We start from the raw sequence: 224,806 nt of genomic DNA, 5'->3' as shown, positions 1-224,806 counted from the left end.
CCGAAAACTCAAGGTCTACGGGATATCATATTATGGTATTCCAAGTTTTTGGCAAGAGGTGTGAGGCTACCGGCCATCATTTGTGCCGTGCCAGCGGCAGGCTCATCGCTGAGCCTGTCGGGTCGCGATTGGGCTGCAGAATCTTTCCTGTGCGGTGTAGGAAAGGTCTCTTTTGTCAGCGCCAAGGCAACAGGCCCGCTTGCACCTGTTAGGTTTCGGAGCTTTTCCAGGCAAAGGAACCTGCATATGTACCGCGTCAGTCTCGAGGGCAGAGGCCAGGCAGTAGACGGTGACATCACCACGACGGGGGCGATCTGCATCGCCAGTGGCGAGGGCTATCTCTGCGAGGGGCGCAAGGTCCTGCGGGTTGGGGATGCAACCACTGAATGCCCACTGTGTGGCGAACCTGGGATCGTCGTGGAGGGCTATCTCGGGTGGATTTCCAATGGCCAGCCACTGGCGATGGATGGCTCGCTGGTCGCGTGTGGATGCCCCAGTGGCCGCAACAGGGTGGTGGCGCCCTTGCATGGCGAGGTACCGTCCAGCCGTTCGCTGGACGGCGTCACGCCCACTGCCCGTTCGGCGCACGCTGCCGCCGGCACGCAGGCAGTGTCCGCCGTGCAGGCACCGGCGGGCATCACCTCATCGCCGGTCGCGCTCGAGCCCGGCTTCTACATCGTCCCCCGCAGCATGTCTGGCCCACAACTGCTGAGCCGGTTGCTGGAGCAGGACCAGACGCTGCCCATCGCCCGTATCCAACGGCTTAACCCCACCTTCGAGCAGGGCTTCAAGGCCGGCGAGATCTTCGTCATCGGCGACCCCGACAACCACCATGCCTGTACCCGTGAAGAAGCCGACCTGATGCGCGCGGCCGAGCATGCACGGGAGTCGTTGGCGATCCTCAGCGAGGAGGAGGCCAATTTCATGATGGCGCATATCGGGGAGATTGCCGGGGTGCTGAGTGGGGCGAGCACCTCGATGGGCGTGGGCAAGGACATGCTGGAAAAGGGGCTTGGGCAGGTCAAGGACACGCTCAAGGGCATCGAGGCGCTGCACCAACGGCAGTTTGCCTTGCATGGGCACCTCAGAAGCCCGGAATTCTTCGCATCGCGCCAGGCGCTGTATCAGCAGCTCAGCGCGCAATTGAGTACTGCGTTCCTGCACAAGCGGTTGAACCTGGGCACCTACGACAGGCTGCGCCGGGATCTTGGGATTTCGTCCAAGCGTGTGGTGCATCACTGGAAAAAGGCCGGTGGGCCGGGGCAGATACCGGGGTATGCGACGCATTTGGAAGAAGTGGCGAAGACGGCGCGGTATTTGAAATATGGTGGATATGTGGCGATTGGGTTGGGGGCTTCTTCGTCCTACTTGAAAGTGCAGGAGGCGTGCCGGGCAGGGGAGACGGAGGAATGCAGGAGAATTCGGTTCACTGAGACTGGGAGCTTTTCTGGTGGGTTGGTGGGCGGCACCGCTGGTAGCATTGCAGCAAGTAACACAGCTAAGTTGGTATGCAATTTCGGATTCTGGGGAAAGGCGGTTTGTGGCATTGCCTTGGTAGGTAGTGGTTCATTGGGCACGGCGAAACTGGGTGAGCATTTTGGTGAGTACTTTGGGAAAATATTCTATGAGGTCTCATATGATTGATGTCAGTGACTGGCCTGCGGTCTTGAGACTGATTCTACTTGGTACTCCCTTTCTGATTATGATGACGGGAATTGCCATGACACTCCATATTGCTGCATCTCGTCATTTCGGGGTGATGTGTCGTGCTTTTGGACGAAGCTCTGGGATGGACGAGGAAATCAGAGCATGGGGGACGAACACCCTTAAATCACGAGTATTCATCGTAGCGGCAATGAGTACTGCTGCCGTATGGCCCAGCCTAGGAATTCGGCGAGGATGGCTGGATCCGACGGATGCTCGAGAGTTTCCTGCGTATTTGGGGCGTCGCATGCGGGTGGCGATCAGTTGTGTCTATATCGGATTGTGTTGGTTACTTACGATGTATCTTTTTCGATTTGTAGCGTAGTCGTGCCACTCGTGCTCGTTCCCTCCATTGCGGCCATCCAATTCATCTCATTCCGGTGTTTCAACAGGAGTCGCCAGCACCTTGTCGATGCGTTTGCCGTCCATGTCGACCACCTCTAATATCCAGCCGTCCCACTCTACCCGGTCGCCAGTGACCGGCACCCGGCCAAGCAGCAGCATGACCATGCCGGACAGGGTGTGGTAGCGGCCCCTGTTTTCCTCGGGCATTGTCTTGAATGCCAGGCGATCCTTCATCTCCAGGATCGGGATGGCGCCATCGAGCAGCCAGGAGCCATCGTGCCGCTGGACGGCCCAAGCATCGTTTTCATCGTCAGGGGTGAACTCGCCGGTTACGGCTTCCAGTACATCCTGCAGCGTGACGATGCCTTGCAACTCACCATATTCGTCGATCACGAACGCCATGTGCATGCCATTGGCACGAAATTGCTCCAGCAGCTCCATGCCGGTGAGGGTTTCAGGCACGAACACGCAGGGAGGGAGTTGGTCGGTGAAGTTAGGCTGCTCGCCCTTGGCCAGGCAAGCAAAGGCCTGCTTGGCATGAATCAGGCCGAGCAGGTTGTCCAGGCCACCGTCGCAGACCGGAAAACGAGAGGGCTCGGACTCGATCATCACCTGGACGTTCTCTTCCGGGGGCCTGCGAATGTCGACATAAACCAGGTCTGAACGCGGGATCATCAACGAGCCGAGTCGGCGGTCGTCCAGGCGGAACACATTGCGTACCATTCGGTGCTGATGGTGTTCGATCACTCCAGCCTCGGAGCCTTCTTCGAGCATTGCCTGGATTTCTTCCTCGGTGACGCTCGGATTGTCGAGCGGACGCACGCCCATGATGCGCAGAATGGCCTGGGTCGACCAGGACAGCACGGCCACGAAAGGACGCGTCAGGAAAGCGAGGGTCACCATCGGCCGCGCGACCAAGCGGGCAATGCCCTCTGGATTGATTTGCCCGATGCGCTTGGGCACCAGTTCACCGATCACGATGGAGACGTAGGTGATCACGATCACCACACCTGCCGTGGCTCCGAGGCTTGCTGTCGCGCTCGGCACACCCAGGGTTTGCAGCCATTCGGCCAAAGGGGCGGCCAATACAGCTTCACCGACGATACCGTTGAGGATGCCAATGGAGGTGATGCCAATCTGCACGGTCGAGAGAAACCGGGTCGGGTCCTCGCCAAGCTTGAGGGCCACCGCGGCTGATGAGTCCCCTTCGGCCACCAGCCTCATCAACCGTGCTTTCCTCGCTGCCACCAGGGCGATCTCCGACATGGCAAACAGGCCATTGAGGACGATCAGCAAAGCCAGTATGAAAAATTCCATTGCTGTTCTCCTACGTACACCACCGAGGCAAGTTCCATGCACTCGTTTTCTGTCGGTACGGGCAGCCAAAGCGCACGTGCGGTAGGCGCAGCACGCCACCGAGGCGGGATCGAAACAGGAAAGCTGGCGTGATGGGGCGGCTGGTCAGAGGCCGTGCGGAGCGCTCTGCTGGGGGGGATAGTTCGCAGTATGGGCCTTTCTCGTCAGGGAAGGCGCAACTGGGTGGCTCCGATGAAGTTGCCATGCAGGAAATAGGGAGTCCAAGGGAACTTAATGTTAACCACTGCTATTTCGGGTGTGGAGGGCATTGTTTTACAAGCTGTGTGATTCGGTCGCTACCTCGCATGCTCAATCTGGGGCCTCACCCGCGATGAGGCCCACACAGATACCGCGAAAATCAGCAGCCCTCGAACGGAATGCTTTGCACCACCTCCAACTCATACCCTGCCAACCCCGCATACTTGAGCGGCGGACCAAGGTGGCGCAGCTTGCCCACGCCCAGGTCCTGGAGGATCTGCGCGCCGGTGCCGACTTCCGAATACACCTTCGATTGGCCCCTCTGGTACGGACGCACCGGCTGGGTCAATTGCGGCACGCGCTCGAGCAGGGCCTGGGAGGATTCGTGGTTGGCGAGGATCACGACCACGCCGGCACCTTCCTCGGCAACCTTCTCCAGCGCCGCCCACAGTGTCCAGTTGGCCGGGCCGGCATACTCGGCGCCGACCAGGTCGCGCAGCGGATCGATCACATGCACCCGCACCAGGGTCGGCAGGTCGCGGCGGATGTCGCCCATCACCATGGCCATGTGCACGCCGCCTTCGATACGGTCCTCGTAGGTCACCAGGCGGAAGGTGCCGTGCACGGTCGGCAGCTCGCGCTCGCCGATGCGCTTGATGGTCTGCTCGGTGCTCAGGCGGTAGTGGATCAGGTCGGCGATGGTACCGATCTTGATGCCGTGGCGCTCGGCGAACAGTTCCAGGTCCGGACGGCGGGCCATGGTGCCGTCGTCGTTGAGCACCTCGACGATCACCGAGGCCGGGCTGAAACCGGCCAGGCGCGCCAGGTCGCAGCCGGCCTCGGTGTGGCCGGCGCGGGTCAGCACGCCGCCTTCGCGGGCGCGCAAGGGGAAGATGTGGCCGGGCTGGACCAGGTCTTCGGGGCGGGCGTGGGGGGCCATGGCGGCGGCCACGGTGCGCGCCCGGTCGGCGGCGGAGATCCCGGTGGTGACGCCCGTGGCAGCCTCGATGGAGACGGTGAAGGCAGTGCTGAAGGCGCTGCCGTTGCTCGGCACCATCTGCTCCAGGCCCAGGCGTTGGCAGTGCTCGTCGGTCAGGGTCAGGCAGATCAGCCCACGCGCCTCGCGGGCCATGAAGTTGATGGCCTGGGCGTCACAGCGCTCGGCGGCGATCAGCAGGTCGCCCTCGTTCTCACGGTCCTCGTCGTCCACCAGCAGGACCATCTTGCCTTGCCGATAATCCTCGAGGAGTTCTTCGATGCTGTTGAAAGCCATGCTGCACACTCGCTGTGGTAGGGTGGTGTTTATGGTATACCATCATACACAAATATCCCTGTAGAGGAGAGCGACGGATGAAGGCCTACTGGATCGCCCATGTGGACGTCACCGACCCAGAGCAGTACCAGCAATACACCCAGCGCGCCCCGGCGGCCTTCGCCGCGTTCGGTGGCCGCTTCCTGGCCCGTGGCGGACGCAGCGTGGCGATGGAAGGGCGGCCTACTCCCCAGCGTAGCGTGGTGATCGAGTTCGAGTCGTACGAGCAGGCGCTGGCGTGCTATCGCTCGCCGGCGTACCAGGAGGCGTGCCAGTATCGACAGGGAGCGGCCAGGGCCGAGGTGATCATTGTCGAGGGCGCTGCGCCCTGAACGCAGGCTCAGGCTGCAGGATGCAATCGAACAGGAACCTGGGTGGGGCTCAGGGCGCCTTGAGGTCCAGTGCCAGGTCCCTGGCCGCTTTGGTGGCCAGCACGCTCATGAGTTTGTTCATTTCATCCTGACGCCCGATACCACCCTCTGCGCTACCCATCATTACGCCTGGCACCGGGGCCCGAGCTGCGGCATCGGCCCAGGCACGGTTGATCTGCACCAGTGCGTCGAGCTTGGTTTGCAGGGCGCCGTCGGCCTTGAGCGATGCCTCACGGGCGTAGGCCTCGGCGTCGGCCGTGATCTTGGTCGCTTCGGCATTGACCCTGGCCTTGTCGCGCAGCAGTTCGGCGGTTTGCTTGTCGATCTCGGCACGCCGGTGCTCCCGCTCGGCATTGATCAGCGTGAGCTGCTTCTCCGTTTCGGCTTCGGTGGTGCGTTCGATCTGCTGACGCAGGCTTTCCTGGCGCTTGGCTTCGACGTCCTTGGCGCCGCGGGCGGAGACCAGCTCCTTCTCTTCTTCCTCCTTGAGGCGGTTCTGCCGGGCCACCGCCAGCTCCGCCAGTGCCTGCTGCACCCGTACCATCCGTTGCTGGTACTGCGGGTTGGGGTCGATATGCGTCACCCGCGCATCGACGACCTCGACACCGAACAGGCGAAACTGCTGTTGCTTGCGCAGCTCCTGACCATCCTTGTCGAGCTTCTTCTCGATGATGAAGCGGGTCGAGGAGTTGTCACCGAAACTGCCCTGGTCGGTGCCGGCCTGGAGAATGGCGGTCTGTGCCGGGAAGTTGTCACGTTTGACGCGCACTTCCTTGCGGCTGGTCAGGTACAGGCCATTGCGCAGCTGGTTCTCGAATTCGGCACCGAAGTGGCTGCGGTTGCCTGCGTAGTAGTCGTCGGCGCTCATCAGCGAGGCCGTGGCCTGGAGGGTTTCCTTGACCGCTGGCAGCAATGCCCGCTGGAGGAAATTGTCCGGCGTCCGGTATTCCTGGGCGATCTTCAGGAACGCTTCCCCCGAGGGCAGGCGAAACTGGGTGCTGAATTCGGCCTTTGCGTCGACATTCCCCAGGAAGACGATGGGCAGGTTCTGCAGGACCACCGCAGGTTGCCCACGAGGGGTGTCCTCCTGCTGGTCCACCTGCAAGGCCGACTGGACGCCGATGGTACGGCGCCAGACGGTGCTGCGGCCAAACCATTTGGTCGCATAGCCGACGTCCTCGACCACTTTCTCTTCGCCGAAAATGGTGCGCACGTGGGTCATCTGACCTGCCTCGTTGTAGAAGAACACCTTGTCGAAAAGTATTGCGAGGGCGCCAAGGGCGAGTGCCGGGAGAGCGATGCTGGTGACGAGTTTGCGGTGCTTGCGCAGGAAGGCGGCGGATTCAACCAATGGATTCGTATGCATGGGAACTCCTTATCCGGGGGAGCGGGCATGCTGGCGATGGACACGGCTCATTTCCATCAGGTGAATCGGTTGTCTCTGTGGGAGGCGTCCCAAGGCTCTGTCAGTCGATACGTTCAGCGGCCATTGGGGCTGCAAAGCAGCCCCAATACGCCTAACTGATTGAATTGCGTAGCGGCGGCGTCAAGCCCCCGCGGCGAGCTTGGCACTCATCTGCCGACGACGATAGGCACTGTCGCGGGTCGCCAGCCACCAGTACAGCGGCGAAGTCACTGCCAGCCCCACCAGCCACGACAGGTCGGCACCGTTGATGTGCGCGGACACCGGGCCTACGTACAGCGGCGTGTTCATGAACGGGATCTGCACCGCGATACCCACGGCATAGGCGATCAGGGCCTGCGGGTTGTAGCGCCCGTAGATACCGCCATCGACCTTGAAGATCGACTGGATGTCGTAGTCGCCCTTGTGGATCGCATAGAAGTCGATCAGGTTGATCGCCGTCCACGGTACCAGCACCACCAGCAGCACCAGGACCATGTCGACGAAGTGGCCGATGAAGTCCGCCGAGGCGAACACCGCCACCACGCAGCAGGCCGCCAGGACGATCAGCGACAGCACCGTACGGCTCTTGGCGGTGGGGATCCAGCGGTAGGCGAAGGTCTGCACCAGGGTGATGATCGACAGCACCGCGCCATACAGGTTGAGGGCGTTGTGGCTGATCACGCTGAGCAGGAACAGCACCAGCATCAGCGGGCCGATGGCACCGGTGGCGAGTTTGACCGCGTCCATGGTGTCCATGCCCGCGGGGATCGCCAGCACCGCCACCGCACCGAACACGAACGACAGGCTCGAGCCCAGGGCCGAACCCAGGTAGGTGGTCCAGAAGGTCGACGACACCTTCACGTCGGCCGGCAGGTAGCGCGAATAGTCCGACACGTACGGGGCGAAGGCGATCTGCCAGAGGGCCGCCAGGGACACCGTGGCCAGCCAGCCGGAGATGTTGAAGCCACCGCGGGTGAGGAAGTCGTCGCTCTGGATGTGGCTGAAGATGTAGCCGAAGCCGACCACGATGCCGATGCCCAGCACCCAAGTGCCGATGCGGTTGAGCACGTGGATGAAGCGGTAGCCGATGATGCCGATGATCCCCGAGCCCAGGGCACCGATGACGATGCCCACCGGCACCGGCACGGCCTCGACCACCCCATGCAGGGACTTGCCGGCCAGGACGATGTTGGAGGCGAAGAAGCCGATGTACATCACCCCGGCGATCACCACCACCAGCAGCGCGCCGAGGGAGCCGAACTGGGCGCGGCTCTGGATCATCTGCGGGATGCCCATCTGCGGGCCCTGGGCCGAGTGCAGCGCCATCAGCACGCCGCCGACCAGGTGGCCGACCAGGATGGCGACGATGCCCCAGACGAGGTTCAGGTTGAACAACTGCACGCCCAGCGCGCCGGTGACGATGGGTAGAGGCGCGATGTTGCCGCCGAACCAGAGGGTGAACAGATCCCTTACCTTTCCATGGCGGTCCTGCGGGGGCACGTAGCCGATCGTGTGTTTTTCTATGAGGGGTGCCGATGTGGCTGCACTGGTCATGACGGACTCCAAGGCAAGGAGGGGCGCGCGGGCGTGCCCGGGTGCGTGCCGGCAAGGGGCGACGCGTTCTTGTTGGCGCGATCATGCGGGGTGCGGGAGGATCGATAAATTAGTAAATATGTACCCATAAGCGTTAAAAAAACTAAGGCCGGCAAACGGTTGGAAACGGGCGGGTGCAAGGCCCTGTCGGACGGTGTATCCTTCATTTGATGTATATATCCCGTCAAATGAGGTTATCCATGGCCGAGACGACAGAAAAACCACGTGTCCGCCGCTCCGCGCCCGCCAGGCGAGGCGCTGACGGGCGTTATGTCGCGATCGAGGGCGGGCGCAAGGCAACCGTCGAAGCCCGCGAGGCCAGCGGTGTGTTCTGGGGCTACTCCAAGGCCCATGACCAGCTCACCGAGGCAGAGCGCCTGGTGCAGATCCGCGACGGCTTGCCCGCCAGGCTCTACCAGGAGGTCAAGCGCCTGTTCAGCTTGCCGGAGAAGCAACTGGCCGAGCTGTTCAATGCGTCGATTTCCACGCTCGAGCGCCGCGTGCGCGATAACCAGCCACTCGATGCGGTGGCCTCTGAGCGCCTGGACCGGATCGCCGAGATCACCCACCAGGCGGTGGCGGTGTTCGAGAGCGAGGCCGATGCCATCGCCTGGATGTCCCGGCCCAACGATGCCCTGGGCGGCACTGCGCCGGTCATGCTGTGCGAGACCGGGATCGGCGCCAAGCAGGTGCGCCGGGTGCTCAATGCCCTGGAGTGGGGCGGCGTCGCCTGATGCTGGCCTGGCGCGTGGCCAAGGCGTCGCGGGCGGACGACCTCAGCGGTCGGGGCGCGGCCATCGTGGGAGGGCGCTGGAACCACGTCGACGTCCCCGCGCTGTACATGGGCCTGACCCCGGCCATCTGCAGCCTGGAGACCTTCGTCCATGCGTCCGGGCGCCCGCAGTTTCCACTCAAGATCACCTGCTTCGAGTTGCCCGACGATCCCGCCCTCTATCTCGAGCCCGGGCCTGCCGAGCTGCCCGCGGGCTGGGATGCGCTGCCGGCCGATAGCCCGAGCATGGCCTATGGCACCCGCTGGCTCCAGGCGCGCAGTCACCTGGGCCTGATCGTGCCCTCGGTGGTGCTGCAACTGGAGCGCAACCTGGTGGTCAACCCGCTGCACCCGGCGATCGGCGAGGTCCGGGTGCGGGAGGTGTTCGACTTCGTCTATGACGAGCGGATGTTCAAGGTGCGCAGCAGATGAGCCGCGTAATGCCTACGGGAGCAGCTTTACCGGGGCGCCGTATCGTTCAGGAGGCGCCGAGCACCTTGCCGAGCAGTTGGCACACCTGCTCGGCGGAGTAGGGCTTGGCGAGGAAGTCGAACCCCTGGTGGCCGTCTTCGGCGATGGCGTCGCTGTAGCCGGAGGTGAGGATCACCGGCAAATGCGGGTGGCGCTGTCGCAGCTCCCGGGCCAGTGCCAGGCCGCCCATGCCCGGCATCACCACATCGGAAAACACCGCATCGAAGCTGCCCTGCGTACCGTTCAACTGCTCCAGGGCGTCCTCGGCCGAGGTCGCCCAACTGATCTGGTAGCCATGGTCCTTGAGGATCTGCGCGGTGAAACTGCCGACATCCGGGTTGTCCTCCACCACCAGGATGCGCCGCCGGCCGTCGTTGCCATGGAGCGTGACGCAGGTTTCGGGGGTGGTGTGTTCGTCCTGGAGTTGCGTCACCTGCGGCAGGTAGAGGGTGAAGGTGGTGCCCTGGCCCGGCACGCTGGCGACCTGTATGTCGCCGCCGGATTGCTTGACGAAGCCGAAGACTTGCGACAACCCAAGGCCTGTGCCCTGGCCTGCGGCCTTGGTGGTGAAGAATGGATCGAAGATGCGCTCGAGCAGCTCCGGAGCGATGCCGACACCGCTGTCGATCACCGAGATGGCCGCGAACGGCCCGGGTTGTGCAGGTTGCCCATGCAGGCTGGGCATGGCTTGGTCCGGCGACAGGCGCAGGCGCAAAGTGCCTTCGCCGGCCATGGCGTCGCGGCCGTTGATCATCAGGTTGATGATCGCGGTTTCCAGTTGGGCGAGGTCGGCGCGGATATGGCAGGGCGCGTCGGGCAGTTCGAGGATCACCTTGATCCGCGCGCCGGTGGCGGTGGCGAGCATCTCGCTCATGGCTTCCAGCCGGGGGCCGGCCTCGAACACCTGGGGGCTGAGGGTCTGGCGGCGGGCGAAGGCCAGCAGTTGGCCGGTCAGCTTGGCGCCACGATCGACCGTTTCGGCCATGGTCCTGAGGTAGCGCTGGCGGCGTGTTTCGTCGAGGTCTGGGCGCTGCAGGAAGTGCAGGGACGAGCGGATGATGGTCAGCAGGTTGTTGAAGTCGTGGGCCACGCCACCGGTCAGCTGGCCGATGGCTTCGAGTTTCTGGGCCTGGCGCAGCACCGCCTCGGTGTGCAGCAACTGCAGGGTGCGCTCCTGTACCCGTTGCTCCAGGGTGGCGTTGAGCGCTTCCAGTGCCGCTGCCGCCTCGCGCATCTTGGCATGGGCCTGGGCCCGCTGGATATGGGCCCAGCAGCGTTCGGTAACCTGCCCGATCAAGGATCGCTCGTAGTGGGTCCAGGTGCGCGCGAGCTTGTCGTGAATGGACATCAAGGCGGTCAGGCGGCCGTCCTTGATCAAGGGCATGCAGATGCTGGCGGTGATATCCAGGGCCTTGAACGCCGCCGCATCCGCGGCGGGCAACTGCCGAAAGGTGTCGTCGATCACCAGGGCCTGGCCGGCGCGCAGGCGGTTGACCACCTGTTCGCCGAAGTCGGAGATGCGATACCGGCCGACCAGGCGCGGCTGGCCTGGCGCCACCCAGTCGCCGCAGACGGTGACACCGTCCTCGTCGGGGTCCACCACAGCATAGGCGCAGCTGGACAGCTGCAGGTGCTCGCCGAGCATGCATGTGGTGACGGCCATGATCCGCTCAGGGTCGGTGACGTGGGCCACAGCCCGGCCCAGGCTGTCGAGAAAGTGCAGGCGCTGGTTGCTCACCACGCTGGTGGTGGTTTCGGTCACCGTGTCGAGCATGCCCACGACCTTGCCGTCCAGGTCGCGGATAGGGCTGTAGCAGAAGGTGAAATAGGCTTGCTCGGGGCCGCCGCGGCGATCGATGACCAGGGGAAAGTCCTGGATGTACACGGCTTGGCCGGCCAGGGCCAGTTGCGCCATGTGGCTGATCTCGCTCCAGGCTTCCTGCCACACGTCGCTGAACGGGCGACCGAGGGCGGACGGTTTTTCACCGAGGATCTCGGAGAAGGCGTCGTTGTGCAGGGTGATCAGTTCCTGGCCCCAGAGCACGGCCTGGGGGAAGCGCGAGGTCAGGCACAGGGCCACCGAGGTCTGCAGCACATGTGGCCAGGTGTCCAGCGCCCCCAGGGGCGTGGCTGCCCAGTCGTGGTGGCGGATGCGTTCGGCCATGAGCCCACCGCCTTCTAGCCATTTCGCCATGTGCGCTGCCGCTCCTTTGCATGGGGATCAATAGGGTGCACCCGCAAGCGGCGGTTGGCGAGAGATTTTATGCAGGCTGTGGCGCAGTGCCAGTCAGTTGAGCGGCGCTTTGTCATTTTTGGGGCTGCCTTGCAGACCATCGCTGGCAAGCCCCACAAGGTGTGAGTCGACCCCAAAATGATACGGTTTGCAGGAACCATGGGGAGCAGGCTTGCCGGCGATGGGGCCACCACGACTGGCGAGTCAGCGAATGAAGTGCACCTTGCCGGTATCGTCGTTGCCCATGTAGATGCCATATACCCCGGCCTGGCGCTCGAGGATGTAGCGCTCGAGGATCTGCCGGATGGCGGGGTAGTAGATCTCGTCCCAGGGGATCTCGTCGGGCCCGAAGAAGCGGTAGGCGAGGGTTTCGGGGCCGTGCTGGCCGGTCTCCTGCGTGGCGATGGCGCGGAAGATGATGTACACCTCGCTGATCCTCGGCACGCTGAAGATGGAGTAGGGCGAGACGATCTCGGCCTGCACGCCGCTTTCCTCCCAGACCTCGCGCAGGGCTGCCTGCTCGGTGGTCTCGCCGGCCTCCATGAAGCCTGCGGGGAGGGTCCAGGTGCCGGGGCGCGGGGGGATGGCTCGCTGGCACAACAGGTACTTGCCGTCGCGCTCGATGATGCAGCCGGCGATGATCTTCGGGTTGATGTAGTGGACGTAGCCACACCCCGTGCAATGCAGGCGTTCGTGGGTGTCGCCGTTGGGAACGCCCCGGGCCAGTTCCGTGGTGCAGTGCGGGCAATAGCGCGGGGCGTTGGGCATGGTCAGCGGCCTATGCGAGGGTCTTTGAGGACCAGCGGCTCGACGATCGCACGCACCGTGCTGTTGTCGTCCTGCTTCTGGCGCAGGTAGTCCAGGGCCACCTTGGCCGCGGCACGCACATGGTCGACCGAGGCCTGGTGGGCGGCCTGTGGGTCGCCGCTCTTGATCGCCTCGACGATCTTCTCCATCTCGCGGTTGCTGGCGCCACGGCGGTTCTCCTGGGACACCGAGGTGGCGCGCAGGTAGCTGATGCGCGCTTGCAACTGGCGCAGCTGGGTGGCGGCGACCTTGTTGCCCGAGCCTTCCAGGAGCACGTCGTAGAAGCCTTGCACCGAGTCGAGCACCTGCTGCAACTCGCCTTCCTCGAGGGCCTCGCGGTTCACTTCCAGGGCGCGTTCCAGGGCGCGGATGTCCTTGGCCTTGGCGTTGAGGGTGAACAGCTGGACGATCAGGCCTTCGAGCACGCAGCGCAGCTCGTAGATGTCGCGGGCGTCTTCCAGGGTGATGATCGCCACCCGTGGGCCCTTGGCGTCGGCGAACTCCACCAGGCCTTCGGACTCCAGGTGGCGCAGGGCCTCGCGCACCGAGGTGCGGCTCACGCCGAGGCGGTCGCAGAGGTCGCGTTCGACCAGGCGATCGCCGGGCAGCAGGTGGAAGTTCATGATCGCCCCGCGCAGTTTGTCGAGCACGATTTCGCGCAGGGTAACGGGGTTGCGGTTGACCTTGAAGCTGTCGTCGAGGGGCTGGCGTTTCATCGAGTGCGCTCTGAATGAGGCTGCCCGGCCGCAACCGCTGGAGCACCACGAACCTGGGGCGCTCCATGCAGGGGTTCGAACAGCCCGCTGTTAACGGGTTGGCTCCGCATCGGCTTCTGCGAACGCTTCGCGGGCCAGGCGGAAGCTGTCCACCGCCGCGGGCACGCCGCAATAAATGCCGACCTGGAGCAGGATCTCGCGAATCTGTTCACGGCTCAGGCCATTACGCAAGGCGCCGCGGATGTGCAGCTTGAGCTCGTGGGGCCGGTTGAGCGCGGAAATCATGGCCAAGTTTATCATGCTGCGCTCTTTGAGCGACAAGCCGTCGCGGCCCCAGACATGGCCCCAGCAGTATTCGGTGACCAGTTCCTGCAAGGGCTGGGTGAAGTCGTCGGCGTTCTGGATCGAGCGGTTGACGTAGTCCTCGCCCAGCACCTGGGTGCGGATCGCCAGGCCTTTTTCGTACTTCTCGTTGCTCATGTGCCGTGTTCCTGCATGGTTGAAAAAAGGGGGGCCGCAACCGAAGGTGAGGGGGACAGTGCGGCCCTCCCGGAAACAATGGGGCTGCTGTGCAGCCCCGGCTCAGCCCAGCGAGGGCAGGGCGCCGAGCTTGCCCTTGTGGTAGACCATCGGTGTCACCGGCTCCTGCGGCAGGATCAGGTTCTTCACCTGGCCGACGATGATCGCGTGGTCGCCGCCGTCGTACTCGCGCCACAGCTCGCACTCGATGATCGCCGTGGCCTTGGCCAGCAGTGGGTTGCCCAGCTCGCTCAAGTGCCAGTCGATGCCCTTGGCCTTGTCCTTGCCTTTACCGGCGAAGGCGTAGGCCTCAGCGGTCTGGTCGGCGGACAGCAAATGGATGGCGAACTGCTTGCTGTCGCGCAGGATCGGGTAGGTGTCGGAGGCGTAGTTGGGGCAGAACAGCACCAGTGCCGGGTCGATCGACAGCGCGCTGAAGGCGCTGGCGGTGATACCGACGATGGCGCCGTCGGCGTCCAGGGTGGTGACCACCGTGACGCCGGACGGGAAGGAGCCCATCACGTCTTTGTAGATGCCGGGTTCGATCATCTTGTGCTACCTCGATCAACGCATCACGAACGGGTCGGGCATGGGCGCCGTGGACAGGTTGATCCACACCGTCTTCAGCTCGGTATAGGCCAGCACCGAATCGATGCCGCTCTCGCGGCCGTAGCCGCTGTTCTTGAAACCGCCGATCGGCGCCATGGCCGAGACCGCGCGGTAGGTGTTGACCCAGATGATCCCCGAGCGCACGTCGCGGGCCAGGCGGTGGGCGCGGCCCAGGTCGCGGGTCCAGATGCCGGCAGCCAGGCCGAACTGCGAGTCGTTGGCGATGGCCAGCGCCTCATCCTCGGTCTTGAAGCGGATCACTGCCGCCACCGGGCCGAACACTTCTTCCTGCATGATCTTCATCGAGTTGCTGTCGCACTCGAACAGGGTCGGCTCGTAGAACCAGCCGTCGCCCTCGACCTCGGCACGCTTGCCGCCCAGGCGCAGCTTGGCGCCTTCGGCCTGGGCCGCGGCGACCAGGCCCTCGACCACGGCCAGTTGCTGGGCGGTGGCCATCGGGCCCATTTCGCTGGCGTCGTCCTGCGGGTTGCCGATGCGGATACGCTTGGCGCGCTCGACCAGGCGCTCGACGAAGGTGTCGAAGATCTCGTCCTGCACCAACAGGCGCGAGCCGGCCACGCAGCTCTGCCCGGAGGCGGCATAGATGCCGGCCACCGCGCCGTTGACGGCGCTGTCCAGGTCGGCGTCGGCGAAGATGATGTTCGGCGACTTGCCGCCCAGCTCCAGCGACAGCTTGGCGAAGTTCTCGGCGCTGCTGCGCACCACGTTGCGGGCGGTGGCGGCGCCACCGGTGAAGGCGATCTTGCGCACCAGCGGATGGCGGGTCAGCGCCGCGCCGGTGCTTGGGCCGAAGCCGGTGACCACATTGACCACGCCGGCCGGGAAGCCGGCCTCGAGGGCCAGGCGGGCCAGCTCGAGGATGGTCGCCGAGGCGTGTTCGGACGGCTTGAGCACGATGGTGTTGCCGGCGGCGAGCGCCGGGGCCAGCTTGATCGCGGTCAGGTACAGCGGGCTGTTCCAGGGGATGATCCCGGCCACCACGCCGATCGGCTCGTGCACGGTGTAGGCGAACAGGTCCGGCTTGTCCAGGGGCAGGGTGCCGCCCTCGAGCTTGTCGGCCAGGCCCGCGGTGTAGTGGAAGAACTCCGGCAGGTAGCCGACCTGGCCGCGGGTCTCGCGGATCAGTTTGCCATTGTCGCGGCTTTCCAGCTGGGCCAGGTGTTCCTTGTTCTCGGCGATCAGGTCGCCCAGGCGGCGCAACAGCTTGCCCCGCGCGGTGGCGGTCAGGCCACGCCAGGCCTTGCTCTCGAAGGCGCGCTGGGCGGCTTGCACGGCCAGCTCCACATCGGCTTCATCGGCGTCGGGCAGTTGCGCCCAGGCCTTGGCGGTGGCCGGGTCGAGGCTGTCGAAGGTCTTGCCGCTCTGGGCATCGCGCCATTGGCCGTCGATGCACATCTGGAAACGAACGAGGGTCATGCAACAATCCCCTTGGCGGATTCGGTGAGGGTGTGGGCGTGCTTGAGGAAGTCCAGCAGCATCTTGTTGACTTCACGCGGCGCTTCCACCGGCATCATATGCCGTTGTTCGGCCAGGACCACGCTGCGGGCGCCCGGGATGCGCGCGGCCAGCTGGCGGGTCATGTCCGGGGTCGACCCCAGGTCGTGCTCGCCGGTGGCGATCAGGGTCGGCACCTGGATGCTGCCGAGGTCATCGGCGCGGTACATGTCCTGGGTGGCGAACAGCTTGTAGGTGGTCAGGTAGCCCTGCGGGTCGTTGCTGGCCAGGGTCTGGCGGATGGCCGCGACCTGCGCCGGGTTGGCCGCCTGGTACTCGCGGCTGAACCAGCGTGCCAGGGCCGCTTCGGCATTGGCGTCGGGGCCGTGTTCGGCGGCTTGGGCGGCGCGCGCGATGACCCCGGCGCTCTGCTCGGGGCTGCGGTTGAACACGCTGTTGAGCACCACCAGCGCCGCCAGGCGCTGTGGATGGTGCAGGGCGAAGGCGCGCGCGACCAGGCCACCCATGGAGAAGCCGATCACCGTGGCCTGCGGGATCTGCAGGTGGTCGAGCAGCTCGGCCAGTTGCGCGGCATAGCCTTGCAGGTCGGTGTCGGCAGCGGGTCGTGGGCTCTGGCCGTGGCCGAGCATGTCGTAGGCGATGACGCGGTAGTCGCCGGCCAGGCCGACGAACTGCCCGCCCCACATTTCCTTGTTCAGGCCCACGCCGTGGATCAGTACCACAGGCTGGCCCTGGCCGAGGCTCAGGTAACTGGTCCCGGCCGGTGTACGTTCAGCAACAGGCTGAATCATGGAGGGCGCTCCTCAAGGTCGGGCGTGGCGGCAGTGCTTGCACGCAACGCCCCGGCCCGTCTGGTTGTTGTTATTGAGCGTTGGCTTTCTCGGCCGCCAGTTCTTCCAGGTCGATGTAGCGGTTACCGATGCGCGGGTGCAGGCGGCCGCCATCGGAGGCGCCCAGGACCACGACGATCTCGTCGGCGCGGGGGGCGTCTTCGATCTGCATCTCCAGGGTGATGTAGTGCGAGCGCAGGCCTTCGTCGTCCTTCTGCATCATCGGGATCTGGATCGAGGTGCCCGGGCCGCCGCGCTTGTTGGTGAAGCTCAGGTAGCTCTTGGCCTGGACCGCTTCGCGGTAGTGGTTGCCGAAGCGCAGGGTATGGATCACCGCGGAAGCGTGCTCGATCTCGCCGTCAGCGCCGACCACGGCGGCCTTGCCATAGGCTTCGATCTTGTCGGCACCGCCGATCGCCGCGCACAGGCGCTCGACCATCAGCGCGCCCAGCTCGGAGCAGTTGGCACGGATTTCGGGCTTGAGGTCTTCGACGAAACCGCGACCGGCCCACGGGTTCTTGATCACCACGGCCAGGCCGACCATGGTCACCGGCTTGTCGGTAGCCTTGCCGCCTTCGATGCGGGTCTCTTCGGAGTAGGTGACGATCTTGCGGATTTCGAAACTCATGAGCGGCTCCTGTGGAGGGTTATCAGGTCTTGTTGTCTGATGGTATACCATAATATCGATAGCGCAAGAGGCGGGACGAAAATTTCTCTAGGGCGGCTGCACGCTACAAGTCGCAAGCTGCAAGCGAAGCGCGTCGGCTGAACCTTCGCGCTCGCTACTTGCGATTTCGGGGGGACGGCGCGTACCGCTTTTACTTGCAGCTTGCCGCTAAAAAAACGCCCGCTCCCGAGAGCCACGGGGCCCCAGGAGCGGGCTGGTCCCGCGCTATTGCTGGTGAGGGGTGTCAGGCGAACGCCGGCACCACTTCCTTGATGAACAGCTCCAGCGACTTCTTCTTCTCGGCGTGCGGCAGGCTGTTGTCGCACCAGAAGCTGAACTCGTCGACGCCGAGTTCCTGGTAGTACTTGATGCGCGCGATGATCTCTTCCGGGGTGCCGATCATGGTGTTCTTGCGGATGTTCTCCAGCTCGAACGCCGGCACCTCGGCGAACTTCGACTCCGGGCTGGGCTCCAGGAAGCCGTTGACCGGCGTGGTCTTGTTGCCGAACCAGGCATCGAAGGTGCGGTAGAAGCGCGAGATGGCTTCGGCACCGACCCTCCAGCCTTCCGGCTCGGACGGGCTGTGCACGTGGGTGTGGCGCAGTACCATCAGTTGCGGGCGCGGCACGTCGGGGTTGTTGTCCAGGGCAGCCTGGAACTTGTTCTTCAGGTCCAGGACTTCCTCGTCACCCTTCATCAGCGGGGTGACCATGACGTTGCAGCCGTTCTTCACCGCAAAGTTGTGCGAATCCGGGTCGCGCGCGGCGATCCACATCGGTGGCAGGCTTTTCTGCACCGGCTTGGGCACGCTGGTGGAGGTCGGGAACTTGTAGACCTCGCCTTCATGGGCGTAGTCGCCTTGCCACAGCTTGCGTACCACCGGGACCATCTCACGCAGGGCCTTGCCGCCGTCGGTGGCCGGCATGCCGCCCGCCATGCGGTCGAACTCGAACTGGTAGGCGCCACGGGCCAGGCCCACTTCCATGCGGCCGTTGCTGATCACGTCGAGCAGGGCGCATTCGCCCGCCACGCGGATCGGGTTCCAGAACGGCGCGATGATGGTGCCGGCACCCAGGCGGATCGTCTCGGTGCGCGCGGCCAGGTACGCCAGCAGCGGCATCGGGCTGGGCGAGATGGTGTATTCCATGGCGTGGTGTTCGCCGATCCATACGGTGCTGAAACCGCCGCGCTCGGCCATCAGGGTCAGTTCGGTCAGGTCTTCGAACAACTGGCGGTGGCTGACCTGCTCATCCCAACGTTCCATGTGCACGAACAACGAAAATTTCATGGGGCTTTCCTCGGAGCTTGAAAGTGTCGCCTGTCGGGACAGGCGTCAGGAGTCTCGACGGATGCCTGGGCACCCGTCATAAGGTGACTTCAGGCGAAGGCCGGCAGGCTGGCCATCTTGCCGCGGCAATAGACCATCGGCCGCGGCGCCTCTTCAGGGACGATCAGGTTGTGCACCTTGCCGACCATGATGGCGTGATCGCCCCCTTCGTATTCGCGCCACAGCTCGCACTCGATGATCGCCGTGGCGTTGGCCAGCAGCGGGTTGCCGAGTTCGCTCAGGGTCCACTGGATGCCGGCGGCCTTGTCCTTGCCCTTCTTGGCGAAGGCATAGGCCTCGGCCTGCTGCTCGCCGGAGAGCAGGTGGATGGCGAAGCGCTTCTGCTTGATCAGCACAGGGTAGGAGTCGGAGCTGTAGTTGGGGCAGAACAGCACCAGCGGCGGGTCCATGGACAGGGAGGAGAAGGCGCTGGCGGTGAGGCCGACGATCGAGCCGTCGTCGTCCAGGGTGGTGATGACCGTGACGCCGGACGGGAAGGAGCCCAGGACGTTCTTGTAGACGGTTGCGTCGATCATGGCGTGTTCCTCGGAAGGGGCTGCGGTGGTCCGTGGTTGTTATCGTTGATGTGTCTGATGGTATACCGTAATACCTGTTTTGCAAGCGGAATTTTTTCTCCCCTGGTGCATGCGATGAACGGTACAGGCCCCGTATTCCTTGGCGTGGCTCCATCTACGGGCGCTGCCGGGCCGGGCGCGAGGCAGATCAGATGCACTGAAAAAGCGCAGCTCAGTGTTGTCAAAGTTTTGGAATACCATAATATGGTGCGCAGCTGAGAGGCCGCCTCGAGCGGTTTCCTTACAAAGATAAAAACGACCTTTCGAGCTGAAACCTATGTCCCAACCGTCGTCGCAACACCAGTTTGTCGAAAACCACACGGTCGATTACGTTCCACCCGCCGAGCGCCATGGGAAGGCGCGCGACCTGTTCACCCTCTGGTTCAGTACCAACATCGCGCCACTGCCCATCGTCACGGGGGCCATGGTGGTCCAGGTGTTCCACCTGAACCTGCTGTGGGGCCTGGTCGCCATCGTGCTGGGTCATCTGCTGGGTGGCGTGGTCATCGCCCTGGCCTCTGCGCAGGGACCGCAGCTGGGCATTCCGCAGATGGTCCAGAGCCGTGGCCAGTTCGGCCGCTACGGCGCCTTGCTGATCGTGTTCTTCACCGCGCTGATCTACGTCGGCTTCTTCATTTCCAACATCGTCCTGGCGGGCAAGTCGATCCACGGCATCGCCCCCAGCGTGCCGATGCCCACGGCCATCGTCATCGGTGCCCTGAGCGCCACCGCCATCGGGGTGATCGGCTACCGCTTCATCCATGCCCTCAACCGCATCGGCACCTGGGTCATGGGCTCGGCGCTGCTGGCCGGCTTCATCATGATGTTCGCCCAGCAACTGCCGGCCGACTTCTTCAGCCGCGGCGCGTTCAACCTGTCCGGCTTCATCGCCACCGTGTCTTTGGGCACCATCTGGCAGATCAGCTTCTCGCCGTACACCTCCGACTATTCACGCTACCTGCCGCGCGAGATCGGCATCGGCAAGCCATTCTGGGCCACCTACTTCGGTGCGACCCTGGGCACCATCCTGTGCTTCAGCTTCGGTGCGGTGGCGGTGCTGTGCGTACCTGAGGGCACTGATGCCATGGCTGCCGTGAAGCAGGCCACCGGTTGGCTGGGGCCGATCCTGATGGTGCTGTTCCTGCTCAACATCATCAGCCACAACGCCCTCAACCTGTATGGCGCGGTGCTGTCGATCGTCACGGCGATCCAGACCTTCGTCGCCCACTGGACACCGAGCGTCAGGGTGCGGGTCGCCCTGGCCTCGGTGATCCTGGTCGGCTGCGGGGTAGTCGCGTTGAACGCCTCGGCGGACTTCATCGGCCAGTTCATCGGCCTGATCCTGGCGTTGCTGCTGGTGCTGGTGCCCTGGGCGTCGATCAACCTGATCGACTTCTACCTGATCAAGAAAGGCCAGTACGACATCGCCTCGATCTTCCGCGCCGATGGTGGGATCTATGGGCGTTTCAACCACCACGCGATCGTCGCCTATGCCTGCGGCATTCTGGTGCAACTGCCGTTCGCCAACACGTCGTTGTATGTGGGGCCTTATTCGAATCTGGTCGAAGGAGCGGACCTGTCGTGGCTGTTCGGGTTGCTGGTGACCTGCCCGCTGTACTACTGCCTGGCGACCCGGAGCCAGCAGCAGAAGGTGGCAGGGGTGGTCGGGGCGAGCGAGTGAGCCTGTCCTGATCGCGCTCCCGATGGCTTGCAATGCGCTACCCACCGTGAGGGCTAGACTGAAACCTTTCCAACCCGTCCACGGAGCACGACCATGACCAGCAAGAACACCCTCTGTCTCTGGTACGAAAAGGACGCGCTGGAGGCGGCGACCTTCTATGCCAAGACCTTCCCCGACAGCGCAGTGGGGGCGGTGCACCATGCACCAGGCGACTTTCCGTCGGGCAAGGCGGGCGATGTGATCACCGTCGAGTTCCGCGTCATGGGCATCCCCTGCGTAGGGCTCAACGGTGGGACGGCGTTCAAGCATACCGAAGCGTTCTCGTTCCAGGTCTGCACCGAAGACCAGGCCGAGACCGACCGCCTGTGGGACGCCATCGTCGGCAACGGCGGCCAGGAGAGCGTCTGTGGCTGGTGCAAGGACAAATGGGGCGTGTCATGGCAGATCACCCCCAGGGTCCTGCTCGAGGCCACCGACAACCCCGACCGGGCCGCGGCCAAACGGGCATTCGACGCCATGATGGGCATGACCCGGATCGATGTCGCGGCGATCGAGGCGGCGCTGAAGGGCTGAAAGGGCGAGCGAAGGTGGGCGTGCAGCGACACCTTTGATGCAGGTCAAGCGGTCCCCCGCGTACAGAGGCACGATCAGGGCATCCTTCCCTTGCCTGCGAGGTGTGCCATGTCCGATCAACAACGCCTGATGCTCGTCGTCTCCCCGCTGATGCGGCGTACCTCGGCCTACGACCGGGCCGTGGCCCTGGCCAAGGCCAAGGGCATGGCGCTGCACATCGTCGCCTTCGACTACCTGGAGGGCCTGGCCACCGCCGGGCTGGTCAACCCCCAGGCCCTGGCGGCGTTGCGCCAGGGCTATGTCGAGCAGCACCGGCAATGGCTGGAAAGCCAGGCTGCGCCGATGCGCCGCAATGGCCTGACGGTCACCACCGAGGTGGTCTGGGTCGAGGATGCGCTGGAGGAGATTCTCGTGCACCTGCGCGAACACCCCTTCGCCATGCTGATCAAGGACATCGAGCACGAGTCCCGCCTGATGCGGGCCTTGTTCACGCCCCTCGACATCCAGTTGCTGCGAGAGTGCAAGGTGCCCATGCACTTCGTCGGCCAGAGCCGCCATGCCTTGCCGCAGCGGGTGCTGGCAGCGGTCGACCTGTCGCGCCCGGCGCAGCAGTACGAAGGCTTCAACGAACGCATCGTCGGCGAGGCGGCGAAGCTGGCCATGCAATGCGGCGCCCAGCTCGACCTGCTCTACGCCTATGACCTGGGGGCGCTGTACGATGAGGCCGACGACAGTGGTCGGCGTTCCTTCCTGTTCAGCTCCAACCTCTCCGAGACGCTGTACACGGCCCAGCGCGAAGCGTTCGACGAACTGGCCGAGCGCAACGGCATCGCCCTGGAGAACCGCCACATGATCACCGGCGACCCGGCCAAGGTCCTGGGGCAGTTCGTGGAGAACCATGGCATCGACATCGTGCTGATGGGCCGCACCCACCATCGCGGGCTGGCCAAGTACATCGGCAGCACGGTCGAGCGGGTGTTGTACAAGCTGCCAGGCAGCGTGCTGGTCATCACGCCGGACGCCGCCGACGGTTGAGAACCCAAGGCACCCTCGGCGCAGGATCCGACTGAACCCTCGCGGCCCGTGGCTACCCAACGCATTACATGCTCACGGGAGAACGCTCATGGAGATCGGAACGATCTGGATCATCATCGCCGCCATCGTCATCCTGCTGGAGATGCTGGCCATCTGGCACATCATCGGCAGCGAGCGACGCGCCGAACGCAAGATGCTGTGGATCGTCTTCGTGGTCTACGCGCCGATTCCCGGCCTGATCGTGTGGGCCTGGATGGGGCCACGGGCGGTGAAGGGCAGGGCCGTACTGCAGGAAAAATGACGACTCAATGCACCGTCTTGCGCTGCCTGACGCAGTCCTGGGCCTGCTCCCCCAGCGCGTCCAGGCGTGCATCCCGCTGTTGCTCCGCCTCGATCATCGCCGCCTGGCCATGCTGCTTGAGCAGGTAGGCATGGATCTGCCGCACCTCGAGGGTGCGATAGATCGGTGCGATGTCCAGGCGGCCGACCAGCGCTTCGCTGGCCTGGCCGGTGCTGCTCATCAGCACCTGCGGTCCATTGGCGGCTACCACCTGCATGCCCATCGTCTCGAACCAGGGCACCAGGCTGGCGAAGACGTTCAGCTCCACGCAGGCATAACGTGATTGCAGGTCGGCCAGCAGCGCCCGCGCGATCCCCTGGCGGCGATGGCTCGCGGCCACGGCAAGGAAGGCCAGGGTGCAGGCCTGGTCGTTGTCCTGGGCGGGCAGCGACAGGGCGAAGCCGAGCAGCCGCTGCGGAGCCTCGGCATCCAGGGCCAGGGTCAGTTCCACCACCAGGCCGCGGGTGCCGTCCATGGCCTGCAGGTATTGGTGGACCTCCAGGCCGACCCCGTACTGGTACAGCGGATAGAGCGGATTGTCCGGGCTGATGGCAACGCTGCTCAGCTCGCCGACATGGTCGATCACCAGTTGGCGGATCTGGTTCTGGAAGGACTCGGGGGGCACGCCGCCAGGGCGGCTCAGGATGAACATCGGGGCTGGCTCCGGCATCTGTTGGGTCTTCCCACGCCGGGTGGGGCGGGGTGCACAGTCTAACCATCGGGCGGCGCGGGGCAAGCCCGCCACGGCGATCGCAACGCACGAAGCGTTCCGATCGCCCCCGGCTCTCAGGTAAGCTCGTCTTTCCAGCGAGATACCGCGAGAACCCGCATGACCCCGACCTGCCTCACCCTCGACAGCCTGCTCACCGGTCGCGCCCGGCCTTTCACCCGCCCCGGTTCGTACAGCGGCATCGACAAGCATCCCCGGCAAGGGCCGCTCAAGGTGACGTTCCTGGGCCTGGAGGGGGACGAGCAGGGCGACCTGCGGGTTCACGGCGGGGTGGAAAAGGCCCTCCACCATTATCCGCGCGAACACTACGCCCAGTGGGCCGAGGCGCTGGGCGGGCATCCGCTGCTGGCCCAGCCCGGCGCCTTCGGCGAGAACTTCAGCAGCACCGGCTGGCGTGAGTCGGACGTCTGCCTGGGCGACCGTATCCGCGTGGGCTCGGCCCTGCTGGAGATCTCCCAGGGGCGTATGCCTTGCTGGAAGCTCAATGATCGCTTCGGCGTGGCGCAGATGGCCTTGCAGGTCCAGCAGAGCGGACGCACGGGCTGGTATTACCGGGTGCTGGAGGAGGGCACGGTCGAGGCCGGCGACGCCTTGCAATTGGTCGAGCGCCCCCATGGCGACTGGTCCGTCGCACGGCTGTCGGCGGTGCTGTTCGACAAGCGCCTGGAACCCGAGTTGTTGCGCGAGTGCCTCACGCTGCCCTTGGTGCCATCCTGGCGCAAGACCTTGCAGCGGCGCCTGGAGCAGCACCAGGTCGAAGACTGGGCGCCACGCCTGCAAGGCAGGCCCGCATCATGATCGCCTTGTCATTCTCGTGTGTCGAAGGAGCAAGCCATGGCCTATGACGTGGACGATCGCCTGGTGATCGGCGTGGCGTCGAGCGCGGTGTTCGACCTCAGCGACTCCGACGCGGTATTCCGTCGCGAGGGCGAGGCCCAGTACCGCAAGTACCAGGAGCAACACCTGCACGTGCCGCTGGGCAAGGGCATCGCTTTTCCCTTCATCAAGCGCCTGCTGGCGCTCAACGACCTGCGCGACGACCCTGACGATCCCTTGGTAGAGGTCGTGCTGTTGTCGCAGAACGACCCGGACACCGGGCTGCGGGTGATGAAGACCATCGAGCACTACGGCCTGAACATGACCCGGGCGATCTTCATGCAGGGCCGTTCGCCCTACGAGTACATCCCGGCACTGAACATCGCCCTGTTCCTTTCCGCCGACAAGGCCCATGTGGACGCGGCGATCCAGGCCGGCTACCCGGCCGGGCAGGTGCTCGACTCCCGGTTCGACGACGATGAGCATGACACCGGCCTGCGCATCGCCTTCGACTTCGATGGCGTGCTGGCCGGCGACGAGTCGGAGGCGGTGATGCAGCGCGATGGCTTGCAGGGCTTCCATGCCCATGAGGTGACCAATGTCGCCCAGCCCCACAACCCTGGGCCGCTCAAGGAGCTCTTCGTGCGCATCGCGCGGATCCAGGCGGTCGAGGAACGCTACAAGCTCGACCACCCCGGCTACGAGAACCGCCTGCGGGTGTCCATCGTCACCGCGCGCAACGCGCCGTCCCATGAGCGTGCGCTGACCACCTTGAAGAGCTGGGGCGTGATGGCCAACGATGCGTTCTTCCTCGGCGGCATCGAGAAGCGCCGGGTGCTGCAGGTACTCAAGCCGCACATCTTCTTCGACGACCAGTCGGGCCACCTGCAGGGCACCAGTACCGTGGTGCCCTCGGTGCATGTGCCGTTCGGCGTGGTCAACCAGCCGGCCTGAGCCTCAGAACCAGCGGTCGTTGCGCTTGCGCCCGCGGGTCAGGGCCGGCAGGATCAGGCCCGCGAGCAGGCCGGCGCCGGCGATGCTGCCGCCGTAGACCATGTAGCGCATCATCACCTGCTTGTTCTCGTCGCCCAGGCGTGCCTGGGTGTCACGCAACGACGACTGGGCCTGGTCGAGCTGCTCGTTGAGCGCCTTGTTGCGCGCCTCCAGCTCGTCGATCAGCGCCTTGCGCGAGTCCAGGGTTTCCTGCATGCCCTGCACGCGGTTCTTCCAGCTGTCGTCGATGGTCTTGAGCTGCTCGGAGAGCTGGGCGACCTGAGCGTCCAGCTGGGGCAGGCGCTCGGCCTGGCCGGGCACGGCCTGCAGGTCGCTGGTGAGGATCCACACCAGGTCGCCGTTCTGCCCGCGTACCTGGCTGTAGCTGCCCTGGGTGCCGATCAGCGTGACCTTCTGCCCGGCCTTGAGCGTGCCGACGATGCGGTGGCCGTTGGTCGGGCCGCTGCGTACGTAGGTACTCAGGGTGTCGCTGACCCAGCGTGCGTCGCTGGCCGGTTCTTCGGCATGCACGGGGGCGGCGAGGGCGATCAGGGCGGCGATCAGGCTGCCGCGCAGGGCGGGAAGGGCGGAGGAGGCTGGGCGCAAATCAGGCATGGTGGTCTTCGCTGAAACAGGACGGAAAAAGGCCCGGGTCACGGGGCCGTCGAACCGGTCGGTGGATTGACCGTCAGCGAAAGACCGTTTTTATCGAGGCAGGTTCACTGCTTGGGGTAGGAAATGTCTACAGGATGTTGCGTCGTCCCGGACTTCAGATAGGGGGGCGCAAGCGCCCCCGTAGCCTCAGGTCACGACCTGGTAGCAGGGCACATAGTCGGCCCCGCCCGGCAGCTTCATCCGGTGCTGGTCGACGAACGCCTGCAGCAGCCGGCCCAGCGGGTCGAGCACTGCGCTGTCGCCACGGATCTGGTACGGCCCGTGCTCCTCGATCAGGCGGATGCCCTTGTCCTTGACGTTGCCGGCGACCACCCCGGAAAACGCCCGGCGCAGGTTGGCGGCCAGCTCATGGGGTGGCAGCTCATGGTGCAGCTCGAGGTTGGCCATGTTCTCGTGGGTCGGGTCGAACGGGCGCTGGAAGCTTTCCTCGATCTTCAGCAGCCAGTTGAAGTGGAAGGCATCGTTGCGCTCGCGGCGGAACTGCTTGACCGCCTTGAGGCCCTCGACCATCTGCCGGGCCACCTCGGCCGGGTCGTCGATGATGATCTGGTAGTGGCTCTGCGCCGCCTCGCCCAGGGTGGCGCCGACGAAGGCATGCAACTGCTGCAGGTAGGCCTCGGCGCTGCGCGGGCCGGTGAGGATGACCGGGAACGGCAGGTCCTGGTTGTCCGGGTGCATGAGGATGCCCAGCAGGTACAGGAACTCCTCGGCGGTGCCGGCGCCGCCGGGGAAGATGATGATGCCATGCCCGACCCGCACGAACGCCTCCAGGCGTTTCTCGATGTCCGGCAGGATCACCAGCTCGTTGACGATGGGGTTGGGCGCCTCGGCGGCGATGATGCCAGGCTCGGTCAGGCCCAGGTAGCGGCTGCCGTGCATGCGCTGCTTGGCATGGGCGATGGTGGCGCCCTTCATCGGCCCCTTCATCACGCCCGGACCGCAGCCGGTGCAGACGTCCAGCTTGCGCAGGCCCAGCTCGTGGCCAACCTTCTTGGTGTACTGGTATTCCTCGCTGCTGATCGAGTGGCCGCCCCAGCACACCACCATCTTCGGCTCCACGCCGGGGCGCAGGGTGCGGGCGTTGCGCAGCAGGTGGAAGACGTAATCGGTGATGCCCTGGGAGCTCTCCAGGTCGATGCGCTGGCTGGCCAGCTCGCTCTCGGTATAGACGATGTCGCGCAGGGCGCTGAACAGCATCTCTCGGGTGCTGGCGATCATCTCGCCGTCGACGAAGGCATCGGCCGGCGCGTTGAGCAGTTCGAGGCGCACACCGCGGTCCTGCTGGTGGATACGGACTTCGAAATCCTGGTAGGCCTCGAGGATGGTCTTGGCATTGTCGACATGGGCGCCAGTGTTGAGGATGGCCAGGGCGCACTGGCGGAACAGGGTGTACAGGCTGCCGGTACCGACTTCGCTCAGTTGCTGGACTTCACGTTGCGACAGCGTCTCCAGGCTGCCTTTGGGGCTGACGGATGCGTTGATGACATGGCGTTGGGGCATCTAAGTCTTTCCTGTGCGTATGGAACTTCCTACTGGGATACCACCATACCGACAAATGCGCGCCGCAACGAGAGGGGGGCCCAAAAAGCTTGGCTCCCCTGCCATTCATCCGAACAGGCGCTGTACGCCATGGACGATCGCCAGGCCACCGCCGACCAGCCAGAGGTTGAGAATCGCCCCCGTGAGCAGGGCGCGAGGGCCAGCCTGGCGGATTTGACTGAAACGGGTCTCCATGCCCAGGGCGGTCATGGCCATGGTCAGGGCGAAGGTGTCGAGACCGTTGATCGTGGTGACCAGTGTGGTGGGCAGTATGTGCAACGAGTTGACCAACACCAGCAGGAGGAAGCCAAAGGCGAACCATGGTACCGCGATCCGGCCGCCCCCCTGGGCTTGGTCGTTCCGGCGCGAGCGGCTGATCCACACGCCGACCACCAGCAGTACCGGCACCAGCAGCAATACACGGGTCATCTTGACGATGGTGGCGATGTGGGTGGCCTCGGGGCTGACGTTGCTGGCCGCGCCGACGACCTGGGCCACCTCGTGGAGGGTGCCACCGAAGAACAGGCCCACGCCGACGGTATCGAGGTGTATCCAACCGGCAGCGACCGCCAACGGGTAGAGGAACATCGACAGGGTGCCGAACAGCACCACGCTGCCCACCGCCATGGCAGCCTTGTGCGGTTGGGAGCGCAGCGCCGACTCGAAGGCCAGCACTGCCGCAGCGCCGCAGATCGCGCTGCCGGCTGCGGTGAGCAATGCGGTGTCGCGGTCCAGTTTCATCAGTTTCATGCCGACCCACAGGCCCACCAGCAGGGTGCTGGCGACCACCAGTAGCGAGACCGTCAGGCCCGACCAGCCGACCTGGGCGATTTCCTGCAGGCTCACCCGCAGGCCGAAGAACGCCACGGCCAGGCGCAGCAAGTTGCGCGCGGAGAAATTCACCCCCGCTGCCCAGCTTTCCGGCAGCCCATGGCGCAGGCCATTGCCGTACAGGGCACCAGCGACGATGCCGACGATCAGCGGGCTGATGCCTAGGCTAGAGATGGCCGGCAGGGCAGCCACTTGAGTGACCGCGAGCGCGAACAGAGCAACGAACAGGATGCCGTTGAGCCGCCCACGGGTAGCGTGGGTAGGCGCAAGGGCGGGGGCCGAAGGGGTCGTGGCCATGGTAGGACCTCCGATCTGGGGTGATGAGGCCTACGTTAATTCAGTTATAAGCTTATAAAAAATCGTCATTTGGAATGCCAGATATCCATTTTGCTGATACTTTGTCTTCATGACCCCTGAACAACTGATAACCTTCGCCACCGTCGCCGAGCATGGCAACATCAGCCATGCCGCGGCAGCCCTGCACCTGTCGCAGCCGGCCGTGTCGGGCCAGCTCAAGCTGCTGCAGGAAGCCTTCGGCGAACCGCTCTACCAGCGCGCCGGGCGCGGCGTGCGCCTGACCGCGGCCGGCGAGCAATTGCTCGAGCATGCCCAGCGGTTGCGCGAGACCTTCCACCAGGCCCAGGCCTTGCGCGATGCCCTGCGCGGGCTGGAGCGCGGCACCTTGCGCATCGGCGCGAGTACCACCCCGGCCAGCTACCTGTTGCCGTACCTGATCGCGGATTTTCATGCGCGCTATCCGGACGTGGCGGTGACGACCACCAACGGCAACACGGCGGAGATCGTCGCTGCCCTGGGGACGCTGGACATCGCCTTGATCGAGGGGCCGCCAGGGCAGGAGCTGCCGCTGGGCACGGGCGTCACGGCGTGGCGCGAGGACGAGATCGTGGCCATCGTCCCGAGCGATCACCCGTTGGCCAATGGCGCCCCTGCGCAGACACTCGAGGCGCTGGGCACCTATCCGTTGGTACTGCGCGAAAGCGGCTCGGGGGTGCGCCGGCTGGTCGAGCGTGCCTTTGCCCGCGACGGCGTGGCGATGCGCGTGGCCCTGGAGATCGCCGGAGTGGAAGGGGTGAAGGAAGCGGTGCGTGCAGGGATGGGCATCGGCTTCGTTTCGGCGATGTCGATCCGTCATGAAGACAATGCGTTGTACCGGTTGGGTATCGCGCCGCAGCCGTTGACACGGCATTTCTCGATCCTCATGCCCCATGCCGCGACGCCGTCCCGGGCGGCGGCGCGGTTCATGGAACTGTGCCTGGACGCGACAGTGGGCGGTTGACCCTGGTCGATGTCGAGCCGCCCATGGATGTTCAATCGCCGCGTGACAGGGGGCCAGGCCACATGCTGCGCAGCACGCTGTCCCGGCGTACCAGGGCATGCACCAACGCGGCGCCCAGGTGCAACAGGATGGTGGCGTACAGCAGGTAGCCTGCCCAGCCGTGTGCCTGGCGCAACACCGTATAGAGTTGCAGGTCGTGGGGCGCGATCGCGGGCAGTTGCAGCGGGCGAGGGTAGCCGCCAGCCGAAAGCATGGCCCAGCCCAGCAGCGGCATGGCCAGCATCAGTGCGTAGAGCAGCAGGTGCGAAGCCCCCGCCGCGAGCCGTTGGAGCGCCGGCAGGTCACGTGGCAATGGTGGGTGGGGCAGGGCCAGGCGCAGGCCGATGCGCAGCACCACCAGGGCGAGCAGGGCCAGGCCCGTTGCCTTGTGCAACTCGACCAGCACTGGATGACGCGGCGACAGGTCGCCGACCATGCTCACGCCGATGAACAGCATGGCCAGGATCAGTACGGCCATCAACCAGTGCAGCAGGCGGGCCAGCGGGTGGAAGGAGGTGGGGGCGAGCTTGTTCATGGGCGGCCTCCGGTGCCGAGGGACTCGCGGCTGCGACGGTTGAAGGATTCCGAATAGGCCGCCGAACGGGCGGCGAGGATAGGGTCGGCGGACGGTTCGATGCCGGGGGGCAGGATCAGCGGGTCGAAGTTGATGTCACGGCAGGCGCCTTGCTCTGGGGCATCGACCTGCTCGATGACCAGGGTGCCCGCGTCGATGCTGCGGCGTTCGGTGGGCCAGAGGCGGGACGGGTCGTCCACCGGGTCGTCGGGCTCGGCCAGTGTCAGGCGCAAGGTCCAGCGCAGTGGGCCGTGGGCCAGGCGCCGTTGCAGGTCGTGCTGCAGGTAGCGTTTGTCCTCGACCTCGCTCGGCAGCGGGGCGAAAGGCGTGCCGGGCTCCAGTTGCCAGCGCACCGGGCGGGCCTTGCCGCCATCGTCGACCAGGTAGAAGGCATTGATGCTGTGGTACGCGGTGCTGGCGAAGCTGTCGCTGGGCGTGTAGCCGGCTGCCCACTGGCGGAACGCGGCACTCTCGGGGTGGGCGGCGAAGAACGCCTGCATCTTCGCAGGGTCCGGCTTGCCTGTGGCGGGGTCCGGTGCCGCAGCCAGGAGCTGTTGGTAGAAGGCCTCGGGCGTGGCGATCGCCAATACCGGCGTATTGTTCATGCCGGTTCGCCAGACGTGCCCATCATCGCTGCTGAACTGCAGGGCCAGGCTGCGCACCGGCACACGGGTGTCGGGGCTGAACGGGTTCGCCCCACCGATGGCGAAGCGGCCGATCACCGGCACCCGAGGCTGGCTGAAGACCCGTGCGCTGGACAGTGGCTCGGCCAGCCCACTGCTCTGGAAGTAGCCACTGACGCACAGGCCCTTGGCGTGGTTCTTGCGGTAGCCGGGATGATGGCCGGCTTGGGCTTCGAAGGTGTCGACGATACGCTGCGGGGTCAGCGACGGGCCGCCGATCCAGCCGGCGGCGTAGGCAAAGCCTGCGCCCAAGGCCAGCAGGCCGGCACCGATGGCGGCCAGGCGCAGGGCCTTGGCGGGGCCGTGCAGGGGTGTGTTCATGGTCAGGATCCGGTCAATGAGTGAGCCGGTACGACGTGGGGTGGAAAAATTTATTCCCGGCCAGGGAATGGATTTCGTCCCTGGCCGTCTGCCTCTTACACTGCAAACCCAGAAGGCCGGGACCTGACCATGCATGATCTGGATGACCAACAATGGCACGAACTGCTCCAGCGTTTGCGTCGCTTCGCCTTGTGGCTGACCCGCGACCCAGGCAGCGCCGATGACTTGGTCCAGGCCACGGTCGAGCGTGCCCTGAGCCGCCGTGGGCAGCAGCGCGAGGCCGACAGCGTGCGCCCGTGGCTGTTCACCATCCTGTATCGGCTGTTTCTCGACGGTAAGCGCCGCGAGCGCCTGCACGCCCGTTGGCTGGCATGGTTCGGGCGTGCCCAGGAAGAGGCGGTGGGGGGCGAGACGGAGCGGATCGTCATGGTGCACGCCGACCTGCAGGCGTTCGCCCAGCTACCGACCGAGCAGCGGGCGCTGCTGTTGTTGGTCAGTGTCGAGGGCTTGAGCTACAAGGAGGTTGCCCAGGCCCTGGGTATCCCTATCGGTACGGTGATGTCGCGCCTGTCGCGTGCCCGTGCCGCCCTGCGTGAACTGGCCGAGGGCCATCCGACACCCCCGGCTTTGCGGAGACTGAAATGACGCAACTGATTCCCTCTGAGCATGAGTTGCATGCCTATGTCGACGACCGGTTGGACCCAGCACGCCGGGCTGAGGTGAAGGCGTGGCTGGCGGCCAACCCACGGGAGGCGGAGAGGGTCGAGGCCTGGTGCAGCGATGCCCGGCGGCTGCGGGCGGCCCTGGCCGGCTTCGCCGAGCGGCCTGGCCATGCGCAACTGGACTTGGGGCGCCTGCGACAGCGCCTGCGCCAGCGGCGTCGCCGGCAGTTGGCATCGGCTGCGGTGTTGTTCCTGGCCTTGGGCGTGGGAGGCGTGGGCGGGTGGCAGGCCCGCGAGGCGACGCTGGTGGCGCGTAGCCTGCCGATGGCGGATGCCGTCCAGGCACATCGCCTGTTCGCTGGCAGCTCGGCGTTGGATGTCCAGGCGAGTGATCCGGCGCAGCTACAGGCTTGGCTGGCGCGGCATTTCGATCAACTCGGGCAATTGCCAGATCTGGGGAGCTATGGGTTCCGTCCCGTGGGTGCGCGGTTGCTCAGCAATGAGCAAGGGGCGGCGGCACTGCTGGTGTTCCAGGATGGCAGCGGGGAGCGGATCAGCCTGTTCCTGCGCTCGCCTGGAAGTCGGCATGAGCGGATGCCCAGCGGGCAGCGCACGGAGGGGACGCTCGAGGCGCGCTACTGGTCCCATGGGGCCTACAACTTTGCGTTGGTCAGCGCAGTGGATGATACGCGGGGGGAGCAGGTACGGCAGGCGTTGGGGGTGGGTTTGTAAGGTCAATGTTCTTGAGCCTGAACCTGCTGTGGGCTGAGCAGCGGGGTTCAACCCACATCATTGTCATTTCCTCTTACCGCGTCGAACGGAAGCATCCTCCAAGGCCTCTGGAGGCGGTGGGGCTGCGCGGACGTTGAAGAGGCGGCAGATGACGTACCAGCAGAGGGCAACGGACAGGTTGTAAGGGAACAACACGGCCCAGAACGGCAGTTGCCAGTTTTTCTTGCCCTGCATTTCACCAGGCTCGCCGGTTCGCCAGGGAGCGTAGTGCTGCCAGGCTTCAGCGGGTGTCAGGCAGATCTGATGCAGGGGCTTGTACCACCAGTTGGGTTCTCCGGGGGGCGGTAGTTTGTCGGGGCCGTGGTCCATGAAGTGGCGGAGGTATTCCCAGACTTCGGCGACGTGTTTGATGCCGGGTTCGGTCGGTTCGTTGCTGTCGACCCAGAGGCAGTCTTTCTGATGGAGGGTGCCATCTGCTCTGCGGGGAGCGAAGGCGAGTGCATAGCTGGTAGTGGAGGATGCACCGCCAAATTCGGTGCGTTTGAAAAGACCTCCTTCGGTTTTGGTCCAGTCAAAGGTGATGAGTTTTTTTCCTCGTTGGTAATGAATTTTTTTTTGTAATACGGTTGAAGTAGAATCCTGAGAGTCGTTTTATGCAATATATTCGATAAAGTAGGGGGATGAAAAAAGGCATCGGCATCAGCGCTTGGCCGGCTATGAATATTAGGTCTAGAGTATGAGGCGCCCATGTGTCTTTGGTAAATAAATTTGGATAGAAAGCCAGGGCTACAGTGAAGACAAAGGCTGTGTATAGTTTTCCCATGAATACCGAGTCTGTTACCCAAGGATTGCGCAAGCAGAGAATATTTTCGGTTAGGTTTGTTTTTTGGTCGGCTATGGCAGGCTTGTAGTTGGTGCTTGAGCCGGTTTTGAAAGTCCATGTGATTGCCATGTGTTATCGCTCTATTTTGAATTGGATTTGAATTTCGAGGCTTTTATCCAGTACGTGGTTAGGTCGATAGTTGAGGGTTAGGGTTGTGTAGCTGTGATTGTTTGTTTTATTTTTGAGATAAAGAATAATTCCGGACTTTGCTATGTGGCACTCTGGGTTGAGTGGGAGTACAGTCGCTCCTCGAGTAGAGTGCTGGCTCAAAGTTCCTGACCACTCGCTTTGCCCGATAATGAATCCAGGCAACAGAACAGTAAACTCAACTGTGGGCAGAGAGACAGAAATATCGTTATGGGTGATGGCTGTCCAGTTGGGAGGTGTCCAAGCATCGTTTTCTTTCCAACCACTGTTTAAATTATTTATGCCGTGCAGTTGTGAGTCTTTCGCTGTCAGTAGTCTTGGGGTGTATGATTCGAGGTGCCAGGCTCTTAATTCTTCTCTTAGGGTTTCAAAAAGAGGGAGTTTCTTTTCGTGATCAAGAATTATGTTGGGACGGAATTCGCCATCATTTAAGCGGTTGCCGAAGATGCTTCGGGCTGTCCAAAGCTCAATAGAGGTATGCAGACGTTCATGTGCCTTGGAATGAAGATATAATCCCCCAGCAACCACTGCTGCACCGAGCAATACAATCGCGGCAGCAGCCCATCCAGCAAAAGGTATTACAGATGTGGCTCCAGCGATCGCAAGCCCTCCCTCCAGGGTTAGGATGGAGCCAGCGGTTAAAGAAATACCTCCATACAATGTATATTTTGCAGAGGTTGAGTCTCCATTTTCTTTTTGACGCGCTGCTTTGAAGCCGTCAGAAAAGAATCCGAGAAATATTGCTGGGTATCCTGCTAAACGTGCGAATAAATTACTTCCCAGAAATCTGATAAATCCATTGCCAAACGCCATCCCAGGCGCAGTGGAACTCAACCTCAACATCAGCGCCTTTTGCATCGCCCGAACGCTCACCAGTGTCCCCGCCGCTGCGCCTATTACCCCGAAGATCGACGCGGCGAACCCCGCCGTGTATTCCGGTGCATCGCTTTTCTGCAAGTTCTGGTAGGCCGCTTTGAGCGAGATCACGTTGAACCACAGCATCCCGCTATTCAAACCGGTTCCAACCCCACCGGTGAGCAGCCCGACAAAGGTCGGCTTCACACGCAATGTGGTCGTGAGCTCGACCGCCACCGTCCGGCTCCCCGTGACCCGCAGCTGTTTCATCTCCTCGACTTGGGCCATTCCGCTTTTCAGGTACCGTTCCACCTCCTGGCTGAACGGATTCTCGCGTACGGCCTGGTCGGTGATCCGGTAGCGCGCCGCCAGCAGCCCCAGGGCTTTCTCGGCATTGGCTTCCTTGGCGGCCATCAGCACTTGTTGGCGCAGGGTGTGGCTGGCGTCCCAACGGGTGCGGCCGCGCATGCGCTTGAGCACCACGGCGCTGACGGACTGGGCGGTGAGGTCGGTGATGTCGGCAATGGCCGGGAAGCGCCCGGCCAGGCCCTCGATGACATTGTCGCTGCCACCCAGCAAGGTGCCGACCGTATCGGCTTTTTCCCTGAAGGGGTTGAACGGCGCCAAGGCCGTGTAGAGGGGGCTGTCGTGCTGGTCCAGCCATTGCTCGAGGCGCTTGAAGCGTCGGTCGTGGTCTTCGGTGCCGGGGACTGGCTGGGCCATGGGGTGGATCAGCAGGGCCAGGGCGATCTCCAACCCACGGGCGCAGGTCGGCTCGTCACGGTCATAGGATGACAGCGCGGCCGCCAGGCTGTGCGGGTCATCGATGTGGTGGGGCTCAGCGGTGGCCAGCCAGGTGTCGTGGTCGTCGCTGGCCTGCAAGGCAAGGTCCTGCAGGGCCTTGATGCGCTGCTCCAGTTCATCGCGCTCGGCCAGGAACTGCCGGTACTTGGCCGTGTCGATGCGTTGCCCCAGGCGTGCGCCCATGGAGGAGTAACGTTCATCGGTGAGGGCGCGGTAGCGGGCCTCGGCCCGGGACAGCGTGCGCCCGGTCGCCTCTGACTGAAGCCGCTGCGCGGCCAGCTCCGGGGATGGGGATTCTGGCGGGTACAGGCTTTCCAGGGTCTTGTTCAGCAGCATGGCCACCAGGTTTCGATGATGGAAATCCCGGCTCTGCCGGCTCAGCCGTTCTGCATCGAGTTGGTAGCAAGGCGGCACGCCTGCCTGCTCGGAACCTTGTGCCGGCCTGGTGTGTTCAAGCTGCTCGGCCGGCATCAGGTCGCGCAGTTGATGTTGGTAGGCCGAAACGGACAAGCTCAGGTCCAGGGTCATGCCTTCGGCATCGCTCAGCGCCACCACCGCCGGGATTTTCGGCTGGGTGCTGGGGTAGTGCCGGGCCATGGCGCAGAGGCTGCCGATGGGCAAGGTGTCGGTGAGCGGGTGGCTGCTCCAGGCCAGCGACATGCGCCGGTCCGTGGGCTTGAAGTCCTCGACCCAGGTTTGCAGGGCACTGACCGGCAATACATGGGGCTGGGTGGAAGGCGAGTGGTTGCCGGCGATCAGCTCGGCCATGTCCAGCGGGCGCATGTGCCGTTTGCGCAGCGCCACTGAAGCGCTGATGCGGGCGGTCATGGCGTTGCTCCACAGGTGTGGGCTGTAGCCGATCCACACCTCCTTGGCGGTGTCCTCGCAGGTGTCGGCCCATACCCAGGGCATGGTCCGGCTGGACAGGTAGCGGTCGCGGCGGTGGTAGTGCTCCAGCCCTCGGTACCTGAGTTCCTTGTAGTAGCCCTCGCCATCGTATTCATGGATGACCAGCTTTTCGCCCAGGGGACCTTTCATGAACACGTAGATGTAGCCCGGTCGCAGGGCACGTAGGGTGTAGGCGCAGTGGTGCAGCGGGGCAAACCCTTGCTCCAGGTTGAAGCCCGAATCGGCGTAGCGGCAGGGCGGAGCATCGCCCATGCGTGGGACGATGGCGTAGCGCACGGGCAGGATGGGTACCCGTGCACTGCAGGCGGGGCCAGAGGTGGCGCTGCTGACGGAGGTGTCAGTCATGGGTGTTTTCTTCCTTGCAGTGGATCAGTGCTTGCAGCTCACGCAGGCGGGCCTGTGGCGGCTCGTCGAGGTGACCGAAAGCTCCGGACACTAGCGAGGAATCATTTTTAGAAGGAGCTTTGCGCTTCCTAAAATGCTGTGGGAAATTTCGTTTTTGATTTGAGCAGGGCGATATGCTCGTGGCATTTGCCCCTTTTAGCCGGAGTCGAGGGTGTCAGAAATTTTGTGTTCGGGCATAACATGAGTAAGAGGTGCATGTATGCCAACCAAAAAGAAACCCTTGCGTGACCTGCCCAAAATCCCCAAAGAGCTGCTGGAGCAGTTCGGTGAGGGCCTGATGACCGCAGAAGCTATCGAGGATGCCTCTGCGGCGTTTAAGAAGGCCCTGATCGAACGCGCGCTGCATGCCGAGCTTGACCACCACTTGGGCTATCGACCGGGCGCGCAGCGCCCAGAGGATGAAAGCAACCAGCGTAACGGCAAGAGTGGCAAGACGGTTTTAACGGGGGATGGCCCGCTGCGGCTGGAAATTCCTCGCGATCGAGACGGCAGTTTTGCGCCCATTCTGATCCCCAAGCACGAGCGGCGGTACACCGGTTTCGATGACAAGATCATCGCCATGTACGCCCGTGGAATGACGGTCAGAGAGATCCGAGCCTTTTTGTCCGAGCAGTATGGAACAGAGGTTTCACCCGACTTCATCAGCTCTGTGACAGACGAGGTCATGGAAGAGATTGGCGCGTGGCAACAGCGGCCACTGGAGCCGATGTACCCGGTCATTTTCTTCGATGCGCTGCGGGTGAAGATCCGCGAAGAGGGCCTGGTGCGCAACAAGGCCATTTACCTGGCCCTGGGCGTTCTCCCCGATGGGACGCGGGATATCCTGGGCATCTGGATCGAGAACACCGAGGGTGCGAAGTTTTGGATGAAGGTCTTTAACGATCTCAAGACGCGCGGTGTCGAAGATGTGCTGATTGCCGTGACCGATGGCCTCAAAGGTATGCCCGAGGCTCTTAGTGCCGTGTTTCCAGAGACGACGTTGCAAACGTGCATCGTGCACCTGATCCGCAACAGCCTCGACTTCGCGGCCTGGGACAAGCGGCGGGCTCTGGCCAAGGAGCTGAAGCCGATTTACCAAGCCATCAATGCTGAAGCGGCTGAGCAAGCACTCGATGAGTTTGAGAACGGGCCGTGGGGCGAGAAATATCCAACGGTGGTGGCTGCCTGGAGACGCGCCTGGGATCGAGTGATTCCATTTTTCGTCTTCCCACCGGCCATCAGAAAGGTGATTTACACCACCAACGCCATCGAGAGCATCAACGCCCAGCTACGCAAGGTCATCAAGACTCGCGGGCATTTCCCAAATGATGACGCAGCGACCAAACTGATTTGGCTGGGATTGCGCAACATAACAGCCAATTGGGGAAAACCGGCCCATGATTGGAAAAGCGCGATGAATCAATTTGCGATTCTGTACGGAGACCGGTTCATCAGGCCGACCTGGTGAGAATCAGGGCCTGCCTGACGGCAGGCCGTTACCGGCCCGCACACAAAAAATCTGACAGTCCCCCGGAGTCTCGAACCTTACCTCAGCGTCCGCTCGATCCCTCCGAGCAGCAGGCTCTCCATCAGGCCAAGCCCTTCGCCCTCATCCAGGCTCCGTTCGCGCAACAACCCTGGCAGTTGATTGAGCAGTGTCGCCAGCACATGCCCTGTGGCCGCCAGCGCCTCTCCCTGCAACCGCGCCTGCGGTGCGATCAGGTGCAGCAGCCCCTTCTCGTACCGCTTGCGCAGCGCCGCCAGGCGCGCCTGCTGGTCCTCGTTGAGGCAGCAGAAATCCCGCTCGGCCAGGCGAAACTGCAAGGGCCGCTCGGCGTGCAATTGCCAGTGCGCGGCAATCAGGCAGGGCAAGGCCGCCTGCCCGCGGGCCAATGCCCGGCGGCCTTGGTCGAGGGTGGCCTGCAGTTCCTCGTAGAGCTCCTCGATCAGGTCGTAGAGCAGGTCTTGCTTGCTGGGGAAGTGGTGATACAGCGAACCTGCGGTCAGGCCGACATGCGCGGCCAGTTCACGCATGCTGACCTGGCCGAAGCCCTTCTCGGCGAAGAGCGCCATGGCCTTGTCGCGGCGCTCTTCGAAGCTCGCACAGCGCAGGGCGGCGTTGATCGGCATGGCGCTCGCTCCTCAGTAGGTGAAGAAACCGCGACCGCTCTTGCGCCCCAGGTAACCGGCGGCAACCATCTCCTTGAGCAGCGGGGCGGGGCGGTACTTGCTGTCGTTGAAGCCTTCGTGGAAGGCCTCCATGATCGCCAGCAGGGTGTCCAGTCCGATCAGGTCGGCCAGGGCCAGCGGCCCGATCGGCTGGTTGCAGCCCAGGCGCATGCCGGTGTCGATGTCCTCGGCGCTGGCCAGCCCTTCCTGGCGGACGAAGATGGCCTCGTTGATCATCGGCACGAGGATACGGTTGACCACGAAGCCTGGGCGGTTGCCGGCGGTGATCGGCGTCTTGCCCAGCTTTTCGGTGACCACCAGGGCCTGGGCATAAGTGCTGTCGCTGGTCTGCAGGCCTCGGATGATTTCCACCAGCGCCATCATCGGCACCGGGTTGAAGAAATGCACGCCAATGAAACGCTGCGGCTGTTCGATGCTGGCGGCCAGCTCGGTGACCGACAGCGACGAGGTGTTGGTGGCGATCAGGCAGTCGCTGGCAACGTTGGCCGCCACCTGCTGGAGGATGCGCTGTTTAAGCGCCAGGTTCTCGGTGGCGGCCTCGATCACCAGTTGCACGCCGCCGAGTTGGGCGTAGTCGGTGCTGGTGCGGATGCGCGCCTTGGCTGCCGTCGCCTGGTCGGCGTCGAGGGTGCCCTTGTTGACCTGGCGTTCCAGGTTCTTGCCCAGGGTCGCCAGGCCACGCTCCAGCGCGGCATCCGAGACATCGATCAGCAGAACCTGGTAACCCGCTACCGCGCAGACCTGGGCGATACCGTTGCCCATGGTGCCGGCGCCGATCACGGCGATATGTTGAATGCTCATGCGACGACTCCTCAAACGCGCTCGAAGACCACGGCGATGCCTTGGCCGCCGCCGATGCACATGGTGGCCAGGGCGTAGCGGCCCTGGATGCGGTGCAGTTCATGGATGGCCTTGGTGGCGATGATCGCCCCGGTGGCCCCGACCGGGTGGCCGAGGGAGATGCCCGAGCCGTTGGGGTTGACCTTCTCCGGGTCGAAGTCCAGGGCGCGGGCCACGGCGCAGGCCTGGGCGGCGAAGGCTTCGTTGGATTCGATCACGTCCAGGTCGTTCACCCCCAGGCCGGCTTTCTCCAGCGCCTTGCGGGTGGCCGGGATCGGGCCCAGGCCCATCAGCTCCGGCTCGACCCCGGCATGGGCATAGGCCACCAGGCGGGCCAGCGGCTTGAGGCCCAGGCGGCGTACCGCCTCGCCCGTGGCCAGGACCAGGCCGGCGGCGCCGTCGTTGATGCCGCTGGCGTTGCCGGCGGTGACACTGCCGTCTTTCTTGAACACCGGCTTCATGCTGGCCAGTTGTTCGGCGCTGGACTCGCCACGCACATGCTCGTCCACGGCGAACTGCACGCTGCCCTTGCGGGTCTTCAGCTCCAGCGGGACGATCTGGCTGTCGAAGCGGCCCTGGGCGATGGCGCGGGCAGCGCGGCGCTGGCTGGTCAGGGCCAGTTCATCCTGCATTTCCCGGGTAATGCCGTGCTTGGCCGCGACATTCTCGGCGGTGATGCCCATGTGGAAGTGTTCGAACGGGTCCTGGAGGATGCCGACCATGTAGTCGATGCCCTGTATGTCACCCATGCGCGCGCCCCAGCGTGCCTGGGGCAGCAGGTAGGGGCCACGGCTCATGGACTCGGCGCCGGCGGCCAGGGCCACGTCGGTATCGCCCAACAGCAGGCCCTGGGCCGCCGAGACGATCGCCTGCAGGCCCGAGCCGCACAGGCGGTTGACGTTGAAGGCCGGGGTTTCCTTGGGAACCCCGGCGTTCATCGCGGCGACCCGGCCCAGGTAGGCGTCGCGGGGCTCGGTGGGGATCACGTTGCCCATCACCACGTGGCCGATCTGCTCGGCGGCCACGCCCGAACGTTCGATGGCGGCACGGCTGATCGCGGTCGCGAGGTCGGCCAGGGCCAGGTCCTTGAGGGAACCACCGAAACCGCCGATGGCGGAACGGACTGCACTGACGACGTAGATTTCTGCGTTGCTCATTGGAGGCTCCGATTGCGAAGGCATGGCGGGAGCGGGCCAGGCTCTGCGAGAATGACCGGCGTTCCCGGGATGGGTCGAGTCTAGGCAAAGGCCAGGGCATGGCCTATGCCGGATCTGTTCAGTCAACCTGGCATTTTTTGCCACTCAGCATAGACAGCGAAAACCAGCCATGCGCGATAGCGATTCGGTCGCGGTGTACTTCCTCAATGCCATGGTCCACACCCTGCGCGAGCGCCCTGGCGAGCGTGACGAGCGCCTGCGTGCGGTGGGTATCGACCCGGCCCTGCTCGACCAGCCCCAGGCCCGCGTGCCGGCCAAGGCCTTCGCCCGCCTGTGGCTCGACCTGATCCATGCCCTGGACGACGAATTCTTCCGCCTCGACAGCCACGGCATGCCCCTGGGCAGCTTCGCCCTGATCTGCCGCGGGCTGATCCAGGAACCGAACCTGGAAAAGGCCTTGCGCCAGTGCCTGGGCAACTTCGCCCTGTTCCTGCGTGACTTGCACGGGACGTTCTCGGTGCGTGGCGGGCGCGCGGTGATCAGCGTGCAGTCGGACATCGCCGATCCGTTGACCCGTGTGTATGCCGAGGAGACCTACCTGGTGCTGGTGGTCGGCCTGCTGTGCTGGCTGGCCGGCCGGCGCATCGCCATCGATCGCACCGAACTGGCCGTGGCGCGTCCGGCGCAGGACGACGACCTGCTGCTGTGGGGCCCCGACCTGCGCCTGGGCAGTGGGCGCACCGAGGTGGAGTTCGACAGTGCCTACCTGCGCTTGCCGGTGGTGCAGGACCTGGCGGCGCTGAAGACCTTCCTGCGCAGCGCCCCCCAGGGGCTGGTGATCCGCTTTCGCAACCAGAACGGCCTGGTGGCCGAGGTCTACCGGCATTTGCGCGCCCGCCGCTACGGGCAGTGGCCGACCCTGGCTGCCATGGCCGGTCAGCAGGGCATCAGCGCCAGTACCTTCCGCCGCCAGCTGGAGCGCGAAGGGCGCTCGTACCAGCAGATCAAGGACGAAGTGCGCCGGGCCATGGCCTTCGAACGCCTGCGCGAGGGGGTGTTGAGCATCGCCGAAATCGCCGAGCAGACCGGCTTCCAGGAGCCCAGCGCCTTTCATCGCGCGTTCAAGAAATGGACCGGTCATAGCCCGGGCAATTACCGCGCGCGGCTGCTCGGGCGTTGAGCTGGGGCTGTGCTGGCGCATTGGGAGCGGGCGGTGGGCACGGCCTATGGGCAAGCGGCCCTGGATGGAACTGAAGGCCCCAATTGAGCGGGTTCGACCGCGAAGGGGCCTGCCCTGGCCGCGATCCGATCAGGCCGGCACCATGGCGAAACCCACGCCGAAGCGGTTCCAGGCATTGATGGTGGCTATGGCCAGGGTCAGGTTGGCCACCTCGGCCGGTTCGAAGTGTTCCAGCAGCGCTTCGTACTCAGGCTGCGGAGCACCCCGCTCGGGCAACCGGGTCAGGCTCTCCAGCCAGGCCAGGGCCGCGCGCTCACGGGGCGTGAAGTAACGGGTTTCCCGCCACACGCTCAAGGTCTGCAGGCGCGCCTCGGTCTCCCCGGCCTTGCGTGCATCGTTGGCGTGCATGTTGACGCAGTAGGCGCAGCCGTTGATCTGCGAGGCACGCAGGCGGACCAGCTCGAGCAGCGAGTGTTCCAGGCCGCTGTTGGCCAGGGCCTGTTCCAGGCCGATCATGGCCTGGTAGGCCTGCGGGGCGTGCTTGGCCCATTCGATGCGGTTGTGCATGGGGTACCTCCAATGGCTTGAGGGGTTGTACAAGGTGTGGGGAGTACCTTAGCGCCGCGCCGCGACCGGCCCGATAGCCAATCCCGCACTTTGCCAGGAGACCAATCTGCTCATTCGGCCGAGCACTGACTTGCATCCAATCTCTTCATTTCAGCCTGGGGCCCCGAGCCGGGATAATGACCGGGTCTTGCACCAGGAGAACGACCCCATGTCCGAAGAACGTTTCATGCGCGAAGCCCTCGACCTCGCTCGCGCCAATATCCAGGCCGGCGGCCGGCCCTTCGGTGCCGTGCTGGTGTACCAGGGGCAGGTGGTGGCCCGTGCGGTCAACGAGATCCACAGCACCCAGGACCCGACCACCCACGCCGAGATGCAGGCCATCCGCAAGGCCGCCCAGGCCCTGGGGCGGGCACGCTTGGATGGCGCGCAGATCTATGCCAGCGGCCACCCATGCCCGATGTGCCTGGCCGCCATGCACCTGTGCGGTATCGAGCGGGCCTGGTTCGCCTACGACAACGACGAGGGCGAGCCCTATGGCCTGTCCACGGCCGAGGTCTACGCGCAGATGGCCCGGCCACCCCAGCAGCAGAGCCTACCCCTGCGGCCGCTGAAGCCGGCCGGCGAGGCTGACCTGTACCGGCAATGGCAGCAGGCCCACCAGGCATGAGAAGCGCGCTGAACCTGCTGCTGGTGGTGCTGCTGGCACTGAACCTGCGGCCGATCCTCACCAGTATCGGCCCGCTGCTCGAGCCCATGCGCGCCAGCACCGGCCTGGGCTACCAGCAGGCGGCGCTGCTGACTGCGCTGCCGGTGCTGTGCATGGGCCTGGTGCCGCTGCTGCAGCCCTGGCTACGACGCTGGTTGAGCGAGCACGGCGGCATGCTCATGGGCCTTGCGGCCATCGCCTTGGCCTGCCTCTGGCGCCTAGAACTGGGCAGCGCCTGGGCGCTGATCGCCAGCGCGGTGCTCGCCGGGCTTGGTGTGGCCGTGGTCCAGGGCATGATGCCGGACCTGGTCAATCGCTGGTTCCCTGGGCGCCTGGCGGCGGCCATGGGCGTGTACTCGGCGGCGCTGATGAGCGGTGGTGGTTTGGCCGCCGTGCTCGGGCCGCACATCAGCGGGTATTTCGGCCATTGGCAGGCCGGCCTCGGCGTCTGGGCGCTGCCGGCCGTGCTGGCGGTGCTGGCCTGGAGCGTCCTGCGTCCACGCCAGGGCCTGCCGAAACTGGCTGGCAGCGGGGGCGGGCACTGGTTCGGCAACCGTCGTGCCTGGTTGCTGGCGCTGTACTTCGGCCTGATCAACGGCGGCTACACCAGCATGGTGGCCTGGCTGCCGGCCTATCACCTGGAGCATGGCGGCACGGCCCAGGGCGGTGGTGAGCTGGTCGGCCTGATGACGATCTTCCAGGTTGCCGGTGCCCTGGGCCTGCCGCTGTTGCTGCGGCGCCTGGCGGACCGTCGGCCCGGCCTGTGGCTGGCGCTGTCGATCCAGCTGGGCGGCTTTCTCGGCCTGTTGCTGGCGCCGACGCTGGCCATGGGCGTATGGGTGGCGATGATCGGCCTGGGCGCCTGTTTCAGCCTGAGCCTGACCTTGACCCTGGAGCACCTCAGGACGCCCGCCGAAGCCGGTAGCCTGGCGGCTTTCGTCCAGGGCATCGGTTTCATCATCACTGGCATCGTGCCGTACATCACCGGTTGGCTGCGCGATACCAGCGGCGACTTCCAAGCGTCCTGGACATTGCTCACCGTCACGGTGCTGGCCATGTTGCTGGTGACCGCGCGCTTCGCCCCGCGTGGCTATTCCGCCGCCATCGCCCGGTCGCGGCCGGCGGCCCAGGCAGCGCTCAATTGAGGCCTTGCAGGGTATCGCGGACCCGGTCCAGGGCCGGGTCGATATCCAGCAGCTCGATGGCACCGAAACCCAGCAGCAGCCCCGGGCGCACCGGGGCCTCGCTGAAGAACGGCGCCAGGGAATAGAGACCGACCTCCACCTTGCGCGCCAGGCTGGCCAGCAGTTCCACGTCCACCCCCGGTTTGGCCAGGGCGCTGAGGTGAAAGCCGGCATTGGCCGGCACGGCCGTCAGCCAAGGCGCCAGGTCGCCTTCCAGGCGCATCAGGATCCGTTCGCGTCGGGCGCTGTAGATCTCGTGGCAGCGGCGGATGTGCTTGCTCAGGTAGCCTTCGCCGATAAAGCGTGCCAGAGCCCACTGTTGCAGGCTCGGGCTGTGCCAGTCGCTCAGGTGCTTGGCCACGCAGGCGGCTTGTAGCACGCTGGGCGGTAGCACGGCGTAGCCCAGCCGCAGCTCTGGCAGCAGCGTCTTGGAGAAGGTCCCCACGTAGGCCACCAGCCCATGCCGGTCGAGGCGCTGCAAGGCATCGTCGGGCGGCCCCTGGTAGCGGAACTCGCAGTCGTAGTCGTCTTCGATCACCACCGCCCCCAGCTCGGCGGCCCTGGCCAGCAAGGCCTCGCGGCGCGCTTGGCTCATCGGCATGCCCAGCGGGAACTGGTGCGACGGCGTCACGTAGATCAGCCGCGTGCCGTCGGCGATCCGCTCCACGCACAGGCCTTCGTCATCCACCGGTACCGACTGCAGGCGCGCGCCGAGGGCCAGCAGCAGCTGGCGCGCCGGTGGGTAGCCAGGGTCTTCCATGGCCACCTGGCAGCCGGGCTCGACCAGCACCCGGGCGATCAGGTCCAGGGCCTGCTGCGCGCCGTTGCACACCATGACGTCCGCGGTGCTGCATTGCACACCGCGGGCGAAGGCGATGTGATGGGCGATGGCCTCCCGCAGTTCGGGCAGCCCCTGGGCTGGGAACTGCCGCTGCGGGTGGCGCTGGCTGCGGCGCAGGGCGTAGTGCAGGCAACTGCGCCACTGGTCGAAGGGAAACTGCGCCTTGCTCGAGGCGCCCCCGACGAAGTCGTAGCGCGACGGCGCTTCCAGGGCCGGCCTGTCGAGCACGGTGGCGCGCTGGCGCCAACGCTCCAGGGTGTCGGCCGCCGCCAGGGGGATGGCCTGGGCTGCACTCGAGCGCAACGGCCGGCGTTGCCTGACGAAGGTGCCACGGCCGACCACGCCGCTGAGCAGGTTGTCGTAGGTCAGCCGCGAATAGGCTTCGGCCACGGTCTTGCGCGACACTCCCAGTTGCTGGGCCAGCAAGCGGGTAGGGGGCAGTTGGGTGCCGGCCGCGAGGTGGCCGCTGTCGATACTGGCGCGCAGTTGCTGGTAGAGCTGGTCGGCCAGGCCTTTGCGGCCTTGCAGGCGGATGTGCAGTTCCATGGAGCTGTCCGGGGCGGTTCGGGCCCCCAAGCTTCGAGCCTTGTGCCGCACGCTGCAAGCACAAACCCCGCGAGCCCGCTGGCAATGGCGTCAGAAGCGTGCCGTGCTGACCGTGATGTAGCCCTTCTCGGGCAGGGCGATGCGGATCACCGTCTCGTCGGCCGGTGCCTTGCGTTTTTGCTTGATGCGCACGCCGTCGACGGCGGCGGCGCGCATGCGTTCGGGGATGGCCCGGCCACTGGGGTCGAAGAAGATCTCGCTGGCCAGCAGCTCGATGCGCTCGATCAACTGGCGCGTACGTTCGTCGGTGGCGCAGAAGAACATCACGCCGGAGAGGTGCGGGTCGTCGTCGGGGTTGTTCACCTCATGGGCCAGGAGCTGGCGCAGGGCATCGCGCAGCTCGGCGGCGCAGCGGCAGTATGAATGCATGGCGGGAGGCCTCCTCTGGAAAGTGGGCTCGCGCCGGGCCGCTTGCTGCGGTCGCGACGCCATCCAGGGCGGATCATGTTTTCGTTGAGCTGTAGCGACAAGTAAGACGCTTCCCTACATGGCTTGGGAAATTTCGGAAGCTACCAGGCGAACGCCAGGGCCGGCCTTGATGCTGATCAAGACCAGCCCTGGCGTTCAGGTCGGGAGGCGGGGCCGGCTGGCGAGACACTTTTCTACTGCGCCAACCGCCTGATCATCGCCACCGTCAGGTACAGTCGTGGCGCGATGCTGGTCAGTTCGATGTACTCGTCGTCGGCATGCAGCCCGGCGCCGACCACGCCCATGGTTTCCAGCACCGCCGGTTTGGCACTGCCTGGCACATAGGCGTAGCCGGCATCGGTGCCAAAGCGCATGGCGATAGGTTCGAGGCTGCGGTCGACCTGGCCATACAGCTCGCGGGCGGTTTCGGCGAGCTGGCTGGAGCCCTCGTTGCGGGCCAGGGGTGGGCGGCCCTTCTCCAGGGTGACGGTGGCCTGGGTGTCCTCGATCAGCCGCTTTTGCGCGATGCGCGAGGCGTCGGCCGCCACCCGTTCGGTTTCGCCCAGGTCCGAGTAGCGCATGTCCGCCTCGGCGGTGGCCAGGTTGGGGATGATGTTGGCCTTTTCGCCAGCCTGGGCCAGGGTCCAGTTCACCGTGGTGCCTTTGCTGGCGTCGCCCAGGTCCTTGAGTTGCAGGAGCTGGTGCGCCAGTTCCGTCAGGGCGTTGCGGCCTTGCTCGGGCGCGGAGCCGGCATGGGAGGAGCGGCCCTTGACCTCCAGCTTCAGGCGGTTGATGCCGTTGGTGGCGACGGTTACGGCGTCCTTGTCTGGCGGTTCGTAGGAGAAGACGTAGTCATGCTTGCGTGCCAGCTCGGCGATGATCTGCTTCGAGCCGGCCGAGCCCATTTCCTCGTCCGGGTTGAACAGCACGGTGAGGGTGCGGTAGCCCTTGAACTGTTGCTCCTGCAGGAGCTTGAGCGCATGCAGGATCATCGCCACGCCGCCCTTGGCATCGGCGACGCCGGGCCCGTAGGCACGCTCGCCCTCGATGCGAAACGGCCGCTTGGCCGCCGTGCCGGGCCCGAACACCGTGTCGTAGTGGACCATCAGCAGGAAGTCTTTGCTGCCGTTGCCCTTGAAGGTGCCGACGATGTTGTCGCCCACCGAGGGCTTGGCCGGGTGGGTCTCGACGGTGGCACCCAGGGCGCTCAGGCGCTTGGCCAGCTCGGCACCTATCTCGGTCAGGCCGGGCTCGGTGCCTGTGCCGGTATCGACCGAGACCAGATGCTTGAGGGTATCCAGGTAGGCAGGTTGTTCGGCCTGGGCCTGCTTGAGCAGGTCCTGGGCGGAGGGTTCGGCGGCGATGGCGCCGGTGCAGGCGACGCACAGGGCAAGCGCCAGGCTCAGGGGTGGGCGTGATAGTGGCATGGGCCTCGATCCTTGATTGTATGGTCTTGTTGCCAGGTTCAGCCTAGACCCTGGCCTGGCCTTGGCCAGGCATTATTGATCGCTCAGCGGGCCGTCCTGCGCCAGCAGCGCCTTGGCCAGCTCCTCGTCGCTGGCCTGCAGGCCCGGGTTGGCCTTGCGTGCCTGCTCCAGTGCCGATTCCACGTAGGCACCGCGGATGGCGCCGCCGCTGGCGATGAAGGCCGACAGCTCGTCGCGGGCGGGAATGATCCGTTTGTCGTCCTTGAAGGTCGAGTACAGCGAGGCGGAGATCCCCGCCGAGGTGGCGACATCGCCCGCGTCCACACGGGCCAGGGCCGAGCCTGCGGGCAGCAGGAGCAGCAGCGAAGGGACGAGCAGTAAGTGGCGCATGGCAAGACCTCCGGAACGGGTGAAGCCCAAGGAATTTACTGCATGCAATTATGAGCGGGGCAGGGGCGTCGGAGTTCCCTTTGGCGTTTCGCCAGGCCAGGGGGTGCTGGGGCTGCGCAGCAGCCCCAATACCGCTTCAGCCGGCCTCAGCCCTCCATCCCCTCGATCAAGGCCCACAGCCGTGGATCATTGAAGTCCTCGATCACCAGTTGCGCCCCGGCGGCGAGCAGGCGCTCGCTGGATTGGCTGGTGGCGATGCCCACGGTGAAGATCCCGGCCCCGCTGGCGGCCTTGACGCCCGGCAGCGAGTCCTCGAAGGCCAGGGCCTGGCCGGCCTTGGCGTCCAGGCGCTGCAGGCCGGTCAGGTAAGGCAGGGGGTCGGGCTTGGGGCGCAGCAGTTCCTCGGCCACTAGCACATGCCTGAAGCGGCCCTGCAGGCCCATGGCCGCCAGCATGTGCTCGGCGTTGAGCCTCGGCGCATTGGTCACCACGCACATGCCGATGCTGCGCACCTGCGCATACTCCAGCAGGCGGGCAAGCCCCGGCATGGGCTCGAGGCGTGGGGACAATTCGCGGAACAGCGCCTCCTTGCGCTCGGCCAGGGCTTGGCGCAGCTCGGCGCTGGCCGTGGGGAACAGCTCGGCGAACAGCGCGCCATTGGCCCGGCCGCTGACCTGGGCATCGAACTGCGCCTGGCTCAACTCGCGGCCGTCGTGCTCGCGCAGCAACTGGCGGAAAGCCTGCAGATGCAAGGTGTCGGTGTCGGTGAGGGTTCCATCGAGGTCGAACAGCAGGGCGGTCAGCATCGGGCATCCTGGCGGGGAAAACGTCAATGCTGGGCATGATAGTCAAAGCCGACGACGAAGGGGGCTGTTCACCGTTTCACGAAAAGAGTACAAATGTACTCCATGGACAACATGCCCCCCAAACGCCGCGCCATCCTCGAGTTCATCCGCGAACGCATCGCCGACCACGGCCAGCCGCCGAGCCTGGCCGACATCGCGCAGCGTTTCGGTTTCGCCTCGCGTAGCGTGGCGCGCAAGCACATCACCGCCCTGTGCCAGGCCGGCTTCATCGAGGTCACGCCCAACCAGGCGCGTGGCATTCGCCTGGCCGAGCCCCTGCGTCGCCTCGAGATCCTGGAAGTGCCCGTGCTCGGCCAGGTAGCGGCCGGTGCGCCGATCGGCCCCGACCTGGGCATCCACGAGCAGTTGTTGCTCGACCCCAGCCTGTTCCGCCGTACCCCCGACTACTTGCTCAAGGTGCGTGGCGACTCGATGATCGACGACGGCATCTTCGACGGTGACCTGGTCGGTATCCGCCAGCAGGCCGAGGCACGCGACGGCCAGGTCGTGGTCGCCCGGCTGGACGGCGAGGTGACCATCAAGCGCCTGCAGCGCGTGCCCGGCGGCTACCGCCTGTTGCCGCGCAATCCGGCCTATGCGCCGATCGAGGTGGCGCCGGGCCGGGAGTTCTTCATCGAAGGCGTGTTCTGCGGCTTGCTGAGGCGCGACTGATGGGCGCGGTGGTCGATCTCGACAGGTTGCTCGACCAGCGTCGGGTATGGCGCGGTCGCCAGGCCCAGGCGCGCCCACTCGGCCAGCAGCCCACCGGCCATGCCTCGCTAGACGAGCGGTTGCCCGAAGGTGGCTGGCCGGCGGCGGCGCTCAGCGAATTGCTGTTGGCCAGCCCTGGGTGTGGCGAACTGCAGTTGCTCTGGCCGAGCCTTGCACGCTTGACCGGCGAAGGCGGCCGGGTGGTGCTGGTGGGCCCGCCCTTCATCCCCTATGCACCGGCCTGGCAGGCGGCAGGGGTGGACCTGCGCGGGGTGGTCCAGGTGCAGGCGCGGCAGGCCGATGCCTTGTGGGCGGCCGAGCAGTGCCTGCGCTCCGGCAACTGCGCGGCGGTGCTGTGCTGGCCCGAGCGTGCCGACGACCGCGCCTTGCGCCGCCTGCAGGTGGCTGCCGAGGCTGGTCAGGCCCTGGCCTTCGCCTGCAGGCCGCAACAGGCCGCGCACAATCCCTCGCCAGCGGCACTGCGCATCGCCATCGACGCCCGGCCGCCTCAGTGGCGAGTGCTCAAGTGCCGGGGCGGCCTGCCACCGGTCATGCCGATCGCCTGCCCGCAGTGGAGGTGACGGCGCCATGCTCTGGGCCTGTATCCTCTTCCCCCAACTGGCGTTGGACACCGTCCTGCGCGAGCGCGACGACCCCGATTCGCCGCTGGTGCTGATCGCGGGACCGTCCCAGCGGCGGGTACTGCAGGCGGTCAATGCGGCGGCCGCCAGGCTCGGCTTGCGTGCCGGGCAGACCTTGACCGCCGCCCGAGCCCTGGCCGATGGTTTCGCCTGCGTCGAGACAGACCCGGCACGCATCGAGCAGGTGCAGCAGCTGTTGGCGGCCTGGGCCTACCGTTTCAGCGGCCAGGTCAGCCTGCATTACCCGCGTGCCTTGCTCCTGGAGGTTGGCTCCAGCCTGCAACTGTTCGGCCCCTGGCCTTCGTTCGAGGCGCGCCTGCGTCAGGAGCTGGGCGCCCTGGGGCTGCGCCAGCGCATCGTCCTGGCGACCAACCCGGTGGCGGCGCGCATGCTCGCCAACGGCCACGATGGCCTGGCCGTGACCCGCCCCGAAGAGACCCGCGCGGCCCTGGCCAGCATGCCGGTCGGGCGGGTCGGCCTGCCCACGGAGGCGGCCGAGGCGTTCGCCCGCATGGGCCTGCGCCGGCTCGGCGAGGTCCTGGCGTTGCCACGCGATGCCCTGGCCAGGCGTTTTGCCGCCGACGTGCAATTGCACCTGGACCAGTTGCTCGGCCTGCGCAGCCTGGGGCTGGACTTCCATCGCCCGCCGGACCGCTTCGAGGCACGCCTGGAGCTGAACTTCGACGTCGAGTCGCACCAGGCCCTGTTGTTTCCCTTGCGCCGCCTGGTCAACGACCTGGCCGCGTTTCTTGCCGGCCGCGATTGCGGGGTGCAACGCTTCGAGCTGTACCTGGAGCATGCCGACGGGCCGGACACCCGGCTCAAGGTCGGCCTGCTGGCGGCCGAGCGCGATGCCGCGATGCTGTTCGAGTTGGCCCGTGGTCGCCTCGAACCGCTGCGCATCCCGGCGCCGGTGCGCAACCTGCGCCTGCTGGCCGAGGACCTGCCGCCCTTCGTGCCCCAGCACCGGGCGCTGTTCGAACCCCGGGCGCAGCAGGCCCAGCCGTGGGAGCAATTGCGCGAACGCCTGCGGGCGCGGCTGGGCGACGAAGCGGTCAAGGGCCTGCGCGCCGAAGCCGACCCGCGCCCCGAATGCGCCTGGCAGCTGGCGGAGCAGGGCGCCCAGGGGGCCGTGACGATCGCGCCTGGCAGCCGCCCCGGTTGGCTGCTGGCCGAACCCCAGGTGTTGCCGCAGGCCGGCCTGCGCCTGCTGGGCCAGGCCGAGCGCATCGAGTCGGGCTGGTGGGACGGCGGCGATGTGCGTCGCGACTACTACTGCATCGAGACCCGCGATGGTTTGCGCGGTTGGGCCTACCACGACCTGGCCCGGCCTGGCCCGCTGTGGCTGCAGGGCTGGTTCGCATGAGCGCACCGGCCTACGCGGAGCTGCACTGCCTGTCGAACTTCAGCTTCCAGCGCGGTGCCTCCAGCGCCGACGAGCTGTTCAAGCGGGCCCATGAGCAGGGCTACCAGGCCCTGGCCATCACCGACGAATGCACTCTGGCTGGCATCGTTCGTGCCTGGCAGGCTGCTCGGCAACACCCACTGCATTTGATCGTCGGCAGCGAGGTGCGCGTGCACCAGGGGCCAAGGCTGGTCCTGCTGGTCGAGGACCTGGGCGGCTACCAGAACCTCTGCGCCTTGATCACCCAGGCGCGGCGGCGGGCGGAAAAGGGCGACTACCAGCTCCTGGCCGAGGACCTGCAGGCCCATTGCCAAGGCTTGCTGGCGCTGTGGATCGCCGATGAACCGAGCGATGCGGCGCCTGGGCAATGGCTCAAGAGCCTGTTCGGCGAGCGTCTGTGGCTGGGGGTGCACCTGCACCGGGGCAGCGACGATGCCGGCCGCTTGCAGCGCCTGCGTGCCCTGGCCGGGCAGTTGGGGATCCGTGCGGTGGCCTGTGGCGACGTGCACATGCATGTGCGTGGCCGCCGGGCCCTGCAGGATTGCATGACCGCGATCCGCCAGCACTGCAGCGTGGCCGAGGCCGGCCGCTACCTGTTCCCCAATGGCGAGCGCCACCTGCGCTCGCGCGAGCAGTTGGCCGAGCTGTACCCGGCCGACCTGCTGGCCGAGACCCTGGCCATCGCCGGGCGCTGTCGTTTCGACCTGGGCGAGCTGAAGTACCAGTATCCCCGTGAGCTGGTCCCGCAGGGTCACACCCCGGCCAGTTGGCTGCGCCAGTTGTGCGAGCAACGCTTGCCCGAGCGCTGGCCCCAGGGGCCGAGCGCCAAGGTGCGCAAGACCCTGGCCAGGGAGCTGGCTCTGATCGAGGAGCTGGGCTACGAAAGTTATTTTCTCACCGTCCACGACATCGTCGACTTCGCCCGGCAGCAGGGCATCCTCTGCCAGGGCCGGGGCTCGGCCGCCAACTCGGTGGTGTGCTTCGTGCTGGGCATCACCGAGCTGGACCCCATGCAGCACCGGCTGCTGTTCGAGCGCTTCCTGTCCCGCGAGCGCAACGAGCCGCCGGACATCGACGTGGACTTCGAGCACGACCGCCGCGAAGAGGTGATCCAGTACGTGTTCCGTCGCTATGGCCGGCACCGGGCCGCACTCACCGCGGTGGTCAACACCTACCACGCCGCCGGTGCGGTGCGCGACGTGGCCCGGGCGCTGGGGCTGCCGGCCGACCAGGTGGATGCCCTGGCCAAGTGCTGCGGGCGCTGGAGCGACCGCATCCCCGGTGCGCAGCGCCTGGCCGAGGCTGGCTTCGAGGCGCAGAGCCCGTCGCTGCGGCGCATCCTGGTGCTGGCCGGCGAGCTGATCGGGTTTCCCCGGCACCTGTCCCAGCACCCCGGGGGCTTCGTCATCTCCGAACAGCCGCTGGACCGCCTGGTGCCGGTGGAGAACGCCGCCATGCCGGAGCGCACGGTGATCCAGTGGGACAAGGACGACCTCGACCTGGTCGGCCTGCTCAAGGTCGACGTGCTCGCTCTGGGCATGCTCAGCGCGCTACGGCGCTGCTTCGACCTGATGGCCCGGCACCGTGACCGGCACCTGAGCCTGGCGACCATCCCGGCCGACGATCCGGCCACCTACGCCATGATCAGCCGTGCCGAGACCATGGGCGTGTTCCAGATCGAGTCGCGGGCGCAGATGGCCATGTTGCCCCGGCTCAGGCCACAGACGTTCTACGACCTGGTGATCGAGGTGGCCATCGTCCGCCCGGGGCCGATCCAGGGCGATATGGTCCATCCCTTCCTGCGCCGGCGCCTGGGGCAGGAGCCGATCAGCTACCCGTCGCCGGCGCTGAAGGCGGTGTTCAAGCGGACCCTGGGCGTGCCGCTGTTCCAGGAGCAGGTGATGGAGCTGGCCATGGTCGCTGCCGACTACAGCCCCGGCGAGGCCGACCAGTTGCGTCGCAGCATGGCCGCCTGGAAGCGCCATGGCGGCTTGGAGCCGCACCGCGAGCGGCTGGTCCGCGGCATGCTGCGCAACGGCTACGACCAGGCCTTCGCCGAACGCATCTTCGAGCAGATCAAGGGGTTCGGCAGCTATGGCTTTCCTGAGTCCCATGCCGCCAGCTTCGCCTTGTTGTGCTACGCCAGCAGTTGGCTCAAGTGCCACGAGCCGGCGATCTTCACCTGTGCCCTAGTCAACAGCTGGCCCATGGGGTTCTACAGCCCCGACCAGTTGTTGCAGGAGGCGCGTCGCCAGGGTGTCGAGGTGCGGCCGGTGGATGTGTGCCACAGCGAGTGGGACTGCACCCTGGAGCCGATGGGGCAGGGGGCGCTGGCGATCCGCCTCGGGCTGCGCCAGGTGCGCGGTTTCAACGAGGCCGACGCCCGGCGCCTGGAGCAGGCGCGGGCGCAGCGGCCCTGGCGGGACATCGAGGACCTGTGCCTGCGCGCTGGCCTGGACGGGCGCGCCCGTGCCCGCCTGGCCGATGCCGGTGCCCTGCGCACGCTGGCCCGTAACCGGCACCAGGCACGCTGGCAGGTGGCGGCGGTGCAGGCGCAACTGCCGTTGTTCGCAAGTGTGCAGGCCACGCCGGAAGCGCCGGTGGCATTGCCGGCGCCGACGTTGGGCGAGGACCTGCTTGCCGACTACGCCACCCTGGGCACTACTCTGGGGCCGCATCCGCTGGCCCTGCTGCGCTCCCGCTTGCGGGCGTTGGGCTGTCGCAGTTCCGGTGAACTGGCCGGGGTCGGGCATGGCGACAGCATCGCCGTGGCCGGGCTGGTGGTGGGCAGGCAGCGGCCACAGACCGCCAGCGGGGTGACCTTCGTCACCCTCGAGGACGAACACGGGATGGTCAATGTGGTGGTCTGGCGCGACCTGGCCGAACGCCAGCGCAGGGCGCTGGTGGGGGCGCAGTTGCTCAAGGTGAGTGGGCGGCTGGAGCAAGAGAGTGGCGTCAGGCACCTGGTCGCCCGACGGCTGGAGGACATCAGCCCCTTGTTGCAGGGGCTGGATGTGCGCAGTCGGGATTTCCATTAGGGCAAGCGACATTGCTCGCTTTTCAGGGTGTCAGGGCTGGCTTATTCGCGGGCAGGCCCGCCCCCCTTGGTAGCCTTCAGACCATCGCCAACCGCTGCTTGCGCGTAGGCGCCGGAAACGCCCGGTCAACGCCCGCAGGTCCTCGCTGGTCAACACCAGGCTTCCCGCCGCGGCATTGAGTTGCACATGCGCCGGCGCCACCGCCTTGGGTATGGCGATCACCCCGTCGTTGCGCGTCACCCAGGCCAGGCTGACCTGGGCCGGGGTCGCCCCGTGGCGCTCGCCGATCTCGGCCAGCACCGGGTGCTGCAACAAGCGCCCGGCCTGGGCCAAGGGGCAGTAGGCCATGGTCGGCAGTTGGCGCGCCTGGCTCCAGGGCAGCAGGTCGAACTCGATGCCGCGTTGGGCCGGGTTGTACAGCACCTGGTTGGTGGCGCAGTCGGGATTGTGCAGTTCGCGCAAGTCGTCGACATCGAAGTTGGAGACGCCCCAGCGGCGGATCTTGCCTTGCTCGCGCAGGCGCTCGAAGGCCTCGACGGTTTCCTCCAGCGGGTACTGGCCGCGCCAGTGCAGCAGGTACAGGTCGATGCAGTCGGTACCCAGGCGCGCCAGGCTGCGCTCGCAGGCGGCGGGCAGGCCACGGCGGCTGGCGTTGTGCGGATAGACCTTGCTGACCAGGAACACCTGGTCGCGGCGCCCGGCGATGGCCTGGCCGACCACCTGCTCGGCGCCACCCTCGGCGTACATCTCGGCCGTGTCGATCAGGCTCAGGCCCAGTTCGATACCCTGCTGCAGGGCGGCCACCTCGGCCGCCCGGTTGCCTGGGTCTTCGCCCATGTACCAGGTGCCCTGGCCAATGGCCGGAACCGTGGCGCCTGCCAGTTTCACGAAACGCATGTCACCTCCTGTGGTCGGGTGTGGGAAAGCAATACCTCGAGCAGCGCCTGGGCTGCGGTGGAGAGCTTATGGTCGCTCAGGGCGATGACCCCGATGCGTCGCTCCACGCTGGGCTCGACCAGTGGTACGCAGCGGGCACCGAGCTCCTGCATCTGGCCGATGCACAGCGCTGGCACGGCGCTGACGCCCAGGCCGTTGGCGACCATGCGACCGATGGTCGACAACTGGTGGCTCTCGAAGGCCACCGCCAGTTTGCCATGCTCGGCCGCCAGGTGCTGCTCCAGCAGCAGGCGTACCGCCGAGGGGCGTTGCAGGGCGATGAAGTCCTCGGCCAGCAGTTCGCGCCAGGTCACTTGCCGCTGCCCGGCCAGGGGCGAGTCGGCGGGCACCACGGCGACGAAACGGTCCAGGTACAGCGGGTGGAAGCGCAGGGCGTCGCTGCCTTCCGGTTCGAAGCCGATGCCCAGCTCGACGCGGCGATGGCGCACCAGCTCCAGCACCTGTTCGTTGATCACGTCGTGCACGGTGACGTTGACCCGCGGGTAGCGCTGGCGGAATACCTTGAGCGACTGGGGCAGCAGGTTGCCGGCGAAGGCCGGCATGGCCGCCACCGCGACCCGGCCCAGTTGCAGGGTGAAGCGCTGGCGCAGCATCTCCTCGGTGTCGTCCCAGTCGGCCAGCAGGCGCCGCGCCAGGGGCAGCAGCACCTCGCCCTCGGGTGTCAGGCTGACGCTGCGGGTGGTGCGGGTGAGCAGGGCGCCGCCGAGGTTGTCTTCCAGGGCCTTGATGGTCAGGCTCAGGGCCGGTTGCGAGACGTGCAGGTGCTCGCCGGCCTGGGCGAAGCTCTTGTACTTGGCCACGGTGACGAAGGCGCGCAGTTGCTTGACGTTCATGGCAGGCTCGGTTTTGTTTTGGAAAAATTATCAATCGATGATTAAAACAAAATTAACAAATCAGTCGCCAGCGGTGAAGATGCCCACACATGCACTTCAACAACTACAACAGGGCGAATCAGCATGGCCGGACTGGACAAGCGCGTAGCAACCTATGAACAGGCCCTCGAAGGCCTGACCGACAACATGACGGTACTGGCCGGCGGCTTCGGCCTGTGCGGCATCCCCGAGAACCTCATCGCCGAGATCAAGCGCCGTGGCGTCAAGGGCCTGACCGTGGTCTCCAACAACTGCGGCGTGGATGGCTTTGGCCTGGGCGTGCTGCTGGAAGACCGGCAGATCCGCAAGATGGTCGCCTCCTACGTGGGCGAGAACGCCGAGTTCGAGCGCCAACTGCTCAGCGGCGAGCTGGAAGTCGAGCTGACCCCGCAAGGCACCCTGGCCGAGAAGATGCGCGCCGGTGGCGCCGGTATCCCGGCCTTCTACACCGCCACCGGCTACGGCACCCCGGTCGCCGAAGGCAAGGAAGTGCGCGAGTTCAAGGGCCGCAAGTACATCCTCGAAGAATCCATCACCGGCGACTTCGCCATCGTCAAGGGCTGGAAGGCCGACCACTACGGCAACGTGGTGTACCGCAACACCGCGCAGAACTTCAACCCGCTGGCCGCCACCGCCGGCAAGATCACCGTGGTCGAGGTCGAGGAGATCGTCGAGCCGGGCGTGCTGCTGCCCAGCGAGATCCACACCCCGGGCATCTATGTCGACCGGGTCATCGTCGGCACCTTCGAGAAGCGCATCGAAAAGCGCACCGTCAAGGCCTGAGCGCCGTCCACAGAACAACAAAGAGATCCTGACCATGGCACTGACCCGCGAACAGATGGCGCAACGCGTCGCCCGTGAACTGAAGGATGGTTACTACGTCAACCTCGGCATCGGCATCCCGACCCTGGTGGCCAACTACGTGCCCGCCGACATGGATGTGATGCTGCAGTCGGAGAACGGCCTGCTGGGCATGGGCGAGTTCCCCACCGAGGGCACCATCGATGCCGACATGATCAACGCCGGCAAGCAGACCGTCACCGCCCGCCGCGGTGCCTCGATCTTCGACTCGGCCCAGTCCTTCGCCATGATCCGTGGCGGCCACGTCGACCTCACCGTGCTCGGTGCCTTCGAGGTGGACGTGGAGGGCAACATCGCGTCCTGGATGATCCCCGGCAAGCTGGTCAAGGGCATGGGCGGCGCCATGGACCTGGTGGCCGGTGCCGAGAACATCATCGTCACCATGACCCACGCCTCCAAGGACGGCGAGTCCAAGCTGTTGCCGCGCTGCAGCCTGCCGCTGACCGGCGCCGGCTGCATTCGCAAGGTGCTCACCGACCTGGCCTACCTCGAGATCGAGGATGGCGCCTTCATCCTGCGCGAGACCGCACCGGGAGTGAGCATCGAGGAAATCATCGAAAAGACCGCCGGCAAGCTGATCGTGCCGGACGATGTGCAAGAAATGACGTTCTGACGGACGTTGTTGGCAAGCCCCCCATCGGAGGGTGAGCCCGTTCCCACAATGGACCACGCATCCATTGTGGGAACGGGTTCGCCCCCCGATGGGGTTTTCGTCGTTTCAGGAAAGACCAATAAGAAGGAAAACAACCGTGGCCGCTGAAATCCAAGACAGCCGCTCTGCTCGCTTTGCCCTGCGCTGCTCCAACTGGGCCGAACGCTGGTTCCCCGACTCCTGGGTGTTCGCCGCCCTGGCCGTGGTGCTGGTGTGCCTCGGCGCCCTGGCCATGGGCGCCCAGCCCACCGACACCGCCAAGGCGTTCGGCGATGGTTTCTGGAGCCTGATCCCGTTCACCATGCAGATGGCCTTCGTGGTCATCGGCGGTTACGTGGTGGCCAGTTCACCGCCCGCGGCGCGGCTGATCGACCGCCTGGCGCGCCTGCCACGCAACGGCCGCTCGGCGGTGTGCTGGGTGGCGCTGATCTCGATGCTGGCATCGCTGCTCAACTGGGGCTTGTCGCTGGTGTTCGGCGGCCTGCTGGTGCGCGCCCTGGCGCGCCGCCAGGACCTGAAGATGGACTACCGCGCCGCGGGTGCCGCCGCCTACCTGGGCCTGGGTGCGGTATGGGCGCTGGGCCTGTCGTCGTCCGCCGCGCAGCTGCAAGCCAACCCGGCCAGCCTGCCGCCCTCGATCCTGGCCATCACCGGGGTGATCCCGTTCACCGAGACCATTTTCCTCTGGCAGTCCGGCGTCATGCTGGCAGCGCTGGTGATCATCTCGCTGATCGTCGCCTATGCCACCGCGCCCGGCCCGAACAGCGCACGTACCGCCGAGGCCTGCGGCGTCGACCCAAGCTTCAGCGCGCCCCCACCGGCGCAACGCACCCGCCCTGGCGAGTGGCTGGAATACAGCCCGGTGCTGACCCTGCTGCTGGTAGTGCTGGCCGCCGGCTGGCTGTACCACGAGTTCGCCACCAAGCCTGCGATCACCGCGATCTCCGGGCTGAACACCTACAACTTCCTGTTCATCATGCTCGGTGCCTTGCTCCACTGGCGCCCGCGCAGCTTCCTCGACGCGGTGACCCGTGCCGTGCCGACCACCACCGGCGTGCTGATCCAGTTCCCGCTGTATGGCTCGATCGCGGCCATCCTCACCCAGGTCAAGGGCGTGGACGAACAGACCCTGGCCCACCACATTTCCACCTTCTTCGTGCAGATCGCCTCGCATGACACCTATGCCGTGCTCATGGGCGTGTACTCGGCGGTGCTCGGCTTCTTCATCCCCTCGGGCGGTGGCAAGTGGATCATCGAGGCGCCCTACGTGATGCTGGTGGCCAATGACCTGCAGTACCACCTGGGCTGGGCGGTGCAGATCTACAATGCCGCCGAAGCCCTGCCGAACCTGATCAACCCGTTCTACATGCTGCCGCTGCTGGGCGTGCTGGGGCTCAAGGCGCGGGACCTGATCGGTTTCTCGTTCGTGCAACTGCTGGTGCATGTGCCGCTGGTGCTGGTGCTGCTGTGGGCGCTGGGGACGACGTTGCAGTACACGGCGCCGGTGATGCCGTAGGGCGAGCGGGTTGTCGCGCGCAGCGCTCGCAGGGGCCGCTTCGTGAGGCGGCACCCATGCCGGTTCTGTCATCCTGGGGCTGCAAAGCAGCCCCAGGACTCCTCGACCGGAGCTGTCTTTCTTTTCGTTTCGATGACATTTCGATAACGAATCTCATACGAGATTCGTTTTCACATGACTGCCACCTCACGGCAGCCAAGGACTTTCATCGAACGAACAAGGAGAAAGGCCGCGATGTTCGCGCCCATCAGCCGTTCCATGACCCTGACCCTGGGTCTGTGCAGTACCGTCATCACCCCCCTTGCCCTGGCCGACGACACCTCGTCGAATCCCGACAATGGCGTATTGGAGCTCGGTTCCACCGAGATTCTCGCCCAAGGGCTGGGCAGCACCACGGAGCACACGGGGTCCTACACCACCGGCAGCATGAGCGCTGCCACGCGCTTGAACCTGTCGATCAAGGACACTCCGCAATCGGTCTCGGTGCTGACCCGCCAGCAACTCGACGACTTCCAGCTCGATACCCTGTCCGAAGCCATGGCCCACGTCACCGGCGTGACCGTGCAACGCAACGACTCGGAGCGGCCGACGTACTACTCGCGCGGCTACGCGATCAACAACTTCCAGGTCGACGGGATGCTCAACACCTTCTCGGGGCTCAAGTCGGACTCGGACACCATCATCTACGACCGCATCGAGGTGGTGCGCGGCGCCACCGGCCTGACCACTGGAGCGGGGGACCCGTCCGGGACCATCGCCATGGTACGCAAGCGCCCGACCCACGAGCTGGCGATCAAGACCGGTGTCAGTGCCGGCAGCTACGACAACTACTACAGCTACCTGGATGTCGGCGGCCCGCTGGGCTGGGACGGGCGCCTGCGCGGGCGCACGGTGCTGGCCTACCGTGACAGCAAGTCGTTCATGGATAAGTACGCCAGCCAGCGCGAAGTGGCCTACGGCATCCTCGAGGCGGACCTGACCGACAGCACCGTGCTGGCAGTGGGCTACGACTACCAGAACAAACATGTGCAGGGCTCGTCCTGGGGCACGGTGCCGTACTGGAACGCCGACGGTGGCAAGGCCGACCTGCCGCGTTCGACGAACTTCGCCGCGCCTTGGTCGTCCTGGCCACTCAAGGACAAGACGGTGTTCGTCACCCTGGACCAGCGCTTGGGTGACGACTGGCAGCTCAAGGCCGCCTACACCCATCGCCAGAGCGACAGCGACGGCAAGCTGTACTACGGCGGCAACGGTTTCCCCGAGGCCGATCGCAGTGGCATGACGGCCTGGACCGCGCATTTTGCCGGTGAGGAGAAGATGGATGCCATCGATTTCAACCTGGCCGGGCCTTACCAGCTGTTCGGGCGCAGCCATGACTTCATGATCGGCTACGGCGAGTCGGAGCGGCGCAACACCTCTCCCTACCTGGTCGGCCAGCCGCTACCGGATGGCTATACGCAGATTCCGGACTGGAAGTACATGGGCTCGATTCCCAAGTTCTACGACACCGATACCGGGCTCGACGAGTCGCGCGACTACACCCGGCAGAAGGCCGGCTACATCGCCACCCGGCTCAACCCCACCGAGCGCCTGCACTTCGTGCTGGGCAGCCGCTATGGCAGTTGGCGGACGAAAAGCCGCTCGTGGGAATACGACGCGGCGCTCAACGCCACGGAAAACCCAGCCAGCGAGCAGACCCAGAACGACCAGTGGACGCCCTATGCCGGGGTACTCTACGACCTCACCGAGGCGTACACGGTCTATGCCAGCTATACCGACATCTTCAATCCGCAGACGGTACGCGACGTCAACAGGAAGTACCTGGAGCCCATCGTCGGCAAGGTCTACGAGGTCGGCCTGAAGGGCAGCCTGCTCGAGGAACGGCTCAACCTGAGCACGGCGGTGTACCGCTCCAAGCAGGACAATGTCCCCGAACAGGACGATTCGGTCCCGCCGGGAGACAATGGCGAGGTGTTCTACAAGTCAGGGGGCAAGGGCGTGGTCGTGGAGGGCTTCGAAGCCGAGATCGCCGGTGAAGTCATGCCCGACTGGCAGATGAGCCTGGGCTACAGCTACACCCATGCCGCGGCGGGCGATCATTCGCGCAAGAGTACCGAACAGCCCTTGAACCTGGTGCGCTTCGCCACGACCTACCAACTCACCCCGGCGCTGACGGTCGGCGGCTCCCTGGACTGGCAGAGCGGCAACTACAAGGCGGGGAAACGCCCGGTGGGGCGTGGCGAGGATGGCAGGATAATCACGGTTGCCGATACCATCAGCCAGAAGGCCTTCTCGGTGGTCGGCCTGATGGCCCGCTACCGCTTCGACGAGCACCTGTCGGCCTCGCTGAACGTGAAGAACCTGTTCGATGAGCATTACTACAACAACCTGGGGTTCTACAACGGCGTCTATCATGGTGAACCGCGTACCTTGATGGTCAGCCTGGACTGGCAACTGTAGCCGCGGCCCGAAGCGTTTCCCGGGGGCGGCGGTGGAGGAGGGGGAGAGGCGATGATCGAGGTATCGCGGTTCTGGCGGGACCCGGCATTGCCCTTCGTCGAGGCGCGCCGCGTGGGGGATGGGCGCAAGGTCTGCTATGCGGCCCATTCCCACGAGAGCTTCTCCATCGGCGTGATCACCGGTGGGCGTAGCACCTACCTGACGGGAGGTACCCGGCGAGAGGTCGCTGCCGGTACCTCCGTGCTGATGAACCCAGGTGTGGTGCACACCTGCAACCCGATCGACGGGATGCCCTGGTCCTACCTGATGCTGTTCGTCGACCTGCCCTGGTTGCAGGCGCAGGGCTTCGTGCTGCCCGAGGTGACCTGGAGCACGTCGGCGGCGCTCTATGGTCGGTTGCTGCAGGTGTTCGCCGATCGTGCAGGCCCAGGCCGACCAGCACCAGCAGCAGGCAGAAGCCCAGGGTGGCGCCGAGGGCATGTTGCAGGCTGGCCCGCAGGCCGTGACGGGCGCCGCTGCCGAGGGCCACGAGGTTGACCGGACCAGGGGAAATGGACGCCGCCAGGGCGAAGGCGGCCATGGACAGGGACAGGCTCATGGGGCATACCTTGTTGTCGGTGAGGCCGCCATCTTGGCGGGCAGGCCGTGTCGAGGTATTGAAGAAAAGTCCCCCAGCAGCTCTGTGACAGCTTTTGTAATAGTTTCACGTTGCCAGAAAAAGCCGCTGTGATTGTAGGATCGTCTTTCGCAATCACTTACAAGGTATGTATGAGCACCTTCTCGGAGCCTCCCAGTTCCTGGCCGTCCCGGCCATCCTTCCCCCGTCCCCGTGACGCTTCCCATGTGAGTATCCGCTGATGGAATGGCTAGCCGACCCCACGGCCTGGCTGGGCCTGCTCACGCTCATCGTCCTCGAGTTGGTCCTGGGCATCGATAACCTGGTGTTCATCGCCATCCTCGCCGACAAGCTGCCACCGCACCAACGCGACCGCGCGCGGGTGATCGGCCTGACCCTGGCGCTGGTAATGCGCCTGGGCCTGCTGGCGAGCATCTCGTGGATGGTCACCCTGACCGAACCGTTGTTCGAGGTCTTCGGCAAGAGCTTCTCCGGCCGTGACCTGATCATGCTGTTCGGTGGTGTGTTCCTGCTGTTCAAGGCCACCATGGAACTGCACGAGCGCCTGGAGGGCCATGTCACCCAGGCCAGCGGCGCGGTGCGCCATGCCGCCTTCTGGCCGATCGTCGCGCAGATCGTGGTGCTCGACGCGGTGTTCTCGCTGGACGCGGTGATCACTGCGGTGGGCATGGTCGAACACCTGTCGGTGATGATGATCGCGGTGGTCTTCTCCATCGGCATCATGATCGTCGCCAGCAAGCCGCTGACCCGCTTCGTCAATGCCCACCCGACGGTGATCATGCTGTGCCTGGGCTTCTTGATGATGATCGGCTTCAGCCTCACCGCCGAGGGCCTGGGCTTCCATATCCCCAAAGGCTACCTGTACGCGGCGATCGGCTTCTCGTTGCTGATCGAGCTGTTCAACCAGTTGGCCCGTGCCCGCCGCAAGCGCAGCGTGCAGCAGCACCGGCCGCTGCGTGAGCGCACCGCGCATGCGGTGTTGCGCCTGCTCGGCGGGCGCCGGGTGGAAGCTGACGAGGTGGGCGAGGAAATCGCCGACCTGGTCGAGGGGGGTGAGGAGCAGGTGCTGTTCGATCGCCGCGAACGGGTGATGATCAGCGGTGTGCTGAACCTGGCCGAGCGACCGATCCGCACGGTGATGACGGTGCGCGCCGAAGTCGATGCCATCGACCTGGGGCTGCCGCCCGAGGCCGTCGCCCAGGCGCTGGCCAACTCGCCGTATTCGCGCCTGCCGCTGATCCGCGACGGACGCATCGACGAGCCACTGGGCTTCGTGCACAAGAAGGAGCTGCTCAAGGAGCTGCTGTCCGGCAGCCAGCCGGACCTCGAGCGCATGGCGCACCAACCGCTGAACCTGCTGGAGAGCTTCAGCATCCTCAACGCCCTGGAGCAGATGCGTGGCCAGTCGACGCACATCGCCTTCGTGGTCAATGAATTCGGTGACTTCACCGGCCTGCTGACCATGACCGATATCCTCGAGTCGATCGCCGGCGAGTTGCCGGACGCCAGCGAGGTGGCAGGGCCAGGGATCGTCGAGGAGGCCGACGGTTTCATCGTCAGTGGTGCCCTGAACCTCAGCCAGGTCCAGGCGCGCACCGGTTTCTGCGCCCGCGCCACCGACGACTACCAGACCCTGGCGGGGCTGGTGATGAGCCTGCTGGACCGTCTGCCGGTGGTCGGTGACCGCCTGGCCTGGAATGGCTGGACCATGACCGTGGTGGCGGTGGAGGAGCGTCGGGTGCGTCAGGTACGCCTTACACCGGGCGCCGACGTTGCCGCAGCAGGTGCTTGATGCCTTCGAGCACCAGCACCAGCACGGCGGCCCAGATCGGCAGGTAGGTCAGCCACTGGTCTGGGCCGATGGTTTCGCCCAGCAGCAGGGCGACGAACACCAGCAGCACCGGTTCGACGTAGCTGAGCAGGCCGAACAGGCTGAACGGCAACAGGCGGCTGGCCAGCACATAGGCGATCAATGCCGAGGCGCTGATCGCCCCGAGCAGCGGAATCAGGCCGTACAGCGCCGGATGCCCGGCCAGGTCGGCCGCCGATAGCGGGCTCTGGGTCACGAAGTACAGGGCCCAGGGCAGCAGCAGGCACATGTCGCACCACAGGCCGCCCAGGTGGTCGGTGCGGCAACGGCGGCGCAGGACGAAGTAGATCGGGTAGCCGGTCATCACCACCAGGGTTTCCCAGGCGAAGCTGCCGTGTTGGTACAGCTCGTGGCCGACGCCGAGGGTGGCGCAGGCTACCGCGACCTTCTGCAGGCGCGACAGCCGCTCGCCATACACCAGCCGGCCGGTCAGGACCATGGCCAGCGGCAGGAGGAAATAGCCCATCGAGACCTCCAGGCTACGCCCGTGCAAGGGTGCCCAGAGAAACAGCCACAACTGCACGCCCATCAGCCAGGAGGTGCCGATCATCCCCAGCAACAGCACGGGCGTCTGCCGCACCCGGGCGAGCAAGCCGCCGACCCGCTTCCAGTCGCCGGTGACCAGCATGAACAGGGTGAGGCAGGGTAGCGTCAGCAGGGTACGCCAGCCGAAGATTTCCTCGCCGTCCAGCGGCGCGAGCAGGGAGGTATAGAAGTACATCACGGCGAACAGACAGGACGCCATGACCGACGAAAGAATGCCTTTTGACACGAATGCCTCGGTTAAGGGAGTTGAGCGGGTGGGTCAGCCGGGCATGATCTCAGGGGGCGCGCCCTGCGGCAACCGCGCGCTGGCATGCTGGGTCAGGGCCTGGAGGAAATCCTCCAGCGGCATCGGCCTGCCGAACAGGTAGCCTTGCTGGAAGTCCACCTGGTGGCGCGCCAGGTAGTCGCGCTGGACCTCGGTTTCCACCCCTTCGGCGACGATGCCGAGCCCGAGCTTGCCGGACAACTCGACGATGGTGTCGAGGATGTGCTGGGACAGGGCGTCACCCCCGATCATGGCGACGAAGCTCTGGTCGATCTTCAGGTAGTCGACCTTGAACTGGCGCAGGTAGTTGAGGCTCGACTGGCCGGTGCCGAAGTCGTCCAGGGCGATCATCACGCCCATTTCATGCAGTTTGCCGAACAGTTCCAGGGTCACCGGCGTGGCCTCGATCAGCTTGCGCTCGGTCAGCTCCAGGGTCAGTACCACGCGCCCCGGTGGGAAGTGCTGGAGGAAGGTACGGCAGTCGTCCAGCAAGCCCAGGTCGCGGCAATGGTCGGCGGTGATGTTGATGCCGATGTGAAAGCCGTCCTCCAGCAGTGCGGCATAGGGCGCCAGGCCTTGGGCGGTGTGCAGCATCAGGGCGCGGGTCATGGCGACGATCTGCCCGCTGTGCTCGGCGTAGGGAATGAACAGGTCCGGGCGCACCAGGCCTTCGCGCGGATGGTTCCAGCGCATCAGTACTTCGGCACCGGCCCAGCGGTAGTCGTCCTTGCGCACCACGGGCTGGAAGTATGGCAGGAACTCATCCGCCTCCAGGGCCCGGCTCAGTTCGGCGCGTGGGGAGGAGGCGCGGCGGATCTGCCAGCGGCAGACACCGCCGGCCAGGGCGCCGAGCAACAGCAGCAGGCTGAGCAGGGCCGGGTAGTGCTCGCGCATGAAGGCGTGCTTGATGCCAGGCCCGTAGCCGCCGTGCACACTGAAGGGGTAGCGGGTCGAGGCCTGCACCACGGCGGCGCTGGCCGCCACCGGTGGGACGCCGCTGCGGACCACGCCGTCCTTGCCCATCCAGTGCTCGCCGACCTGCAGTTGCAGGACCTCGTCGGGGCCGATCAGGCGCAGGGCGGTGAGTAGGTGGTCGCCATCGACCGTGGCGATGGCGCCGCGGTCGCCGTCGCTGGCGCGGTACACCAGCAAAGGATGGCCAGGGGTGACCGAGTTACCGTCCATCAGCCACAGGCGGCCGTCGGTGTAGTCGCGGGCATTGACCGGCTCATCGAAGTCGCCGAACAACGAGGTGCAATACAGGGTGTTGTGCCGGAACAGGTTGGTCGAACGCACGAAGGCGTTGCGCGTGACGTGCCCGCGCAGCTCCAGCTGGGCCTGGGCGCACGGGCTGCCGGCCAGCGGCAGCAGCTCCTGGGTAGTTGTGCTGAGGCTGTCGAGGATGTGCTCGACGTGCTCGACCACTTGTCGGGCCGTCGCCTCGCTGCTGTAGTGCAGCTCCCGTTCGGTCTGCCAGTGCATGACCGCAAGGCCGCACAGCAGCGGCACCAGGCCCACGCCCCAAGGGAACAGGGTACGCCAACTCCAGCGGGCGGGACGTTTAGCCGTGAGGGGCATGCTGACCTAATCTATTGAAAGAAAAACCTGCTAATGATAGCCGTTTGCCCATTACCAGGGCCAACTAAAGCGCGACAAATGAATTTACGCACTGTAGAATCGCGTTACGAATACAAGAATAAGGTTCCCCGCCTTCCGGGGGATCAAGCCCTCCGAGAATGGGTCCATATGACATATCATGGGTTCAAGCTGATCATTGGTGACTTCCTGGCCCGCAGCGTGCGGGGCATCCCCTGTTCACCACCTTCCCTGTGCGACATCCACGGCAACTAACCGTTTTTTTCGCAGCAGATGAGGACACGAACATGGCTGATATCTTCGACAACCCAATGGGCCTGATGGGCTTCGAATTCATCGAACTCGCCTCGCCGACCCCTGGCGTGCTGGAACCGGTATTCCAGATGCTGGGCTTCACCAAGGTGGCGACCCACCGTTCCAAGGATGTGCACCTGTATCGCCAGGGCGGCATCAACCTGATCCTGAACAACGAGCCCAAGAGCGTCGCCTCGTACTTCGCCGCCGAGCACGGCCCTTCGGTTTGCGGCATGGCGTTCCGTGTGCGTAATGCCCACGAAGCCTATGCCCGTGCCCTGGAACTGGGCGCCCAGCCGGTGGAGATCGAGACCGGACCGATGGAACTGCGCCTGCCGGCGATCAAGGGCATCGGCGGTGCGCCGCTGTACCTGATCGACCGTTTCGAGGAAGGCAGCTCGATCTACGACATCGACTTCAAGTTCATCGAAGGCGTGGACCGCAACCCGGTCGGCGCGGGCCTGAAGATCATCGATCACCTGACCCACAACGTCTATCGCGGGCGCATGTCCTACTGGGCCGGTTTCTACGAGAAGCTGTTCAACTTCCGCGAGATCCGTTACTTCGACATCAAGGGCGAGTACACCGGCCTGACCTCGCGCGCCATGACCGCGCCCGACGGCATGATCCGCATCCCGCTGAACGAGGAATCGTCCAAGGGTTCGGGCCAGATCGAAGAGTTCCTGATGCAGTTCAACGGCGAAGGTATCCAGCACGTGGCCTTCCTCACCGACGACCTGCTCAAGACCTGGGACGCGCTCAAGGCATACGGCATGCGTTTCATGACCGCGCCGCCGCAGACCTACTACGAGATGCTCGAGGAGCGTCTGCCAGGGCATGGCGAGCCAGTCGGCGAGTTGCAGGCACGAGGCATCCTGCTCGACGGTGCCTCGGAGGCCAACGACAAGCGCCTGCTGCTGCAGATCTTTTCCGAGACGCTGCTTGGCCCGGTGTTCTTCGAGTTCATCCAGCGCAAGGGTGACGACGGCTTCGGCGAAGGCAACTTCAAGGCCCTGTTCGAATCCATCGAGCGCGACCAGGTTCGCCGTGGCGTGCTGAACGTCGAGTAAGCGCACGGGCGTACCCCCTCATGCTTCGGTCGAGGGGGTGCGCCGGGCGTTGTTGCGTGCCCTGAAAATCCCCCAGTAGGTGATGCCCGCCGTCAGCAGGCCCACCAGTGCCAGCGAAGGCAGGACCTGCAGCGTCGACTGGCGGATCTCCTGCGCGGTGAAGCCCTTGGGGTAGCCCCCTTTCGCCGTATAGCCGTGCTTGACCGAAACCGCGCGCTCGAAGAACTCCGATTGGGAGGGCGGGCTTTCGTCGCGGCTGTCCCCCATGCTCCAGATGTACTTGTCGCCAAACTCCAGCGTGAGCAGCAGCCCGTCCTGGAAGCCATGCAGTTCGTTACGCAACTCGATGCCATAGGCGGTCGCGATGACGCCGGGGTTGGCGTGGGCGAGCCGCAGCTCGACGACCACGCCATTGGGTGTGGTGGGGGAGTCGAAATTGAGCCGGACATGTTCGGTCGGGCTGGCGAAGGCCGGGGTCTTCACCTGGGCTTGCGGTACGCTGCCACAGTAGGCCTGGCCGTCCCGGGTGAGTATCAGGGCGCGGATGCGTGGATCACTGGCGGCGAGTTGCTTGAGCGGCCCCTGGGCCTCGGCGCATGGCCTGCCGGCCAGCGGCAGGGCGTTGATGGCGGCGACTTGCAGGTTGTCCAGGACCCGGTCGACGGCGAAGATGGCTTCCTGGACCGAGACACGGGCATTCTGCTCCAGCTTGCTTTCCAGCTGGTACACCATCACCAGCAGTCCCGACACCATGGGCACCAGGCCGATCGCCAGGATCAGCAGCAATTCCAGCAGGCTGCGCCCTGCATAGGTGAACCTCGACATTGGCTTGCGACCCTCCTGTCAGGTTGTCCGTGAGTGGACAGACGGCAGGAGGTTACGTCGGGCAAGAGGGGCGGGCTGTAGCCGCTATCCGTTTGTCGCGCGGGCTATCGGGCCGACTGCTGTCGGACTCATGCCGGCTTTCTCAGGCACTCCAGCACCCGTTCCGCCACCCGTTGGCTGGAGGCCGGGTTCTGGCCGGTGATCAGCCTGTCGTCGCAGACCACGAACGCCGCCCAGGGATCGTCGTGCTTGCTGTACTTGCCGCCGCGGGCCACCAGTTCGTTCTCGGTGAGGTAGGGCACTACCTTGTCCAGCTCCGCCAGTTTCTCCTCGGTGTTGGAAAAACCGGTCACCTGGCGGTCCTTGACCAGCAGGCTGTTGTCGCTGAGCTTGACGTTGAGCAGCCCGACCACGCCATGGCATACCGCACTGACCACGCCACCGTTTTCGTAGATGCGCCGCGTCAGGTCCTGCAGGGCAGGGTTGTCCGGAAAGTCCCAGATGACCCCGTGGCCGCCGGTGTAGTAGATCGCGCAATAGTCGTTGGCCTTGGCCTGGTTGGGGCTGAGGGTGTTGCCAAGGCGATTCATGAAGGCTTTGTCGTCGTACCATTGCCAGTCCAGCTCCGGGGCCATCTGCAGGCTGTGCGGATCGATCGGTACGTAGCCGCCCAACGGGCTGACGTAATCGACCGCATAGCCGGCTTTCTGCACCTCGTCGACGAAATGCACCGCCTCGCCCAGCCACAGCCCGGTGGCCCGGTGGAGCGTCGGGTATTTCGCCGTATTGGTCAGCACCACCAGGATCTTCTTGCTCATGGCCACACTCCCAACGGCTGGAAAAGGCCCCCGGTTGCTCGGAGAACGGGGGAAAGCCTAATGAGCATAGCCGGCAATGCCAGGAAAACCATGCCCTGATAGCGCTGTGCTAGCCTTGCCCGGAATCGTTTCCATATCGCTGAAAAACCAGGGGACAGGGGCTATGACGTCGGACACTTTCATGCAGGCCGCCATCGATGAAGCGCGCCAGGGACTGGCCGAAGGTGGCATCCCGATCGGCTCGGTGCTGGTGCACCAGGGGCGGATCATCGGGCGCGGGCATAACCGCCGGGTCCAATGCGCCAGCGCCATTCTCCATGGCGAAATGGATGCCCTGGAACGGGCAGGGCGTCAGCCGGCCGAGGTCTACCGGGAGGCAACGCTTTACACCACCCTGTCGCCGTGCGCCATGTGCAGCGGCGCGATACTGCTCTACGGCATCCGCCATGTGGTGGTGGGCGAGAACCGCACGTTCATGGGCGAGGAGCAACTGCTGCAAAGCCGCGGCGTGCGCCTGGAGGTGCTGCAGGATGCCGCCTGCGAGGGGATGATGCGGGACTTCATCGCCAGCCATCCGCAACTGTGGGACGAAGACATCGGGCGTTGAGACGCCCTATCATCCTTTCCCCAGCATCTGGGCGACACGAGCCTGCAGGTGCTTGAGCTCGAAGGGTTTGCAGATCAGTTGCATGCCCGGGTCGAGAAAGCCGTTGCGGGCCATGGCCGTCTCGGCGTAGCCGGTGATGAACAGTACCTGCAGGCCGGGCCGCAGCTTGCGGGCGATCTCCGCCAGTTGCCGGCCATTCATCCCAGGTAGCCCGACATCGCTGATCATCAGGGCGATCGGTTGTGGCGAGCGCAGTACTTGCAGCGCCTCGTTGGCATTGCAGGCGGTGTGGCAGGGAAAACCGTCTTCGCGCAGCGCCTGGCAGAGCAACAGGCGCACCGCCTCGTCGTCCTCGACCACCAGCACGTCGCGGTTACCGCCTGTGCTCGGCCCGGCGGTGCTGCAGGCCTGCGGCTGGGCCTGGTCAAGGTAGCGCGGCAGGTACAGGTCGACCCGCGTGCCCTGGCCGATCCGGCTGCGCAGGGACACATGGCCATGGGACTGCTTGCTGAAGCCATAGACCATCGACAGGCCAAGGCCGACGCCCTGGCCGACCGGCTTGGTACTGAAGAAGGGTTCGAAGGCCCGTTCCAGGGTGCTCTCGGACATGCCCTGGCCATCGTCGATGATGCTCAGGCACAGATAGTCGCCACTGGGCAGCCCACCTCCGCGAAAGCGTGTGGCATCGACCCGTTGGTTGCTCGCCTCGATACTCAGGTGGCCACCGCTTGGCATGGCTTCGCAGGCGTTGAGCAGCAGGTTGTCGAGGGCTTCGTGCAACTGTTTGTCGTCCGCTTCGACCAACTACAGGTCGGCTGGCAAGGTCAGGCGCACATCCACCGAGACGCCCAGGCGGGCTTGCAGGTCCTGCGGCTGCAGTAGATCGTGCAGGTCGACGATGCGGCTTTCCAGGGATTGGCGCGAGGAAAACGCCAGGAGCCGATGGGTCAGCCGGGCAGCCCGGGAAACCGCCTCCTGGCCCATGCGCAACACGCCTTCGAGTTGCTCGGTACGCCCTTGTTGCAGGCGCTTGCCGATCAGCTCGAAGCTGCCGCCGATACTGGTCAGCAGGTTGTTGAAGTCATGCGCGACGCCACCGGCCAATTGGCCGATGGCCTCCATCTTTCGGGTCTGGTGCAGCATCTGTGCATCGGCCTGGTGACGTTGCATCTCGTTTTCCAGGCGTTGCTGCAGGTCGAGCAACTGGTCGCGGGCCAGGTATTGGCGACGCCGGGTGCGTAGGGCTGCCAGGCTCAGGTTCGACAATTGCGCGGCGTCCAAGGGCAGGGGCAGCAGCCACACGTTGCCCAGCCGTGGATGGGGTGGGCCGGTGCTGGGCGAGTGCGTGTCGGCCAGTAGGACGATGGGCAGGTCCGACCATGGCGGCTGCTGGTCGATGAAACGCTGCAAGGGCGATTGCGGCCCGCATGGCAGGGCTTGCTCGGCGGCGACCAGCAGGCCGGCGCCTTCTGCCAGCCAATGGCCCAGGCGCTGCGGGTCGGTGGTGCACAGGCACTCCACGCCCACGCTTGCCAGGACACGGGAAACATCTGCAGCGATCTGCGTGGGTGCCAGGATCAGGGCACGTTCGTCCACGGCTAACGAACCGGCCAAGGTAGCTCTCCTGTGACGATGGGCTGGCGGACCGATACCCACTGGACCACGGGACGACGACCAGGGTTCAACCCAAGGTGTACGATTCCTTTACAGCCCTTGCTGCAGCAGCGGGTCGTCGGGGTTCTGCCGCTCCAGCTCGGCCAGCAGTACCTGGACGTTCTGCAACTGGCCGGTTTCCTTCCAGTACTGGATCAGCAGCACCCGTGCACGACGGTTCGCCGGCTGCCGGTCGAGCAGGGTCTGCAGCTGTTTCTGCGCGGCCTCGACCTGGTCCAGTGCATGCAGGGTCACCGCCAGCACGTAGCGATAATCGGCGTTGTCCGGTGCCAGCTCGACGGCACGGGAAAGGGCCAGCAAGGCATATTCCTGTTGCTCGTGGCGTGTCAGCCACAGGCCCAGCTCGTGCTGCAGGAAGGCGGAGTCCGGCTGCAGGGCCAGGGCCTTGGCCAGTACCTGGCGGGAGGCATCGTGCTCGCCCTGGCGCTCCAGCAGGCGCACCTGGATGGCCAGGGCGTCGAGGTCATCCGGTGCGATCTCCAGGCTGCGGCGCAGGGCAGCGGCAGCGTGCTCGTAGTCGTGCTCGTGCAGGTAGAGGCGGGCCAGGTGAACCTGGGCGGCGGCATCGTCAGCTTGCGCCGTCAATGCCTGTTGGTACTGTTCCAGGGCATGCTGGAGCGGGCCGAAGTACAGGCCGATGGCGTCTGGGTCCAGGCCCAGCAGGGCGTCCACCGCGGCGAAGCGCACGCTCTGCTCGCTGTCCTCCAGCAACGGCCCCAGCACCAGGCTGCGCTGTGCCGGGGGCAGCAGTCGGCGGATGCTGGCGATGGCGGCGCGGCGTACCAGTGGGTCGCCGTGCTCCAGGTCCAGCCGGGCCAGCTTCAACGCTTGGGGCGAGGGGTAGTTGGGAAGTTCGACATACAGCGCCGCGCGGCGGATTGGCGCCAGGTCGTTGCGCTGCAGTTGCTGGTACAGGACCCGCGCCGCGCCGGGCTGGCCTTCATGGGCCTGGCGCAGGGCCTTGGCGTAGCTGTGGGGGGGAAGGCTGGGCTGGCTCGGTGGGGCCTCGCGCCACAGGTAGCCGACCAGCACCGATGCCAGGATCAGCAGCACCAGGGCGATCAGGTAGCGGCGGCGTAGGGGCATTGGCGGGTCCGGGTCGAAGGGAAGGGCAGAGCTTGGGACAGGCGGGCGGTAAATGCAACGGGGTGTCCTGGTGGACCGGCGTAGATGCAGGGTTACGCTGGATGAACGTGTGCGTGGAAAGCACTATGCTTGCCCCATGAGTACCCCCCATGCCCTTCGCCAACCCTGCCCACCAGGCGCCTGCAACTGCGGGCGCGAACGTCTGCACGAGGGGCCGCCCCAGGCCCAGCGCATCCTGCTGCTGACCCGCCAGGAAGAAAGGCGCCTGCTCGAGCGCCTGGAAAACCTCAGGGACCTGGCCGACCTCGAGCGCCTGCAGCTTCGCATGTACGAGCAGTTGGGCATCCGTGTACGCATTGCCCCCAGTTACAACGAAGTGCGCACCATGCGCGGCATCGTCATCGAGCTGGACGACCAGCCAGGCCTGTGCCGCAAGACCCGCCAGGCGATCCCGGCCGCCATCCGCCGGGGCCTGGAGCGCAATCCCCAGGTCGCCTTCCGCCTGCTGGACGCCCACGACCTGCTGCGCGACGCCTGAGCCTCAGCGCATGGCCACCAGCTTGATGCCGAACCCCACCAGGCAGGCCCCGGCCAGGCGCTCCAGCAGGTTGGCCACACGCGGGTTGGCGCGCATGCGCTCGGCCAAGTGATGGGTCAGCAGGACTGCTGCCAGGCCATAGAGGAAGGTCAGAGCGGCCACGGTCACCGCCATGAAGGCGAACGTCAGCGCGCCCTGGTGGCGCACCGGGTCGATGAACAGTGGGAAGAACGCCATGTAGAACATGATCGCCTTGGGGTTGAGCAGGGTGATCATCATGGTCTGGCGCAGGTAGCGACCACTGGCCATCCGGCTTTCCCGCGGCGCGCCCCCGGGCTTGCTCAGCACCATGCGCAGCCCGAGCCAGGCCAGGTAGGCTGCGCCGGCCCACTGCACCACATGGAACGCCGTAGGGTAGGCGGCCAGCAGCGTCGCCACCCCGGCCACGGCCAGCCACATCAGCACTTGGTCGCCGAGAATCACCCCGCACGTGGCGGCCAGGCCACCCTTGATACCGCCCTTGCCGGTGGCGGTGATCAGGGCGAAGTTGCCCGGCCCGGGGATGGCCAGGAGGATGATGAAGGCAATCACGAAAGCGCCGTAGTCGGTCACGCCGAGCATGGGGGATCTCCGGGTGGGCATCGTCGGGGGATGAATGGATATAGGCCATCATCCACCTCGCTTGCAAGGCGGACAGGGGATTTTCTAATTTTTCATGGGTGTCTTTCGTTTCCTTGGAAGCCGACCTGCGCGCCGCGCATCGGCCTTCATCATTCAAGGAGACAGGCAATGACTTCCGTTTTCGACCGCGACGACATCGTATTCCAGGTAGTGGTCAACCACGAAGAGCAATATTCCATCTGGCCTGACTACAAGGCGATTCCCAACGGTTGGCGCGCCGTGGGCAAGAGCGGCCTGAAGAAGGAGTGCCTGGCGTACATCGACGAGGTGTGGACCGACATGCGTCCCCTGAGCCTGCGCCAGAAGATGGCCGAAGCCCAGGCGCAGTGAGGCGGGCCGGTGAGCGCAGTGAACCTGTTGTGCCTGCCTTATTCCGGCGCCAGCGCCATGGTCTACAGCCGCTGGCGCCGCAAGCTACCGGCCTGGCTGCAGGTACGCCCGGTGGAGCTGCCCGGGCGCGGTGCACGCCTGGGTGAACCCCTGCAGACCGACATGCAGGCCCTGGCACGCCAGTTGGCCAGCGAACAGCGCCTCGCTGCCAGTGCCCCCTATGCGCTGCTCGGCCATAGCCTCGGCGCACTGCTGGCGTTCGAGCTGGCCCATGAGCTGCAGGCCCTGGGCTGCCCGGCGCCGCTGGCGCTGTTCGCTTGCGGTACCGCCGCGCCGACCCGTCGCGAGGACTACGACGGCAAGCACTGGCGCGACCCCAAGTGCGACGACGAACTGCTCGCCGAGCTGCGCGAGTTGCAGGGGACGCCCGAGGAGGTGCTGGCCAACCAGGAGCTGATGAGCCTGACCCTACCGATCCTGCGCGCCGACTTCCTGCTGTGTGGCCGTTACGCCTATCGTCAGCGCTCGCCGCTGCAGTGTCCCGTGCATGTCCTGGGCGGCGAGGACGACCGGGCCAGCGAGGAGCAGTTGCTGGCCTGGCGCAGGGAAACCGTGGGCGACTTCTCCCTGGCGCTGTTTCCCGGTGGGCATTTCTTCATTCATGAGCACGAAGACCGCGTGCTCGGCAGGCTGGCCGAGTCCCTCGAGCCGCTGCGCCTGTCCGCCTGATTGACGTCGCCCCCACCCTTGGTGGATCGTTGTGGCCCATCGCGGGCCACTCCTATTCCCAGGCAAAAGGGCAGACAATGCTGATCGATCCTCACAACGCCACGCTGCTGGTCGTCGACATCCAGGAAAAACTCATCGGTGCCATGAGCGACCCGCAGGGTACCCGGGCGCGGGCCCGCTGGTTGCTGGCCGCGACAGCGGACCTCGCGCTGCCGACGGTGATTTCCGAGCAGTACCCCAAGGGCCTGGGCCCGACCCTGGCAGAGCTCAAGGCAGCCTCGCCGGCGGCCGAGGTGGTGGAAAAGCTGCATTTCTCCTGTGTGGCCGCCGAGTGCCTGCCCGCCAGCCTGATGGCGCGCGAGCAGGTCATCGTCTGCGGCATGGAGACCCACGTCTGCGTGCTGCAGACGGTGCTCGGCCTGTTGGCCCAGGGCAAGCAGGTGTTCGTGGTCGAGGACGCCTGCGACAGCCGCACGCCGGCCAGCAAGGCGGCGGGCCTGGCGCGCATGCGCGATGCCGGGGCGCAACTGGTCACCCGCGAGATGGTGCTGTTCGAGCTGATGGGCAGTGCCAACCACCCGCTGTTCCGCCATATCAGCAAGACCTACCTGGTGGGCGAGCAGCCTTGAGCGAAACCACCGTCTGGCGCCAGGTCCTGCTGGGGGCGGCGATCCTGGCGTTGCTGCAGGGGTGTGCCACGCCCCGTGGCGAGCCGGTGGCCGACCCGGCCAAGGTGCAGGCCCAGGTCAAGCGCCTGCTGCCCGCGTCAGTGCGTGATCGCGACGGTTGGGCGCGGGATATCCAGACAGCGTTCAGTGCCCAGCGCCTGGCGCCGAGCAAGAGCAACCTGTGTGCGGTGTTGGCGGTGACCGAGCAGGAGTCGACGTTCAATGCCGACCCCCAGGTCCCTAACCTGGGGCGCATCGCGCGGGAGGAGATCGACCGGCGCGCCGCGCGCCTGCATGTGCCAGGCATGCTGGTGGAGGCTGCCTTGCAGACACCCTCGAGCAATGGCCAGACCTACCAGCAGCGGCTGCTCTCGGTGCGCAGCGAGCGGCAGTTGAGCGGCCTGTTCGACGACTTCATCGCCGGCCTGCCGCTCGGCCGTACCCTGCTCGGTGGCCTCAACCCGGTGCGCACCGGTGGGCCGATGCAGGTCAGTATCGATTTTGCCGAGCGCCATGCCGAGGGCTATCCCTATGCCTACGAGGGCTCCATTCGCCAGGAGGTCTTCACCCGGCGTGGCGGCCTGTACTTCGGTATCGCCCACCTGCTGGGCTACCCCAGCCACTACGAGCGCCAGCTGTACCGCTTCGCTGATTTCAATGCCGGGTGGTACGCCAGCCGCAATGCAGCGTTCCAGGCGGCGCTGAGCCGGGTGACGGGCCAGACGCTGGCGCTCGACGGCGACCTGGTCGCCCCGGGGGCGATCATGCCCGGCCATACCGAGCAGGCGGCGCGCAAGCTGGGGGTGAAGCTTGGGCTGCGCAACCCGCAGATCCGCAGCCAGTTGGAGGAGGGCGAGCGCCTGGCGTTCGAGGAAACGGCCCTGTACCGCGGGGTGTTCGCCCTGGCCGATGCGGCAGCGGGCAAGCCCATGCCTCGGGCGGTGCTACCGGGCATCGAGCTCAAGAGCCCGAAGATCACCCGCAAGCTGACCACGGCGTGGTTCGCGGGGAGGGTGGACGAGCGTTATCGGCGGTGCATGCAGCGGTGATCATGGGGCTGCGCAGCAGCCCCAGATGGCCCTCGATGAAAGCCCGCCTGCAACAAGGCCCCAGCCAATCAGAGGGTCAACGCTCCGACCACCTGGTCGACACTGGCCTTGAGCCCGGCCACGGCATCCGCCGGGTCACTGTCCACGACCAGCAGCCTGGCGCCGGCGGCCTCGATCACCTTGGCCACCGCTGGGTCCGGCTGGCGGTGATGCAGCACCAGGGCCACGTCCTGGGCCGCGAGGTTGTCGCCCAGGGCCTTGAGCGCCGCCTCGTCCCATTTGTCTTCGGCCGGCAGCGGCTGCTCCACCACGTCCAGGTTGAGGCCGCTGGCCAGGTAGCCCAAGCGTTCGGACAAGCTCACCACGCTGAGGTTGTCGGCCTCGGCCAGGCGTGTCTGGCTGCTGGCGGCCAGCTCCAGCAACTGGCGCTTGAGGCCGGCGAGGTTGGTCTGGATCTTCGCCTTGTCGGCCGGCGACAGGCGCTCGAGATCGTTGGCCAGCACATCGGCCATGCGCCCCAGGTTGGTCGGGTTGAGCCAGGGGTAGGCCGCGAAGGCGTCGTCGCCCTTGACCGCGATACCCGGCAGGGCACCGTCCACCGGGCGCGCAGCGTCGATCTCGACGATGCGGATGTTGCTGCGCCGGGCCATGGGGTAGAGCGGGTCGTCGCGCCAGATCGAGCGCAGGCCGATCACTGCGTCGGCCTGCTGCGCCGCCTTCTGCAGGCTGGCGCCACCGCGGCCGCTGAAGTACGACGGTTGGCGGCTGGCCGGCAGGTTGGCCGGGGCGGCGCGCTTGAGCTGCACGGTGGTGCCGTCGAGCAGGGCGACCGCCAGGCTGTGGGTCACCGGCAGGGTGGTCAGCACTTGCGTGGCCGCGACCTGTCCGGTGCGCGCGGTCGGTTGTGCCGCCAGGGCGAGGGAGGGCAGGCCGGCCAGGGCGAGGGCCAGGGTCAGGTGCTTGAGGCTCAGGGTCATGCCGGGTTTCCTTGCAGGCGTGGAACGAGGGCGCGGGCCAGGGCGGCGAGGGCGAAGCATGCGCCGGCGACCAGGATGATCGCGGCGCCCGATGGCACGGGCAGGTCGAAGACGATCGGCAGGAGGATGCCGAGCAGGGTGCTCAGGGTGGCGATGACCACCGAGGCGAAGAAGAACCCCTTGAGCGACTGGCTGACCAGGCGTGCGGCAGCGGCCGGGATCACCAGCAGGGCGCCGACCAGGATCGCGCCGATCACCTTCACCGAGGCCACGGTGACCAGGGTCACCAGCACCACGAACAGGTAGTCCAGCGTCTTCACCGCCACCCCGCGCACCGCAGCCAGTTGCGGGTTGAAGCTGGCCAGCATGATGCGGTTGTACAGCGGCACGGCCAGGGCCAGCACCAGGAGCGCGACGATGCCCAGCACCACCAGGTCCTGGGCGCTGACGGTCAGCACCGAACCGAACAGCACGTTCTCCAGGATATGCACGTTGATCTTGCCGGCCAGCATCAACAACAGGCTCGCCCCCAGGGCCAGGGACACCGAGAGGAACACGCCGATCAGCGTATCCGGCGACAGCCCCGTGCGGTTGCGCAGGAAGTTGAGCAGGATGCCGAACAGCAGGCAGTAGCCGAACAGGCTGCCATAGGGGCCGGTGTACGGCTCGCCGAGCAGGATGCCGATGGCCACGCCGGTGAGCGCGGCGTGGCCGACCGCCTCGGAGAAAAAGGCGAAACGCTTGACCACCACCAGGGTGCCCAGGCCGCCGAGTACCGGGCCGATCATCAGGCCGGCGAGCAGTGCGTTGACCACGAAACCGTAGGCCAGGGCCTCGGGCAGGTAGCCAGCCGTGGCCCAGTCCTGGACCAGCTGGCGGAAAGCTTCATAGCTCATCAGGCAAGGTTCTCGCTGCGAGGGTGGATGGAGAACAGCCCGAGCAGGCGCTCCGGGGTCAGGGCCTGGGCGGGCGGGGCGTCGAACAGCACCTGGCGGCTCAGGCCCGTGACCCGGTCGGCCAGGCGCAGTACCGCCTCGAGGTCGTGCTCGATCCACAGCACCGTGGTGCCGGCCTGACGCCAGCTGTGCAGCAGCTGTTCGAACACCTGGATACCGGCCTCGTCGAGGGCCGACATGGGCTCATCGAGCACCAGCAGTTGCGGCTCGGGGATCAGCCCCTGGGCCAGCAGCACGCGCTGGCGCTCGCCGCCGGACAAGGCGCCCATGCGCCGCTTGCGCTTGTCGAGCATGCCGACCCGCTCCAGGGCGGCGTCGATGGCCGGGCGGATGCGCCGGGACAGGCCGAGGAACGCCGGGCGCCGCTGGCACATGGAGGCCATGAAGTCGTCCACGGTCATCGGCAGGCCACGGTCGAACTCCAGGGCCTGGGGCACGTAGCCGATCACCTCCTGCTCGCTTGGCCAGTGCAGGGTCAGTTGGCCCTGGTGCGGCATCTGCCCGAGCAGGGTCTTGATCAGCGAACTCTTGCCGCCGCCGTTGGGGCCGACGATGGCGTGCACGCTGCCGGCGGCGACGCTGAAGGCGACCTGTTCGAGGATGCGCGTGCGGCCCAGGGTCAGGTCGATGCCGGCGAACTCGATGCGCGGCCCGCAGGGCGTGGCGAGGTTGGCGGCCGCGGTCATGCGCGGTTCTCCTGGATGGCCTTGACCACGGTGTCGAGGTTGCGCTTCATCTCCACCTCGTACTTGTCCTTGGTGTAGTCGCCATAGGAAATGTGGGTCAGCGGATAGATGTGCACGCCGGACTCGCGCTGGATGGTGTCCACGTAGGCGGACGGGAAGTCCATCTCCGAGAAGATCACCTTCACGTCCAGGGCCTTGAGCTGGTCGATGGTCTTCTTCAACTGCGCCGGGCTCGGCTCGATGCCGTGGGCCGGCTCGACCACTGCGGTGACCTCCAGGCCGAAGTCGCGCACCAGGTAGTCGTAGGCGGCGTGGATGGTGGCCACGCGAAAGTCGGCGTTGGGCGCCTCGGTGACCTTGGCCAGGGCCTCGGCGCGCAGGGCTCGCAGGCGTTTGGCGTAGGCGCGGGCGTTCTGCCGGTAGACGGCGGCGTTGTCCGGGTCGAGCTTGCCCAGTTCGCGGGCGATGTTGTTGACCTGGGCGATGGTGGCGCTGATCGACAGGAAGGTGTGCGGGTTGACCACCTTACCGGCGCCACGGGCGGCGATGCCGGTGGCGGCCAGCAGCGGCACGTTCGCGTTGGCCTCGATGGTCTTGATCTGGGGCTTCTCGCTGGCGGCGATCATGCGGTCGGCGAAGTCGTCGTGGCCGATGCCGTTGAGCACGACCACGTCCAGGGTGCCGATGCGCTTGATGTCCTCGGCGCGCGGTTCATAGGCATGGGGGTTGAAGCCGGCCGGGATCAGCGGCACCACCTCGGCCTTGTCGCCGACGATGTTGCTCACGTAGCTGTAGTAAGGGTGCAGGGTGATGCCGATGCGCAGGGGCTTGCCGTTGTCGGCCTGGGCCAGGGCCGGCAGGACGCAGGCCAGGAGCAGGGCGAGGACGCGGCGGGCGAGGGCGGAGCGGAACATGGAGGAGTCCTTGGGTTCAGTGGCGGTGTTGGCGGGTGACCCCGGCGTCGTAGTGGCTGACCACCTGCTGCCAGCCGGCGGCGATCAGGGCCTCCTGGCCCAGGTCGGCGGGTGGCGTGGCGGTACCGTCGCGGCGTAGCCAGACATCGGGGTGGCTGTCGCCGTCAGGCGGCAGGACCAGCAGGAAGCTGCCGGCCACCTGGGCATCCTGGCTGCGGCCGAGGTAGGCGCCGGCGTCGAGCCACTGCCATTGGTGGTTGCCACGGCTCGCGCTACTGGCGTCGGCGACGAAGGGCGGCAGGCCATCCTCGGCCAGTGCCTCGACCTGTGGCGCTTGGCTTTGCTCTTCGCGCAGCGCCTGGATTTCGTCGAAGGCGACCCACAGGTCGGTATAGATGCCCTGTTCCGCGGCATTGAGGTCGCGGCGCACATCGAGCTGGTGGCTGGCCACGGCCTGCTCGTCCTGGCGCTCGCCCCGCAACCCCACCACCGTGGCGGCGAGCACCACGATCAGCACGGCGGCCAACAGCACGTACAGGGTTTCATGCCCGGCGCCTGCCGGGCGCACCAACTGGGCGCGACTCATGGTTCACCGATATCGGCGTAGTCCACTTCCACCACGTGGCCGGGCCCAGCATCGAACAGCACGTAGAACTCGCCGTCGGGGCGCTTGAAGGTCAGGGTCGAGTCATCGCCGAGCTTGCCGCCGACCAGCACCTGTTCGTCGTAGCCGATCACGTCGAGGGTCACCCCCGGTGCGCCGCTGCCATCGGAGAAGCCGCCGGTGCACTTGATCTGGTCGCCGTCGACTGGCTCGCACTCGCACATGGGGTTGTGGGCCAGGGCGGGCGTGGCGGCCAGCATCAGCAGGGGCAGGGCGAGCCTGCGCATCAGGTGTTTCATTTCTTGCCTCCTTGTTTCTCGAGCCAGGCCACGGTGGCTGGCGACGCCTTGGCCAGCGGGACCGAGGCCTGGTGCATGCTGCCGTCCCAGCCTTCGATGGTGATCCAGATGTCGGCGTCGGGGTGGGTGCGCGGCGGGACCGGCAGCGAGGTACCCATGCGGTATGGCGCGCCGAAGAACAACGTGCCGGCGGCGCGCAGGCTGCGGGGCTTGCCGATGCGCAGGTAGACGGCCTTGGCGCCGTCGATGCAGGTCTTGCACAGTGCGGCGTTGAAGCTCTTGAAATAGCCCGCCGGGCCATTGGGCTGTGGTGGCTGGTCGCGTAGCTCGGCCAGGTCCAGGCTGTACGGGCCGACCTGGATGCCGCTGACCTGATTCACGCCCAACCCTGCCTCGCCGCGAAACAGCTTGGCGTCGGCGAAATACTTGGGCATGAAGCCCAGGGGAATGAGGATCAGCAGGATGTTCAGGTGGAAGCGCCACTTCAGCCAGAGCTGCTTCAGGGGGCTGGCGGGCAGGGTCTGTGCCTGGCTCATGGCTGGATCTCCACGGTGGTTTCGCTATGTGCCTTGCGTGGCCGGGCCTCGCGCTCGCCGCGCTTGAGGGCGGCGGCGGTGGCCTGGGCGGTGCGCTTGGTCCAGATCAGCAGGCCGCTGAACACCATCAGGGTCAGGATCAGGCCGAAGAACGCCCAGATAAGCTTGATCGGCAAACCGCCGAAGTCGCCGGTGTGCAGCGGGCGCATGGACTCGGTGACGAACTCCAGGGTCGAGCGGTCCGAGAGCAGGAACTGGCTGTCGACGTTACGGGTATAGGGGTTGACCTCGGCGGTCTGGAACATCAGCGGGTACCAGCCGCGCCCACCCATGCTGATGTGGCTGTAGGCGGTGCCTGGCAAGGAGATGAAGGTGATGTCCAGGCCGGGGATCGCCGTGGTGGCGATGCGCTGGGCCTCGTTCAGGTCGATGCGAGGGGCAGGGCTGCCGTCCTCGGTGCGGGGTACGTCCTCGCGGGCGATCACTGGCACCACGGGTTCGGTGGAGATCGTGATGTGGTTGTCGGCGAGGATCGCCTGGATCAGGAACCAGGTGCCGGTGATGGAGATCACCGCGATGAACCAGATCGACCAGACACCGGCCAGGCGGTGCAGGTCGCCCCAGAAGATCCGCGGCCCATGGCTACGCCGCGGCAGCTTGAAGAAGCCTTTCCAGAACTTCTTGTAGACCACCAGGCCGGTGACCAGCGAGGCCAGCATCGGCAGGCCCAGCAGCGAGACCAGGTACCAGCCCCAACTGTAGCCGTTGGTGAACGGCACCAGCCACCAGCCGTGCAGGGCGCGGGTGAAGGCTTCGAAGTTGAAGTCCGGCATCTTGCCCTGGATCGCGCCGGTATAGGGGTTGACGTAGAGCGTCCGTGACGTGCCGTCGGCGAGGGTGGCGCTGGCGGTCAGTGCGAAGTGCGAACCATCCGGCTGGCTCAGGGAGCGCACCACCATGTCCGGCTCGGCCTTGTGCATGGCGTCGAGCACCTGTTGGAAGCTCAGGCGCTCGGCATCGTCGTTGGGCTTGGTCGCACGCACGTCGGGGTTCGCCAGCCAGACGATCTCCTGGCTGACCACGGCCAGCATGCCGGTGAAACAGACGATCAGGACGAAGAACCAGATCGGTAGGGCGAGCCAGCTGTGGACGAGAAACCACAGCTTGGACTTGGATTTTTTCGTTTGTCGGGCCATCGGTCGGTCTTCTGAAAAATGAGGGTCGAGTCACGGCTCAACCTGGAGGCTGCATTTAATAAGACGAATGAGAATCGAAATCCTGCCACTGTAAATGAAAGCAAATATTTCAGCGATGGCCATTAGGGGCTTTCGGGCCTGCCTGGGCCCTGGTTTTTGCAGATTGTATCTGGGAGGGGTTGCCAACTGGGCATCAGCGGGCGGCACAGCGCCAGGAGGGGGCGCTGTGCATGGGGGAGGGCGCTTCAAGTTGAACAACATTGGGGCTGCGTTGCAGCCCCTGATATTCAGGCGCGGGTAAGCGCTACGACGTCATGTGCCCCCGTGGCTTGTTTGCTCAGGTGCTTGTACAGCGACTGACCGATTTCAGCGGCGCGTACCGGCAGCACAGACAGCAAGGTATCGCTCAGGCCATGGGATGCTTCGCAGAAGCCTTGTAGGTAGACACTGGCGCCGAACTCCGGGCTGGCCAGGGCGCGATAGTCGCGGTCCACGTCGAAGTCCTTCAGGTGCTGCTGCAGGGGGGCGAGCAGTTCGCGGTGGGAGCGGCGCTCGTAGCCGGTGGCGAGGATGACCGCGTCGTAGCGATGGGTCTGGCGTACGTTGGTGGCCAGGTCGCGCAGGGTCAGTTCGATACCTTCGGCGGTGTTCACCACATCTTCGATAGTGCGACGGCAAAGTACGGCATGACGGTGATTGTGGGCGACCTTCTGGCGATAGAGAATGCCGTAGATGCGTTCGAGCAGGTCGACATCGACCACCGAGTAGTTGGTGTTGTGGTACTCGGCGATGAGTTTTTCGCGCTCGGCGTGGGGCTGGTTGAACACCAGGTCGGTGTACTCGGGGGCGAAGATCTCGTTGACGAACGGGCTGTCGTCGGCCGGCTTGAGCGCCGAGGCGCGCAGGATCATGTCGACCTTGACCGATGGATAACTGTCGTTGAGGTCGATGAAGGCCTCGGCGGCGCTCTGGCCGGAGCCGACCACGGCGATGCGCATCGGCTTGCCCTCGGTGCAAGGCAGTTGCTGCAGGGCGCTCAGGTACTGGGAGTGGTGGAAGATACGAGGGTCGCCCTTGAAGGCGCGGAAGGCCTCGGGGATCTTCGGCGTGCCGCCACTGCCGACCACCACCGAACGTGCACGGCGCAGGTGTTCGCGACCCTGCTGGTCGCGAGATACCAGGCGCAGGTGATCGACGCGACCGTCGCGCAGTTCCGGTTCGATGCGCAGCACCTCTTCGCCATACACCGCCTGGGTGGCGAAATGCTCGGCGGCCCAGCGCAGGTAGTCGTTGTATTCCAGTCGGCAGGGGTAGAACGTACCGAGGTTGATGAAGTCGGCCAGGCGTTGTTTCTGGTGCAGGTAGTTGACGAAGCTGTATGGGCTGGTGGGGTTGCGCAGCGAGACCAGGTCCTTGAGGAAGGAAATCTGCAATTCGCTCTGGGTGGCCAGGGTGTTGCCGTGCCAGCGGTAGTCGCTCTGCTTGTCGATGAACAGGGCATCGAGGGCATGGCCGTTGGTTTCGGCGAGCTCTTCCAAGGCAATGGCCAGGGCCAGGTTGGAAGGGCCGAAGCCGACGCCGATAAGGTCGTGGATTTTTTCGGGGGAAGAGGTCTGGCTCATGGAGGCGTTCCTTGGATAGTCGTGTAGAGGCGCCGCGCAAGGCGCTCCGAGTCCTGCGCAAGTACACCGATTAGGACGAGCCGGAGGGTGGAGAATTTACCTGGGGGGGCTTGCGGCGGTCACTCGACTCAAGAAATGTCCTGGATAGCCGATAGAAGCGGGGTACAAGGACTCAAGTGAGGACATGGGGAACATGGTAGGAATCACCGCAATCAACATCCCCGCGGCATCGCTGCCCAATGCTGGCGAGGTGAGCGAGGCCGGGCAGGGGCGCCAGCGCGAAGGGCGCTTGCAGGTCGATGTGTCCGGGCTTCGTGGTGGCGAGCGAGCGCAACAGGCGCAAAGTGCCGAGGACAGCAGCGAGCCGCCGCACATCAAGCAATTGCGCGAGATGATCAAGAAGCTGCAGAAGCAGTTGGCCGAGGAGCAGAAGCAACTGGCCGAGCTCATGCAGCGGGAGATGGACGAAACCAGCAAGCTGGCGGCGGTCAGCGCCAAGCAGGCCAGCATCGCCACTCTCAATGGCGAGATCCTGGCGGCTACCGCCCAGTTGCTCGAGGCTCTGAGCAAAGCCGGTGGCAGCAGTGCTGGCGGTATGGTCAGCACCCAGGCCTGAGAGGGCCTGGGGTGTCACCTTGGGCTGCAACGCAGCCCTGGCTGCGCAGTCAATCCGCTGCCAGCCGCGCGCGGTTCTGGCGTTCGGCCTTGTACTGCATCGCCACCGCCGGCGCCGGCTTGGCCGTGCCGGTTTCCAGCCATTGGCGCATGCGGCTGGCATCGGCGAAGTGGGTGTACTTGCCGAAGGCGTCGAGGATCACCATGGCCACCGGGCGGTTGTCCATCTTGGTCAGCAGCACCAGGCAGTGGCCGGCATCGTTGGTGAAGCCGGTCTTGGTCAGCGTGATGTCCCAGTCGCTCTTGTTCACCAGGTGGTCGGTATTGCGAAAGCCCAGGGTGTAGTTGGGCTTGCGGAAGGCCACGGTCTTCTCGCGGGTGGTGGACAGCTCGCTGAGCATCGGGTACTTGCGCGACGCCAGCAGCAGCTTGGCCAGGTCGCGGGCCGTGGAGACGTTCTGGGTCGACAGGCCCGTGGGCTCGACATAGCGGGTCTGCGTCATGCCCAGGCTGCGGGCCTTGGCGTTCATCGCCTTGATGAAGGCGCCATAACCGCCCGGGTAATGGTTGGCCAGGCTATTGGCTGCGCGGTTCTCCGACGACATCAGGGTGATCAGCAAGGTCTCGCGCCGGTTCAGTTGGCTGCCCAGCCGCACCCGCGAATAGACACCTTTCATCTGTGGGTTGTTGGCGATGGTCATGGTGAGCATTTCGTCCATCGGCTGCCTGGCGTCGAGCACCACCATCGCGGTCATCAGCTTGGTCACCGAGGCGATCGGCACCACGCGGTCGGCATGGCTGGCGTACAGCTCCTTGTGGGTGTTCAGGTCGATCAGCAGGGCGCTGCCAGAGGCCAGGTGCAGCTTGGCGGGGTCGCGTTGTACCTGGGTCGAGGGTTGTGCAGCAGCGGTCGACGGAGGGATGGCGGTTCCTGTGAGCAACAGCAGCAGGCTGAGAATGGACAGGGGAGTTTTCACGTTGAGGCTCACTAAAGGTTGGTATGTCGTTGGCTGTGCAAGGGTTTCCCCCAGAAACCGTGCATTCTGGAGTATGGTCGAAGTGCTGTCGATTGCTCGTTGATCGCAGGCGCCGAAATGAAAAAAGCTTCATGCTGGAACGTTTCTCCCCGGCGCCGTTCGTCGGCTCGCCAGGTCAAAAAAAGCCCGCCAGGGAAGGCGGGCAACAGAGGCATAGAGAGCAACGCACAACAAAATTCGTTCAGGCGAGCAAGCTTGTAGCCTGCAGTCGTTCGGCAAGGGCCTGGGCCGAAGCCCGCGATGCCAGCGGGCCGCTGACCGCCTCGCCATTGCGCACCAGGTACCAGCAAGCCAGCATTCCCTGTTCACGCAAGGGAGCCGGGACGGCGCTGCCGATGACGGACATGATCTGGATAGTGGCCATTGGGTATCTCCTGTGGAACTTGGCCCTACCTTACGGAGCCATCGGCGCGTTTTGAAATCAACTTCCTCGATAGTGATCATTGCTTTTATCAACGATCGCCAGCGCAGTGGGTGTCCCCATGATGACAGCGGTGACCGTCAAGCGAGTAGCGGGTGCAGGGTAAAGGTTGTGTAAGGATGGCAGGCACTCTCTGTTACGCTGCATGAACGATTCAGCGAGAAGGAACAGGCAATGGCCATCCCACCCAGCAGAGACACCGTCCTGTGCATTTCCCTGGCCGGGCGGCCCGGCACCTTCGGGGTACGCTTTCACAACCACCTCTACCAGCAGTTGGGCCTGGACTATTACTACAAGGCCATGACCACCCAGGACCTGCCGGCGGCGGTGGCGGGCATCCGGGCCCTGGGTATTCGCGGTTGTGGCGTGTCGATGCCCTACAAGGAAGCCTGCATGGCGCTGGTCGACGAGATCGACCCGTCGGCGGCGGCGATCGAATCGGTCAATACGCTGGTCAATAGCGACGGCCATCTGAAGGCGTACAACACCGACTACCTGGCGGTGCGCCAGTTGCTTGCACGGCATGAGGTCGATCCGGGTACCGCGTTTGCCTTGCGTGGCAGCGGCGGTATGGCCAAGGCGGTGGCCAGCGCGCTGCGGGACGCCGGGTTCCGGGAAGGGATCATCGTCGCCCGCAATGAGCAGGCCGGGCGGCAATTGGCGGATGTTTGCGGTTATCGCTGGCAGGCCGAGCTGGACGACCTGTGCCCGCCGATGTTGGTGAACGTCACGCCGATCGGCATGGCGGGCGGGCCCGAGGCGCAGCAGCTGGCGTTTCCGGAAACTGCCATCGCGGCGGCCGAACGGGTATTCGACGTGGTCGCGATGCCGGCGCGCACGCCGTTGATCGCCCGGGCCGAGGTGTTGGGCAAGCCGGTCATCACTGGGTTGGAGGTCATTGCCCTGCAGGCGCTGGAGCAGTTCGTGCTGTACACCGGGGTGCGTCCGACGCAGGCGCAGGTGGACGCCGCGGTGGTCCATGCCCGGGGGCAGGATTGACGGGGCCGCTGTGCGGCCCCCGGTTCACCAAGGCTCAGAAGGCCTTGCGATGGCCATCCAGCTGCTGGTCGACCAGCCACCGCCCATGGGCGAGCGCCGCATGCTGGGCATTTTCCAGGTCGCAGAGAAACGCCATCTTCAATGGCAGCGCGATGCGCCTGCTGGTGTGCCCTTCCGGGTCGGTGATCCGGCAGCCGGCGGCATAGGGCAGGGGGGAGTCCGGGTGAGCCATCACGCTGGCGGTGATGGTGTGGTCGCGGTATTCACAGTGAAGGGTTTGCATCGTCCTTACCTCGCTGTGGCTTGGAAGCGGTCATTTCCATATACCACAGCGAGGGGCCGGGAGTTCCCGGCCCGACGAGCGTACCGCGCAGGTTTCAGCCCTGGAGTTCGCCAGGCTGGATGATTTCCACCCAGTAGCCGTCCGGGTCCTTGATGAAGGCCAGGTGCTTCATGCGGCCATCGCTCAGGCGCTTCTGGAAGGGGACTTCCAGGGCTTCGAAGCGCTCGCAGGCTGCGCGCACGTCCGGCACCGAGATGCAGATGTGGCCGAAGCCGCGCGGATCGGTGTTGCCGTCGTGGTAGGCGAACTCGGGGTCGTTCTCGGTGCCGTGGTTGTGGGTCAGCTCGAGCACGCCAGGGATCGACTTCATCCATTGGTGGCGCTCGGCGTCGTCGGCCGGGATCCGGGCCGGGTCGACCAGAGCCAGGAAGTACAGGCTGAAGGCCGCTTCCGGGAAGTCGCGCTTGTCCACCAGGCTGAAGCCCAGGACACGTGTGTAGAAGTCCAGGGACTTCTCGATGTCCTTGACCCGCAGCATGGTGTGGTTGAAGACGAAGTTGGCGGTGGCGGCGTCCGGCTGGGCGGTGACGCCGGGCAGGGTTTGCAGGTCGTGCAGGCTCATGGGTACTCCAGGAACGGGGCTGGGCCGTGAGGCGCCAGCGGTAAAGACAGGTGCGTCATGATACGGCAGTCAGGTGGGCGCGCAAATGAAAACGCCCTGCACGAAGGCAGGGCGCTGGAATTAGAGGCCCGCATGTGCGGGCGCGTGATGGGGTCGCTAGTCCTTTAGCTGGTTCGATACTGGACCAGCCGCTGTGAAAAAAGTGTGAAGTGTGTGTTGATGTTTCATGAGCGCACCCAACTTTCCACGGTCTTGGCGCCGTACTGTTCTTTCCAGGCCTTCAAGCCACGATGGTTGCCGCCTTTGGTCTCGATCAGCTCGCCGGTGTGCGGGTTCTCGTAGACCTTCACCACCCGCGGGCGGCGTTGCTGTTTCGGCGGTGTGCCCGGGGCCTTGGCCGCCTGCTTCGGATCGAGGATGGCAATGATGTCGCGCAGGCTCTTGTCATAGCTCTTCATCAGGCCGAGTAGTTTCTGCTCGAATTCGATTTCGCGTTTCAGGCCGGCATCCTTTTTCATCGCTTCCAGTTGCGCCATCTGCTCCTGAAGCGCTTTTTCGGCAGCACGAAACTCTGCAAGTCTGGACACTGTCATCACTCCTGTAAGTCTGCCGTGGCATGACGTGACGAACATTGAAAAGCAATAAACGCCGGCCACGCGGTGGGGAAAAACTGTTCGCTGATAATGAGTGTAGTAGTCGTCGGCTAGTGGGTAAACCGCAAACTTTCAATTCATTATCCGGGAACTTTGCTAGTTTTTCGCGCGGTATTGGCCAAGGTGCGCGGCATGCCCTGCCAGGGTGTCTAGACCATGGTCCAATGGCCTGTCGTAGAGCGCCCGGGCGATCATAGCAGATGATGGCAGGGATCTTTTCCCGCAGTCTTGCAGTCCCGGGGGCAAACTGCGCTCCCGGTTGGTATTCGCCCTTCTTTTCGGATGTCCCCTCGCATGTTTGCCCCCTTTCCTCTGGCCCCTGGGCGCCGTGTTGCCGGCCTGTTCTTGCTGTGCGCCGCTATCGATGCCCAGGCCGCCGGTTTTCTTGAAGACAGCACGGCCAAAGTCGAAGCACGCACTGTCTATTTCAACCGGGATTTGCGTGATGGCCACAGCAGTTCCAGCCAGGGCGCATCGAAACGTGAAGAGTGGGCGCAGGGTTTCATCCTCGATGTTCGCTCCGGTTATACCCAGGGCCCACTGGGTTTCGGCGTGGATGCCCTGGGCATGGCCGGCTTCAAGCTCGACTCCAGCCCGGCAGACAGCAACAGTGGGCTGTTGCCCTCCAGTGGCCATGACCCGCGCCGTTCCGCCGACGAATACGCCAAGCTGGGCGTGGCCGGCAAGCTGAGGCTGTCGCGCACCGTGCTGCGTTATGGCTCGATGATGCCGGACATGCCGCTGCTCAAATACAACGATGGCCGCCTGCTGCCAACCCTGTTCCACGGTGCCATGCTGACTTCGCAGGAGGTGCGCGACCTGAAGCTCACCCTGGCACGCCTGGACAAGTACACCGCACGTGACTCCACCGACCGCCAGGACATTCGCGTCCACTGCAAGAACAAGCGCTACGCCTGCGGCATCGAGGCCGACCACTTCGACCTGGCCGGCCTCGACTACCGTTTCAATGACCGCCTCAGTGCCCAGTACCAGGTGGCGAAGCTGGAGAACATCTATCGCCAGCACTTCCTCGGCCTGGTGGCCAGCCAGCCGTTGACCCTGGGTAGCCTGGTCGCCGACCTGCGCCTGATCAAGAGCGACGACATCGGCAACGCCCGCGCCGGAGCGATCGACCACCGCGCCTTCAGTGGCATGCTCGGCTACAACCTGGGTGGCCACAAGGTCAGCGCCGGCTGGCAGCGCATGTACGGCGAGAGCGCGATGCCGTACCTCGACGGCAGCAATCCGTACCTGGTCAACTACGCCCAGGTCAACGACTTCGCCGCGGCCCAGGAGCGTTCCTGGCAACTGCGCTACGACTACGATTTCAAGGCTCTCGGCGTGCCGGGGCTGACCTTCTTCACCCGCTACATCAACGGCGACCATATCCGCGTGCCAGGCAGCACCGCCGAGGGCCGGGAGTGGGAACGCGACACCGAGCTCAAATACCAGGTGCAGGGTGGCACCTTCAAGGACCTCAGCGTGCGCCTGCGCAACTCCACCTACCGCAGCAACTACGCACAATGGGCGCGGGACATGGACGAGACGCGGATCATCGTTAGCTACAACTTCTCGATTTTGTAGGACGCTTTACCCGATGCGGGCGGACGGTCGACAATGGCCGCTGGTTTGCGGACGGGCGGGGCGATGAAACAACTCCTACTGATTGGCATCGGGCCAGGCGATCCTCGCCAGGTCACCTTCGAAGCGGTGGACGCGCTGCGGCGCGCCTCGGTGTTCTTCGTGCTGGACAAGGGCACCGACAAGGATGAGCTGGTGCGCCTGCGCAAGGCCATCCTCGAGCGCTACCGGCCGCAAGGTGGTTACCGCCTGGTGCAGGTCGAGGACCCGCGTCGCGATGGCCAAGCGCCGGACTATGTCGGTGCGGTGCAGGACTGGCACCAGCAACGTGCCGCCCTGTATGCCCGCCTGCTGGAGGACGAACTTGGCGTCGAGGATGTCGGCGCCTTCCTGCTGTGGGGCGAGCCGGGGCTGTACGACAGCACCCTGCGCATCCTCGACCTGGTCCGTGAACGGGGTGTGGCGCTGCGCCTGGAGGTGATTCCGGGGATCAGCAGCGTACAGGCCCTGGCGGCGCGTCACCAGATTCCCCTCAACCGTATCGGCGAGCCGCTCACCGTGCTGCCGGGCCGGCGCCTGGCCGGGCAGGCGCGTATCGACAACGTGGTGGTGATGCTCGACGGCCAGTGTGCCTTCGCCGAACTCGACGACCCGGGGCTGACGATCTACTGGGGCGCCTACCTGGGCAGCGCCGACGAGATACTCATCGCCGGGCCCCTGGTGGCGGTCAAGGCGCAGATCCTCGAGGCCCGCGAGCAGGCGCGGCGGCGCAAGGGCTGGATCATGGACACCTATCTGCTGCGGCGCTAGTGGCCTGCACGTCGGCCAGGCGGTTCTTCGCCTCGATCCATTGGGCCATGTACTGGGTGCTCTTGTGCTGGTGATGGCGCAGCATGGCGCCGGTGAAGTTGTACAGGCGCTGCTCGGCCAGGTGCGCCAGGCTGTGTTCGATCCGCTCGACCAGGGCCGGGCCGTGGCGACGCTGGTCGTAGCGCGCCTGGAGCAATGGCGCGCAGGCAGCTTGCGCCTGCTGCCAGGCTGCTTCGTCGCTGTACAGACGCACGGCGGCCTCGGCCAGCCCTTCGGCGGTGCTCGCCACCGCGCCGGGCCAGGGCAGTGGGCCATGCATGGCCTCGGCACCGATCGGCGTGGTCACGCTGGGTGTGCCGCAGAGCATGGCGTCGGTCAGCTTGCCCTTGATGCCGGCACCGAAGCGCAGCGGCGCGAGGCAGATGCGCGCGGCGCTCATCACCGCCTGGGCATCCTCGGCCCAGTCCTGCACATGGAAGCCTTCGCGCGGGTTGTGCAGGGCCGTGGCCTTGGGTGGGGTATAGGCACCGTACAGATGCAACTGGGCGTCGGGCAGGCGCCGGCGGATCATCGGCCAGAGGTTGTGCTTCATCCACAGCACCGCGTCCCAGTTCGGCGCATGGCGGAAATTACCGATGCTCAGGAAGTGCTGGCGTTCGGCGTACGGGCGCAGGCTCTGGGTGGCCGGGTCGAGCATCAGCGGGCACCAGTGCAGCAGGTAGTCCGGCACGCCGAAGCCGTTGACCAGCAGGTCGATCTCCACGTCGGAGATGATCAGCGACAGGTCGCTGCGGTAGATCGCCGCCAGTTCCCGCTGGGTCAGGTCGGCCGGCGCCATCTGGCGGAACAGGTCGGGGCCGCTGGTGTTGAACAGGGCGCGGAAATCGTTGGGGTCCAGGCCCTCCACCAAGCGCCGGCGCAGCAGCTGGTGGCGGGCCTCGCGCAGGCTCTGCAGGTCGGAGGTCTCCAGGACGCGCAGGGCCTGCGGGCAATGTTTCGCCACCCGCCAGCCGAACTGCTCCTCCATCATGAAACGGTCGAACAGCACGACGTCCGGGGCCAGGTCGACGACGAAGCGGTCGAAGCTTTCATCGTTGAGGGCGATGGCCTGTTCGGCGATACCCAGCGCGGCGAGGTCGGCCTTGTGCTCGCCGACGCTTGCCGGGCTGGCGAAGGTGATGCGCCAGCCGTGGGCCAGGAAGCTTTCGAGGATCTGCATCATGTGCCCGCCGGCGGCGGAGGAACGAGGCTCGGGCCAGACGTAGCCGATGACCAGGACGTGGAGCATGGGGGAGGGCCTTGGGGGTCAAAAGGTGCTATTTAATCATGAGTCGATGGGAATGGCCCTGTCCCCGCACCTCACGGCGTACCCAGTATCCCCACCACCTTTTCACGCAACTGCTCGATGCTGAACGGCTTGCCGATCAGGTGCATGCCCGGCGGCACCTCGACGCTTTCGGCATAGCCGCTGGCGAACAGCACCGGCAGTTGTGGCCTTGCCTGCCGCGCCCGGGCCGCCAGTTCCTCGCCGCGCATGTCTGGCAGGCCCACATCGGTCATCAGCAGGGCCAGGGGCTGCCCGGGATCCTCGAGGATCTCCAGCGCGGCAGTGGCGCTCGCTGCTTCGATGGCCGTATAGCCCAACTCGTCGAGCACTTCGACCATCAGCATGCGTACGATGTCGTCGTCTTCGACTACCAGAAGTTGCATGATCCGGGGTCCTGTTCAGGGAAAAGGGGATTTCTACTCAGTGCCTGCGGCGCTGGCAGAAGTTCCCCCAGCATAACGATCGGCACCTTTCCAGGGAACGATTGGCGCAGGGTACCTTCAAATACTGGCTAAGTGCCCTGTCAGACCTGGCAAAGCTGGTTAGACTCGCTATGAAGCCAGTGGGCGCAGCGGCAGGACCTGCCCACCAGGCCCTTCAACGGACTTTTTTCGCTCAGGCGTTTTCAGATGATTCAAGCAGCCTCGATGGATCAGCAAAGCTTTCGCAAGCTGTTGAGCCGCAACATCGGTCTCCCCCTGGGGGTGGGCCTGCTGGGCGCCGTGGCCTTCGTCGCGGTGATCAACTACCTGCTCTCGGCCATGCAGTGGGTCGAGCATACCGATCAGGTGATCGGCAATGCCAACGAGACGGTCAAGCTTTCGATCGACATGGAAACCGGCATGCGCGGTTTCCTGATCACCGGCGACGAGCGCTTCCTCGACCCGTACGAGGTGGCCAAGCCACGCATCTTCAGCAGCCTGCAGAGCCTGCGCGCCATGGTGGCGGACAACCCGCAGCAGGTCGAGCGCATCGACCGGCTGATCGCCTTGCAGCGCGCCTGGAACGACTTCGGCGGCGCCATGATCGCCCTGCGCCGCAACCAGGGCGACTACCAGAGCAGCATTGGCAACGGCCAGGGCAAGCGCCTGACCGACGAGATCCGCAAGGAGTTCGACGATCTCATCGCCAGCGAGCAGCAACTGCGCATGACGCGCAATGCGACGGTCAACACCGTCACGATGACGGCCATCAGCGTCTTCGTGGCGTTGATCGTCGCCCTGACCGGGCTGCTGGCGTACTTGGGCCGGCGTGACCTGCTGGCGCTGTCCGACAGCTATGTCGACAACCTGCAGGCCCAGCAGCGCGCGGCCGAGCGGCTGGAGCAACAGGCCTGGCTGCGCAACGGCCAGACCCAGTTGGCCGAGCAGGTGCTGGGCCAGTTGACCCTGCCCATGCTCGGCGACAATGTCTTGCGTTTCTTCGCCAGCTACCTGGGCAGCGTAGTAGGGGCCTTCTACATACGCGACGAGCAGGGGCATCTGGTTCGGGTAGCCAGCTATGGGCTGGATGCCGAGGAACAGGCCCGCGAGCAACGGCTCGGCAGCCAGGAAGGGCTGCTGGCCCAGGCGGTTCGCCAGTCGCGCCTGCTGCGCCTGGACGATCTGCCGCAAGACTACTACCGCCTGAGCTCCGGCCTGGGCAGCGGCCTGCCACGCAGTGCCTTGCTGATGCCGCTCAGCGATGACGGCCAGGTCAATGGCGTCATCGAGCTGGGCTTCTTGCGGCCGTTGCACGAACGCGACGGCGAGCTGTTGCAGCAGGTCGGCGGCAACTTGGGCATTTCCATCGAAACCGCCCGCTACCGCCAGCGTCTGCAGGAGGTGCTGGCCGAGACCCAGCAGCTCAACGAAGAGCTGCAGGTCCAGCAGGAAGAGCTCAAGACCGCCAACGAGGAACTGGAAGAACAGTCGCGGGTGCTCAAGGAGTCCCAGGCCCATCTGGAGACCCAGCAGGCAGAGCTCGAGCAGACCAACGAGCAGTTGGCCGAGCGCACCGAGGCCCTGGACCGCAAGAACAGCGAGCTGAACCAAGCCCAGCTGGAATTGCAGGCTCGCGCCGAGGACCTGCAGCGCTCGAACAGGTACAAGTCCGAGTTCCTCGCCAACATGTCCCACGAGTTGCGCACGCCGCTCAACAGCTCGCTGATCCTGGCCAAGCTGCTGGCCGAGAACGCCGAAGGCAACCTCAGCGAGGAACAGGTCAAGTTCGCCGAGTCGATCTACTCGGCCGGTAACGACCTGCTCAACCTGATCAACGACATCCTGGACATCGCCAAGGTCGAGGCCGGCAAGCTCGAGGTACGTCCGGAGCCCACCCAGCTCGAACGCCTGGTAGAAGGGTTGCAGGCCATGTTCCAGCCCCTGGCCCAGGACAAGGGCCTGGCCTTCAAGGTGCAGGTCGAGCCGCAGGTGCCGGCGACCTTGTTCACCGACCGCCAGCGCCTGGAGCAGATTCTCAAGAACCTGTTGTCCAACGCCATCAAGTTCACCGAGCACGGCCAGGTCAGCCTGGACATCAGCCAGCAGGCCGGGCAGGGCATCGTCTTCACCGTGCGCGACAGTGGCATCGGCATCGCCGCCGACCAGCAGCAGGCGATCTTCGGCGCCTTTCACCAGGTCGACGGCACCAGCAACCGCCGCTATGGCGGCACCGGCCTGGGCCTGTCGATCTCCCGCGACCTTGCCCACCTGCTCGGCGGACACATCAGCGTCGACAGCAGCCCTGGCCAGGGCAGCGTGTTCAGCCTGGTCCTGCCGGCGCGTTACGAGGCACCGGAGGAACAGGACCACGCGCACAGCCCGCGACCTGACGCCGATGAACCGCCGGCACCGCTGACGATGCCGGTGCCCGTGCCCGTCCAGGCGCCACGCCAGGCCCCGGCATTCGCCGACGACCGCGAGCGAGCGCCGTTCACCCGGCGCTGCATCCTGGTAGTCGAGGACGAGCCGAACTTCGCCCGTATCCTTTTCGACCTGGCCCACGAGCTGGGCTACGACTGCCTGGTGGCCCAGGCCGCCGACGAAGGCTTCGCCCTGGCCGTGCAATACACGCCGGACGCCATCCTGCTCGACATGCGCCTGCCCGACCACTCCGGGCTCACCGTGCTGCAGCGCCTCAAGGAGCAGGCCTCGACCCGCCACATCCCGGTGCACATCCTCTCGGTGGAGGACCGCGTCGAGGCGGCCATGCACATGGGCGCGGTGGGCTATGCGGTCAAGCCCACCAGCCGCGAGGAGCTCAAGGACGTGTTCGCCCGCCTGGAAGCCAAGCTCACCCAGAAGCTCAAGCACATCCTGCTGGTGGAGGACGATGACCTGCAGCGCGAGAGCATCGCTCGGCTGATCGGCGACGACGACATCGAGATCACTGCCGTGGCCCTGGCCCAGGACGCCCTGGCGCTGTTGCGCGAGCACGTCTACGACTGCATGATCATCGACCTGAAGCTGCCGGACATGCTCGGCAACGAGCTGCTCAAGCGCATGACCTGCGAGCAGATCCGCGCCTTCCCGCCGGTGATCGTCTACACCGGGCGCAACCTCACCCGCGAGGAAGAGGCCGATCTGCTCAAGTACTCGCGCTCGATCATCATCAAGGGCGCGCGCTCGCCGGAGCGCCTGCTCGACGAGGTCACCCTGTTCCTGCACAAGGTCGAGTCGCAGCTGTCCCACGAGCGCCAACGCATGCTCAAGACCGCGCGCAGCCGCGACAAGGTCTTCGAAGGGCGCAGGATCCTGCTGGTGGACGACGATGTGCGCAACATCTTCGCCCTGACCAGCGCCTTGGAGCACAAGGGCGCCATCGTCGAGATCGGCCGCAACGGGCGCGAGGCCATCGAGCGCCTGGAGCTGCACGAGGACATCGACCTGGTGCTGATGGACGTGATGATGCCGGAGATGGACGGCTACGAGGCGACCCGGCTGATCCGCCAACAGCCCCGCTGGCGCAAGCTGCCGATCATCGCCGTGACCGCCAAGGCGATGAAGGATGACCAGCAGCGTTGCCTGCAGGCCGGTGCCAACGACTACCTGGCCAAGCCGATCGACCTGGACCGGCTGTTTTCCCTGATCCGTGTCTGGCTGCCGCAACTGGAGCGAATTTGACTAGCGAACGTAACACCGATATCGAGATCCGGCTGCTGATCGAGGCGATCTACCTCAAGTACAGCTACGATTTCCGCGATTATTCCGGCGCTTCGATCAAGCGCCGGATCCTGCATGCCTTGCGCCAGTTCGACTGCCGTACGGTGTCGGCGCTGCAGGAGCGGGTGCTGCACGACCCGGGCATGTTCATGCAGCTGCTGCAGTACCTGACGATCCCGGTCAGCGAGATGTTCCGCGACCCGGGGCACTTCCTCGCGCTGCGCAACGAGGTGGTGCCGCTGCTGCGCACCTGGCCGTCGCTCAAGGTATGGATCGCCGGTTGCAGCACGGGCGAGGAAGTCTATTCGATGGCCATCCTGCTGCACGAGGAAGGCCTGCTCGAGCGCACCATCATCTATGCCACCGACATCAACCCGCACTCGCTGGAAAAAGCCAAGCAAGGCATCTACTCGCTGCAGGACCTGCACAAGTATGCCGAGAACTACCGCAAGGCCGGTGGGCGTCGCGACTTCTCCGAGTACTACACCGCCGCCTATGGCAACGGGATCATGGACGCCAGCCTGCGCGACAACGTGACCTTCGCCGACCACAGCCTGGCCACCGACAGCGTGTTCTCCGAGACCCAGCTGGTGTCTTGCCGCAACGTGCTGATCTATTTCAACAAGGACCTGCAGGACCGCGCCCTGGGCCTGTTCCACGAGTCGTTGTGCCACCGCGGCTTCCTGGTCCTGGGCAGCAAGGAGTCGGTGGACTTTTCCGCCTACGGCGAGCGTTTCGAGGCGCTGGTACGGCCCGAACGGATCTACCGCAAATCATGAACGGTGTAGAGGCGGTGGTCATCGGCGCTTCGGCCGGCGGTGTCGCGGCGCTGTTCAAGGTGCTCGGTGCCTTGCCGCCGGGGTTCGGCATCCCGGTGCTGTGCGTGTTGCACCTGCCTGACGACCGCCACAGCCAGCTGGCCGAGGTGCTGCAGCGGCGCCTGCACCGGCCAGTGCGCGAGGCCCGTGACAAGGAGCGCATCGCGCCGGGGCTGATCTACGTGGCCGGGCCTGGCTACCACCTGTCGGTGGAGCGTGACCTGACCCTGTCGCTGAGCCAGGAAGAGCCGGTGCATTTCTCCCGCCCGGCGATCGACTTCCTGTTCCAGTCGGCGGCCGATGCCTATGGCCCCGGTTTGCTTGGCGTGCTGCTCACCGGTGCCAACGAAGACGGTGCCCAGGGGCTTGCCTGCATCAAGAACAGCGGGGGCCGGACCGTGGTCCAGGACCCCCGCGACGCACAGGTCGCGCTGATGCCGGAGGCCGCACTGGCCCTGCATCGGCCCGACCATATCCTTTCCCTGAACGGTATCGGGCAACTGCTCGCGACCCTGGAACCCTGCGCATGCTAAGCCATATCATCGCCAAACTGCTGATCGTCGACGACCTGCCGGAAAACCTGCTGGCCCTCGACGCCCTGATCCAGGGTGCGGATCGCGAAGTGCACAGGGCCCAGTCCGCCGAGCAGGCATTGTCGCTGATGCTCGAGCATGAGTTCGCGCTGGCCATCCTCGATGTGCAGATGCCGGGCATGAACGGCTTCGAGCTGGCCGAGCTGATGCGCGGTATCGAGAAGACCAAGAGCATCCCGATCGTCTTCGTCAGCGCCGCCGGGCGGGAGATGAACTATGCCTTCAAGGGCTACGAGAGCGGCGCGGTGGACTTCCTGCACAAGCCTCTCGATACCCTGGCGGTGAAGAGCAAGGTCTCGGTGTTCGTCGACCTGTACCGCCAGCGCAAGGCCCTCAATCGCCAACTGGAAGCCCTCGAGCACAGCCGCCAGGAGCAGGAGCAGTTGTTGGCCCAGCTGCAGGTGGCGCGCAGCGAGCTGGAGCATGCGGTGCGCATGCGCGACGACTTCATGTCGATCGTCTCGCACGAGGTGCGCACGCCGCTCAATGGCCTGATCCTCGAGACCCAGCTGCGCAAGATGCACCTGGCCAGGGGCAACCTCGCGGCCTTCACCGAAGACCGCTTGCGCGCCATGGTCGAGCGTGACGAACGGCAGATCAACAGCCTGATCCGGCTGATCGAGGACATGCTCGATGTGTCGCGGATACGCACCGGCAAGTTGTCGATCCGCACCCAGCCGTTCGATCTCGGCCACCTGGTACGGGGGTTGGTCGAGAACTTCGCGGCCCAGGCCACCGCCCTCGACACCCACATCGAACTGGAGCGCTGCGAGGCATTGCCGGGGGAGTGGGATGAGTTCCGCATCGAGCAGGTGGTGGCCAACCTGTTGTCCAATGCCCTGCGTTATGGCGAGCGGCGGCCGGTACGGGTGCGGGTGTTCGAGGCGCACGGCATGGCCTGTGTGCAGGTTCAGGACCAGGGCATCGGCATCAGCGCTGCTAACCAGCAACGGATCTTCCAGCAGTTCGAGCGGGTCGCTGCGCAGCAGGCCAGTGGCGGCCTGGGGCTTGGCCTGTACATCTGCGAGCAGATTGTCCAGGCTCACGGCGGGCGTATCCAGGTCGACAGTGAGGAGGGCAAGGGGGCGACCTTCAGCCTGTACCTGCCGCTGGCGACGGCACGGCGAGAAAGCGACCAGGCGCAGGCAACCTCTGCGTGAGCCTGGGGTCAGATAGCCAACCTGTTGAATTGCAAGGCGCTGCCATGAGTGAAGATGCACAAGATGTCGTATTGATCGTCGAGGACGAGCCGGCGATTCGCATGATCCTGCGCGATTACCTGGCAGGCGAGGGCTACCATGTGCTGGTGGCCGAGGATGGCGAGCAGGCCTTCGCCATCCTTGCCAGCAAGCCGCACCTGGACCTGATGGTGACCGATTTCCGCCTGCCGGGCGGGATCTCCGGCGTGGATATCGCCGAGCCGGCGGTCAAGCTGCGGCCGGACCTGAAGGTGATCTTCATCAGCGGTTATCCGGCGGAAATCCGCGATTGCGGCAGCCCTATCACGCGCAAGGCGCCGATCCTGGCCAAGCCGTTCGACCTCGATAACCTGCGCGAACAGATCCAGGAATTGTTGCGCTGATGATGACACCAGGCCTGGGCAAGGCCCGTTAGGAAGACCATGTGGCAATTTGATCCGGTATCGCTCAGGCTCTTCATCGCCGCGTGCGAGGAGGGCAGTATCGCGGCGGCCGCGGCACGGGAGTTCATCGCGCCTTCAGCGGTGAGCAAGCGGATCTCGGACATCGAGTCGGCCTTCGCCACCGCGTTGCTGGTGCGCGGCAAGAAAGGCGTGGCGCCCACCCCGGCCGGGCAAGCGTTGCTCCGCCATGCACGAAAGTTCATGCGCGACATCGAGCGCCTGCAAGGCGAGCTGAGCGAATATGCCGAAGGTGCTCGCGGCCATGTGCGGGTGCTGGCCAACGTGTCGTCGCTCATGGAGTTCCTGCCCGAAGAGCTCGCCCGCTTCCTGGCCGAGAACGAACATATCCAGGTCGATGTCGAGGAGCGGTTCAGCTCGGATGTGGTACGTGGCATCGAGGAAGGGCAGGCCGATATCGGCGTCTGCCGCAAGTCCATGGCCGAAGGCGACCTGGAGTTCCATCCGTACCGCAGCGACCACCTGGCGGTCGTGGTCAATGCCCGCCACCCCCTGGCGGGCCGTGAAAGCCTCAGCTTCGTCGAGACGCTGGATTTCCATCACCTCAATATCTCGGCCTTTTCCACGCTCGGTACCCAGATGCAGAAACGGGCCCGTGCGGCGGGCAAGGACTTGCAGTACCGAACCTGCGTATCGTCCTTCGATGCGGCGCTGCGCCTGGTGGCTGCAGGCATGGTGCTGGCCATCTTTCCCCGCGAGGCGGTGGCGCGGTATGTGGAGCTGTTCGGGCTGCGGGTCATTCCGCTGACCGATGACTGGGTCACGGACGAGTTCGTCATCTGCGTGCGGGACAGCGCGAGCCTTTCGCTTGCGGCCAGGCGCCTGCTCGATCATCTCTTGGCCACACCTGTTTCCGCATAGGCAAGCGGCACCGGCGTCGCGCTATCCATCGCCGACGGAGATGGATAGCACCGCCAAAAACGTCTTTTCCGCGCTTTGCGAGCTCCTTAGGCTGGCAGCACTTCCTCTCGCCTGGGGCCGGCATGAACCACATCACCTTGAACGAAGTCGGCATGCGCGATGGCTTGCAGAGCCTTCGCAGCATCATGCCCACCGCCGCGAAGCTGAAATGGATCGACATGGCCTACGAGGCCGGTGTGCGGCACATGGAGGTCGCATCGTTCGTGCCCGCCAAGCGCCTGCCGCAAATGGCCGATGCCGACGCGGTCGTCGCCCATGCCCTGGCCTTTGCGGACCTGACCGTCACGGTGCTGGCGCCCAATCTGCACGGGGCACAGGCCGCGCTCGCCTCTGGCGCCCAGCGCATCATCGTGCCGGTGTCGGTCAGTGCCGCCCACAGCCTGTCAAACGTGCGCCGTAGCCCGGAGCAGATGGTCGAAGCGTTCGCCCGCATGTGCGAGCTGCGCGACCAGGCAGGCCATCCGGTGACGATGATCGCCGGCATGTCGACCGCCTTCGGCTGCACCTTGCAAGGGCAGGTTCCCCTGCACGACCTGCTCGCGTTGACAGCGAAGGTCGTGCAGGCCGGTTGCGACATCGTTTCCCTGGCCGATACCACCGGCCACGCCACCCCGGGCCAGGTCGAGCGAACGCTGCAGGCGGTGCGAGCCGTTGCCGGCGACAAGCTGCGCTCGGTGCATTTCCACGATACCCGCGGGCAGGCCCTGGCCAACTCGCTGGTGGCTGTCCAGCACGGCATTCGTGAGCTGGATGCGTCCCTGGGCGGCATTGGCGGGTGTCCGTTCGCCCCGGGGGTGTCGGGTAACGCCGTCAGCGAAGACCTGGTGTTCATGCTCGAGGGCATGGGCTTTCGAACCGGTATCGACATCGAGCGCTTGCTGGCGTGCCGGAAAGCCGTCGAAACCTCGCTGCCTGGCGAACAGCTGCATGGCCACCTTGCACGTGCCGGCCTGCCCAGGCGCGTTCCAACCTTTGCTTGATTTCACTCGGGCGTGAAGGCCTGTAACGGAGTGCATCCGATGTCAACGCTGCCGCTTGAAGGGATTCGTGTCGTCGAGCTGTCCCACATGGTGATGGGGCCTGCGTGCGGCATGGTATTGGCTGACCTGGGCGCCGAGGTGATCAAGGTCGAACCGCTGAAAGGGGATGGCACGCGGCACCTTCCCGGGGCGGGCGCGGGCTTTTTCAGGATCTTCAACCGCAACAAGAAGAGCGTCGCCGTCGACCTGGGCACGACGGCCGGCCGGGAAGCGATCCTGGCCCTGGTCGATAGCGCCGACGTGTTCATCGAGAACTTCAAGCCCGGGCGCATGGCCGGGTTCGGCCTGGACTACGACACGCTTCACGCGCGTAACCCCGCGCTGATCTACGTGTCCCACAAAGGCTTCCTGAAGGGCCCTTACGAACATCGCCTGGCATTGGACGAAGTCGTGCAGATGATGGGCGGGCTCGCCTACATGACCGGCCCCGCGGGGCAACCGCTGCGTGCGGGCAGTTCGGTGAACGACATCATGGGCGGCATGTTCGGCGCCATTGGCGTTCTCGCCGCCTTGCATGAGCGAAACCGGACGGGCAGAGGCAAGGCGATCCAGAGCGGCCTGTTCGAGAACTGCGTGCTGCTTTGCGCCCAGCACATGCAACAGTATGTCGTGACCGGCCAGGCACCTGCGCCGATGCCCAGCAGGATCAGCGCCTGGTCGATCTATGACGTTTTCAGGTTCGCAGGCGATGAGCAGATGTTCGTCGCGGCAACCGGCGATAGGCAATGGGCTGCGCTGTGCAGGGTCCTGGGCCAGGAAGCGCTGCTGGACGATCCCAGCCTTGCGACCAACACGGCGCGTGTGGCGCAGCGCCCCCGGCTGCTCGCCCACCTGGCCGAGATCTTCGCCACCCTGGATGCCCAGGCGCTGGCGGTGCAACTGGAGCGCAATGGCATTCCGTTCGCAGCGATTCGCAAGCCTGAAGAACTGTTCAACGATCCCCACCTGCAGGCCAGCGGTGGCCTGGCCACGTTGCAGTTGGACGACGGTTCGCATACCGAAGTGCCGTTGCTGCCGCTGAGCTTCGATGGGAGGCGTTTCGGGCCTCGTCTTGTATTGGCGCGCGTGGGCGAACATACCGTCGAGGTCATGCGAGGCCTGGGGTATGACCATACCCGGATCGAGGGGCTGCAGGCGGCCGGTATCTTCAGCGCCGCCAACGAGCCTGATGCCGTTTAACTGACCGGCATTGGGAAAAGGACTTTTCATCTCGAACAATTAGAAAAACCGGAGAAACCCCATGGTCACCGTTACCAACGCTTCGGCCCAGCAGGCCTCGGGCGAGGATCATCTGAAAGAGTTGCTGCTCTACCGCCGGGTGGCCTGGCGCATCGTCCCGCTGGCCATCATCTGCTTCCTGTTTTCCTATTTCGACAGGATAAACATCAGCTTCGCCAAGAGGCAGGGTTCGGCCCGGCCATCCTGTTCTACATGGCGTGCTGGTTCCCCAAGAAGCAGCTGGCCGGCATCAATGGGATCTGGTTCCTCGCCATCCCCCTCTCCGGCGCTGTCGGCGCGCCGCTCGCAGGGCTGGTGCTCAACGGCATGGACGGTTTCCTGGGGTTGGCGGGGTGGCACTGGCTGTTCGTGCTCTCCGGCCTGCCGTGCTGCCTGATGGGGCTGGTCGTGCTGTGGAAACTGGACCGGGATATCCAGTCCGCCAAGTGGCTTTCCCAGGAAGAAAAGGACCTGCTGCAAAAGAATGTGGAAGCTGGGCGTGACAAGGTGCCCGAAAGCCATTCCTCGTTCTGGAGGGTGCTGGTGACGCGCGAAGTGGCGGTTTTCGCGTTCGTGTACTTCGGCATCAAGATGGCGAGTTATGGCCTGAACTTCTGGATGCCGCACCTGATCGCCCAGTCGGGCGTCAAGGACATGCTCCATGTCGGCATGCTGACCGCCTTGCCTTACGCGGTCGCCTGCGTTGGCATGCTATGGATGACGCGGCGATCCGACCGTACAGGGGACCGCAAGTCCTACCTGATGCTGTGCATGCTGGCGTCCACGGTCGGTTACCTACTGGCTTGCTGGTTCTTCGACAGCCCGGTCATATTGATGGCGGCCCTGGTGCTCGCGACCGCAGGGTCGTTCATCGCGATACCGATCTTCTGGTGCCTGCCCCAGTCGACGTTTTCGGGCATCGCCATCGCCAGTGCCGTTGCCGCGGTGAACTCCATGGGGCAACTGAGCGGCATGATCGCCCCGGCCATGGTGGGCTTGATCAACGACCTCACCGGGCAGACGTACATGGGCATGCTGGCGATCGTGCCGGTGTTGATCGCCAGTTGCTATGTGCTGGCGCGCTATGTGCGCAATCCTGCAATGGGCTGATGCCTGCCGCGGCCAACTGGGTTCATTTGCCTTTCTTCATCGAGGTTGTATCTTTTTACTGTTCTTGAAACATCAGCGGTATTGCCAGCGACCCCGCTATAACAGCGGTTGATAATCCAACTATCGACTTATAGCGTTATCGGATAAGTCGTGTAGGGGGTGACCATGGCGAATCGACGCAAGGTACCTGGTGTTCGCAACTACGATGGCCCGGCGGGAGGCTGGGGCGCACTCAAGGCGACTGCAACGGCGGTACGAGAGCAGATGGACACGCTCAGGGCGCCTATCACCCTCATGCGCACCAACCAGCCGGACGGTTTCGATTGCCCAGGGTGCGCCTGGCCGGACAAGGAGCATCGCTCGACCTTCCAGTTCTGCGAGAATGGCGCCAAGGCCGTGACCTGGGAGGCGACCAACAAGCGCGTCACCCCGGAGTTCTTCGCCAACCACCCGGTCGCCACCTTGCTCCATCGCACGGACTACGAGCTGGAAGATCTCGGCCGGCTGACCCACCCGATGGCCTACGACCGGGCCAGCGATACCTACAAGCCGGTCGAATGGGAGCAGGCATTCGCCAGGATCGGCGAGATACTCCGTGGCCTGGAGCCGAACCAGGTCGAGTTCTATACCTCCGGCAGGGCGTCCAACGAGGCGGCCTACTTGTACCAGTTGTTCGCCAGGGCGCTGGGCACCAACAATTTCCCGGACTGCTCGAACATGTGTCACGAGCCCACCAGCGTGGGCTTGCCGCGTTCCATCGGCATGGGCAAGGGGTCGGTGTCGCTGGATGACTTCGAGTCTTGCGAGCTGGTGATCTCGATCGGCCACAACCCCGGGACCAATCATCCCCGCATGATGGGGACCCTGCACGAAGTGTCGCGACGCAAGGTGCCGATCATGGTCTTCAACCCGCTTCGCGAGCGCGCGTTGGAGCGCTTCGCCGACCCGCAGAACATGATCGAGATGGCTACCTACGGCTCCACGCGGATCGCCTCGACCTACTTGCAGGTGAAGGCCGGCGGTGATGCGGCGGCCATCAAGGGCGTGATGAAATCGCTGCTGGAGCTGGAAGACGCTGTCGGGGGTGTGCTCGACCATGAATTCATCGAGCACCACACCAATGGTTTCGATGCGCTGAAAGCCGACCTGCTGACCACCGCCTGGCCAGACATAGAACAGGCCAGCGGCCTGAGCAAGGCGCAAATGGAGAAGGTGGCTGCAGCCTATGCCAAGTCCAACGCGACCATCGTCACCTATGGCATGGGCATTACCCAGCACAACGAGGGGACGGCCAACGTCCGGTTGATCTGCGACCTGCTGATGCTGCGGGGGAATTTCGGCAAGCCTGGCGCGGGGATCTGCCCGCTGCGCGGCCACTCCAACGTCCAGGGCAACCGGACGGTGGGCATCACCGAGAAGCCCTCCGCCAGCTTTCTGCGGAAGATCGAAGAGGTATTGGGCTTCAAGCCGCCAACCGCGCATGGCCACGACGCCGTGCAGGCCATGCAGGCGATGATCGCCGGCACCTCCAAGGCACTCATCTGCCTGGGCGGCAACTTCGCCGTGGCGCTGCCCGACCCGGGCCAGTGTTTCCCGGCCATGGGCAAGCTGGACCTGAGCGTGCACATCGGCACCAAGCTCAACCGTACCCACTTGCTGGTCGCCAAGGAAACCTTCCTCTTCCCGTGCCTCGGCCGCACCGAGCTGGATGTGCAAGGGGGCGTGCGCCAGTCCATCACCGTCGAGGACTCCATGTCGATGGTCCATGCCTCGGCCGGCAAGTTGAATCCCGCCTCCGAGTTCTTGCGCTCGGAACCGGCGATCGTGGCGGGCATGGCCCACGCGACCCTGCCTGACAGCCCCGTGCCCTGGCTGGCGCTTGCCGCGGACTACGACAAGATCCGTGACCTGATCGAGAAGACCATCCCGGGCTTTGACGACTACAACGAGCGCATCCGTGTTCCCGGTGGGTTCCGCATGCCGCTGCCTGCCACGGAGCGGGTGTGGATGACACCTTCCGGAAAGGCTGAGTTCTTCGTCTTCCCAGGGCTGCATGAAGACAAGGAAGTCGATGGCGACGATGTCTTGCGCTTGATCACCCTGCGTAGCCATGACCAGTACAACACCACCATCTATGCCATGGATGACCGCTACCGCGGTGTGTTCGGCCGGCGCGATGTGCTGTTCATGAACCCGGCGGACTTGGAGGCGCGTGGCCTGGCCCATGGCGACCTGGTGGACATCGAGACGGTCTCCCATGGCAGGAAGATGCGCTATGAGCGAATCACGGCCATCGAGTACAAGATCTCTGCTGGCTCGGTGGGGGCGTACTATCCGGAGGCGAACCAATTGGTGCCACTGGATTATATCGACGTGGACAGTGGCACGCCGTCGTACAAGTCGGTGCCGGTGCGGGTGATGCGTTCGGAGCTCAACTGAGCGAAGTGCTTTCGGTTGGTGGGGCAACTGCCATTAGGGCCGCTGCGCGCCCCTCGAGTTCGGCGCTATCCTGTGGGAGCCGGCTTGCCGGCGATGGGGCGCGCAGCGGCCCTAATATTTGCCAACTCGATCCAGGGGCTGGACGCTGCTCTGATATGGGCGTCGAATATATTAATGGGTCTATATTCATATAGGCATTTGCAGCTTATGAATGTTCGCGGTGTTCGTCAAATTGCTTTCTTTTAATACTTGATAAGTGTCATCTGTCACTAACTTGCAATGCGTCGGAAACCCCTGTTTTTACGGGCTCATAGATAAGCCCGATCACTCTGTAGTTACTTTTGATTGGACGGGGCGCGGCAGCAAAAATAGTCTGCCGTTGTAAAGTTTTGAAGCGCACCTGGAAGTTCGCACTTCAATTCGACCTCCCTCTGCGTGCCAATCAAGGGTTACCTGATGAGCGAAGAAGAACATATTAGAACCTACAACGGGCCGGCTGCCGGCTGGGGTGCGCTCAAGAGCGTGACCAAGGCCTGGCTGGGCAGCGAGAATGCCTTCAAGAACCTGCGGGCCATGCTCAAGACCAACCAGAACGGTGGCTTCGACTGCCCCGGCTGCGCCTGGGGCGAGTCGCCGGAAAGCGACATGGTCAAGTTCTGCGAGAACGGCGCCAAGGCGGTGAACTGGGAAGCCACCGGGCGCTCGGTGGACCCGGCGTTCTTCGCCAAGTACAGCGTCAGTGCTTTGGCCGCGCAGACCGACTACTGGCTCGAGTACCAGGGCCGGTTGACCCACCCGATGCGTTACGACGCGGCCACCGACCACTATGTGCAAACCAGTTGGGACGAGGCCTTCGCCCTTATCGCCCAGCACCTGAACGCCCTGGAGTCGCCCGACCAGGCCGAGTTCTACACCTCGGGCCGGGCCAGCAACGAGGCGGCGTTCCTCTACCAGCTGTTCGTCCGTGCCTACGGCACCAATAACTTCCCCGACTGCTCGAACATGTGCCACGAGGCCAGTGGCGTGGGCATGAACAGCACCCTCGGGGTCGGCAAGGGCACCGTGGTGTTCCATGACCTGGAACTGGCTGACGCGATCTTCGTCATCGGCCAGAACCCCGGCACCAATCATCCACGCATGCTCGAACCGCTGCGCGAGGCGGTCAAGCGAGGTGCCCAGGTGGTGTGCTTCAACCCACTCAAGGAGCGCGGCCTGGAGCGCTTCCAGCACCCGCAGCACCCGTTCGAGATGCTCAGCAACGGCGCCGAGCCGACCAACACCGCCTACTTCCGTCCGGCCCTGGGCGGCGACATGGCGGTGATGCGCGGTATCGCCAAGTACCTCCTGCAGTGGGAGCGCGAGGCCCAGGCCAAGGGCGAGCCAGCGGTGTTCGACCATGCCTTCATCGCCGAGCACACCAGCGGTATCGACGCCTACCTGGCGGCGGTGGACGCCACGCCCTGGGCGCACATCGTCGAGCAATCCGGCCTGAGCCAGGCCGAGATCGAGTTGGCCGCGCGCATGTACCGCAAGGCCGAGCGGGTGATCATGTGCTGGGCGATGGGCGTGACCCAGCACCGTCACTCGGTGCCCACCGTGCAGGAGATCGTCAACCTGCAACTGCTGCGCGGCAACGTCGGCAAGCCCGGTGCCGGCCTGTCGCCGGTGCGAGGCCACAGCAACGTGCAGGGCGACCGCACCATGGGCATCGACGAAAAGCCCCCGGTGCGTCTGCTCGATGCCCTCGAAAAGCGTTTTCACTTCAAGGTGCCCCGCGAACATGGGCACAACGCCGTGCTGGCGATCAAGGCCATGGAAGAGAAGCGCGCCAAGGTGTTCATCGGCCTGGGTGGCAACTTCGCCCAGGCGACGCCGGACACCCCGCGCACCCATGCGGCGATGCGCAACTGCGACCTGACCGTGCACATCGCCACCAAGCTCAACCGCTCGCACCTGGTGACCGGGCGTGACGCGCTGATCCTGCCGTGCCTCGGCCGGACGGAAATCGACCTGCAGGCCGAGGGGCCGCAAGGCGTCACCGTGGAAGACACCTTCAGCATGGTGCACATCTCCCATGGCCAGTTGAAACCGCGCTCGCCGCATCTGCGCTCGGAGCCGGCGATCATCGCCGGCATGGCCAAGGCCACCCTGGGCGACCACCCCATCGATTGGGACTGGGTGATCGGCGACTACAAGCGCATCCGTGACCTGATCGCCGACACGATCCCAGGCTTCGAGCAGTTCAATACCCGCCTGCAACAACCGGGCGGTTTCCACCTGGGCAATCCGGCTGCCGAGCGGCAATGGCATACCGCAACCGGCAAGGCGCAGTTCACGCCGAACGAGCTGCCGGCGCAACTGGTCAACGAGACCGTTCTCGAGCGCGGCGAGCGCCCAGACCTGATCCTGCAGACCCTGCGCTCCCACGACCAGTACAACACCACCCTGTATGGCCTGGACGACCGCTACCGGGGCGTGTTCGGCCTGCGCGAGGTGGTGTTCGTCAACGAGGCGGACATCCGCCGCCTGGGCTTCGAGCCTGGCGAGCACGTGGACATGGTGTCGCTGTGGGAGGACGGGCGCGAGCGGCGGGTGTCGGGTTTCCGCCTGGTGCCCTACGACCTGCCCGAGGGCCAGGCCGCGGCGTACTACCCGGAGACCAACCCGCTGGTGCCCCTGGAAAGCTACGGTGACCGGACGTTCACGCCTACGTCGAAATTCATCGCCATCACGCTCGAGAAGTCACGGCCGGACAACCTGATCCACACCGTCGCCGAGTAACCCTCACGTTCCTTCTTCGGGTAGGCCTTCAGCAGAGGGCCTACGAGGATATTGTCATGTCGAATCTAGATGCGCTGGACCTGGCGCGGATTCAGTTCGCCTTCACGGTCTCGTTTCACATCATCTTCCCGGCCATCACCATTGGCCTGGCAAGCTTCCTGGCCGTACTGGAAGGGTGCTGGTTGAAGACCAACAACCCGGTATACAGGGACCTGTATCACTTCTGGTCGAAGATATTCGCCGTCAACTTCGGCATGGGCGTGGTCTCGGGCCTGGTCATGGCCTACGAGTTCGGCACCAACTGGGCGCGCTTTTCCGATTTCGCGGGCAGCGTGACAGGGCCATTGCTCACCTACGAGGTGTTGACGGCGTTCTTCCTGGAAGCAGGCTTTCTGGGCGTCATGCTGTTCGGCTGGGACCGGGTAGGGCGCAAGCTGCACTTTTTCGCCACGGTCATGGTGGCCATCGGCACGCTCATCTCGATGTTCTGGATCCTCTCGTCCAATAGCTGGATGCAGACCCCGCAGGGCATCGAGATCATCGATGGGCGGGTCGCGCCGGTGGACTGGTTCAAGATCGTCTTCAACCCGTCGTTCCCTTACCGCCTGGCGCACATGGCGCTGGCGGCGTTCCTCTCGACGGCCCTGTTCGTCGGCGCCTCGGGCGCCTGGCACTTGCTGCGTGGCCGCGACACGCCACAGGTACGCAAGATGCTGTCGATGGCCATGTGGATGATCCTGGTGGCCACGCCCGTGCAGGTGGTGGTCGGCGATGCCCATGGCCTGAACACCTTGGAGCATCAACCCGCGAAGATCGCGGCCATCGAAGGCCACTGGGAGAATGTCCCGGGCGAGGCCTCGCCCCTGGTGCTGTTCGGGCTGCCAGACATGGATGCCGAGAAGACCCGTTACAGCCTGGAGGTGCCGTACCTGGGCAGCCTGATCCTGACCCACAGCCTGGACAAGCAGATCCCCGCGCTCAAGAGCTTCGCCAAGGAGGATCGCCCCAACTCCACGATCGTCTTCTGGAGCTTCCGGCTCATGGCCGGCCTGGGCATGCTGATGCTGGCCTGCGCGCTGCTGGCGCTGGTGCTGCGGCGCAACGGGGCCCTGTACCGCAACAAGGCATTCCTGTGGTTCGCCCTGCTCATGGGGCCGTCGGGGTTGATCGCCCTGCTGGCCGGCTGGTTCACCACCGAGGTCGGTCGCCAACCCTGGGTGGTGTACGGCATGTTGCGCACCACCGAAGCGGCGTCCAATCACAGCGCCGCGCAGATGAGCGTGACCCTGGCACTGTTCGTCCTCATTTACTTCTCGGTGTTCACGGTGGGCATCGGCTACATGATGCGCCTGGTGCGCAAAGGGCCGAAGACACACGAGGAGCACGTATCGCCCGATGCACCGGGCCAACTTGCGATAGCGCGTCGTCCGCTGTCGGTAGCGGATTGAGAGGAAGCTGAACCATGGCAATTCAAGGTATCGACCTGTCGATCATCTGGGGCGTGATCATCGCTTTTGGCCTGATGATGTACGTGATCATGGATGGCTTCGACCTGGGCCTGGGGATCCTGTTTCCCCTTATCAGTGATTCCCGCGAGCGCGACGTGATGATGAACACTGTGGCGCCGGTGTGGGATGGCAACGAGACCTGGGCGGTGCTCGGCGCAGCGGCGCTGTATGGGGCGTTTCCCCTGGCCTATTCGGTGATTCTCGAAGCGCTCTACCTGCCGTTGGTATTGGTGTTGGCGGGGCTGATCTTCCGCGGCGTGGCGTTCGAGTTCCGCTTCAAGGCGCACCCGCGCAAGCGCCACCTCTGGGACAAGGCGTTCATCGGGGGCTCTGTCCTGGCCACGTTCTTCCAGGGCGTTGCCATCGGCACCTACATCTCGGGCATCCCCGTGGAGAATCGCCAGTTCGCCGGCAGCGCCCTGGATTGGTTGGCGCCGTTCCCGCTGTTCTGTGGCGTCGGGCTGATCCTGACCTATGCGCTGCTGGGCAGCACCTGGCTGCTGATCAAGACCGACGGCATGCTGGAGTCGCGCATGCGCCACTACAGCCGCCCGCTGCTCTACCTGCTGGCGATCGTCATCGCGGTGATCTGTGCCTGGACTGCCTGGCTGCATGCCGATATCGCCCAGCGTTGGTTCGCCGGCAGCCATTGGGTTCGCTCCGTGGTGATCGCCACCCTGGCGGTGCTGTCGGTGGTGTTGATCCAGAAGACGCTGCGCAGGCACCACTCGCACCTGCCGTTCATTGGCGTGGTGGCCCTGGTGTTCCTCGGTTACCTGGGCCTTGCGATCAGTATCTGGCCGAACATCGTGCCGCCTGGCATCGACCTCTGGCAGGCCGCCTCGCCGCTGTCGAGCCAGCTGTTCGCCTTGATCGGTGCGTTGTTCATCATTCCGATCATCCTGGTCTATACGTTCTGGAGCTACCACGTGTTTCGCGGCAAGGTGCAAGCAGGGGATGCCTACCACTGATCGGGTCACAGCCCCTGCCGGCAGGCGATGGGGCCTAGGGCGCTGGCTGCTGTTCCGGCGGGCAAGCCAGGACCGGGCCGTACGACAGGTAGTAGGCCAGCCCGACGAACACCGCACCGCCGACCGCATTGCCGAGGAACACCGCGGCGATGTTCTCGGCGAACTGGGCCCAGCCCAATTCGCCGGCGAAAATGGCCGCAGGGATCAGGAACATGTTGGCCACCACGTGCTGGAAGCCAATGGCGACGAAGGCCATGATCGGGAACCAGATGCCCAGGATCTTGCCGCTGACGTCCTTGCTGGCATAGGACAGCCAGACGGCCAGGCACACCAGCCAGTTGCAGCCGATGCCGGAAATGAACGCATGGAGGAAATCGGTATTCACCTTGGCGTTCGCCGCCGCCAGCGTCTTGGCCAGGAAGGGGCCTTCGGCAAGGCCCAGCAGGTGGCCGAAGCAGTAGGCGACGAACAGCGCGCCGAGAAGATTGGCCAAGGTGACCAGCAGCCAGTTGCGGGCCACTGCGCTGAGTCGGACCCGTTTGGCGAACAGGGCCATGGGCAAGGTCATCATGTTGCCCGTCAACAGCTCTCCGCCGGCGAGAATCACCAGGATCAGGCCCATGGGAAATACCGCTGCGCCAAGCAGGGTGCCGAGGGAGGCCCAGGGGGCTGGAATCAGGGTGCTGACGTGGATCGCCAGAAGAAACCCCAGTGAAATGAACGCACCGGCCAAAAAGCCCAGGATGATTGTCGAAGCGGTCGGTAGGTGGGCTTTCTTGACACCGGTTTCAACGACCAGTGCGGCAATCTGAGAGGGGGTGTTCACAGGCATTTCAACGACTCAAGGTAAAAGTATGACGGCGTCGGTGCTGGGTGGCGAGCAATAGCGCCGTAGAGGGGTAGCGGATCATGGGGCGGCGGAAATTAGCTGAGGCAAATTGAAGCAGTCCAATTGTTTGTATGGATGAATTGATAGGAGCTGTCTATGAAAGGAAGAGGCTTGGGTGAAGATTTTTATTGCCTATGCAGCCTGTGCTATACCGATGCAACAACGCGAATCCTCATGGTGAGGGAAGTGAAATGAACGTTTCCGAGATAGAGCCTCAAGCTGTCGATACCCCGATTACCCGCAGTGCCCTCTTCATCGTGGCCACCCTGAAGCCTGGCAGTGACAACCGCGATAGCGTGCGTTCGCTCTGTGGCGACATTGCCGCCCTGGTCCGTTCGGTCGGCAAGCGCGTACCGGCCGGCAACCTCTCCTGCGTGATGGGCTTCGGTGCCTCGGTGTGGGAAGCGTTGTTCGGCGCGCCGCGCCCTGCATCGCTGCATCCATTCCGTGAAATCGGTAGCGGCGGGCGTGTGGCCGTGGCGACGCCCGGTGACATCCTGCTGCATATCCGTGCCGAGCACATGGACCTGTGCTTCGAGCTGGCCTCGCAGATCATGACGCGCCTGGGCAGTGCCGTGACGGTGGTCGATGAAGTCCAGGGGTTTCGCTACTTCGACATGCGCAGCATCATCGGTTTTGTCGACGGTACGGAAAATCCGAGCGGCCGCGAGCTCGGCAAGTTCACCCTCGTCGGTGACGAAGACGCCCCGTTCGCGGGCGGCAGCTACGTGCTCGTGCAGAAGTACCTGCATGACATGGCGGGATGGAACGGGCTTTCCACCACCGAGCAGGAACATATCATCGGGCGGACCAAGCTCTCGGATATCGAGTTGGATGCATCGGTAAAGCCCAGTTGCTCGCACAGTTCGCTGACCACCCTCGAAAAGGATGGCCAGGAAGTGAAGATACTTCGCGACAACATGCCGTTCGGGCGCCCAGGGGCAGGAGAGTTCGGCACCTATTTCATTGGCTATGCCCGCTCGCCCGAACCCATCGAGGAAATGCTCGAAAACATGTTCATCGGCAGGCCACCAGGAAATTACGATCGACTGCTGGACTATAGCCGTGCCGTCACGGGCGGGCTGTTTTTCGTGCCTTCGGCGACCTTTCTGGAGAGCTGTGCGCAGTAGCTACAAGCGGTGCGAGAACTGAACGCCGCACCGCTTCTGCTTCCCCCTAGATCGCCGAAAACACCACACCCGTGCGCGATGCCGCATTGCGAATGTGCTCCTGCATCGCGCGTTGCGCCCCGGCCTGGTTGCGACGGGCGAGCTGGCGCAGGATCTTGCGGTGTTCCTGCCAGGTTTCCATGGCCCGTTCCGGGCGAATGAACGGCAGCTTCTGGCTCTCCAGGAAGATGTCCTGGCTGGCGGTGATCACCTGCAGCATGGCGCGATTGCCGCTGGCCTCCAGCAGGCGGCGGTGGAAGGCGAAGTCGAGGCGGGCGGCGGCGTCGAAATGGCCGGCGCGCAGTTGCAGGCGCATCGCCTCGACGTTGGCCTCCAGCTCGTCGATGTCCGCAGCCGTCAGGGACAGGGCCGCCAGGCCCGCGGCGAACCCTTCCAGCGCATAACGCAACTGGAAGGTATCGGCAGCGGACACCTGCTCGGCATAGGGCCAGGAGAAGCCGGCGGAGGCAGGGCTGGCCGGCGCCTGGACGAACACCCCCTTGCCCGGCTGCACGCTCACCAGCCCTAGCGCACTCAAGGAAGACAGCGCTTCGCGCAGGGAGGCACGGCTGACCCCGAGCTGGTCGGCCAGCTCGCGTTGGGAGGGCAGGGCGTCGCCGGGTTGGTAGTTGCCTTCCTGGATCAGCTTTCGGATGGCGTGCAAGGCGATTTCCGGGACTGCGCGGGGAAGAGTATCGAGCATCGGTTCAGGCCCGTCGGCGGAGGTTGTCTGCGCTTTGTAAAGGCTTTGCCCGTTGCCTGGCAAGCCTTGCGCTGCACTGGCGCAGGCCCATGGGCGATTGCACGAAAGCAGTGCGCGGCGATGAACCTGTTGGTACATGCGCTGCGCAACTGTTCAGACCAGTAAGACCGTGCGAGGCCTTGCCCGCGATGCCTTGCCGGTGCATGCGGGCAAGGCTGGCACGGGCTGTGCACTGGCCAGGGCAGGCAACCTCTGTGCTCACCTTCGAGGCATTCCCATGAAAAACTTCCGCTCGTTGCTCCTGGCCACCCTGTTCTGCGGTAGCGCTCTGGCCTTGCCCCAGGCCCAGGCCGACGCCCTGGCCGACATCACTGCCCGTGGCGTGCTGAAAGTGGCCGTGCCCCAGGACTTCCCGCCCTTCGGCTCGGTAGGCCCAGACCTCAAGCCCCGTGGGCTGGACATCGACACCGCGCAACTGTTGGCCGACAAGCTCGGCGTCAAGCTGGCCCTGACCCCGGTCAACAGCACCAACCGTATTCCCTTTCTCACCACCGGCAAGGTCGACCTGGTGATCTCCAGCCTGGGCAAGAACCCAGAGCGAGAAGCCGTGATCGATTTCTCCCGCCCCTATGCGCCGTTCTACCTGGCGGTATTCGGGCCGGCCGACACGGCGATCGACGACATCGGCGCCGTGGCCGGCAAGACCATCAGCGTCACCCGTGGCTCGATCGAAGACATGGAGCTCTCCGCCGTCGCGCCCCAGGGCGCGATCATCAAGCGTTTCGAGGACAACAACTCGACCATCGCCGCCTACCTGTCGGGCCAGGTCGAGCTGATCGCCAGCGGCAGCGTGGTGATGGCCGTCATTGCCGAGAAGAACCCGACCAAGGTGCCGGTGATGAAGGTCAAGCTCAAGGACTCGCCGGTGTATGTGGGCCTGGCCAAGCAGGAGCCGGCGCTGTTGGAGAAGGTCAATGCCACCCTGGATGCGGCCAAGGCCGACGGCAGCCTTGGGCGCAATGCCGAGAAGTGGCTGAAGCAGCCGCTCCCGGCCGACCTGTGAACGGCACCTGGAGTCGTTGACCCATGGCCTATCAATTCGACTTCGCCCCTGTGCTGGCCCAGGGCGACCTGCTGCTCGAGGGTGCACTGTTCACGCTTCAGCTGACGGCGGTCGGCACCCTGTTCGGGATCGCCATCGGCGTGCTCGGCGCGGTGGTGCGCGCCTGGCGGCTGCGGCCGTTCGATGCGCTGTTCGGCCTGTACGTGGAACTGATCCGCAACACACCGTTCATCGTCCAGCTGTTCTTCATCTTCTTCGGCTTGCCGTCGCTGGGCGTGCGGCTGACGGAGTGGCAGGCGGCAGTGCTGGCCATGGTGATCAACCTCGGTGCCTATTCCACCGAGATCATTCGCGCGGGCATCCAGGCCATCCCCAAGGGGCAACTGGAGGCCGCTGCGGCGCTGGCCATGAGCCGTTTCGAAGCGTTCCTCCACGTGGTGTTGCAGCCGGCGCTGGCCAAGGTGTGGCCGGCCCTGTCGAGCCAGATCGTGATCGTCATGCTCGGCTCGGCGGTGTGTTCGCAGATCGCCACCGAGGAATTGTCGTTCGCCGCCAACTTCATCCAGTCGCGCAACTTCCGCGCCTTCGAGACCTACCTGCTGACGACCGTCCTGTACCTGGGCATGGCCATCCTGGTGCGCCAGCTGCTGGCCTGGATGGGGCAGCGCTTGCTGATGGGGAGACGCTGAATGGATTTCACCTTGTGGGATATCGTGCGCAACCTGCTCGTGGGGTTGCAATGGACCTTGCTGTTGTCGCTGGTGGCGTTCGCGTGCGGTGGTGTCGTCGGCCTGGCGTTGCTGCTGGCCCGGATTTCCGACAACCGATTGCTGCGTGGTGTGGCCAAGGGCTACATCGAACTGTTCCAGGGCACGCCGCTGCTCATGCAACTGTTCATGGTGTTCTTCGGCATTGCCCTGTTCGGCATCGATGTGTCGGCGTGGATGGCGGCGGCCATCGCCTTGACGCTGTTCACCAGTGCCTTTCTGGCCGAGGTCTGGCGGGGTTGCGTAGAGTCTATCCCGCATGGCCAGTGGGAGGCCTCCGGCAGCCTGGCGATGGGGCGCCTGGAGCAATTGCGCCACGTCATCCTGCCCCAGGCGCTGCGCATCGCCATCGCGCCCACCGTGGGGTTCTCGGTGCAGGTGGTCAAGGGCACGGCGGTGACTTCGATCATCGGTTTCACCGAACTGACCAAGACCGGCGGCATGCTCGCCAACGCCACCTTCGAACCCTTCCTGATCTACGGCCTGGTGGCCGTGGGTTACTTCATCCTCTGCTATCCGCTCTCGCTGAGCGCCCGTTACCTGGAAAGGAGGCTGCATGCCCCTGCTTAGAGTGTCCGCATTGCATAAGTACTACGGCGACAACCATGTGCTCAAGGGCGTCGACCTGAGCATCGAGGAGGGCGAGGTGGTCGCCATCATCGGCCGTAGCGGTTCCGGCAAGAGTACCTTCCTGCGCACCCTCAATGGTCTGGAGTCGATCAGCGACGGGGTGATCGAAGTGGACGGCGAGTACCTCGATGCCAGCCGCGCCGACTTGCGTTCGCTGCGGCAGAAGGTCGGCATGGTGTTCCAGCAGTTCAACCTGTTCCCGCACCTGACCGTGGGCGAGAACGTCATGCTCGCCCCCCAGGTGGTGAAGAAGGCAGGCCAGGCCGAGGCCCGCCAACTGGCCGAACGGATGTTGGCCAGGGTCGGCCTGGGCGACAAGTTCGAGGCCTACCCGGATCGCCTCTCCGGTGGCCAGCAACAGCGGGTGGCGATCGCCCGGGCGCTGGCCATGTCGCCCAAGGTGCTGCTATGCGACGAGATCACCTCGGCGCTCGACCCGGAGCTGGTCAACGAAGTGCTCGGCGTGGTGCGCCAGTTGGCCAGCGAGGGCATGACCCTGATCATGGTCACCCACGAAATGCGCTTCGCCCGAGAGGTGGGTGACAAGCTGGTGTTCATGCACCAAGGCAAGGTGCATGAGACAGGCAACCCGCGGGAGGTGTTCGCCGCGCCGAGAACGCCGGAGCTTGCGAATTTCATCGGGGCGGTGGTGCAGCAGGGGTAGGGGCGCTTGCCCCAGGCCTTGCGCACCAGGATGTCTAAACCTAGACCCTGATTACGAGGTGAGAGACAGGGCTCTTCTCATGCGAAACGCTCGAAACGATAGGGGCTCGGGTCGATCAGGGGGGGATGCTGCGAAACCAGGTCGGCTGCCAGTTGACCTGCCGCGGGTGACGTACCGAAACCATGCCCCGAGAATCCGGTCGCCAAGGTAAGCCCAGGAATGTTGGGGACTGCACCGATCACTGGGTTGGAATCCGGTGTGACATCGATGGTGCCGGCCCAGGCCGAGGCGATGCGGGCCTGCTCGAATTCGGGCCATGCAGCCTTCAAGTTGCGCATGGCTTCATCGTTCAGGGCCGGGTTAGCTTGCGGGTCCTGGATCCGTACACGTTCGAAGGGGGTCACCTCTGTGGCATTCCAGCGTCGAGCCAGGGCCAGATCCTTGAAGAAGTGCTTGCCGAAACTGATACGCAGGACATCACGCTGCGTTCGCAACTGAGGCAGGTAGCGTTTTCCCAGGAGCAAGTGGTCCAAGGTCAGAAACGCATCCAGCGCGCCACGCTGAGTGATGATGAACCCTCCGTCCTTGTGCTTGCGGAACGAAAAGTCCGGAGCGCCCACGGCGATGTCGGTCGGCCCCTCCATCGGCTCGGTACGCAGTACCGAGCACGTCAACGGTAATGTGGGCAGGTTGATTTTCAGGTTGCCCAGGAATTTGCGTGACCACAAGCCACCGGCAAGCAGCACTTGGTCGCAGCTTATCTCGCCGTGCTCAGTCACGACCCCGCTCACCCTCCCCGCAGCCGTTACCAGTGTACGGACTGCGCAGTTTTCCACGATCACCGCCCCCTTGGCGATGGCTGCTCGGGCGATGGCGCTGGAGGCCAGGGTCGGTTCTGCGCGGGCGTCCGAAGGGGTATAGATACCGCCAGCCCAGTTGGCCCGGCCACCGGGCACCAGCTGGGCGATTTCCTTGCCGCTAAGCAGGCGGGAGTCCAGGTTCAGGCCCCCTACGCTCTTTAGCCAGCTCTCGTGCAGGCCCATCTGGGTCTCGTTACGACTGATGAACATGATGCCTGCCTGGCGGTATCCGACATCGGCCCCCACACGTTCGGGCATGCCCGCCCAGAGTTGGTCGGCCGCCAACGCCAGGGGCATGTCATGGGCATGGCGATTGGTCTTGCGTACCCAGCCTAGGTTACGCGACGACTGCTCGCCCGCGATTCGGCCTTTTTCCAACACCACCACGGGAATATTGCGTTCAGCGAGGGTGAGTGCGGCGGTCAGGCCGATGATGCCTGCGCCAATGATGACGACCGTAGTCGAACGAGGATGGGCGGCACTGGTGTGAACGGGATCGATGGTAGGAGGCATGGCGTCACTCACGGGCGGATCGAACGGGGGCAGTCATGAGGCCTGGCGTATCACTGGCCGAGGCGGATCATCGACACGTGTGCACTGGATGCACCGCGGTAGGCGGTGACCTCCAGCTCGACCTTGTACACGGTCGAGCCAAGCGGTGGGCAGGTGACCGTGGTGGCGGGATCGATACCACGGAACTTCTCGCCGATCACCTCCATCACGCGCGGCACATCGCTTGGGTCCTGGATGAACACGCGGGAGCAGATGACGTCCGCCAGGCTGGCATCGACTGCCGCCAGCGCGGCTTCGATATTGGCGAAGACCTGGTGGGCCTGGTCGATGACATCTTCCGGAATGACCTGGGTCTGTGGGTTGCGCCCTGCGGTGTTGGAGACGTAGATCCAGTCGTCGACTGCGACCAGGCGAGAGTAGCTGGCCATGTCTTCGAATGTGGAGCCGGTCTTGAGTTTGGTGATCTGCATCATGGGGTAACCTTTCGAGGGGGTTGCGCAGGGGTTAGCTGAGAACGGGTTTTTCCCAGAGGTTGAGCTTCACGCCGATGCCTTTCTCGATCGCGTTGCGGTAGACCACGGTGCCCCAGGCGACGTCTTCCACGGGCATACCGCCTACCGACATGAGGATGATTTCCTCGTCGTCCAGGCGGCCAGGCGCTTCGCCGCTGATGATCTTGCCGATGTCTTCCACCTGTTCCGGGGCGAGCTTGCCTTCGGCGATCATGTCCATGAAGCGCACGCCCACCAGTGGCACGTGGTTGTGGGCAGGCTTGGGCAACTCTTCGAACCAGGCTTGGTAGAGGCCGGTGTTGTCCACCACCTTGCGCACGTCCACCCGCTCCATGCCCTCGTCGATGCTGCACGGGGCGGGCATGGCTAGGAAGGCGCCTGGCTTGACCCACTCGCGCCGCACGAGGGGATAGGTGGAAGGGTCGCCGACTTCGCCCGAGCTGCAATAGCTGACCAGGTCGGAGCCACGCACGACGTCCTCCAGGGTCTGTACGACCTGGATGTCGACGATCTGCGGGAAGGTCTGTTCGACCCAGGCAACGAAATCATCCAGGTTCTTCTGGCCGCGTCCCTTGATCTTGATCGTGTCGATCAAGGGGCATACCGCCATGAACGCGGCAACGGTGGTCTTGCCCATGACGCCAGGCCCGGCCAGGCCGATGACCTTGGCGTCCTGGCGTGCCAGATGACGGGCGCCAACCCCAGGAATGGCACCGGTGCGATACGCCGACAGCAGGTTGGCCGACATGTGTGCCAGCGGGGCGCCGGTATCGGCGTCATTGAGGGTGAACATCAGGATCGAGCGGGGCAGCCCCTTTTCCCGGTTGGCGATGTTCGAGCCATACCATTTGGCGCCGGCGGTGCGGAAGTTGCCGCCCAGGTAGGCGGGCATGGCCATCATGCGCCGGTCCGCGGTGGGCTTTGGCATGTGCGGGAACGGCGAATGCTCGGGGAAGGTGATCATCGCACCGTGGGAGTCGTTGTTCGGGCCGGCCATGCGGTAGTCGCCCTGGTAGAGCAGGCCGAACATCTCCTCCATGGTGTCGACACAGGCGGGCATGTCGGTCACGCCGGCGCGGATCATGTCTTGTTCGCTGAGGTAGATGAAGTCGATTCGGGTGTCGAGGGTCATAGCGGATCTCACAGCGCAGGCGGCTCGGATGGCACCGCTGCAGTCGGGTTTTTTGTTGTGGTTCGACCAAGAGGAGAGGGTGGTCAGGTCGTCGTAGGCTGATGTGCAGTTTCGCTAACGACGGGTAGGTCGTCTTGTGTCAGCCTGCCAGCGGGATTGACCATCCGTGCCATGGCTTGAGTTGGCGATCGAACACGGGCGCGCCTGGCGCAGGGGCCCGTGGGTGTCGATGCGGCTGCTTTAGAAGGGAATTGCCACGGTCAATTGGCTGTAGACGTTGGTGCCGTTGCCGCCTACCTGGTTGCCGCCATTGCCTTGGTCCTTGCGTGGCTGGTACAGGCCCACCAACGGGCTGACGATCAGGTGCTCGTTGACCGCCCACTCCACGTAGACATCGAGCTCGCGGGCATCGAGGTCGAGGCTGTCGCGGGTGCGCAGGGTATCGAAGTCGAAGTACAGGGCGCCGACCGTGAGGTTTTCCAGCGGTGTCGCCTTCAGGCCGACGTGATGGATGCCGGTATTGCTGTTGAAGGGGCCGGCGTAGTTGGCGGCGACCTCGCCCTGGAACCAGGTGCCGTAACCACTGGACAGCCCGCTGAACAGCGAGTCCCAGCCTGCCGAGTAGCGGGTGTAGCGGTAGGTCAACTGCGGAGCCCAGGGCAGGTCGGCGAAGGTGTAGCCGGCCTGCAGGTACCAGGCCTGCTCGGGGCCGTCGTGTTTGTCTTGCCAGGCATACTCGAAGGCGAAGCTGGCATTGTCGATGCCGGCGTTGCCTTCGCCGCGCACGCTGTAGACATCCATCCCGGCCCGGGCCTTCTGGAAGTCGCTGGCCCACCGGTCGCTGACATCGATGCCGTGGATCCAGGTCAGGCCCAGGGTGCCGAGGGCATGGGCGTAGTCCAGGGTGCCTGCGGCCAGCTCGGTCTCAGCCTGGGCGCGGTTGTCGGACTTGAGCCACAACAGGCTGCCGTGCAGGCCGTCCTCGCCACCTAAGCGCAGCATCGCCGTGCGATCGAAGGCATGGCGGGCGGCCAGGTAGTAGGCGCCGCCCCGGTCCAGTGCGCCGTCGGCCACGCCGTTGCCCAGGTTGGGGCCGTCGTCGTTGATCAGGAAGCCGCTGCCCAGGCGAATCACCTGGCGGCCGGCGGAGATGTCCACGCCGTCCTTGCCCAATCGCGGCAGCAGGTCGCCCGAGCGCCAGCCAAGGTAGGCGTCCTCGATCTTGGTGGTGCGTTCGGAGCCGTCGGTGTTGCCGGCCGCATCGCCATCGCCCCAGGTGGCGGAACTCACCCAGTTCAGGGCGCCGTACAGCGTGCCGTTGCCCGCCAGCCCCTGGTGGCCGCTCAGGCCGTACTGGAGGAAGCCCTCGCGCCAGGTCGAGCCGCCCGGGGTGCCGTCGTAGTTCTTGCGGCTGTTGAACATGCCCCAGACCGCGAGCATGTCGGCATTCAGCTGGCTGTCGTCGTCGGCATACAGCTCGTAGGCCGGCGCGGCCTGGCTGGCGAGCAGTGTCGCCAGGGCCAGGGTGGACAGCGTTCGTGGTTTGACCATTGCTCTTCCCTCGTTGTCATGCGCGCCTTGCCAGGCGCTTTTGTTGTACGTGGGCACCCCGTTTCGGCGAGGGCCGTCGCGGTTGGCAGCGACGGCTTATTAGCGCGTGTCGGCTAGGGCGGGGTCTTGTTCGTGGCTGCCAAGGCGCTTGCACGCCTTGGCCAGAAACAGAGCAGGAGGGCGACAACGTGATCGGGGCGAGCGTGTCGCCCGGAGCTTCAGTAGCGGATCATCACCGACTTGAGTTCGGTGAAGTCGTCGATGAACGCCGAGCCGAACTCACGGCCGATGCCGGACGCCTTGATGCCGCCGAAAGGCACTGCCGGGTCGAGCAAGGTGTGCATGTTGACCCACAGCGTACCGGCCTGGATTTCCGGGATCAGGCGCATGCCCTTGCCCAGGTCGTTGGTCCACAGGCTGGCGCTCAGGCCGTAGGGCGAAGCGTTCATCAACTGCAGCAACTCATCTTCGTTGTCATAGGGCAGGAAGGTGGCTACCGGGCCGAAGGTTTCCTGGTTGAGCAGCGTGTCGTTGGCGCTTCTGGCGAGAATCACGGTGGGCTCGACGAAGCAGCCCGGGCCATCGCCGATGTTCCCGCCGTGGATGATCTGGCTGCCTTCGGCGCGTGCAGTGGCGAACAGTTCGGCCAGCTTCTGCTGGTGTGGCTTGTTGGCCACTGGCCCGAACTGGGTGGACTCGTCCAGCGGCGAGCCGATCTTCAACTGGCCCAGGCGTTGGGACAGGGCATCGAGCAGCGGGTCGATGCGCGAGCGGTGCACGTAGAAGCGCTCGCCGGCGGCGCAGATCTGCCCGGCGTGCAGGAAACCGGCCTCGATGATGCCGTCGACCGCCTTGTCGGTGCCCACATCGGGCAGGAAGGCCACCGCGTTCTTGCCGCCCAGCTCCAGCGTGGCTCGGGTGAGCTTGGCGCCCATGGCGGCCTGGCCCACGGCGATGCCGGTGGGCACGGAGCCGGTGAACGATACCTTGTCGGTGCCCGGGTGCTCGACCAGCGCCTTGCCCACCAGGCCGCCGCCGGTCAGCACATTGAGCGCGCCGGCCGGCAAGCCGGCTTCGCTGGCCAGTTCGGCGACGCGCAGCAGGGTCAGGGGCGTGAACTCGCTGGGTTTGATGATGATGCTGCAGCCGGAGGTCAGGGCCGAGGCCAGCTTCCAGATGGCGATCATGGTGGCGAAGTTCCACGGCACGATGCCGACCACCACGCCGATCGGTTCGCGCAGGGTGAATGCGCTGTAGCGCTCGCCGGCGAACGAGGGCAGGGAAGGGGTGATGGTCTGGCCGGTGATCTTGGTGGCCCAGCCGGCGTAGTAGCGCAAGAAGTGTGCGGCCTGCTCGACCTCGAAGGCGCGGGCAATACCGATCAGCTTGCCCGACTGCAAGGTTTCCAGCTGAGCCAGCTCTTCGCGGTTGGCTTCCAGCAGGTCGGCCAGCTTGAACAATACCGCGGCGCGGGCTGCCGGGCTGGTGCGCGACCAGTGGGTGAAACCCTGGCGGGCCGAGGCCACGGCCTGGTCGACGTCGGCCTGGTTGGCGTCGGCGATATGGGCGATGGTCTGGCCGTTGGCCGGGTTGACCACGGCGATCTTCTCGCCGCCTTGGCTGGCCACGGCCCGGCCGTGAACGAACAGGCCATGGTCGCGGGCCAGGAATGCGTTGACGGAAGGAAGCAGGGGGATGTCGCTCATGGGAACTCCAGAGGGGCAGGTGAGGATCGGCCGGCAGGCCGCCAAAGCGTTCGAGCATAGTGAGCGGTGTGGTGCCGGTCTTGTGTCCCCGTGACAGCACCATGACTCTGCCTGCCACGGGGCGCGAAGCGGCCCCCAATGACAACTCCATGGCAGCCAGCAACAAAGCCCACGGCAGCCATCGGCAAGACGCCATGCCATGCGAGGCGCACAGTAGCCACGCAGGGAGGCAGGCAACCGCCGTGCGTGCAGGTTCGCTTGCTGCGTTCAACGCCATAACAACAAACCGGGGCACAACGATGTCACTCAACAACACGCTCACCGAGCATCTCAACCGGGGCAGTGTCGGTTTCCCCACAGCGCTGGCCAGTACCGTAGGGCTGATCATGGCCAGCCCGGTGATCCTCACCGCGACCATGGGCTTCGGTATCGGCGGCGGCGCCTTCGCCATCGCCATGGTCATCGCCGCGCTGATGATGCTGGCGCAGTCCACGACCTTCGCCGAGGCGGCCTCGATCCTGCCGACCACCGGCTCCGTCTACGACTACATCAATTGCGGCATGGGCCGTTTCTTCGCGATCACCGGTACGTTGTCGGCGTACCTGATCGTGCATGTGTTCGCAGGCACCGCCGAGACGATCCTGGCCGGGGTGATGGCGCTGGTGAACTTCGAGCACCTCAATACCCTGGCCGAGTCCGCCGGTGGCTCGTGGCTGCTCGGGGTCTGCTTCGTGCTCGCGTTCGCGGTGCTCAACGCCTTCGGAGTCAGCGCGTTCAGCCGCGCGGAAGTGATCTTGACCTTCGGCATGTGGAGCACCCTCATGGTGTTCGGCGTGTTGGGCCTGGTCGCCGCGCCGGCGGTGGAGTTGCAAGGGCCGTTCGGTGCCTCGCGGGTCGGTACCGACCTGATGACCATCCTCTCGCTGATCGGCATGGCCATGTTCATGTTCGTCGGCTGCGAGTTCGTCACGCCGCTGGCGCCCGAGCTGCGCCGCTCGGCCTGGGTGCTGCCCAGGGCGATGGCCCTGGGCCTGTTCGGCGTGGCCAGCTGCATGTTCATCTACGGTGCAGCGATGAAGCGCCAAGTGGAGAACGTCGTGCTCGATGCCGCCAGTGGCCTGCACCTGCTCGACACGCCCATGGCCATCCCGCGTTTCGCCGAGCAGGTGATGGGGGATATCGGCCCCGTCTGGCTGGGCATCGGCTTCCTGTTCGCCGGTGCCGCCACCATCAACACCTTGATGGCCGGTGTGCCGCGCATCCTCTATGGCATGGCGGTCGATGGCGCGTTGCCGAAAGCCTTCACCTACCTGCATCCACGCTTCAAGACGCCACTGCTGTGCATCCTGGTGGTGGCGTTGATCCCGTGCCTGCATGCCTGGTACCTGGGCGGCAACCCGGACAACATCCTGCACCTGGTGCTGGCGGCCGTATGCGCCTGGAGCACCGCCTACCTGCTGGTGACCTTGTCGGTGGTGATCCTGCGTATCCGCCGCCCCGATCTGCCTCGCGCCTATCGCTCGCCGTTGTTCCCGCTGCCGCAGATCGTTTCCAGTGCCGGCATCCTCCTCGGCATGGCGTTCATCACTCCGCCAGGGATGAACCCGGCAGACATCTATGTGCCGTTCGCCGTCATGCTCGGCGGCACTGCGGCCTATGCGCTGTTCTGGACGCTGTGCGTGCAGAAGATCAACCCGTTCAAGCCCGCGCGGGTCGAGGATGTACTGGAGAAAGAGTTCGCCGCCGAGCCGGGCCAGGCCGTGGAGCACGTACAGCATGATCAGAAGTTTGCGTGAGCGCCTGCTGGCCCCGCGTGCCCCGGCCGGCTACCGGCCCGGGGTTACGCTCGGGCACCTGGCGCGTAATCTCGGGCAACTGGACATGCACTGGCTGGAGCCGGCTGCCGGGGTGATTCAGGGCCCCGCGCAGGGCTGGCGTGCCGAGGTGCGCGAGCGCGTCGAGGCGCACCTGCTGATGCATGTGGTGACCTGCGAATTCCAGTTGTGCGTGCCGGCCCTGCAACCGGGCGATGTGCGGCTGCAGCTGCGTCATACCGGTGCGGTCCGTCGTAGCGGCGTGGCCTGCGTGTATCGCGCCGGCGATAAGGCACGCTTCGCCCAGGTGCGTGACCACCTGCTGAGCGATGGGGCATTGCAGGCGGCGCTGATGCCACTGGATTTCAAACGCCTGACCCTGGAGTGCCTTGGCGGGCAATGGTGCCTGGGCCTGGAGCACATGGGCGGCAGCGAGGTGGTCAACCGCATGCCGGCGTTTCGCCGCTACCTTCAGATCAGCCCGCAACAGCGCGAGCATCTGTCGAACAGCCTGGCCTTGCTCAGTGCGTCGCTGCAACGCATCTGAGTCAGGCTGGCATGTCCCCAATGCCGGTCAGTTAAGACTTTCAGTTGTCATTTGGGGCCGCTTCGCGCCCCATCGCCGGCAAGCCGGCTCCCACATTGTCCGTGCAAACCGCATCATGTGTGGTCGCCGCGGTCCCTGTGGGAGCCGGCTTGCCGGCGATGGGCTGCAAGGTAGCCCCAAAAATGACAAAGCGCCGCTTAACTGACTGACATATTAGGCACGTCCCTTGCTTTTTTTCTCGGTGAAAGATGACCGTTGTGCATGCATTGTTAACATGTTATCAATGCATGCATAACAACAAATTCTGCGTCGAGGGCAGCCATGCACACTCAACAACCCGACCGCCAGGGGCTGGAACGCTGGACCCTGGCCATGCAGCAGATCTGCGGCCGTTTCGAAACATCGCTCGCCTCCAATCACTCGCTGTTCATCGGCGAGGTGTTCGCCTGCTCCCGTGCCGGCCTGCCGGTAGCCAACCTGCGCACCAACGCCGGCAGGATCCGTCGCCTGGGAGAAAACCCCGCGCTCGATGATGACCAGCACTGCTTCTTGGTCAGCCAGCGCGCAGGACATGCCTGCGTGGCGCAGGATGGCATGAGCGTCAGCCTGGCACCTGGCGAGCTGCTGTTGATGGACTCGGTCGGGCCGTGCGAGATCACCCCCAACGGCCTGATCGAGCATGTCTCGCTGGCGCTGCCCCGGGACCAGGTGCGCAAGCATGTGCAAGGCACTGGCGCGATGTTCGGCAAGATCTCCTCGACCAATGCCTGCGGGCGCATGCTCCATATGCTGATGGACCAGTTGTGCAAGGAGGGCAGCGGCAGTGACGATGGCGCCCAGGGCGAGGCACTGCAGAGCGCTTTCATTGCCTTGCTCGAGCCAGGCTTCGAGCGCAGTGGTGCCAGCCCCTGCAACCTTGGCACCCTTAATGGGAGCAGCCTGCGCCGCTATGTGCAGCAGGTGATCGACGAGTCGCTGTCCCAGCCCGGGCTCACGCCGGCCAGCCTGGCGGGGCGGCTGAACATTTCCGTGCGGCACCTGTACCGCCTGTTCGAGGAGCAGGGCGACAGCGTCTGCCGCTACATCCAGCGTGCGCGCCTGCAGCGCAGCGCCGACGACCTGGCCAACCCGTTGTTCAGAAGCGAGTCGATCACCTCGATCGCCTACAAGTGGGGGTTCACCGATTCGGCGCATTTCAGCCGCTCGTTCAAGAAGCAGTTCGAGCGCTCGCCCAAGGATTACCGGGCGCAGGCCATGGCCTGAAGATCACATGCCTTGCCGACGAACGAAAACGCCGCCTGTGCTCCGGCACAGGCGGCGTTTTCGCGAGCGACCGGCCTCAGGCCACGGCCAGGTAATGCTTGACGAACGATTCGCTCAGCACCTCCCACAGCACCGGCGTGCCTTTGGTGACGAACCAGGCATCGCCGGCCTTGTAGCGGGTGACCTGGCCGGTGGATTCGTCGGTCAACTGGATTTCGCCGGTGACGATCACCGCCTGCTCGTCGAATGGATAGACCATGCGGAACGTGCCGCGGGTGGTGCCGAAGTAGGCACTGCTGACCGGGTCGGTCGGTGCGCCGTGGGTCATCTTGCCGAAGGCCTTGACTTCGCCTTCGAGGATTTCCGAGCCCAGGTCGGCAACAGTGCCCCAGTCGTCGAGTTCGGACAGTTGTACGCCTTGCTTGGCGGCGGTAAGGGTCATGGCAGTTCTCCAGTGGTGAGAGGAAAGGTTCAACGACGGCCGTTGAAATAGCCCGAGAGCTGGTGCACGGTCTTGCCGGCAGTGAGCAGCAGCGGGCGGAAATGCTCCTTGCCGAGGATCCGCGCATGCTTGACCGAACTGATCAGGTCATAGCGCGAGGAGCCTTCGTGCATGCCCTCGGCGAGGATCTTGCAAATGATGTGGCTGGGCGTGACGCCAAAGCCGGAATAGCCCTGGACATAGAACGCGTTGGGACGGTTGCTCAGTGTGCCGATTTGCGGGAACAGGTTGGCGCTGGTGGCCATCGGGCCGCCCCAGGCAAGGTCGATGCGCACGTCCTTTAGGTAGGGGAAGATCTTCAGCATCAGGGCGCGGTTCCAGGCCTTGAGGTCCAGCGGAATGCGTTCGATGAAGGGGGTGGCGGCACCGAACAGCAGGCGGTTCTCACGGGTCACCCGGTAGTAGTCGATCACCGGGCGGATATCGCTGTAGGCACCACGGATCGGGCTGATGCGCAGGATCTGCTCATCGGACAGCGGCTCGGTCATCAACTGGAAGGCGTAGGTGTTGATGATGCGTGCATGCAGTTCCGGTTCGAGCTTGTTGAGGAAGCTGTCGCAGGCCCACAACAGCTTGCTGGCGCGCACCGAGCCGCGGCCCGTACGCACCTTGATGCGCTCGCCATAGGTCACCTCCAGGGCCGGGCTGTGTTCGAAGATCCGCGCACCGTGGCCGACCAGGGCCTGGGCTTCGCCCAGCAGCAGGTTGAGCGAGTGCACGTGGCCGGCGCCCATGTGCAGCAAGGCGCTGGTGTAGGCGTCGCTGCCGATGATCTGCCGAACCTCCGAGCCGCCCAGGAAGCGGATCTCGTCACGGCGGTTGATCGCCTTGAAGTCCTTTTCCCAGGCGCGCAGGGTCTTTTCCTGGCGGCGGTTGAAGCCCATGTAGCCATAGCCGTGGCAGAAATCGGCATCGATGGCGTAGCGGGCGATGCGCTCCTGGATGATGCCTGCGCCCAGTTCGCTGATTTCGAAGATGGCCTTCAGGCCCTGCTCGCCGACACTGCTTCTGATCTTCTCCAGGTCATGGCCGATGCCCGCCATGATCTGCCCGCCATTGCGCCCGGTGCCGCCGAAACCCAGGTAGCGAGCCTCGAGCACGACGATGTTGGTGATGCCTTTCTCTGCCAGCTCCAACGCGGTATTGATCCCCGAGAAGCCCCCGCCGATGACCACGACATCGGCCTCGATGTCGCTTTCCAGGGTGGGGAAGCTCAGGTTGTACTTCTTGGTTGCGCTGTAGTAGGTCGGGGTTTCGATGGTGATCATGACGCAGCCTGCTGAATTGGAGTTGTGGTAGGGCCGTCGCGGATGGGCGCTCGCACGTGGGGTCATTGAGCACCTAACGATTGGTAGGTGTCTTGTCCGAGCATGCCATGGAGTTTAACCAGCCTGCCAATAAGGCGTATAGGCGGCATACTTGACGTTGGATGAAGACTCCTTGATCATGCACATCATGAATATCTTAATTAGCCTTCCACGCTACCGTCGCTACGCCACCTCTACCTGAGGCGGTCGTTGCCCCGTGCACGTCATCCGCCCGAGGCGGTTGGACGTGTGTCTCGCTCCTCGGGCCTTTACCCAAGGAGTTGTCATGAGCGATCCACAGACCGACCTGATCGGCCACCTGCAAGCCAGGGGCTTCATTCACCAGAGCACCGACCTCGAGGGTTTGCGTACGCACCTGCAGGAGGGGCCACGGACCTTCTACCTGGGCTTCGATGCCACGGCCGACAGCCTGCATGTCGGGCACCTGCAGGGGCTGATGCTCATGCGTTGGCTGCAGCGCGCCGGGCACCGTCCGATCCTGTTGATCGGCGGCGCTACCACGCGCATCGGCGACCCGAGCTTTCGCGACGAAAGCCGGCCAATCCTCGACGAGACGCAGATCCAGGCCAACATCGCCGGCATCACCCGCACCTTCGGCCGCTACCTGCAGTTGAGGGAGGGCGCGGGCCTGGTGGTCGACAACGCGCAGTGGCTCGACGGCATTGGCTACTTGCAGTTTCTCGACCAGGTGGGCCGCTACTTCTCGATCAATCGCCTGCTGACCTTCGACGCCGTGCGCCAGCGCCTGGACCGGGAGCATTCGCTGTCGTTCCTGGAGTTCGGCTACACCTTGCTGCAAGCTCACGACTTCACCGAACTGGCCCGCCAGCACGACTGCACCGTGCAGTTGGGCGGTGCCGACCAATGGGCCAACATCATCAACGGCGTCGAGCTGGCCCGGCGCCGCGACAAGCGCCAGTTGTTCGGCCTGACCATGCCGCTTTTGACCAGCAGTGACGGCAAGAAGATGGGCAAGTCGGTCAATGGTGCGGTATGGCTCGACGAGCGTCGCCTGCCGAGCTTCGACTTCTGGCAGTTCTGGCGCAATTGCGATGACCGCGATGTGCCGCGCTTTTTGGCCTTGTTCACCGAACTGCCCCTGGCGCGGATTGCCGAGCTCACTCGCGAAGGCGGCGCGGCCTTGAACCAGGCCAAGGCCTTGCTGGCCGACGAGGTCACCGCCTTGGCCCACGGTGCCGAGGCGGCGCGCCTGGCGCGTGAGGCGGCAAGCGGCGTGTTCGGGCAGGGCGAGGGCGCCGGGTTGACCACCATCACCCTGGCTCGGGACGCACTGGCGGTGCCGAGCCTGGCCGAGGTGCTGGTGCAGGCCGGCCTGCAGCCTTCGCGCGCTGCGGCCAGGCGCCTGGCCGACGGTGGCGGCTTGCGTCTGGAGGGTGAGGTAGTGCACTCGGCGGACCTGGCATTGCCTGCCGATCGCCAGGCATGGCGGGTGAGCCTGGGCAAGAAGCGCCATTACCGCCTGGTCCTCGAATGATCGAATGCTGGCAGATTGGTTAATGTACTCACGAGCGCGTGCTGGCATACTCGCCAGCACGCTTTTTTCACGATGCCCAGGTACGCATGACCACACCAAGACCTTCCCTGACGCTCACCCTGCTGCAAGCGCGTGAAGCCACCATGGCGTTCTTTCGCCCGTCGTTGAACGCCCATGACCTGACCGAACAGCAATGGCGGGTGATTCGCATCCTGCGCCAGCAGGGCGAGCTGGAAAGCCATCAGTTGGCTGAGCTCGCCTGCATCCTCAAGCCCAGCATGAGCGGCGTGCTCAAACGCCTCGAGCGCGATGGCATCGTGACCCGGCGCAAGTCGCCGGAAGACCAGCGACGGGTGTTCATCAGCCTGACGGTCAAGGGGCAGCAGGCGTTCCTGGCGATGAGCGAGGAGATGGGCCGCAACTATGAAAAGATCCTCAGCCAGTTCGGTGAGGAGAAACTCGAGCAACTGATGCAACTGCTCGACGACATGAAGAAGATCAAACCGTGACGCGCCGAGCGCCACGGCCAGCGGCTCAAGGGTTCAGCGACAGCGAGTCGTCGAGGATCTTCAGCAGCGATGCCGCGCGCCGGGCGTAGACGGCGGGGGCGGCGTACATCAGCTCCACATGCAGGCTGTCGATGATGCCCAGGTATGCATCGGCATAGACCTCCAGGCGGGTGTCCTGGGTGTGCGCCCAGCCGTATCGTGCGCGCAGGGCCTGGCAGAAACCCTCGCGCACAAGGTCCAGGTAGCGTTCGAAGCCCGAGGTGACGATTGGCTTGATGCTGGCCGGGGGCGCGAACGCCGTGCGCAGGATGAACCGCAGGTTGGCCGATGCCTGGTAGCGCTCGGCAAGGTGCAGCACCAGCCAATGCCCCGGGGCGACATCGTCTGCGGCTTCCTGCCGGAAGGCGTGCTCGACGAACGCCGTTTCGTGTGCCAGCGCACGCTGGAAGACCTCCACGAACAATGCATCCTTGTTGGCGAAGTGGGCGTACAGCGAGGCTTTGCGTATACCCGCCCGTTGGGCGATTTCGTTCAGCGAGGAGGCGTCGTAGCCGTATTGCGCGAAGTGGCCGACGGCGGCGTCGCAGACACGTGCCGCAGAGGGGGAAAGCGCTTTCAACAAAGTCACTCCGTCAGGGGCGCGTGAAGGTCGCGCGCTGTTGGAAGGGGATTTTGGTGATCGCCAGGGCCACGGTCAAATGCTTCCGCCACGCCGATCCGCCAAACCATGGAAAGTACAATTTTCCCCTTGTAACGTGCATTTCTCGGCAACTTTCAACGCCACATACTGAACGTGTCATCGAGACTTTTCGGCTGCCCGTTGCTGCACCGGGCCTGCACGCTGACGATCCAATAATAAAGAGACCGTTCATGAAAAAGCCAAATCCCTTGCTGGAAGACCTCAAAGCCATTCTGCCGACCATTGCCGCCAATGCCTTCCGGGCAGAGCAGGACCGCAGCGTCCCTGCCGAGAATATCGCCCTGTTGAAGAGCATCGGCATGCACCGGGCGTTCCTGCCCAAGCAGTACGGCGGCATGGAGATTTCCCTGCCACAGTTCGCCCAGTGCATCGCGCTGCTGGCCGGTGCCTGTGCCAGTACCGCGTGGGCCATGAGCCTGCTGTGCACCCACAGCCACCAGATGGCGATGTTCTCACCCAAGCTGCAGCAGGATGTCTGGGGTGCCAACCCGGATGCCACGGCCAGCAGCAGCATCGCGCCGTTCGGCCGCACCGAAGAAGTCGAAGGCGGTGTGCGCTTCAGTGGCGAAATGGGCTGGAGTTCCGGCTGCGACCACGCCGAGTGGGCGATCCTGGGCTTCCGTCGTCAGAATGCCGAAGGCACCCAGGATTACTGCTTCGCCGTCCTGCCACGCAGCGATTACGAAATCCGTGACGACTGGTATGCCGTCGGCATGCGCGGCAGCGGCAGCAAGACCCTGATCGTGCGGGAGGCGTTCGTGCCCGAGCACCGTATCCAGAAAGCCAAGGACATGATGGAGGGCAAGTCGGCAGGTTTCGGCCTCTATCCAGACAGCAAGATCTTCTTCGCCCCGTATCGCCCTTACTTCGCCAGTGGTTTCTCGACCGTCAGCCTCGGTGTCGCCGAGCGCATGCTCGAGGTGTTCCGCGAGAAGACCCGCAACCGCGTCCGCGCCTACACCGGCGCCGCCGTCGGCGCGGCCACGCCGGCGCTCATGCGCCTGGCCGAGTCCACGCACCAGGTGGCCGCCGCACGGGCCCTGCTGGAAAAGAGCTGGGACGAGATCGCCGACTACAGCGAGCGCCACGAGTACCCGTCACGCGCCACCCTGGCCTTCTGGCGCACCAACCAGGGCTACGCGGTGAAGATGTGCATCCAGGCGGTCGATCGCCTGATGGAAGCCGCCGGTGGCGGTGCCTGGTTCGACAGCAACGAGATGCAGCGCCTGTTCCGTGACGCGCACCTGACCGGCGCCCACGCCTACACCGACTACGACGTCTGCGCGCAGATCCTTGGCCGCGAGCTGATGGGCCTGGAGCCCGATCCAACGATGGTCTGAGCCGCCGCCAGGCGGATCCCCGATACAACCACAATAACGAACAGGGCAGGTCCCCTTGGCCTGCCCGGGAGTCTTGCATGTCCAACGAAACCCCAACCACCCCTGGCTTCGATACCCGCGCCTTCCGCCGTGCCTTGGGCAACTTCGCCACCGGCGTGACCGTGGTCACCGCGGCCGGGCCGAGTGGCCGCAAGGTCGGCGTGACCGCCAACAGCTTCAACTCGGTGTCGCTGGAGCCGGCGCTGATCCTGTGGAGCATCGACAAGCGCTCGACCAGCCACGAAGTGTTCGCAGAGGCTTCGCACTTTGCCGTGAACGTTCTGGCGGCCGACCAGATCGAGCTTTCCAACAACTTCGCCCGCCCCAAGGAAGACCGCTTCGCCGGGATCGACTACGCGCAGGGGGCCGGCGGTGCGCCGCTGCTTGCTGACTGCTCGGCGCGTTTCCAGTGCGAGAAGTTCCAGCAGCTCGACGGCGGCGATCACTGGATCCTGGTCGGCAAGGTGGTGGCTTTCGATGACTTCGGTCGCTCGCCGTTGCTGTATCACCAGGGTGCCTATTCGATGGTGCTGCCGCACACCCGCATGACCCAGCGTGCCGAGGGGCAGGCGCCGAGCAGCCACTTCCAGGGGCGCCTGCAACACAACCTGTACTACCTGATGACCCAGGCCCTGCGCACCTACCAGGCCGACTACCAGCCACGTCAGCTGTGCACCGGCCTGCGCACCAGCGAAGCACGCATGCTGATGGTGCTGGAGAACGATGCCGGGCTGAGCCTGAACGAGCTGCAGCGCGAGGTGGCGATGCCGGCCCGGGAGATCGAGGAAGCTGTCGCCAACCTCAAGCGCAAGGGGTTGATCGCCGATGACGAGGGGCGTGTGCGGCTGTCGGTCAAGGGGGTCGATGAAACCGAGGCGCTGTGGACCATTGCCCAGGAGCAGCAGGACAAGGTGTTCGGACAGTTCAGCGCGGAGCAACTGGAGACCTTCAAGACTGTGTTGAAGGCGATCATCCGCATGTGAGGCCGGCGTGGGCTGCTGTGGTGGTTGCACCGGCCCTATCGCCGGCAAGCCGGCTCCCACAGGTTGCGCGCAAGGCCGAGGCATGAACGACAACGGCGCCCCTGTGGGAGCGGGCTTGCCCGCGAACACCGGCGAAGCCGGTGCCATCCACCGCGTCACCTGCTTCGCCGGCAAGCCGGCTCCCACAGGTTGCGCGCAAGGCCGAGACATGAACGACAACGGCGCCCCTGTGGGAGCGGGCTTGCCCGCGAACACCGGCGAAGCCGGTGCCATCCACCGCGTCACCTGCTTCGCCGGCAAGCCGGCTCTCACAGGTTGTGCGCAAGGCCGAGACATGAACGACAACGGCGCCCCTGTGGGAGCGGGCTTGCCCGCGAACACCGGCGAAGCCGGTGCCATCCACCGCGTCACCTGCTTCGCCGGCAAGTCGGCTTTCACAGGTTGCGCGCAAGGCCGAGGCATGAACGACAACGGCGCCCCTGTGGGAGCGGGCTTGCCCGCGAACACCGGCGAAGCCGGTGCCATCCACCGCGTCACCTGCTTCGCCGGTAAGCCGGCTCTCACAGGTTGTGCGCAAGGCCGAGGCATGAACGACAACGGCGCCCAAAAGGCGCCGTTGTCGTTTGCGTCGGTTCGCTCAGTAAACGCCACCACCTGTACTGCCGAACGCTGGCGTTTCCTTGAACTTGCCCGCCAGCTCCCGCAGGCCGCGCATCAGCACGGTGGTGTCGACGCCGACCGCGACGAAGGCCGCACCCAGCTCGATATAGCGCCGGGCCAGCTTCTCGTCCGCGCTGAGGATCCCGGCCGCCTTGCCAGCCTTGACGATGCGCACGATGGCATCTTCGATGGCCGCCTGCACTTCAGGATGCCCCGGGTTGCCACGATGGCCCATGGCTGCGCTGAGGTCGGCCGGGCCGATGAACACGCCATCGACCCCGTCGACCGCGACGATCTCGTCCAGGTTGGCCAGGCCTTCCGTGTTCTCGATCTGCACCAGCAGGCACATCTGCTCGTCGGCATGGTCGAGGTAGCCGGCGATGCTGTTCCAGCGCGAGGCTCGTGCCAGTGCGCTGCCCACACCACGGATGCCCGTGGGTGGGTAATGCACGGCCCTGACCAGCTGGCGCGCCTGCTCGGCGCTTTCGACCATGGGCACCAGCAGGGTCTGCGCACCGATGTCCAGCACTTGCTTGAGCAGCGCAGTATCGCCGATCACCGGGCGGATCACCGGTTGGCTGGGGTAGGGCGCCACGGCCTGCAACTGCTCGAGCATGCCGCGCAGGTCGTTCGGTGCGTGCTCGCCGTCGATCAGCAGCCAGTCGAAACCGGCATTGGCGGCCAGTTCCGCACAGTAGGCGTCAGCCAGGCCGAGCCACAGGCCGATTTGTGCCTGGCCGCTGCGCAGGCGTTGCTTGAAGCTGTTGATGGGCATGTGCATGGCGGGCTCCTCAGACGAAACGGCAGGCAATCGAGCCGAGCATGTCGTAGTCGACGTGGAAGGTGTCACCGGGCCGCGCGGCGACCGGGCGGGTGAACGAGCCGCCGAGGATGACCTGGCCCGGCTGCAGGGTAACGTCATACGCTGCCAGCTTGTTGGCCAGCCAGGCGACGCCCTTGGCCGGGTGGTTGAGCACTGCGGCGCTGACCCCCGACTCTTCGATCACGCCGTTGCGGTAGAGCACCGCCGGTACCTTGCGCAGGTCGATCTCGGTGGGGCGCACGGCGCGCCCGCCCATGACCACGCCGGCGTTCGCCGCGTTGTCGGAAATGGTGTCGAACACCTTGCGGGTCGCCTGGGTCTGCGGGTCGACCTGCTGGATGCGCGCATCGATGATTTCCAGTGCCGGGATCACCCACTCGGTGGCGTCCAGCACATCGAACAGGGTCACGCCCGGGCCTTTGAGCGGCTTGCCGAGGATGAACGCCAGCTCGACCTCGACCCGCGGCACGATGAAGCGCTCGAAGGGAATGTCGCTGCCTTCGTCGAACAGCATGTCATCCAGCAGGGCACCGTAGTCGGGTTCGGTGATGCTCGACGATACCTGCATGGCCCGCGAGGTCAGGCCGATCTTGTGGCCGACCAGGCGGCGGCCGGCGGCGATCTTCTTGGCGACCCAGGCACGCTGGATGGCGTAGGCATCTTCAATGGTGATGCCCGGTTGCTCCAGCGAGAACTGGCGAACCTGCTCGCGGGTGCGTTCGGCCTGGTCGAGGCGCTCGGCGGCCTGCTGGATGAAAGCGTTATCAAGCATGGTTGGAATCTCTTGGTTCAAGGATTGACGATGGCCGCCCGGGTGCGCAGCACCAGCAGGCCGCCAAGGGTGATGAAGATCGCCAGCAGGTACAGCGCGAGGCTGGCGCTTTGCGTGGTGTCGCGGACCCAGCCGATGAAATAGGGCGCGGCGAACGAAGCGACGCTGCCCAGCGAACTGATCAGGGCGATGCCGGCCGCCTGGGTGCGTGCGTTGAGGAAGGCCGGCGGCAACTGCCAGAACATCGGCAGCGCGGCGCTGGCGCCCATGCCCGCCAGGACCAGCCCGGCCAGTACCGGCCAGGGCTGCTGTGGCATCAACCCGGCGATGGCGATGCCGGTGGCGGCCATCAGCATGGGCACGCACAGGTGCCAGCGGCGCTCGCGCTGGCGGTCGCTGGAGCGCCCGCAGGCGAGCATGAACACACAGCCGGCCAGGTAGGGCAGGGCACTGAGCAGGCCGACGCTGGCGTCGCTGCCGATGCCAGCACCATGGATCAGGCTGGGCATCCAGAAGGCCAGGGTGTTGACCGCCAGCATGACCGCGCAGTACACCGCCACCAGCAGCCACACGGCCCGGCTGGCGATGATCCCGCCCAGGGAGGTCACCGACTTGCGCTGCTCCTCGGCGCCGAACTGGGCGCGCAGTGTCGCCTTCTGCCGCTCGTCGAGCCAACGCACCTGCTCGAAGCCTTCCGGCAGCGCGGCCAGCACCACCAGGCCCAGCAGTATCACGGGGGCGCCTTCGAGCAGGAACATCCACTGCCAGCCGCGCAGCCCGGCGGTGTTGTGCATGAAGGCCAGGATCGTTCCGGAAACCGGCCCGCCGATGACGCCGGCCAACGGCACGGCAACGGCGAACAGCGCGGTGACCTGGGCTCTGCGCCCGGCGGGGTACCAGCGGTTGAGGTAGACCAGGATGCCCGGGAAGAAGCCGGCCTCGGCTGCGCCCAGGGCGAAGCGCAACAGGTAGAAGGCGCTGCTGGTCTCGATCAGCAGCATGCTGGTCGACAGCGCGCCCCAGACCACCATCAGGGTAGCGATCCAGCGGCGTGGGCCGATGCGCTCGAGCACCAGGCTGCTGGGCACGCCGAACAACGCATAGGCGATGAAGAACAACCCGGCGCCCAGGCCGTAGACCGTGTCGGAGAACTGCAGGTCCTGGCTCATCTGCATCTTGGCGAAGCCGATGTTGATACGGTCGAGGTGGGCGAACAGGTAGCACACCAGCAGCAGCGGCATCAGCCGCCAGGTGACCGTGCGGTGGGTACTGTCGGCCAGTTCGGCTTGGGTCTTGGCAGGCGAGGCATGTTCGAGAGTGCTCATGTTCTTGTACTTGTTCTGTGATGAGGGGGCAACGGCCCGTCGGCAGGCGTCAGGCCGGGCGGTTGAACAGGGGGTGCAAGGTGCTGTGCTTGGCGTCGTAGACCTGCTGGGTGCTCTCGTCGATTTGCAGGGTGATGCCGATCGGACGGCGTTGCAGCAGCCCGTCCAGGCGGCTCTTGAGCACCTGCAGCAGGCTGTCTCCGACACGTTCGTGAACCTCGGCGCGGCGGCCGCTGCCCATGCGCAGGTTGGCGTACAGGAAGCCGTAGTCGCCCTGACCGTCAGCCACCGCGCAATGGGCGGCAGGGTAGGCCAGCACGCGGGTGCCGCCGGTGGGGAATACCGCTTTGCCGGTTTCGTCGCGCTGTTCGAGCATGCTGTCGGCCAGGGCACGGCACAGCCCTGGAATGTCGGCTTCAGTTTCCAGGTCGGGGGTGTAGAGCAGAACCAGATGGGGCATGAAGGGCCTCCTCGTTGCAGAAGCGGCTGGCCGCCCGCCAGGGACGGCCAGGTGGGTCACAGGCGGCTGGTGGAAACCACCGCCGCCGGGTGGGCAGCCTGGGCCGGGGGAATGGCCGAGCCATCCTGGGGCGTGACCGGGAAGATCGCGTTGATCTGGCCGGTACCCGAAGAGCCGAAGTAAGGCGTCACCACCTCGGCCTTGCCGTCGTACCCGGACCAGCCCAGGGCGCCGAGCAGCATCGCGGTGTCGTGCATGAAGCCTTCGCCGTGCCCCTTGGCGGCGTACTCCGGGAGCATGCCGCAGAACGCCTCCCACTCGGCGTTCTCCCACATCGAGACCACGCGGTTGTCCAGCGTCTCGAGGAACGGGCTCCAGACCTTGGTGGCGAACTCCGGTGCCTGGCCGTTCTGGGCGAAGCGGTGCGACAACGAGCCACTGGCCAGGAAGGCCACGGTGCCGTCGTAGTGATCTTCCACCGCCTTGCGCATGGCCCAGCCGAGGCGGGCACTGTCGGCCAGGTAGTGCGAGGTGCACAGCGCCGAGACCGAGATCACCTTGAAGTGCTGGTCCTGGTTCATGTAGCGCATCGGTACCAGGGTGCCGTATTCCGGGCCGAGGGTGGTGGCGTGGTGGGCCATGGTCTCGACGTCGAAGCGGTTGCACGCCTCGGCCAGCAGTTGGCCGAGTTCGGTATTGCCGGGGAATGCGTAGGGCATGTTGCTGATGAAGTGCGGCAGCTCGTTGCTGGTGTACACGCCCTGGAAGTGCGGCGCGCACAGCACGTGGTAATTGGCGTTGACCAGCCAGTGGGTGTCGAACACGACGATGGTGTCCACGCCCAGTTCGCGGCAGCGGCGGCTGATCTCGTAATGCCCGTCGATGGCCGCCTGGCGAAAGCCCTGGCGCGGGCCTGGCAGCTCCGACAGGTACATGGAGGGAACATGAGTGATCTTGGCTGCGAGTGCCAGCTTGCCCATGGTGAAACTCCTTGTTGTTGTGTAGCCACCCGGCTGGCGACATTCGCCAGCCGGGTGGAGGAGGGGTCATACGCCCCAGCGAGGGATGTGGTGGCTGCCCATCGAGATGCACACGTTCTTGATCTCGGCGAACACTTCGAAGCTGTATTGTCCACCTTCACGCCCGGTGCCGGAGCCTTTGACGCCGCCGAACGGCTGGCGCAGGTCGCGCACGTTCTGGCTGTTGATGAACACCATGCCGGCTTCGATGCCACGGGCCAGGCGATGGGCCTTGCCGATGTCCTGGGTCCAGATGTACGAGGCCAGGCCGTACTCGGTGTCGTTGGCCAACCGCAGTGCTTCGGCTTCGTCCTTGAACGGAATCAGGCAGACCACCGGCCCGAAGATTTCCTCCTGGGCGATGCGCATCTTGTTGTTGACGTCGGCGAACACGGTCGGCTGGATGAACTGCCCCTTGGCCAGGTGCGCCGGCAGGTTGGCCGGGCGCTCCAGGCCGCCGGCGACCAGGCGTGCACCTTCTTCGATGCCGATGCGGATGTAGCCGGTGACCTTGTCGTAGTGCTGCTGGGTGATCATCGAGCCGACTTGGGTCTTCGGGTCGGTAGGGTCGCCGACGATCAGGCGCTTGGCACGGGCGGCGAATTCGGCCACGAATTGGGGATACACGCTCTCCTGGATGAAGATACGGCTGCCGGCGGTGCACCGTTCGCCGTTGAGCGAGAAGATGGTGAACAGTGCCGCGTCCAGGGCGCGCTCAAGGTCGGCGTCCTCGAAGATCAGCACCGGCGACTTGCCGCCCAGCTCCATCGAGTACTTCTTCAGGCCCGCGCTCTGCATGATCTTGCGGCCGGTGGCGGTGCCGCCGGTGAAGGAGATGGCGCGTACGTCCGGGTGGCGTACCAGGGCGTCGCCCGCGGTGGCGCCATAGCCCTGGATCACGTTCAGCACACCGTTGGGGATGCCGGCTTCGACGGCCAGGCGGCCCAGTTCGTTGGCGGTCAGCGGCGACAACTCGCTCATCTTCAAGACTGCGGTGTTGCCCAGTGCCAGGCACGGTGCAGTCTTCCAGGTGGCGGTCATGAACGGCACGTTCCATGGCGACACCAGGCCGCATACCCCCACCGGCTGGTACAGGGTGTAGTTGAGCATCTGGTCGTCGACCGGGTAGGTGTGGCCGTCCATGCGCGTGCACACTTCGGCGAAGAAGTCGAAGTTGTGCGAGGCACGCGGGATCAGCACGTTCTTGGTCTGGTGGATCGGCAGGCCGGTGTCGAGGGTTTCCAGTTCGGCCAGTTTCGGCACGTTCTGTTCGATCAGCTCACCGAGCTTGCGCATCAGGCGGGCGCGTTCCTTGGCCGGGGTGTTGGCCCACTTCGGAAAGGCCTCTTTGGCCGCGGCCACGGCCTGGGCGACTTCCTCGGCGCCACCGCTGGCGACTTCGCCGATGGCCTCGCCGGTGGCCGGGTTGTAGTTGACGAAGGTGTCTTTGCTCTCGACCTCACGGCCGTTGATCCAGTGCTTGATCATGCTGCTCATGCCTTGTTGTTCTTGAAGAAGTCAGCCTCGCTGACGATGCGGTTGACCAGGCGGCCCACGCCTTCCACCTCCACCACCACTTCATCGCCCGGCACCACGTCGGCCAGCCCCTCCGGCGTGCCGGTGGCGATCATGTCGCCCGGCTGCAAGGTCATGAAGCTGGAGAAGTATTCGATCAGGTAGGGGATGTCGAAGATCATGTCGGCCGTGGTGCCTTCCTGCTTCAGTTCGCCGTTGATCCAGGTGCGCAGCTTCAGGGCGCTGACGTCCGGTACATCGGCCGCATCGACGATCCACGGGCCCACCGGGGTGGTGGCGTCACGGTTCTTCACCCGCAGGTTGGGGCGGTAGTAGTTCTCCAGGTAGTCGCGGATGGCGTAGTCGTTGCACACCGTGTAGCCGGCGACGTAGTCCAGGGCGTTTTCGCGCTTGACGTTCTTGGCCGCCTTGCCGATGACCGCGACCAGCTCGCACTCGTAGTGCATGTATTGGACGTTGTCCGGGCGCCAGGTGACCTGGTTGTGACCGGTGTAGGTGCCTGACGACTTGATGAAGGCCAGCGGTTCGGTCGGCGGGGTGAAGGCCAGCTCACGGGCGTGGTCGGCGTAGTTCAGGCCCAGGGCGAACATGCTGCCGGTGGCCGGTGGCAGCCACTCGACCTGGTCTTCGCCAAGCCGCCGGCCATCGACCAGGCGTACGGCGTTGTCGTCCTCGACCGTGACGGCATGGACGCTGCCTTCATAACGGATACGTGCGTGCTTCATGCTGGTTCCCCCGACTCGGCAACGATGGTGTTCGCCAGGCGGCCAAGGCCGGTGATCTCGACCTCGACGTGATCGCCCGGGTGGACGTCGACGCGCCCCTCCGGGGTTCCGGTGATCAGCACATCCCCCGCGTGCAGGGTCATGAATTCGCTGAGTTCGGCGATCAGTTGTGGAATACGGCGAACCAGGTTGGCGGTGGTGTTTTCCTGGACGACCACGCCGTTGACGTAGAGCTTCAGGGTCAGCTGGTGCGGATCGGCGATCGCCGCTGTCGGGACCAGTTGCGGGCCGATCGCGCAGAAGCCGTCGCGGCACTTGGCCTTGACCGCCGGGCGGTAGTAGCTGTCTTCCGGCAGGCTGTATTCATTGACGATGGTGTAGCCGAGCACATGGTCCAGCGCATCGTCCGCGCTCACCCGGCTGGCATCCTTGCCGATCACCACGCCCAGCGCCGGGCCTGGCTGCAGGCGCTCGACACCCGATGGGTAGATCACATCCGCACCATGGGCGTTGCGCGTGTTCGGTGTCTTGATGAACAGCACCGGTTTGACCGGCGCTTGCTTGTAGGGCGGCTGTTCGAACTCAGCCAGACGCTGCTGCAGCAGACCGTTGTAGTTCAGCGCTACGCCGAACAAGGTGCCGTTCGCAACGTCATGCAACGCATGGCTCATGCTTTTCTCCTGGCGGTGCTGGGCAACAGGTGCTCTCCAGCGATATCGTTAATGTGTTAACTTTATAATTAATATGTTAACGAACGTCAAGATTCCATCCTGTGGCATCCGCCGTGCGGCGGGTGCACCATGGAAGCTGGTCAATTCGGTCAAGCGATTAGCGAGCAAGCAGTGATGAGCGATCGGCACCCCATTCCGAACATCAACATCGGCCAGGTCTACGACCAGCGCTACAGCGACAGCGAGGTGCATTACGATCGGCTCGGCAACCTGGCCGGCTTTTTCGGGCGCAACATGCCGGTGCATCGCCACGACCGGTTTTTCCAGGTGCATTACGTCAAGTCCGGCACGGTGCGGGTCTACCTGGACGACCAGCAGTTCATCGAGTCGGGGCCGATGTTCTTCCTCACGCCGCCCACGGTGACCCATTCCTTCGTCACCGAGCCCGACAGCGACGGGCATGTGCTGACGGTGCGCCAGCAACTGGTATGGCAACTGATCGAGGCGGATGCCAGCCTGCTGCCGGCGGGGGTGCACGTGCGCCCGGCCTGCGTGGCGCTGGCCAAGGTACCGGCGGCGGACCAGGCCGAGGCACGGCGCCTGGAGCACTGGCTGGAAGCGCTCAGCGACGAGTTCGCCAGCCCCCATCCGGGGCGTGAGGCGGCGCTGCAGTCGCTGACCCGGTTGATCATGATCAGCCTGCTGCGGCTGTGCCCCAACTCGCGGGAGTCGACCCCGGCCAGGCACGAAGACCTGAAGATCTTCCACCGTTTCAATGCACTGATCGAGGCGCACTACCTCGAGCACTGGCCGCTGGCGCGCTATGCGCAGCAGATCGGGGTGACCGAGGCGCGGCTCAACGATATCTGCCGGCGCATCGCCGACTTGCCTTCCAAGCGGCTGGTGCTGGAGCGGCTGATGCAGGAGGCCAGGCGCCTGCTGCTGTTTTCCAGCAGTTCGGTGAACGAAATCTGCTACCAGCTCGGCTTCAAGGACCCGGCCTACTTCAGCCGTTTCTTCAACCGGTATGCGAAGCTCACGCCCGGCGAGTACCGGCAGCGGCAGTCGCACCTGCAGTGAAATGGCCATGTAGGTCCACCCGGAGCGCTGTAGTTGTTTGCAGAGGATGCTCGCACCTTGCCGGGTCGCCTTGAATGGGTTTTCCGTGGAACAGATTGCACTTTCCATGGGGCTCATGGCGGTTGCCCGATGCCCCCGCGTAGCTACTGGATAACAATTAAAATGTTAACGACATTTGGATAAATGTTAAGATGTTATCGTTATTTTCCAGCCAACCCCTCCTGGAGTGCCGATGTTGCCCAACCCCAGTCGCCTGATCGTTCTACTGGCTGCCCTGGTAGCGTTCGCCCCCTTGTCGATCGACACCTACCTGCCGAGTTTGCCGGCCATCGCCGATGACCTCGCTGCCAGCGCTACCCATGTGCAACTGACAATCGGCGTGTTCCTGGCCGGGCTGTGCCTGGGCATGCTGTTCCATGGCCCGTGTTCCGACCGTTTCGGCCGCAGGCCGGTGTTGCTGTGCGGGATGCTGCTGTACCTGGGCGCGACCATCGGCTGCATGCTGGCGGGCAGCGTCAACGAGCTGATCGCCTGGCGCTTCCTGCAGGCACTCGGCGGGGCCGCCGCTTCGGTGCTGGCCAGGTCCATCGTGCGGGACATCTTCTCGCTCAACGAGGCGGCCAGGACCCTGTCGCTGATGCACCTGGTGACGATGGTCGCCACGCTGGTGGCCCCTTTGGCCGGCAGCTTCCTGATGCTGGTGCACGGCTGGCGAACGATCTTCGCCGGGCTGTTCTGCTTCGCCGCGATCTGCCTGGCCGCCAGCGCGTGGAGCATTCCCGAGACCCATCCCGCCGACAGACGGGCAGGCTCCCTGGGTGTGGCCCTCGCTGGCTACTGGCACATCGCGCGAAACCCGCAGGCGCTGGCGTTCATCCTGTGCATGGGGCTGTCGTTCGGCGGCATGTTCGCCTTCATCACCGCATCGCCGTACGTCTACATCGAATATTTCGGGGTATCGACGCACCTGTATGGCTGGCTGTTCGCCCTGAACATCGCCGGGGTGATCGTGGTGACCACGCTCAACGCCCGCCTGGTGAGCCGGCTTGGCCCGTTGTCGATGCTCGGTGTCGGTGCGGCGATCGCCAGCGTGGCGGCGCTGGGGCTGGGCATCTTCGGGGCTGCGGGTGTGCTCGGCCTGAGCGAGATCGTGGTGCTGGTGGTGCTGTATGTGAGCGTCACCGGCCTGATGGGGGCGAACTGCGTGGCGAGCCTGTTGAAGCTGTTCCCCGGCAATGCCGGCGCCGCCGCCGGCCTGGCCGTCTCGACCCAGTTCGCCATGGGCGCTGCGTTCAGTGCGCTGGTGGGCAGCCTGGCCGATGGCTCGCCGCGGCCGATGTGCCTGGTCATCGCCGGCGCCGGGGCAGGGACCGCGTTGTGCTACCTGTGGCTTAGACGGCGGTCGAAGTTGCACGGCGGGGCGCCGCTTCCACGACCTTGCGACGACCGTGCCAGCCTGTAGAGGCGCTCAGGGGCGCCCGTCACCAGTCGTGCCCCTGGCCCAGCGACTACAAGGCGTGGTGACGGAGCTCCAGCAGCTTGTACGGCCAAGTTTGTATTCATGTCCAAGCCACATAAGGTAGCCTTCTCAACTTGACATGGAGGAAAAAGTGCAAAACAGGTATGGAAAACTCGCTTCCTGGATTTATCACCTGGATAAACCCATCGGTCACTCCTTCGGTGATCTGGAATACTATCGGCAGCGTCTGGCTGGGTGTGATGGTCCCATCCTGGAACCTGCGGTCGGCAATGGCCGGATCCTCATCCCGATGCTCGAGATGGGCCTGGCCATCGAAGGTTTCGACGCATCACAAGACATGCTCGACTACTGTCGGCAGGAATGCCTGAGTCGGGGTCTTCTCCCTACGCTGACATGCCAGACATTCGAGCAATTCAGCTACGACCGACGCTTCGCGGCCATCATCATGCCGGCGGGATCGTTTCAGTTGATTACGCAGACCGCCTCGGCAATGGCCGTGCTCATGCGCTTTCGGGATCATCTGCTGCCCGGTGGAAGGCTGATCCTGGACATTGATCCCATCGAAAGCATCGTTGCACAGGCGAGCCCCGTGCGCAGTTGGGCAGTGGGAGGTGGCGATCTACTCACGATGACCTGCCATCGGGCCGAGATCGATTACGTCAAACAAACGACCCTTTCGCATCTGCACTACCAACACTGGCGAGATAGCACGTTGCTGTCGGCAGAGCTTGATCTATTTCATTTGCGTTGGTGGGGTGTCGATGAGTTGGCATTCGCGTTGCGCGAAGCGGGTTTCGTGGATGTCGTGGTGTCGGGCGATTACCAGCATGGACGCCAACCCCGCAAGGGCGATCGGATCATCAGCTTCGAGGCGAGCCGCCCTGGTGGATGAGTCGTTGGCCTAACACCGCATTCACCATTGCCCACTTTCGACCGAGACTGTGTGAAAACTTCGACGGCGCTCAGGCTGGTTAAAAAACAGCGCGACACTGTGGGAGTGGCTTGCCGGAGTGCCGGACCATCGCGAAGCAGGCGCTGCGCTGGATGGCTCCGGCTGTGCCGGTGTTCGCGGTTCAAGCCCGCTCCCACAGCGGGCGCGCCGGCTTTTAGAGCTGGAGCAATGCCGCTGACTTTCGCTCACTACCACGCAGCCTTCTTCGGTCTCGAGGTGGGCGCAGGCGGTCGGGGCGGGGATGCGTGTCATGGGCGTCTCGGCGGCTGGCAAAAGAGGTACGGTAGCCAATGTCAGCGTTCAGTGCCTTCCCCTGGGCGTCAGCCAATAGAGAATGAGCGCCTTGCCAGGCGTCGAAGCGGCCGGCTGCCGGCCTCGACGCCAGGGGGGTCAGGCTTCGCGGTAGGTGCCTTTTTGCTTGGCGGCATGAATGGCCAGGGCGTCCATGAGCGCGGGCGACAGACAGTCGTAGGGCTCAAGGCCCAGCTCGCGCAGGCGCCCGCGGATCGCCTCCATCTGCGCCGGTGGCGTGCCGCTTTCGATCACCGAGGACACGAACGCGGCAAAACCCGGTGCAGACCAGCCGGTCTGCGGGGACAGCTCGGTATGCACGAAGTCGAGGCCGTAGAACGGGTGGCCGGTGTTCTCGATGCGGCCGAACAGGTGTGCGCCGCAATCGCGGCAGGCGTGGCGCTGGATCACCGCGTTCGGGTCCACCACCTGGAGCTTCTCGCCATGGGCCTGCACGCTGACCTTGTCGCGTGGGACCACGGCCACCACCGAGAAGATCGCGCCTGCGGGCTTCCAGCACTTGGTGCAGCCACAGGCATGGTTGTGCAATGTTTGTGCGTTGACGGCGACTTGCACCTTGTCGGTCGGGCACAGGCACTGGAGGGTGCCACCGGCGAAACCGGGCTGCTCTGGTCGGATACCCTGGTCGATCGAGGGGTGTAGGTGTATGGCGTTCATGGTACTGGTCCCTCCTGGTTCTGGCGTGATAGGCGTGGCCACGGACCACGCCCAGGGTGGTCAAGCGAAATGGATGACCGTGCGGATCGACTTGCCTTCGTGCATCAGGTCGAAGGCTGTGTTGATGTCTTCCAGCCCCATCGTGTGGGTGACGAAGGGCGCCAGCTCGATCTCGCCGCGCATGGCTTCCTCGACCATGCCGGGCAACTGGCTGCGCCCTTTGACCCCACCGAAGGCGGAGCCTCTCCAACTGCGGCCGGTGACCAGTTGGAACGGTCGGGTGGAGATCTCCTTCCCGGCACCAGCGACACCGATGACGATCGACTGGCCCCAGCCACGGTGGGCCGACTCCAGGGCGGCCCGCATGACGTTGACGTTGCCGATGCACTCGAAGGTGTGGTCGATGCCCCAGCCGCTCATGTCCACGAGCACCTGCTGGATCGGTTTGTCATGGTCGTTGGGGTTGATGCAGTCGGTGGCGCCGAAGGCGCGCGCCAGCTCGAACTTGGCCGGGTTGGTGTCGATGGCGATGATGCGCCCGGCCTTGGCCTGGCGCGCTCCCTGGATCACGGCCAGGCCGATGCCGCCGAGACCGAACACGGCGACCGAGTCCCCCGGTTGCACCTTGGCGGTGTTGTGCACGGCGCCGATGCCGGTGGTGACACCGCAGCCCAGCAGGCAGACATGCTCATGGTTGGCATTGGGATTGATCTTGGCCAGCGAGACCTCGGCCACCACGGTGTACTCGCTGAAGGTCGAGCAGCCCATGTAGTGGAAGATCGGTTGCCCCTTGTAGGAGAAGCGTGTCGTGCCGTCCGGCATCAGGCCCTTGCCCTGGGTGGCGCGCACGGCTACGCACAGGTTGGTCTTGCCGGACTTGCAGAACAGGCATTCGCCGCATTCGGCGGTGTAGAGCGGTATGACATGGTCGCCGGGCTCGAGGCTGGTGACGCCTTCGCCCACTTCCACCACCACGCCAGCGCCCTCGTGACCGAGCACGGCGGGGAACACACCCTCCGGGTCGTCGCCGGAGAGGGTGAACGCGTCGGTATGGCAGACGCCGGTATGGGAGATCCTCACCAATACCTCACCTTTGCGGGGCGGGGCTACGTCGATCTCCACGATTTCAAGCGGTTTGCCTGGCTCGAAGGCAACAGCGGCACGTGATTTCATGATGGGCCTCGATGGGTTGCCTTACGCAGCTACGATCGATCGTCGATGTATTTTCATGCCGGAGGCGTTTGTCGGCTGGGATACCAGACATCCGGCGTATGGCCAGTGTGCAGGGGAGGGTTAAATCCTGTATATGGAATTGTCTGGATTTTATTATTCCAAAATCAGGAATTATCATGGTCCCCCAAACCCCATGACAGGCTTTAATGGAGCAGCAGAGAACCCGAGCGCGCGGGCTTGCCCTTTCGATCTCTGTTCTCCAAAGGGCCAGGTAATCGCTCATGAACAACGAACTGGAACTTCTGCGCATCTTCCGTACCGCCGCCGAGCATGGCAGCTTCCGTGAGGCGGCCGTGCGCCTGGGGTCTTCTCCCCAGGGTGTCACGCGCGCCATACAACGCCTGGAGCGGCACTTTGGCGAGTTGCTGTTTCACCGCAACACGCGCCAGGTACGGATCACGGTCTTCGGCGAGGGGCTGCTGGAGCGCGTGCGGCCGGCGCTCGACCAGTTCGATGAGCTGTGGCGCCCGCCAGGCGTGGGGCAGGAGGTTTGCGTGGCCGGCACGGTGCGGGTCAGCGCGCCGCACAGCCTGGGCAACCGTGCGGTGCTGCCGGCGCTGGAGCGCGTTGCCGCGCAGCACCTGGGCATCACCCTGGACGTGCGGTTGTCCGACCGCCTGAGCGCCGTGGTCGATGAGCAGATCGATGTCGGCATCAGGGTGGGGTTCCTGCACGACAGCCGTTTCGTGGCGCGCCAGGCGAGCCATATGCGGCTTCCCATTGTCGCGGCGCCGAGCCTGATCGCGCGCCTGGGGGCGCCGCAGCGGGTGGAGGACCTGGCTGGCCTGCCGGTCACGGCGTCCCTGGACGTCAACACCGGCCGGCCATGGCCCTGGTATTTCAAGGCCGGCCGACAGTGGGCGCCCACGTCACAGGCGTTCGTCGCCGATGACGCCGACATGGAGATGGGGGCGGTGCTGGCCGGGGTGGGCTTTGCCCAACTGGCCGACTACATGGTCGCCCCCCATATCGCCAGTGGCAAGCTCGTGCAGGTCTTGCCGCACGAAGAGCCGACGGCCTGGGGGCTGTATGTCTACCGTCCCCAGCGCGGCCCTGTGCCTGCGCGGGTCAGGGTGGTCTTCGACGCGCTTCATGAGGCCGTTGGCGCGCTGCCGCGGCTGGGGTGAGGGCGTATCTGGCCCGGGCAGGGCAAAAAGCAGGTAAACCCACTACAGGCCACCTTCGGGTGGCCTTTTGGCTTTCGCGGGCAATACTTCTCTGTACAGGCGGGCGGGCTGCTAGTGGCGCGCGCCGCGGGAGGTGAGAGATGAACAAACTATCCATTGTGGGTGCCGGTATGGTGGGCGAGGCGGCGGCTCAGATCATCGCCCGGGAAGAGTTCTGTCGTGAGTTGGTGTTGATCGATGTGCAGGGCGAGTTGGCCCAGGGCAAGGCGCTGGACGTCTGGCAGGCGGCAGTCGAGTCAGGTTCCGATACCCGGGTTCACGGCGGGGCCAATGCCCAATTGCTGCAGGATTCCGACCTGGTGGTGATCACGGCGGGTGTGCCCCGCAAGCCAGGTCAGTCGCGCCAGGATGTGTTGAGTATCAATCTGCCCATTCTCGATGGGATCATGCGCGACATTAATCGTCATGCCCCGGCGGCGACGGTGTTGGTGGTGTCGAACCCAGTCGATGTGCTGACCTATCGGGCATGGTCCCTCAGTGCGCTGGGACGTGACCGGGTGTTCGGGCAGGCGGGGGTGCTGGATACCGCGCGCATGAAGTGTTTCATTGCCGAGGAGACAGGGTTTTCTGCTCGGGATATCTCGGCGCTGGTGCTGGGAGGGCATGGCGATAGCATGGTGCCGCTGATGCGGTACTGCACGGTCGGCTCGGTGCCGCTGTCCCATTTCCTGTCCAGCGAGCAGATCGAGCGGATCGTGGAGCGCACACGCCAGGGTGGCGGCGAGATCCTGGGCTTGAAGAAGCTGGGGAGCGCCTGCGATGCGCCGGGCGTGGCGATTGCGCAGATGGTGGATGCCATCGCCAATGGGCGAAACCGCATTTTGCCGGCGGTCGCGATCCTCGAGGGCGAGTACGGGCGAACGGATATTGCCATGGGGGTCCCCTGCGTGCTGGCAGAGGCGGGGATTGCGCGGGTGATCGAGTTGCCTCTGGATGCGCAGGAGCAGGCGATGTTCGACCGCTCTGCAGACCATGTGGTGCGTGATATTGCTGAAATGAAGGCTTTGTGAGCGGGGCATGAGCGTTCTTTGGGCGCCCTCGAGTTAAGGGGGCGCCTAAGCTCAGCGCACACTATGTCTAAATCCGCGCCAGCGCCTGGGCCAGGTCGGCGCGCAGGTCCTCGACATCCTCGACCCCCACCGACAAACGCACCAGTGCATCCCCAATGCCAAGTTGCGCGCGGGTTGGTGCAGGGATGCTGGCGTGGGTCATGATCGCCGGGTGTTCGATCAGGCTTTCCACCCCACCCAGGCTCTCGGCCAAGGCGAAGATCTGCACGCCTTCGAGGAAGCGCCTGGCGCCGGCCAGGTCGCTGTTCAGGTCAAGGGAAATCATCCCGCCGAAACCGCGCATCTGCCGCCGTGCCAGTTCGTGCTGCGGGTGCGACGGCAAGCCCGGGTAATAGACCCGTGCAACCTGCGGCTGACGTTCAAGCCATTGCGCCAGCTCCAGCGCATTGCAGCAGTGGCGCTCCATGCGCAGTGCCAGGGTCTTCACGCCACGCAGGGTAAGAAATGCATCGAACGGCCCGGCGATGGCCCCCACCGCGTTCTGCAGGAAGCCCATTCGCTCGCCCAGTTCGGCATTCTGCCCGACCACCGCGATGCCACCGATCACGTCGGAGTGGCCGTTCAGGTACTTGGTCGTCGAGTGCAGCACGATATCGAAGCCCAGCTCCAGCGGACGCTGTACCCACGGGCTGGCAAAGGTGTTGTCGGCCACGCAGAGGATGCCGCGCTCGCGACAGGTGCGGGCGATGGCGGCAAGGTCGGTGAGGTGTAGCAACGGGTTGCTCGGCGTCTCGACCCAGACCATCCGTGTGTCTTCTTGCAGCGCCGCTTCGAATGCCGCCAGGTCGGCCAGGTCGACGAAGCTGAAGCGATGCCCGGCGCTGCGCCGGCGCACCCGTTCGAACAGCCGGTATGTACCGCCGTACAAGTCGTTGCCGGAGACGATGTGCGCGCCCGCCTCGAGCAGTTCGAGCACGGTGGAGATCGCCGCCAGCCCGGAGGCGAAGGCGAAGGCCTGGGTACCGCCCTCAAGGTCCGCCACGCAACGCTCCAGCGCCCAGCGCGTAGGGTTGTGCGAGCGCCCGTAGTCGAGGCCCTTGTGCACGCCAGGGCTCTGCTGCGCATAGGTGGAGTTGGCGTAGATCGGCGGCATCAGTGCCCCGGTGGAAGGGTCCGGAGCCTGTCCGGCATGGATCACGCGGGTGGCGAAGGCGCGTGGTGCGCCGGTTTCATCGTGCTGGCTCATGGTAGCGACCTGCGCAGGTGATTGAGCATGTCGACGCGGGTGATCATGCCATGGAAGCCCGAGGCGTCTTCGATGATCGCCACCAGACCACGGTCGAGCTCGGCCTGCAGTTCGGCCAGGCTGGCGCCGGGAGGCAAGGTTTCGAGCTTGTCGGTCATCGCGCTGGCCACGCTCATGTGGAAGTGCGAGGCGTCGTGGTGCACGCCCAGCAGAATATCGGACTCGTCGATCACGCCGACTAGGCGCTGCCCATTCTCCAGCACCGGCAGTTGCGACACATCGGCCAGGCGCATGCGCTGGAAGGCGGTGAGCAACGTGTCGTCCGGGCTCACGCTGATCACCCGGCCATCCTCGAAGCGCCGCGCGATCAGGTCGCGCAGGTCGCCGTATCGCTTGCGCGCCAGCAAGCCCTGGTCGGTCATCCACTGGTCGTTGTAGACCTTCGACAGGTAGCGGGTGCCGGTGTCGCAGACGAAGCTGACCACACGCTTGGGCTCGGTTTGCTCGCGGCAGTAGCGCAGCGCCGCTGCCAGCAAGGTGCCGGTCGAAGAGCCGCCGAGAATGCCTTCGGCGCGCAGCAGTTGGCGGGCATGATCGAAGCTTTCTTCGTCGCTGATGGAGTAGGCCTGGCGCACACTGGAAAGGTCGGCAATAGACGGAATGAAGTCCTCGCCGATGCCTTCCACCGCCCAGGAGCCGGCGGTACCGAGGGTGCCGCTACGGCTGTATTCGGCGACCACCGAGCCGAGCGGGTCCGCCAGCACCATGGCCAGGTTCGGTTGCACCCGGCGAAAGAAGCGGGTCAGCCCGGTAAGCGTACCGGCCGAGCCGACGCCGACGACGATGGCATCCAGGTCGTGTTGGGTTTGCGCCCAGATCTCCGGCGCGGTGCTGCACTCATGGGCCAATGGGTTGGCCGGGTTGTTGAACTGGTCGGCGAAGTAGGCGTCGGGAATCTCCTGCGCCAGCCGCGCAGCGACATCCTGGTAATACTCGGGATGGCCCTTGCCGACGTCGGAGCGCGTGATGTGCACCTCGGCGCCCATCGCCTTGAGGTGCAGGACCTTCTCGGTGGACATCTTGTCCGGTACCACCAACACCACCCGGTAGCCCTTGGCGCGGCCGACCAGGGCCAGGCCGAGCCCGGTGTTGCCGGCGGTGGCCTCGACGATGGTGCCGCCAGGCCGCAGGCGGCCGTCGCGCTCGGCGGTGTCGATCATCGCCAGGCCGATGCGATCCTTGCTCGAACCACCGGGGTTTTGCGATTCGAGCTTGAGGAACAGTGTGCACGGGCCGGTATCGAAGCGGCTGACGCGCACCAGCGGTGTATTGCCGATCAGTTCGAGCACGGCGGGGCGGGAGTCGTTCGGCATGTCGTCACCTCGCTGCGGGCATTCGCATTGGATGGACGGTAGCCTGCGGCGCGTCGTTGCGTGCCGGCCGCAGGTGAAGCCTCGCTTGGAACATAGGCCTGGATGGCACCGCCCGCAACCGTTGGCAGCTGGCCGGTAGCGTTGCCCGTTCTTACAGACACTGCAGTACAGTGAGTGGCGTGCCCCGGCTAGTGCGCAGGGAAATCAGGGAATCCGGATCCCCAGCGCATTCAGCGTTGCCGTATCCATTCGACCATTCACCGTCAGCGCGCTGTCCATCTGAAACGCCATCAGCGCTCCTCGGGTCGCTTTGCCCATCACACCATCAATGGCGCCTTGGTAATACCTGCGCACTGTCAGTGCCGTCTGGACCCGGACTACAAGGTTGCTTTTCTGCGCGTTGGTGGGGCGCGTCCGGGACGTTCCTCCTGTCCCTACGGTCGATCCCGATGGTTGGTACAAGGCGTTACCGCTCGACGAGCCGGAAGAGCCTCCAGCCCCATAGCCCGAAGTACTCGGCGCCGTGTAACGACGTGTGCTGCTGGCTGGCGGGCTGTAGTAACGCGGCGCGCTATAGCCACCCGAACCGCTGTAATGGGAACTGTGCGAACTATGCGAGCGGTGTGAGCTGTGCGAGCGATGCGCGGCATAGATGTTCACCGCGTCGGGAGCGTTGAGCGTATCGGCAAAGACAGGGGGCTGCACCCTGTCGTTGGGCTGCCAGCTGGCATCAGCGAGCGGCAGTTGGATGGGCTGCGCCAAGGAGGTACCAGCCACCGGCAACAGGGTGATGCCGCCAATCAGGACTTTCCAGCGGTCAAGCAGTTTCAATGCGCGCTCCTTGCATAGGCACCAAAGGCCTCGGTCGATAGTGGTTGGATACCGCGGCTCTGCCAACGGTCGGTATGGGACTTGAAGAAGCCTGAGCACTGTTCGATGGCGGCACATCGCTGGCAGGCATCGATGAACAGGTTCTTCCAGTCGGAAATGCTTTGCCGGGCGAAGCGCGATAGATGTGCAGGGATCAGGCACAGCGGCAGGTTGTAGATCGAAACAGGCATCCCACGGTTGAACAGGAAATAGGTGGCCTGGCTCAGCGGTTCCTGATAATCCAGCGGGTCGATCCACAGCGTTTGGTGGTGTTTCCTGGCAAGGCCCGTGCTTTCGATACCCATCAGTGCAACGTGCCGAACGAACGGCAGGTTCCTGAACACGAAGTGCGCCAGCTCCGGCAACCGTGACGTGGTCAGGCGGCTGAGTACCACGCGGATCTCGATGGCTTGCTTGGCGCGAGCGAGGTTGTAGAGCCCTTGAAGGGTTTCGCTGAACGCCCCGGGCGCCTGGACCACATGGTCATGATCCGTCGCGTTGTCAGCATACAGCGGGATACCCCAGCTCAGTTGCGGGTGCTCCAGGGCCGCCAGTGCTTCGATCCAGGTCGGGTCCTTGAATAGCCTGCCGTTGCTTAGCACATGGATGGATTTGTGGGGCAGAACGGTTTTGCACTTGGCGAGGATCTCGAGCAGGCCGTCGCGATAGAGCGTCGGTTCACCGCCACTGATGCCCAGGTTTTCCTCGCCTGCATCCATGAGGTCGATCAGGCGAAGGTTTTCCTCGATATGCCACCGGTCATCGATGTCTTTCGGAGGCTGGGAGCACATCAGGCAAAGGCTGTTGCAACGGTCTGTCATGAACAGCAGGTTGCTGTCGGAGCCGCGGCGGTACAGTACACGTACCAGCGAGCTGTTGGGCGTCAGGGCAACGACATCCCCCGGCTGGACGACATCGGGATCTTTTGGTGAATGCAGGTGTAGGTGGGCGCCTTGAGCGCCAGTTGCCAATGCGTCTGGTGTCAGGAAGCCACCTATGGGCAGCGACAGCAGGTGTGGGTCATGTTGCAGCGCCGCGTTTGGCAACCAAAGTAGCAGGTCGCTGAAGGCCGCTTCTCCTGCGCAGACGGCAAGGCCTTGTTCAATGAACTCGGCAACGGTGATGACCTTGAGCAACCTTGGCTCGGTCAGGTTGCGGATTTCGAAATGGGTCTCTTTGCGCAACATCGTCTTCAGCCCCGGTAGCCAGGGAAGCGGAGGTCGCTGAAGGAACGCCTGTTGAGCCAGGACAGCAGGACCCGCTGAACATTGTCGTCGCCGTCGCGCAGCAGGCCGAACAGATGTTTGAGCAGCCCCATGTTCTTCTTGCAGAAGCTGCTGAACGCGCGGTGGCCTATCGGGTCGCCCTGACGCGCATAGTGCTCTACCGGGTCTGCGCCGCAGTACGGTACAAAGGCGCAGTCCGAACAGCCCGGCAGAGCCTCTGCCACGCCACTGGCCAGCAACGCCTTCATGACGGGGGACGCCAACAGCTCGGGCAACGGTTGCCGGACCGTGCCCAGACGCAGCCCGTCTTCACCCATCTCCAGAAGCATTCGCGCTTCGTCCGAGGGGTACACATAACCGTCGTAGTTGTACACCAGGGCTGCAGTGCCTGCGCCGGTGGGGGAGCGCAAGTCGACGTAGCCGCAGGAGAAGGGCGTGAGGATGTTCTTGAGCAGCAAGCTCGCATAGCTCTCGGCCAGGTAGACGCCCTGCTGGTTGATTTGCAGCAGGTAAGCCAGCGCCACTTTGTAGAACTCGAGGTAACGCTCCATGGGGTAGTCGAGGCGGTGCGCACTTTTCGACGCAAAGCCATAAGGGCTCAACGGCCTGAGCGAGATGCTGGAGAATCCCTGGTTCACATACTCATCGACGATCGCTAGGGGCTGTTCCAGGCTTCTGGAGGTCAATGTAGTCAGTGCAGAGACGGCATCGTGCCCCAGGGCTTCACGTACCCATTGAATCCCTCTGACGGTTCTCTCGTAGGCGTCACGGGACGGGGTGGGGCGGTTGGCATTGTGTAACGAGGCCGGTCCATCGAGGGATGTCGAGAACTGGATGCGATGCTGCTTGGCGAAGTCGAGTATCTCGTCTGTCAGGTGGTGGAGCGTCGTGGTGATGACGAATTGGATATCTCGCTGCTCGATGATATTGCGTTCGACCACCCACTCGACAATCTGGCGCACCCGTTCGAATGCCAGTAGCGGCTCACCGCCTTGGAACTCCACCGTAAGGGCAGGGGCGTTCGACTCGAACAGGCGATCGACTGCCGCCCGTGCATCCTCCTGCGACAGGTCATGTCCCGAGCCGCCGAGCGGAGCGCGTGAAACTTGGCAGTACTGGCACGTGTGGTTGCAGCGCAGCGTTACCACGAACAGATGCAGCGCCGGGCCTTGGAACAGAAAATCCTTGCGGCTGCGAAACTGCGCTGCCATTTCTGGGAACGGGTCGTGGCGGCCAGGCTCGTAGATGAAATGACGAGCGAGTAGGTCTTTGTAGAGCGGTGTGTCTGGTTGCACGTCGTGATGGCTGAGGGCTTGCAGTTGCGCATCGGTAACGTGCAGGTATTCACCGGTATCCGAGGTGAGCAGGATGTCACGGTCACTTCCCGAGTCCATACGCATGAAGCGCAAAGGCAGCAGGCGATAGCGGCTGGCATCGGTGGCAATCAACGTCATGGGACGATCTCGCAGCCGGTGAGCGCCGCACGTACCAGCGCTTCGCGCAGCCCTGCGGTTTCACGGTTGATGTGGTCGCGCAGCGCGAAGTCGTTCAGGTGCTGGAGAACGAGTGCACATGCCTGGTGTTCGGGCAGGGCCAGGCTAGCTTGGGTTGGAAAGATCACGAGGTTGAGATGGTCGGGCTCCGCATCGATCTGGATCGCTACCGTGTCAGCCAGGCTATAAGCGGTTCGTTGCACCACGCTAAGAGGGTAGGCGGTATTGCTGAGGCTCAGCGTGACTGGCCATGCCATTGGAATCTGTCCTTGAAAGCCTTGAGGGTTGTAGGGGATTTTGCCGGCTTTTGAGGCATTTTGCCATTACATGTGGTTACATTTTTTCGGTCTTGATCACAAGGTCCGGTCTAGTCGGCCAGGCCTCTTGGCGTGGTGATGGATAAATCCAGTAAGCTGTGGCTATTGTCAGAAATGAGGCGATAAGACACAAAATCAGGGAATTACACTGCTTATTATGAACAGTGGAGTTAATTCTATAGTTTTGGATGTCAAGTGGAAAAATCGAGCTAGAAACACGCCCGAAGGCCAATGTCAGTCAGTTAAGCGGGCTTTGTCATTTTGGGGCTACCTTGCAGCCCATCGCCGGCAAGCCGGCTCCCCCAGGGACCGCGGCGACCACACATGATGCGGTTTGCACGGACAGTGTGGGAGCCGGCTTGCCGGCGATGGGGCGCGAAGCGGCCCCAAATGACAACTGAAAGTCTTAACTGACCGGCATTGGCCCGAAGGCCTGTTTCTGCCACGGCTGGACAGCATCGAGGACATTCGGCGTTACGAAAACAGCGCCAATCGTCTCCGTACACGGAGGAAACCCGGCAATGCTTAAGCAGGTGAACGTCTTCTACGAGGGCTGGGGTGAGCCTATACCTACGTGTTGTTACTCGAGATATCCTGCGCACGGTTCAAGATCGCATTGACCAGAACGTAACTCGGCTACGCGAATAATGAGGGGGCAAGCAGGTGTTTGACCTGCCGGAGCTATTCAGGGATCTAACCGAACGATTACCTCTTCATGGAGCAGTCCTGTCGCGGTGTTGCATCAGGGGGCAACCTCACTATCTGGTTTCAAGTGATACCCTCCACCGCATATCACTCAAGGCCATCGTATGGATATACCGGCTCGCTTCATCATTCATGAGTCCCCGTATTGGGTGATCAACCAGCGCATCGATAGTGCGTTGCCTGGCTACCTGATGCTCAGTGCCAAGGAGATGACAAACTCATTGGCGGCGCTACCGACCGAAGCACTGGCGGAATTGGGTATATTGCAAGCGAGCATACAGGCATCCATCGAAGCGCATCTGCAACCAAAACGGCTCTACATTGGCCGTTTCGGTCATGAAGCGGGGCACTCCATTCATTTCCATTTCATCCCGATTTACCCCTGGGTAGAAGCGATGTTCTGGAGCGATGACAGATACAGAGTGCTGCAGGCCTTTGGCTCACTCGACAGTACCGTGCCGCAGACCGATGGCGCAGAACTGACGCTCTTTGTCTGGCGAGAATTCTGTGAACGTCCTGATCCTCCGTCGATACCAGGCCCATCAGTTGATCGCGTCATTGCTGTTCTGCGTGGTGAACTCGGTGTGTAGAGGGTTGGTTGAGCGGTAAGAGATACGTGTCGCGCTTAACCGAGCGGGTGCTCCCGCTGTTTCATTGGCCAGATTGCTGTCGGTACGCTTTGCCCAGGAGATCTACACGTGTGTGGTCAGTGGCAGCGGAACCACTCTTCTCATCCAGGAATACAGCCTCACCGACGTGCTCGAAGCCACGCCAGGTATCACTGTGTTGCGCAGTCGAGAACGATACAAAGCATGGCGATGTACGACCGCGTCTAGTGCTAGAGCCTATTTCGTTCCTTAATAGTTATGTTATAACATCTTTTTAAAGTGCATTGTCGAGCATACAGCAGCTACCCGTTAGCCCACTCGCGCCTGTCGGCAAGCACCAGACGCATCACATTTCACCTCACATCAGGTGCGCCATCCCGGTGCGCAGGCTGATTACTGGAAGGATCACCATGGCCGTATCGAAGATGCGCAGCTTAGCGCTGCGCCGTCCTCTATCGTTGCTTGCATTCGGGCTTTTCCCGCTAACCGGCCTGGCCGAGGTGCTCGAGCTGGGGTCGACGGTAGTGAGTGCCACCAATACCGAGCGAACGCTGAAGGACGCCCCTGCCAGCGTGTCCGTCATCACCTCCGAGGAGCTGAGCAAGCGGCCCGTGCGGAATCTGGAGGATGCCCTGCGTGGCAGCGAAAGCCTGCAGTTCAATGGCGTTGGCATGAGTCGCCGGGGGATCAGTATCCGAGGCATGTCTAGCGAGCACTCGCTGATGCTCATCGATGGCAAGCGCATCAGCACTTCTTCCGGTGCCATCGCCCACTCCGATTTCGACCTGGGCTGGGTGCCGGTGGAGGCCATCGAGCGTATCGAGGTCGTCCGAGGCCCGATGTCATCGCTCTATGGGTCCGAGGCGCTCGGCGGTGTGGTGAATGTCATTACACGCAAGGCCACCGATATCTGGATGGGCAGCGGGATATTGGACGGCGGTATCCGTGAAGATGGCCTTGGTGGGCAAACTCATCAACTGGCTGCATACGCTGGAGGCCCTCTGATTCCCGGCGTGCTCGGGCTGACGCTGAACGGTGAGACCCAGCGTCAACAGGAAACCCCCGACTTCGATAATCTCAAGCTGTCGGAGTTGGAAGGGCGCAATGCCAACAGTGGCGGTGCAACCCTGACCTGGACGCCCGATGAGGCGCAGCGCATCGACCTGGGTCATGAGAGGGGGCGCGAGCGCCGCTGGCGAAACACCGAAACCGGTGGTTCACGGTCGAGCGACTACGAATCCACCGATGTCATCGAGCGCGAACAGTGGTCGTTGGCACATGCTGGCGATTGGCAATGGGGGCACACCCAGGTTCGAGCCTACCGAAACCGATTGGACCGGAAGAACTCCCGTAGCGATGCTGTGGCTCCTACCCGCCCGCAACGTCTGACTGACAGCGTGGTGGATGGAAACCTGAGCGTGCCTCTGTTCGACATGCAGCGTGTGACCATCGGTGGCGAGTGGCGAAAGGAGGAGCTGGAAGACAGCTCTGTGAGCCACAGCGGTGAGGACCAGGCGATTCACAGAGCGCTGTTCGTCCAGGACGAAATCACCTTCAATCCCGATTGGTCGCTGACACTGGGCAACCGCTTCGACATTCACGAGGAGTACGGCTGGGAAAATAGCCCGCGCGCCTATCTGATTCACCACTTCAGCGATAAGTTGACGTTGCGTGCCGGTATCGGCAAGGGGTTCAAGGCACCCAGCCTGAAACAGTTGTCCCCCGAGTACTCCGCCGTCGGTGGCGGTGGTCGCTTCACGATCGTTGGCAACCCCGATCTTCACCCGGAAACCAATACCGCCTATGAGTTCGGCGCTGATTATCAGGCTGACGGCTGGTCGTTGAAGGGCATGCTGTTCGAGAACGATGTGAAGGATCTGATTCAGACGGTCTGTGTCGAGAACTGCGGCATGCGTGGTCGTGAGCTGCGCAACTACGAGAATGTCGAGAAGGCGCGTATTCGTGGCATCGAGCTGGGAGGGGGTGTCGATCTCATGGCAGACCTGCACTGGGCGCTCAACTACACCTACCTGGATGCTCGAAATCGGACTGCTGGACAGCGCCTGGGCGATCGCTCGCGGCACCTCGCTAACAGTGTGTTGAAGTGGAGCCCGACGTCTGCTTTCGAGGCCCAGTTGCGTACTGAATACGTGGGAAGCCAACTGACCTATAGCAGCGACGTGGCGTACTCCTTGCCAGCCTACACTTTGTGGCACCTGGAGCTGAGCCAGAAGCTGAGCCGCAACCTGACGCTGCGCGGTGGCATCGAAAACATCGGCGACGAACGCTTGGCCGACCAAAGCGAGCGCTTCACATACGCCGAGCCGGGCCGTACTTACCACATTGGTTTGGTGGCCAGCTTCTGATGCGTAGCTTGATACTCCTGCTCTGCTGCTTGAGCTGTAGCCTTGCCTCAGGGGCCACTGAGTCGTCGGCGCAGGTGCGGATGCTCAGCAGCGACTTCGTCCTCGCCGGTAAGCATGCAAGACTTGCAACGTGGGCACAGCAAACCGGCGTTCGCTTTGCCAGCCTGCAAAGCCGTGCCCTGCAGGCGCCTGATGCCGACTGGCTGGCGCCAGCGGACCTGTTGATCCTCGATACGCCGCGTCCTTCCGACCTGGCTGTTGTTCAGCAGCGGCTGGGTGACGTCTTGGCGCGGCAACCGGTGCCTTGGATCCGCGTCGGAGGAGGGCCGCCGGCGTACGGTAATCTGCCTGCACCTGTCGCCATGCGCTTGATCGGCTACTACAGCCATGGCGGCGAAGCCAACCTCAAGCAGCTCTTCACGCTCGTACAGCGCAGGAAGGCGGGGCTGCCTTTCGACGACTTGGCAAGGCCTGCGGAGCTACCCAAGACGGGTTTCTACCATCCCGATGCACCATCTCCCTTCGCCCGTTTGGCCGAGTACCTTGCGTGGGGGCACGATCGTTGGGAGGCGCGAGCGCCTCGAATCGCCTTTGCCATACACCGAGGGGTGATCGCTGACGGGCAATTGCAGGCCATCGATGACCTGATCCGGCGTAGCGAACGCCATGGCCAGTTACCGGTAGTCTTCTGGTTCGATGACAATAACCCGAACGCTCTGACCGAGATCTTTGCTGGGGCCAAGATACAGGCGCTGGTGAATCTGCAACACATGCAGAACGGCCCTGCGCGCAAGGCGGAGTTCCTGGTGCTCGACATGCCCGTGCTGCAGACGTTTGGTCACCGAGGGGGCACCGAGGAGCAGTGGCTGGCCAGCCCGAGCGGGATGCAAGCGCGTACAGCGGCTGCCTTCCTCAGTGTCCCGGAAGCCTGGGGCATGAGCGACCCACTGGTGCTCACGGCGCTGGACGACGGTGATCCGGTGCTCATGGTGGATCAGGCCGAAGCCCTGCTGCGAAAACTGGACCGGCTGGTCCGCCTTCGCCAGCTTCCGGCGAAGGAAAAGCGTCTCGCGCTGATGTTCTGGAACCATCCGGAAGGTGAGCGTAATCTCGCGGCTTCCCATCTCAACGTTCCAGCCAGCCTGGCTGCGCTGAGTGCATCGCTCGAGCATGCCGGCTACGAGGTTCCAGCCACTTCGGAGAAGGTGTTGATCGATTCGGGGCAGCGACTGCTGGCAGGCTACTATCGCCCGGAGACGCTGGACCAGCTCCTGCGAGAAGGCCTGGCTGACCGCTTCCCGCTGAAAGATTACCAGGCATGGTTCAATAGCCTCCCGCAGGCCACGCGCGATGCATTGATTGCACGCTGGGGCGACCCTGCCAAGCATTGGGCGCTTCGGGAGGTGAACGGTGAGCGCCAGTTCATCATTCCCGCGATGCATCTGGGCAAGCTGCTGCTGCTTCCTCAACCTCCCAGGGCTGGAAGGCCGGGCGAGTCATACCACGACAGTAAAGTTCCGCCGGATCATCTCTATCTTGCGGTCTACCAGTATGTTCGCGAGCGCTTCCAGGCGGATGCGTTGATTCACTTCGGCACCCACGGCACCCAGGAGTGGCTACCTGGAAAAGATCGCGGGTTGTCTGTCGCTGATTACCCATTCCTGGCGGTAGGAGACATGCCAGTCTTCTATCCCTACATCCAGGACAACATCGGCGAAGCCATCCAGGCACGCCGTCGTGGCCGCGCTGTGACGATCAGTCACCAGACCCCAGCCTTCGCTCCGGCAGGCCTCTACGATGAGTTGCGTGACTTGCATCATCTGATCCACGAGTACGAGCAACTGGACGAGGGCGCGGTGCGTGAAAGAAGCGCAGAACAGATCCGGGCGGCAGTATTGAAGATGGGCATGCAGTCCGACTTCGGCTGGGATGAGGCGTCGATGCGCAAGGATTTCCCGGCCTTTCTCGCGGCGCTGCATGATCATCTGCACGAGCTCGCGCGGGGCGCCAGCCCACTTGGGCTTCACACGTTCGGCGAGCCGGCGTCCCCGGAACATCGCTTGAGCACAGTGATGCAGCAGTTGGGCGAGCCTTACTATCGGGTGTTGGGCCTGGATCCCAGTGAGGTCTTCGCTACGGATTACCAGGACCTCCAAAAAACGCTCCCCTATAGCACACTGAAAGTCTACCTCCGGGAGGGGCGCTCGATCGACGAGGTCCGTTCGCCTGAGCTGAGAGCGCTGCTGGCCAGGGGGCGTGAACTGGATCGTCATCTGAGCGATACCCATGAGATGGCGGCTCTTCTGGCAGGGCTCGAGGGGCGCTTTGTCGCGCCCGGTTCCGGAGGGGACCCGATCCGCAATCCAGATGTGCCTAGCGGTCGCAATCTCTATGCGTTCGAAGCAGACAAGTTGCCGACAAAGGCGGCCTATGAGGCTGGCGGGGAGGCACTGGCGCAACTGATCGAGCAGTACCGGCTCGATCATCGAGGGCAAACGCCACGGAAGCTGGCGTTCAGCCTCTGGTCCTCGGAGGCGATGAGGCACCTCGGGATCGTCGAGAGTCAGGTGCTGCACGCCATGGGGCTGCGGCCGGTCTGGGATGCCGGTGGTCGCGTTGTCGCCCTGGAGGTCATTGCGCTTGGCGAGTTGGGGCGCCCCAGGATCGATGCCGTCTTGCAGGTCACCAGTGTCTATCGCGATCAGTTCGACGGGTTCATGCGCTTGCTCGCCGATGCTGCCGAGCGCTTGGCCGAACGGGATGAGCCAGGCAATGCCATCGCAGAGAACAGCCGAGCGCTGGCGGCACGGCTTCAGCAGGAACAGGGGATGCCGGCCGACCAGGCCCGGCGTTTGTCCCATCTTCGAGTATTTGGCAACGAGCCCGGTGATTATGGGACGGGTATGTCGCAATTGGCACTGGATTCGACGAAGTGGGAAAACGACGCCGAGCTTGCCAAGCAATTTCTGCAGCGCCTGCAGTATGGATACGGGAGCCAGGAATGGGGCGTGAAGCTGAAGGCAGGCAACCTTTTCGCCGAGCAATTGAAAGGTGTCCAGGCGGCCGTCATGTCGCGCTCCTCCGAGCTCAATGGCCTGTTGTCCACGGACCACCCATTCGAGTTTCTAGGTGGCCTCTCGGCAGCCGTGAAGCACCTCGATGGCCGCAGCCCATCGCTCTATATCTCCGATCTGCGCAAGGCCACTCCCCGAACCACGGGGGCCGCCCAGTTCCTGTCCACGGAGTTGCGCGGTCGTTACCTGAACCCTCACTGGATTGGCGAGATGCAGAAGGAGGGCTACGCCGGCACGCTGGAGATGCTCGACCTGGTGAACAACCTCTGGGGATGGCAAGCCACCGACCCGAACATGGTTCGTGCCGATCAGTGGCAGGCGATACATGACACCTACGTCATGGACACGCGCAGGCTTGGTTTGAATGCCTGGTTCGAACAGCACAACCCCACTGCTCAGGCCCAACTCATCGAACGAATGGTCGAGGCGATCCGCAAGGGGTACTGGGACGCCAGCGAGCAGACCCGACGCGACCTCGTCGAGCGCCGGCTGCAGCTCGAAGCGACACAGGCTGGGCCGGTTGGCCAGGAAGCAACACGCACGTTCCTCGAGCAGATGGCGGCTGGCTTCGGTTTGCAAAGTGAAGGCAGTCCTTCGTCAGCAGAGCCAGCCGGCGTGGCGGTGCAGGACGTCACTGGGCAAGTCCTCGAAGAGGTGAAGCCAGACGGCGAAGAGCAACCGCAGTGGCTGCTGTGGTCAGGCCTGGTGTGCCTGCTCGGTTTTTTCGTTGCCGGTGCTACCCGGCAACGCATGACAAATTCTCGGCTTACGGAAAACGCACTATGAATGGTCTTGAAACCAGCATCTACGAACTCACTCGGCTGTTTCTCGTGCCGGTGATGCTGCTGATCCTTGCCTCGCTGGCTTATGCATTCTTCGCGTTGGGCGCTTTTGCCCTGGAGGCTTGGCAACGCCACGCAGGCCGTTACAACTCGAGGCTGGCCAGTTGGCACTGGAAGCATGGCGGCACGAGCGACGACCTGGAACTGTGGATCATGAAGCAGTTGGAGTGGCTGCGTATCACTTCGCGCAGCGCACCGATGCTCGGCCTGGTGGCCACCATGATCCCGATGGGGCCCGCTCTTCTCGCGCTGACGCGCAGTGATTCCCAAGGTATCGGAGAGAACATGGTCGTGGCGTTTTCGTCTGTGATCGTGGCCCTGGTCAGCGCCAGTATCACGTTCTTCATCCTTACCGTGCGCCGACGATGGCTGCTGCAGGAACTACGTAGCCTCGAACGAGCACAGGAGAAGGGCTAATGCGCTTTCTGGACCATGACGAGGCCGATGACCCGATCATTTCAATGGTGAATCTGATCGACCTGTTCCTGGTGGTGATCGGCATCTTGATGGTAGTCATCGTGCAGAACCCATTGAATCCCTTCAGTAAAGACAAGGTAGTGGTCATCGAGAATCCCGGTGAGGCTGACATGCGCATGTTGGTGAAGGACGGGCAGGAGCTGAAGCGCTACGAGTCCAGCGGCGAAATTGGGGAAGGGCAGGGGACCAAGGCGGGTGTTACCTATCGCCTGGCCGATGGAAAGATGATCTATGTGCCAGAGGCTGCCGACACTGAGTGACAAAGGTATCGGCTTTATGAAGAAACGACCCGTGCAGCTTACATGACGATTGCGCTCGCATGCAGTGGGGGCGGGCCTGGTGCCGACAGGTCTGTGCTACCCGCTGAAGAGCGCAACCTCACCCTTGATAGCGTCGTCCAGGTTCACGCTGTGGCCGGCGTTGGCCAGTATCGTTTGAGCGAGGTCTTGCGGCAGTGCGCTGATGTTGCGGCCGGTGCGAATGTCGGCTTCCAGCAGGCTGAGAAATGCGCCGATGGCTGGGTCTTCATGAGCCTTGTCCGCGCGGGTGACGACTACCTCGCCAACTCGCACGTTCACAGTGGTGTGTCCATGATGCCGAGACTCTTTCACAGGCTGTCCGGGTCCCCGAAGAACATCTGTATCCTCGACCTCAACCAACGCTCCGCCGGGTCGTTGTCCTGTGCACCGCGCCAGGCCATGTGCAGCTCGAAGCTACGCACATCCAGGGGCAGGTCCTCGGCACGCAGGCCGCCGGCGGCGGTCAGGGCGTCGGCGGTGTAGTCGGGCACCGTGGCGACGATGTCGGTCCCCGCCAGCAGGCTGCCCAGGCCGTTGAACTGGGGTACGGCCAGGACCACATGGCGCTTGCGACCGACCTCGTCGAGGGCTTCGTCGATAAAGCCCGAGAGGTCGCCGGCAAAAGACACCAGGGCATGCGGGCGGGCGCAGAAATCATCCAGGCTCAGGCTGCCGGGCATGCTGTCGGCACGCAGCAGCTTGGGCATGCTGCGGCGCAGCACCTTGCGCTTGGCGTTGGCCGGCAGCTCGCTGGTGTAGCTCACGCCCACCGAGATTTCTCCCGAGGCCAGCAGCGTGGGCATCAGCAGGTAGTTGACCCGGCGCACCACCAGCACGATACCCGGCGCCTCGGCCCGGATGCGCTTGAGCAACTGCGGCAGCAGGGCGAACTCGGCGTCGTCCGACAGGCCGATGCGGAACACCGAGGTGCTGGTGGCCGGGTCGAACTCGGCGGCGCGGCTGACCGCGGTAGAGATCGAGTCCAGCGCCGGCGAGAGCAGGGCGAAGATCTCGTGGGCCCGCGCCGAGGGCTCCATGCTGCGCCCGGTGCGCACGAACAGGGGGTCGTCGAACAGGTTGCGCAGGCGCGACAGCGCGGCACTGATGGCCGGCTGGCCGAGGAACAGCTTCTCGGCGGCACGGGTCACGCTGCGCTCGTGCATGAGCGTCTCGAACACGATCAGCAGGTTCAGGTCTACGCGACGCAGGTCGTTACGGTTCATCGATGCGTTTCGCCTATTCGCCTAAAGTGGGGCAGGGGTGAATCTTAAGGCCAAAGGCTGTTACCCTGCACCGGTTTCCGGGTGCCAATGCACAGATACGCCGGGAGCCCAATCAATGACAGGCATGTCGACTATTAATGGCCACTGATGGTCTAACCGTGAAAGCCCGGATAAAGTCCGTGGTAATACGAGGTTCACACAGGCGAGGTATGCGATGTCCCGCATGATCCGATTCCACAAGTTCGGTGCGGCCGATGTGCTCCGCTGCGAAGAGCAGCCCGAGCCATCCCCCGCGGCGGGCGAGGTGCAGATCCGCGTCGAGGCGATCGGCGTCAGCTGGTACGACGTGCTCTGGCGGCAGAACCTGGCGCCGTCCCAGGCGCGCCTGCCGGCGGGGATCGGTCATGAGATGGCTGGCGTGGTCACTGCGGTGGGCGAGGGGGTCGAAGACATCGCGGTGGGCGACCGAGTCGCCAGTTTCCCGGCCACCAGTGCCAACGACCACCCGGTCTATGGCGACGTCATCGTCCTGCCGCGCACGGCCATCACCCGCTACCCCGACAACCTGACGCCGATCGAAGCCAGCGTTCACTACACACCGATGCTGATCGCCTATTTCGCCTACGTCGACCTGGCCCGGGCCAAGGCTGGCCAGACTGCCCTGGTCACCGATGCCAGCCACTGCGCGGGGCCGGCGTTCGTGCAACTGGGCAAGGCCCTGGGGCTGAAGGTGTTCGCCGCCACCAAGGCGCCGGAGCAGCGCGAGTACCTGCTGGCCCTGGGAGCCGACAAGGTGATCGTCACCGAGGAGCAGGACCTGCTGCTGCAGATCAACAAGTACACCGATGGTCGGGGCGTGGACATGGTCCTCGATGGCATGGGCGGGCCGCAGATGTCGCTGCTCGGCGATGTCCTGGCGCCGCGCGGCAGCCTGGTGCTGTACGGCCTGCAGGGCGGCAACCAGACACCCTTCCCGGCGTGCGCGGCGTTCCAGAAGAACATCCAGTTCTACGTGCACTGCATCGGCAACTTCACCGGCAAGCCGGAGCTGGGCATCAGCCAGGACCAAGTGGCCCTGCAGCGGGCCCTGCGCGACATCAACCAGTTCACCGCCGACCAACTGTTGACGCCGCAGATCGTCAAGGTCTACCCCTTCGACCAAGTGGTGGAGGCCCATCGCTACATGGACGAGTGCCCTTGTGGCGGCCGTGTCGTGCTGGACATGGGGTGAGGGTGCGTTGACGTGTTAGTCGTCTGTGGGGGCACGAAGTTGCCCCCTTTGCATGTTGGCTTTCAGATATCTCCTACAGCCTTTAAATAAACTGCTGACAGATTTAAAGGCTGCTCTTTCTTTTTTGTCCTCAATCTTTCCGCGTTCCCAAGAAATTTAAAGCAGGTTCGACCGAGCATTGTCGAAGTCGGACAGGGCTGAATGGTTTTTTTCCCTTGATCTGTATCTTTTATTCGTGCTGCAACGCTTGATAATGGCGGAGTGATAGTCATTGCAAGGAGCACCGGATGAGCTGTGGAAGGCCTTGGGGTATGGGCGAGGCGGCGGTAAACAGGGGGGAGGGGACGTCGTTTTTCTCAATGGCTTGGCGACAGCATATTGTCACTTCGAACTTTCCCAAAGCTTTGTGGGAAAAGTCCTGATAGTTGATTTTTATGTGTTTCACGCTCGACAATTTTCGCCAAGACGGCATGTCGAGAAACATGGAGTGTTCCCATGAGCAATATTCACGATCAAGCCATGCACTATATCTACCAGCAAGTTCTGGAACGTTTGCTCGCGCATATGTCCCAGGCGCAACGTGCCTCGTTGCAGTTGCTGATCCAGCGCCTGCTGGTAGCCGCCGGGGGGCCGGAACACATCGGCAGGTTCCAGTTGCTGGTGGTACACGGCGGCGACCGGCGCAGTGCCCATTTGCTGGCCAGCCTGCGGGCCGCTCAACTGAGCATCGCCGTGCGCACCCCCGATACCTTTCGCCTGCGGGTGCTGGTCGCCTGCCTGCCCTACACGGGCCAGGAGGCCCTCGGTCACCATGAGCGCTGTTTCAGCGCGCTGTTCCTGCAGGACGACCCTCGGGTGGAACTGCTCATGATGGCGGACGACAGCCTGCAGCCCTTCGACAGCCGCAGCCCAGTGGCGATGCGGCCCTGGGCAAGCGCGCGCGAAACGCTGCTGTTGTTCGGGCACCTGGCCGAGAGAAGTCCAGAGGCCTTGCTGGGCAGCCGCCTGCACCTGCAACTGGCCAACGCCGTGCGCCTGGCGCTTGGCTGGAACGGCGGGGCGAGCGCGTTGGTCACGGCGCTGCCCGAACGCCAGCGACGCCGATACCTGGCTTGGGGCCGGCGGGTCCTGCGCCTGGCCGGGGAGCCGGCCCCGCAAGCCCTGGCGCAGTGCGCGGCGGCCCTGGCCGAAGGGCTGGGGCGATTGCAGGCGTTGGCCGACGCGCCCCTGGCGCCGCCCGCTAACCCGGCGCAGCAGGCGGACACCGAGGCGCCGCTGCGGGTGATCGCGGTCGATGACCTGTTGCGCCACATGCTGGCGCAGGATGGGCTCGACCGTATGCTGGGATGCCAGGCGGTTGGCCAGGCCGCGCTGGCGGGCTGCTTCGAGCCGCACCTGGTGGCCAGCCTGCGGCACCTGCAGGCGCGGTTGACCGAGCGTTATGCCCAGCGGCAACCGGCACGGTTGTCCCTCAGGGAGGCCCAGCGGGGCTGGGCGCAAAGGGCCCATGAGCCGGAGCGGGCGCGCTTTCTGCAAGCCCAGGGTCTCGACGAGGCGCAATTGGGCTGCCTGCTGTTCGCACCGTTCGCCGAGCGTGGGCGCGGCCTTGCGTTCTTCGTGCAGTGCTGCCATCCGCGCATGCGTGTGGCCCTGCCTTACCTGCACAGGGCATTGCAGGGCAAGCCGTGCCCCGAGGCGGTGAAGCGCTGGCTGGTGGATATCAGTGGCCTGTCCCTGGCGCAACTGCAGGCGATCTACCTGGGGCGGCTCGAGCCATCGGCCAGTCGATTGCTGGCTGGCCTGGCACGGCGCAGCGCCGACCTGCGGTGGCTGGCGTGCCCGTCATCGGCCTGGGAAACGGTTCGTCAGGCGGCGCCTTGATGGGCCGGTCAGTACGGGGTGAGTTCGCTTACCAGGCGGTGTACCGCTACCTCGAGGCCCTGATCGCCCAGGTCGACCCCGATGGAGACGGGCGCTTGCCCTCGCTGCGTGACCTGGCGCAACGGCTGCGTGTCTCCCTGGCCACGGTGCAGAGTGCCTACGGCCTGCTGGAGCACGAGGGACGGGTGCGCTCGGTACCCAAGTCTGGCTATTTCGTACGATTCGGCTCCAGGGACACCGGTGTGACCTTGCCCAGGCCACAGGCCCGGCCGCTCTTCGCCTTGCCGATGCCGTCCCCGCCACCGCTCGAGCGCGCGCTGCTCGCCCAGGAACGGCGCCTGTCGCGTCAGGCAGCCCGGCGCGGGGCAGGGGACGCGCTGCTACGCAATGCCCTGGCTGCGCGCTACACCCGGTCGTCCGGGCACTACTGGAGTGCGGAGCATGTCCACCTGGGTAGCGACGTACAGGCGCTGCTGGAGACCGTGCTGCTCGCCTTGCGCTTGCGTGGGGCGACAGCACTGGTGGCTGCGCCTTGCTGCTGGCGTCTGCTGCAGGCGCTACAACGGGCCGGGATGCGTGTGATCGAGGTGCCGCTGGAGGCCGGCGGCGGTCTGGATCTGGACAGCCTGGCGCGCCTGCTGGACCGCGAACCCGTGCGTCTGGTGGTCATGCCATCGTGCCTGGGCATGCCCCTCGGGCATCTCATGCCCGTGGGCGATCAGCAGGCGATCGCGGCCTTGCTGGCGCAACATCCGGCCTGGCTGTTGGAAAACGACCTGGACAGCGAGCACTGCTACGACGGGCCGCCGGCCTCACGCCTGCGTGACTTGGCCGCCCCGCGCAGGTTGCTGGTGCTGGGGACGCTGGAGGCCACGGTCGGTGCCGAGGCGCCTTACGCCTATGTGCTGTGCCGCCACGCCGGGGTGGGCGAGGCCTGCGCCAGGCGTGGCTTCCTGCTGCCGCCCCTGCGTCAGCAGGCTCTCGCGCACCTCTATGCAAGAGGGGACATCGATGCCTGCCTGCCGGCACTGCGTGCGGCGTTGCGAGCCGGGATGGAGCGGTTGTGCCAACGGGTCGAGGCGTACCTGGGCGACCAACTGACCTTTGCCATGCCCCAGGGCGGCTGGGCGCTCTGGGTGTGCCTGCGCTACCCGGCGGACCTGCAGCATGTCCAGGAGGCGGTGGCCGGCACGGCCTTGTTGGTTGTGCCGGGCAGGTCGTTCAGCCTCCAGGGGCGCTATCGGCAGCATTTGCTGCTGATCTGGCAGGGAGAGTGTCGCGATGCGTTGGACAGGGCGTTGCGCGCGCTGGGTGGAGCCTTGGCCCAGGCACCAAGGCCGGCCAGTTGAATGTGCGGCTGCAAGGCAGCCCCAAAAATGACAACGCGCCACCTGAGTGACCGGCATCAGGGCGTCGAGGCGCATGACCGCTGATCCACGGGGCTTGCCAGTGCGCTTGGTCTGTATGTATAACCAGTGCATTTCCAGTGCCCGATCCAACACCGTGATTGCCCATTCCGTCGACGATCCCCTCTACTACCTGCACAACTTCAGGCAGGTGCTGGCCTGGGTCGAACAACGCTACGCCGACCTGCTCGATGCCCCTGAGCAGGCCTTCCTGGACGCCTTCGCCCGCCTGCCCGAGCCGGCCCAGGCGCTGCTGGTGCGCATGGTCATGCGCAAGGGCGAGCTGTTTCGCAGCGACAGGCTCGTGTATGCCGAGATCGGCGACTGTGACGTGGCGTTGCAGCCACTGATCGCGCTGGGCTGGGTCAGCGAGCACACGCCGCTTGCCCTGGAGCAGGTGTTCGCCCTGCTGCGCAAGGACGAACTGGCACAGTGCTTCGCCGCGCAACTGGAGCGACCGCGGGCGGCCAAGGCCGACCTGCTGGCGCAACTGCTGCCGCTGGAGCTGGCGGCCAGGCCCCTGGGCGAATGGTTCCCGGGGTTTGCCCCACGCATCCTGCACTGGCGCCTGCAGCCGCTGTGCGACCGTCTGCGCCTGCTGTTCTTCGGCAACCTGTACCAGGACTGGTCGGAGTTCGTCCTTGCCGACCTGGGCCTGCTGCGCTACGAGCAGGTGCCGTTCGCTGCCGATGCCCGGGCCTGGCACCAGCGCGCCGAAGTCGACCTGGCGATGGCCCTGCATGCCTGCGCCGAAGGCCTGGAGCAGGGTGAGGCCCCGGCCACGGTGCTGGCGGCGCTGGATGGCCTGCACAGCGACACGCCGTGGCTGGCCCGGCGGCGTGCGCGCCTGCTGTTCGGCCTGGGCCAGCACTGCGAGCGGATGGGTGACTGGGAGCTGGCCCTGACGGTATATGCCCGCAGCCAGCACCCTGAAGCACGGATCCGCCAGGTGCGGGTCTTGGAGCGTAGCGCTCGTTGGGCGCAGGCCCAGGCGTTGGCGCTGGAAATGGCCGAGGCGCCCGGCAACCCTCTTGAAACCCAGGCCCTGGAGCGCATGCTGCCGCGCCTGGCGCGCAAGCTCGGCGGGCCGGCGCAACCCCGCCGTCGCCCTGCGGCTTTGGAACTGATCGAACTGGAGCTGCCCGCCGAGCAGGCCGGGCTGGGTGTCGAGGAGGCCGTGCGCCTGCACCTGGAGCAGGAGGGGGGAGAGGCCCATTACGTGGAGAACACCCTGTTCAACGGCCTGTTTGGCCTGCTGTGCTGGGACGCGATCTTCGCGCCGGTGCCCGGTGCTTTCTTCCACCCATTCCAGGCGGCACCGCAGGACCTGCTCGACGCCGATTTCCAGCAACGCCGTGGCGCACTGTTCGACGCCTGCCTGGGCCGGCTCGACGATGGCAGCCATCGCCAGGCCATCCGTGAGTGCTTCACGGCCAAGCAGGGCGTGCAGTCACCCTTCGTGGCCTGGTCGATGCTGACCGACCCATTGCTCGAGCAGGCCCTGGCCTGCGTGCCGGCGCAGCACCTGAAGCAGTGCTTCCTGCGCCTGTTGCAGGACATCCGCAACAACCGTGCCGGCATGCCCGACCTCATCCAGTTCTGGCCGCAGCAGGGGCGCTATCGCATGGTCGAAGTCAAGGGCCCCGGCGATCGCTTGCAGGACAGCCAGTTGCGCTGGCTGGATTTCTGCCGTGAGCACGGCCTGCCGGTAGCGGTATGCCATGTGCGCTGGCGCGAGGCGGCGGCATGACCTATACCGTGGCCGTCCGTGCCCTGTGCGAGTTCAGCGCCAAGGTCGGCGACCTTGACTTGCGCTTCACGCCATCGCCCACGGCCCAGGAGGGGATTGCCGGTCATCGTCGGGTGGCGGCCCGGCGGGGGGAGGGCTACGAGGCGGAAATAGCCCTCGAAGGGCACTACTCGGGCCTGCGGGTACGTGGTCGGGCCGACGGCTACGACCCGGAGCTCAACCGCCTGGAGGAGATCAAGACCCACCGGGGCGACCTGGGCCGCCAGCCGGCCAACCATCGCCAATTGCACTGGGCCCAGGCCAAGGTCTATGCCTGGCTGCTGTGCCAGGCCCGGCAACTGGAGGCGATCGAGGTGGCGCTGGTGTACCTGGACGTGGACAGCGACCGCCAGACTCTGATCAGCGAGCAACACCGTGCAGCAGAGCTACAGCGCTTTTTCGAGGCCCAGTGCCAGGCGTTTCTCGCCTGGGCCCAGGCGCAGTCGCGACGCATCGCCGAGCGCGACCAGGGCCTGCAGGCCCTGGGCTTTCCTTACCCGCAATTCCGCCAGGGCCAGCGTCAATTGGCCGAGACCCTGTACAAGGCCGTGAGCACCGGCCGCTGCCTGATGGCCCAGGCCAGCACCGGCATCGGCAAGACCCTCGGCACCCTGTTTCCGCTGCTCAAGGCCATGGTGCCGCAACAACTGGACAAGCTGTATTTCCTCACCGCCAAGACCCCAGGTCGGGCGCTGGCCCTCGATGCCTTGAAGCAGATCACCCGAGCCACGCCGCAACCGGCCTTGCGCACTCTCGAGCTGATCGCCCGCGACAAGGCCTGCGAGCACCCGGGCAGCGCCTGCCATGGCGAGTCGTGCCCGTTGGCCAGGGGCTTCTACGACCGCCTGCCGGCTGCCCGCGAGGCCGCCTCGCAGCAGCCATTGCTGGATCGCGCAGGCTTGCGCGAGGTGGCCCTGGCGCACCAGGTCTGCCCTTACTACCTGGGGCAGGAGATGGCCCGCTGGGTCGATGTGCTGGTGGCCGACTACAATTACTACTTCGATGCCCACGCCTTGCTGCACGCGTTGGCCCAGGCCAACCAGTGGCGGGTCGCGGTGCTGGTGGACGAGGCGCACAACCTGGTCGAGCGGGGCCGTGGCATGTACAGCGCGAGCCTCGACCAGGGCCAGTTGCAGGCCTTGCGCCAGGGCAAGCCGGCTGGGCTGGGCAGTGCCCTGGACCGGCTGAACCGGCAGTGGAACGCCCTGTACAAAGCGCAACGGGCGCCGTACCAGGCCGTCGAGCAGTTGCCGGAGGCCTTCGTACGTAGCCTGCAGCACTGCATCGGGCTGATCCAGGAGCGCCTCGAGCAGGCACCCACCGAGGTGGATCCCGCGCTGTTGCAGTTCTTTTTCCAGGTCTTGCAGTTCACCCGGGTCGCCGAGCTGTTCGACGAGCACTTCATCTTCGATATCAGCCTGCGCAACGGGCCACGCAAGCGCCGCCTGGCTACCCTGTGCCTGCGCAATGTGGTCCCGGCCCGGTTGCTGGGCCCGCGCATGCGTGCGGCGCGTAGCGTGGCGCTGTTTTCCGCGACCCTTGGCCCCCGGCATTTCTATGCCGACCTGCTGGGCATGCCGCCCGACACCGCCTGGCTGGAGGTTGCCGCGCCGTTTCGTGCCGAACAGCTCGAGGTGCGTATCGTCAGCCAGGTGTCGACCCGTTATCGCGAACGCCAGGCGTCGCTGGCGCCGATCGTCGAGCTGATCGCCGGGCAGTATCGGCGGATGCCCGGCAACTACCTGGCGTTCTTCAGCAGTTTCGAATATTTGGGGCAGGTCGCTGGGCTGCTGGCCGAGCGCTACCCCGACATCCCGCGCTGGGAGCAGGCGCCGGGCATGGACGAGGGCGCGCGCGAGGCCTTTCTCGCGCGCTTCGTGGCCGACGGGCAGGGCATCGGCTTCGCCGTGCTGGGCGGCGCTTTCGGCGAAGGTGTCGACCTGCCGGGCACCCGCTTGGTCGGGGCGTTCGTTGCCACCCTGGGCCTGCCCCAGGTCAATCCGGTCAATGAACAGTTCAAGCTGCGCCTGGGCAGGCAGTTCGGCGCGGGGTTCGACTATGCCTATCTCTACCCTGGCGTGCGCAAGGTGATCCAGGCTGCTGGCCGGGTCATCCGGGGCGACCAGGACCGTGGCGTGCTGCTGCTGATCGATGAGCGCTTCGCCGAGCCACGGGTGCAGCAGATGTTCCCAGGCTGGTGGCAGGCGGTTTGACTCAGCGGCCCTAAGCTTCGCAAGCGTCATCGCACAGGCTTGCAACTCCCAGTACACTGCGCGTTCCAACACCTACATCCCGTTGATCTCGAGGTTCTTGCATGACGCTCAGTCCTTTGGCAGGCAAGCCGGCTCCGGCCAGCGTGCTGGTCGATATCCCCCGCCTGCTCACCGCCTATTACACCGGCCGCCCCGACGCTGCCGTGGCGGCTCAGCGCGTGGCCTTCGGCACCTCCGGGCACCGTGGCACGTCACTGGAATTGAGCTTCAACGAACACCATGTATTGGCCATTACCCAGGCCATCTGCCTGTACCGCCAGGAGAATGGCATCGACGGCCCGCTGTTCGTCGGTGCCGACACCCACGCACTGTCCGCCCCGGCCGCGGCCAGTGCCCTGGAGGTGCTGGCGGCCAACGACGTGCAGGTGATGCTGTCCAAGGACGACGAGTACACGCCGACGCCGGCGGTGTCCCATGCCATCCTCTGCCATAACCGTGGCCGCCAGCGAGGCCTGGCCGACGGCATCGTCATCACTCCGTCGCACAACCCGCCACAGAGCGGTGGCTTCAAGTACAACCCACCCAATGGCGGCCCGGCCGACAGCGACGTGACCAAGTGGATCGAGGCCAAGGCCAACGAGTTGCTGGCCGCCGGGCTCGAGGGCGTCAAGCGCATGGACCATGCCCAGGCATTGCAGGCCAGCACCACCCAGCGCCATGACTATGTGAACAGCTACGTGGCCGACCTGGCCAACGTCATCGACTTCGAGGTGATCCGCAAGGCCGGCCTGCGCCTGGGCGTCGACCCGCTGGGCGGGGCAGGGGTGCGCTACTGGCAGGCGATCGCCGAGCACTATCGCCTGGACCTGGAGGTGGTCAACACCGAGGTCGACCCGACGTTCCGCTTCATGACCGTCGACTGGGACGGGCAGATCCGCATGGACCCGTCCTCGCCCCACGCCATGCAGGGCCTGATCGGCCTGCGCGAGCGCTTCGACGTGGCCTTCGCCTGCGACCCGGACCACGACCGTCATGGCATCGTCACCCCCGACGGCCTCTTGCAGCCGAACAACTACCTGGCGGTGGCCATCGACTACCTGTTCCGCCACCGGCCACAGTGGCGCGCCGATGCCGCAGTGGGCAAGACCGTGGTCAGCAGCGGCCTGATCGACCGTGTCACGGCACGCCTGGGGCGCAAGCTGCATGAGGTGCCGGTGGGCTTCAAGTTCTTCGCCCAGGGGCTGTTCGATGGGACGCTGGGCTTCGGTGGCGAGGAGAGTGCCGGGGCGTCGTTCCTGCGTCGCGATGGCTCGGTGTGGACGACCGACAAGGACGGCCTGATCCCGGCATTGCTGGCGGCGGAGATGACGGCCCGCACCGGGCGCAACCCGAGCCAGGCCTATGCGGACCTCACCGAGGCGCTGGGCCGACCGTTCGCTACCCGTGTCGAAGCCAAGGCCGATGCGCGGCAGAAGGCCCTGCTGGGCAAGTTGGCACCGGAGCAGGTCACCTCCACCGAGCTCGCTGGCGAGGCGATCGAGGGGATTCTCAGCCATGCACCGGGGAATGGGCAGGCCATCGGTGGGCTGAAGGTGATGACCGCCAACGGATGGTTCGCCGCGCGGCCGTCCGGGACCGAGGATATCTACAAGATCTATGCCGAGAGCTTCGTCGACGAGGCGCATCTGCAGCGCTTGGTGCAGGAGGCGCAGGTATTGGTCGATGCTGCCATTGCCTGAGGCTGTGGCGCTTCAATGATTCGGGGGCGCGAAGCGCCCCCGAATGGCAGAGATGAAGTCGATCCAGCATGCCGGGGCGCGCAGGCCCCTGACGGCGCAGCCCAAGCCGCCGCGGTGTCGGTGCTGGCCAAGCCTATCGCCAGCAGCAGGCCGGCCAACAGCGTTGTCGTCTTCTTCATCGAGGCCTCGTCGGTAGCCGTTCCTTGGGTCCGGGCAAGTGTAGACGACGAGGCCCATGGGCCTGGCGGGCCTGCCTCAGACGCGGAACTGGTCCATCAGCCCCTGCTGCTGGTTGGCCAGGCTGTTGAGCGACTGGCTGACCCGCGCCGACTCGTTGGCCTGCCCGGAGAGCGACTCGGTGACGTCGCGGATGGTCGCGACGTTCCTGTTGATCTCCTCGGCCACTGCGCTCTGTTCCTCGGCCGCCGAGGCGATCTGCAGGTTCATGTCGGTGATCACCGTCACCGCCTGGCCAATGCGCTGCAACGCGGTGACCGCCTGGCCGACCTGCTCGACACCGCCCTGGGCCTGGCGGTGGCTGTTGTCCATGGCGCCGACCACCTCGCGGGTGCCGGCCTGCAAGGCCTCGATGACCTGACGGGTTTCCTCCACCGACTCCTGGGTACGCCGCGCCAGGTTGCGTACCTCGTCGGCGACCACGGCGAACCCACGCCCGGCCTCGCCGGCGCGGGCGGCCTCGATGGCGGCGTTGAGCGCCAGCAGGTTGGTCTGCTCGGCGATCGAGCGGATCACCTCCAGCACCGAGCCGATCTTCTCGCTGTTGTGCGCCAGGCCCTCGACCTGGGTCATGGCGCTGCTCATGTCGGCGGCCAGGGTGTCGATGCTGCGGGTGGTGCTGTCGATCACCGCCAGCCCCTCGCGAGTGGCCTGGTCGGCGTCACGGGCCGCCTGCGCGGCCTGGGAGGCGCTGCGGGCGACGTCCTGGGCGGTGGCGCTCATTTCATGGGAGGCGGTGGCCACCTGGTCGACTTGGCGGTACTGCTGCTCCATGCCGGCGCTGGTCTGGGTGGCGATGGCCGAGGACTGGTCGGCAGTGCCACGGGCGGCCTGCACCGAGCGTTTCACTTCGGCGATGGTCGGCTGCAGCTTGTCGAGGAAACGGTTGAACCAGCCGGCCAGCTCGCCTAGCTCGTCGCGCTTGTCGTAGGCCAGGCGGCGGGTCAGGTCGCCTTCGCCGCTGGCGATATCCTTGAGCATGGCGGCAACGTCGAGGATCGGCCGGGTCACCCCGCGGGCCATCAGCCAGATCAGCAGCAGGCCGGCGAGCGCCGCCGCCAGGCCCAGGCCGAGCTCGAGCAGGGTGCCGCTGGTGTTGAGTGCATCGAGCTCCCGCTCCAGCGCCTCGGCCGGCCCGGCCAGGGCGCTTTGCGGTACGTCGAGCAGCACGCCCCATGGCCGGGCACCGGGAATCGGCGCGAAGGCGGCCAGCACTTTCAGGCGCTGCTGGTCGGCCAGGACCTGCAGCTTGCCGTCGGCGAGCCTGCGCACCAGCTCGGCGCCCTGGGCCGGGTCGGCTTGCTCGAGGCGCTGGGCCAGCTTGCTGGCATCGGCGCTGTAGCCGGCCAGCAGGCCTGCGGGGCTGAGGATGCCGACCGTGGTGCGGCCTTCGTAGAGGCTGCGGCTGGCGGCCTGGCTCAAGGCCTGCAGGCTGTTGAGGTTGATGTCGACGGAGAGGGTGGCGATCACCTTGTCGGCCACCATCAGCGGGAACACGATGCTGGTCATCAGCACCTGCTGGCCATCGATCTGGTAGAAGTACGGCTCGATCACGCAGACCTTGCGGGTACTGCGCGGGCAGGCCCACCAGTTGTTGAGCGGCTCGCCGCTGGGGCCGACCTCGGTGTTGGCCAAGTCTTGCTCGGGCAGGGCCATGGCGGTCAGTTGGCCGGCGCGCGGCTGCGACCAGTAGAGGGAGAAGCGCCCGGTCTCGTTGCTGCCCAGTTCGCTCTGGCCGGTGAACAGCTCGTCCTTGCCGTCCAGGGCGCCTTGCTCGAACACCAGGGACAGGCCGAGCAGATCCGGGTTGGCCTGCAGGGCGGTGCGCACCTGGCGGGTGAGGTCTTCGCGCAGGTCGTAGGCGTCGAGGAAACGCTTTTCGGCCTGTTCGCGCAGGAACAGCACCTGGCGGGCGAAGCCAGCCCCGTACTGGTAGGCATCCATGAACTGGCGGCTGATGTTCAGGGCCTGGACCTCGCCTTGCGACGCGATGCGCGCCTGGGCCGCCTCGCCGAGCATCTGCATGCTGCTTGCCTTGACCAGGTCGGAGCTGTGCGCCATGCGGTACAGCGAAAGGCCGACCAGCAAGGTGACGATGCCCGCCAGGCACAGGCCGGCGAGCAGGGTGATCTTCCACTGGATGGACAGTTGTCGCAAAGGCATTGGGCGAATCCCTTGTAAGAGGTCTTGGGGTGAACAGTGTTTCGGCAGGATGGGCGTTTTCTTTATTCAAACGTTCAATTGAATCACCCCGGCTTGCTGCCCTGTCGCGGCGCAGAGGGCTTTGACATCCGCCGGCCGCTGCTTCAGAGTGTGCGCCCTTCATAACAACATCCCCACGCCCGGCCGCTGCCTGCCCGTAGCCTGTCGCCGGTGCGCCCGCTTTTTGTCTGTCGCAACGAGGTAATCCACACCATGAATGCAGTCATTGCCGCGGTCGGCATCATGCTGATATTGAGCCTGTCCCGCGTGCATGTGGTCATCGCCCTGATCGTCGGCGCACTGGTCGGTGGCTTGGTCGGCGGCCTGGGCACCGAGGGCACGCTCAAGGCCTTCAACAGTGGTTTGGGCGGTGGCGCCACGGTGGCGCTGTCGTATGCGTTGCTGGGTGCGTTCGCCGTGGCCATCGCCAAGTCGGGCCTGGCCCATGCCCTGGCGGATCGTGCCCTGGCGGTGATCGACCGCCAGGGGCATGCCAATGGCAGCTCGCTCAAGTGGCTGCTGATCGGCCTGATGCTGGTGGTAGCGGTCTCGTCGCAGAACATCCTGCCGATCCACATCGCCTTCATCCCGCTGCTGGTGCCGCCACTGCTGTACGTGCTGACCCGCCTGCGCATCGACCGCCGGCTGATCGCCTGTGTGATCACCTTCGGCCTGATCACCCCGTACATGTTCCTGCCGGTGGGCTTCGGCAACATCTTCCTCAACGAGATCCTGCTGGCCAACGTCAGCCGCGCGGGCGTGGATGTCAGCGGGGTCAACGTCACCCAGGCCATGGCCATCCCCGCCGCGGGCATGCTCGCGGGCCTGCTGCTGGCGGTGTTCTTCAGCTACCGTCGCAAGCGCGACTACGACCTGGCGCGCATCGAGCAGGTCGAGCAGGTCAGCGTGCGCTACAACCCCTTGACCTTGCTGGTGGCGGGCGCGGCCATCGCCGCGGCGTTCATCATCCAGCTGTGGCTGGACTCGATGATCATTGGCGCCATGGTGGGCTTCCTGATCTTCTCGCTGTCGGGCATCGTGCGCTGGAAGGACACCGACGACCTGTTCACCGAAGGCATGAAGATGATGGCCATGATCGGCTTCATCATGATCGCGGCCTCGGGTTTCGCCGAGGTGATGAAGGCCACCGGCGAGGTGAAGAGCCTGGTGGAGGCGTCGGCGCGGTGGATCGACCACAGCAAGGGCATCGGCGCCTTGCTGATGTTGTTGGTGGGGCTGCTGGTGACCATGGGGATCGGCTCGTCGTTCTCCACGGTGCCGATCCTGGCGGCGATCTTCGTGCCGCTGTGCGTGCAACTGGGCTTCGATCCGCTGGCCACCGTGTGCATCGTCGGCACCGCCGGGGCGCTGGGCGATGCCGGTTCGCCCGCTTCGGACTCGACCTTGGGGCCGACCTCGGGGCTCAATGTGGATGGGCAGCATCACCACATCTGGGACACCGTGGTGCCGACCTTCATCCACTACAACCTGCCGTTGCTGGCCTTCGGGTGGTTGGCGGCGATGGTGCTCTGAGGTATCGAGCCCATTGGGGGCGCGAAGCGGCCCCAGTATCGAAAAGGCTCAGCCCTTGTCCGGGAGCGGCGAGATACGGTTGAGGACGGTGCCGCCGTCCTTGCTGCGGGTCAGGTAGACGGGCAGTACCTGGGGCAGGTTGTCCACCAGCCGGTGCACTTCGCGGGTGTTGTACACGCCACTGACGCGCAGCTTGCCGGTGTTGTCGTCGGCCAGTTGCAGCGGCTTGTCCAGGTAGCGGTTGATCACCGGCAGGGCCTGGCTCAGGCTGAGGTTGTCGAGGATGAGCTTGCCGTTGCGCCAGGCCAGGTCGTTGCCGTAGTCGCCGCTCTGCGCAAGGGTCGGCTCGAAGTCGCCGGCATGGTAGCTGGCCTGCATGCCGGGGCCGAGGCGGTAGCCGCCGTCGCTGCCATTGCTGCTGACCAGCACCGAGCCTTCCACCAGGGTCACCTCGACCTGGTCCTGATACTTCCAGACGTTGAACTGGGTACCGGTGACCCGCGTCTGGCCATGCCCGGCGCGGACGATGAACGGGTGCGCGCTGTCATGTTCGACCTTGAAGAACGCCTCGCCCTTGATCAGGGTGACCTGGCGCTGGTCCTTGTAGTTCAGGTAGCGCAGCTCGGTATTGAGGTTGAGCTCGACCACGCTGCCATCGCCCAGCGTTACCTGGCGCACCTGGTCGGTGCTTTCGAAATGCTGGTAGCGATTGGGCACCCAGCCTTGTTCCCAGCCCACCCAGCCGGCCAGGGGCAAGGCGAGCAGGGCGATCGCCGCGGCGCAGGCGAACGGGCGCCAGTTGCGCTGCCGGGCGCGGGGCTTGAGCTTGGTCACGGTCGCGCTGCGTGGCAGCAGGTCGGCGGTCTGCCAGATGTCCAGCATCGCCTGGTATTCCTCGAGGTGCCGCGGGTCGGCCGCCAGCCACTGGGCGAATGCCGCCTGCTCGGCGTTCGTGCAGTCATCGGCATGCAGGCGCATGCACCAATGGGCGGCGGCGTCGGTGATGGCATCGTCTGGAGTGGGGGTGAAGCGGTCGTGGTTCATTGCGGCTCCCGGTTTTGCGCATTCTACCCCTGCGAAGGGGCTGCGAGAACCGAGATAATGGCGAATGACTATCAAATGTGCGTTTTTTCGTCTGAATAAAGGGCCGGTTCTGACACTCAACCGGCCCAATCCCGCACAGCCCGAGTTCAGAACTGCCCTGGCGCCATGCCATAGAGGCTGGCGCTACCGGCCTGGATGCTGGCTTCCAGCGCCAGGCTGCGCGGCAGCAGGCGCTGGAAGAAGAACTCGGCACAGGCCAGCTTGGCACCAAGGAACGCCGGATCCTCGTCGAGCTTGCGCTGGGCTATGGCCGCCATACGTGCCCACAGGTAGGCGTAGGCGGTCAGGCCGAACAGGTGCAGGTATTCCACTGCCGTGGCGCTGACCAGGTTGACGTCCCGAGGCGCCTGCTCCAGCAGCCATTGGCTGGTGCGCTCCAGACGCACCAGGGCCTCCAGCAGGGCATCGCGGTGCAGTGGGGCGTCGACACAGAAGGCCCGGACCTCGCTGGTGAAGGCGAACAGGGCCTGGCCGCCGTCGGCAAGGACCTTGCGCCCCAGCAGGTCGAGGGCCTGGATGCCGTTGGTGCCTTCGTAGATCTGCGCGATACGCACGTCGCGCACCCGCTGCTCCTGCCCCCATTCACGGATATAGCCGTGGCCGCCGAATACCTGCTGGCCGAGCACGCAGCTTTCCAGGCCGTTGTCGGTGAAGAACGCCTTGGCCACCGGAGTCAGCAGGGCCACCTGGCGTTGGGCGCGCTCACGCTCGCCGACGTCCTCGGCGTAGCGAGACAAGTCCAGTTGCTGGCCGACATAGGCGGCGAAGGCACGGCCGCCTTCGGTGAGCGCGCGCATGGTCAGCAGCATGCGCCGTACATCGCCGTGGTGGATGATCGGGTCGGCGATCCCGTCGCGTACCTGCGGTCCTGCGGCGGCCCGGCTTTGCAGGCGCTCGCAGGCGTAGCGCGCGGCGCTCTGGTACGAGGCCTCGGCGCAGCCGATGCCCTGGATGCCGATGGACAGGCGCTCGTAGTTCATCATGGTGAACATCGCCGCCAGGCCGCGGTTCGCTTCGCCGACCAGGTAGCCGGTGGCCGCGTCGAAGTTCATCACGCAGGTGGCCGAGGCCTTGATACCCATCTTGTGTTCGATCGAGCCGCAGTGCGCCCCATTGCGCGCGCCCAGGCTACCGTCCGCCTCGACCAGGTACTTGGGCACCAGGAACAGCGAGATGCCCTTGGGGCCGGCCGGTGCGTCCGGCAGCCTGGCCAGCACCAGGTGGACGATGTTCTCGGTCAGGTCCTGCTCGCCGCCGGTGATGAAGATCTTGCTGCCACTGATGCGGTAACTGCCATCGGCCTGGGGTTCGGCACGGGTGCGGATCAGGCCCAGGTCGGTGCCGGCCTGGGGTTCGGTCAGGCACATGGTGCCCGCCCACTGGCCGCTGTACAGCGGCGCCAGGAAGGTGGCCTTCAAGGCCTCGTCGGCATGGGCATCGATGGCCAGGCAAGTGCCGGCGCTCAGCGCCGAATACAGGCTGAAGCTGCAATCGGCGGCGTAGAGCATCTCCTCGAACAGCACGGCGAGCATCTTCGGCATGCCCATGCCGCCGTACTCGGGGTTACCGCCCAGGCCAACCCAGCCGCCTTCGCGGTAGGTCCGCCAGGCCTCGCGGAAACCGTCGGGGGTGGTCACCTGGCCGGCCTCGAAGTGCACGCCCTGTTCGTCGCCGTTGCGGCTGAGCGGGGCGATCAACTGGCCGGTGATCTTCGCTGCCTCTTCGAGGATGGCGTCGGCGGTGTCGGCATCGACCCGCTCGGCCAGCGCCGGCAGGCGGGCCCACAGGGCTTGGGCATCGAACAGGTCATGGAGAACGAAGCGCATGTCGCGCAAGGGGGCCGTGTACTGGGACATCTGGGAGCTCTCGAATGCAAGGGAGGAATCCGCGGCGCAGGGTCGCCCACCCTGGTAGGGGGGCGACATGGCCGGTGAGGTAGGCGTTGGGGTCAGAGGGCCCTGGCCTGGTCGCGCAGGAGGTACTTCTGGATCTTGCCGGTGGAGGTCTTGGGCAGCTCACCGAAGACCACCGTCTTCGGCACCTTGAAACCGGCCAGATGCTCGCGGCACCAAGCGATGATGTCCGCCTCGCGGGTGGCGCCGTGGCCGGGCTTGAGGGCGACGAAGGCGCAGGGCGTCTCGCCCCATTTCTCGTCCGGGCGGGCCACCACAGCTGCCTCGAGGACAGCCGGATGCCGGTAGAGGGTATCTTCGACCTCGAGGGTGGAGATGTTCTCGCCCCCGGAGATGATGATGTCCTTGAGCCGGTCCTTGATCTCGACATAGCCGTCGGCATGCCACACGGCCAGGTCGCCGGTGTGGAACCAGCCGCCGCGGAAGGCCTCGGCGGTGGCCTCGGGGTTCTTCAGGTAGCCCTTCATCACCGTGTTGCCACGCATGAAGATCTCGCCCAGGGTGTTGCCATCGCGGGGCACCGGCTGAAGGGTCTGCGGATCGGCGACCATCAGGCCATCGAGGGTCGGGTAGCGCACACCCTGGCGCGACTTGATCCGTGCCCGCTGCTCCAGGGGCTGGTCGTCCCATTCGGCGTGCCAGGCGCACACGGTCACCGGGCCGTAGACCTCGGTCAGGCCGTAGGTATGGGTGAGCTGGATGCCCATTTCCTCCACCGCGCCGATCACCTTGGCCGGTGGTGCGGCGCCGGCGACCATGGCCTGCACTGGATGGTCGATGGCCGCCTTGTCGGTCTCGGGCATGTTCACCAGGGCATTGAGCACGATGGGCGCGCCGCACAGGTGAGTGACCCGGTGCTCGCGGATGAGGGTGAGGATCTTCTGCGGGTCGACCCGGCGCAGGAACACATGGGTGCCAGCCAGGGCGGTGATGGTCCAGGGGTAGCACCAGCCGTTGCAATGAAACATCGGCAGGGTCCACAGGTACACCGGGTGATGGCCCATGGCCCAGGTGATCTGGTTGCCCAGGGCATTGAGGTAGGCGCCGCGATGGTGGTAGACCACGCCCTTGGGGTTGCCGGTGGTGCCGGAGGTGTAGTTCAGCGAAATGGCCTGCCATTCGTCCTCCGGCCATTCCCAGGCGAACGCCGGGTCGCCCTCGGCGAGCAGGGCCTCGTAGTCCAGCTCGCTGACCGCGCGGCCTTCGCCGTACTCCGGGTCGTCCACGTCGACCACCAGGGGCGGGTGTTCGAGTAGGGCCAGGGCGGCTTCGATCACGGCGTGGAACTCGCGGTCGGTGATCAGCACCTTGGCCTCACCGTGCTGCAGCATAAAGGCGATGGCTTCGGCATCCAGGCGCACGTTCAGGGTGTTGAGCACCGCGCCGATCATCGGCACGGCGAAGTGCGCCTCGAGCATCGCCGGGATATTCGGCAGCATCACCGCCACCGTGTCGCCACGGCCGATGCCACGTCCGGCCAGGGCGCTGGCCAGGCGGCAGCAGCGCTCGTAGGTCTGGCGCCAGTCGCGGCGCAGGGCACCGTGGATCACGGCCGGGTAATGACCGTACACCGCGGCGGTGCGTTCGATGAAGCTCAGCGGCGTGAGGGCGACATGGTTGACAGGGGCGGGCATCAGGCCCTGGGAGAAGATCGACATGCGGTGGTCCTGTAGGGGAGGCAGGCGCAGCCTGTGCGCATGGCCCCCGGTGGCTGATTGTTAGCTCTGATCAGGGTGGGGAGCGCGCGTGGGCGCCGCTTCCCCTGTCGCATTTTTAAGCGAACCGCTATGGTAGATGGAATATCGACTATAGCAATATAGTAAAACTACTATAAGAACGAGCCCGAAACCGTGGACAAGCACCTATCCCCCTTGCTCGCCAAGGATCCCCAACCCAGCCTGCTGCTGGCGCCCGATGCCCGTCCGCTGGCCCTCAACGCGGCCCTGCAGGCGCTGATCGAAGCGGGGCCGCCGCTGGCGCGCTGGTTGCCGGCCAACAGCGCGGCGCTGGTGCGTGCCTGCCTGCGCCAGGGGCGGGCCATCGCTGAGGTGGAGGCCGAGCAGGGCGAGCGCATCCTGCTGTGGACCTTCATCCCCGACGACCGCGGCCAGCAGGTGCTGGCCCGCTGCCGCGACGCCAGCGAGGAGCGCCACGGCTCCCGCGAGGCCAGCCGAGCCCGGCGCCTGTACCGCTTGATCATCGAGAACACCACCGACCTGATCTCCCGGCACAGCCCCGATGGCCGCTTCCTCGATGCCTCGCCCGCGGCATTTCGCCTGCTCGGCCTGTGGCCGGAGCAACTGCGCGGCATGCCGGTCCGTGCCTTGCTCCATCCCCGCGAGCGGCGCCAGGCCCTGCAGCAGGCCGCTGCCGCCCTGGACCAGGATGGCTACCACACCATGACCTGCCGGGTCCGCCATGCCGCTGGCGGCTATCGCTGGTTCGAGATCGCCAGCCGGGCCATCCGCGAGACCTACACCGGCGCGGTGGTGGAGATCGTCAGCGTGTCCCGCGACATCAGCCTGCGCATCGAGGCCCAGGAGAGCCTGGCCCATGGTGCCCGGGTGGCCACCCTTGGCGAACTGGCGTCGGGCATCGCCCATGAGATCAACCAACCGCTGGCGGCGGTGGTCAACTATGCCAACGCCAGCCAGCGCTACCTGCAAGGCCTGGAGCGCGACCCGCAGGCCCGCGAGCGGGTCGGCCAGGGGCTGCAGCGCATCATCGAGCAGGCTACCCATGCCGCCGAGGTCATCCGCCGCTTGCGGGCCTTTCTGCGCAAGGGACCGCGACACTTGCAGGCACTCGACATCGTCGAGGTGGCCGGCGAGGCGATGCGCCTGTGCGCCTGGGAGGCGGCGCGTGAGCAGGTCAGCATCGAGCTGCGCATGAGCGGGACCTTGCCGAGCGTGCATGCCGACCGCGTGCTGCTGGAGCAGGTACTGCTCAACCTGCTGCGCAATGCCATCGACGCCAACCGCGAGCGGCACGATGGCAAGCCCTCGCGTATCCTGCTGGGCGCCGTGCGCCAGGGCGACTGGCTGCAGGTGGAGGTCGCCGACCAAGGGCCGGGCGTGGCTGCCGAGCGTCTGGACGAGATCTTCACGCCGTTCACCACCAGCAAGGCGGACGGCCTGGGGCTCGGCCTGAGCATGAGCCGCAGCATCGTCGAGGGTTTCGGTGGCAGCCTGCAGGCGCGGCCGGGCGAGGCGGGCGGCTTGGTGTTGTGCTGCCGCCTGCCGGCGAACAAGGGATGAGGGAGGGTGAAGGTGCAAGCGAAGGTCTATGTGGTCGATGACGACCAAGGCATGCTCGATTCGACGGTCTGGCTGCTGGAGTCGGTGGGGCTGTGTGCGCTGCCGTTCACCAGCGGCCAGGCGTTCCTGGACGCCTGCGACGACCGGGGGCCGGCCTGCGTGCTCCTGGATGTGCGCATGCCTGGCCTGGGCGGGCTGGCGGTACAGGAGGCGTTGCGCGAGCGTGGGCGGCGGATCCCGGTGATCTTCGTCAGCGGGCACGCCGATGTGCCCATCGTGGTCCGTGCCTTCAAGGCCGGGGCCTGCGATTTCATCGAGAAACCCTACAACGACCAGTTGCTGCTCGACAGTGTCCACGCGGCCTTGGGCCACGCTCGCCGCGAGCACCAGGGCAGCGAGGCGCTGGCCGCCGTGCAGGCGCGCATCGATGGGCTGACGCCGCGCGAGCGGGATGTGTTCATCCCGTTGGCCCAGGGCCTGAGCAACCGCGAGATCGCCGAGCAGCTCGGGGTCAGCGTCAAGACCGTGGACCTGTACCGGGGGCGGGTGATGAAGCGCATGCAGGCGGCAAGCCTGGCGGAGCTGGTGGGGATGGCGATTGCCTGTGGGCAGGTGCAGGCGCTGGGCTTGGCGGCTGCCCGGGTGGTTTGAGTAGCCACCTAATAAAGGTTTTGACATTCACTGCCTAGGCAGTAATATTTTTACACAATTGTTCGAGCCGACCCCGATGTCCCATTTCACCCCGGAAAATTTCCAGAGCTGCACCCTCGGCATGCTGCTGGGCCGTGCCACGTTGTTGAAGGACCGCATCCTCGATTCGCACCTGGAGGCCGACGGCATCACCGCCGCGCAGTTCAAGGTGTTGATCATCGTCGCCCAGTACCAGGTGGACACCCCGGCCGAGCTGTGCCGCTACCTGGGCCTGGACAGCGGCTCGATGACGCGCATGCTCGACCGCCTCGAGCAGAAGGGGCTGGTCCTGCGCAATCGCTGCCCGCAAGACCGTCGCCAGGTGCGCCTGGCCTTGACCCGCGAGGGCCAGCGCCTGGCCGATCGCCTGCCGCAGATCGGCGCGGCATCGATGAACGAGCTGCTCGGCGTGCTGCAACCGGAAGAACTCAAGACCCTCGAAGGCCTGTTGGCCAAGGTGCTGATCAGCGCCGGCGACCCCCTGACGATCCGCCGCTTCGGCGATCGTTGATCCCTGTCACGATTCATCCAAGGTACCGTCATGGCCACTCCCGTCGACACCACCTCCACCAGCGCGACGCCTGAAGCCTCGCGCAAGCGCAAGACCTGGCTGCTGGGCCTGTTGCTCGTGCTGGTTCTCGCCGGCGCCGCCACCTGGGCCTGGTACGCCCTGGTCGGGCGTTGGCACGAGAGCACCGACGACGCCTACGTCAACGGCAACGTGGTGGAAATCACTCCCCTGGTGACCGGCACCGTCACCAGCATCGGTGCCGACGATGGCGACCTGGTCCACGCCGGCCAGGTGCTGTTGCGCTTCGACCCGGCCGACAGCGAGGTCGCCCTGCAATCGGCCGAGGCCAGGCTGGCGCGCACCGTACGCCAGGTGCGTGGCCTGTACAGCAACGTCGATGCCCTCAAGGCCCAGGTACAGACCCGCCAGGCCGAACTGAAGAAGGCCCGGGAAAACTACCAGCGGCGCAAGGTGCTGGCCGACAGCGGGGCGATCGCCGCCGAGGAGCTTTCCCATTCCCGCGACGACCTGAGCGCCGCCCAGAGCGCCCTGGACAATGCCCGTCAGCAGCTCAGCACCAGCACTGCGCTGGTCGACGACACCGTGGTCTCCTCGCATCCCGAGGTCATGGCCGCCGCCGCCGACCTGCGCCAGGCCTACCTCGACCACGCTCGCACCACCCTGGTGGCGCCGGTGACCGGCTACGTGGCCAAGCGCACCGTGCAACTGGGTCAGCGCCTGCAGCCGGGTACCGCGACCATGGCGGTGATCCCCCTGGACCAGGTGTGGATCGACGCCAACTTCAAGGAAACCCAGCTGCGCGACATGCGCATCGGCCAGCCGGTGGAGGTCACCGCCGACCTCTACGGCAGCGCCGTGAAGTACAGCGGCACCATCGACAGCCTCGGCGCCGGTACCGGCAGCGCCTTCGCCCTGTTGCCAGCGCAGAACGCCACCGGCAACTGGATCAAGATCGTCCAGCGGGTGCCGGTACGTATTCACCTCGACCCCCAGCAACTCAAGGCGCACCCGCTGCGCATCGGCCTGTCCACCGTGGTCGAGGTCGACCTGCACGACCAGAGTGGCCCGGCCCTGGCACAGCAACCGCCGCAGCAGGCCAGCTACACCACTCAGGTGTATGACCGCCAACTGGTCGAGGCCGACCACCTGATCGCCCGGCTGATCCACGAGAACAGCGCGTCCGGCAAGACGGCCCAGCGATGAGCGACAACGCACCCGCCCAGTTCACGCCGCCGAGCCTGCTGCTGACCACCATCGGCCTGTCGCTGGCGACTTTCATGCAGGTGCTCGACACCACCATCGCCAACGTGGCCTTGCCGACCATCTCCGGCAACCTGGGGGTGAGCTACGAGCAGGGCACCTGGGTGATCACCTCGTTCGCCGTGAGCAACGCCATCGCCTTGCCGCTGACCGGTTGGCTGAGCCGGCGTTTCGGCGAGGTGAAGCTGTTCATCTGGGCCACGCTGCTGTTCGTGCTCGCCTCGTTCCTGTGCGGCATCGCCCAGTCGATGCCCGAGCTGGTGGCCTTCCGTGTGCTCCAGGGGGTGGTGGCAGGCCCGCTGTATCCGATGACCCAGACCTTGCTGATTGCGGTATACCCGCCGGCCAAGCGGGGGATGGCCCTGGCCCTGCTGGCCATGGTCACGGTGGTGGCGCCGATCGCAGGGCCGATCCTCGGCGGCTGGATCACCGACAGCTACAGCTGGCCATGGATCTTCTTCATCAACGTGCCTATCGGCCTGTTCGCCGCCGCCGTGGTGCGCCAGCAGATGCGCGCGCGGCCGGTGCTCACCAGCCGTCAGCCGATGGACTACATCGGCCTGCTGACCCTGGTCATCGGCGTCGGTGCGTTGCAGGTGGTGCTGGACAAAGGCAATGACCTGGACTGGTTCGAGTCGTCGTTCATCGTCGTTGGCAGCCTGATATCGGTGGTGTTCCTGGCGATCTTCGTGATCTGGGAGCTGACTGACCGCCATCCAGTGGTCAACCTGCGGCTGTTCGTGCACCGTAACTTTCGCATCGGCACGTTGGTGCTGGTAGGTGGCTATGCGGGGTTCTTCGGCATCAACCTGATCCTGCCGCAGTGGCTGCAGACGCAGATGGGCTACACCGCCACCTGGGCGGGCCTGGCGGTGGCGCCGATCGGCCTGTTGCCGGTGCTCATGTCGCCCTTCGTCGGCAAGTACGCCCACCGATTCGACCTGCGCCTGCTGGCGGGGCTGGCGTTCCTGGCGATCGGCACCAGTTGCTACATGCGGGCCGGCTTCACCAGCGAGGTGGACTTCCAGCACGTGGCGCTGGTGCAGTTGTTCATGGGGATCGGTGTGGCGCTGTTCTTCATGCCGACCTTGAGCATCCTGTTATCGGACCTGCCGCCCCACCAGATCGCCGATGGCTCGGGCCTGGCCACGTTCCTGCGCACCCTTGGCGGCAGCTTCGCCGCCTCGCTGACCACCTGGATCTGGATTCGCCGGGCCGACCAGCACCATGCCTACCTGAGCGAGAACATCAGCCAGTACGACCCGGCCACCCGTCATGCGCTGGAGCAGTTGGGTGGGGCGAACCCGCAGAGCTACGCGCAGCTGGAGCAGATCCTCAACGGGCAGGCGTACATGATGTCGACGGTGGACTACTTCACCCTGATGACCTGGATATTCGCCGGCCTGATCCTGCTGGTATGGCTGGCGCGTCCGCCGTTCACGGCCAAGGCCGGGCCGGCTTCGGCGGGGCATTGAGCCGGTGAGCGCCCTTTAGGGGCGCTGCCCCGCCGGCATTCACAATCGGGCGCTTTTCCCCTATTGTCGAAGGTTCATTCCCAGGCAATTGGCAGGCTCATGGAGAAAGTCATCGTGATCACCGGTGCCAGCCGTGGCATCGGCGCCGCCACCGCGTTGCTGGCGGCCAGGCAAGGTTACCGTATCTGCATCAACTACCACGCCGACGACCAGGCCGCCGAACAGGTGCTCGGCCAGGTCCGCGCGCTGGGTGCCATGGCCATCGCCGTGCGTGCCGACGCCAGCGTCGAGGATGAGGTGATGCAACTGTTCCACCGTGTCGACCAGGAGCTCGGCCCGGTCACCGCGTTGGTCAACAACGCCGGCACCATCGGCCAGCAGAGCCGGGTCGAGGAAATGTCCGAGTTCCGCCTGCTCAAGGTGATGAAGTCCAACGTGGTCGGCCCGATGCTGTGCGCCAAGCATGCCCTGCTGCGCATGGCCCGGCGCCATGGCGGCCAGGGCGGCGGCATCGTCAACGTGTCGTCGGTGGCCGCGCGTCTCGGGGCGCCCAACGAATATGTCGACTACGCGGCCTCCAAGGGCGCACTGGACACCTTCACCATCGGCCTGGCCAAGGAAGTGGCGGGCGAGGGCGTGCGGGTCAACGGCGTGCGGCCGGGTTACATCCATACCGGTTTCCATGCCCTGAGCGGCGATCCCGAGCGGGTGGCCAAGCTCGAGCCAGGGCTGCCCATGGGGCGTGGCGGGCAACCCGAGGAAGTAGCCGAGGCGATCCTCTGGCTGCTGTCGGACAAGGCGTCCTATTCCACCGGCAGCTTCATCGAGCTGGGGGGCGGGCGCTAGTGTCCTGTCTCGGGAATAAGCTGTTCGCTTTTGGCGGCGTCTTGGGCGCCCGGCCGGCGTTGCCACTGCTCGCCATAGCCCTGCTATGACTCGTCGCGGCGCCTTGGCCGAACACCCAAGCCACTCGCCAAAAGAGAACGTATTTCCGAGACAGGACACTAGGGCGTTTTGGGGGCGCTGTCAGCCGAACGTTCCCTGTGCCCCAGCGCAGCCCGAAGGGTCGTGTAATCCCTGCTGTCAAAACGATCGTGCGATCCGCCCCAGGGTTGCCATCGCCTGCTCCGCGCCATCGCTCCAGGGGCTGCCATAGTTCAGGCGGATGCAGTTGCCAAAGCGCCGGGTGGGCGAGAAGATCGGCCCCGGGGCGATACTGATACCCTGGGCCAGGGCCATGTGGAACAGCTTGAGCGCATCCATCCGTTCGGGCAGCTCCAGCCACAGGAAGTAGCCGCCTGTGGGCTGGCTGACCCGGGTCTGGGCCGGCAGGTGGCGGGCGATGGCGGCGAGCATGCTGGCCTGTTGCCCTTCCAGGGCGTACCGCAACTTGCGCAGGTGACGGTCATAGCCGCCATGCTGCAGGTAGTCGGCAATCGCCGCCTGGGCTGGCATCGATGCACACAGCGAGGTCATCAGCTTGAGCCGCTCGATCTTGCGGGCGAAGCGTCCGGCGGCCACCCAGCCGATGCGGTAGCCCGGTGCGAGGCTCTTGGCGAAGGAGCCGCAGTGCATCACCAGGCCTTCGCTGTCGAAGGCCTTGGCCGGCTTGGGCGCCTGCTGCGAGTAATAGAGTTCGGCGTAGACATCGTCCTCGATCAACGGCACCTGGTGGCGGCGCAGCAGCTCGACCAGTGCCTGTTTCTTCGCCTCCGGCATGCTGGCGCCCACCGGGTTCTGGAAGTTGGTCATGCACCACACGGCCTTGACCGGATGCTGCTCCAGGGCTTGCGCCAGGGCGTCCAGGTCCATGCCTTCGCGTGGTTGCACCGGGATCTCCACGGCCTTGAGCTTGAGCCGCTCCAGCACCTGCAGGCAGGCGTAGAAGGCCGGCGCCTCGATGGCCACCAGATCGCCAGGTTCGGTGACCGCCTGCAGACACAGGTTCAGGGCCTCCAGGGCGCCGTTGGTGATCAGCAGTTCCTCCATCGGCAACATCAATCCGCCAACCATGTAGCGCAGGGCGATCTGCCGGCGCAGTTGCGGGTTGCCCGGCGACAGGTCGCTGACCACCATGTGCGGGTCCATGGCCCGGCTGGCGCTGGCCAGGGAGCGTGCCAGGCGTTGCAGCGGGAACAGCCCCGGGCTGGGGAAGGCCGAGCCGAACGGCACGGTGTGCGGGTCCTTGATCGAGTCGAGGATGGAGAACACCAGGTCGCTGACGTCCACGTCGGTGGAGCCGCCGGCCGGCGCCAGGGCCTGGGGCTCGCTGAACTGGCGGGGCGCATGGGCATTGACGAAATAGCCCGAGCGCGGCCGGGCGCGGATCAGCCCACGGCGCTCGAGCAGGTAGTAGGCCTGGAACACCGTGGACGGGCTGACCCCGTGGGTTTGGCTGGCATAGCGTACCGATGGCACGCGCTGGCCCGGGCCGAGCACCCCGGAGCGGATCAGTTCGGCAATGTCGTCGGCGAATCGTTCGTAGCGTTTCATTGTGGCTGGGCCAGGCGGGGTGAAGGGCGTAGGAATGCCGCCCGGCCCAGGCAGTATGAGGTGTGCCCTGTTTTCAGTACAGACTCAGCTTGCGCGATGAAAACCGTATCAGATTGTCGCTAGATCACCGAGCCTGGCGTGCTGGCCTTCAGGTGCCGGCGGCTGTCCAGCGCGCCTGCGACGGTGAGGGCATCGGCCTCGGCTTCGGTGATCGGCACGCGCTGGCCGGCGAGCAGCGCCACGGACATGCGCAGTTGCTCGTCGGTGACGATCTCGATATCCGGGCCATCGCCCTCGATGCGCAGGTCTTCGCCGATCAGGGTGCAGCGGCGGGTGCTTTCGTCGATTTCAACGGGCATGGCGGGTTCCTCCTGGTGGCGGTCATTGGTTGTGACCGCGCAGGCATTGGGGTTGCTGCATCGTTCCGCTCGGCGGATCCGGTCGCACTCCCGGGTAGCGGTATGGTCAACGTCTTAAAGCCGTGCGGGCTCTTTCGCGGGCAAGCCCGCTCCCACATGGCCTTTGCAAACCGCATCATGTTGGCCGACTCAGAACCTGTGGGAGCGGGCCTGCCCACGAAGGGGCCCGCAACGGCCCTGGTGCGTTGCCCGATACGAGAGGGTTTCCATGGATATCTGGCCCACGGTATGGCAGGCCATTCAAGCCGAGTTCGCCGACATCGCCGACGAGCGCGAGGTCACGCAGATCCTCGTGCGCCTGCTGATGGCGGCGCTGCTGGGCGCGGTACTGGGCTTCGAGCGCGAGCACAAGGGCAAGTCCGCCGGCGTGCGCACCCATATGCTGGTGTCGCTGGGGGCTGCGTTGTTCGTGCTGGCGCCGAGCATGGCCGGGGCCGACGAACAGGCACTCAGCCGGGTGATCCAGGGGATCGTCGCCGGTATCGGTTTCCTCGGTGCCGGCACCATCCTCAAGGGCAACGGGCAGGACACCAGCCACGTGAAGGGGCTGACCACCGCCGCTGGGTTATGGATGACCGCTGCCATCGGTACCGCCGCCGGCATGGGCCGCGAGGCCACGGCGCTGATCAGTACGGTCATGGCACTGCTGGTGCTGGGCACCATGCCGCTGCTGGTGGACAAGCTGGAAGGGGAGAATGGGGAGAAGCAGGAGGAAGAGGAGGGCGGGAAGCACTGAGGGGAGCCGAAGCTCCCCTCAAAGCGTTGTTGCCTGCTCTTTTTTATTATTGGAGACCGGCTTGTTGTTGTTTTTGTCAGCCCGTGCCTCGGTGTAGCGGGAGGCCCCCATCCGGGGCCAAGAGCAAACGTATTTTTTTGAGCGCTGACCTGCTTTCATCATTGCTGATCCGACCCTGACCGTCGCTACCTCGTGGTAGTTTTATTGTTCTGTACCAGGTCGCGGGGGCATGCCCCCTGGAATGCATGTCTACTCCAAAAAAATCTGCTTGCTACGCCTCTGCCGTGTTGTTCTTGTTATGTCAGAGCCGTCATCTGTTGTTTTTATTGGGTGTCACGTTTTTGTTCTTGTTATGCCAGAAGATATAGCAGGTGCCGTGCCAACTTTTTTAATTCCTTTAAAATCAATAGCTTGCTGTGTTTGGCGAAAATCGCACCACCTGAAAATCTGTCGAATTGTTTCCCTGTTACCCGATTTTTCGCTGCCAGGTGTGTGGGCGGTAACACTCACCCACACCTATGTGACACCCGTATGACTCACTGCGCGCTGCGTGCCCGTGCCACCCGCGAGCCGTTGGCCCGGCCCAGCACGTCGCTGATGCGCTGGCCGGCGGCGATCAGCCGTTGCAGGTCGATGCCGGTGTCGATACCCAGCCCCTGCATCAGGTACACCACATCCTCGGTGGCCACGTTGCCGGTGGCACCCTTGGCATAGGGGCAGCCGCCCAGGCCCGCCACGGAGCTGTCGAACACCCGGATGCCTTCGAGCAGGCTGGCATAGACATTGGCCAGTGCCTGGCCATAGGTGTCGTGGAAATGCCCGGCCAGCCGCTCGCGCGGTACCTGCGCCGAGACCACCTCGAACAGGCGCCGGGCCTCGCCGGCGGTGCCGGTGCCGATGGTGTCGCCCAGCGACACCTCGTAGCAGCCCATGTCATGCAGGGCCCGGGCCACCGGGGCGACCTGCTCGGCGCTGACCTTGCCTTCATAAGGGCAGCCGAGTACGCAGGACACATAGCCGCGCACCTGGATGCCATGGCTACGTGCGGCCTCCATGATCGGTTCGAAGCGCTTGAGGCTGTCGCTGATCGAGCAGTTTATGTTGCGCTGGGAGAATGCCTCGGACGCAGCGGCGAACACCGCCACTTCCTTCACGCCCGCTACCAGGGCATCCTCGAAACCGCGCAGGTTGGGGGCCAAGGCCGCGTAGGTGACGCCGGGACGTTGCTGGATACCGGCGAACACCTCGGCGGAGCCGGCCATCTGCGGTACCCACTTGGGCGAGACGAAGCTGCCCACCTCGATATAGGAGAGCCCGGCCTCGCTGAGGTCGTCCACCAGGCGCACCTTGTCGGCGACGCTGATGGGCTGGGCTTCGTTCTGCAGGCCGTCGCGTGGGCCGACTTCGACCAGGCGGACGTTCTTGGGCAATGACATGGCGGGCTTCCTGTGGCGGGTCAACGGTTGGCGTTCTGCGTGTTCAAGGTGGCGGCCAGGGCCTGTTCGCAGCGCTCCTGGGCGGTGTCCAGCTCCAGGTGCATCTGCTGGATGTCGAGCATCTGCTGTTCCAGCTGGGCGCGGCGTTCGGCGATCTTCGCCAGCATGCTGTTGAGCTGCTTGAGGTTGCCGCTGCTGGGGTCGTACAGCTCGATCAGCTCGCGGCATTCGGCCAGGGAGAAGCCGATGCGCTTGCCGCGTAGGATGAGTTTCAGGGTGACCTTGTCACGTGCCGAGTAGATGCGCTCCAGGCCGCGGCGCTCCGGGCTCAGCAGGCCCTGTTCCTCGTAGAAGCGGATCGCGCGGGTGGTGATGTCCAGTTCGCGGGACAGGTCGGAAATGCTGTAGGTCTGGCTGCTCATGCTCGGGCTCGAAAGAGGGTATGGCAGTAACCTAAATGCAGGTTGACGTATACGTCAAGCAGGCGCGTGCCGTGCCGACTGTCGATAACCCTTGGGCGTCTGCCCGCTCAGGCGCTTGAAGAAGCGCGCGAAGTAGGTCGGGTCGCTGAACCCCAGGCTGTCCGACAACTGGCCGATGCTCATGCGCGTATACACCAGGTTGCGCCGGGCCTCGAGCAACAGGCGCTGGTGCACGACCTGCAACGCGCTCTGCCCGGCCAGGTCCCGGCATAGCTGGTTGAGGCGCAGGCTGGAGACCCCCAGGCGGGCGGCGAAAGTGTCCACCGAGAGGTGCTCGCGGTAGTGCGCCTCGACCAGGCGCAAGTAGCGACCGAGCAGTTGCCGATCACGTTCGTCGCGGTTGCGCGGCAGTTGGCCGGACTGCTGGCGACGGCTGATCCAGACCATCAGCGCGGTCACCAGCGCCTGCAGCATCGCTGCCCGGGAGGGGGCGTTGCCCTGGTATTCCTGTTGCAGCGTGTCGATCAGGGCATGCAGCCGATGGCGGTCGCTGCCCAGCGGGTAGCAGGTGGCCGACGCCAGCACGGCCAGCGGTGCGCCCAGGCGTTGCTCCAGGTCCGCCACCAGCGCCGTGCCGAAGGTCAGGACATGCCCCTGGATATCGGCGCTGAAACGAAAACCATGCACGGTCAGCGGCGGCACCACCTGGATGGCCGCTTCGCAGATCTCGCTGCGCTTTCCCTCGATCTCCACCTGGGCCTGGCCGCGCTGCACGTACAGCAGCTGGAACAGCTCGGCGTGGCGATGGGGCTTGATCTCCCAGTGGTGCAGGCGGCTACGTGCCGGGATCGACTCGCAGTGCAGCAGGTCGGTCCCCGGCCAGGTGTGGTTCTCGCCATAGAGCTGGAACAGCGGGACACCGGGGAGGCTCGACATCATGCGCGTACCTGTCCGTTAATCGAACACAATATGTAAAAGTGCAGGTAATCCATGGAATATCACACTTAATGGCCGATTCTTGATCGTAAAAATGCAGGGGCAAACCCTAACAGCAGATGCCTGGTCACTGCCAGTCGCAGGCCGGCATCGACACGACGAGACAACAACAATGAAGACTCAGGTTGCAATCATCGGCGCCGGCCCGTCTGGCCTGCTGCTCGGCCAGCTGTTGCACAAGGCCGGTATCGACACGCTGATCCTCGAGCGCCAGACGCCCGACTACGTGCTCGGGCGCATCCGTGCCGGGGTACTGGAGCAGGGCACGGTCGAGCTGTTGCACGAGGCGGGGGTGGCCGCGCGCATGGCGCGTGAAGGGCTGGTCCACGAAGGGGTCGAGCTGCTGGTCGGCGGCCGTCGCCAGCGCTTGGATCTCAAGGCACTGACCGGCGGCAAGACGGTCATGGTCTATGGCCAGACCGAGGTCACCCGCGATTTGATGCAGGCTCGCCAGGAGAGCGGGGCGCCGATCATCTACTCGGCCAGCAACGTGCGACCCCATGGGCTGGAAGGCGTGCATCCGTACCTGACGTTCGAGAAGGATGGCCAGGTGCATCGCGTCGACTGCGACTACATCGCCGGTTGCGACGGCTTTCACGGCGTGTCGCGCCAGAGCATCCCCGACGGTGTGCTCAAGCATTACGAACGGGTCTATCCGTTCGGCTGGTTGGGCCTGCTGGCCGATACGCCACCGGTCAACCACGAACTGATCTACGCCCACCACGAACGCGGTTTCGTACTGTGCAGCCAGCGCTCCCAGACCCGCAGCCGCTACTACCTGCAGGTACCGCTCGGCGAGCGGGTCGAGGACTGGAGCGACCAGCGTTTCTGGGACGAGCTCAAGACACGCCTGCCCGAGGACGTGGCGGCGCGACTGGTCACCGGCCCTGCGCTGGAAAAGAGCATCGCCCCGTTGCGCAGCCTGGTGGTCGAACCGATGCAGCATGGCCGGCTGTTCCTGGTCGGCGACGCCGCCCACATCGTCCCGCCCACCGGCGCCAAGGGCCTGAACCTCGCGGCCTCGGACGTGAACTACCTGTACCGGATCCTGGTCAAGGTCTATCGCCAGGGGCGTACCGACCTGCTGGCGCAGTACTCGCCGCTGGCCTTGCGGCGGGTGTGGAAGGGCGAGCGCTTCAGCTGGTTCATGACCCAGTTGCTGCATGATTTCGGCGAGCACAAGGATGACTGGGACCGGAAGATGCAAGAGGCCGACCGCGAGTATTTCCTGGGGTCGCCGGCTGGCTTGGCGAACATTGCCGAGAACTACGTGGGCTTGCCGTTCGAGGTGGTGGAGTAGGGCGGGGCTTGCCGGCGATGGGCGCGAAGCGGCCCTATCTCTCCAGCACCTGCACCATCTGCTGGTAACCCCGCTGCCGTGCATGCTCCAGCGCAGTGACACCATCCTTGTCGGCGATGGCCGGATCGGCCCCGGCGGCCAGCAGCCGGCGGACGATCTCCACATGGCGCGGGCCGCCATCGCCGAGGATCACCGCCTCCAGCAGGGCCGTCCAGTGCAGGCGGTTGAGGTGGTCCACGTCGACACCGGCGTCGATCAGCATCTGCACGGTCTGCACATGGCCGCGCTCGGCGGCGGGAATCAGCGCGGTACCGCCGTAGCGGTTGGTGCTCTCGAGGTCGGCGCCATGGTCCAGGGTCAGGCGCAGGATCTGGTCCAGGCCACGGGCGCCAGCATACAGGTAGGGGCTGTCGTGGATGTTGTCCTTGGCATTGACGTCGGCACCGGCCTCGATCAGCGCCTTGGCCGCCTGCACCTGGTTGGCCTGGGTCGCCACCAGCAACGCGGTGCGGCCCTGGGCATCGCGTGCCTCCAGGGGCGCGCCCTGGTCGAGCAATTGGGTGATGGCAGCTGTGTCGCCACGCTGGGCGGCCCCGTGCAGCCGGGTATCCAGGGCAGCGGCCCCGGCGTGGGCGACCAGGCTGGTGAACAGGGCAAGCAGAAGAACAGGCAGGCGCATGCGACGGGCTCCAAGGTGACGAGGCTTCATCCTAGGCAACCCGTGCAGCGGCTAGAAGTGAATTATCCGGATGACAGGCAGTGCGCTTTCGAATACCGGCCAGGCCGGTTGCCCGGCAGGGATGGCCGTGCTAGAAGTCAGGCTTGTCATTCAGAAGTTGAATGTGAACATGTCTATCAGCGTTAAATCGAATAGGGCTCTGTTCGACCTCGACCTGCTGCGCGCCATCGTCGTGGTGGCCGACTGCGGCAGCTTCACCACCGCAGCGGCGCGCTTGCACTCGACCCAGTCGACCATCAGCCAGAAAGTCCGCCGCCTGGAGGACATGGTTGGCCACCGCCTGCTGGTACGCGGCAACCGCGACGTGCTGCCCACCGACGCCGGCCAGACCCTGCTCGGTTACGCCCGGCACATGCTGGCGCTGAACGACCAGATGCTCGAGGCGCTGGCCGGGGCCATGGTCGGTGTGACCGTACGCCTGGGCGTACCCGAGGATTTCGTCGGCGGCCGTACCACCAATGCCCTGTCGGCGTTCAGCCGGCGCCATCCGCAGGTCAAGCTGGAAGTCACCAGCGGCCTGTGCCGCGACCTCAGCCAGGCCTACGACAACGGCGAGCTCGACCTGGTGCTGCTCAAGCAGCGGCGCAACAGCCGGGAGGGCGTAGCCTGCTGGCCGGAGCGCCTGCAATGGATCGACAGTGCGCGGATGCCGTCGTTCGAGCTCGACCCCATCCCCCTGGTGACCTTCCCCCCCCGTGGGCTGTACCGCGACGACATGATCACCGCCATCGAAGGCATGGGGCGGCGCTGGCGTATCAGTTTCACCAGTTCGAGCCTCAGCGGCATCCAGGCGGCGGTGGCCGATGGCATGGGCATCAGCCTGCTGCCGCCACGTGCCGCCACCGGTGAGCACCGGGTGCTGGGGGCCCAGCAAGGGCTGCCGGAGGTGGACAGCTACGAGATCGTCGTGGTGCACCGGCCGACGGCCGACGCGATGGTCAAGTCGCTGGCCGAGGTGCTCATGGAGCTGCTTGCGGCGCATGCGATCTGAGAACAGGTAGGAATTGGGGCCGCATAGCGGCCCCAAGACGGCTACAAAGGCTCAGGCCTGAACAGCGGCTTCTTCATCACCCCCTTGATCCAAACCACGGCGATCAACGACACCACCGCCAGCACCAGGCCCGCGGCGCCGAAGATCTGGGCGCTCATGTCCGGGCTGGGCGAGGCATTCCAGATCGCGTACAGCATGCCGCCGATGCCGAACAGCTGCGGCAGCGGGTAGAACGGCGTGCGGAACGGGCGCTCCAGGTGCGGGTAGCGATGGCGCAGGGCGATGACGTCGAGGTGAACGATGATGTAGGCCAGCAGCCAGGCCAGGGCAGCGGAAAGCAGCAGCAGGTTGATCGCGGCGGCATCCTGGCCCATCAGCAGGATCGGCAGGCCGGTGATCGCCGCGACGAACAGCACGGCCACCCAAGGTGTGCGCGCTCGCGGGCTGAGCTGCTTGAACTGAGGAAAGGCCTGGCCGTTGCACGCCATGCCGTAGAGCATCCGCGGGATGGCCGCCAGCGAGGTGTTGAGGGTGCTGCAGGTGGCGGTGACCGCGGCGATCACCAGGAACGCCTCGCCGGTCTTGCCGAACACCGTGGTGGCGAACAGGTAATGGGGCAGGGCATCGCTGCCCAGAGCGTGCTGCGGTACCAGGAACAGCGCGCCCAGGCCGTACAGGGCGATGGTGGCGAAGATCACCGTGAGGCCGATGATCATCGAGCGTGGGATGTTGCGCTCGGGCTTGCGCGTCTCCTCCACCAGCGAGCAGACGAACTCGGCGCCGACGAAGCCCCATACCGCCAGGGCCGTCAGGGCCAGTACCCCTGCGCCCATGGGGTTCCAGTCGCCCTGCAGCAACGTGGTGGTGGTGCCGCTGGCATGGCCTTCGGCGATCGCCGCGATGCCCAGGATCAGCAGGACCACGACCATCACCACGGCCATGGCGTTCTGCAGCTTGGCGAAGACGTCGATGCCCATCAGGTTGAGCACGGTGAACAGGCCGAGCACCGCGAAGGCCACGCTGAACGGCGGGAACACGCCGGGGTAGACCTTGCCGACGATCAGGTCGAGCAACAGCAGCTCGGCCGAGAGGGCGAACATGGCCACCACCACATAGCCGGAAAAGGTCGCCAGGATCGCCGGAAAATGCCCCAGGGCCACTTCGGTGTAGCTCGACAGGCTGCCGGCGCGAGGCACCAGCAGGGCCAGTTCGGAGAACGAGCAGGCGTAGCTCAGCGCCAGCAGGTAGGCCAGCCCCAGCGGCACGATGAAACCCAGGCCGGCGGCGCCGACGCCTTGCAGCATCATCACCATCACCCCCTGGGACACCACCAGGCCGACCGCCACCGCGAGCAGCGACCCCAGCCCCAGGACCCGGCGGAAGCCGGCTTGATTCGCCTGCGCGGTGGCAGGCACGGACGCACTTGCACTCATGATGTTTCCCCGCTCGTTGTTGTTGTAGTCGCGGCAGATACTGGAGCAGGGGGCGGGATCGGAAAATTATTAAAAATGTGTTCGTTGCACAGGAAAAAACTGGGTAGGCAGGGGGCCATTGCGGGCCAGCCCCGATGCCAGGTAGTTAGGCGGCGCTTTGTCATTATTGGGGCTGCAAGGCAGCCCCACCTCCCAAAGGCCCCTACAAGGGTTCAGAAGGTCGCCTTGACCTGCAACCCCACCACCAGTGCGTTGTCGATGCTCTGCCCGGAGAATGCCCCCGGCTCGATGATGTACTGCACATCCGGGCGCAGGTTCAGCCAGGGCGTGGCCTGGTAGCCATAGCTCAGCTCGATCAACTGTTCGGCGCTGTCCAGGTCGGGGAAGTCCTGGCCGGCCTCTAGTGCGGCGTCCTGCAGTACGTCGCGGCTACGCGGGTTGGGCACGGCGCGGCCATAACCCAGCGCCAGGGTATCGCGCGGGCGCCCTGCGAACGGCTGGTACAGCACCACGCCGGCGCCATACCAGCGGGTGAATGGCGAGGCGGCCTTGCTCGAGGCCGAGTACTGGCCGAAGGCATGCAGGCGACGGCCCGGTAAACCTGGATCGTTCCACACGGCCTGGTCGACCAGCAGGTAGTGCCCGCCACGGCCGGCGACCTCCTTGTCGCTGCCGATGCGCTGCACGTTCGAGCTGTCGTAGTAGTAGCCGAGCTTGTACTCGCCCGGCAGTTCGCCCTGCAGCGTGTACACCAGCTCCACCGGGACCACGGTGCCTGTGCTGTGCTTGGGCCCCAGGTGCCAGGCGCGGCTGGAGTTGCCGTTGCTTTCTGGATCGACGTTGAACGCCGCTACGCGCAACTGCCAGGACGGCGAGAAATCGTATTTGACCCGCACGCCCAGGTGGGCGTTGGGGTAGTTGGTCCAACCGCTGCCGCCGGACATGTTCAGCGGATGGCCGCAGAAGCCGGCGTTCATGAAATTGCACAGGATGCCGCTGTCCAGGCCGCCCAGGTCGTTGCCCATGGCCATGTAGCCAAGCTTGACGTTGAGTGCCGGGGTGAAGAGGGTGCGCTCGTAGCTCAGCTCGGTCAGGCGGGTATAGAGGCCGCCGTAGTTTTCCTGGATCGGCAGGCGGTTGCCCACCAGGTCCTCGGAGGCGCTGTTGCCGCGGCGGTCGTTGATGGTCAGCTGGACCTTGCCGCCGTTGTCCAGGCCGTACAGCCTGGAGAGGTCGAACTGCACGCCGAGCTTGAGGTTCTGCGAATAGCGCGCCGAGCGGTGCAGGCCGCCGTGGGCGTTGTAGGCGGTTTCGCCGCTGTAGTCGCCGGTGAAGGTGATGCCGTCCTCCACGAGTTGGTGACGCAGGCCGCCCCAGTCGCCGGTCATGGTGCTACGGGTCATGAGGTTGCCGTCGGCCAGGGCGGGGGGGGCTGGCCAGGGCCAGCAGAAGGGCGGTGGGGGTATAGCGAAAAGCGCGGGACATTGCGAAATCTCGGGTGATCTGTGAAGGCGCCATCGCCGGCAAACCGCCCCCCACAAGCTGTGGAGAGCAGGTTTGCCGGCGATGGGGGTAACGCGGTCTATGGCAGTGCGTAGGCCATGACATAGTCGCCACGGTCGGTCGACTGGCGCGCGCCGCCAGCGGTGACCACGACGTACTGCTTGCCGGTCTTCGGCGACACATAGGTCATCGGGCCGCCCTGGCTGCCGACTGGCAGGCGAGCCTTCCAGATCTCCTTGCCGTTACCGCTGTCGAAGGCGCGCAGGTAGAAGTCCTGGGTGCCGGCGATGAACACCAGGCCGCCCTGGGTCGACAGGGTACCGCCGAGGGTCGGCAGGCCGATCTTGATCGGCAGGTGCATGCGGATACCCAGTGGGCCGGTGTCCTCGACGGTGCCGACCGGCACCTGCCAGGCGATCTGCCGGGTCTTCATGTCGATGGCGGTGAGGGTGCCGAAGGGTGGTGCCTGGCACGGGATGCCGGCCACCGAGAGGAAGCGGTTCTTGTTCACCGCATACGGGGTGCCTTTGAGCGGCACGGCGCCCATGCCGGTGTTCAGTGCCTCGCCACCGGAGGCGGCCTGGCCCTGGTTCTGCGAGGGGATCATCTGGATCCACAGGCCCAGGCGCATGTCGTTGACGAAGATGAAACCGTGCACCGGGTCGGTGGAGATACTGCCCCAGTTCATGCCGCCCAGCGAGCCGGGGAAGCTCAGCGACAGGTCGGTGCCTGGCGCGGTGTACAGCCCATCGTAGCGCATCTTCTTGAAGTCGATGCGGCACAGCAGTTGGTCGAACGGGGTGGCGCCCCACATGTCCGACTCGGTCAGGGTCTGCGCGCCGATCTGCGGCATGCCCACCGAGCGTGGCTGGGTTGGCGCGTAAGGCTCGTTAGGGATGTTGCCCGGCTTGACCGGCACTTCGTCGACTTGGGTCAGCGGCTGGCCAGTGGCGCGATCGAGCACGTAGATCTGCCCGGCCTTGGTGCCGATCACCAGGGCGGGCACGGTCTTGCCGTCGTCCTTGGTGAAGTCGATCAGGCTCGGCTGCATCGGCAGGTCGAAGTCCCACAGGTCGTTGTGCACGGTCTGGTACACCCACTTTTCGTTACCCGTAGTGGCGTCCAGGGCCAGCACCGAGGCGCCGTAGGTGTGGTCCAGTTTGCTGCGCTCCACGCCGTAGATGTCGGTGGACGAGGAGCCCATCGGCAGGAACACGGTGTTCATCGCCGGGTCGTAGGACATCGGTGCCCAACTGTTGGGGGTGCTGCGCACGTAGGTGCTGCCTTCGGCCGGGGCGTTGCGATCGTCCGGGTTGCCCGGGTCGAAAGCCCAGCGCATGGCCCCGGTGATCACGTCGAAACCACGGATCACGCCGCCTGGCATGTCGGTCTGGACGTTGTCGGCGACACGGCCGCCGACCACCACGGTGGTACCGGCCATCAGCGGTGCGGAAGACAGCTGGTAGTAGGAATCCGGCACGTCACCCAGGCCGGCTTTCAGGTCGACCTGGCCGTTGTTGCCAAAGCCCTGGCAGAACGCGCCGGTATCGGCATCGACGGCGATCAGGCGGCCGTCGATGGTGTTGGTCAGCAGGCGGCGCTGGCAGTTGGCGCCGGCCGGTACGCTGGCCACGGTGATCGGCGAGCTGTTCGGCTGGGTCGGCTGGGCGATCGGCGCGGTGGCGTCGAAATAGGCCATGCCACGGCAGCGCTGCCAGACCTTGGACTGGGCATTGATCTCGTTCTTCCACAGCTCTTTGCCAGTGTCGGCATCGAGCGCGATCAGGTTGTTGTGCGGGGTGCAGATGAACACCTTGTCGCCGACCTGCAGTGGGGTCAGCTGGTCCTCGGCGCCATTGCCGTCGCTGATGGCCACGTCACCGGTGTTGTAGGTCCAGGCGACCTGCAGCTTGTCGACATTGCCGCGGTTGATCTGGTCCAGGGCGGCGAAGCGGCTGCCACCTTCGGTATTGCCGTAGTGGGCCCAGTCCTTCTGCGCCTTGCCAGGCTCGACCGGGGTCAGGCCCGGGCCGTTGCCGGTCGGCGCAACGCTCGGGTGAGCGACGAACATGTTGCCCGCGGCAACCACCAGCGCCACCGCCAGCACCCCGGCCACGCCGTAGGCACCCCGGCCGGCGCTGGCGCCGTTGGCGCGCACCAGCATCGGGTAGACCAGCGCCACCACCAGGCCGATCGCGCCGAACATGAACAGCCGCGAGAACAACGGCCAGAACTCAAGGCCGGCGTCGATCACGGCCCAGATCGCCGTGCCGACCAGGAAGGCGGCGAACAGCCAGGCCCCGGCCGGCTTGCGGCGAGCGATGAGGATACCGGCGAGGGCCATGGCCAGGCCGCCGATCAGGAAGTACCAGGAGCCGCCCAGGTCGGCCAGCTTGATGCCGCCGACAGCCAGGAGGAGGCCGAGCAGGGCGATGATAACGCCCAGGCCGACCAGGATGAATGTCGAGGCGCCAGAGGCGCGCGGTGTGTGCTTCATTGCAGGAGTTTTCGCAGGTGGACTGCGCCCAGTTTATGCCCTTAGCAAGCTAATTAACAAGTTGGTACATAATTTCGTGAGGCTGATTGTCGCAGATGGAAAAGGGCTGCGATGATGCTAAAAGCTTGTATCGGGCTGCGATAAGTATAGAAGACGTTGGGTTCGTGAGTGTCTTGGCGCTGTGAACTATTTGGCCTGATCCGTAGCCAGCGTTTGCTCGTAGAACACAGCCAGCCACACGGTGGTAGTACCGGCTTCGGTCCACTGCACCCGGTGTCGGCAGTGGGCCGGGATGTCCAGATGGTCGCCAGGGCGCAGCAGGCGTACCTCGGTCTCATGCTCCAGGCGCAGCCCCGCGCTGCCGCTGAGCAGCAGCACCCATTCGCCTTCGGGTTGGTCGTACCAGAAACCTGGCGGGCTGGCCTGGCCGCTGGAGACGATACGCTCGATGCGCAGGCCCGGGCGGCGCAGCAGGTCGTCGATCTGTTCGGCGGCCTGCGGATCGGGAGGGGGCAGGGCGGTGAACAGGTTGTCGGGCATGGCGCGGTCCTCGTCTTCCTGTCCTGATTGTAGGAGAGCTTCGTGGGTAGATCTTGGTGTTGGCCCGTCAGGAGATCGATCGAGGCCGCTGCGCGCCTCCAGATCTACAAAACGCCGCTTAACGAACCGGCCCCACCCTCAACGCCCCAGCGGCAAGGCCACGCCGATCAATGCGAACAAGCTCCCACAACTGCGGTTGAAGCCCCTGCCACCTTTGGCCAGCCAGGGCCGCACGCGAAACGCCAGGCGTGCCAACAGGTACTCGACAAGAAACTCCACGCTGGCGAAGGTCGCCGCCATGACCACGAACTGCAGCGCCAGCCCGCGCTGGGGGTCGATGAACTGCGGCAGGAAGGCGCCGTAGAACAGCAATACCTTTGGATTGGCCATGGCCGACAGGAAGCCCTGGCGGAACAGCCCTGCATTACCCAGGCGTGCCCCGCCGTCGGCCAGTTCCAGGCGCATCGCCGGGCTGCGCCACAGCTGGATGCCCAGCCATACCAGGTAGGCGCCGCCGACCCACTTGAGTACCTGCAGCACCGAGGCCGAGGTGTGCAGCAGGGCGCTGAGGCCGAACATGGCCAAGGCGATCAGGGCGCTGAAGCCGAACACCCCGCCGACGATGGTGAACAGAGTGCGCCGGGCGCCGTACAGCGCGCCGTGGGTCAGGGCCAGCAGGCTGTTCGGGCCAGGGGTCAGCGACAGGCCGATGCTCGCCAGCAGGTAGATGAGCCAGGTATCCAGTGCCATGGGAAATGCCTTCGTGTTTCGGGTGGCGCCAGTCTAGGGGACGGCGGCCCGATCGAAGGGTAATATCTGGACATTCTTGAGTATTAACTGGACATGCCTGCCATGACCCCCGACATCCGTCTGTTGATCCTGCCGCTGCCGGAGTTCGCCTTGCTGCCGTTCGGTGCGTTCCTCGACAAGCTGCGTTTCAGCGCCGACGACGAGGACTACAGCCGTCAGCGCTACTGCAGTTGGACCTTGCTGGGCCTGACCGACGAGCCAGTGACCTCGAGCAGCGGGGCGGTGGTACAGGTCGACATGACACCCACGCAGCTCGACCTGCGCGGCTTCGACTACCTGGTGCTGTTCGGCGGGCGCAGTGCCGGTGCCACCGCAGCCCTGGCGCCGCGCTACAAGGCCCTGCTCAAGCGTGCCGCCAAGGCCGGGGTGAAGTTGGTGGGAGTGGACAACGGCGCCTTTCTGCTGGCGGCCTGCGGCTTGCTGGACGGCCACAAGGTGGTGGTGCACTGGCGCCACGAGGCGGAGTTCCGGGCCTCTTTTCCGCATCTGCAGGTGTTGCCCGAGCAGTTGTACTGTTTCGACGGTGCGCGTATCACCTGCGCAGGCGGCACCGCGGCCATCGACCTGGCGGTAGAATTGCTGTCCCGTGCCTGCGGCCGGGCGCGGGCGCTCAAGGGGCTGGCCGACATGCTGGTGGACGAGACCCGCGACAGTCGCCATGCCTTGCGCTCGCTGGAGGCCGGGGCAGGGCAGGGGCGCCAAGTGCAGCGGGCCACGGCGCTGATGCGCCACCACCTGGGGGCTCGGTTGTCGATCGAGGAGGTGGCGGCGCAACTGGGTGTCAGCCGGCGCCAGCTCGATCGCCAGTTCCAGGCCAGCCATGGCATGAGCGCCAAGGCCTGGTGGCTGGAGATGCGCCTGCAGCAGGCGCGTTGGCGGCTGCTCAACTCAAGCCATGGGCTGGCGCAGATTGCCGATGAGGTGGGGTTGGGGGATGCCAGCTACCTGGGCAAGTGCGTGCGGCGGCGGTTCGGCTGCTCGGCCCGGGCGTTGCGTAGGCATGGTGGCGGCGCATGAATCCATGCAGTTGGGGCCGCTTCGCGCCCCATCGCCGGCAAGCCGACTCCCACAGGGGGCTGCGGTGTTCACGAATCATGTGCCATGCAGAGGACTGTGTGGGGGGCTTGCCGGCGATGGGCTGCAAAGCAGCCCCGGGCTCGCGAAGAAACTCGCAGAGAACTTGCCTACTTTACTGCGGGGTGCCGAACAACCCGGTCCAGTAGATCCCGGCATCGCTCTTGGGGTCTACCGCATAGGCCGCGCCCAGTTCGCTGAAGTCCGGATTCATCAAGGTGGCGCAGTGCCCCGGGCTGGCCAGCCAGCCGTCGACCACCTTGCGCGGCGTGTCGCGGCCGGCGGCGATGGTCTCGCCGATCTGCCGGTACAGGTAGCCGGCCAGCTCCGCGCGATCGCCCGGGGTACGGCCGTCGTGGTCGATATGGTCGAAGAAGTTCTGGTTGGCCATGGCCCGCGTGTGGTTGGCGGCCACCCCGGCCAGGGTGTTGTTCCAGCCCAGGGCCGCAGCGGCGGCGAACGGTTGCCCGCCACACTGGCGCGGTACCTTGCGGGCGGCGTTGACTTCCTGCAGCAGCTTCTGGCCCTCTTGCTGCCAGTCGCCCAGGCGTGCGCTGAGCAACGGGCGGGCCAGAACGATGCGCCAGTCGCGGCCTTCCTGGCTGACGCCGATGTCGACGAACTGCGGGTCGAGCACCACTTGGCAGAAGCTCTCCTCGATGGCACCCATCGCCGCCCGGGCATCGCGCGGGCCCGACAGGCTGATGGCCTGGACATTGACCATCGGGTAGGCGGCGCGCGTCATGGCCTGCTGCAGGTCGCGGGTACCCTCCGGCGACAAGGCCAGGCGGGTGTCGCTGTTGAGCGGTGGCAACTCCAGCGAGGCCTCGCCGCCGCAGGGTTGGGCCTGGCTGCGGTAGGCATTGATCGAGTCGATCAGTTGCCCTTCTTCGCCGCTGAACGCCAGGGCGCTGGCGGACACGGCCAGCCCCAGCGACAGGGCGGCAAACCGGGCAACGGATGAGAGGACGCGCATGAAGATCTCCCTATGACTGGCAACGCCTAGGTGTGCGCTGCTCATCGTACACAAGCGCAGGGCTTTTGGCCCGGCCTTGTGTACGGCAAAAAACGGCCGGCAATCGATTGCGCGCGGCAAAAGGGGAAGTAGACCACTGGTCGCCGAGAAAGTGCAGTCATTTGCTAATAATTCGTAATTTCGGCTAGAAACAATACTCAGTCGCTGATGCGCGCTCATTTGCCAGGAAGGCCTCCACCCATTTGCACCAGGAGCCTTTCATGGCCCGAACCTGTCCTTCTCGTCCGACCTTGCTGGCCCTCTGCTGTTCCGTTGCCATCACCGCCCAGGGGGCCGATGGCCCCATCGAATTGGACCCCACCGCCGTCAGCGCCGACGCTGTCAAGGCCCCACCCGGCGCTCTGCCTGAGCCCTTCGCCGGTGGCCAGGTGGCCCGGGGCGGGCAGATGGGCGTGCTGGGCAACCAGGACATGATGGACGTGCCGTTCACCATGACCAGCTACACCTCGCAACTGATCGAGGAGCAACAGGCCGAGGACATCGGCGACGTGCTGCTCAACGACCCCTCGGTGCGCCAGTCGTTCGGCTTTGGCAACCAGTCGCAGATCTTCGTCATCCGCGGCTTGCCGCTCAATGGCGATGACGTGGCCTTCAACGGCCTGTACGGTGTGCTGCCACGGCAGATGATCGCCCCCGACGCGCTGGAGCGGGTCGAGGTGTTCAAGGGCCCCAACGCTTTCCTCAACGGTGCCAGCCCCACGGGCTCCGGCCTGGGCGGCAACGTCAACCTGCAGCCCAAGCGTGCCGGCGACACCCCGACCCGGCGCTACACCCAGGACATCAGCACCGATGGACGTCTGGGCGAGCACTTGGACCTCGGCCAGCGCTTCGGCGCCGACAACCACTTCGGCGTGCGCCTGAACCTGTCCCAGCGCGAGGGCGAGACCGCCGTCGACGACCAGAACCAGCGCAGCAAGCTGTTCGTCGCGGGCCTGGACTACCGTGGCGAGGCCCTGCGCCTGTCCGCCGACATCGGCTACCAGAAGCAGCGGGTCAACCACATGCGCAACTCGGTGCGCCTGAACGCGGGCCTGGATGACATCCCACGGGCACCCGACGCCGACCACAACTACGGGCAGAAGTGGGCCTGGACCGAGACCGAGGACACCTTCGGCATGCTGCGCGGCGACTACGCCTTCGACGACAACTGGAGCGGCTACCTGGCCGGCGGCGTCAAGCACACCCACGAGAACGGTTTCTACGGCACGCCGATCCTCACCGATGCCGGCACTGGCGCGGCCACCATCGGCGGTTCGAAGATCCCCCACAACGAGGACAACACCAGCTTCATGGGCGGCATCAACGGCCGTTTCCAGACCGGCCCGGTCAGCCACCAGCTCAATCTCGGCGCGGCGATCATCTGGACTCAGCAGGAAAACGCCTTCGTCTTCTACAACTCGCAGGCCACCAACCTCTACCGCACCGACCCACTGCCCAAGCCGACCACGCCGTCCTTCGTCGGCGGCAAGCTGGACGACCCGGGCGTGACCGGCAAGACCCGCAACCGCAGCATCGCGCTGTCCGACACCGTGGGCCTGTTCGACGACACCCTGCTGCTCACCGCTGGCGTGCGTCGCCAGCAACTGCGCGTGGAGGGCTATGCCTATGACGGCGAGGGCCCGGATGCCGGCCGTACGGCGTTCTACGACGAGTCGGTCACCACGCCGGTGTACGGCATCGTCTACAAGCTCAACCCGTCGATCTCGTTGTATGCCAACCGCATCGAAGGCCTGGCCCAGGGCCCGACCGCCTCGGGCGAGGTGGTCAACGCCGGCGAAGTCTTCCCGCCGGCCAAGACCAAGCAGATCGAGGCCGGCGTCAAGTTCGACTACCAGACCTTCGGCGCCAACCTGGCGCTGTTTCGCATCGAGCGCCCCACTGACGGCTTCGTCCAGGGCAACGTGTTCGTCCAGGATGGCGAGCAGGTCAACAAGGGCATCGAGCTGAGCGTGTTCGGCGAGCCAGTGCGGGGTTTGCGCCTGATGGCCGGCGGCACGCGCATGGACACCGAGCTGAAGAACACCCTGGACGGTGCCAACGATGGCAACCATGCGGTCGGCGTGCCGACCTTCCAGCTCAACGCCAGCGTCGACTGGGACGTCCCGGGCCTGGACGGAGTATCGCTCAATGCCCGCATGCTGCGTACCGGCGGGCAATACGCCGACCCGGCCAACAACCTCAGCCTGCCGACCTGGAACCGTTTCGACGTCGGCGCCCGCTACCGCTTCAAGGTGCAGGAAAAGGACATCACCCTGCGGGTCAACGTCGAGAACCTCAGCGACAAGAACTACTGGGCCTCGGCCAACGGCGGCTACCTGACCCAGGGCGATCCGCGCTTGGTCAAGTTCTCCGGCAGCATCGACTTCTGAGGGCGCCGCAAGCTTCAAGCCGATTGGCGCAGGATGTGATGCCTATGCCCGGCCCCCACAAGCGCCGCCTGCTTTTTCTTGCAGATAAAAAAAGCCCCGCAGACCAAGGCCGGCGGGGCAAGGCGGTTGGGGGAGGAGCCAACCAAAGGAGTCGTTGAGGCGTTGAAGGTCAGTGCGCGCTGGCCAGTGTCTCAGGCTGCCAGCCGCCACCGAGCGCCTTGTAGATGGCCACGATGCCCTGGTACAGCTCGACCTCGCCCTGGGCCTGGGCATCCTCGGCGCCCAGCCGTTCGCGCTCGGCATCGAGCAGCACCAGGTAGTCCACCGTCCCCTCGCGGTAGCGCACCGAGGCCAGGTCCGCCGCCTTGCGGCTGGCCTCGCTCTGGCGTATCAGCGCCAGCAGGCGTTGCTGGCGCTTGCCGTAATCGCTGAAGGCATTGGCCGACTCTTCCAGGGCCAGCAGCACCTGCTGCTCGTAGTTGGCCAGGGCGCCCTCGGCATCGGCCTTGGCGCCGCGCAGGCGGGCGCGCACGCTGCCCAGGTCGAAGGCCGCCCAGGTAATGCTCGGGCCCAGTGCCCAGGCATTGGCCGCCGACGAGCCGATCTGCGAACCACGGGCGGCGGTAAAGCCGAGAAAGCCGCTGAGGCTGACCCGGGGGAACAGGTCGGCGGTGGCCACGCCGACAGTGGCCGTGGCCGCGGCCAGTTGCCGTTCGGCGCTGCGGATGTCCGGGCGGCGGCGCAGCAGTTCGCCCGGGTCGCCCACCGGCAGGGCCTTGGCGATCGCCGGCAACTGCCGGGGCGAGAGGTCGACACCCAGGTTGTCGGGGCGCTGGCCAAGCAGGGTGGCGATGCGGTTGCGCGCGCGCACCTGCTCGGCCTGCAACTGCGGCACGGTGGCCTCGACGGCCGCCAGACGCGCATCGGCACGGACCACGTCCAGTTCGTTGCCGACCCCGGCATCGCGCAGGGTTTCGGTGATGCTGCGCGATTCCTGCTGGGTCTTGAGGTTGGCCAGGGCGATCTTTTCACGCAGCTGCGCACCACGCAGTTGGCCATAGGCGTCCACCAGCTCGGCGATCAGGCTGACCTGCAACTGCTGCAGATCGGCCGCGGCCGCGGCTTCCTGGGCTTCGCTGGCCTCGATCTGGCGTTGGATGCGGCCGAACAGGTCGAGCTCCCAGGCCATGTCCAGGCCCAGGTCATAGCGCTCGCTGTTGACCCGCCGCTCGGTCTGGCCTGGCACCTGGCCCTTGCCGATCTCGCTGCTGGCGCGGCTGGTGACCACCGGGAACGGGTCGTTCTCGGCATCCTCGCGGATCGCCCGTGCCGCCTTGAGCCGGGCGAAGGCCACGCGCAGGTCGCGGTTGCCTTGCAGCGAGGCCTGCACCAGCTGGTTCAGCACCGGGTCGTCGAACTGCTTCCACCACAGGCGCTCGAAGCGGTCGCGGTCGAAGGCCTTGGCCTGCACCGCGCTGTCGAAACGCGCAGGCTCGGTGGCCGGTGCCTGGTAGTCCGGGCCCACCGCGCAGGCCGCCAGGGCCAGCGCCAGCAGGCTCGGGGTCAGGGGTTTGAGCAGGTTCATGCATGGCTCTCCAGCGGTTGTGCGGGGGCGGCCTTGCGGGCCTGCCGGCGCTCGACGAAACGGCGGATCAGGAAGAAGAACACCGGGGTCAGGAACAGGCCGAACACGGTCACCCCGATCATCCCCGAGAACACCGCGACCCCCATGGCATGGCGCATCTCGGCACCGGCGCCGGAGGAGAACACCAGCGGCACCACCCCCATGATGAAGGCGATCGAGGTCATCAGGATCGGCCGCAAGCGCAGGCGGCAGGCTTCCAGTACCGCGGCCAGCGGGTCGAGGCCCTCGGCCTGCTTGTCCTTGGCGAACTCGACGATGAGGATGGCGTTCTTGCACGCCAGGCCCACCAGCACGATCAGGCCGATCTGGGTGAAGATGTTGTTGTCGCTGCCAGAGAGGATCACCCCGGTGATGGCCGACAGTAGGGTCATCGGCACGATCAGGATCACCGCCAGCGGCAGGCTCCAGCTCTCGTACTGGGCGGCCAGCACCAGGAAGGCCAGCAGCACGCAGAGCGGGAAGACGAACAGCGCGGTGTTGCCCGCCAGGATCTGCTGGTAGGTCAGGTCGGTCCATTCGAAGGTCATGCCGTTGGGCAACTCCTCGCGCAGCAGTTTCTCCATCGCCGCCTCGGCCTGGCCGGAGCTGTAGCCGGGCGCCGCGGCGCCGTTGATCTCGGCGGTGATGAAGCCGTTGTAGTGCATGACCCGGTCAGGCCCGGAGGTGTCGCTGACCTTGATGAAGGTCGCCAGTGGAATCATCTCGCCCAGGTTGTTGCGCACCTTCAACTGGCCGATCTGCTCGGCATCGAGGCGGAACTGCTGCTCGGCCTGGACGTTGACCTGGTAGGTACGGCCGAAGCGGTTGAAGTCGTTGGTGTACAACGAGCCCAGGTAGATCTGCAGGGTCTCGAAGATGTCGTTGATGGCCACGCCGTGGGTCTTGGCCTTCTCCCGGTCGATGGCGGCATCGACCTGCGGCACGTTGACCTGGTAGCTGGTGAACAGGCCCGCCAGTTCCGGCACCTCCTGGCTCTTGGCGATGATGTGCTGGGTCTCCTTGTACAGCGCCTCGTAGCCCAGGTTGCCGCGGTCCTCGATCTGCAGGCGGAAGCCGCCGATGGTGCCCAGGCCCTGCACGGGCGGTGGCGGGAAGATCGCGATGTAGGCGTCCTGGATGTCGGCGAACTTGGCGTTCAGCGCCGCGGCGATGGCAGCGGCCGACTGGCTCGGGTCCTTACGCTCGTCGAACGGCTTGAGCGGGGTGAACACGATGCCGCTGTTGGGGCTGTTGGTGAAACCGTTGATCGACAGGCCCGGGAAGGCCACCGAGTCGGCCACCCCCGGTTGTTCCAGGGCGATCTCGCTCATCTTCTTGATCACCGCCTCGGTGCGGTCGAGGCTGGCGGCATCCGGCAGTTGGGCGAAGGCCACCAGGTACTGCTTGTCCTGCGCCGGGACGAAGCCGGTCGGGGTGGACGAGAAGCCCAGGTAGGTCAGGCCCATGAGCCCGGCATAGACGAACAGGGCGATGCCGCTGGAGCGGATGACCCGGCGCACGCCGCCGACATAGCGGTTGCTGGCGCGATCGAAGAAACGGTTGAACGGGGCGAACAGCCAGCCGCCGAACAGCCGCTCGAGCAGGCGCGAGAAACGGTCCTTGGGCGCATGGTGTTCCTTGAGCAGCACGGCGGCCAAGGCCGGCGACAGGGTCAGCGAGTTGAACGCCGAGATCACCGTGGAAATGGCGATGGTCAGGGCGAATTGCTTGTAGAACTGCCCGGTGAGGCCGGAGATGAACGCCGCCGGCACGAACACCGCACACAGCACCAGGGCGGTGGCGATGATCGGCCCGGTCACTTCGCTCATGGCCTTCTGCGTCGCCTCCAGGGGCTTGAGGCCCAGGCCGATGTTGCGCTCGACGTTCTCCACCACGACGATGGCGTCGTCCACCACGATACCGATGGCCAGCACCAGGCCGAACAGCGACAGGGCATTGAGCGAGAAGCCGAACAGGTGCATCACCGCGAAGGTACCGATCAGCGAGACCGGCACGGCCATCAGCGGGATGATCGAGGCGCGCCAGGTCTGCAGGAACAGGATCACCACCAGCACCACCAGCACCAGGGCCTCGAACAGGGTGTGCACCACCGCCTCGATGGAGCCGCGGACGAACACGGTCGGGTCATAGACGATGCTGTAGTCCATGCCTTCGGGGAAGTCCTTCTTCAGCTCGGCCATCTTCGCCCGCACCTCGTCGGAGATCTCGATGGCGTTGGAGCCCGGGCGCTGGAAGATCGGAATGGCCACCGCCGGCTGGTTGTTCAGCAGCGAGCGCAGGGCGTACTGGCTGGAGCCCAGCTCGATGCGGGCGATGTCCTTCAGGCGGGTGATCTCGCCGTCGCTGCCGGCGCGGATGATGATGTTCTCGAATTCTTCCTCGTTGACCAGGCGGCCCTGGGTGTTGATCGACAGCTGGAAGCTGGTCGAGCCTGGGGCGGGCGGTGCGCCCAGCTGGCCGGCGGCGACCTGGCGGTTCTGCTCGCGGATCGCCGCGACCACGTCGCTGGCGGTCAGGTTGCGCGAGGCGGTCTTGTTCGGGTCGAGCCATACCCGCAGGGAGTAGTCGCCCATGCCGAACAGTTGCACGTCACCCACGCCGCCCAGGCGCGCCAGCTCGTCCTTGATGTTGAGGATGGCGTAGTTGGACAGGTACAGCATGTCGTAGCGGTCGTCCGGCGAGGTCAGGTGCACGACCATGGTCAGGTCGGGCGAGGCCTTGTCGACGGTGATGCCGATGCGCGTCACTTCCTCGGGCAGCTTGGGCTGGGTCCGGGTGACGCGGTTCTGTACCTGCACCTGGGCGTTGTCCAGGTCGGTGCCCAGGGCGAAGGTGATGGTCAGGGTCAGCTTGCCATCGGCGGTCGACTGGGAGGACATGTACAGCATGTTCTCGACGCCGGTGATGGCCTGCTCCAGGGGCGCGGCGACGGTCTCGCCGATCACCTTGGGGTTGGCGCCGGGGAAGTTGGCGCGCACCACCACGGTCGGCGGCACCACTTCAGGGTATTCGCTGATCGGCAACTGGAACAGCGAGATGCCCCCGGCGATCACCAGCACCAGCGAGAGGACGGCGGCGAAGATCGGCCGGGTGATGAAGAATTTCGAAAAGTTCATGGGTGTCGTTCCTTAACCGCGCGGTGCCTGGGCACTGGCGACTTTCACGCTGGAACCGGCCACCGCTGGCGCCGGGTTGCTGGCCTCCAGGGCCTGGCGCTGGCGGGCGAGGGTGGCGAGGGTTTCCTCGCTGGCCATCGGTGTTTCCTCGGGGGTGACCGGCGAGCCGGGGCGCACCCGCTGCAGGCCCTTGACCACGATGCGGTCGTCCTTGTGCAGGCCGTTGCGCACGATGCGCAGGCCTTCGAGTTTCGGGCCCAGCTCCACGGCGCGGTAGGTCGCCTTGTTGTCCTCGTCCATGACCAGCACGAACTTCTTGCCAAGGTCGGTACCCACGGCCTCGTCGTTGATCAGTACCGCCGAGTAGGTGGCGCTGCCGACCAGCTTCAGGCGCGCGTACAGGCCCGGGGTGAACTGGCCGTCGCGGTTGTCGAACACCGCCCGGCCACGGATGGTGCCGGTGCGCGGGTTGACCTGGTTGTCGACGAAGTTCATCTGGCCCAGGTGCGGGTTGCCAGCCTCGTTGGACAGGCCCAGGTACACCGGGGTGCTCTGGCCGCGCTGGCCGTTGCGGGCCAGTTGGCTGTACTTGAGGTAGACGCGCTCGTCGGCGTCGAAGTAGGCATACACCTTGTCGGTGGACACCACCGTGGTCAGCGGCGTGACGTCGGCGGTGACGATGTTGCCGGCGGTGTACTCGGCGCGGCTGACGCGGCCACTGATCGGCGCGGTGACACGGGTGAAGCTCAGGTTCAGGCGGGCCAGGTCCAGTTGTGCCTGGATCGCCGCGACACCGGCACGGGCTTCGGCGGCGGCGCTGCTGCGCGACTCGGCAAGCTCTGCGGAGATGGCGTTGCTGTCGCGCAGGCGTTCGCCACGGCGGGCCTCGTTCTCGCTGCGGATGGCGGTGGCGCGGGCCTGTTGCAACTGCGCCTCGAGGCGGCGGACCTCGGCCTGGAACGGGCGTGGGTCGATCTGGAACAGCAGGTCGCCTTGCTTGACCTGGGCGCCTTCGGTGAAGGCCACCTGGTCGATCTGCCCGGAGACGCGCGGGCGTACCTCGACGGTTTCCGGTGCTTCCAGGCGGCCGGTGAACTCGTCCCATTCATTGATCGGCTGTTCGATCACCTTGGCCACGCTGACCTTGGGCGCGGCGGGGGCCTGCGCGGCGTCCGGGGTTCGGCCGCAGGCACTGATCACCAGCACTGCCAGGACAGCGAGGGGATAGCGCAAGGGTTTGAGTGATTGTTCCATGGAGAACTCCGCCAATGTATAGAGATAGTGGGCGGATTCTGCGGGGCTGGCGCGTGGGGAACGAATCGAATGGGGCGAAGGTTATTATCACGCGCAATGATATGTCCGCTGGTGGGTAGGTCTGTTAGGAGTTCGGCGCCAAGGGCGTGCTCTATACACTGTGCGGGTTGGCGTTGGTGAACCTGGTTGCAGATCGTGCGCAGGCAGGACTGAGCTGGGGTTGAGGTTCCAGTCTAGTGGTGCCAGGGGCGGCGCTGTCTGTCAGCGGAGGATTTGGTGAACTTGCAGCCCCTTCGCGGGCAAGCCCGCTCCCACATGGTCCTGCAAATCACATCATCTGTGAACGACTCAGCCCTGTGGGAGCGGGCTTGCCCGCGAAGGGGCTGGAAGCAGCCGCCATCCTATGAACGCTCAACCCTCGGCAAAGCGCACCAGGCGTTCCCCGTCCAGCCGGTAGCGGACCCACTCGTCCTGCGGCTCGGCCCCGAGCGACTGGTAGAAGCCGATCGCCGGCTCGTTCCAGTCCAGCACGCTCCACTCCAGGCGGCCGCAGCCGTTTTCCACGGCCTCGCGGGCGATGTGCCGCAGCAACTGGCGGCCAGCACCATCCCCACGCTGTTCAGGGGTCACATACAGGTCCTCCAGGTAGATACCATTGCGCCCCAGCCAGGTGGAATAACTGTAGAAATACACGGCAAAGCCAATGGCCCGACCATCCCGTTCGCAGATCAGGCTGCGCACCGCGCTGCCTTCGCCGAACAGGCTGTGCTCGATGTCGGCGAGGGTCGCCACCACCTCGTGGCGGGCACGCTCGTAGTCGGCCAGCTCGGTGATGAAGGCCAGGATCTGTGCGGCATCGGCAGGCACGGCGGGGCGAATGGTCAGGCTCATGGGGCTTCCTTGTGCTGGGGCAGGTTCTATCTCTGGCTCTGAAACTGTAACGGTACAGTGAGGTGTATTGGTTTAATTTCTTGTAACTGTATAGGTTGTAGGAAAAATCACTCCGCTAGTGTGGCAACACAACCCTCCTTCTGGAAGCCCGCCATGCTCGGTTCTCTCGATCTGCTCACCGCCTTCGTGCTCTTCGCCTTCGTCTCTTCGATCACTCCCGGGCCGAACAACACCATGCTGCTGGCCTCGGGGGTGAACTTCGGGGTGCGGCGTTCGATCCCGCACGCCCTGGGTATCAGCATCGGCTTCATGGTCATGGTGCTGGCGGTGGGCTTTGGCTTGGGCGAGTTGTTCAAGGCCTGGCCGCCGCTGTACAGCATCCTGCGCTACGTGGGCGCCACCTACCTGCTGTACCTGGCCTGGAAGATCGCCACCGCCGGGCCGATCGGCGGCGAGGCCGCGGGCACGGGCAAGCCGCTGGGCTTCTGGGGCGCGGCGGCGTTCCAGTGGGTCAACCCTAAAGCTTGGGTGATGGCGGTGGGGGCGATCACCACCTACACGCCGGCCCAGGGCTATGTCCTCAACGTCATCGTCATCGCCGGGTTGTTCGCCCTGGTCAACCTGCCCAGTGTCGGGGTCTGGGTGATGTTCGGCAGCGCCTTGCGCAACTTCTTGCAGAACCCGCGTTGGCTGATGCTGTTCAATGTCCTGATGGCCCTGTTGCTGGTGATTTCGCTATACCCGCTGCTGTTTGTAGAATCGGCGTTTTCTTGAACCGATGAGTACAGCAGGACGATGCAGCTGATCCCCTGGTCCCATGATTGCGCCGAAGGCTTCACCCTGCGTGGCTGGCGTTCGCCGGCAAGCGGCCGGCCATTGCTGCACTTTCTGCATGGCAACGGCTTCTGCAGCCTGGCCTACCAGCCTTTGCTGATGCGCCTGGGCGAACACTTCGACCTGTGGCTGAGCGATGTCCAGGGCCACGGCGACAGTGACCATGGCGGTGCCTTTCGTGGCTGGAACCGTAGCGCTGCGCTGGCGGTGGAGGCCTTCGAGTCCGGGCGCGGCGAGTACGGCGAGGTGCCGCGCATGGCGCTCGGCCACAGTTTCGGTGGCGTCTTGACGGGTCTGATCCTGGCGAGCGAGCCGCAGCTGTTCAGCCGCGCCGTGCTGCTCGACCCGGTGTTGTTCAGCCGGCGCATGATCGGCGTGATGGGCGCTGCCGCCCTGGTCGGCCTGCATCGGCGCCATGCCCTGGCACGCAAGGCCGCCACCCGCCGCAGCCACTGGCCCGACCGCGAGGCGGCGCTGGCTTCGCTGCAGGGGCGGGGCATCTTCAAGGGCTGGAGCGATGCGGCATTGCAGGCCTATGTGGAACACGCCATCGGCGACTGCGGCGAAGGCGTGGTGCTCAAGTGTCGTCCCAGCCGCGAGGTGGAGATCTTCAGCTCGTTCCCGGCGCGGATGTGGCCGAGCCTGGCGCAAATCCGCACACCGACGCACATCCTGCATGGCGAACAGAGCTACCCCTTCGTCGCGCACTCGGTGCGGCGCCTGGCGGCCATCAACCCACAGGTGAGCGCCCAGCAGGTGCCCGGCGGGCACTGCTTCATGCAGGAAGATCCCGTGGCGGCGGCGGAGCAGGTGCTGGCCTTCCTGCAGCCTTGAGCGCGTGAAAGGTCGGCTGTCCATTCGTCCCATTTTTGGAACGAACAATGCCATTTAGGCTATCTAGCGAAAGATTGGTGCCGCCGATAAGGTTATACCCAGCCAAGAGAGGAGACTTCTCATGAAAAAGATCCTGGGTATCCACCGCAGCCCCCATGCCCATTGGGTGGGTGACGGCTTTCCGGTGCGCAGCCTGTTCACCTACGACAACCTGGCCCGGCATATCAGCCCGTTCCTGCTGCTCGACTACGCCGGCCCCCACGACTTCACGCCGACCGACGCCCGCCGTGGGGTCGGCCAGCATCCGCACCGGGGCTTCGAGACCGTGACCATCGTCTACCAGGGCGAACTGGAACACCGTGACTCCACCGGCGCCGGCGGCCTGATCGGCCCGGGCGATGTGCAGTGGATGACCGCCGCCAACGGCATCCTTCACGAGGAGTTCCATTCGCCGGCCTTCGCCCGCAGCGGCGGTACCCTGGAGATGGTGCAGCTATGGGTCAACCTGCCGGCCCGGGACAAGCGCGCCGCCGCGGGCTACCAGACCCTGCTGGCGGCAGACATCCCGGTGCTGGCGCTGGAAGGCGATGCCGGCAGCCTGCGGGTGATCGCTGGTAGCTACCAGGGCCACCCCGGCCCGGCGCGGACCTTCACCGCCATGGATGTCTGGGACCTGCGCCTGAAAGCCGGTGCCCGCGTGCAACTGCCGGTCGCCGAGGGGCGCAATGCCGCCCTGGTGGTGTTGCGCGGTACCGTGCAGGTCAACGCTGAGCGCGAAGCCGGGCCGGCCAGCCTGGTGCTGCTGCAGCGCGAGGGGGAGCATGTGCAGGTCGAGGCCTTGGAGGATGCCAGCGTGTTGCTGCTCAGCGGCGAGCCGATCGACGAACCCATCGTCGGCTACGGACCGTTCGTGATGAACAGCCAGGCGGAAATCGCCGAGTCGTTCGACGATTTCCACGCCGGACGTTTCGGCCAGATGGCCGGCGCCGGAGAGGGGGCTCACCACTGAGGCATCGCCCCGCTGGCGCCACGAGTTGATCAACCCGACTGGCGCCAGTGCACCTCGCTGATGCCGTAGCGCTCGGCCACCGGCTTGCTGACCTTCCTGATCTTCTCCCGCCCATAGCGACCGATGCGGCCAACCCCCGCATCGCAACTGGCCCAGTGCCAGGCCTCGGCGTTGTCCATGCGCTCGGCACGAATCACGAAGGATTTGTGCTGGCCGTGCAGTTGGTAGTCGATCACGAAGAGTTTTGCGTCGATCATCGGGCATCCACATCCTTTGCGCAGGCTCGGTCACAGGCCAGGTACGGACGTACCCTGGCCCTGTCCGTGGGAATGCGCAAAGCCCGCAAAAGTTTGAAAAATATTCCCAGGGCACGACGAATGGCAACGCGGCGACCGCCCGTCGTCCCGTGCAGGCATCCGATCGAACAGTCGCCGCGCGCCTGGGTTCTTCCACTAAGGTGCTAGAGGATTCGTGCACGATCATTGTCCTGGCGCATGGTCCGCCGCTTGGATATGTGCAATATCAATTGGCACCCCGCCCGCTTAAGGCGTACTCACACACAACAGGCCATCCAGTACAGAGAGGGTCGTACCATGTCGTTGATCGGAGTTTCGATGCTAGAGCTGCGTCAGTTGATCGAGCAGGCCTGCCTGCCGGACCGCTGCGAAGTCACCTGCCCGGACGGTGTCAGCCTGACCATCCGCCTCGGCCAGGGCGACAGCCTGGACGATTGCCTGACCGTGAGCGGGATCGCGCTCGACAGCCTCAACAGCTGCCGGGACATCGCGGAGCTGGTGGCGCAGTTGCGCAAGGAACAGCGCGCGAACCACAAGCCACCGCTCAAGGCCATCGCCTGACGGCGGCCGCAGCCCGGTCAGCCAAGGCTGGCCGGGCGCACGTACTCTGGCATCAAGCCGTTGAACCAGAACAGGATCATCGACACCAGGATGGTCACCAGCACCAGCAGGCCCACGCCCCAGACGCAGGTGGCCAATAGCATGGCCTGTTCCTTGCGCAGCCGCAGGAAAGTCTGCAACCCGCCATACAAGAGTACAGTGGCATAGGCCGAGGCGGCCAGCAGGGCCACGACCGCCAGCCAACGCATCGGCACCAGGCCGACGACCCCGGCGATGAACCAGGGGGTGGCGCAGTAGGCGGCGAAGCCGATGCACTGGTTCAGGCTGGGCTGCGCATCGAACCCCCGGGACATCCAGCGGATCATCACGCCCATCAGCATCACCCCGACCACGGTGGTCGCATACAGCAGGCCGGCCAGTTGCGCGGCGCTGGCCATGCTCAGGCGCACCTGTTCTTCCCCTGCCAGGCTCCAGCCGAAGGTGGTGGTGCCGACGAACAGGCACAGGGCAGGGATCAGCGCCAGGGCCAGCAGGCGGGGCAGGTATTGTTGCGGGTGGGCTTCCTCGGCGCGGCGGATGTCCAGCCAGGCTTCGGCGGGGTGGGTGAAGAGCTTGAGCAAGGGACTGTTCATGGCGTTCTCCTCGGGACGCTTGGCGAGCGTGTCCTCTTGTTATGGAGAAGCGGGTGCCCTTGGGGGTTCAGACTGTTTCGCCGCCGTTGATCGCTTCACTGCAGTTCCAGCACCAGGTTCAGGCTGCCGTCGCCACATTTGCCATGATCGCGTACCACGCCATGATAGCTGCGCCCGTCCCAGACGAAGGCGACGCTATGGGCGCGCTCGAGCTTGTCTGGCAGTGGCGGGTTGATATGCAGGCGCAGGGCGGGGCAGCCCTGCAGGTTGAGGGCGGCGACCTGGACATGGCACTCGGCACGCTGGGCCACGGGGCCGAACAGGGTGTCGCGGACGAAGTCCAGTTCCAGGCAGGCGCTGGGCGCGCGGCAGCTCATTTTCATGGCAGCAGGCCCCGGGCATGGCACTGGGGTGACGGCATGGGCTGGCTCCTTGCGTGAAAAATGGGCTATCTCTATTTCGATAGCCTGCTCTGGGGTGGCGTTCAAATTATTTCTGCCCATCAGGGGGCGGGGCCTGATATCGCCTGTGCATGGCAAGGGCCCTCAGGGTTGCCGCTCGGCCACGGCCCTGAGCGTGCGCAGGGTCACCATGGGGGCATCCACCACGAAGCGGTTGGCCAGCCAGCCCGGCACGTCCCCGGCAGGGTCGGCCTGCAGCTGGTAGGTCACCTCGGTCTCGCGCGCGCCCAGGGGGCGCATGATCCACTCCCCGCGCAACCGCCGTACGCGGATCTGCCCAGGCACTACCGGCACCTTGCCCGGCTCGGCGCTCAGGTGGCGCAACAGGGTGCCGTCGTCCAGCCGTTCGCTGCGTACCCGCAGCACCATGTCACGCGGGCGTGCCGGCCAGGGCAGCTCGGTGGTCAGGTAGACCCAGGTCGTGTCGCCATCGACTTCCAGCAGGCGCATCG

The 224,806-nt window shown here is 65.1% G+C and carries 197 protein-coding genes and 9 pseudogenes (1 of these 206 cut by a window edge); 96 read left to right on the top strand and 110 right to left on the bottom strand.

What is annotated here, in order from left to right:
• Positions 1–246: 246 nt before the first annotated feature.
• Complete coding sequence (locus ACDI39_RS06380) at positions 247–1,644, top strand: PAAR domain-containing protein (protein ID WP_486538060.1); 1,398 nt, start codon at positions 247–249, stop codon at positions 1,642–1,644.
• 432 nt (positions 1,645–2,076) lie between these two features.
• Here the strand turns inward: ACDI39_RS06380 and ACDI39_RS06375 are convergent, their stop codons facing one another.
• On the bottom strand, positions 2,077–3,366 hold the full coding sequence (locus ACDI39_RS06375) for a hemolysin family protein (protein ID WP_486538058.1): 1,290 nt from the start codon (positions 3,364–3,366) through the stop codon (positions 2,077–2,079).
• 397 nt (positions 3,367–3,763) lie between these two features.
• A complete protein-coding gene (ribBA, locus tag ACDI39_RS06370; RefSeq protein WP_225790828.1) occupies positions 3,764–4,876 on the bottom strand; it encodes a bifunctional 3,4-dihydroxy-2-butanone-4-phosphate synthase/GTP cyclohydrolase II in 1,113 nt (370 codons plus the stop codon).
• Between the two features lie 77 nt (positions 4,877–4,953).
• On the opposite strand from ribBA, the gene ACDI39_RS06365 reads away from it, so the two are divergent.
• Positions 4,954–5,247, top strand: a complete 294-nt coding sequence (locus tag ACDI39_RS06365; RefSeq protein ID WP_225790827.1) for a DUF1330 domain-containing protein — start codon at positions 4,954–4,956, stop codon at positions 5,245–5,247.
• A 49-nt stretch (positions 5,248–5,296) separates the two neighbouring features.
• On the opposite strand, the gene ACDI39_RS06360 is transcribed toward ACDI39_RS06365, so the two are convergent.
• Positions 5,297–6,652 (bottom strand): SPFH domain-containing protein, encoded by a 1,356-nt coding sequence (locus ACDI39_RS06360; protein WP_253081626.1) that lies wholly within the window; start codon positions 6,650–6,652, stop codon positions 5,297–5,299.
• Between the two features lie 180 nt (positions 6,653–6,832).
• Positions 6,833–8,245 carry a purine-cytosine permease family protein gene (locus tag ACDI39_RS06355; RefSeq protein ID WP_225790825.1) on the bottom strand — a complete coding sequence of 471 codons (1,413 nt, stop codon included), beginning with the start codon at positions 8,243–8,245 and terminating at the stop codon, positions 6,833–6,835.
• 239 nt (positions 8,246–8,484) lie between these two features.
• On the opposite strand from ACDI39_RS06355, the gene parS reads away from it, so the two are divergent.
• Entirely contained in the window at positions 8,485–9,018 is a 534-nt protein-coding gene (parS, locus tag ACDI39_RS06350) for a type II RES/Xre toxin-antitoxin system antitoxin (RefSeq protein ID WP_225790824.1), read from the top strand.
• Positions 9,018–9,488, top strand: coding sequence for an RES family NAD+ phosphorylase (locus tag ACDI39_RS06345; RefSeq protein WP_225790823.1), 471 nt, complete (start codon positions 9,018–9,020; stop codon positions 9,486–9,488). Before parS ends, ACDI39_RS06345 begins: the two co-directional genes overlap by 1 nt.
• A 46-nt stretch (positions 9,489–9,534) precedes the next feature.
• Here the strand turns inward: ACDI39_RS06345 and ACDI39_RS06340 are convergent, their stop codons facing one another.
• The 10 genes from ACDI39_RS06340 to ACDI39_RS06295 all read right to left on the bottom strand — a co-directional run bounded on the left by ACDI39_RS06340 (position 9,535) and on the right by ACDI39_RS06295 (position 19,247).
• The gene (locus tag ACDI39_RS06340; RefSeq protein ID WP_225790822.1) at positions 9,535–11,721 is read right to left on the bottom strand and encodes a GAF domain-containing hybrid sensor histidine kinase/response regulator; all 2,187 of its coding nucleotides are present in this window, start codon (positions 11,719–11,721) and stop codon (positions 9,535–9,537) included.
• 243 nt (positions 11,722–11,964) lie between these two features.
• Entirely contained in the window at positions 11,965–12,528 is a 564-nt protein-coding gene (locus ACDI39_RS06335) for an NUDIX hydrolase (RefSeq protein WP_225790821.1), read from the bottom strand.
• 2 nt (positions 12,529–12,530) lie between these two features.
• Positions 12,531–13,283: a GntR family transcriptional regulator gene (locus tag ACDI39_RS06330; protein ID WP_225790820.1), complete on the bottom strand. Its 753-nt coding sequence runs from the start codon at positions 13,281–13,283 to the stop codon at positions 12,531–12,533.
• Positions 13,284–13,373: 90 nt separating this feature from the next.
• Positions 13,374–13,763: a carboxymuconolactone decarboxylase family protein gene (locus ACDI39_RS06325; RefSeq protein WP_225790819.1), complete on the bottom strand. Its 390-nt coding sequence runs from the start codon at positions 13,761–13,763 to the stop codon at positions 13,374–13,376.
• Between the two features lie 102 nt (positions 13,764–13,865).
• The gene (locus ACDI39_RS06320; protein ID WP_225790818.1) at positions 13,866–14,351 is read right to left on the bottom strand and encodes a flavin reductase family protein; all 486 of its coding nucleotides are present in this window, start codon (positions 14,349–14,351) and stop codon (positions 13,866–13,868) included.
• Between the two features lie 15 nt (positions 14,352–14,366).
• Positions 14,367–15,848, bottom strand: a complete 1,482-nt coding sequence (locus ACDI39_RS06315) for an aldehyde dehydrogenase (RefSeq protein ID WP_486538052.1) — start codon at positions 15,846–15,848, stop codon at positions 14,367–14,369.
• Positions 15,845–16,678 carry an alpha/beta fold hydrolase gene (locus tag ACDI39_RS06310; RefSeq protein ID WP_225790816.1) on the bottom strand — a complete coding sequence of 278 codons (834 nt, stop codon included), beginning with the start codon at positions 16,676–16,678 and terminating at the stop codon, positions 15,845–15,847. The genes ACDI39_RS06315 and ACDI39_RS06310 overlap by 4 nt, the downstream gene beginning before the upstream one ends.
• A 70-nt stretch (positions 16,679–16,748) precedes the next feature.
• Entirely contained in the window at positions 16,749–17,345 is a 597-nt protein-coding gene (locus tag ACDI39_RS06305) for an amino acid synthesis family protein (protein ID WP_225790815.1), read from the bottom strand.
• A 283-nt stretch (positions 17,346–17,628) separates the two neighbouring features.
• Entirely contained in the window at positions 17,629–18,672 is a 1,044-nt protein-coding gene (locus ACDI39_RS06300; protein ID WP_368816594.1) for an LLM class flavin-dependent oxidoreductase, read from the bottom strand.
• An 89-nt stretch (positions 18,673–18,761) separates the two neighbouring features.
• Positions 18,762–19,247 carry a flavin reductase family protein gene (locus tag ACDI39_RS06295; RefSeq protein ID WP_225790813.1) on the bottom strand — a complete coding sequence of 162 codons (486 nt, stop codon included), beginning with the start codon at positions 19,245–19,247 and terminating at the stop codon, positions 18,762–18,764.
• A gap of 316 nt (positions 19,248–19,563) precedes the next feature.
• On the opposite strand from ACDI39_RS06295, the gene ACDI39_RS06290 reads away from it, so the two are divergent.
• From ACDI39_RS06290 to ACDI39_RS06275, 4 genes are all read left to right on the top strand, one after another.
• Complete coding sequence (locus ACDI39_RS06290) at positions 19,564–20,967, top strand: purine-cytosine permease family protein (RefSeq protein ID WP_225790812.1); 1,404 nt, start codon at positions 19,564–19,566, stop codon at positions 20,965–20,967.
• A 93-nt stretch (positions 20,968–21,060) separates the two neighbouring features.
• The gene (locus tag ACDI39_RS06285) at positions 21,061–21,540 is read left to right on the top strand and encodes a VOC family protein (RefSeq protein ID WP_486538048.1); all 480 of its coding nucleotides are present in this window, start codon (positions 21,061–21,063) and stop codon (positions 21,538–21,540) included.
• Between the two features lie 108 nt (positions 21,541–21,648).
• Complete coding sequence (locus ACDI39_RS06280) at positions 21,649–22,575, top strand: universal stress protein (protein ID WP_253081620.1); 927 nt, start codon at positions 21,649–21,651, stop codon at positions 22,573–22,575.
• An 88-nt stretch (positions 22,576–22,663) separates the two neighbouring features.
• The gene (locus tag ACDI39_RS06275) at positions 22,664–22,876 is read left to right on the top strand and encodes a PLD nuclease N-terminal domain-containing protein (protein ID WP_225790809.1); all 213 of its coding nucleotides are present in this window, start codon (positions 22,664–22,666) and stop codon (positions 22,874–22,876) included.
• Positions 22,877–22,880: 4 nt separating this feature from the next.
• Here the strand turns inward: ACDI39_RS06275 and ACDI39_RS06270 are convergent, their stop codons facing one another.
• The gene (locus tag ACDI39_RS06270; protein WP_486538045.1) at positions 22,881–23,567 is read right to left on the bottom strand and encodes a GNAT family N-acetyltransferase; all 687 of its coding nucleotides are present in this window, start codon (positions 23,565–23,567) and stop codon (positions 22,881–22,883) included.
• 177 nt (positions 23,568–23,744) lie between these two features.
• Here ACDI39_RS06270 and ACDI39_RS06265 point away from each other — a divergent pair, with 177 nt between their 5' ends.
• On the top strand, positions 23,745–24,443 hold the full coding sequence (locus ACDI39_RS06265; RefSeq protein ID WP_253081618.1) for an MOSC domain-containing protein: 699 nt from the start codon (positions 23,745–23,747) through the stop codon (positions 24,441–24,443).
• A gap of 36 nt (positions 24,444–24,479) precedes the next feature.
• Entirely contained in the window at positions 24,480–25,415 is a 936-nt protein-coding gene (locus tag ACDI39_RS06260; protein ID WP_253081617.1) for a 5'-nucleotidase, read from the top strand.
• A 3-nt stretch (positions 25,416–25,418) separates the two neighbouring features.
• On the opposite strand, the gene ACDI39_RS06255 is transcribed toward ACDI39_RS06260, so the two are convergent.
• The 3 genes from ACDI39_RS06255 to ACDI39_RS06245 all read right to left on the bottom strand — a co-directional run bounded on the left by ACDI39_RS06255 (position 25,419) and on the right by ACDI39_RS06245 (position 28,796).
• A complete protein-coding gene (locus ACDI39_RS06255) occupies positions 25,419–26,069 on the bottom strand; it encodes a TIGR04211 family SH3 domain-containing protein (protein WP_253091334.1) in 651 nt (216 codons plus the stop codon).
• Positions 26,070–26,255: 186 nt separating this feature from the next.
• Complete coding sequence (ppnN, locus tag ACDI39_RS06250; RefSeq protein ID WP_225790804.1) at positions 26,256–27,629, bottom strand: nucleotide 5'-monophosphate nucleosidase PpnN; 1,374 nt, start codon at positions 27,627–27,629, stop codon at positions 26,256–26,258.
• Positions 27,630–27,734: 105 nt separating this feature from the next.
• The gene (locus ACDI39_RS06245; protein ID WP_253081772.1) at positions 27,735–28,796 is read right to left on the bottom strand and encodes a YeiH family protein; all 1,062 of its coding nucleotides are present in this window, start codon (positions 28,794–28,796) and stop codon (positions 27,735–27,737) included.
• A gap of 109 nt (positions 28,797–28,905) precedes the next feature.
• On the opposite strand from ACDI39_RS06245, the gene ACDI39_RS06240 reads away from it, so the two are divergent.
• Positions 28,906–29,796 carry a LysR family transcriptional regulator gene (locus tag ACDI39_RS06240; RefSeq protein WP_253081773.1) on the top strand — a complete coding sequence of 297 codons (891 nt, stop codon included), beginning with the start codon at positions 28,906–28,908 and terminating at the stop codon, positions 29,794–29,796.
• Between the two features lie 31 nt (positions 29,797–29,827).
• Here ACDI39_RS06240 and ACDI39_RS06235 read toward each other — a convergent pair whose 3' ends face one another.
• Complete coding sequence (locus ACDI39_RS06235; RefSeq protein ID WP_253081774.1) at positions 29,828–30,370, bottom strand: cytochrome b; 543 nt, start codon at positions 30,368–30,370, stop codon at positions 29,828–29,830.
• A complete protein-coding gene (locus ACDI39_RS06230) occupies positions 30,367–31,419 on the bottom strand; it encodes a catalase family peroxidase (protein WP_253081777.1) in 1,053 nt (350 codons plus the stop codon). Before ACDI39_RS06230 ends, ACDI39_RS06235 begins: the two co-directional genes overlap by 4 nt.
• 123 nt (positions 31,420–31,542) lie before the next feature.
• Here ACDI39_RS06230 and ACDI39_RS06225 point away from each other — a divergent pair, with 123 nt between their 5' ends.
• Positions 31,543–32,058 (top strand): sigma-70 family RNA polymerase sigma factor, encoded by a 516-nt coding sequence (locus ACDI39_RS06225; RefSeq protein ID WP_225790800.1) that lies wholly within the window; start codon positions 31,543–31,545, stop codon positions 32,056–32,058.
• Positions 32,055–32,807: an anti-sigma factor family protein gene (locus ACDI39_RS06220; protein ID WP_253081775.1), complete on the top strand. Its 753-nt coding sequence runs from the start codon at positions 32,055–32,057 to the stop codon at positions 32,805–32,807. Before ACDI39_RS06225 ends, ACDI39_RS06220 begins: the two co-directional genes overlap by 4 nt.
• A gap of 63 nt (positions 32,808–32,870) precedes the next feature.
• On the opposite strand, the pseudogene ACDI39_RS06215 reads toward ACDI39_RS06220, so the two are convergent.
• Positions 32,871–33,759, bottom strand: a pseudogene (locus ACDI39_RS06215) (hypothetical protein).
• Positions 33,760–33,762: 3 nt separating this feature from the next.
• Entirely contained in the window at positions 33,763–36,750 is a 2,988-nt protein-coding gene (locus ACDI39_RS06210) for a T6SS effector BTH_I2691 family protein (protein ID WP_486538040.1), read from the bottom strand.
• Between the two features lie 259 nt (positions 36,751–37,009).
• On the opposite strand from ACDI39_RS06210, the gene ACDI39_RS06205 reads away from it, so the two are divergent.
• Entirely contained in the window at positions 37,010–38,257 is a 1,248-nt protein-coding gene (locus tag ACDI39_RS06205; protein WP_486537192.1) for an IS256 family transposase, read from the top strand.
• Positions 38,258–38,334: 77 nt separating this feature from the next.
• Here the strand turns inward: ACDI39_RS06205 and ACDI39_RS06200 are convergent, their stop codons facing one another.
• From ACDI39_RS06200 to ACDI39_RS06190, 3 genes are read right to left on the bottom strand one after another with little or no spacing between them, the layout of a single operon-like run.
• Positions 38,335–38,919, bottom strand: a complete 585-nt coding sequence (locus tag ACDI39_RS06200; protein ID WP_225790297.1) for a TetR/AcrR family transcriptional regulator — start codon at positions 38,917–38,919, stop codon at positions 38,335–38,337.
• Between the two features lie 12 nt (positions 38,920–38,931).
• The gene (locus ACDI39_RS06195) at positions 38,932–39,780 is read right to left on the bottom strand and encodes a 3-hydroxybutyryl-CoA dehydrogenase (protein WP_225790298.1); all 849 of its coding nucleotides are present in this window, start codon (positions 39,778–39,780) and stop codon (positions 38,932–38,934) included.
• 11 nt (positions 39,781–39,791) lie between these two features.
• A complete protein-coding gene (locus ACDI39_RS06190) occupies positions 39,792–40,976 on the bottom strand; it encodes an acetyl-CoA C-acyltransferase family protein (RefSeq protein WP_225790299.1) in 1,185 nt (394 codons plus the stop codon).
• A gap of 169 nt (positions 40,977–41,145) precedes the next feature.
• Here ACDI39_RS06190 and ACDI39_RS06185 point away from each other — a divergent pair, with 169 nt between their 5' ends.
• On the top strand, positions 41,146–42,156 hold the full coding sequence (locus tag ACDI39_RS06185; protein ID WP_253081073.1) for an AraC family transcriptional regulator: 1,011 nt from the start codon (positions 41,146–41,148) through the stop codon (positions 42,154–42,156).
• 129 nt (positions 42,157–42,285) lie between these two features.
• Here the strand turns inward: ACDI39_RS06185 and ACDI39_RS06180 are convergent, their stop codons facing one another.
• Positions 42,286–42,723 (bottom strand): carboxymuconolactone decarboxylase family protein, encoded by a 438-nt coding sequence (locus ACDI39_RS06180; protein ID WP_225790301.1) that lies wholly within the window; start codon positions 42,721–42,723, stop codon positions 42,286–42,288.
• Positions 42,724–42,931: 208 nt separating this feature from the next.
• On the opposite strand from ACDI39_RS06180, the gene ACDI39_RS06175 reads away from it, so the two are divergent.
• Both ACDI39_RS06175 and ACDI39_RS06170 read left to right on the top strand, forming a co-directional pair.
• Entirely contained in the window at positions 42,932–43,390 is a 459-nt protein-coding gene (locus ACDI39_RS06175) for a nucleoside deaminase (RefSeq protein WP_225790302.1), read from the top strand.
• Positions 43,387–44,574: a cyanate transporter gene (locus tag ACDI39_RS06170; RefSeq protein WP_486538036.1), complete on the top strand. Its 1,188-nt coding sequence runs from the start codon at positions 43,387–43,389 to the stop codon at positions 44,572–44,574. Before ACDI39_RS06175 ends, ACDI39_RS06170 begins: the two co-directional genes overlap by 4 nt.
• Here the strand turns inward: ACDI39_RS06170 and pdxR are convergent.
• From pdxR to ACDI39_RS06145, 5 genes are all read right to left on the bottom strand, one after another.
• A complete protein-coding gene (gene pdxR, locus ACDI39_RS06165) occupies positions 44,567–46,000 on the bottom strand; it encodes a MocR-like pyridoxine biosynthesis transcription factor PdxR (RefSeq protein WP_225790304.1) in 1,434 nt (477 codons plus the stop codon). The genes ACDI39_RS06170 and pdxR overlap by 8 nt on opposite strands.
• 90 nt (positions 46,001–46,090) lie before the next feature.
• A complete protein-coding gene (locus tag ACDI39_RS06160) occupies positions 46,091–46,429 on the bottom strand; it encodes a hypothetical protein (RefSeq protein ID WP_225790305.1) in 339 nt (112 codons plus the stop codon).
• A gap of 233 nt (positions 46,430–46,662) precedes the next feature.
• Complete coding sequence (locus tag ACDI39_RS06155; RefSeq protein WP_225790306.1) at positions 46,663–47,895, bottom strand: M20/M25/M40 family metallo-hydrolase; 1,233 nt, start codon at positions 47,893–47,895, stop codon at positions 46,663–46,665.
• 72 nt (positions 47,896–47,967) lie between these two features.
• Positions 47,968–48,285: a DUF2388 domain-containing protein gene (locus tag ACDI39_RS06150; protein ID WP_225790307.1), complete on the bottom strand. Its 318-nt coding sequence runs from the start codon at positions 48,283–48,285 to the stop codon at positions 47,968–47,970.
• A 146-nt stretch (positions 48,286–48,431) separates the two neighbouring features.
• Complete coding sequence (locus tag ACDI39_RS06145; RefSeq protein ID WP_225790308.1) at positions 48,432–49,091, bottom strand: HAD family hydrolase; 660 nt, start codon at positions 49,089–49,091, stop codon at positions 48,432–48,434.
• Between the two features lie 102 nt (positions 49,092–49,193).
• Here ACDI39_RS06145 and lexA point away from each other — a divergent pair, with 102 nt between their 5' ends.
• Genes lexA through ACDI39_RS06125 form a run of 4 tightly spaced genes read left to right on the top strand, consistent with a single transcriptional unit; the run spans position 49,194 to position 54,925 of the window.
• Positions 49,194–49,802 carry a transcriptional repressor LexA gene (gene lexA / locus ACDI39_RS06140; protein WP_486538032.1) on the top strand — a complete coding sequence of 203 codons (609 nt, stop codon included), beginning with the start codon at positions 49,194–49,196 and terminating at the stop codon, positions 49,800–49,802.
• Positions 49,802–50,422: a translesion DNA synthesis-associated protein ImuA gene (imuA, locus tag ACDI39_RS06135; protein ID WP_225790310.1), complete on the top strand. Its 621-nt coding sequence runs from the start codon at positions 49,802–49,804 to the stop codon at positions 50,420–50,422. Before lexA ends, imuA begins: the two co-directional genes overlap by 1 nt.
• A gap of 7 nt (positions 50,423–50,429) precedes the next feature.
• On the top strand, positions 50,430–51,848 hold the full coding sequence (locus ACDI39_RS06130) for a Y-family DNA polymerase (protein WP_253081075.1): 1,419 nt from the start codon (positions 50,430–50,432) through the stop codon (positions 51,846–51,848).
• A complete protein-coding gene (locus ACDI39_RS06125) occupies positions 51,845–54,925 on the top strand; it encodes an error-prone DNA polymerase (RefSeq protein ID WP_253081076.1) in 3,081 nt (1,026 codons plus the stop codon). The genes ACDI39_RS06130 and ACDI39_RS06125 overlap by 4 nt, the downstream gene beginning before the upstream one ends.
• Before the next feature lie 76 nt (positions 54,926–55,001).
• Here the strand turns inward: ACDI39_RS06125 and ACDI39_RS06120 are convergent.
• Both ACDI39_RS06120 and ACDI39_RS06115 read right to left on the bottom strand, forming a co-directional pair.
• Positions 55,002–55,822 (bottom strand): annotated as a pseudogene (locus tag ACDI39_RS06120) (aldo/keto reductase).
• Complete coding sequence (locus tag ACDI39_RS06115; protein ID WP_225790314.1) at positions 55,810–56,715, bottom strand: LysR family transcriptional regulator; 906 nt, start codon at positions 56,713–56,715, stop codon at positions 55,810–55,812. Before ACDI39_RS06115 ends, ACDI39_RS06120 begins: the two are co-directional and overlap by 13 nt.
• A gap of 123 nt (positions 56,716–56,838) precedes the next feature.
• On the opposite strand from ACDI39_RS06115, the gene ACDI39_RS06110 reads away from it, so the two are divergent.
• From ACDI39_RS06110 to ACDI39_RS06090, 5 genes and pseudogenes are all read left to right on the top strand, one after another.
• On the top strand, positions 56,839–57,537 hold the full coding sequence (locus ACDI39_RS06110; protein WP_225790315.1) for a CoA transferase subunit A: 699 nt from the start codon (positions 56,839–56,841) through the stop codon (positions 57,535–57,537).
• A gap of 34 nt (positions 57,538–57,571) precedes the next feature.
• Positions 57,572–58,228, top strand: coding sequence for a CoA transferase subunit B (locus tag ACDI39_RS06105; protein ID WP_253081077.1), 657 nt, complete (start codon positions 57,572–57,574; stop codon positions 58,226–58,228).
• Between the two features lie 88 nt (positions 58,229–58,316).
• Positions 58,317–59,783 carry a short-chain fatty acid transporter gene (locus tag ACDI39_RS06100; protein ID WP_253081078.1) on the top strand — a complete coding sequence of 489 codons (1,467 nt, stop codon included), beginning with the start codon at positions 58,317–58,319 and terminating at the stop codon, positions 59,781–59,783.
• Between the two features lie 234 nt (positions 59,784–60,017).
• The gene (locus tag ACDI39_RS06095) at positions 60,018–62,243 is read left to right on the top strand and encodes a TonB-dependent siderophore receptor (RefSeq protein WP_225790318.1); all 2,226 of its coding nucleotides are present in this window, start codon (positions 60,018–60,020) and stop codon (positions 62,241–62,243) included.
• Between the two features lie 51 nt (positions 62,244–62,294).
• A pseudogene (locus ACDI39_RS06090) lies at positions 62,295–62,660 on the top strand (AraC family ligand binding domain-containing protein); the annotation flags it as partial.
• 1 nt (position 62,661) lies between these two features.
• On the opposite strand, the pseudogene ACDI39_RS06085 reads toward ACDI39_RS06090, so the two are convergent.
• A pseudogene (locus tag ACDI39_RS06085) lies at positions 62,662–62,841 on the bottom strand (LysE family transporter); the annotation flags it as partial.
• Between the two features lie 259 nt (positions 62,842–63,100).
• On the opposite strand from ACDI39_RS06085, the gene ACDI39_RS06080 reads away from it, so the two are divergent.
• Positions 63,101–64,672 (top strand): TerC family protein, encoded by a 1,572-nt coding sequence (locus tag ACDI39_RS06080; protein ID WP_225790319.1) that lies wholly within the window; start codon positions 63,101–63,103, stop codon positions 64,670–64,672.
• On the opposite strand, the gene rarD is transcribed toward ACDI39_RS06080, so the two are convergent.
• Together rarD and ACDI39_RS06070 are read right to left on the bottom strand one after the other, a co-directional pair.
• Positions 64,635–65,522 (bottom strand): EamA family transporter RarD, encoded by an 888-nt coding sequence (rarD, locus tag ACDI39_RS06075; protein WP_225790320.1) that lies wholly within the window; start codon positions 65,520–65,522, stop codon positions 64,635–64,637. The genes ACDI39_RS06080 and rarD overlap by 38 nt on opposite strands.
• Positions 65,523–65,555: 33 nt before the next feature.
• Positions 65,556–67,139, bottom strand: a complete 1,584-nt coding sequence (locus tag ACDI39_RS06070) for an EAL domain-containing protein (RefSeq protein ID WP_225790321.1) — start codon at positions 67,137–67,139, stop codon at positions 65,556–65,558.
• Between the two features lie 305 nt (positions 67,140–67,444).
• On the opposite strand from ACDI39_RS06070, the gene hppD reads away from it, so the two are divergent.
• On the top strand, positions 67,445–68,521 hold the full coding sequence (gene hppD / locus ACDI39_RS06065) for a 4-hydroxyphenylpyruvate dioxygenase (RefSeq protein WP_225790322.1): 1,077 nt from the start codon (positions 67,445–67,447) through the stop codon (positions 68,519–68,521).
• Positions 68,522–68,539: 18 nt separating this feature from the next.
• Here hppD and ACDI39_RS06060 read toward each other — a convergent pair whose 3' ends face one another.
• Together ACDI39_RS06060 and ACDI39_RS06055 are read right to left on the bottom strand one after the other, a co-directional pair.
• Positions 68,540–69,346 (bottom strand): CSS-motif domain-containing protein, encoded by an 807-nt coding sequence (locus tag ACDI39_RS06060; RefSeq protein WP_253081079.1) that lies wholly within the window; start codon positions 69,344–69,346, stop codon positions 68,540–68,542.
• A gap of 128 nt (positions 69,347–69,474) precedes the next feature.
• The gene (locus ACDI39_RS06055; RefSeq protein ID WP_253091329.1) at positions 69,475–70,164 is read right to left on the bottom strand and encodes a type 1 glutamine amidotransferase domain-containing protein; all 690 of its coding nucleotides are present in this window, start codon (positions 70,162–70,164) and stop codon (positions 69,475–69,477) included.
• Between the two features lie 163 nt (positions 70,165–70,327).
• Here ACDI39_RS06055 and ACDI39_RS06050 point away from each other — a divergent pair, with 163 nt between their 5' ends.
• Positions 70,328–70,771: a nucleoside deaminase gene (locus tag ACDI39_RS06050; RefSeq protein ID WP_225790325.1), complete on the top strand. Its 444-nt coding sequence runs from the start codon at positions 70,328–70,330 to the stop codon at positions 70,769–70,771.
• 9 nt (positions 70,772–70,780) lie between these two features.
• Here ACDI39_RS06050 and ACDI39_RS06045 read toward each other — a convergent pair.
• Together ACDI39_RS06045 and ACDI39_RS06040 are read right to left on the bottom strand one after the other, a co-directional pair.
• Positions 70,781–72,385: pseudogene (locus ACDI39_RS06045) on the bottom strand (ATP-binding protein).
• Between the two features lie 90 nt (positions 72,386–72,475).
• Entirely contained in the window at positions 72,476–73,531 is a 1,056-nt protein-coding gene (locus ACDI39_RS06040; protein WP_225790327.1) for a hypothetical protein, read from the bottom strand.
• A gap of 136 nt (positions 73,532–73,667) precedes the next feature.
• Here ACDI39_RS06040 and ACDI39_RS06035 point away from each other — a divergent pair, with 136 nt between their 5' ends.
• Positions 73,668–74,069, top strand: a complete 402-nt coding sequence (locus tag ACDI39_RS06035) for a hypothetical protein (RefSeq protein ID WP_486538024.1) — start codon at positions 73,668–73,670, stop codon at positions 74,067–74,069.
• Between the two features lie 3 nt (positions 74,070–74,072).
• Here the strand turns inward: ACDI39_RS06035 and ACDI39_RS06030 are convergent, their stop codons facing one another.
• Positions 74,073–74,690 carry a LysE family transporter gene (locus ACDI39_RS06030; protein WP_225790329.1) on the bottom strand — a complete coding sequence of 206 codons (618 nt, stop codon included), beginning with the start codon at positions 74,688–74,690 and terminating at the stop codon, positions 74,073–74,075.
• Positions 74,691–74,858: 168 nt separating this feature from the next.
• On the opposite strand from ACDI39_RS06030, the gene ACDI39_RS06025 reads away from it, so the two are divergent.
• The 4 genes from ACDI39_RS06025 to ACDI39_RS06010 all read left to right on the top strand — a co-directional run bounded on the left by ACDI39_RS06025 (position 74,859) and on the right by ACDI39_RS06010 (position 77,526).
• Positions 74,859–75,080: an MbtH family protein gene (locus ACDI39_RS06025; RefSeq protein ID WP_225790330.1), complete on the top strand. Its 222-nt coding sequence runs from the start codon at positions 74,859–74,861 to the stop codon at positions 75,078–75,080.
• Between the two features lie 9 nt (positions 75,081–75,089).
• Entirely contained in the window at positions 75,090–75,809 is a 720-nt protein-coding gene (locus ACDI39_RS06020; protein ID WP_225790331.1) for a thioesterase II family protein, read from the top strand.
• Between the two features lie 77 nt (positions 75,810–75,886).
• Positions 75,887–76,438 carry a hydrolase gene (locus tag ACDI39_RS06015; RefSeq protein ID WP_486538021.1) on the top strand — a complete coding sequence of 184 codons (552 nt, stop codon included), beginning with the start codon at positions 75,887–75,889 and terminating at the stop codon, positions 76,436–76,438.
• Positions 76,435–77,526 carry a DUF1615 domain-containing protein gene (locus ACDI39_RS06010; protein ID WP_486538019.1) on the top strand — a complete coding sequence of 364 codons (1,092 nt, stop codon included), beginning with the start codon at positions 76,435–76,437 and terminating at the stop codon, positions 77,524–77,526. The genes ACDI39_RS06015 and ACDI39_RS06010 overlap by 4 nt, the downstream gene beginning before the upstream one ends.
• Before the next feature lie 68 nt (positions 77,527–77,594).
• On the opposite strand, the gene ACDI39_RS06005 is transcribed toward ACDI39_RS06010, so the two are convergent.
• The 9 genes from ACDI39_RS06005 to ACDI39_RS05965 form a co-directional block, all read right to left on the bottom strand.
• On the bottom strand, positions 77,595–78,497 hold the full coding sequence (locus ACDI39_RS06005) for a metal ABC transporter substrate-binding protein (RefSeq protein ID WP_253081099.1): 903 nt from the start codon (positions 78,495–78,497) through the stop codon (positions 77,595–77,597).
• A gap of 2 nt (positions 78,498–78,499) precedes the next feature.
• Positions 78,500–79,399: a metal ABC transporter permease gene (locus ACDI39_RS06000; RefSeq protein ID WP_225790333.1), complete on the bottom strand. Its 900-nt coding sequence runs from the start codon at positions 79,397–79,399 to the stop codon at positions 78,500–78,502.
• On the bottom strand, positions 79,399–80,145 hold the full coding sequence (locus tag ACDI39_RS05995) for a metal ABC transporter ATP-binding protein (RefSeq protein WP_486538017.1): 747 nt from the start codon (positions 80,143–80,145) through the stop codon (positions 79,399–79,401). Before ACDI39_RS05995 ends, ACDI39_RS06000 begins: the two co-directional genes overlap by 1 nt.
• Complete coding sequence (locus ACDI39_RS05990) at positions 80,142–81,059, bottom strand: metal ABC transporter substrate-binding protein (RefSeq protein WP_253091327.1); 918 nt, start codon at positions 81,057–81,059, stop codon at positions 80,142–80,144. Before ACDI39_RS05990 ends, ACDI39_RS05995 begins: the two co-directional genes overlap by 4 nt.
• Before the next feature lie 16 nt (positions 81,060–81,075).
• Positions 81,076–81,645: a DUF6162 family protein gene (locus ACDI39_RS05985; protein ID WP_225790336.1), complete on the bottom strand. Its 570-nt coding sequence runs from the start codon at positions 81,643–81,645 to the stop codon at positions 81,076–81,078.
• A complete protein-coding gene (locus tag ACDI39_RS05980) occupies positions 81,642–81,962 on the bottom strand; it encodes a hypothetical protein (protein WP_225790337.1) in 321 nt (106 codons plus the stop codon). The genes ACDI39_RS05985 and ACDI39_RS05980 overlap by 4 nt, the downstream gene beginning before the upstream one ends.
• The gene (locus ACDI39_RS05975; RefSeq protein WP_253091326.1) at positions 81,959–82,498 is read right to left on the bottom strand and encodes a thiamine pyrophosphate-binding protein; all 540 of its coding nucleotides are present in this window, start codon (positions 82,496–82,498) and stop codon (positions 81,959–81,961) included. The genes ACDI39_RS05980 and ACDI39_RS05975 overlap by 4 nt, the downstream gene beginning before the upstream one ends.
• Positions 82,495–83,694, bottom strand: coding sequence for a PepSY-associated TM helix domain-containing protein (locus ACDI39_RS05970; protein ID WP_225790339.1), 1,200 nt, complete (start codon positions 83,692–83,694; stop codon positions 82,495–82,497). The genes ACDI39_RS05975 and ACDI39_RS05970 overlap by 4 nt, the downstream gene beginning before the upstream one ends.
• Before the next feature lie 287 nt (positions 83,695–83,981).
• Positions 83,982–85,316 carry a lysine N(6)-hydroxylase/L-ornithine N(5)-oxygenase family protein gene (locus ACDI39_RS05965; protein ID WP_225790340.1) on the bottom strand — a complete coding sequence of 445 codons (1,335 nt, stop codon included), beginning with the start codon at positions 85,314–85,316 and terminating at the stop codon, positions 83,982–83,984.
• A gap of 193 nt (positions 85,317–85,509) precedes the next feature.
• On the opposite strand from ACDI39_RS05965, the gene ACDI39_RS05960 reads away from it, so the two are divergent.
• A complete protein-coding gene (locus ACDI39_RS05960; protein ID WP_225790341.1) occupies positions 85,510–85,932 on the top strand; it encodes a hypothetical protein in 423 nt (140 codons plus the stop codon).
• 49 nt (positions 85,933–85,981) lie between these two features.
• Here the strand turns inward: ACDI39_RS05960 and pbpG are convergent, their stop codons facing one another.
• Both pbpG and ACDI39_RS05950 read right to left on the bottom strand, forming a co-directional pair.
• Positions 85,982–86,908, bottom strand: a complete 927-nt coding sequence (gene pbpG, locus ACDI39_RS05955) for a D-alanyl-D-alanine endopeptidase (RefSeq protein ID WP_225790342.1) — start codon at positions 86,906–86,908, stop codon at positions 85,982–85,984.
• Between the two features lie 241 nt (positions 86,909–87,149).
• Positions 87,150–87,332 carry a hypothetical protein gene (locus tag ACDI39_RS05950; RefSeq protein ID WP_225790343.1) on the bottom strand — a complete coding sequence of 61 codons (183 nt, stop codon included), beginning with the start codon at positions 87,330–87,332 and terminating at the stop codon, positions 87,150–87,152.
• A gap of 231 nt (positions 87,333–87,563) precedes the next feature.
• On the opposite strand from ACDI39_RS05950, the gene ACDI39_RS05945 reads away from it, so the two are divergent.
• Positions 87,564–88,388 (top strand): shikimate 5-dehydrogenase, encoded by an 825-nt coding sequence (locus tag ACDI39_RS05945; RefSeq protein ID WP_225790344.1) that lies wholly within the window; start codon positions 87,564–87,566, stop codon positions 88,386–88,388.
• A gap of 34 nt (positions 88,389–88,422) precedes the next feature.
• Here the strand turns inward: ACDI39_RS05945 and ACDI39_RS05940 are convergent, their stop codons facing one another.
• The 3 genes from ACDI39_RS05940 to ACDI39_RS05930 form a co-directional block, all read right to left on the bottom strand.
• On the bottom strand, positions 88,423–88,671 hold the full coding sequence (locus ACDI39_RS05940; protein ID WP_225790345.1) for a hypothetical protein: 249 nt from the start codon (positions 88,669–88,671) through the stop codon (positions 88,423–88,425).
• Between the two features lie 94 nt (positions 88,672–88,765).
• Complete coding sequence (gene gloA, locus ACDI39_RS05935) at positions 88,766–89,293, bottom strand: lactoylglutathione lyase (protein WP_225790346.1); 528 nt, start codon at positions 89,291–89,293, stop codon at positions 88,766–88,768.
• A 224-nt stretch (positions 89,294–89,517) separates the two neighbouring features.
• Positions 89,518–89,880 carry a histone-like nucleoid-structuring protein, MvaT/MvaU family gene (locus ACDI39_RS05930; protein ID WP_225790363.1) on the bottom strand — a complete coding sequence of 121 codons (363 nt, stop codon included), beginning with the start codon at positions 89,878–89,880 and terminating at the stop codon, positions 89,518–89,520.
• 360 nt (positions 89,881–90,240) lie between these two features.
• Here ACDI39_RS05930 and ACDI39_RS05925 point away from each other — a divergent pair, with 360 nt between their 5' ends.
• Both ACDI39_RS05925 and cobF read left to right on the top strand, forming a co-directional pair.
• A complete protein-coding gene (locus ACDI39_RS05925; RefSeq protein WP_225790347.1) occupies positions 90,241–91,530 on the top strand; it encodes an OprD family porin in 1,290 nt (429 codons plus the stop codon).
• 63 nt (positions 91,531–91,593) lie between these two features.
• Complete coding sequence (gene cobF / locus ACDI39_RS05920) at positions 91,594–92,337, top strand: precorrin-6A synthase (deacetylating) (protein WP_225790348.1); 744 nt, start codon at positions 91,594–91,596, stop codon at positions 92,335–92,337.
• Here cobF and ACDI39_RS05915 read toward each other — a convergent pair.
• On the bottom strand, positions 92,309–93,625 hold the full coding sequence (locus tag ACDI39_RS05915) for a glycosyltransferase (RefSeq protein WP_486538010.1): 1,317 nt from the start codon (positions 93,623–93,625) through the stop codon (positions 92,309–92,311). The two genes, cobF and ACDI39_RS05915, sit on opposite strands and share 29 nt — an antisense overlap.
• A gap of 71 nt (positions 93,626–93,696) precedes the next feature.
• A complete protein-coding gene (locus ACDI39_RS05910) occupies positions 93,697–94,047 on the bottom strand; it encodes a response regulator (protein ID WP_225790350.1) in 351 nt (116 codons plus the stop codon).
• Between the two features lie 246 nt (positions 94,048–94,293).
• Between ACDI39_RS05910 and ACDI39_RS05905 the strand changes: the two genes are divergently transcribed.
• The 13 genes from ACDI39_RS05905 (at position 94,294) to cydB (ending at position 112,865) form a co-directional block, all read left to right on the top strand.
• A complete protein-coding gene (locus ACDI39_RS05905; RefSeq protein WP_225790351.1) occupies positions 94,294–97,767 on the top strand; it encodes a response regulator in 3,474 nt (1,157 codons plus the stop codon).
• On the top strand, positions 97,764–98,585 hold the full coding sequence (locus ACDI39_RS05900; protein WP_225790352.1) for a CheR family methyltransferase: 822 nt from the start codon (positions 97,764–97,766) through the stop codon (positions 98,583–98,585). The genes ACDI39_RS05905 and ACDI39_RS05900 overlap by 4 nt, the downstream gene beginning before the upstream one ends.
• Positions 98,582–99,157 carry a chemotaxis protein CheB gene (locus tag ACDI39_RS05895; protein ID WP_225790353.1) on the top strand — a complete coding sequence of 192 codons (576 nt, stop codon included), beginning with the start codon at positions 98,582–98,584 and terminating at the stop codon, positions 99,155–99,157. Before ACDI39_RS05900 ends, ACDI39_RS05895 begins: the two co-directional genes overlap by 4 nt.
• Entirely contained in the window at positions 99,151–100,377 is a 1,227-nt protein-coding gene (locus ACDI39_RS05890; protein WP_225790354.1) for a hybrid sensor histidine kinase/response regulator, read from the top strand. Before ACDI39_RS05895 ends, ACDI39_RS05890 begins: the two co-directional genes overlap by 7 nt.
• Positions 100,378–100,421: 44 nt before the next feature.
• The gene (locus ACDI39_RS05885; protein WP_225790355.1) at positions 100,422–100,799 is read left to right on the top strand and encodes a response regulator; all 378 of its coding nucleotides are present in this window, start codon (positions 100,422–100,424) and stop codon (positions 100,797–100,799) included.
• 39 nt (positions 100,800–100,838) lie between these two features.
• Positions 100,839–101,738 carry a LysR family transcriptional regulator gene (locus ACDI39_RS05880; protein WP_225790356.1) on the top strand — a complete coding sequence of 300 codons (900 nt, stop codon included), beginning with the start codon at positions 100,839–100,841 and terminating at the stop codon, positions 101,736–101,738.
• Between the two features lie 122 nt (positions 101,739–101,860).
• Positions 101,861–102,778: a hydroxymethylglutaryl-CoA lyase gene (locus ACDI39_RS05875; protein ID WP_225790357.1), complete on the top strand. Its 918-nt coding sequence runs from the start codon at positions 101,861–101,863 to the stop codon at positions 102,776–102,778.
• A gap of 39 nt (positions 102,779–102,817) precedes the next feature.
• Positions 102,818–104,017, top strand: a complete 1,200-nt coding sequence (locus ACDI39_RS05870; RefSeq protein WP_253081095.1) for a CaiB/BaiF CoA transferase family protein — start codon at positions 102,818–102,820, stop codon at positions 104,015–104,017.
• 252 nt (positions 104,018–104,269) lie between these two features.
• Positions 104,270–105,166, top strand: a complete 897-nt coding sequence (locus ACDI39_RS05865; RefSeq protein WP_253081096.1) for an MFS transporter — start codon at positions 104,270–104,272, stop codon at positions 105,164–105,166.
• A 165-nt stretch (positions 105,167–105,331) separates the two neighbouring features.
• Entirely contained in the window at positions 105,332–107,605 is a 2,274-nt protein-coding gene (locus ACDI39_RS05860; protein WP_486538004.1) for an FdhF/YdeP family oxidoreductase, read from the top strand.
• A 456-nt stretch (positions 107,606–108,061) separates the two neighbouring features.
• On the top strand, positions 108,062–110,386 hold the full coding sequence (locus ACDI39_RS05855; RefSeq protein WP_486538002.1) for an FdhF/YdeP family oxidoreductase: 2,325 nt from the start codon (positions 108,062–108,064) through the stop codon (positions 110,384–110,386).
• A 56-nt stretch (positions 110,387–110,442) separates the two neighbouring features.
• The gene (locus ACDI39_RS05850; RefSeq protein WP_253081713.1) at positions 110,443–111,834 is read left to right on the top strand and encodes a cytochrome ubiquinol oxidase subunit I; all 1,392 of its coding nucleotides are present in this window, start codon (positions 110,443–110,445) and stop codon (positions 111,832–111,834) included.
• 14 nt (positions 111,835–111,848) lie between these two features.
• Positions 111,849–112,865 (top strand): cytochrome d ubiquinol oxidase subunit II, encoded by a 1,017-nt coding sequence (gene cydB, locus ACDI39_RS05845; protein WP_225788978.1) that lies wholly within the window; start codon positions 111,849–111,851, stop codon positions 112,863–112,865.
• Between the two features lie 34 nt (positions 112,866–112,899).
• On the opposite strand, the gene ACDI39_RS05840 is transcribed toward cydB, so the two are convergent.
• Positions 112,900–113,697, bottom strand: coding sequence for a formate/nitrite transporter family protein (locus ACDI39_RS05840; RefSeq protein ID WP_225788979.1), 798 nt, complete (start codon positions 113,695–113,697; stop codon positions 112,900–112,902).
• 248 nt (positions 113,698–113,945) lie between these two features.
• Between ACDI39_RS05840 and ACDI39_RS05835 the strand changes: the two genes are divergently transcribed.
• Positions 113,946–114,884: a Dyp-type peroxidase gene (locus ACDI39_RS05835; protein WP_410046083.1), complete on the top strand. Its 939-nt coding sequence runs from the start codon at positions 113,946–113,948 to the stop codon at positions 114,882–114,884.
• Between the two features lie 46 nt (positions 114,885–114,930).
• On the opposite strand, the gene ACDI39_RS05830 is transcribed toward ACDI39_RS05835, so the two are convergent.
• A complete protein-coding gene (locus tag ACDI39_RS05830; RefSeq protein ID WP_225788981.1) occupies positions 114,931–115,626 on the bottom strand; it encodes a FadR/GntR family transcriptional regulator in 696 nt (231 codons plus the stop codon).
• Between the two features lie 277 nt (positions 115,627–115,903).
• On the opposite strand from ACDI39_RS05830, the gene ACDI39_RS05825 reads away from it, so the two are divergent.
• The 4 genes from ACDI39_RS05825 to ACDI39_RS05810 are packed head-to-tail and all read left to right on the top strand — an operon-like array spanning position 115,904 to position 118,750.
• Positions 115,904–116,689: a transporter substrate-binding domain-containing protein gene (locus tag ACDI39_RS05825; RefSeq protein ID WP_225788982.1), complete on the top strand. Its 786-nt coding sequence runs from the start codon at positions 115,904–115,906 to the stop codon at positions 116,687–116,689.
• Positions 116,690–116,712: 23 nt separating this feature from the next.
• Positions 116,713–117,378 carry an amino acid ABC transporter permease gene (locus ACDI39_RS05820; protein WP_225788983.1) on the top strand — a complete coding sequence of 222 codons (666 nt, stop codon included), beginning with the start codon at positions 116,713–116,715 and terminating at the stop codon, positions 117,376–117,378.
• Positions 117,379–118,026: an amino acid ABC transporter permease gene (locus tag ACDI39_RS05815; protein ID WP_486537997.1), complete on the top strand. Its 648-nt coding sequence runs from the start codon at positions 117,379–117,381 to the stop codon at positions 118,024–118,026.
• Positions 118,013–118,750 carry an amino acid ABC transporter ATP-binding protein gene (locus ACDI39_RS05810; protein ID WP_225788985.1) on the top strand — a complete coding sequence of 246 codons (738 nt, stop codon included), beginning with the start codon at positions 118,013–118,015 and terminating at the stop codon, positions 118,748–118,750. Before ACDI39_RS05815 ends, ACDI39_RS05810 begins: the two co-directional genes overlap by 14 nt.
• 77 nt (positions 118,751–118,827) lie before the next feature.
• Here ACDI39_RS05810 and ACDI39_RS05805 read toward each other — a convergent pair whose 3' ends face one another.
• From ACDI39_RS05805 to ACDI39_RS05785, 5 genes are all read right to left on the bottom strand, one after another.
• Positions 118,828–120,123: an NAD(P)/FAD-dependent oxidoreductase gene (locus tag ACDI39_RS05805; RefSeq protein WP_225788986.1), complete on the bottom strand. Its 1,296-nt coding sequence runs from the start codon at positions 120,121–120,123 to the stop codon at positions 118,828–118,830.
• A gap of 50 nt (positions 120,124–120,173) precedes the next feature.
• On the bottom strand, positions 120,174–120,596 hold the full coding sequence (locus ACDI39_RS05800) for a RidA family protein (protein ID WP_225788987.1): 423 nt from the start codon (positions 120,594–120,596) through the stop codon (positions 120,174–120,176).
• Between the two features lie 31 nt (positions 120,597–120,627).
• Complete coding sequence (locus tag ACDI39_RS05795) at positions 120,628–121,767, bottom strand: ornithine cyclodeaminase family protein (RefSeq protein ID WP_225788988.1); 1,140 nt, start codon at positions 121,765–121,767, stop codon at positions 120,628–120,630.
• Positions 121,768–122,007: 240 nt separating this feature from the next.
• Positions 122,008–123,318, bottom strand: a complete 1,311-nt coding sequence (locus ACDI39_RS05790; protein WP_225788989.1) for an alginate export family protein — start codon at positions 123,316–123,318, stop codon at positions 122,008–122,010.
• Positions 123,319–123,536: 218 nt separating this feature from the next.
• Positions 123,537–125,024 (bottom strand): aldehyde dehydrogenase family protein, encoded by a 1,488-nt coding sequence (locus tag ACDI39_RS05785; RefSeq protein WP_225788990.1) that lies wholly within the window; start codon positions 125,022–125,024, stop codon positions 123,537–123,539.
• A 299-nt stretch (positions 125,025–125,323) separates the two neighbouring features.
• Between ACDI39_RS05785 and ACDI39_RS05780 the strand changes: the two genes are divergently transcribed.
• From ACDI39_RS05780 to feaR, 3 genes are all read left to right on the top strand, one after another.
• A complete protein-coding gene (locus tag ACDI39_RS05780) occupies positions 125,324–126,820 on the top strand; it encodes an APC family permease (protein ID WP_225788991.1) in 1,497 nt (498 codons plus the stop codon).
• A complete protein-coding gene (locus ACDI39_RS05775) occupies positions 126,801–127,385 on the top strand; it encodes a DUF3156 family protein (RefSeq protein ID WP_225788992.1) in 585 nt (194 codons plus the stop codon). Before ACDI39_RS05780 ends, ACDI39_RS05775 begins: the two co-directional genes overlap by 20 nt.
• 321 nt (positions 127,386–127,706) lie before the next feature.
• Complete coding sequence (gene feaR / locus ACDI39_RS05770) at positions 127,707–128,648, top strand: transcriptional regulator FeaR (protein WP_225788993.1); 942 nt, start codon at positions 127,707–127,709, stop codon at positions 128,646–128,648.
• Positions 128,649–128,724: 76 nt separating this feature from the next.
• Here feaR and ACDI39_RS05765 read toward each other — a convergent pair whose 3' ends face one another.
• The gene (locus tag ACDI39_RS05765; RefSeq protein WP_225788994.1) at positions 128,725–129,090 is read right to left on the bottom strand and encodes a cupin domain-containing protein; all 366 of its coding nucleotides are present in this window, start codon (positions 129,088–129,090) and stop codon (positions 128,725–128,727) included.
• Between the two features lie 29 nt (positions 129,091–129,119).
• Positions 129,120–130,418, bottom strand: a complete 1,299-nt coding sequence (locus ACDI39_RS05760; protein WP_225788995.1) for an NAD(P)/FAD-dependent oxidoreductase — start codon at positions 130,416–130,418, stop codon at positions 129,120–129,122.
• Between the two features lie 325 nt (positions 130,419–130,743).
• Here ACDI39_RS05760 and tyrS point away from each other — a divergent pair, with 325 nt between their 5' ends.
• On the top strand, positions 130,744–131,973 hold the full coding sequence (gene tyrS, locus ACDI39_RS05755; RefSeq protein WP_486537992.1) for a tyrosine--tRNA ligase: 1,230 nt from the start codon (positions 130,744–130,746) through the stop codon (positions 131,971–131,973).
• 86 nt (positions 131,974–132,059) lie between these two features.
• The gene (gene hpaR, locus ACDI39_RS05750) at positions 132,060–132,482 is read left to right on the top strand and encodes a homoprotocatechuate degradation operon regulator HpaR (RefSeq protein ID WP_225788997.1); all 423 of its coding nucleotides are present in this window, start codon (positions 132,060–132,062) and stop codon (positions 132,480–132,482) included.
• 25 nt (positions 132,483–132,507) lie between these two features.
• On the opposite strand, the gene ACDI39_RS05745 is transcribed toward hpaR, so the two are convergent.
• Positions 132,508–133,101, bottom strand: coding sequence for a TetR/AcrR family transcriptional regulator (locus tag ACDI39_RS05745; protein ID WP_253105257.1), 594 nt, complete (start codon positions 133,099–133,101; stop codon positions 132,508–132,510).
• Positions 133,102–133,352: 251 nt separating this feature from the next.
• Here ACDI39_RS05745 and ACDI39_RS05740 point away from each other — a divergent pair, with 251 nt between their 5' ends.
• Positions 133,353–134,522, top strand: a complete 1,170-nt coding sequence (locus ACDI39_RS05740; protein ID WP_225788999.1) for a p-hydroxyphenylacetate 3-hydroxylase oxygenase component — start codon at positions 133,353–133,355, stop codon at positions 134,520–134,522.
• 77 nt (positions 134,523–134,599) lie between these two features.
• Positions 134,600–135,544, top strand: a complete 945-nt coding sequence (locus ACDI39_RS05735; protein ID WP_225789000.1) for a p-hydroxyphenylacetate 3-hydroxylase reductase component — start codon at positions 134,600–134,602, stop codon at positions 135,542–135,544.
• A gap of 637 nt (positions 135,545–136,181) precedes the next feature.
• Here the strand turns inward: ACDI39_RS05735 and hpaI are convergent.
• From hpaI to ACDI39_RS05695, 8 genes are all read right to left on the bottom strand, one after another.
• On the bottom strand, positions 136,182–136,985 hold the full coding sequence (gene hpaI, locus ACDI39_RS05730; protein WP_225789001.1) for a 4-hydroxy-2-oxoheptanedioate aldolase: 804 nt from the start codon (positions 136,983–136,985) through the stop codon (positions 136,182–136,184).
• Positions 136,986–136,995: 10 nt separating this feature from the next.
• A complete protein-coding gene (hpaH, locus tag ACDI39_RS05725; protein ID WP_225789002.1) occupies positions 136,996–137,799 on the bottom strand; it encodes a 2-oxo-hept-4-ene-1,7-dioate hydratase in 804 nt (267 codons plus the stop codon).
• 17 nt (positions 137,800–137,816) lie between these two features.
• Positions 137,817–139,124, bottom strand: a complete 1,308-nt coding sequence (locus ACDI39_RS05720) for an MFS transporter (RefSeq protein WP_225789003.1) — start codon at positions 139,122–139,124, stop codon at positions 137,817–137,819.
• A 49-nt stretch (positions 139,125–139,173) separates the two neighbouring features.
• Positions 139,174–139,584: a 5-carboxymethyl-2-hydroxymuconate Delta-isomerase gene (locus ACDI39_RS05715; RefSeq protein ID WP_225789004.1), complete on the bottom strand. Its 411-nt coding sequence runs from the start codon at positions 139,582–139,584 to the stop codon at positions 139,174–139,176.
• 56 nt (positions 139,585–139,640) lie between these two features.
• A complete protein-coding gene (hpaD, locus tag ACDI39_RS05710; RefSeq protein ID WP_225789005.1) occupies positions 139,641–140,564 on the bottom strand; it encodes a 3,4-dihydroxyphenylacetate 2,3-dioxygenase in 924 nt (307 codons plus the stop codon).
• A gap of 66 nt (positions 140,565–140,630) precedes the next feature.
• Positions 140,631–142,091 carry a 5-carboxymethyl-2-hydroxymuconate semialdehyde dehydrogenase gene (gene hpaE, locus ACDI39_RS05705; RefSeq protein ID WP_486538959.1) on the bottom strand — a complete coding sequence of 487 codons (1,461 nt, stop codon included), beginning with the start codon at positions 142,089–142,091 and terminating at the stop codon, positions 140,631–140,633.
• Between the two features lie 5 nt (positions 142,092–142,096).
• Entirely contained in the window at positions 142,097–142,864 is a 768-nt protein-coding gene (locus tag ACDI39_RS05700) for a fumarylacetoacetate hydrolase family protein (protein WP_368815543.1), read from the bottom strand.
• Complete coding sequence (locus ACDI39_RS05695) at positions 142,861–143,535, bottom strand: fumarylacetoacetate hydrolase family protein (RefSeq protein ID WP_225789007.1); 675 nt, start codon at positions 143,533–143,535, stop codon at positions 142,861–142,863. Before ACDI39_RS05695 ends, ACDI39_RS05700 begins: the two co-directional genes overlap by 4 nt.
• A gap of 174 nt (positions 143,536–143,709) precedes the next feature.
• On the opposite strand from ACDI39_RS05695, the gene hpaA reads away from it, so the two are divergent.
• The 3 genes from hpaA to ACDI39_RS05680 all read left to right on the top strand — a co-directional run bounded on the left by hpaA (position 143,710) and on the right by ACDI39_RS05680 (position 146,987).
• A complete protein-coding gene (gene hpaA, locus ACDI39_RS05690; protein ID WP_253104468.1) occupies positions 143,710–144,615 on the top strand; it encodes a 4-hydroxyphenylacetate catabolism regulatory protein HpaA in 906 nt (301 codons plus the stop codon).
• A gap of 232 nt (positions 144,616–144,847) precedes the next feature.
• Positions 144,848–146,077 carry a Bcr/CflA family multidrug efflux MFS transporter gene (locus ACDI39_RS05685; RefSeq protein WP_225789009.1) on the top strand — a complete coding sequence of 410 codons (1,230 nt, stop codon included), beginning with the start codon at positions 144,848–144,850 and terminating at the stop codon, positions 146,075–146,077.
• A 148-nt stretch (positions 146,078–146,225) separates the two neighbouring features.
• Positions 146,226–146,987, top strand: a complete 762-nt coding sequence (locus ACDI39_RS05680; protein ID WP_486537986.1) for a class I SAM-dependent methyltransferase — start codon at positions 146,226–146,228, stop codon at positions 146,985–146,987.
• 450 nt (positions 146,988–147,437) lie between these two features.
• Here the strand turns inward: ACDI39_RS05680 and gfa are convergent, their stop codons facing one another.
• Together gfa and ACDI39_RS05670 are read right to left on the bottom strand one after the other, a co-directional pair.
• Positions 147,438–148,016 carry an S-(hydroxymethyl)glutathione synthase gene (gene gfa / locus ACDI39_RS05675; RefSeq protein ID WP_225789011.1) on the bottom strand — a complete coding sequence of 193 codons (579 nt, stop codon included), beginning with the start codon at positions 148,014–148,016 and terminating at the stop codon, positions 147,438–147,440.
• A gap of 60 nt (positions 148,017–148,076) precedes the next feature.
• Complete coding sequence (locus tag ACDI39_RS05670; RefSeq protein WP_486538957.1) at positions 148,077–149,192, bottom strand: S-(hydroxymethyl)glutathione dehydrogenase/class III alcohol dehydrogenase; 1,116 nt, start codon at positions 149,190–149,192, stop codon at positions 148,077–148,079.
• Positions 149,193–149,470: 278 nt separating this feature from the next.
• Between ACDI39_RS05670 and ACDI39_RS05665 the strand changes: the two genes are divergently transcribed.
• Positions 149,471–150,376, top strand: coding sequence for a LysR family transcriptional regulator (locus ACDI39_RS05665; protein WP_253104482.1), 906 nt, complete (start codon positions 149,471–149,473; stop codon positions 150,374–150,376).
• Positions 150,377–150,516: 140 nt separating this feature from the next.
• Positions 150,517–151,446 (top strand): malate dehydrogenase, encoded by a 930-nt coding sequence (locus ACDI39_RS05660; RefSeq protein WP_486537983.1) that lies wholly within the window; start codon positions 150,517–150,519, stop codon positions 151,444–151,446.
• Positions 151,447–151,513: 67 nt separating this feature from the next.
• On the opposite strand, the gene ACDI39_RS05655 is transcribed toward ACDI39_RS05660, so the two are convergent.
• From ACDI39_RS05655 to hxsD, 6 genes are all read right to left on the bottom strand, one after another.
• A complete protein-coding gene (locus tag ACDI39_RS05655) occupies positions 151,514–152,692 on the bottom strand; it encodes a cystathionine gamma-synthase (RefSeq protein ID WP_225789015.1) in 1,179 nt (392 codons plus the stop codon).
• Positions 152,689–154,065 carry a pyridoxal-phosphate dependent enzyme gene (locus ACDI39_RS05650; protein WP_486537980.1) on the bottom strand — a complete coding sequence of 459 codons (1,377 nt, stop codon included), beginning with the start codon at positions 154,063–154,065 and terminating at the stop codon, positions 152,689–152,691. The genes ACDI39_RS05655 and ACDI39_RS05650 overlap by 4 nt, the downstream gene beginning before the upstream one ends.
• Before the next feature lie 204 nt (positions 154,066–154,269).
• The gene (gene hxsA / locus ACDI39_RS05645; RefSeq protein WP_486537978.1) at positions 154,270–154,896 is read right to left on the bottom strand and encodes a His-Xaa-Ser repeat protein HxsA; all 627 of its coding nucleotides are present in this window, start codon (positions 154,894–154,896) and stop codon (positions 154,270–154,272) included.
• Complete coding sequence (gene hxsC, locus ACDI39_RS05640) at positions 154,893–156,122, bottom strand: His-Xaa-Ser system radical SAM maturase HxsC (protein ID WP_486537976.1); 1,230 nt, start codon at positions 156,120–156,122, stop codon at positions 154,893–154,895. The genes hxsA and hxsC overlap by 4 nt, the downstream gene beginning before the upstream one ends.
• A 5-nt stretch (positions 156,123–156,127) precedes the next feature.
• Positions 156,128–157,615: a His-Xaa-Ser system radical SAM maturase HxsB gene (hxsB, locus tag ACDI39_RS05635; RefSeq protein ID WP_486537974.1), complete on the bottom strand. Its 1,488-nt coding sequence runs from the start codon at positions 157,613–157,615 to the stop codon at positions 156,128–156,130.
• Positions 157,612–157,911, bottom strand: coding sequence for a His-Xaa-Ser system protein HxsD (gene hxsD / locus ACDI39_RS05630; RefSeq protein ID WP_486537971.1), 300 nt, complete (start codon positions 157,909–157,911; stop codon positions 157,612–157,614). Before hxsD ends, hxsB begins: the two co-directional genes overlap by 4 nt.
• Before the next feature lie 487 nt (positions 157,912–158,398).
• Here hxsD and ACDI39_RS05625 point away from each other — a divergent pair.
• The 6 genes and pseudogenes from ACDI39_RS05625 to ACDI39_RS05600 form a co-directional block, all read left to right on the top strand.
• Positions 158,399–158,500 (top strand): annotated as a pseudogene (locus ACDI39_RS05625) (XRE family transcriptional regulator); the annotation flags it as partial.
• A 280-nt stretch (positions 158,501–158,780) separates the two neighbouring features.
• Positions 158,781–159,266 carry an HIT family protein gene (locus tag ACDI39_RS05620; RefSeq protein WP_253080218.1) on the top strand — a complete coding sequence of 162 codons (486 nt, stop codon included), beginning with the start codon at positions 158,781–158,783 and terminating at the stop codon, positions 159,264–159,266.
• A gap of 443 nt (positions 159,267–159,709) precedes the next feature.
• Positions 159,710–161,650 (top strand): TonB-dependent receptor domain-containing protein, encoded by a 1,941-nt coding sequence (locus ACDI39_RS05615; protein ID WP_225789114.1) that lies wholly within the window; start codon positions 159,710–159,712, stop codon positions 161,648–161,650.
• Positions 161,650–165,510, top strand: a complete 3,861-nt coding sequence (gene cobN / locus ACDI39_RS05610) for a cobaltochelatase subunit CobN (RefSeq protein ID WP_486537969.1) — start codon at positions 161,650–161,652, stop codon at positions 165,508–165,510. Before ACDI39_RS05615 ends, cobN begins: the two co-directional genes overlap by 1 nt.
• Entirely contained in the window at positions 165,507–165,983 is a 477-nt protein-coding gene (locus tag ACDI39_RS05605) for a MotA/TolQ/ExbB proton channel family protein (protein WP_410045593.1), read from the top strand. The genes cobN and ACDI39_RS05605 overlap by 4 nt, the downstream gene beginning before the upstream one ends.
• On the top strand, positions 165,983–166,303 hold the full coding sequence (locus tag ACDI39_RS05600) for a DUF2149 domain-containing protein (protein ID WP_368815550.1): 321 nt from the start codon (positions 165,983–165,985) through the stop codon (positions 166,301–166,303). Before ACDI39_RS05605 ends, ACDI39_RS05600 begins: the two co-directional genes overlap by 1 nt.
• A 96-nt stretch (positions 166,304–166,399) precedes the next feature.
• Here ACDI39_RS05600 and ACDI39_RS05595 read toward each other — a convergent pair.
• Positions 166,400–166,615 (bottom strand): annotated as a pseudogene (locus ACDI39_RS05595) (AbrB/MazE/SpoVT family DNA-binding domain-containing protein); the annotation flags it as partial.
• A gap of 35 nt (positions 166,616–166,650) precedes the next feature.
• On the bottom strand, positions 166,651–167,565 hold the full coding sequence (locus ACDI39_RS05590) for a LysR family transcriptional regulator (RefSeq protein ID WP_225789020.1): 915 nt from the start codon (positions 167,563–167,565) through the stop codon (positions 166,651–166,653).
• A gap of 214 nt (positions 167,566–167,779) precedes the next feature.
• On the opposite strand from ACDI39_RS05590, the gene ACDI39_RS05585 reads away from it, so the two are divergent.
• From ACDI39_RS05585 to pgm, 6 genes are all read left to right on the top strand, one after another.
• Positions 167,780–168,796, top strand: a complete 1,017-nt coding sequence (locus ACDI39_RS05585; RefSeq protein WP_225789021.1) for a zinc-dependent alcohol dehydrogenase family protein — start codon at positions 167,780–167,782, stop codon at positions 168,794–168,796.
• A 495-nt stretch (positions 168,797–169,291) separates the two neighbouring features.
• Complete coding sequence (locus ACDI39_RS05580) at positions 169,292–170,677, top strand: hypothetical protein (protein WP_253080220.1); 1,386 nt, start codon at positions 169,292–169,294, stop codon at positions 170,675–170,677.
• Positions 170,677–172,026: an aminotransferase-like domain-containing protein gene (locus tag ACDI39_RS05575; RefSeq protein ID WP_253080221.1), complete on the top strand. Its 1,350-nt coding sequence runs from the start codon at positions 170,677–170,679 to the stop codon at positions 172,024–172,026. The genes ACDI39_RS05580 and ACDI39_RS05575 overlap by 1 nt, the downstream gene beginning before the upstream one ends.
• A gap of 154 nt (positions 172,027–172,180) precedes the next feature.
• A complete protein-coding gene (locus ACDI39_RS05570) occupies positions 172,181–173,833 on the top strand; it encodes a VRR-NUC domain-containing protein (RefSeq protein ID WP_253080222.1) in 1,653 nt (550 codons plus the stop codon).
• Complete coding sequence (locus tag ACDI39_RS05565; RefSeq protein ID WP_253080223.1) at positions 173,830–176,085, top strand: ATP-dependent DNA helicase; 2,256 nt, start codon at positions 173,830–173,832, stop codon at positions 176,083–176,085. The genes ACDI39_RS05570 and ACDI39_RS05565 overlap by 4 nt, the downstream gene beginning before the upstream one ends.
• Before the next feature lie 101 nt (positions 176,086–176,186).
• Complete coding sequence (gene pgm, locus ACDI39_RS05560) at positions 176,187–177,824, top strand: phosphoglucomutase (alpha-D-glucose-1,6-bisphosphate-dependent) (RefSeq protein ID WP_253080224.1); 1,638 nt, start codon at positions 176,187–176,189, stop codon at positions 177,822–177,824.
• Between the two features lie 255 nt (positions 177,825–178,079).
• On the opposite strand, the pseudogene ACDI39_RS05555 reads toward pgm, so the two are convergent.
• Positions 178,080–178,592 (bottom strand): annotated as a pseudogene (locus ACDI39_RS05555) (methyl-accepting chemotaxis protein); the annotation flags it as partial.
• Between the two features lie 393 nt (positions 178,593–178,985).
• Positions 178,986–180,005, bottom strand: a pseudogene (locus tag ACDI39_RS05550) (methyl-accepting chemotaxis protein); the annotation flags it as partial.
• A 471-nt stretch (positions 180,006–180,476) separates the two neighbouring features.
• Here ACDI39_RS05550 and ACDI39_RS05545 point away from each other — a divergent pair.
• Positions 180,477–181,796 (top strand): Na+/H+ antiporter family protein, encoded by a 1,320-nt coding sequence (locus ACDI39_RS05545; protein WP_253091454.1) that lies wholly within the window; start codon positions 180,477–180,479, stop codon positions 181,794–181,796.
• 48 nt (positions 181,797–181,844) lie between these two features.
• Here ACDI39_RS05545 and ACDI39_RS05540 read toward each other — a convergent pair whose 3' ends face one another.
• The 3 genes from ACDI39_RS05540 to ACDI39_RS05530 form a co-directional block, all read right to left on the bottom strand.
• On the bottom strand, positions 181,845–182,840 hold the full coding sequence (locus tag ACDI39_RS05540) for a FecR family protein (RefSeq protein WP_225789029.1): 996 nt from the start codon (positions 182,838–182,840) through the stop codon (positions 181,845–181,847).
• Positions 182,841–182,986: 146 nt separating this feature from the next.
• The gene (locus ACDI39_RS05535) at positions 182,987–184,756 is read right to left on the bottom strand and encodes an acyl-CoA dehydrogenase C-terminal domain-containing protein (RefSeq protein ID WP_486537963.1); all 1,770 of its coding nucleotides are present in this window, start codon (positions 184,754–184,756) and stop codon (positions 182,987–182,989) included.
• Positions 184,757–184,848: 92 nt separating this feature from the next.
• Positions 184,849–186,471 carry an acyl-CoA synthetase gene (locus tag ACDI39_RS05530; protein ID WP_253091455.1) on the bottom strand — a complete coding sequence of 541 codons (1,623 nt, stop codon included), beginning with the start codon at positions 186,469–186,471 and terminating at the stop codon, positions 184,849–184,851.
• A 192-nt stretch (positions 186,472–186,663) separates the two neighbouring features.
• Here ACDI39_RS05530 and ACDI39_RS05525 point away from each other — a divergent pair, with 192 nt between their 5' ends.
• From ACDI39_RS05525 to ACDI39_RS05500, 6 genes are all read left to right on the top strand, one after another.
• A complete protein-coding gene (locus ACDI39_RS05525; RefSeq protein WP_486537960.1) occupies positions 186,664–188,070 on the top strand; it encodes a sensor histidine kinase in 1,407 nt (468 codons plus the stop codon).
• Positions 188,071–188,082: 12 nt separating this feature from the next.
• The gene (locus ACDI39_RS05520) at positions 188,083–188,721 is read left to right on the top strand and encodes a response regulator transcription factor (protein ID WP_486537958.1); all 639 of its coding nucleotides are present in this window, start codon (positions 188,083–188,085) and stop codon (positions 188,719–188,721) included.
• A gap of 76 nt (positions 188,722–188,797) precedes the next feature.
• A complete protein-coding gene (locus ACDI39_RS05515) occupies positions 188,798–189,271 on the top strand; it encodes a MarR family winged helix-turn-helix transcriptional regulator (protein WP_225789034.1) in 474 nt (157 codons plus the stop codon).
• Positions 189,272–189,301: 30 nt separating this feature from the next.
• On the top strand, positions 189,302–190,495 hold the full coding sequence (locus tag ACDI39_RS05510; RefSeq protein WP_225789035.1) for an HlyD/EmrA/EmrK family protein: 1,194 nt from the start codon (positions 189,302–189,304) through the stop codon (positions 190,493–190,495).
• Positions 190,492–192,027, top strand: a complete 1,536-nt coding sequence (locus ACDI39_RS05505) for a DHA2 family efflux MFS transporter permease subunit (RefSeq protein WP_225789036.1) — start codon at positions 190,492–190,494, stop codon at positions 192,025–192,027. The genes ACDI39_RS05510 and ACDI39_RS05505 overlap by 4 nt, the downstream gene beginning before the upstream one ends.
• 99 nt (positions 192,028–192,126) lie before the next feature.
• A complete protein-coding gene (locus tag ACDI39_RS05500) occupies positions 192,127–192,873 on the top strand; it encodes an SDR family oxidoreductase (protein ID WP_225789037.1) in 747 nt (248 codons plus the stop codon).
• A 237-nt stretch (positions 192,874–193,110) separates the two neighbouring features.
• Here the strand turns inward: ACDI39_RS05500 and mapR are convergent, their stop codons facing one another.
• Together mapR and ACDI39_RS05490 are read right to left on the bottom strand one after the other, a co-directional pair.
• Positions 193,111–194,520, bottom strand: coding sequence for a GntR family transcriptional regulator MpaR (mapR, locus tag ACDI39_RS05495; protein ID WP_225789038.1), 1,410 nt, complete (start codon positions 194,518–194,520; stop codon positions 193,111–193,113).
• 119 nt (positions 194,521–194,639) lie between these two features.
• The gene (locus ACDI39_RS05490) at positions 194,640–194,879 is read right to left on the bottom strand and encodes a DUF3203 family protein (RefSeq protein ID WP_225789039.1); all 240 of its coding nucleotides are present in this window, start codon (positions 194,877–194,879) and stop codon (positions 194,640–194,642) included.
• 268 nt (positions 194,880–195,147) lie between these two features.
• Between ACDI39_RS05490 and ACDI39_RS05485 the strand changes: the two genes are divergently transcribed.
• Positions 195,148–195,675 (top strand): MgtC/SapB family protein, encoded by a 528-nt coding sequence (locus tag ACDI39_RS05485; protein WP_225789040.1) that lies wholly within the window; start codon positions 195,148–195,150, stop codon positions 195,673–195,675.
• Between the two features lie 536 nt (positions 195,676–196,211).
• Here the strand turns inward: ACDI39_RS05485 and ACDI39_RS05480 are convergent.
• Genes ACDI39_RS05480 through ACDI39_RS05470 form a run of 3 tightly spaced genes read right to left on the bottom strand, consistent with a single transcriptional unit; the run spans position 196,212 to position 198,472 of the window.
• Positions 196,212–197,111: a hydroxymethylglutaryl-CoA lyase gene (locus tag ACDI39_RS05480; protein WP_253102467.1), complete on the bottom strand. Its 900-nt coding sequence runs from the start codon at positions 197,109–197,111 to the stop codon at positions 196,212–196,214.
• A gap of 20 nt (positions 197,112–197,131) precedes the next feature.
• On the bottom strand, positions 197,132–197,533 hold the full coding sequence (locus tag ACDI39_RS05475) for a MerR family transcriptional regulator (RefSeq protein WP_225789042.1): 402 nt from the start codon (positions 197,531–197,533) through the stop codon (positions 197,132–197,134).
• A 54-nt stretch (positions 197,534–197,587) separates the two neighbouring features.
• A complete protein-coding gene (locus ACDI39_RS05470; protein ID WP_225789043.1) occupies positions 197,588–198,472 on the bottom strand; it encodes a helix-turn-helix domain-containing protein in 885 nt (294 codons plus the stop codon).
• A gap of 169 nt (positions 198,473–198,641) precedes the next feature.
• Here ACDI39_RS05470 and pobA point away from each other — a divergent pair, with 169 nt between their 5' ends.
• Positions 198,642–199,829: a 4-hydroxybenzoate 3-monooxygenase gene (gene pobA, locus ACDI39_RS05465; protein WP_225789044.1), complete on the top strand. Its 1,188-nt coding sequence runs from the start codon at positions 198,642–198,644 to the stop codon at positions 199,827–199,829.
• Positions 199,830–199,863: 34 nt separating this feature from the next.
• On the opposite strand, the gene ACDI39_RS05460 is transcribed toward pobA, so the two are convergent.
• Positions 199,864–200,508, bottom strand: a complete 645-nt coding sequence (locus ACDI39_RS05460; protein ID WP_225789045.1) for an ankyrin repeat domain-containing protein — start codon at positions 200,506–200,508, stop codon at positions 199,864–199,866.
• 169 nt (positions 200,509–200,677) lie between these two features.
• On the opposite strand from ACDI39_RS05460, the gene ACDI39_RS05455 reads away from it, so the two are divergent.
• Positions 200,678–201,559 (top strand): LysR substrate-binding domain-containing protein, encoded by an 882-nt coding sequence (locus ACDI39_RS05455; protein WP_225789046.1) that lies wholly within the window; start codon positions 200,678–200,680, stop codon positions 201,557–201,559.
• A 41-nt stretch (positions 201,560–201,600) separates the two neighbouring features.
• Here ACDI39_RS05455 and ACDI39_RS05450 read toward each other — a convergent pair whose 3' ends face one another.
• From ACDI39_RS05450 to ACDI39_RS05430, 5 genes are all read right to left on the bottom strand, one after another.
• Positions 201,601–202,974: an APC family permease gene (locus ACDI39_RS05450; protein ID WP_410900334.1), complete on the bottom strand. Its 1,374-nt coding sequence runs from the start codon at positions 202,972–202,974 to the stop codon at positions 201,601–201,603.
• 230 nt (positions 202,975–203,204) lie between these two features.
• Entirely contained in the window at positions 203,205–204,395 is a 1,191-nt protein-coding gene (locus ACDI39_RS05445) for a carbohydrate porin (RefSeq protein ID WP_317235061.1), read from the bottom strand.
• Positions 204,396–204,574: 179 nt separating this feature from the next.
• The gene (locus ACDI39_RS05440; protein WP_486537951.1) at positions 204,575–206,992 is read right to left on the bottom strand and encodes a glucose/quinate/shikimate family membrane-bound PQQ-dependent dehydrogenase; all 2,418 of its coding nucleotides are present in this window, start codon (positions 206,990–206,992) and stop codon (positions 204,575–204,577) included.
• Positions 206,993–207,178: 186 nt separating this feature from the next.
• Positions 207,179–207,532: a cupin domain-containing protein gene (locus ACDI39_RS05435; protein ID WP_253080231.1), complete on the bottom strand. Its 354-nt coding sequence runs from the start codon at positions 207,530–207,532 to the stop codon at positions 207,179–207,181.
• Positions 207,533–207,670: 138 nt separating this feature from the next.
• A complete protein-coding gene (locus ACDI39_RS05430) occupies positions 207,671–208,282 on the bottom strand; it encodes a LysE family translocator (RefSeq protein WP_486537949.1) in 612 nt (203 codons plus the stop codon).
• A 102-nt stretch (positions 208,283–208,384) separates the two neighbouring features.
• Here ACDI39_RS05430 and ACDI39_RS05425 point away from each other — a divergent pair, with 102 nt between their 5' ends.
• Positions 208,385–209,359 (top strand): GlxA family transcriptional regulator, encoded by a 975-nt coding sequence (locus tag ACDI39_RS05425; protein WP_253091459.1) that lies wholly within the window; start codon positions 208,385–208,387, stop codon positions 209,357–209,359.
• A gap of 172 nt (positions 209,360–209,531) precedes the next feature.
• Here ACDI39_RS05425 and ACDI39_RS05420 read toward each other — a convergent pair whose 3' ends face one another.
• Positions 209,532–210,392, bottom strand: coding sequence for a CAP domain-containing protein (locus ACDI39_RS05420; protein WP_253080232.1), 861 nt, complete (start codon positions 210,390–210,392; stop codon positions 209,532–209,534).
• A gap of 260 nt (positions 210,393–210,652) precedes the next feature.
• Here ACDI39_RS05420 and ACDI39_RS05415 point away from each other — a divergent pair, with 260 nt between their 5' ends.
• On the top strand, positions 210,653–212,821 hold the full coding sequence (locus tag ACDI39_RS05415) for a TonB-dependent receptor (RefSeq protein ID WP_225789054.1): 2,169 nt from the start codon (positions 210,653–210,655) through the stop codon (positions 212,819–212,821).
• A 169-nt stretch (positions 212,822–212,990) separates the two neighbouring features.
• On the opposite strand, the gene ACDI39_RS05410 is transcribed toward ACDI39_RS05415, so the two are convergent.
• The 4 genes from ACDI39_RS05410 to ACDI39_RS05395 all read right to left on the bottom strand — a co-directional run bounded on the left by ACDI39_RS05410 (position 212,991) and on the right by ACDI39_RS05395 (position 219,727).
• Complete coding sequence (locus tag ACDI39_RS05410; RefSeq protein WP_225789055.1) at positions 212,991–214,406, bottom strand: efflux transporter outer membrane subunit; 1,416 nt, start codon at positions 214,404–214,406, stop codon at positions 212,991–212,993.
• Positions 214,403–217,582 carry an efflux RND transporter permease subunit gene (locus tag ACDI39_RS05405; protein WP_225789056.1) on the bottom strand — a complete coding sequence of 1,060 codons (3,180 nt, stop codon included), beginning with the start codon at positions 217,580–217,582 and terminating at the stop codon, positions 214,403–214,405. Before ACDI39_RS05405 ends, ACDI39_RS05410 begins: the two co-directional genes overlap by 4 nt.
• A 12-nt stretch (positions 217,583–217,594) precedes the next feature.
• Positions 217,595–218,836 (bottom strand): multidrug efflux RND transporter periplasmic adaptor subunit MexE, encoded by a 1,242-nt coding sequence (mexE, locus tag ACDI39_RS05400; protein WP_225789057.1) that lies wholly within the window; start codon positions 218,834–218,836, stop codon positions 217,595–217,597.
• A gap of 411 nt (positions 218,837–219,247) precedes the next feature.
• Positions 219,248–219,727, bottom strand: coding sequence for a GNAT family N-acetyltransferase (locus ACDI39_RS05395; RefSeq protein WP_225789058.1), 480 nt, complete (start codon positions 219,725–219,727; stop codon positions 219,248–219,250).
• 153 nt (positions 219,728–219,880) lie between these two features.
• Here ACDI39_RS05395 and ACDI39_RS05390 point away from each other — a divergent pair, with 153 nt between their 5' ends.
• From ACDI39_RS05390 to ACDI39_RS05380, 3 genes are all read left to right on the top strand, one after another.
• Complete coding sequence (locus ACDI39_RS05390; protein ID WP_225789059.1) at positions 219,881–220,501, top strand: LysE family translocator; 621 nt, start codon at positions 219,881–219,883, stop codon at positions 220,499–220,501.
• 21 nt (positions 220,502–220,522) lie between these two features.
• On the top strand, positions 220,523–221,395 hold the full coding sequence (locus ACDI39_RS05385) for an alpha/beta fold hydrolase (protein ID WP_253080234.1): 873 nt from the start codon (positions 220,523–220,525) through the stop codon (positions 221,393–221,395).
• Positions 221,396–221,516: 121 nt separating this feature from the next.
• A complete protein-coding gene (locus ACDI39_RS05380; RefSeq protein ID WP_486537943.1) occupies positions 221,517–222,404 on the top strand; it encodes a pirin family protein in 888 nt (295 codons plus the stop codon).
• 29 nt (positions 222,405–222,433) lie between these two features.
• Here ACDI39_RS05380 and ACDI39_RS05375 read toward each other — a convergent pair whose 3' ends face one another.
• On the bottom strand, positions 222,434–222,661 hold the full coding sequence (locus ACDI39_RS05375; RefSeq protein ID WP_225789062.1) for a DUF6555 family protein: 228 nt from the start codon (positions 222,659–222,661) through the stop codon (positions 222,434–222,436).
• 336 nt (positions 222,662–222,997) lie between these two features.
• On the opposite strand from ACDI39_RS05375, the gene ACDI39_RS05370 reads away from it, so the two are divergent.
• Positions 222,998–223,261 (top strand): DUF1652 domain-containing protein, encoded by a 264-nt coding sequence (locus ACDI39_RS05370; protein WP_225789063.1) that lies wholly within the window; start codon positions 222,998–223,000, stop codon positions 223,259–223,261.
• Positions 223,262–223,278: 17 nt separating this feature from the next.
• Here the strand turns inward: ACDI39_RS05370 and ACDI39_RS05365 are convergent, their stop codons facing one another.
• From ACDI39_RS05365 to ACDI39_RS05355, 3 genes are all read right to left on the bottom strand, one after another.
• Positions 223,279–223,893 (bottom strand): Yip1 family protein, encoded by a 615-nt coding sequence (locus ACDI39_RS05365; protein WP_225789064.1) that lies wholly within the window; start codon positions 223,891–223,893, stop codon positions 223,279–223,281.
• Positions 223,894–223,988: 95 nt separating this feature from the next.
• On the bottom strand, positions 223,989–224,276 hold the full coding sequence (locus ACDI39_RS05360) for a hypothetical protein (protein WP_253080236.1): 288 nt from the start codon (positions 224,274–224,276) through the stop codon (positions 223,989–223,991).
• Positions 224,277–224,438: 162 nt separating this feature from the next.
• Positions 224,439–224,806: the 3' portion of an START domain-containing protein gene (locus tag ACDI39_RS05355; RefSeq protein ID WP_410896930.1), read on the bottom strand. It continues 238 nt past the right edge of the window; only the last 368 of its 606 coding nucleotides appear in the window; its start codon lies beyond the right edge, outside the window; the stop codon is at positions 224,439–224,441.

The sequence above is a fragment of the Pseudomonas sp. Tun-23181 genome (assembly GCF_057415455.1).
The sequence above is the reverse complement of the archived record's forward strand: the minus strand, read 5'-3'. Positions and strand labels throughout refer to the sequence as shown.

Excerpts from the sequence above, each read along its gene's own strand:
- ACDI39_RS06380 (WP_486538060.1), top strand. The coding sequence starts at position 247 with ATGTACCGCGTCAGTCTCGAGGGCAGAGGCCAGGCAGTAGACGGTGAC.
- ACDI39_RS06375 (WP_486538058.1), bottom strand. The coding sequence starts at position 3,366 with ATGGAATTTTTCATACTGGCTTTGCTGATCGTCCTCAATGGCCTGTTT.
- ribBA (WP_225790828.1), bottom strand. The coding sequence starts at position 4,876 with ATGGCTTTCAACAGCATCGAAGAACTCCTCGAGGATTATCGGCAAGGC.
- ACDI39_RS06365 (WP_225790827.1), top strand. The coding sequence starts at position 4,954 with ATGAAGGCCTACTGGATCGCCCATGTGGACGTCACCGACCCAGAGCAG.
- ACDI39_RS06360 (WP_253081626.1), bottom strand. The coding sequence starts at position 6,652 with ATGCATACGAATCCATTGGTTGAATCCGCCGCCTTCCTGCGCAAGCAC.
- ACDI39_RS06355 (WP_225790825.1), bottom strand. The coding sequence starts at position 8,245 with ATGACCAGTGCAGCCACATCGGCACCCCTCATAGAAAAACACACGATC.
- parS (WP_225790824.1), top strand. The coding sequence starts at position 8,485 with ATGGCCGAGACGACAGAAAAACCACGTGTCCGCCGCTCCGCGCCCGCC.
- ACDI39_RS06345 (WP_225790823.1), top strand. The coding sequence starts at position 9,018 with ATGCTGGCCTGGCGCGTGGCCAAGGCGTCGCGGGCGGACGACCTCAGC.
- ACDI39_RS06340 (WP_225790822.1), bottom strand. The coding sequence starts at position 11,721 with ATGGCGAAATGGCTAGAAGGCGGTGGGCTCATGGCCGAACGCATCCGC.
- ACDI39_RS06335 (WP_225790821.1), bottom strand. The coding sequence starts at position 12,528 with ATGCCCAACGCCCCGCGCTATTGCCCGCACTGCACCACGGAACTGGCC.
- ACDI39_RS06330 (WP_225790820.1), bottom strand. The coding sequence starts at position 13,283 with ATGAAACGCCAGCCCCTCGACGACAGCTTCAAGGTCAACCGCAACCCC.
- ACDI39_RS06325 (WP_225790819.1), bottom strand. The coding sequence starts at position 13,763 with ATGAGCAACGAGAAGTACGAAAAAGGCCTGGCGATCCGCACCCAGGTG.
- ACDI39_RS06320 (WP_225790818.1), bottom strand. The coding sequence starts at position 14,351 with ATGATCGAACCCGGCATCTACAAAGACGTGATGGGCTCCTTCCCGTCC.
- ACDI39_RS06315 (WP_486538052.1), bottom strand. The coding sequence starts at position 15,848 with ATGACCCTCGTTCGTTTCCAGATGTGCATCGACGGCCAATGGCGCGAT.
- ACDI39_RS06310 (WP_225790816.1), bottom strand. The coding sequence starts at position 16,678 with ATGATTCAGCCTGTTGCTGAACGTACACCGGCCGGGACCAGTTACCTG.
- ACDI39_RS06305 (WP_225790815.1), bottom strand. The coding sequence starts at position 17,345 with ATGAGTTTCGAAATCCGCAAGATCGTCACCTACTCCGAAGAGACCCGC.
- ACDI39_RS06300 (WP_368816594.1), bottom strand. The coding sequence starts at position 18,672 with ATGAAATTTTCGTTGTTCGTGCACATGGAACGTTGGGATGAGCAGGTC.
- ACDI39_RS06295 (WP_225790813.1), bottom strand. The coding sequence starts at position 19,247 with ATGATCGACGCAACCGTCTACAAGAACGTCCTGGGCTCCTTCCCGTCC.
- ACDI39_RS06290 (WP_225790812.1), top strand. The coding sequence starts at position 19,564 with ATGTCCCAACCGTCGTCGCAACACCAGTTTGTCGAAAACCACACGGTC.
- ACDI39_RS06285 (WP_486538048.1), top strand. The coding sequence starts at position 21,061 with ATGACCAGCAAGAACACCCTCTGTCTCTGGTACGAAAAGGACGCGCTG.
- ACDI39_RS06280 (WP_253081620.1), top strand. The coding sequence starts at position 21,649 with ATGTCCGATCAACAACGCCTGATGCTCGTCGTCTCCCCGCTGATGCGG.
- ACDI39_RS06275 (WP_225790809.1), top strand. The coding sequence starts at position 22,664 with ATGGAGATCGGAACGATCTGGATCATCATCGCCGCCATCGTCATCCTG.
- ACDI39_RS06270 (WP_486538045.1), bottom strand. The coding sequence starts at position 23,567 with ATGTTCATCCTGAGCCGCCCTGGCGGCGTGCCCCCCGAGTCCTTCCAG.
- ACDI39_RS06265 (WP_253081618.1), top strand. The coding sequence starts at position 23,745 with ATGACCCCGACCTGCCTCACCCTCGACAGCCTGCTCACCGGTCGCGCC.
- ACDI39_RS06260 (WP_253081617.1), top strand. The coding sequence starts at position 24,480 with ATGGCCTATGACGTGGACGATCGCCTGGTGATCGGCGTGGCGTCGAGC.
- ACDI39_RS06255 (WP_253091334.1), bottom strand. The coding sequence starts at position 26,069 with ATGCCTGATTTGCGCCCAGCCTCCTCCGCCCTTCCCGCCCTGCGCGGC.
- ppnN (WP_225790804.1), bottom strand. The coding sequence starts at position 27,629 with ATGCCCCAACGCCATGTCATCAACGCATCCGTCAGCCCCAAAGGCAGC.
- ACDI39_RS06245 (WP_253081772.1), bottom strand. The coding sequence starts at position 28,796 with ATGGCCACGACCCCTTCGGCCCCCGCCCTTGCGCCTACCCACGCTACC.
- ACDI39_RS06240 (WP_253081773.1), top strand. The coding sequence starts at position 28,906 with ATGACCCCTGAACAACTGATAACCTTCGCCACCGTCGCCGAGCATGGC.
- ACDI39_RS06235 (WP_253081774.1), bottom strand. The coding sequence starts at position 30,370 with ATGAACAAGCTCGCCCCCACCTCCTTCCACCCGCTGGCCCGCCTGCTG.
- ACDI39_RS06225 (WP_225790800.1), top strand. The coding sequence starts at position 31,543 with ATGCATGATCTGGATGACCAACAATGGCACGAACTGCTCCAGCGTTTG.
- ACDI39_RS06220 (WP_253081775.1), top strand. The coding sequence starts at position 32,055 with ATGACGCAACTGATTCCCTCTGAGCATGAGTTGCATGCCTATGTCGAC.
- ACDI39_RS06210 (WP_486538040.1), bottom strand. The coding sequence starts at position 36,750 with ATGACTGACACCTCCGTCAGCAGCGCCACCTCTGGCCCCGCCTGCAGT.
- ACDI39_RS06205 (WP_486537192.1), top strand. The coding sequence starts at position 37,010 with ATGCCAACCAAAAAGAAACCCTTGCGTGACCTGCCCAAAATCCCCAAA.
- ACDI39_RS06200 (WP_225790297.1), bottom strand. The coding sequence starts at position 38,919 with ATGCCGATCAACGCCGCCCTGCGCTGTGCGAGCTTCGAAGAGCGCCGC.
- ACDI39_RS06195 (WP_225790298.1), bottom strand. The coding sequence starts at position 39,780 with ATGAGCATTCAACATATCGCCGTGATCGGCGCCGGCACCATGGGCAAC.
- ACDI39_RS06190 (WP_225790299.1), bottom strand. The coding sequence starts at position 40,976 with ATGAGCAACGCAGAAATCTACGTCGTCAGTGCAGTCCGTTCCGCCATC.
- ACDI39_RS06185 (WP_253081073.1), top strand. The coding sequence starts at position 41,146 with ATGCGCGATAGCGATTCGGTCGCGGTGTACTTCCTCAATGCCATGGTC.
- ACDI39_RS06180 (WP_225790301.1), bottom strand. The coding sequence starts at position 42,723 with ATGCACAACCGCATCGAATGGGCCAAGCACGCCCCGCAGGCCTACCAG.
- ACDI39_RS06175 (WP_225790302.1), top strand. The coding sequence starts at position 42,932 with ATGTCCGAAGAACGTTTCATGCGCGAAGCCCTCGACCTCGCTCGCGCC.
- ACDI39_RS06170 (WP_486538036.1), top strand. The coding sequence starts at position 43,387 with ATGAGAAGCGCGCTGAACCTGCTGCTGGTGGTGCTGCTGGCACTGAAC.
- pdxR (WP_225790304.1), bottom strand. The coding sequence starts at position 46,000 with ATGGAACTGCACATCCGCCTGCAAGGCCGCAAAGGCCTGGCCGACCAG.
- ACDI39_RS06160 (WP_225790305.1), bottom strand. The coding sequence starts at position 46,429 with ATGCATTCATACTGCCGCTGCGCCGCCGAGCTGCGCGATGCCCTGCGC.
- ACDI39_RS06155 (WP_225790306.1), bottom strand. The coding sequence starts at position 47,895 with ATGCCACTATCACGCCCACCCCTGAGCCTGGCGCTTGCCCTGTGCGTC.
- ACDI39_RS06150 (WP_225790307.1), bottom strand. The coding sequence starts at position 48,285 with ATGCGCCACTTACTGCTCGTCCCTTCGCTGCTGCTCCTGCTGCCCGCA.
- ACDI39_RS06145 (WP_225790308.1), bottom strand. The coding sequence starts at position 49,091 with ATGCTGACCGCCCTGCTGTTCGACCTCGATGGAACCCTCACCGACACC.
- lexA (WP_486538032.1), top strand. The coding sequence starts at position 49,194 with ATGGACAACATGCCCCCCAAACGCCGCGCCATCCTCGAGTTCATCCGC.
- imuA (WP_225790310.1), top strand. The coding sequence starts at position 49,802 with ATGGGCGCGGTGGTCGATCTCGACAGGTTGCTCGACCAGCGTCGGGTA.
- ACDI39_RS06130 (WP_253081075.1), top strand. The coding sequence starts at position 50,430 with ATGCTCTGGGCCTGTATCCTCTTCCCCCAACTGGCGTTGGACACCGTC.
- ACDI39_RS06125 (WP_253081076.1), top strand. The coding sequence starts at position 51,845 with ATGAGCGCACCGGCCTACGCGGAGCTGCACTGCCTGTCGAACTTCAGC.
- ACDI39_RS06115 (WP_225790314.1), bottom strand. The coding sequence starts at position 56,715 with ATGAACGTCAAGCAACTGCGCGCCTTCGTCACCGTGGCCAAGTACAAG.
- ACDI39_RS06110 (WP_225790315.1), top strand. The coding sequence starts at position 56,839 with ATGGCCGGACTGGACAAGCGCGTAGCAACCTATGAACAGGCCCTCGAA.
- ACDI39_RS06105 (WP_253081077.1), top strand. The coding sequence starts at position 57,572 with ATGGCACTGACCCGCGAACAGATGGCGCAACGCGTCGCCCGTGAACTG.
- ACDI39_RS06100 (WP_253081078.1), top strand. The coding sequence starts at position 58,317 with ATGGGGTTTTCGTCGTTTCAGGAAAGACCAATAAGAAGGAAAACAACC.
- ACDI39_RS06095 (WP_225790318.1), top strand. The coding sequence starts at position 60,018 with ATGTTCGCGCCCATCAGCCGTTCCATGACCCTGACCCTGGGTCTGTGC.
- ACDI39_RS06080 (WP_225790319.1), top strand. The coding sequence starts at position 63,101 with ATGGAATGGCTAGCCGACCCCACGGCCTGGCTGGGCCTGCTCACGCTC.
- ACDI39_RS06070 (WP_225790321.1), bottom strand. The coding sequence starts at position 67,139 with ATGCCCCTCACGGCTAAACGTCCCGCCCGCTGGAGTTGGCGTACCCTG.
- hppD (WP_225790322.1), top strand. The coding sequence starts at position 67,445 with ATGGCTGATATCTTCGACAACCCAATGGGCCTGATGGGCTTCGAATTC.
- ACDI39_RS06060 (WP_253081079.1), bottom strand. The coding sequence starts at position 69,346 with ATGTCGAGGTTCACCTATGCAGGGCGCAGCCTGCTGGAATTGCTGCTG.
- ACDI39_RS06055 (WP_253091329.1), bottom strand. The coding sequence starts at position 70,164 with ATGAGCAAGAAGATCCTGGTGGTGCTGACCAATACGGCGAAATACCCG.
- ACDI39_RS06050 (WP_225790325.1), top strand. The coding sequence starts at position 70,328 with ATGACGTCGGACACTTTCATGCAGGCCGCCATCGATGAAGCGCGCCAG.
- ACDI39_RS06040 (WP_225790327.1), bottom strand. The coding sequence starts at position 73,531 with ATGCCCCTACGCCGCCGCTACCTGATCGCCCTGGTGCTGCTGATCCTG.
- ACDI39_RS06035 (WP_486538024.1), top strand. The coding sequence starts at position 73,668 with ATGAGTACCCCCCATGCCCTTCGCCAACCCTGCCCACCAGGCGCCTGC.
- ACDI39_RS06030 (WP_225790329.1), bottom strand. The coding sequence starts at position 74,690 with ATGCTCGGCGTGACCGACTACGGCGCTTTCGTGATTGCCTTCATCATC.
- ACDI39_RS06025 (WP_225790330.1), top strand. The coding sequence starts at position 74,859 with ATGACTTCCGTTTTCGACCGCGACGACATCGTATTCCAGGTAGTGGTC.
- ACDI39_RS06015 (WP_486538021.1), top strand. The coding sequence starts at position 75,887 with ATGCTGATCGATCCTCACAACGCCACGCTGCTGGTCGTCGACATCCAG.
- ACDI39_RS06000 (WP_225790333.1), bottom strand. The coding sequence starts at position 79,399 with ATGAGCTATGAAGCTTTCCGCCAGCTGGTCCAGGACTGGGCCACGGCT.
- ACDI39_RS05995 (WP_486538017.1), bottom strand. The coding sequence starts at position 80,145 with ATGACCGCGGCCGCCAACCTCGCCACGCCCTGCGGGCCGCGCATCGAG.
- ACDI39_RS05990 (WP_253091327.1), bottom strand. The coding sequence starts at position 81,059 with ATGTTCCGCTCCGCCCTCGCCCGCCGCGTCCTCGCCCTGCTCCTGGCC.
- ACDI39_RS05985 (WP_225790336.1), bottom strand. The coding sequence starts at position 81,645 with ATGAGTCGCGCCCAGTTGGTGCGCCCGGCAGGCGCCGGGCATGAAACC.
- ACDI39_RS05980 (WP_225790337.1), bottom strand. The coding sequence starts at position 81,962 with ATGAAACACCTGATGCGCAGGCTCGCCCTGCCCCTGCTGATGCTGGCC.
- ACDI39_RS05975 (WP_253091326.1), bottom strand. The coding sequence starts at position 82,498 with ATGAGCCAGGCACAGACCCTGCCCGCCAGCCCCCTGAAGCAGCTCTGG.
- ACDI39_RS05970 (WP_225790339.1), bottom strand. The coding sequence starts at position 83,694 with ATGGCCCGACAAACGAAAAAATCCAAGTCCAAGCTGTGGTTTCTCGTC.
- ACDI39_RS05965 (WP_225790340.1), bottom strand. The coding sequence starts at position 85,316 with ATGAGCCAGACCTCTTCCCCCGAAAAAATCCACGACCTTATCGGCGTC.
- ACDI39_RS05960 (WP_225790341.1), top strand. The coding sequence starts at position 85,510 with ATGGTAGGAATCACCGCAATCAACATCCCCGCGGCATCGCTGCCCAAT.
- ACDI39_RS05950 (WP_225790343.1), bottom strand. The coding sequence starts at position 87,332 with ATGGCCACTATCCAGATCATGTCCGTCATCGGCAGCGCCGTCCCGGCT.
- ACDI39_RS05945 (WP_225790344.1), top strand. The coding sequence starts at position 87,564 with ATGGCCATCCCACCCAGCAGAGACACCGTCCTGTGCATTTCCCTGGCC.
- ACDI39_RS05940 (WP_225790345.1), bottom strand. The coding sequence starts at position 88,671 with ATGCAAACCCTTCACTGTGAATACCGCGACCACACCATCACCGCCAGC.
- gloA (WP_225790346.1), bottom strand. The coding sequence starts at position 89,293 with ATGAGCCTGCACGACCTGCAAACCCTGCCCGGCGTCACCGCCCAGCCG.
- ACDI39_RS05925 (WP_225790347.1), top strand. The coding sequence starts at position 90,241 with ATGTTTGCCCCCTTTCCTCTGGCCCCTGGGCGCCGTGTTGCCGGCCTG.
- cobF (WP_225790348.1), top strand. The coding sequence starts at position 91,594 with ATGAAACAACTCCTACTGATTGGCATCGGGCCAGGCGATCCTCGCCAG.
- ACDI39_RS05915 (WP_486538010.1), bottom strand. The coding sequence starts at position 93,625 with ATGCTCCACGTCCTGGTCATCGGCTACGTCTGGCCCGAGCCTCGTTCC.
- ACDI39_RS05910 (WP_225790350.1), bottom strand. The coding sequence starts at position 94,047 with ATGCAACTTCTGGTAGTCGAAGACGACGACATCGTACGCATGCTGATG.
- ACDI39_RS05905 (WP_225790351.1), top strand. The coding sequence starts at position 94,294 with ATGATTCAAGCAGCCTCGATGGATCAGCAAAGCTTTCGCAAGCTGTTG.
- ACDI39_RS05895 (WP_225790353.1), top strand. The coding sequence starts at position 98,582 with ATGAACGGTGTAGAGGCGGTGGTCATCGGCGCTTCGGCCGGCGGTGTC.
- ACDI39_RS05890 (WP_225790354.1), top strand. The coding sequence starts at position 99,151 with ATGCTAAGCCATATCATCGCCAAACTGCTGATCGTCGACGACCTGCCG.
- ACDI39_RS05885 (WP_225790355.1), top strand. The coding sequence starts at position 100,422 with ATGAGTGAAGATGCACAAGATGTCGTATTGATCGTCGAGGACGAGCCG.
- ACDI39_RS05880 (WP_225790356.1), top strand. The coding sequence starts at position 100,839 with ATGTGGCAATTTGATCCGGTATCGCTCAGGCTCTTCATCGCCGCGTGC.
- ACDI39_RS05875 (WP_225790357.1), top strand. The coding sequence starts at position 101,861 with ATGAACCACATCACCTTGAACGAAGTCGGCATGCGCGATGGCTTGCAG.
- ACDI39_RS05870 (WP_253081095.1), top strand. The coding sequence starts at position 102,818 with ATGTCAACGCTGCCGCTTGAAGGGATTCGTGTCGTCGAGCTGTCCCAC.
- ACDI39_RS05865 (WP_253081096.1), top strand. The coding sequence starts at position 104,270 with ATGGCGTGCTGGTTCCCCAAGAAGCAGCTGGCCGGCATCAATGGGATC.
- ACDI39_RS05860 (WP_486538004.1), top strand. The coding sequence starts at position 105,332 with ATGGCGAATCGACGCAAGGTACCTGGTGTTCGCAACTACGATGGCCCG.
- ACDI39_RS05855 (WP_486538002.1), top strand. The coding sequence starts at position 108,062 with ATGAGCGAAGAAGAACATATTAGAACCTACAACGGGCCGGCTGCCGGC.
- ACDI39_RS05850 (WP_253081713.1), top strand. The coding sequence starts at position 110,443 with ATGTCGAATCTAGATGCGCTGGACCTGGCGCGGATTCAGTTCGCCTTC.
- cydB (WP_225788978.1), top strand. The coding sequence starts at position 111,849 with ATGGCAATTCAAGGTATCGACCTGTCGATCATCTGGGGCGTGATCATC.
- ACDI39_RS05840 (WP_225788979.1), bottom strand. The coding sequence starts at position 113,697 with ATGCCTGTGAACACCCCCTCTCAGATTGCCGCACTGGTCGTTGAAACC.
- ACDI39_RS05835 (WP_410046083.1), top strand. The coding sequence starts at position 113,946 with ATGAACGTTTCCGAGATAGAGCCTCAAGCTGTCGATACCCCGATTACC.
- ACDI39_RS05830 (WP_225788981.1), bottom strand. The coding sequence starts at position 115,626 with ATGCTCGATACTCTTCCCCGCGCAGTCCCGGAAATCGCCTTGCACGCC.
- ACDI39_RS05825 (WP_225788982.1), top strand. The coding sequence starts at position 115,904 with ATGAAAAACTTCCGCTCGTTGCTCCTGGCCACCCTGTTCTGCGGTAGC.
- ACDI39_RS05820 (WP_225788983.1), top strand. The coding sequence starts at position 116,713 with ATGGCCTATCAATTCGACTTCGCCCCTGTGCTGGCCCAGGGCGACCTG.
- ACDI39_RS05815 (WP_486537997.1), top strand. The coding sequence starts at position 117,379 with ATGGATTTCACCTTGTGGGATATCGTGCGCAACCTGCTCGTGGGGTTG.
- ACDI39_RS05810 (WP_225788985.1), top strand. The coding sequence starts at position 118,013 with ATGCCCCTGCTTAGAGTGTCCGCATTGCATAAGTACTACGGCGACAAC.
- ACDI39_RS05805 (WP_225788986.1), bottom strand. The coding sequence starts at position 120,123 with ATGCCTCCTACCATCGATCCCGTTCACACCAGTGCCGCCCATCCTCGT.
- ACDI39_RS05800 (WP_225788987.1), bottom strand. The coding sequence starts at position 120,596 with ATGATGCAGATCACCAAACTCAAGACCGGCTCCACATTCGAAGACATG.
- ACDI39_RS05795 (WP_225788988.1), bottom strand. The coding sequence starts at position 121,767 with ATGACCCTCGACACCCGAATCGACTTCATCTACCTCAGCGAACAAGAC.
- ACDI39_RS05790 (WP_225788989.1), bottom strand. The coding sequence starts at position 123,318 with ATGGTCAAACCACGAACGCTGTCCACCCTGGCCCTGGCGACACTGCTC.
- ACDI39_RS05785 (WP_225788990.1), bottom strand. The coding sequence starts at position 125,024 with ATGAGCGACATCCCCCTGCTTCCTTCCGTCAACGCATTCCTGGCCCGC.
- ACDI39_RS05780 (WP_225788991.1), top strand. The coding sequence starts at position 125,324 with ATGTCACTCAACAACACGCTCACCGAGCATCTCAACCGGGGCAGTGTC.
- ACDI39_RS05775 (WP_225788992.1), top strand. The coding sequence starts at position 126,801 with ATGATCAGAAGTTTGCGTGAGCGCCTGCTGGCCCCGCGTGCCCCGGCC.
- feaR (WP_225788993.1), top strand. The coding sequence starts at position 127,707 with ATGCACACTCAACAACCCGACCGCCAGGGGCTGGAACGCTGGACCCTG.
- ACDI39_RS05765 (WP_225788994.1), bottom strand. The coding sequence starts at position 129,090 with ATGACCCTTACCGCCGCCAAGCAAGGCGTACAACTGTCCGAACTCGAC.
- ACDI39_RS05760 (WP_225788995.1), bottom strand. The coding sequence starts at position 130,418 with ATGATCACCATCGAAACCCCGACCTACTACAGCGCAACCAAGAAGTAC.
- tyrS (WP_486537992.1), top strand. The coding sequence starts at position 130,744 with ATGAGCGATCCACAGACCGACCTGATCGGCCACCTGCAAGCCAGGGGC.
- hpaR (WP_225788997.1), top strand. The coding sequence starts at position 132,060 with ATGACCACACCAAGACCTTCCCTGACGCTCACCCTGCTGCAAGCGCGT.
- ACDI39_RS05740 (WP_225788999.1), top strand. The coding sequence starts at position 133,353 with ATGAAAAAGCCAAATCCCTTGCTGGAAGACCTCAAAGCCATTCTGCCG.
- ACDI39_RS05735 (WP_225789000.1), top strand. The coding sequence starts at position 134,600 with ATGTCCAACGAAACCCCAACCACCCCTGGCTTCGATACCCGCGCCTTC.
- hpaI (WP_225789001.1), bottom strand. The coding sequence starts at position 136,985 with ATGCACATGCCCATCAACAGCTTCAAGCAACGCCTGCGCAGCGGCCAG.
- hpaH (WP_225789002.1), bottom strand. The coding sequence starts at position 137,799 with ATGCTTGATAACGCTTTCATCCAGCAGGCCGCCGAGCGCCTCGACCAG.
- ACDI39_RS05720 (WP_225789003.1), bottom strand. The coding sequence starts at position 139,124 with ATGAGCACTCTCGAACATGCCTCGCCTGCCAAGACCCAAGCCGAACTG.
- ACDI39_RS05715 (WP_225789004.1), bottom strand. The coding sequence starts at position 139,584 with ATGCCCCATCTGGTTCTGCTCTACACCCCCGACCTGGAAACTGAAGCC.
- hpaD (WP_225789005.1), bottom strand. The coding sequence starts at position 140,564 with ATGGGCAAGCTGGCACTCGCAGCCAAGATCACTCATGTTCCCTCCATG.
- hpaE (WP_486538959.1), bottom strand. The coding sequence starts at position 142,091 with ATGATCAAGCACTGGATCAACGGCCGTGAGGTCGAGAGCAAAGACACC.
- ACDI39_RS05700 (WP_368815543.1), bottom strand. The coding sequence starts at position 142,864 with ATGAAGCACGCACGTATCCGTTATGAAGGCAGCGTCCATGCCGTCACG.
- ACDI39_RS05695 (WP_225789007.1), bottom strand. The coding sequence starts at position 143,535 with ATGAGCCATGCGTTGCATGACGTTGCGAACGGCACCTTGTTCGGCGTA.
- hpaA (WP_253104468.1), top strand. The coding sequence starts at position 143,710 with ATGAGCGATCGGCACCCCATTCCGAACATCAACATCGGCCAGGTCTAC.
- ACDI39_RS05685 (WP_225789009.1), top strand. The coding sequence starts at position 144,848 with ATGTTGCCCAACCCCAGTCGCCTGATCGTTCTACTGGCTGCCCTGGTA.
- gfa (WP_225789011.1), bottom strand. The coding sequence starts at position 148,016 with ATGAACGCCATACACCTACACCCCTCGATCGACCAGGGTATCCGACCA.
- ACDI39_RS05665 (WP_253104482.1), top strand. The coding sequence starts at position 149,471 with ATGAACAACGAACTGGAACTTCTGCGCATCTTCCGTACCGCCGCCGAG.
- ACDI39_RS05660 (WP_486537983.1), top strand. The coding sequence starts at position 150,517 with ATGAACAAACTATCCATTGTGGGTGCCGGTATGGTGGGCGAGGCGGCG.
- ACDI39_RS05655 (WP_225789015.1), bottom strand. The coding sequence starts at position 152,692 with ATGAGCCAGCACGATGAAACCGGCGCACCACGCGCCTTCGCCACCCGC.
- ACDI39_RS05650 (WP_486537980.1), bottom strand. The coding sequence starts at position 154,065 with ATGCCGAACGACTCCCGCCCCGCCGTGCTCGAACTGATCGGCAATACA.
- hxsC (WP_486537976.1), bottom strand. The coding sequence starts at position 156,122 with ATGTTGCGCAAAGAGACCCATTTCGAAATCCGCAACCTGACCGAGCCA.
- hxsB (WP_486537974.1), bottom strand. The coding sequence starts at position 157,615 with ATGACGTTGATTGCCACCGATGCCAGCCGCTATCGCCTGCTGCCTTTG.
- hxsD (WP_486537971.1), bottom strand. The coding sequence starts at position 157,911 with ATGGCATGGCCAGTCACGCTGAGCCTCAGCAATACCGCCTACCCTCTT.
- ACDI39_RS05620 (WP_253080218.1), top strand. The coding sequence starts at position 158,781 with ATGGATATACCGGCTCGCTTCATCATTCATGAGTCCCCGTATTGGGTG.
- ACDI39_RS05615 (WP_225789114.1), top strand. The coding sequence starts at position 159,710 with ATGCGCAGCTTAGCGCTGCGCCGTCCTCTATCGTTGCTTGCATTCGGG.
- cobN (WP_486537969.1), top strand. The coding sequence starts at position 161,650 with ATGCGTAGCTTGATACTCCTGCTCTGCTGCTTGAGCTGTAGCCTTGCC.
- ACDI39_RS05605 (WP_410045593.1), top strand. The coding sequence starts at position 165,507 with ATGAATGGTCTTGAAACCAGCATCTACGAACTCACTCGGCTGTTTCTC.
- ACDI39_RS05600 (WP_368815550.1), top strand. The coding sequence starts at position 165,983 with ATGCGCTTTCTGGACCATGACGAGGCCGATGACCCGATCATTTCAATG.
- ACDI39_RS05590 (WP_225789020.1), bottom strand. The coding sequence starts at position 167,565 with ATGAACCGTAACGACCTGCGTCGCGTAGACCTGAACCTGCTGATCGTG.
- ACDI39_RS05585 (WP_225789021.1), top strand. The coding sequence starts at position 167,780 with ATGTCCCGCATGATCCGATTCCACAAGTTCGGTGCGGCCGATGTGCTC.
- ACDI39_RS05580 (WP_253080220.1), top strand. The coding sequence starts at position 169,292 with ATGAGCAATATTCACGATCAAGCCATGCACTATATCTACCAGCAAGTT.
- ACDI39_RS05575 (WP_253080221.1), top strand. The coding sequence starts at position 170,677 with ATGGGCCGGTCAGTACGGGGTGAGTTCGCTTACCAGGCGGTGTACCGC.
- ACDI39_RS05565 (WP_253080223.1), top strand. The coding sequence starts at position 173,830 with ATGACCTATACCGTGGCCGTCCGTGCCCTGTGCGAGTTCAGCGCCAAG.
- pgm (WP_253080224.1), top strand. The coding sequence starts at position 176,187 with ATGACGCTCAGTCCTTTGGCAGGCAAGCCGGCTCCGGCCAGCGTGCTG.
- ACDI39_RS05545 (WP_253091454.1), top strand. The coding sequence starts at position 180,477 with ATGAATGCAGTCATTGCCGCGGTCGGCATCATGCTGATATTGAGCCTG.
- ACDI39_RS05540 (WP_225789029.1), bottom strand. The coding sequence starts at position 182,840 with ATGAACCACGACCGCTTCACCCCCACTCCAGACGATGCCATCACCGAC.
- ACDI39_RS05535 (WP_486537963.1), bottom strand. The coding sequence starts at position 184,756 with ATGTCCCAGTACACGGCCCCCTTGCGCGACATGCGCTTCGTTCTCCAT.
- ACDI39_RS05530 (WP_253091455.1), bottom strand. The coding sequence starts at position 186,471 with ATGTCGATCTTCTCCCAGGGCCTGATGCCCGCCCCTGTCAACCATGTC.
- ACDI39_RS05515 (WP_225789034.1), top strand. The coding sequence starts at position 188,798 with ATGTCCCATTTCACCCCGGAAAATTTCCAGAGCTGCACCCTCGGCATG.
- ACDI39_RS05510 (WP_225789035.1), top strand. The coding sequence starts at position 189,302 with ATGGCCACTCCCGTCGACACCACCTCCACCAGCGCGACGCCTGAAGCC.
- ACDI39_RS05505 (WP_225789036.1), top strand. The coding sequence starts at position 190,492 with ATGAGCGACAACGCACCCGCCCAGTTCACGCCGCCGAGCCTGCTGCTG.
- ACDI39_RS05500 (WP_225789037.1), top strand. The coding sequence starts at position 192,127 with ATGGAGAAAGTCATCGTGATCACCGGTGCCAGCCGTGGCATCGGCGCC.
- mapR (WP_225789038.1), bottom strand. The coding sequence starts at position 194,520 with ATGAAACGCTACGAACGATTCGCCGACGACATTGCCGAACTGATCCGC.
- ACDI39_RS05490 (WP_225789039.1), bottom strand. The coding sequence starts at position 194,879 with ATGCCCGTTGAAATCGACGAAAGCACCCGCCGCTGCACCCTGATCGGC.
- ACDI39_RS05485 (WP_225789040.1), top strand. The coding sequence starts at position 195,148 with ATGGATATCTGGCCCACGGTATGGCAGGCCATTCAAGCCGAGTTCGCC.
- ACDI39_RS05480 (WP_253102467.1), bottom strand. The coding sequence starts at position 197,111 with ATGTCATTGCCCAAGAACGTCCGCCTGGTCGAAGTCGGCCCACGCGAC.
- ACDI39_RS05475 (WP_225789042.1), bottom strand. The coding sequence starts at position 197,533 with ATGAGCAGCCAGACCTACAGCATTTCCGACCTGTCCCGCGAACTGGAC.
- ACDI39_RS05470 (WP_225789043.1), bottom strand. The coding sequence starts at position 198,472 with ATGATGTCGAGCCTCCCCGGTGTCCCGCTGTTCCAGCTCTATGGCGAG.
- pobA (WP_225789044.1), top strand. The coding sequence starts at position 198,642 with ATGAAGACTCAGGTTGCAATCATCGGCGCCGGCCCGTCTGGCCTGCTG.
- ACDI39_RS05460 (WP_225789045.1), bottom strand. The coding sequence starts at position 200,508 with ATGCGCCTGCCTGTTCTTCTGCTTGCCCTGTTCACCAGCCTGGTCGCC.
- ACDI39_RS05455 (WP_225789046.1), top strand. The coding sequence starts at position 200,678 with ATGTCTATCAGCGTTAAATCGAATAGGGCTCTGTTCGACCTCGACCTG.
- ACDI39_RS05445 (WP_317235061.1), bottom strand. The coding sequence starts at position 204,395 with ATGACCCGTAGCACCATGACCGGCGACTGGGGCGGCCTGCGTCACCAA.
- ACDI39_RS05440 (WP_486537951.1), bottom strand. The coding sequence starts at position 206,992 with ATGAAGCACACACCGCGCGCCTCTGGCGCCTCGACATTCATCCTGGTC.
- ACDI39_RS05435 (WP_253080231.1), bottom strand. The coding sequence starts at position 207,532 with ATGCCCGACAACCTGTTCACCGCCCTGCCCCCTCCCGATCCGCAGGCC.
- ACDI39_RS05430 (WP_486537949.1), bottom strand. The coding sequence starts at position 208,282 with ATGGCACTGGATACCTGGCTCATCTACCTGCTGGCGAGCATCGGCCTG.
- ACDI39_RS05425 (WP_253091459.1), top strand. The coding sequence starts at position 208,385 with ATGACCCCCGACATCCGTCTGTTGATCCTGCCGCTGCCGGAGTTCGCC.
- ACDI39_RS05420 (WP_253080232.1), bottom strand. The coding sequence starts at position 210,392 with ATGCGCGTCCTCTCATCCGTTGCCCGGTTTGCCGCCCTGTCGCTGGGG.
- ACDI39_RS05415 (WP_225789054.1), top strand. The coding sequence starts at position 210,653 with ATGGCCCGAACCTGTCCTTCTCGTCCGACCTTGCTGGCCCTCTGCTGT.
- ACDI39_RS05410 (WP_225789055.1), bottom strand. The coding sequence starts at position 214,406 with ATGAACCTGCTCAAACCCCTGACCCCGAGCCTGCTGGCGCTGGCCCTG.
- ACDI39_RS05405 (WP_225789056.1), bottom strand. The coding sequence starts at position 217,582 with ATGAACTTTTCGAAATTCTTCATCACCCGGCCGATCTTCGCCGCCGTC.
- mexE (WP_225789057.1), bottom strand. The coding sequence starts at position 218,836 with ATGGAACAATCACTCAAACCCTTGCGCTATCCCCTCGCTGTCCTGGCA.
- ACDI39_RS05395 (WP_225789058.1), bottom strand. The coding sequence starts at position 219,727 with ATGAGCCTGACCATTCGCCCCGCCGTGCCTGCCGATGCCGCACAGATC.
- ACDI39_RS05390 (WP_225789059.1), top strand. The coding sequence starts at position 219,881 with ATGCTCGGTTCTCTCGATCTGCTCACCGCCTTCGTGCTCTTCGCCTTC.
- ACDI39_RS05385 (WP_253080234.1), top strand. The coding sequence starts at position 220,523 with ATGCAGCTGATCCCCTGGTCCCATGATTGCGCCGAAGGCTTCACCCTG.
- ACDI39_RS05380 (WP_486537943.1), top strand. The coding sequence starts at position 221,517 with ATGAAAAAGATCCTGGGTATCCACCGCAGCCCCCATGCCCATTGGGTG.
- ACDI39_RS05375 (WP_225789062.1), bottom strand. The coding sequence starts at position 222,661 with ATGATCGACGCAAAACTCTTCGTGATCGACTACCAACTGCACGGCCAG.
- ACDI39_RS05370 (WP_225789063.1), top strand. The coding sequence starts at position 222,998 with ATGTCGTTGATCGGAGTTTCGATGCTAGAGCTGCGTCAGTTGATCGAG.
- ACDI39_RS05365 (WP_225789064.1), bottom strand. The coding sequence starts at position 223,893 with ATGAACAGTCCCTTGCTCAAGCTCTTCACCCACCCCGCCGAAGCCTGG.
- ACDI39_RS05360 (WP_253080236.1), bottom strand. The coding sequence starts at position 224,276 with ATGAAAATGAGCTGCCGCGCGCCCAGCGCCTGCCTGGAACTGGACTTC.